Genomic DNA, 230,686 nt, shown 5'->3' with positions numbered 1-230,686 from the left:
GGGCTGGGCGCGATCATCGCGTCCCGGTTGCTGCCGAAGATCTCGGAGCGCTGGGGCAACGCGCGGGTGGCGCTGGCGGCGTTGCCCCTTTCGTTGCTCGGCGGGGTGTTCGTGCTGCTGAGCCCGCATTGGCTGGTGCTCTGCGTGACGGCGACGGCCTGGGGCGTCACGGGGGCCATCGTGGTGATCAACGGGATCACCTACCGGCAGCAGGTGTGCCCGGACGAGTTGCAGTCGCGGGTCAACACGACGGCCCGGATGATCGCGTGGGGCCTCGGCCAGCCCCTCGGCGCGGCCCTCGCCGGTGTCGTGTCGGTCGCCTCCGGCGATCCGCGAGCCGGGCTGGCCGCCGGGCTCGCGGTGTTCCTCGCCGGGGTGGTGTGGGCCTGGGCCTCACCCGTGCTGCGCGGTCAGAAGTACCGCAACCACACGTAGACCCACGCCATCGCGGTGCTCACCAGCGTCACGACGATGCCGTAGCGGGTGAACTGCCAGAACGTGATCTTGTGGCCCGCGCGGGCCGCGATGCCGAGCGCGACGACGTTGGCGCTCGCGGCGACCGCCGTGCCGTTGCCGCCGAAGTCCGCGCCGAGTGCGAACGCCCACCACAGCGCCTGACCCGTGGCGGCGTCGGGGATCCCCGCCACCATGCCCTCGACGACCGGCGCCATCGTTGCGACGTAAGGGATGTTGTCGAAGAACGCGCCGAGCACGCTGGACCCGAACAGCAACGCCGAGGCGGCCGCGAAGTGGTTGTCGCCGAACGCGGAGACCGCCCACGTGCCGATGGTCTCGATGACGCCCGTGTGCACCAGGCCCGCCACCATCACGAACAGGCCCATGAAGAACGTCAGCGTCGGCCACTCGACCTCGGCCAGCACGTCGTTCACGTCGGCGCGCGTCACCAGCAGCATCACGCCCGCGCCGACCAGCGCGACGATCGCCGGGTCGAGGTGCAGCACCGAGTGCAGGCCGAACCCGAGCACCACACCGGTGAACACGATCAGGCACCGCCGCAGCATCGCGGGATCAGTGATCGCGCGCCGTTCCTGCAACGCCATCACCGACTCGACGTGCTCGGCGTTGTACTGGAACGACTTGCGGAACAACACCTTCGTCAGCAGCACGAACACGATGAACACGACCGCGACGATCGGTGCCATGTGCACCAGGAAGTCCATGAACGACAGTCCGGCCCGGCTGCCGATGATGATGTTCGGCGGGTCACCGATCAACGTGGCCGCGCCACCGATGTTGGACGCGAGCACCTCGGCGATCAGGTACGGCTGCGCGGCGATGCGCAGCCGGTTGCACACCACGATCGTCACCGGGGCGACCAGCATGATCGTGGTGACGTTGTCGAGGAACGGCGAGGCGATGGCGGTGATGATCATCAGCATGACCATCAGCCGGTACGGACGTCCTCGTGCGCGTTTGGCCGCCCAGATGGCGAGGTAGTCGAACACGCCGGTCTGCTTGACGATCCCGACGATGATCATCATGCCGAACAGCAGGAAGATGACGTTCCAGTCGATGCCCTCGTGCTCGGAGAAGAACACATCGGAACCCGGGACCAGGCCGAACACGGCCATCAGCCCCGCGGCCACGAGGACGACCAGTACCTTGTTCGCCTTCTCCGTGGCGATGAAGAAGTACGCGACGAGGAAGATCGTCAGGGCGAGTGCGGCGCTCACGGATCTCCCAACCCGATGGGTGTCACCGCCGGCGCGAGTTCAGCACGCCGGCGGTGACGGGGACGATGGTCAGGTGGGGTTTCAGTCCTCGCCGCTGTAGACAGCGAGCGAGGTGATGAGCCGGTCGAGGGTGATCGCGCCGACGAGTGCTCCCGCGTCGTCGACCACGGCCACCAGCGGACTGTGCTGGCGCGCCATCAGGGCCGCGACCTCCAGCAACGTCGCGTTCGCCCGCACGGTCGCGGGTTTGGCGCGTTGGTGCGGTGCCACGTCGCCGACCGTGCGGTCGGAGAGTTCCATCCAGAACAGGTCGGCGCTGCTCTCGTCGACGACCCGGCAGAGCGCCGGATCGTCCTGGTAGGACTGCGGCACCGCGAGCCGCAGCACCTGCGTGCCGGGCAGCACGGTCCACGGCCGCGCGCGGTCGTCCACCACGATCAGTCCCGGCAGCCTGTTGACCGCCATGACCCGCACCGCCTTGGTGATCGGGTCGTCGACCGTCACGGTCGGGACGTTGATGGCGATGTCGCGTGCCTGCATGGCATCAGCCCGTTCGGTGTGTCCGGCGAGTCCCGCTGTGGACATGACGCCTCCCGTCTCCAGCCAGGTCGTGGTGGAAGTCTGTGCGGGACGGCGTGCCGGAACCATCGGGTTCAACACCCATTTCGGATGTTCCGGACATGTAGGAGATCAGCGGCCGTAGCCCAGGCCGATGAGGCCCGCGACGATCAGGCCCGCGCCGACGAGAACCGCCTGAGGTGCGGTGATGCCGGCTATCAGGAGGGCCAGGGCGACGCCGAGGAAGACCCAGGGGAGGGGGCGGCCGCGCTGCGGGGCCGGGGAGGTCGCGCGCTGGGTGGTGAGGCCGGCGGGGCGGTTGGTGCGGGCCGCGGTGCGGCGGACGCGGGCGGGGAGGCCCGTGCGGGCTGCCGCGCGGCGGAGGCGGGCGACGGCGGGGCGGCCCAGGCGGCCCGTGCGGGCAGCGACGCGGCGGGTGGGCGCGGTGGTGAGGGTGGGCGCGGCGGCGAGCTGGGAAGGTGCGGCGACGCGGCGGGTGGGCGCGGTGGTGAGGTGGGAAGGTGCGGTGCCGCGGCGGGTGGACACGGCGGCGGGCTGGGAAGGTGCGGCGACGCTGCGGGTCGGCGCGGCGGCGAGGTGGCGGGAGTGGCGGACTGGGCTGGGGCGGTCGGTGCGGACCACGGCGCCTCCCAACGGCTGTCGCGGACGGGGGACAGTCGGTGTGGTGCTTCGGTTCGGCAGGAGTTCGCCTTCCGGTGGGCGGGATTCCCCGGGGTTCGGGGCTCGTCTCCCACGATCTCCCGCAGGTGAGCCCGCGGGCGATCCGTCCGGTTGCTCAACTTCTGTCCGTCCCGGCGCACCGTGCAGAGCCGATATGGGTGCTGCCACGGATGTACGCGGGCGGGGGTGAGTCGTCAGCCTCGCAGGCGTGCTGGCCAGTGATCACCTCGCGACGGCGCGCGCCTCGGCGCCGGAGCGGACCTATCGCCCGGAACTGCAGGGTCTGCGCGCGGTCGCCGCGTTGCTCGTGGTGGTCTACCACGTGTGGCTGGGCCGGGTCTCCGGTGGCGTGGACGTGTTCTTCCTGATCTCCGGGTTCCTCGTGACGGGGCAGCTCGTGCGGGCGACCGGCCGGGGACGGCTCGACCTGCGGGTCGTGTGGAGCCGGATGGCGAAGCGGCTGCTGCCCGCCGCGTTCGTGGTGCTCGGGGTGACGCTGGCCGTCGCCGCCTGGTGGTTGCCGGAGATCCGGTGGGCGCAGACGGTGCGCGAGATCGTCGCGTCGGCGTTGTTCGTGGAGAACTGGCAGCTGACGATGGACTCCACCGACTACTACGCGCAGAACGCGCAGGCGAGTGTGGTGCAGCACTTCTGGTCGTTGTCGATCCAGGGGCAGTTCTACCTGTTGTGGCCGTTGCTGGTGCTGGTGGTGACCCTGCTCCGGCGGAACCTCACCCGAGTGCTCGGCGCGGTTTTCGTGCTGTCGTTCGGTTTCTCGGTGTGGCTCACCGCGGTGGACCAGCCGCTCGCCTACTTCCACACGGCGACGCGCCTGTGGGAGTTCGCGTTCGGCGGCCTGCTGGCGATCGCGGTGGCGAAGATCGACCTCGCGGGTCCGGTGAGGACGGTGCTCGGGTGGGCCGGGCTGCTCGGGCTCGTGGTGTGCGGGATGGTGCTGGACGTCGGCGCGGGCTTCCCCGGGTTCCTCGCCTTGTGGCCGACGGCCTGTGCCGCCGCGGTGATCACGGCCGGGACGTCGGGCAGCAGGGTCGGCGCGGATCGGCTGCTGGCCAGCGAACCGTTGCGGTACCTGGGAGATCTCAGCTACGCGCTCTACCTGTGGCACTGGCCGGTGCTCATCTGCTGGCTCGTGCTGCGCGGCCGCACCGACGTCGGACCGGCCGGCGGCGTCGCGATCATCGGTGTGTCGCTGCTGCTCGCGGCGGCCACGCACCACCTCGTCGAGGAACCCGTGCGCCGGTCGGGGTGGCGCGCCCGCACGATCACGGCAGCCCTGCTCACCGCTCTGCTCACGGCAGCGCTGGTGATCCAGCCGGCCGGGCCGCGCGAGGTCGCCGCGCAGGTCGCGGCCACCGACTTCGCGGGGCTCGAAGGACAGCACTGCGAGACGCCGCAGCCGGAACTCGACGTCTGCTACGGGCCCGTCGAAGGAACTCCGGCCAAACGGATCGTGCTGGTCGGCGACTCGCACGTCCAGCAGTACCTGGCGGCGTTCACGCCGATCGCCGAGCGCCGGAACTGGCAGCTGATCACCATGCTCAGGTCCGCGTGCCCGTTCTCCACGCGGTCGGAGAAGTACCCGGACGACGAGTCGTGCGTGCGGTTCGGGAACAACGCGGCGGACGAGATCATCGCGCTGCGTCCGGATTTCGTGTTCACGCTGGCGAGCCGTGACGTCCAGGTCGGGCTGACCGAGGTGACGCCTCCCGGGTTCGTCGAACGCTGGCGGCAGCTCGACGCCGAGCAGATCCCGGTGATCGCGGTGCGGGACAACCCGCGCTACGCCTTCTCGGTCCTCGACTGCGTCCAGGTGCACGGCGCCGCCGACCGGTGCGGCGCGCCCAGAGCCGAGTTGCTGGCGCCCACACCGCCTTACGCGTTGCTCGACGTGCCGGGCAACGTCTCGTTCGTGGACTTCAGCGACCAGCTCTGCACCGAACTGCAGTGCCCGCCGGTGATCGGCGACCTGCTGGTCAACTTCGACGACAACCACGTGAGCGCCACGTACATGCGCTCGATGTCGGACGCCGTCGAGGCGGCGCTCGACGCGGTCACCGGAGCGTGATCCGTGAATTTCCCGGTTGTTGTGAAGAGGTCATGAAGATCGCGGACAGGACGATTCGGGCGCCCTAGTTTCGAGGCCCATGTACAGAAAACGAAGCGCGGCACTGTCCGCCGCGCTCCTCGTCTCGCTCACCGCGGCCACGCCCGCGTCGGCTGACGCCGCTGTGCCGCAGGCGGCGGGCACACCCGGCACGGTCACACTGATCACCGGTGACCAGGTCGACGTCACGGGCGACCAGGTCGCGAACGTGCGCATGGCCAAGGGCCGAGAGCAGCTGCGCGCGTGGCGCTACCGGCTGGGCGGTCATGACCACGTCGTGCCGCAGGACGCGGTCGCGGACCTCCAGGCCGGCCGGCTCGACCCGCGGCTGTTCGACGTCACCGGGCTCGTCCAGCAGGGCTACGACGACCGCACCGAACCGACCGTGCCGACGATCGTCACCGGCACCGCCGCCCGTGCGCTGACCACCGCGGCCGTCAACGCCGTCTACGTCCCGAAGGCCGAAGCCGCTCAACGGTGGCGCGATCGCGGTGTCGCTCGTCTCGCCGCACCCGAGAAGATCTGGCTGAACGGCCGGGTGCGCGCGTCGCTCGACGAGAGCGTGAAGCAGATCGGCGCGCCCGCCGCGTGGCAGGCCGGGTTCCGCGGTGACGGCGTGAAGGTCGCCGTGCTCGACTCCGGCTACGACCAGGCACATCCCGACCTGAAGTCCGTTGTGGACGGTTCCGCCGACTTCACCGGCGAGGGTGTGCAGGACACCGACGGCCACGGCACGCATGTCGCCAGCACCATCGCCGGCAGCGGCGCCGCCTCACAGGGCCGTTACCAGGGCGTCGCTCCGGGCGCGAGGTTGTTGGTGGGCAAGGTCCTCGGCCAGTTCGGCGGTCGCGAGGACTGGGTCGTCAACGGTATGAGGTGGGCCGTGGAGCAGGGCGCCGACGTCGTCAACATGAGCCTCGGCGGTGGCATCGGCGACGGCCAGGACCTGATGTCCCAGACGCTGGACGAGCTGTCCGCGTCGAGCGGCACGCTGTTCGTCGTGGCCGCGGGCAACAACGGGGTGCGCGAGTCCGTCGGCTCGCCCGGCGCCGCGGACCGCGCGCTGACCGTGGCGAACGTCGACAAGAGGGACCAGCTCAACGGCACCTCCAGTCAGGGCCCGCGCCGTGGTGACTTCGGCCTGAAGCCGGAGATCGCGGCACCGGGCACGGACATCGTCGCCGCGCGCGCCGCCGGGACGTGGGACGAGTACGCGGTGGGCGCGAGCTACGCGCAGGTCTCCGGCACCTCGATGTCGTCACCGCACGTCGCCGGTGCCGCCGCGATCCTGGCGCAGCAGCACCCGGACTGGACCGGCGACCAGATCAAGAACGCGCTGGTCGGGTCGTCGAAACGGCTGCCGGGCATCTCCACGCTCGCGCAGGGCGCGGGCAGGCTCGACGTCGCCAGGGCCGTAGCGCAGCGGGTGCGGGTCGAAGGCCTGGCCGGGTTCGGTGCGACCTACGGGTCCGCCGAGACCAGGCGGACCCTCAAGTACGTCAACTCCGGCACCACACCGGTCACGTTGGCACTGGAGCTCGACACCAATCACAACGCGCTCTTCACCGTGGCCGAGTCGGTCACCGTCCCCGCGGGCGGGTCGACGACGGTCGAGCTGGTCGCGCGTCCCGGTGACCGGCCGCCGGGCGAGGTCAGCGGAGCGTTCCTCGCGCGGGCCGGTGACGTGGTGCTGACGACGCCGGTGACAGGGCAGTTCAACGCCGAGCGCCGGACGCTGACGGTCAAGGTGCCGACGAGGTCGGGCACGCCGTTCCAGACGCTGGTGATCGTGCAGGACGAGCGCACGGGACAGGGCTACCAGGCGTTCACCGACACGGAGGAGGTGAGCCTCACCGTGCCGCGCGGTCAGTACCGGGTGCTCGGCTACATCGGTGACCTGGTGGGCGGTGACACGATGTTCGTGCAGCGCGCGGACGTCGTGAACGACACGACCGTCGAGGTGGACACGAAGTCGGGCAAGCCCGTCACCGTCGGCGTGGACGACCCCGACGCGCGGGCGCAGCTCGGCGGCGGGTTCGGCCTCGTCTCGGACCCCGACGAGGCGGGACCTATGGAGGCGGCGGCCATCGTGCGCGGCGGCGGCGTGCCGAGGGAAGGCGCCCGGCTCCACAGCGTCGCCGCACCGGCGATGCGCGGCCTGTCGCTCACGAACCTGAGCTACTTCAACCACCCGTGGGCGTTGACGACCGTCGCCGGCACCGGCGGGTTCGAGATCGGCGAGACGTACTTCCCGTGGGCGCGCGACTTCTCCGGCACGTACACGGGCAGGCTGGTGGGGGTCGGCGAGGCGGACAAAGCCTCGATCGACGCGGCCGGTGACGTCTCCGGTGCCATCGCCGTGATCGCGCCGAAGAACTGGGACGACCCGGCGTTCCCACCGGACGGGCAGGTGGCCGCGGGCATCGAACTGCTCGAGGCACGTGGCGCGCTGGCCGTGCTGTCGCACTTCACCTCCACGCGCCCGGACGGTTCCGGCGTGGAACCCGTGCTGCCACTGGGCCTCGTCTTCAACTCGGCCGAGTTGCGCAGGATCCAGGAGCTGATGGCGCAGCGGAGTGTCGAAGCCACGATGTCGGTGCGTCCCAACAGCCCGGTCGCGTACTTCCTCGCGGAGGAGGTCGAGGGCCTGCCCGGCGGGCACGCCTTCCGGTACTCGAAGGCACGCCTCGGCCGGTTCGAACGCAGGCTCGTCGACACGATGCCGGCCGGCACCTACCGGTTCGGCAGCGCTTCGTGGACGCTCGGCGGTATGCGCGCCGGTGCCGACGTGGAGTCGAAATGGCCGCAGCGCCGCACCGACTACGTCAGCCCCGGTGCGGGCGTGACGCTGTTCGACTCGGGATCGTTCCTGGACAACGGGGATCTCGGCTACATCGAGATCACGTCGCCGGAGCCGTTGCGGGCGGGCGAGAAGCGGACGTCGCGGGTGTTCGCGGCGCCGTTCGGGCCGGAGCTCACCACGCAGCCGGTCTCGCGCGACGACGGCAAGCCGATCCCGTGGGCGTACCGCAAGGGCGACCGGATCTCGTTGATGGTGCCCATGTTCGCCGACAGCGACCCCGGCACGATGAGCTCGTACAACCCCTCGAACACCGGCACGACCGTGTTGTCCAAGGACGGCAAGGAGATCGCGCGCGGTGACCGTCCGGCGCTCGGCTCGTACGACGTGCCCGCCGGACCCGGCTGGATGACGCTCACCGCGGAGGCTTCGCGGCCGACGGGCAACATGTCACCCGCGCTGTCACCGAAGGTGCGGTCGGAGTGGAGGTTCCACACGCGGTCCGGCACCGACGAACGGGCGGCGTTGCCGTTGCTCGACATCCGGTACGCGCTGGAACTCGACGACCACAACACCGCGCATGGTCCGGTGCGTGGCACGGTGTCCGTCGCGCACCAGCCCGGCGTCGCTCCGGCCAGGGCGCGGTCGATCGAGGTCGAGGTGTCGTTCGACGACGGCGCTTCGTGGCAGCGGGTCAAGGTCTCCGGCGGCGGCAGGCTGGAGATCCCGGCCGGACCGGCGGGCTTCGCGTCGTTGCGGGCCAAGGCGGTCGACCTGCTGGGCAACTCGGTGACGGAGACGATCACCAAGGCCTACGCGGTCAGGTAGGAACCGGGGTGCCCCGCTCGGGGGCGGGGCACCCCGGATCTGCGAGCTCTAGCTGAGGTGGTGCACCTCCTGCAGGCCGTAGACCGGCGTCGGGAGGCCCTCGAAGCGTGCTTTCAGCTGCAGCGCCAGGAAGAGCGAGTAGTAGCGCGACTGGTGCAGGTTGCCGCCGTGGAACCACAGGCCGGGCTGCTGGGTCGGCTTCCACATGTTGCGCTGCTCGCCCTCCCACGGGCCGGGGTCCTTGGTGGTACCGGAGCCGAGGCCCCAGCACTTGCCGACGCGGTCGGCCATCTCCTGGCCCGCGAGGTCGGCGACCCAGCCGTTCATCGAGCCGTAGCCGGTGGCGTAGACGACGAGGTCCGCCTCCAGTTCGGTGCCGTCGGCGAGCACCACGGCGTTCTTCGTGAGCCGGTCGACCTGGCCGCGGACGAGCTTGATCTTGCCGTCGGCCACGAGTTCCGAGGCGCCCACGTCGATGTAGTAGCCGGAGCCGCGGCGCAGGTACTTGAGGAACAGCCCCGAGTCGTCGTCGCCCCAGTCGAGGTCGAAGCCCGCCTTCTCCAGGCGTGCGTAGAAGTCCGCGTCGCGTTCCTTGATCTGCTGGTACACCGGGATCTGGAACTGCGGCAGGATCCGGTAGGGCAGGGAGGCGAAGATCGTGTCGGCGCGGTCGGTCGTGACGCCGGCGGCCACGGCCCGTTCGGAGTAGAGGTCGCCCAGGGCGATGTCCATCAACGAGTCCGAGCGCACGATGTGCGTCGACGAGCGCTGCACCATCGTGACGTCCGCGCCGTGTTCCCACAGGGCCGCGCAGATGTCGTGAGCGGAGTTGTTCGAGCCGATGACGACGGCCTTGCGCCCGGCGTACTTCTCGGGTCCGGGGTGCTGTGACGAGTGGTGCTGGTCGCCCTCGAAGACGTCCGCGCCGGGGAACGCGGGGATGTTCGCCTTGCCGGACATGCCCGTCGCGAACACGAGTTGCTTGGGGCTCAGCGTGATCTCTTCACCGTCGCGAACGACTCGTACCGTCCACTGCGTACCGTCGTAGGAGGCCTCCTTGACCTCGCTGCGGGTCCAGTACGGCACCTCCATCACGCGGGTGTACATCTCCAGCCAGTCCGCGATCTTGTCCTTGGGCGCGAACACCGGCCAGTTGTCGGGGAACGGGAGGTACGGCAGGTGGTCGTACCAGACGGGGTCGTGCAGGCAGAGGCTCTTGTACCGCTTGCGCCACGAGTCGCCGGCCCGGTCGTTGCGCTCCAGCACCAGCGCGGGCACCCCGAGCTGCCGCAGCCGTGCACCCAGCGCGATGCCGCCCTGCCCGCCGCCGATCACCACGACGTACGGCTGCCGCTCGTACCCGAGTTCGGCCTGCTCGCGCTCGCGTTCCTCGGCCCAGGAGAGGCGGTCCTCGATCACCCCGTGCCGCACGCCCTTGGGCCGCGTGTCCTTCTTGCGCTCCTCGAACCCCTTCAACTCGTAGAGGCTCGTCAGCAACGTCCACGCGCCCTCGTCGTTGAGCCGCAGGTGCCCGCGACACCGCCCGGCCGCCGTCTCGAACTCGAGCCACGCCTCGACGACGCCGTCCGCCTCCGTCGGCGTCTCGGTGGTGCGGAACCGCGCCGGGTCGGTGCCGTCGAGGCACGCGCTGAGGAGGTCCGCGACGCCCTCGCGGCCCTCGACGGTCTTGATGTTCCAGGTGAAGGCGACCAGATCACGCCAGTAGCTGTCGGTCGCGAACAGGCCTGCGGCGGCGTCGACGTCCCTCGCTTTCAGTGCGGCCTCGAACTGTTCGAGCCAGGCATCCACGCGGGCCTGCGCCGTGCGTTCCACGGTCTGCGTCATCGCCGCTCCTCATCGCTCGTCCTGCCCCGATTCACCTCCTCGCCGCGCCTCGGCGAAACCGTTGCACCGGATTGCACGCCTGGGTCATGCTCGACCGGTGAGCGTGCCCAGGGCAGTGCCGCCCGGTCAGCACCTGCCCACGTATGCCCGCGAACTCGTGCGCATGCACGACGCGGTCATCGCGGGCAGTCGCTCCGTCCTGCGCCCGCGAGCCCTGGTGTCCCGCTCCTGGAACCGGGTCCTGGACCTGGGCCTGAGGGCGGACGGCGTCAACACCCGCGACTGGCTCAGCGAAACCGAGATCGCCCGTCGCCAGGAGGAATCGCCTTTGCGCGAGGTCGTCCCAGACCTGCGCTCGGTCGTGGGCGGGCTGGCCGACGCCTCCCAACTCCTGCTGGTCGTCACCGACCACGAGGGCGTCATCCTGTGGCGCTCCGGCACCCCGGCCGTCCGCCGCCGAGCCGACGCACTGGGGTTCTTCGAGGGCGCCGACTGGACCGAGCGCCGGGTCGGCACCAACGCCATCGGGACCGCGCTGGCCGAGGCCGCGCCGGTGGAGTTGCTGGCGGGGGAGCACTTCGAGCAGGGCCAGCACCCCTGGTACTGCACGGCGACCCCGGTCCACGACCCGCGCACCGGAGCGTTGCTCGGGGTGATCGACGTGAGCGGCCCGGCGTTGACCCTGCACCCGGCGATCGGGGCGCTGGTGGAGACCGGGCGCATGCTGGCCGAGTCGCGGCTGTGGCGCTACCACCGGGAACGGCTCGAACGGCTGCGTTCCGCCGTTCTGCTCACCGGGCCTTCGCTGGTCGTCGACGACCACGGCTGGGTGGCCGCGGCGCACGGGGTGGCCGTCGGGGAACGCATCGCGGCTCCGGTGGCGGGGCTTCCCCTCGCGGTGCCCGGCCTCGGAGCCTGCACGCCGGAGCGGCTGGCCGGCGGCTGGGTGATCCGGCCCTGCTCGGCGGACCGGGCCGTTCGCCTCGAACTGGACCTCACGGGCACTCCGCAGGTCCGGCTGGCCGGCGGTGACGCGGAGTGGCGGCGGACGGTGACGCGCCGGCACGCGGAGATCCTGGTGTTGCTGCACCGGGCCGGACGGGTGGGGCTGTCCGCCGAGGCGTTGAGCAACGCGCTGTACGGGGACGCCGAGCACGTCGTCACGGTGCGGGCGGAGGTGTCGCGGTTGCGGCGGCTGCTCGGGGCGTTGGTGCAGACGCGGCCTTACCGATTGTCGAGCGACGTGCGGATGTCGGTCGTCGAGTAGCCGGATCGGGTCGCGGCGCCCCGTGCTCGGTGGACGCCGCGACCCGTGCTCGTGCGGACCTAGGAGTGCGGGCAGGTGTCCCGGTACTCCTCGATCAGCGTGCTGCGTCCCGGCGCCGGGCAGAGGAACTGCTCGTAGCGGGTGTCGTTGTCGATGAAGCGCTTGAGCCACGAGATGCTGTACTTCGCGATCGTCGTGTTGGACGTGTTCGGGGCGAAGTGCGAGGCGTTGTTGAGCTCCAGGTACGCCTTGTCCAAAGTGGACGGCAGGCTGGTGTAGAACGGCTCGGAGTGCGAGGAGACCGGGGCGATGGAGTCGCTCTCGGCGCCGATCACGAGGGTCGGGACGCGGACCGACGACCAGTTCTTCGTGGTGTGCCAGCCGGTCAGCGGGATGGCGGCCTGCAGGGACGGGCGCTGGCTGGCGGCGCGCAGGGTGCCCCCGCCGCCCATCGAGTGGCCCATGACGCCCAGTCGCGAGGTGTCGATGCGGCTGCGGACGCTGCTCTGCTGGGTCAGGTAGTCGAGGGCCGCGAGCAGTTGGGAGGCGCGGCTGTCGGGCTGGTCGTAGATCGTGTTGGTGTCGATGGTGAAGACGACGAAGCCCTGGGACGCGAGGCGCGGGCCCAGCCAGGAGATGCTCGACTGGGTGCCGGTGTAGCCGGGGGAGACGGCGACGGCGCCGAACGTGCCGGACGCGGTGCTGGTCGGGTAGTAGATGGTGCCGCCGCCGAAGCCGGTCACCAGGGACGAGACCGAGGTCTCCGAGACGGCGAACGGGCCTCGGGAGGCCTCGATGCTCGAGTTCGTGGGGGCGGGGCCTCGTTCGTACGGGTTTTCGGCGGCCTGGGCGAACGTGCCGCCGCTCAGGAGTGCCACGGACAGCGCTGCGGGGAGCAGGGTGCGGAGTTGCACGGCGTTGTACACCTCATTCGGCAGGGAACGGGGGAACGGTCTCGACCCTGCAACCCCGGACGAGGGGTGCGCATCGGTGCAACCACCGGTCTCGGTGAACAGCTTCGACCGCAAAACTAACGGTGGTAGGTGAATTTGGCCCTTACCTCTTCCGGTGGAGCCGGTGCCGCCATAAGACTGGGCTGATGCTGCGTGGCCGAGAGCGGCAGCGCGTCGCCGTGGACGCGTTGGTCGACCGTGCGCGCGTTGGGCGTGGCGGGGCGATTGTGCTGCACGGTGAGGCGGGGGCGGGCAAGACCGCGCTGCTCAACGCCGTGAAGGGCACGTACGACGCGTTGCTGTGCGTCGACGTGGCCGAGATCGATGACGAACTCCTCCAGCTGGCCCGGGACGTCGAACGGACGCGGGCGGCGCTCGTCATCGCCGCGGAAGGGTCGCCGCGCGGGTTGCCGGGCATCGCGCTCGACCCGTTGGACGCCGCCACCAGCGTGCGGGTGCTGCACGACCTCGTGCCCGGTCTGCCGGCGACCCTGGCCGCCGACCTGGCGGACCTGGCGTGCGGCAACCCGCTGGCGCTGACCGAGCTGGCCGGCTCGCTCACGTCCGCGCAGCTCGGCGGTATCGCGCCGGCCCCCGAGCGGTTGCCGCAGAGCAGTGAGCTGCGACAGCGCTGGCGAGCCCGGTTCGACGCCCTCTCTCCTGGGGCGCGGCACGTCGTGGCGCTGGCCGCGGTGGACGAGGAGATCGACCCGGAGACCCTCGACCTGGCCGCCGTCGCCGAGGCGGGTCCGTTGTTCGACACGCGCCGGCTGGTGCGGTCGGCGTTGCTGGCCGACGTGCCCAGGGCGCTGCTCCGGCACGCCCACGCGACGCTCGCGGAGACACTCCCGCCCGGTGCGCGCCGCACGTGGCACCAGGCCGTCACCGCGCACGACGAGCAGCTCGCCGACGCGCTCACCGCCCACGCCGAGCACGCACGGCGGTGCGGGGACTTCGCCCGCGCCGCCCGTGACCACGACCGGGCCGCGAGTCTCACGACCGATCCCGAGCACAAGGCGCACAACCTGCTCAAGGCCGCCGCCGACCACTGGGCCCACGGCGCGCCCCACCGGGCCAGGGCGGTGTTGCGCACCGCGACCCGGATGACCCACACGCCCGAACTCCGGGCGCTCATGGACCTCGTCGTCGGCGGCATCGACCTCGGCGAGAGCCTGCCGGACGTCGCGGCGGACCGGCTGATCCGGGCGGCGAGAGGCCTGGCCGGGTCGCGGCGGGCGATGGCCGTCGCGGCGCTCGGGTTCGCGGGCGAGGCGGCGAGCATCGCGGGGGATCTGCGCAGGTACACGGCCGTCGCGGAGTTCGCCCAGCACCTGCGGGAACCCGACGAACCGGCCGTCACCAGGCTCACGCTCGACCACCTCACCGGCATGCTGGCGACGTTCGAGGGCAGGCACGTCGAGGCGTTGCCCGCGCTGCGGACCGTCGTCGACCTCGCCGACCAGGTGCCGGGGCCGCAGGCGCGGATCTGGGCCAGCCAGGCCGCCTACGTGCTCGGTGACGCCACCCGGTCGCACGAGATGGCCACGAGCGCGGTCACGGCGGCGCGGGAGACCGGGTTCACCGCGCTGGTGCCGTGGGCCCTGGTCTACCGGGCGTTGTCGGCGTTGCTGCTGGACCAGCACGCGGCGGCGTTGAACGCGGCGACGGAGGGCGTGCACGCGGCGACGGCGATCGGACAGCACAACGCCGTGGTCGACCACCTCACGATCCTCGCGCTGCTGGCGGCACTGCGCGGCGACGCCGACACCGCGTTGGAGCGCATCGACACCGCGACCGAGCACATCACCCAGCGCGGGCTGATCCGGCCGAGCACGTTCGGCGCGTGGGCGTTCGCGTGCGTCGACCTCGCCCGCGACCGGCCCGCCGACGCGCTGGACCGGTTGCGGCTCAACCCCGGCCACGCGGGCATCAAGGTGATGGCGGCACCCCAGGTGGTCGAGGCCGCGGTCGCGTGCGGCCGGCCGTCCACAGGGGACCGGGCGTTGCAGCCGTACGAGAAGTGGGCCGGTGCCACGGGGAGCACGGCCCGGCTGGCGTTGTCGCACCGCTGCCACGGCCTGCTCGAACCCGGCACCGCCGACGAGCACTTCGAGGAGGCGATCCGGCTGCACCGCGCCAGCGGCACGGCACTGGAACTCGCCAAGACCGAGCTGCTGTACGGGAACAGGCTGCGCCGCGGCCGCAAACCCAAGGCGGCGCGCGAACACCTGCGCGACGCCGTGCGGATCTTCCAGTCCTACCAGGCTGATCACTGGGTCGACCGGGCCCGAGCCGAACTGCGCGCCGCCGGTGACTCCACCGAACCCAAGGACCACCCCGGTCTCACGCCGCAGCAGGCGCAGATCGCCAGGCTGGTCGCGGAGGGCGCGACGAACCGCGAGGTCGCCGCCCGGTTGTTCCTGAGCCACCGCACCGTCGAGCACCACCTGCGCAACATCTTCGCGCGGCTCGGCGTGCGGTCGAGGGTCGAGCTCACCAGGAGACTCGATGATTGATGGAGGTCGTGTGCACGAGCAGTACCGGCACTGGCAGCGGATTCCGACCCGATGGGCGGACAACGACGTCTACGGCCACGTGAACAACGTCGTCCACTACGCGTTCATGGACACGGTGATCAACACGTGGCTGATCGGCGCCGGGCTGGACATCCAGGCGGGGCAGCAGATCGGCCTGTGCGTCGAGTCCCACTGCAACTACCGCGCCTCCGTCTCGTTCCCCGAGGCGATGGACGCCGGGCTGCGCATCGGGCACCTCGGCCGCTCCAGCGTGCGCTACGAGGTCGGGTTCTTCTTCGAGGACAGGGAGGACGTCATCGCGGAGGGCCACTTCGTGCACGTCTTCGTGGACCGCGCGACCCGCAAACCCGTCGAGATCCCGGCGGACCTGCGCACGGCGATGGAAGGGCTGGTGGTCGCGTGAAGACGCGCGGAGCGGTGCTCACAGGGGTCGGCGGGCCGCTGGAGGTCGTGGACCTCGAACTCGACCCGCCCGGCCCCGGCGAACTGCTGGTGCGCGTGCACGCCACCGGACTGTGCCACTCCGACCTGTCCGTGATCGACGGCTCGCGGGTGCGGCCGTTGCCGATGGTGCTCGGGCACGAGGCGGCGGGCGAGGTCGTGGAGGCGGGGCCGAACGCCGAGTTCCAGGCCGGTGACCACGTCGTGCTGTCGTTCGTGCCCGCGTGTGGTGCGTGCCGCCGGTGCGCGTCGGGCCGGCAGGCGTTGTGCGAACCGGGTGCGGTGGCGAACCGCGACGGCACGTTGCTCGGCGGCGCCCGGCGCTGGACCCTGCCGGACGGCACGCGCCCGCACCACCACCTCGGCGTGTCCGGGTTCGCCGAGTACACGGTGATCTCCGACCGTTCCGCCACGCTGGTGCCGAAGGACCTGCCGCTCGACATCGCCGCGCTGTTCGGGTGCGCCGTGCTGACCGGCGCGGGGGCCGCGTTCTACAGCGCGGACGTCAAGCCGGGGGAGAAGGTCGCGGTCTTCGGGCTCGGCGGGGTCGGGCTCGCGGCGGTGCTGGCGGCGGTCACGGCCGGAGCCACCCAGGTCGTCGCGGTGGACGTGGTGGAGAACAAGCGGAAGCTCGCCCTCACGCTCGGGGCCACGCACGAGGCCGCAGGGGGGTCCGACGTGGTCGCCGCCGTCCGGGACCTGACCGGCGGCGGCGCGGACAAGGTCATCGACACCACCGGTGTCGCGGCCGTGCTCGAACAGGCCTACGCCGCCACGGCTGTCGGCGGCACCACGGTCACCGTCGGACTGCCGCACCCGGATCGGACCGTCAGCCTGCCCGCGCTGAACCTGGTCGCCGAGGAACGCACGCTGAAGGGCAGCTACCTCGGCTCGTGCGTGCCGCGCCGGGACGTGCCCAGGTTCGTCGACCTCTACCGCGCCGGACGGCTCCCGGTGGACGGCCTGCTCTCCGGGCGCCTCGGGCTGCACGAGATCAACGACGGGTTCGCCAAGCTGGCCTCCGGAGAGGCCGTCCGGCAGGTCGTGGTGATGTGAGGCCTGCCCGATTCGGCCCACACGGGCACGAATCGGGCAGGACAGTTCCGGTATTAGCTGTTGACCAGCCAGGACTTCGTACGCCACGGTGAGAGCGCTCTCATGTTCGTCGCTGTCCGCAACGGGGCGGGTGGCGATCCCTGCACGGACAAGGAGAAGAGCATGCGCTTCACCATGCCCAGAATCGTGCCCGCGCTGGCACTCGTGCTGGTCGGGACCACCTTCACCACGCCTGCGCAGGCGTCTGAGAAGGAGCTGTCACCCGGTCTGCTCACCGCGATGAGCTCGGCGTTCGGGCTGACCGAGGCCCAGGCGCGGCTGCGTCTGGAGAAGGAACAGCGCGCGTCGCTCATCGCGCCGCGCGCCGAAAGCGAGGCCGGCACCTCCTACGCCGGCAGCTGGTTCGACGAGGCGAAGAACCGCCTGGTCGTGGCCGTGACCGACCAGGCCGCCGCGCGCAAGGTCGAGGCCACCGGCGCCGAGACCGTCGTCGTCAGCCGCTCGTCGGGTTCGATGGTGGCCCAGAAGAACAAGCTGGACGCGATGTCCGCGGCGGGTTCGGTGCCGGCCGCGGTCGCGAGCTGGCAGCCCGACGCCCGCACCGGCACCGTCGTGGTGAACGTCGAGGCGGGCAAGCAGACCGCCGAAGTCGCGTCGTTCCTGGACAAGGCTCGTCAGCTCGGCGCGATCACCGTGAAGACCGACGGCGTGCAGAAGCCGCAGACCTACGCCGCGGGCACGGTCGGCGGCGACCCGTACTACACCGGCAACGTCCGCTGCTCCATCGGTTTCTCGGTGCACGGCGGCTACGTGACGGCGGGGCACTGCGGCGGTGGCGGCGCGGCCGTCTACGGCTGGGACCGTTCGTTCCAGGGCAACTTCGCCGGTTCGTCGTTCCCCGGCAACGACTACGCGTGGGTGCGCATCGGTGGCGGCTGGTGGACCGTGCCGGTCGTGCTCGGCTGGGGCCGGGTGCCGGACGCGCTGGTCCGCGGTTCGTGGGAGGCGCCGGTCGGCACCTCGGTCTGCCGCTCGGGTTCCACGACCCAGTGGCACTGCGGCGTGATCCAGGGCCGCAACGAGACCGTGAACTACGCGCAGGGCGCCGTCTACCAGATGGTCGGCACCTCGGTCTGCGCCCAGGGCGGCGACTCCGGTGGTTCGTTCATCACCGGTGACCAGGCGCAGGGCGTCACGTCCGGCGGTTACGGCAACTGCACCAGCGGCGGTCGCACGTGGTTCCAGCCGATCAACGAGATCCTGAACGTCTACGGGCTGAGGCTGCACACCGCGTAGGCGAGAACTCCCGGCCGGCCACCGCTTCGCGAGGTGGCCGGCCGGTGATCTCTCAGCGTGCGTTGACGTGCAACGCCAGCGCCGTGCCGGCGCCGAGCGTCGTGGTGAACCGCCCGCTGGCGTCGATCGTCACGCGGACGCAGCCGTTCTCCTGGACGTTGCAGTAACTCCCGGCGGGCAGCGCCGTCTGGAACGTGCGCGTCACCGCGAACGTCTCCCGGTTGATCGCCACGAAGCCCTTGTCGCCGCGGCCGAACGCGATCAGGTCGAACCCGTTGTCCTGCCAGTTGTTCACGTCCGTGCCCGCCACGGTGTTGCGGAACCGCACCATGTTCGCGATCTGTGTCCAGGCGTGCTGGCACTTCCAGCCGCTGTAGCAGACGGAGTTCCCGGGCGGACCCGCGTCCTTGTCGGTGAACTCGTAGCCGGAATACACCTGCGGCGCACCGTAGTTCCACGCCAGCATGAACACGTTCGCCAGCGTGTAGGTGGACCCGTCCTTGTACGTCAGCGTGGACCCGTTGCGCTCGGTGTCCCAGTTGTCGACGAACGGCCGGGCCTGGTGGGAAGGCAGGAAGCCCCACGACTGCCCGAACGTCCTGAGATAAGCCAGGTTCTCGTTCTGGAAGATCCGCTTGACGTCGTAGGCGTAGCGGAACTCGTCGACGTCACCGGACCCGGTGTACTCGCCGGGCTGCACGGCCTCGCCCGCGCCGTAGATGACCTCGTGCACCCAGAAGACGCCGGGGTTGCTGAGCTTCCCCTTGATCGCGGCCATGTCGGCGGCCGGGATGTGCTTGGCCGCGTCGATGCGGAACCCGTCCACGCCCATCGCGATCAACCGGTTGAGGTAGGCCGCGATGGTGGTGCGCACGTAGTCGCTGCCGGTGTCCAGATCGGACAGGCTGACCAGCTCGCAGTTCTGGACGTTGTAGCGGTCCTGGTAGTTGCTGATCGGGCTGCGACAGCCGTGGAAGTCCCAGTCGCTGTAGTAACCGGGGTAGTTGTACTTCGAGTAACCCGATCCGCCGGTACCGGTGCCCGAGCCGGCGCTCATGTGGTTGATCACCGCGTCCGCGATGACCTTCACGCCGGCGTTGTGGCAGGTGCTGACCATGGTGCGGAAGGCGTTCTCGTCGCCGAGCCTGCCCGCGATCCGGTAGCTGACCGGCTGGTAGCTGGTCCACCACTGCGGACCCTGGATGTGCTCGGTCGCCGGGGAGACCTCGACGTAGCCGTAGCCCTTGGGGCCCAGGACGTTCGTGCATTCCGTTGCCACGCGGGCGAACGGCCATTGGAACAGGGTGACGGTCACGTCCTTGGCGCCTGGCGGCGCCGCAAGACTTTGCACCGGTGTGGACAGTCCGGCGATCAACAGCACCACGAGAAGGGTGCGCGAAACCGAGGAAACCACGTTGTCTCCTTGTGTGCAGGGGTACACCCGTTCGTAGCATCCGAGGGCACACCTGGCAAAGCGTTGCAAGAACTTTCCGGAGCAATTCGGCCGTCTAGGGGTGGGCCAAAAGGTCGCGGACTTCCTGTGCCTCGCGTTCGGCACGAAGTCGTTCGAGAAGAGACAACGACTTGTGCCATGCACCCTCGGCGTCCGCCCGCCGTCCCACCGCGTTCAGCGCCTTGCCCAGCATGGTGAGAGTCCACGCCTCGCGGTAAGGCTGCTTTAAGTCACGATGTTCGCCGACTGCCACGAGGTACAGGCTGATCGCTTCGTCGTAGTCGCCCTGGAACATCAGATTAGTGGCCATGTTGTTGTGCGTCTGGGCTTTGCCGCGTTGGTCACCGATGTGCTCGCGGACTGTCAGGGCCTTGTCATACCACTCGGACGCGGCCGCGAAGTCCGCTAGTTGGCGCGCTGCGTTGCCGAGGTTGTTAAGCACCTGGCCTTCACCATGGCGGTAACCGATCGCTTGTCTGATGTCGAGCGCTTCGGCGTAGACGACGGAGGCGTCGGCCGGGCGACCTGACTTGCGATAGGCGCTGCCGAGGTCGTTCAACACGCCGGCCAGGGTGTGCCGGTCGCTGACCGCGCGGTGCAGCGGAAGCGATTTCTCGATGTGGGCGATGCCCTCCGGGAACTGTCGCGTACGCACGTAGACGTTGCCCAACTCGGTTTGTGTGCGCGCTTCCCAACTCCGGTCCTGCACGGCTTTCGCCAGTTCGAGAGCTGATTGGCAGATTTCGCGGAGCCGATCAGGAGGCCAGCGGATGTCGAAGTAGGACCACAGGCTTTCGGCCAGGGGGAACAGGACGTCGGCTCGTTGCTGTTCCGCCGCGAGTGCTGCCGTCGCGGTCAGCACGGACCACGTGCGATCGAACCACGCGAAGGCGTCCTCACGGCTTCGGAAAGGCGCCGGTGTGGAGCGGCGCCAGTGTGCGGCGTGGGCCTTGGTCGCGTAGTGAGCCATCATCCGGTTGACCGCGGCTTCGCTCTCGTCATCGGCCTTCGCGTGACAGCTCGCGTAGAGCCGGACCAGGTCGTGGAAGGTGTACCAACCAGGGCTGGCACCCGGCTCGACGAGATGCGCGCGCACGAGTTCCCGGAGCAACTGGCGGACACGCGGCTGCGGCCGATCCGCCAGCGCCGCCGCGCCTTCGACCGGGAACTCGTCGGTGGGGTGCAGCGCGAGCAGGCGGAACAGCCTCGCCTGTTCCGCGTCGAGCGAGCGGTAGGACAGGTCGAACGCGGCGTGCACTCCGCGACTGTCGCCGTCGTCGAGCAAATCGAGGCGGTGCTGGGCGTCGCCGAGTTCCTGCTCCCAGTCGGCTTGCGGGTCGGTCTTGATGAGCGCCCGCATGATCCGCAACGCCAGGGGGAGACGTCCGCACAACGCTGCGAGTCCGGAATCTCCCACCAGTTCGGTGGCCTCGGGCTCGGCGAGCAGGCCCAGGTCGAGGTGGTGGGCTTCGTCCAGTCCGGACAGCGTGTGCCTGCTGGTGATCACCACCGCGTGCCTTGATCCCGGCAGCAACGGCCTGACCTGCGTAGTAGATGCGGTGTTGTCGAGCACGACCAGCATCCGCGGTCGGGAGTGGAGCACGGACCGGTAGAGCACGGCCCGTTGGTCCTCGGTGGGCGGGATCTGGTGGCTGTCCACGCCCAGCGCGCGCAGGAAGCCGTCCAGGGCCTGGGCCGATGAGACGCGGCGGGCTTCGTCGTAGCCCTGGAGGTCGACGAACAGGACGCCGCCGGGGAACTCGCCGTCCTCGACCGCGCGGTGGGCCGCGTGCAGGACCAGTTCGGTCTTGCCGATGCCCGCGAGCCCGGCGACGGAGCTGGACACCACCGCCGGGCCTTCGGCCGACCAGCAGGCTCTCAATGCGGCCAGTTCGGCGTGCCTGCCGCAGAAGACCGTGGTGGCGGGTGGCAGTCCGGACAGCGCGGTCACCGGGACCGGTGTCGGGTGGACGTCGATGCGGCCCACGTGGCCGGCCTGCACGACCTGGCCGTGGACGTCGCCGACCTCGTTGCTCACAAGGCACGGTAACCGCGCTCGTAGCCGCCACGCTGTAGTCCATACGAGGTCAAACAGAGCGGGCGCGGAGGTACGCCCAGCCGACGAGCGCCGCGGCCATGCCGGTGAGGGTCAGGCCGCCGATCGTCACGGCGGTCTCGAACTGCCCGGTCTGCCGCGCGGTCCAGCCCGGCTGCGCGATGCCGCCCGCGAACAGCACCGCCAGCACCGTGCCGCTGACCGCCACGCCGGCGGCCGAGGTCACCTGGGACGCGGTGTCGGCCAGCGCGGCGCCGATCGACGTCCGGTTCTCGGGCAGTCCCTTGAGGACGTTGACGCCCGCGACCGCGCCGACCACGCGGATGCCGATGGCGACCAGCACGAGAGCGAGAGCGACCGGCAGGTAGTTCAGACGGCCGAGCGTCGCGTACACGGCCAGCCCGGCGACGACGGCGAGTGCGCCCAGCCAGACGGCCCGGTCCAGGCCGGCGCGGCGGACGAACCGGTTGACCACCGGGCCCGCCGCGATCAGCACCGCGACCTGCGGCAGCACCCCGGCGGCGGCGAGGGCGGGGGACCAGCCCCAGTCGAGCTGGAGTTGCAGAGTCACCAGGTAGGTGAGGCCGGCGGCGGCGAGGCCGGTCGCGGCCTTGTAGGCGAGGCCGCTCGACACCAGCGGGTGCCCGACGAGCTTCAGGTCGAGCAACGGGTGGTGGAAGGTGCGCTGCCGCACGACGAAGAGCACGGCTGTCAGCACGGTCAGCGCGGCGGCGCCCGAGCCGAGCCAGGGGTGGCCTTCGGCGAAGAAGGTCGGCACGACCAGGGCCAGCACGACGGTCGCCGTGCCGAGCACGCCGCCCAGGTAGTCGGCGGGGTCGCGGTGCAGGTCGTCGTCGGGGGCGATGCCGCGGCCGATGCCGAGGAACGCCAGCGCGGCGATCGGGACGTTGATCAGCAGCAACGCCTGCCAGGGAGCCACGGCGAGCAGGAAACCGCCCAGGGGCGGGCCGATCGCGAGGCCCACCAGGCCCACCGTCGAGATGAGGGTCATCGCGCGGACGCGCAGGTCGTCGGTGCGGAAGAGGCGGAACGCCAGCGCGATCGAACCCGGCGTGGTCATGGCGGCGGCGACGCCCATCACCGAGCGGACGGCGATGAGGCCCGCGGTCGAGGTGACGAACAGGGTGGCGAGGCTCGCGAGGCCCAGCAGGGCGAGGCCCGCGAGCATCACGCGGCGGCGGCCGTAGCGGTCCGCGACGGCGCCGAACACCAGCATCAGGCCGCCGAACACGACGGCGTACGAGTTCGAGACCCACTGCAGGGCGGTGGTGGAGGCGTGCAGGTCGCGGCCGATCGTGGGCAGCGCGACGTTCAGGATCGAGTTGTCGAGCATCTCGAACAGGAAGACGGCGGACAGCCCCGCGAGGGCGATCCACGCCTCTCGCAGCGAGCTCGGTGAACGCAGCCGAGGCTGCACACAGTCGGACACGAACACTGTTCTACTCACGAACACTGTTCGGGTCAACTGGTAGGCTGGGCGGTATGACCAGGAACTCGTCCCGCGAGGAGTGGGCGGACCAGATCGCCGCTCTCGACTCGGCCCCGGCCCGCAAGGAGCCGATCACGGTCGGGCGCATCGTCGGGACCGCGCTCGAGCTGGTGCGGGCCGAGGGGTTCGACGCGCTGACCATGCGCCGCGTCGCCGCCGCGCTCGGCACCGGACCGGCGTCGCTCTACGCCCACGTGCGCAACAAGGCCGACCTCGACGACCTGCTCATCGGCACGCTGAGCCGGAACATCACGCTGCCGGAACCGGATGCGCGGGAGTGGCGCGCGCAGGTCGTCGACGTGTGCGGTCAGCTGCGCGACCAGTTCCTGCGTCATCCGGGCATCGCACGGGCCGCGTTGAACGCGCCGCCCGCCAACCTCGACACGCTCCGGATCACCGAGGGCCTGCTCGCGTTGTTCGTGGCGGGCGGGGTGGCGGTGCGCACGGCGGCGTGGACGATCGACGCGTTGTTGCTGTACGTCAGCGCCTACACGGTCGAGTCGTCACTGCGCGGCTCGGTCGACCGCGACGAGATGCTGGCGCGCCTGGGGATGCTGCCGGTGAACCGGTTCCCTCTGGTGGTGGAGCACGCCTCGGAGCTGAACTCGGGCGAGGGGCACGAGCGGTTCGAGTTCGCGCTGCGGCTGATGCTCGACGGGCTCGGGTAGGGTGCCGATCATGACGAACAGAATCGAGTTCTCCCCCGCCCGGTGAGCGAGACGCGCGAGCGGCTGCTCGCCCTCCTCACCCGGTACGACGGCGATCCGCACCGGCTGCACGACGAGGTCGTCGCCCTCGACCTCGATCTGCGGGACATCGAGACCACCGTTCTCGGTGGCCGGTTCGAGCCCATGACCCCGTTGCTCGGCGCGGCCCGCTGGTTGATCTCCCACGGCGCCGACGACCGCCTCCGCCTCCTCGGCCTCAAGCTGCTGGACGGTGCCGCCGAACCGGCCGACGTCCAGGAGATCACCTCGCTCGCGCGGGTGCCGGCCCTGAGGCGGTTCGCCGTCCAGGTGCTGGTGCGGGTCCCCGGAGCTGAACGGACCGCCGTCCGGCTCGCGGAGGACGCCGGTGAGCGGTACCTGGTGATCCGCCGGTTGATCACGCACACCGATCCGTGGATCGCGGACTGGGTGCGGGCCCACTGCGGCGACGGCAGCGTCGCCCGCCGCGTCGCCGAGGCACACGACCTGCTGGGCCTGCTCGACCAGTTCGACGTGCCGGACCGGTTGTGGGACCAGGCGGGCAGGCTGTTGCACGGCATGTCCCGGGCGCACGGCTATTCGGTGCTGCACGAGTACGCGGACGCGGTGGCGGCCTGCCGGCGCTGGGTCGAACTCGCCCACCTCCGCCCCGCTACCCCCGAACGGCTCGTGGCGTTGATCGCGTTCGCCGACGAGATCGCCACCGGGTACGCGGCACTGGTGCTCGGTGACCAGCGCGTCGACCTGGTGGCGGCCCTGCGGGAGATCGCTTCGGCCTGGATCGAGGAGCTGGGTTCGGTGACCCCCTGGGCGACCCTGCGGGTGGCGGCGCTCGACGTGCCGCCGTCGGGGTTCGCCGTGCGGGTCGTGACGTCGCCGCCGGACCCGGTGAGCGCGGCCGAGGCCAGGGTGGTGATCGACGGCGTGCCGATCGCGGCGCGGGTGTTCGGTTGCTGGAGGGCCGACTCGCCGGAGCAGGTGATCCCGCGGCTGACCGCCACGACCGAGCCGCGGGAGATCGTGCTGGACGAGAACGACGGCGCGGAGCTGCGGGTCACGATCGTGCGTGAAGGCGACGAGGTCGTCTGGCGCGACTGGAAGTGCGTTATCGGCGCCAGGTTGCCGGGCGAGCACCGGTTCGACGCGGCCGCCTACGACCGCGAGGTCGCCCGCGTCGCCCAGGACCACAGCTGGGAGTGGCCCGCCCGGACGGTGGCGCGCCTCGTGACCGAACGGCTGCAAGCCGACCCCTCGATCCTGGGCCGCCGGGGGTTCGGCCGCGGTTCGTGCTGGTCCTCGTGGGACGGCCCGGACCTGGCCGAGCTCGACTTCGCGTACGCGGAGATGTTCACCGAACCCCACTTCCGGTTCCGGATGCGGCTCGACGTGGCGGGCCGCGATCCGGGCGAGGTGGCGGACGAGACGATCGCGGGGCTCGAAATCGCTGTTCAGGTGCTGGCCCTGCGCCTTTGTTTGCAGTTTCGCTCAAGGGACTATCAAGCCTTTCCCAAATGAGATGCGGTGACCGTCGTACGGTCCCTAACCTCGATCCATGAGGCTTGTGCTCTGGATCACACTCGCTGGCGCCTGTGCGCTCAGCGGTGACCACGTGCTCGCGGCCGTCCTGGGTGTGCTCCTGGTCGGCTGCGCGACGGACCGCGTCCGTCCGTAGGAGGCTGCGATAGGGGCGAACCGGCAGTGCAATTGCCGGTTTCGTCCCACGTTCAGCGCTACGACCAGCGAAACGTGCGGGCTAACGTGACGTGATGTGCGGCGAACTGACGGTGAGGTCCGGATTCTCGGGCCGGTAGAGGTGTGCGGGCCGCAGGGGACCGCGGTGCTCACCGGCGCCCGGCAGCGCAGCATCGTCGCGGTGCTCGCGCTGAACGCCGGTAGGCCGGTCGCCGTCAACCGCCTCGTCGACGTGTTGTGGGGAGATGATCCGCCGCGCACGGCCGTGAGGTCGTTGCACAGTCACGTCGCGCGGGTGCGGCAGGCGCTCGCCGACTGCGGGATGCCCGGCGCGCTGATGACCAAGCCGGGCGGGTACCAGCTCGACGCGAACGTGGACGCGGCGGCGTTCGACCGCACCCGCGATCTGAGCCTGTGGCGGGGTGAGCCGCTGGCGGGCACCGAGCTGTTCGGGTGGGGGCGCGCGGAGGTCGACCGGTTGCGGGAGCAGCGGATCGCGGCGCTGGAGACGTTCTGGGCAGAGCGGCTCGACCAGCGCGACGCGATCGAGGAGCTGGAACGGCTGGTGGCCGGTCATCCGACCCGGGAACGGCCGGCCGGGCTGCTGATGCGGGCGTTGCACCACGACGGCAGGCACGCCGACGCGCTGGAGGTGTTCCGGAGACTCAGGCAGCGGCTCGCGGACGAGCTCGGCGCCGATCCCGGGCCGGAGATCAGCGCCCTGCACACCGCGATCCTGCGCCGCGATCCGTTGCTGCACAGCGCGAAGCCCGCCCAGCTGCCCGCGCGCGCCGGGCACTTCACCGGTCGCGCCGCCGAGTTCGCCCAGCTGGAATCCCTGCCGCCGATCGTCGTCGTGTCCGGGGTCGCGGGCGTCGGGAAGACCACCTTCGCGGTCGAGTGGGCGCGGCGGGTCGCCGACCGGTTCCCCGACGGCCAGGTGTTCCTGGACCTGCACCGGCTCACGCCCGCCCAGGCGATGGCGGAGATGCTGCACGGCCTCGGGGTCCCGCCGGACCGGATGCCCGCCGATCCCGCGCCGCTGTACCGGACGTTGTTGCACGGCAAGAGGATCCTGATCCTGCTCGACGACGTCCGCCGCGCGCGGGACGTGCTGCCGCTCGTGCCGGGTGATCAGGGCAACCTGCTGCTGATCACGAGCCGCGACGCGCTGTCGGCGCTGGGCACGCGGCACGCGGTGCACACCGTGAGCCTCGGCCTGCTCAGCGAAGCCGAAGCGCACGACCTGCTGGCCGGAATCCTCGGCCGATCGAGGACTGACGCCGAGGTCGCCGCCACCGCCGACCTCGCCGTCCACTGTGGACGCCTGCCGCTCGCCCTCAGGATCGCCGCGGCACGCCTCGCGATCCGGCCGAGCCGCCGGATCGCCGACCTCGTGCGCGAACTCACCCGCAACGACCCGCTGGACGTCCTGTCGGTCGACGGTGACGACCGCACGGTCCGCGCGGTGTTCGCCAGCGCGCACCGGACGCTGAGCCCGCAGGCCGCGCGGCTCTTCCGGGTGCTCGGCGAGCACCCCGGCGCGAGCTTCCCCGCCGACCTCGCCGACGCGCTCGGGCCGGGCCTGGACGAACTCGTCGCCTCCCACCTCGTCAGTGAGACCGGCACCGGCCGCTACGCGCTGCACGACCTGATCCGCCTGTTCGCCCGGCAGAGCGGCGACCTCGGCGACGGCGCGGAACGGGTGCTCGACCGGTACCTCACCATCGCCCACGCGGCGGGCCAGGTGCTCAACCCGCGCCACGACCTGGTGAGCAGACCAGCCTCCGACGACCTGCCGTTCGGCGACGACCGCGCGGAGGTGCTCGCCTACCTCGACGCCGAACGCGACAACCTGCTGCCCGTCATCCGCCTCGCGGCAGAACACGGCCTGCACCGCGAGACCTGGCAGCTCGCGTACCTGCTGACGAGTTACTTCGAGGCGCGCGGCAACTGGGCGGCCCGCGTCGAGCAGTGCGAGCACGCCGTGGACGCCGCCCGCGCGCTCGGCGACCAGCGCGCCGAGGCGGAAATGCTGCGCGGACAGGGGATCGCGCTGCAGATGACGTCCCGCATCGCCGAAGCCATGATCGTGCAACGGCAGGCGCTCCACCTCGTCCGCGAAGCAGGCGACCTGCGCGGAGAAGCCAGGCTGCACAACAACATCGGCAACGCGCACTCGGAACTCCGCGCGTTCGGCGAGGCCCTGAAGTCCTACCGGGCGGCGATGGACGTGCACGGGGCGGCGGGCGACGACGTCGGCGTGGCGCTGGCCCGGCGCAACCTCGGCTACACCTACGTCCGGATGGGCAGGCCCGACCAGGCGGCGGAACCGTTGTTCAAGGCGCTGGACACGTTCCGCGCCGAGGAGAACCGGCGACTGGAGGCCGCGACGCTGATGACGCTCGGCGACGCCTTCCACCGGCTCGCCGACCACGCCCCGGCACTGCTCTACTTCGGCGACGCCCTGAAGATCAGCCGCGAGATCGCCGACCGCCGTTTCGAGGCGGACGCCCTGACCGGACTCGGCGTGACCCAGTTGGCGCTGGCGGATCCCACTGCGGCGAGGGCCAACCTCACCGCGGCGCTGGAAGTCTGCCGCGACCTCGGCGACGGGCACCGCGAAGCTTCGACGTTGCGCGACCTCGCCGAGGCGGAACTGGCGCTGGGCCAACGGGAAGCGGCCCGCGAGCACCTCGCCGAGGCGCTCCGGGCACGGACCCAGGCCCCGGACGAGTTCGAACAGGCCCTGGTCCACCGCACGTTCGCCGACCTGGAGGGCCGGAACGGGCGGTGGACCGAGGCCGCGCGGCACTGGGCTCAGGCCGTCAGGCTGTTCACCTCTTGCCGGCGATCGTGAAGACGGCGACCCGCTTGCCGATCTGGCCCTGCTTCACCGAGGTGATCTCCAGCGTGAACTTCCTCTCCTGGCCCGTCACCCGGAGCACCTTGTACGGCACGGCGCCCTGGGGTTCGCCCGCCCTGATGGTGACCGTGCCGCGCGGCGCCGCCGAGTAGTCCTCACCCAGCTTCGCCGTGCCGTCGACGAACCGGTAGGCGACCTCGACGTCCTGCTTCGCGGGACCGTTGCGCAGCTTCAACGTCGCCGTGTACGAGTCCGCCGACTCGTGCACCGGTCCGTCGATCGCGTCCACGACGACCGGGCAGTCCGGAGGTTGGCAGTCCGCTGCTCCGTGCGCGGGCACGATCCCGAGCAGAAGCAGCAACAACACCATGATGGTCTTCATTGACAACCCTTTCGGTGGGTCCGTCTCCGAGTAACGGAGACGGACCCACCGGGGTTGATACTCAGTCCTTCTCGTTGACCAGGTACTGGGCGCCGCCGAGGTCCGCGCCCTGGGCGTCGAGCTGGCGCACGTGCAGTTCGGCCGGACCGGCCTCGCGTTCGGTGGCGAACGTCAGCGCGGTCTCGACGCGCTCCTCACCCTTGAGCACGATGCCGTCGAAGCGGGCCTTGGTGTCCGCGAGCTGGAACTGGGTCTCGCCGACCTGCTTCACGCCCACGGCCCGGCCACCGGCGGCCTTCCACCGCGCGGTCAGCTCCTGGCCGAGGTCGAACGTCACCGTGCCCGCGAACGGCCGGGGCGCCTCGATCAGCAACGCCTGCCGGGCGTCGGCGCGTTCCGGGTTGCCGATCGTGTACGGCACCTTGACCGGCTCGAACGGCCGCACCCGCACCGAGTCGACGTTGCGCCACGCGATGTTGTTGTTCCGCTGAGCGTTGAGCTGGGTGTTGGGGCCCTCGGCGAACGTCATCGGGTCGGCGTTCGACACCCACCGGGCCAGCAGGCAGAAGTGCGCGGGGCCGGGGACGTTCGCGCCGTTCCAGGTGATCATCACGGTGGTGCCGGCCACCGGCACGCTCGCCCCGCTGACGCCGATGAAGGTCCAGCCGCCCGGCCACGCCGTGCCGCCGCCCAGGTTGCTGCGGTACAGGTACAGGGCGCCGTCGACGGTGCCGATGCCGCCCGGCTTGCGTCTCAAGTTCACGAAGACGTAGTTGTTGACCCCGACGATCGGGTTCTGGGACACGGCGCACGGCACCGGCGTGTGGCACACCTTGATGTCCGGGCTGTAGTAGATGCTGCCGGTGCTGGGCTCGTTGCCGACGTCGCTCACGTTGTCGCGGACGAAGACGTCGCGCTGGAACGGCGTGGCGCTCACGGCGGGTGCGATGAGCGTCGCGATCGCGAGCAGCCCCGCCAGCACCGTTGCCAGTTTGGCTTTCACCATGTCCTCCTCGGTCGGGTTCCTACGACCGAAGAGGTACCGGCGTGCTGTTGTGGCGAGGTTGTCGTGCTGTTGTCGCTACCCCACGAGGCGGCGGCGCCAGTCGAGCGGCACGGTGATCGTGCGGTTGGGGTCGCGGTCCCACTTCGCGTTCAGACCCACGGCCTGCAGCGCCGCCACGACCTCGTCACCGATGGCCGTCGTCGTCTCGGCCGTGCCGTCGAAACCGCCGTAGAGCAACGTCAGGCCGTTGCCTTCCGCCGCATGTTCGGTGCACTGGTTGTGGAAGTAGACGAACCCCCGCGCGCCCGGTGCGGCCTCGGCACCGATCTCGTCCTGACCGCAGGTGCGGCAGCAGGTGAAGTTCTCGCGGGCGGTGACACCGTTGCCGTCGAGGGCGGCGAACGCGCGGGTGAGGCGTTCGGGGTCGGTCTCGCCCTGCCAGCCCGCCTGCTCCTCGACCCGCTCGACCCACAACCGGTCGGCCAGCGCCCGCGCCTGCTCCGGCGAGACGGGCCTGCGGTCGCCGTCGACCAGGTACTCCTCGGCCAGCTCCGCGAGCTTCACGCGCGAGGTGTAGCCGCCGGCCAGTTCGGCGCGGACGCGGTCCTCCAGCTGCCGGCGTTCCTCGTCGGACACCTCGAGCGGCGGGACCTCGGGAGCGGCGGGCAGGTCGAGCGGCTGCCAGGTGAGAGCGCTGTCCCAGCCGGCGTCCGCGCGGGCCCAGCCTGTGAGCGCGGCGATCACCTGGTCCAGGTCGCGGGTCGCGGTGCTCAGGTGCTGACGGCCGTCGTTGTGCTCGACCGAGTACTCGCCGCCGTTCTCGTGCCAGATCTGGGCGAAGACGTTCGGCCGGTCGGGCACGCGCTGGAGCACCAGGAACCGGTCGCCCTCGCCGCCGACGCGCCTGACCAGGTCAGCGAGGTCCTCCGCGGACGGGCGGACGTACCGCTCCCAGTTCTCGGTCTCCACGACGATCGCAAGCATGCGAAGACTCTAAACAGGCGCCTGCGGGGGCGATGTCCCGGACACGACCTGCCGTCCGACATGTCCTGGATGGACGTTCTAGGCTGTCGCGGTGATCAACGGGTGGCGGCACCCCGCCCGCCTCGTCGTCCTCGCCTTCCTGGCGGCCACCGCGGCCGGAACGGCGCTGCTGATGCTGCCGCTGTCCGCCGAGACCGGCGAGACGACCGGGTTCATGACCGCGCTGTTCACCGCCGTCTCCGGGGTCTCCGGCACCGGCCTCGCGGTGGTCGACACCGGGTCGCACTGGTCGGTGTTCGGCGAGGTCGTGCTGCTGGTGCTGTGGCAGGTCGGCGGCTTCGGCATCATGACGCTCGCGTCGCTGCTGGCGTTGCTGGTCTCGCACCGGCTGGGCCTGCACATGCAACTCACCGCGAAGGCCGAGACCAACACGCTGAACCTCGGGCAGGTCCGCCGGGTCGTCACCGGCGTGGTCCTGATCAGCCTGGTGGTCGAGGCGATCGGCGCGGTGCTGCTCATGCTGCGGTTCTGGCTCGGCTACGGCGAGCCGTTCGGGCAGGCCCTGTACTCGGGCGTGTTCCACTCGATCTCGGCGTTCAACAGCGTCGGTCTCGCGCTCTACCCGGACAGCTTCATGCGGTACGCGACGGACCCGTGGGTGTGCTTCCCGATCATGGCTCTCTCGGTGACCGGCGGCCTCGGGTTCCCGGTGCTGTTCGAGTTCCTGCGGCGGCACCGCAAGCGGTGGTCGCTGCACACCAAGATCACCGTGCCGGTGTACCTGGGGCTGATGGCGTTCGGCACGCTGACCGTGCTCGTCGTCGAGTGGGGGCGCGCCGGCACGCTCGGGCCGTACGGGTTCTGGGACAAGCTGCTGATCGGTCTGTTCCACGGCGTCATGCCGGGGACGGCCGGGTTCAACACCGTCGACGTCGCCCAGTTGCAGCCCGCCACGATGCTCGTCAACGACATCGCGATGTTCATCGGCGGCGGCAGCGCGAGCACCACCGGCGGCATCAAGGTGACGACGTTCGCGCTGCTCGCGTTCGTGCTGCTGGCCGAGGTCCGCGCCGAGCCCACCGTGCACGTCATGGGCCGCCGGATCAGCTCGGAGGTGCAGCGCCAGGCCGTCACGGTCGCGCTGCTCGGCGTCGGCGTGGTGATGGCCGGGACCATGATCATGCTCGCCACCAGCACGTTCAGCCTCGACGACGTGCTGTACGAGACCACGGCGGCGTTCGGCGGCGTCGGCATGTCCGCCGGGATCACCTCCCAGCTGCCCGTGACGGGCCAGCTGGTCATCATCGTGCTGATGTTCATCGGCAGGGTCGGACCGATCACCCTGGTGTCCGCCCTGGCGCTGCGGGAACGTCGCCGGCGCTACGAACTACCCGAGGAGCGACCCATTGTCGGATAAGCAGTCGTCCCGCGTCGTCGTGCTCGGACTGGGCCGCTTCGGCAGCTCGCTCGCGCTCGAACTGGTCGCGCAGGGCGTCGAGGTCATGGCGATCGACTCGGACCCGAAGCTCGTGCAGCGGCACGCCGACGACGTGACGCACGCCGTCGTCGCCGACACCACCGACGCCGAGGTCATGCGCCAGCTCGGCGTGGACGAGTTCCAGCGCGCGGTCGTCGGCATCGGCACCGACCTGGAGGCCAGCATCCTCACCACGGCGGTGCTGGTCGACTTCGAGATCCCCAACATCTGGGCCAAGGCGATCAGCCGCGAACACGGCCGGATCCTGGAACGCATCGGCGCGCACCACGTCGTGCTGCCCGAACACGAGATGGGCGAACGGGTCGCGCACGTCGTCACCGGCAAGATGCTCGACTACATCGAGTTCGAGGACGACTACGCGATGATGAAGGCGCGGCCGCCCCACGAGGCCATCGGCAAGCCGCTCGGGCAGAGCAAGCTGCGCGGGAAGTACGGCGTCACGGTGGTGGGGGTGAAGCGGCCGGGGGAGGGCTTCACCTACGCGACGGCCGACACGGTGGTCGAACGCGGGGACGTGCTGATCGTCGCGGGCAAGGTGACGGACGTGGAACGGCTCGCGGACAGGACGTGACGGGCGCGAACGCGGTGCGGGCGGGCGGGACGTGACCGGCTCGTTCTGGTGGGACCTGCTGATCGGCATCGGCATCGCGCTGCTCGTCACCTGGCTCGTCCTGGTGATCGCGTTGCTCGTCGTCCGGCCGCGCGGCGGGCTGCTGCGCGAGGCGTTGCGGTTGCTGCCCGACGTGCTGCGGCTGGTCCGGAGGCTCGCCGGGGACGGGACGTTGCCGCGCGGGGTGCGCGTCCGGCTCTGGTTGCTGATGGTCTACCTGGCGTTGCCGATCGACCTGATCCCCGACTTCATCCCCGTCCTCGGGTACACCGACGACGCGATCATCGTGACGGCGGTGCTGCGCGGAGTCGTCCGCCGTGCGGGGATCGCGGCGGTCCGGGCGCATTGGCCTGGGACGGACGACGGGTTCGCCGCTGTCGCCCGCCTCGCCGGGTTGCGTCCGGAAGACCCGCCGGAGGGCACCCCCGAGCGCTGACGGCGGAGGGCCCGCGCACGGGCCCCCCAGCGTCACCTGGTCAGGCGGTACTGCCAGCCCAGACCCGAGGTGCTGCAGTCGCTCGTGCGCTGCGACGCCGTGCAGGTCCAGCCGTTCGTGAGCGCCCACGCGGCCATCGCGCCCCAGGCCAGCAGGCCGCCGGTGGCCGCGGTGAGGTCGGTGCCGATGCGCTGCCGGCGGCGGGGGCCGTGGGCAGCAGGGAGGAGGAGTGGCGCGGCACGGGCACGACGGCAGCCTGCGGATCTTGGTGGGGCACCGGTTCCGACCTTCGGTGGAGGCGGCGCGAGATGAGAGCGTTCCCGCCGGCGTGTGCAACCGTGTCACGCGCTCCACCACGCCCCGAGCCCGTTCTGGTGAAGTGTCCAAACGACTCCACCGGAAGCTCACCCGAAACGAGGCGCAATGGACAAGGCATCCGTCGCGCGCTTCCTGCTGCTGGCGCTGCTGTGGGGAAGCAGCTTCACCTTCATCAAGGTGTCCCTGGAAGGTCTGACCCCGGGACAGCTCGTGCTCGGCAGACTCGTCCTCGGCGCGGCGGTCCTGCTCTCGGTGGCGGCGCTGCGTTCCGTCGCGCTGCCGAGGTCGGCACAGGTCTGGGGGCACATCGCCGCGGCCGGGCTGTTCGGCAACGTCGTCCCGTTCCTCCTGCTGTCCTACGGCGAGAAGACCACGGGCGCGGGCATCGCGGGCGTGCTGATCGGCGCGACCCCGCTGCTCACGCTCGGGCTCGCGGCGGCCGCGCTGCCGTCCGAACGGGCGACGCCGCGCAAGGCGGTCGGGCTCGCGCTCGGGTTCGTCGGCGTGGTCCTGCTGATCGGGCCGTGGCACGAGTCGCTCGGCTCGCTCGGCGGCCGGATGGCGTGCTTCGGCGCGGCGGTCAGCTACGCGATCGGGTTCGTGTACGTCCGCAGGTTCCTGTCGCCACTGGGGTTGGCGCCGCTGGCGCTCGCGGCCGCGCAGCTCGTGTCGGCGGCCGTGCTGCAGGCGGTCGTCACGCCGTTCCTCGACTGGCGCACGCCGCACCTCACCTGGCCGGTGACGGCGAGCATCGTGCTGCTCGGGCTGTTCAGCACGGGACTGGCCTACGTCCTGTACTTCCGGCTCATCGGCGACGCCGGCGCCACCACGGCCTCCGCCGTCAACTACGTGGTGCCGGTGTTCGCGGTGCTCGTCAGCGTCGTGTTCCTCGGCGAGCACGTCACCTGGAACCTCGTCGCGGGCGGTCTCGTGGTCCTCGTCGGCGTGGCGTACGCGGAGAACCGGCTCGGGAACGTGCGAGCGCGGAAGACGGGAGCGGTCTGATGAACCCGGCGGCGGCACTGCGGCGGATCCACGCCGACCTCGACATGGTCATGGACCGCGACCCGTCGATCCTCTCCCGCAGCGAGGCGTTGCTGCACCCGACGGTCATCGCGATCTGGGGACACCGCGTGTCGCACCGGTTGCACCTGAAGGGGCACCGGCGGGCGGCGCGGCTGGTCATGGTCCTCGCCCGGTTGCTCACCGGGGGCATCGAGATCCACCCCGGCGCGACGATCGGGCGCGGTTTCTTCATCGACCACGGCGCGGGCGTCGTGATCGGCGAGACCGTCGTCATCGGCGACGACGTGACGATCTTCCACCAGGTCACGCTCGGCGCCGTCGGGTGGTGGCACGACAACCAGCGGCCAGAGGGGTCGCGGCGGCACCCGAAGCTCGGCGACCGGGTGGTGATCGGCGCCAACGCGACGCTGCTCGGCCCGATCACCGTCGGCCACGACTCCGTGGTGGGCGCCCAGGCCCTCGTCATCCGCGACGTCCCCGCCGACTCGCGGGTGCTGGCCCCGTTCTCCGTGCCCGCGCTCAGGTCGACGCGCGGCGTGGTGAAGGCGGCCAGGGTGCGCCACCCCGTCGCCACCAGCCCGAGGCACAAGGGCGCCGTGTTCCCGACCTGGTGACATCCAACCGACCGGAGACCCGTGATGACCCGTCAGCTCACCGGGCGAGGACTCGCCCAGTCGCTCGCCGACCTCGTCGGCGGCACCCCGATCGTGCGGCTCGACCTCGGCGTCACCACGGCGCGGTTGCACGCCAAGCTGGAGATGGCGAACCCCCTGTCGAGCGTGAAGGACCGCGCCGCCCTCTTCATGATCAACGGCGCGGAGGAACGCGGCCAGCTCACCAGGGGATCGGGCACGATCGTCGAGGCCACGTCCGGCAACACCGGCATCTCCCTGGCCGCCATCGCCGCGGCGCGCGGGTACCGGTGCGTGATCGTCCTGCCGGACAGCGCCACCAGCGAACGGATCCAGCTGCTGCGGGCGTTCGGCGCGGAGGTCGTGCTGACCCCGTACCAGGACGGCTACGTGGCGGCGATCGCCAAGGCCGAGGAGATCTCCCGCGAACGGCCGGGCTCGTGGTTCGCCTGCCAGCACGAGAACTCCGACAACGTGGCCGCGCACCACGCCACCACCGGCCCGGAGATCTGGAACGACACCGACGGCGAGATCGACGTCTTCGTCTGCGGCGTCGGCACCGGCGGCACGCTCAGCGGCACCGCGAAGTACCTGAAGGAGCGCAACCCCGCGATCCACGTGGTCGCGGTGGAGCCGGAGGGTTCGCCCGTGCTCAGCCAGGGCTGGGGCGGCCTGCACCGCATCCCGGGCCTCAACGGCGGTTTCGTCGCGCCCACCACCGACGTCGGCCTGATCGACGAAGTGCTCACCGTGTCGAACGAGGACGCCTACGCCACCGCGCGCGAACTGGCCCGCACGGCGGGGTTGCTGGTCGGGGTCTCCTCCGGCGCGGCCGCCCACGCCTCCCGCGTGCTCGCCGGGCGGCCGGAGCACGCCGGCAAGAACCTGGTGACCGTGTTCCCGGACACGGGCGAGCGGTACCTCTCGTGGTTCGACCAGGAGGAGAACGATTCCTGACGGCGTCCCCGACCGGGGCGGGCACACAGGGTGAGCGCGCCCGTTGCCGTCCACTGTGGACAGCAACGGGCGCGCTGTGCCGAAACGAGACGGCGGGCGGCCCGGTCGTGGCAGGCGCCGGCCGATACGTGCATCTGCTCCATAAGGGACACTTAGGGCATGGCGTTGCAGGATCTCGGCGCGGAGGTGCGCCGGTTGCGCGAGACCACGGACCCCGCCGCGATCGGTCTGCCTCCGGGGCGGAGGCGGGCCCGTGGCGTGCGGCGGGAGGAACTCGCCGAGCTGGCCGGGGTGTCGGCGGACTACGTGCGGCGGCTGGAGCAGGGGCGACGGCACCCCTCCGCCGCCGTCGTGAACGCGATCGCCCGCGCGTTGCGCGCGGGGCCGGCCGAGTACGAACGGCTCTGCGCGCTGGCCGGGTACGCCGCGGCGGACGGACGGGTGCCCCGGGAGGCCGGCGCGGCGGCGATGCGGTTGCTCGAACGGTTTTCCGGGACGCCGGTGTTCCTGACGGACCTGGCGTGGAACGTCGTCGCCGTCAACGGTGCCTGGATGGCGCTGGGGGCGGGCGCGTCGAACCGGGTGGCGCGGGACTGGAACATCGCCTGGCGCTCGTTCTCGAAGGGGCACCGCGAGATCAGCCGCGAGGACGACCACGCCGCGGCGTTCCGGGCGGCGCTCACCGCGCGGTTGCACAGCACGGTCCTGCGCTACCCCGGCGACGAGTCGCTGGCCGAGCTCGTCGACGAGCTGCGGACCACGAGCCGTTCGTTCGACGGGCTGTGGCGTGCGCCCGAAGCCGGTGCGGCCTACGACAGCCGCGCCGTCTTCCGGCATCCGGGCGTGGGTGACATAGCGCTCGACGGCACGATGCTCGAGGTGCCCGGCGACCACCTCCAGGCGGTCCTTCTCACGGCCACGCCGGGGTCGGCCGACGAGGGCCGGCTCGGTGAGGTCGTCCGCGCCTCGGCCGGGCCCGCGATCATCAGGGTGGGACAACCTGGCCCAGGCTGACCGGCCCCGCTGAGGTGATCCTGGGGCGGTGTTGATCAACACCTCGCTCCGGGACGCGCGCCTGGTCGGCCGGGACGCCGACGTGGCGGTGCTGGACCGGGTGCTGGCCGGTGCCGCGCGTGTGGCGTACCTGCACGGGCCCGGCGGTATCGGGAAGTCGGCGCTGCTGCGGCACGTCGCGCGGCAGGCGCGGCTGTCCGGGCGCGAAGTGGTCCAGGTGGACGGACGGCTGAACGACGACCGGCGCGGGCTGGAGGAGGCCGCCGCGCTCGCGTGCGTCAAGCCGGACGTGGTGCTCCTGGTCGACGCCGCCGAACGGTGCGGGCAGCTCGAACCGTGGCTGCGCGAGTCGTTCCTGCCCCGGCTCGCGGACGGCGCGGTCGCGGTGCTCGCGAGCCGAGCGGCGCCCGATCCCGAGTGGACGCTCGATCCCGGCTGGGCACCGCTCTTCACCGCGCTGCCGGTGCGTCCGCTCGACGCCGGAGCGTCCGCCTCCCTGCTCGCGGCACGGGGGCTCGCCCCGCACCGGCGGGACGCCGTCCTCGCGTTCGCCGGAGGCAACCCGCTCGTGCTGTCCCTCGCCGCCTCGGCCGCGGGGTGGGAGCCCACCGGCGACGTGCTCACGACCCTGGTCGACCGGCTGGTGGGGGAGGTGCCCGGCGCCGCTCACCGGCGGGCCCTCGACGTCCTCGCCCAGGCCGCCGCCACGCGCGAGTCGTCGCTGCGCGAGGTGTTGGGTGACGACGAGGCGACCACGGTGTTCGCGTGGCTGCGCCGGCAGCCCTTCGTCGAGGCCACCGCGGACGGGCTGGTTCCCCACGACGCCGTGCGGGCCGTCCTCGACGCCGACCTGCGCTGGCGCGACCCCGACCGGCACGCCGGTCTGCGCGTCTCGACGACGACCGCGATCGAGCCCGCTCTCCTGTCGCGCGGAGCTTTCGAGGAAGGCGTGGTCACCGCGCTGCGCACGTGGCGGGCTCCGCGCGAGTTCGCGACCAGCGTCCTGCTCCGATCGCACCTGGTGCCACCGGACTCGGCCGACCCCGTCGCGGACCTGCGCGGTGCCCTCGGAGCGGGCGTCGACGCGTTGCGCGTCGATCCCGTCGGCATCAAGGCGCACGACGCCCTCGTCGCCACCTACATCGCGGCGTCCGGCACCCACCGGGCGACCGCGCGCCGGTTGGGCGTGCCCTACGGCACGTACCGGCGCCATCTCGCCGTGGCCAAGGAGCGGCTGGTCGCCCACCTCCTGGCGCGGTGACGTCAGCTCCTGCGGCGGCGGGGCGCGGCCGAACGCGGTGGGGCCGCCCGCATGTGGTCGCGCACCGGCTCCAGCAGCCCTGCCAGGGCGTGCACGTCCTCGTGGGACAGGGGCTCGAAGAGCAGTCCGCTGACGACCTCGACGTGGCCGGGCAGCACGGCCGCGAGCCGGGTGCGGCCGGCATCGGTGATGGTGACCGTGACGCCGCGCTCGTCGTCGGCGGACGGCGTGCGCTCGACCAGCCCCGCCTTCTCCAGCAGCCCCACCTGGTAGGTCAGGCCGCTGCGGCTGTAGACGACGCCGTCGGCCAGGTCGGTCATCCGGTGGCTGCCGGTCGGCGAGTCGCCGAGCCGCGCCAGCAGCTGGAACTGCACGTAGCTCAGGTCGCCGGCCTCCTTCAGCTGCTGCTCGACCGCGTGCCGCAGCAGGCTGGTGACCTCGACGAGGGAGAAGTAGGCGCCCAGCTGGACGGGGTCGAGCGACGGCGGCGAGTCGGACATGCCCGCAGTCTACTGCTTCGAATTCGAAGGAGCGGGGGACGAGCTGAGCACTGCTGGACACAGTTGGGCACGGCGGGGACGTGGTGCCGGAACAACCGTGCACACCAGGGTTTCCGGACGGGGAGCGGCGCCGCCGCGCCCACCGGCCGGAGGACGACCTTGAGCATTCCCCACCTCGCCCAGCGGGAGGACCAGCAGCGGCTCGAGTGGATCGGCGGGAGCGTGTTCAGCGTCCTGCTCGACGCCGAGGCGACCGGCGGGAAGTTGACGGTCGGTCGCCTCGACGCCGGCCTGGGCGAAGCGCCGCCGTGGCACATGCACAACAACGAGGACGAGGTGTTCCTCCTGCTGGCCGGCTCCGCGCTGGTGTGGGCCGGCGACGAGGAGCACGAACTGCGCGAGGGAGGCATCGTGTTCCTCCCGCGCCGGATCCCGCACAGCTACCGGATCACCTCCGAGCGGGCTGACCTGGTGCTCATCTCCACGCCCGGCGGACTGGAGACGATGTTCCGCCACGCCGGTCGCGACCTGCGCGACCCCCGTCCCGACGGGTTCGAAATCCCGCTGTCGCTGCTCGCCGAAGCCGCCGAGATCTCCGGCAACGTCGTGCTCGGCCCTCCCCGCTGACGTGCCGCACGTCACTTTGCTTCGAATTCGAAGCAGGTCTACCGTCAGTCCCAGATGCTTCAAGTTCGAAGCAAACAGCGAAGGAGAGCGATCATGAAGGCAGTGCGTTTCCACGAGTTCGGCGGCCCCGAGGTCCTGCGGTACGAGGACGTCGAGAGGCCGGTCCCCGCGGCGGGGGAGGTCCTGGTCCGCGTCACGGCCACGACGTTCAACCCGGTCGAGGGCAACATCCGCCTGGGCGTCATGCAGGGACCGATCCCGGTTGACCTGCCGCACACCCCGGGCCTCGACGTCGCCGGCACGGTCGACGCGCTCGGCGAGGGCGTCGAAGGCCTCGCGGCCGGTGACGAGGTGATCGGCTTCCTGCCGATGACCAAGCCCGGCGCCGCGGCCGAGTACGTCCTCGCCCCGGCCGCGGTCCTCACACCGGCTCCCAAGGGCATCCCGCTCGCCGACGCCGCCGCGCTGCCGCTGGTCGGGCTCACCGCCCACCAGGCCCTCTTCGGCCACGGCCGGCTGGAGGCCGGGCACCGCGTGCTGGTCAACGGCGCGGGCGGACCGGTCGGCGGCTACGCCGTCCAGCTGGCCAGACAGGCCGGTGCTCACGTGATCGCGACGGCCAGCCCGCGCAGCGCCGAGGCCGTGCGCACCGCCGGCGCCGACGAGGTCGTCGACCACACCGCGGCCAGCGTGCTCACGGCCGTGACCGAGCAGGTCGACCTCGTGCTCAACCTCGCCCCGGTCGACCCGGGCGTCCTGGCGCAGCTCCCTTCGCTGGTCCGTTCCGGCGGGGCCGTCGTCAACACGACGATCTGGATGCCCGCGCCCACCGACGAGGAACGCGACGTGCGCGGCGTGAACCTCTACGTCCGCAGCGACGCCGAACAGCTGGCGAAGCTCGTGTCCCTCGTCGACTCCGGCGACCTGCGGGTCGACGTCGCGCGGCGCCTGCCGCTCACCGACCTGCCCGAGATCCACGTCCAGGCCGCGTCCGGCGACGTCCGCGGCAAGGTCGTCTTCCTCGTCGCCTGACCGCCCCACCCGAAAAGGAGCACGCCATGTCACTCGGGCTGGACCCCGAGATCGCCACCGCGCTGGCCCCGATGGCCGGCGCGATGGCGGCAGCCACGCCACCGGCCGTCGGCGACGTCCCAGCGCGCAGGGCCCTGTGGGAACCGATCATCGGCGCGGCCGGCGCGGCCCAGCCGATCCCGGCCGACGTGACCACCACCGACCACCACGCCACGGCGGACGACGGCGCCCGGATCACGATGCGCTGGTACGCGAAGGAAGGCGCCACACCCGGCCCGGCCGTGCTGTTCTTCCACGGCGGCGGCTACATCTTCGGCCACATCGACCTGTTCGACGGACCGGTCTCCCGGTACGTGTCCGCGAGCGGGGTGCCGATGCTGTCCGTCGAGTACCGCCGCGCGCCCGAACACCCCTTTCCCACACCGCTGGAAGACGCCTACACGGCACTGCGCTGGCTGCACGACCACGCCGCGGAACTGGGTGTCGACCCCGCCCGCATCGGCGTGATGGGCGACAGCGCCGGTGGCGGGATGGCGGCGGCGCTGGCGATCCTCGCCCGCGACCGCGGCGGCCCGGCCATCGCCCGGCAGGTCCTCGTCATGCCGATGCTCGACGACCGCACCACCGAGGTGGACCCGCACGTCGCGCCCTACGCGTTGTGGTCCTACGACGACAACCTCACCGCGTGGCCCGCGCTGCTCGGCGACGCCGCCGGTGGACCCGACGTTCCCGCGACCGCGGCACCCGCCCGGCTGGACGACGCGACGGGCCTGCCGCCGGCCTACATCGAGGTCGGTCAGCTCGACGTCTTCCGCGACGAGGACCTGGGCTACGCCCTGAAGCTCAGCCGCGCGGGGGTTCCGGTCGAGTTCCACCTGCACCCCGGCGCACCGCACGAGTTCGACTCGATCGCCTTCGAGTCCGACGTGGCGAAGCGCGCCGTCGCCGACCGCGTCCGGGTGCTCAGGTCCATCTGAACAACTGCCCGGAAGTCCTGCCCGCACCCACCCGGGCCAGCCTCACGTTTTCCTGTCGCACGCGGGGACCTCGCGTGCGGTCAGCGCGAACGAAAGCTCCCCGCGTGCGCTCCGGCAACGTGCAGCGTGTTCGTGAAGCGGCGTGCGCACGGACAGGACTTCCGGCCGAGTGATCGGACGCACGGGCGGACGGGGACTAGCCGCGCTCCTGGTTCGCATCCGCGCGTTCCCGCCGGGTCCGCAACGAACCCGGCCGCGCCTTCGCGCTCGGGTCGCGTTTGGTCTTGACGAGACTCGCGACCGTCACGACCGCGAGCACCACGGCGATCACGACGAGGCTCAGCAGCGTCGGGATCTCCGGAACGCTCTTGCTCACGTCCTCGTGCAACCACTGCAGGATCAGCTTCACCCCGATGAACGCGAGGATCAGCGACAGCCCCGCCGACAGGTACACCAGCCGGTCCAGCAGCCCCTGCACGAGGAAGAACAACGCCCGCAACCCCAGCAGCGCGAACGCGTTCACGCAGAACACCACGTACGGCTGCGCGGTGATGCCGAAGACCGCCGGGATGGAGTCGAGCGCGAACAGCAGGTCGATCGTGCCGATCGCCACCAGCACGAGGAACAACGGCGTTCCCACCCGCTTGCCGCCGTCCTGCGTGAACAGCTTGCCGCCCTGGTAGTCCTCGGTGAGCGGGAGGACGCGGCGCGAGGTGCGGACGACGACGTTGTTCTCGATGTCCGGCTCCTCGTCGCGGTGCCGGAAGAGCTGCACCGCCGTGAAGATCAGCAGCAATCCGAAGAGCAGGAACACGAAGGAGAACAGCGAGAGCAGCGTCGCACCGAGCGCGATGAAGATCGCCCGCATGATCAGCGCCAGGACGATCCCGAACGTGAGCACCTTGTGCCGGTGCTCGTCGGGCACCGCGAACGTGGTCATGATGATCACGAACACGAAGAGGTTGTCGACCGAGAGGCTCTTCTCGACCAGGTAGCCCACGAAGTACTCGGTGCCGGGTCCGCTGCCGTGGTGCAGCATGAACCACACGCCGAATCCGAGCGCGATCGCCACGTAGACCACCGACCACACGGCGGCTTCCCCGAGCCCGACGTGGTGGGGCCGTTTCGCCGCGACCACGAGGTCCACGGTCAGCAGCGCGACGACGAAACCGATGGTGAGCGCCCAGGTCAGCAGGCTGATGTCGAGCTCGGTGCTCATGTCACCTCTCGTGGCCGGGGGAAGTCGGGGCGCGGCTTGCTTGTGCCGGGGTGTCGTCGCCGGGGGATACCCAGACGCGGCGATCTCATACCGGCGTGCGGTTCGCCTCGCCCTTGTCGCCGTGCTCGGCCTCGGCCTTCTGCTCCCGGCGCCGGTCGAGCAGCCACATCACCGGTGACGCCGACAGCCCGTGCACCAGGATCGACCCGATCACGACCAGCCCGACGATCCGCCACAACGCGTGCTGCTGCCCGCCGAACTCGCCCTTCTGCAAGGCGTAGGTGATGTAGAACAGCGACCCGATCCCGCGCACGCCGAAGAACGCGATGACGGACCGTTCGCGCGGTCCGGTACGACCCCGCAACTGGCCGATCCACCCGGTCAGCGGCCGCACGACCAGCAGGATCACCGCCGCGATCAGCACCTCGCGCCAGCCCGTGCCCGCGAGCAGCCCGGTCACGGCCGCGCCTCCTAGCAGGAACACGATCAGCACCGTCAGCATCCGCTCGATCTGCTCGACGAACCGGTGCAGCACCTGGTGGTAGCCGTGGTGCCGCTCCGCCGCCCGGATGGCGCAGGCGCACACGAACACCGCGATGAACCCGTACCCCTCGGCGAGTTCGGTGAGGCCGTAGGCGAGGAACGTCGCGGCGATCGCCACGAACCCCTCGGCGTGCTCGGCCAGCCGGAACTTCTCCGACGGCACCGAGAAGAACAGCTTGCCCAGCAACCACCCGGCGGCCCACCCGATCAGCACGGCCGAGGAGATCCGCCACAGCACGTCCACCGCGATCCAGTGCCCGAACCACAGCGACGGCGCCGCACCGGCCAGGCTGATCGCGATGGCCGCGTAGGTGAACGGGAACGCGAGCCCGTCGTTGAGCCCGGCCTCGGAGGTGAGCCCGAACCGCGCCTCGTCCTCGTCCGACTCGGGGTGCTCGGCGGGTTCCGCGACCTGCACCTCGCTCGCCAGCACGGGGTCGGTGGGCGCGAGCGCCGCCGCGAGCAGCACCGAGCCCGCCACCCCCAGCCCGAGCGCACCCCAGCCGAGCAGCCCCACCAGCAGCATGGACAACGGCATCGTGATCGCGAGCAACCGCCAGGTCGTCGCCCAGCCGCGCAGGCTGACCGCGCGGTTGAGCGCGAGCCCCGCGCCCATCAGCGAGACGATCACGCAGATCTCCGCCAGGTGCAGCAGCACGGTGCTGTGCGCGACCGGATCGGGGTCGGGCAACGGTTCCACGACCGCGAACGTCAGCGCGCCCGCCCCGAGGAACACCATCGGCATGGACACCGGGGCCCGGTCGAGCAGGCGCGGCAACAACGCGGCGGCGAGCGTCGCGAGGCCCGCGCCGGTGTAGAGCAGGGGAGCGGGATCCACTGTCCGCCTTTCGTTCTGATCAGACCGTGGTACCCCGCCGGCGACCACCCAAACCGTCTACTGTGGACGCCGGACGGGCGCCTCACGCGGGCAGGCCGCCGACGTTTACGATGTGCGCGCCCGCCGGGGAGCGGGCGAAGCAGAGCGCGTCCGGGTTCAGCAGCGTGCCGGTGACGCATGGCGAGAGGGCAACGCCGTGAGTGCGTCCGGCATGCGGGGCTACGACCTGCGCGCCCTGTTCGGGCAGTCCACCACCGTCTTCGCGGCCTTCACCGGTCCGCCGCACGAGGTCGAGACGGCCAACGAGGCGTTCACCGCGCTGTTCGGCGACGGTGGCTCGCTCACCGATCTGCTCGACGACGTCCACCGCTCCGGCGAGTCCCGCACCGAGCGCGACGTCCGGGTGGTCGTGGGCAGCGGCGAGGACGAGCGCGAGGCGTTCTTCGACCTGACCTGCGAACCCCGCGCCGACCAGGCCGGCGTCCGCGTGATCGGCGTGGAGACCACCCAGGTCAGGAACGCGCAGAACCTCATGGCCGACCACCGCGCGCTGCTGGTGCAGATCGCCCGCCAGGCACCCCTGGCCGACGTGCTGGACGGCATGACCCGCTGCATCGAGGACCTCGCGCCGCGGGAACTGGTCGCCTCGGTCCTGCTCGCCGCCCCGGACGGCACCCTGCGGCACGGCGCCGCGCCCAGCCTCCCGGACTTCTACAACGAGGCGATCGACGGCATCGCCACCGGTGAGGGCATCGGCTCGTGCGGGACGGCGGCCCACCGGCGCGAGCCGGTCATCACCGCGGACATCGCCACCGACCCGCTCTGGAACGACTTCCGCCACCTGGCCGAACGGGCGGACCTGAGAGCCTGCTGGTCCACCCCGATCCTCGCCGGGGACGGCACCCTGCTGGGCACGTTCGCGATGTACCACCGGACCCCGCGCACGCCGAAGGACACGGACCGGGCGCTGATCCGGGTCTTCACCGACACGGCGGCCCTGGCGATCGAACGCCACCACGCCGAGGCGGCGGAACGTGCCGCGAGGATCCGGGAGGCCGCGGTGGCCCAGTCCCGGTCCCCGCACCCGGAGAGCTGTGAGCTGGGCGGAGGGGACGGGTGCCCGGCCCCGGCGGAGATCAAGGTGGCCGACTCCTGGGGTGACGCGGCGTGGGGCTGCGCGGCCCACGTGGAGGAGGCGCTGATCCACGTGCGGTCGGTGTTCATCGCGAGCGAGGAACTCGGCGGCCTGGGCGCCTACCTGGAACGCCGAAATCGCCCGCGGAACGAGGTTTGACACGCCCGAGTTCGGGCTACGGCTATCGTCGAACGCAGTAAGCGACAGTCGTGAGAGGCGCGAACGCCCTTGACCTTTGCCGGTGACCAGGCTCAGCGCCTGGTCGTGGACCTGCACGTCCCGCGTGACGTCGTGCTGACCGGGCTGCGGCACGACCTCGGCGCGCTGTTGGCGGACCTCGGCGAGGACCACCTCTACGACGTGCAGCTCGTCGTCACGGAACTGGTGAGCAACGTCCTCGACCACACGACCGGGAGCGGTCGCCTGCGGGTGTTCCGCACCGGCGAACCGTGTGCCGTCACGGTCGAGGTCGACGACGAGTCGGCGACGCAGCCCGTCTACGGCCAGTCGCGGCTCGGCGAGAACCGGGGCCGCGGCATGGTGATGGTCGAGAGCGCCACCAGCAAGTGGGGCACCAGCCTGCGCCCCGGCGGCGGCAAGACGGTGTTCGCCGTCGTGCCGTGCCCGTGAGCACCCGCTGAGCCGCTGACTACGATCGGGCCCGTGGCTTCCATCACCCGCCGGCCGTCGAAGAAGGCCGAACGCCAGGCCGAGGTCGAGGCCGCCGTGCTGGGGGCGACCGAACGGCTGCTGCGCGACGGCACCGCCTTCACCGAACTCGGCGTGCAGCGCATCGCGGACGCGGCCGGCATCGCGCGGTCCACGTTCTACCTGTACTTCCGCGACAAGACCGACGTCATGCGACGGATCACCGAGAACCTCGGGCGGGCCGCGTTCGAGACGTCGGAGGCCGTCACCGCGGACCTGGAGTCGATCACGCGGGCGCACGTCGAGGTCTTCGCGTTCTACCGCGAGCGCGCACACCTGCTCGCCGCCGTCGTCGAGGTCTCCGGGTACGAACCGGAGATCCGCGAGGTGTGGAACGCGGCCGTGCGGCGGTTCGCCGACAACATGACGCGCATGCTCGAGGAGGAGCAGGAGGCCGGCCGGACGTCCGCCGAACTCGTGCCGCACACGTGCGCCGAGGTCATCGTGTGGGGCGGCATGCGGGTGATCGCCCACCAGGTCGCCACGCACGGCCCCGAGACCGACCTGGCCGTGGCCCGCGAACTCGCGGCCAACCAGTGGTTCGGCGCGTTCCGCCGCCCCTGAGAGTTCACCCTCCGAACCCGCTCGACACCGGTGCGGTGCTCCGTCCGGGTGTAGAGTCGGACAGTGTGTCGGACATGCTGTCCGAAAAACTTGTGAGGAGAGCTCGATGCGGTACCGCACGCTGGGCAGGACCGGACTGTGGGTGTCGGAGGTGTCCTTGGGCGCCATGACGTTCGGTGGTTCCACCGACCACCCGATCTGGGGTGCGGTCGGCGCGCTCGACGTGGCCCGGTCACGCCGGCTCGTCGACGAGGCGCTCGACGCGGGCGTGAACCTGGTCGACACCGCGGACGTCTACGCCGACGGCGAGTCCGAGAGCCAGCTCGGCGAGATCCTCGAGGGCCGCCGCGACCAGGTGCTGATCGCCACCAAGGCGATGGCGCGGTCCGGGCCGGGTCCCAACGACCTCGGCTCGACCCGCGTGCACCTGCTGCGCAGCATCGAGAAGAGCCTGCGGCGGTTGCGCACGGACCACATCGACCTCTTCCAGCTGCACAACACCGACCCGGTGACGCCGCTGGAGGAGACGCTGGCCGCCCTCGACGACGCCGTGCGCCAGGGCAAGGTGCGGCACATCGGCGTCGCGAACTTCCCGGCCTGGCAGATCACGAAGGCCCTCGGCATCTCGGCGCTCAAGCAGCTCAACGGGTTCGTCGCGCTGCAGGCGCACTACTCGTTGCTGGTGCGGGACGTGGAGGCCGAGATCCTGCCGATGGTCGAGAGCGAGAACATCGGCCTGACCGTCTGGGGCCCGCTCGCCGCCGGCTACCTGACGGGCAAGTTCGACGCCGAGGGCAGGACCGGCGACGCCTCCTCGCGCCGGGCGAGGAGCGAGCAGGCGCTGCCACCGATCGACCCGTCCGCGGCCGCGCCGATCGTCCACGTCGTGCGCGAGGTCGCCGAGCGCACCGGCACGAGCATGCCGCAGGTCGCGCTGGCGTGGCTGCTCGCCCGGCCCGCGGTCACCAGCGTCACGATCGGTGCCCGCACGGTGGAGCAGTTGCGGGACAACCTCGCCGCCGTCGAGAACCCGTTGCAGGAGAAGGACCTCGCCGAGCTGGACGCGATCAGCGCTCCGGCGCCGACGTACCCCGGGTGGATCAACGACTACTCGGCGGCCGTGCGCGGCCCGGTCCCGCTGGGCTGACACCGCCTGACGGCGCGGCGTGTCGTCAGGCCCGTGGCCGGACGTTTCGGGCACTGGTCCAACCGGGCGACACGCCCACTACATGTAGGCGCGCGTCTCATGATCGCGCCCATGTATTGTGTCGCGAAGCTGGTTCGGCCGATCATCCAGATCGGTCGTCGCAAGAGGGAACCCGGTGCGATTCCGGGACTGCCCCGCAGCGGTGAACGGGAACGAAAGCCGTCAGGAAGCACTGGACGAGGGTGTCTGGGAAGCGACGGCCGGTAGGCGCTCGGTGATCGATCACCGGGCACGCCCGTGAGTCCGAAGACCTGCCAGCATCCCGCACGCGCCTGCGTGCGGGCGTCCGAGGCCCCGAGGGAGGGCGGGAGGACGTGGCGGTCGCGCGCGCCCGTTCACTCCTCGCTGCCCTCGTGGCCACCGAGCTCGCGAGGAGAGAGCTGTGACGGCGGTCGACACAGTCACCACCACGATGCGCGTCAGAAAACGCAACGGTTCGCTCGAACCGGTCGACTTGAACAAGATCGTTCGCGCGGTCGAGCGTTGCACGGCCGGTCTGCACGACGTCGACCCGTTGCGGGTCGCGACGAAGACGATCAGCGGCCTCTACGACGGGGCGACCACGGAGGAGCTGGACAAGCTCTCCATCCAGACGGCGGCCGCGCTGGTCGCCGAGGAGCCCGAGTACTCCAAGCTCGCCGCGGGCCTGCTGGCCGCGTTCATCGAGAAGGAGGTGCGCCGTCAGGGCGTGCAGTCCTTCAGCCAGGCCATCGCGCTCGGGCGCGCCGAGGGCCTGATCGGCGACGCGACCGCGAAGTTCGTGGCCGCCAACGCCCGCAAGCTCGACGACGCGATCGACCTCGACGGCGACCGGCGGTTCGAGTACTTCGGCCTGCGCACCGTCTACGACCGCTACCTGCTGCGCCACCCGTCCAAGCGGTCGGTGATCGAGCAGCCGCAGTACTGGCTGCTGCGCGTGGCGTGCGGCCTCTCGCACACCGCCGCCGAGGCCATCGACTTCTACCGGCTGATGTCGTCGCTCGCGTACCTGCCGAGCTCGCCGACGCTGTTCAACTCCGGCACCCGGCACACCCAGATGTCCTCGTGCTACCTGCTCGACTCGCCGAAGGACCAGCTGGAGTCGATCTACGAGCGCTACGCCCAGATCGCGCGGCTGTCGAAGTTCGCCGGCGGCATCGGCGTGCAGTGGTCGCGGGTGCGTTCGAGGGGCGCGCTGATCCGCGGCACCAACGGTCACTCCAACGGCATCGTGCCGTGGCTGCGCACCCTCGACGCGTCGGTCTCGGCCGTGAACCAGGGCGGTCGCCGCAAGGGCGCCGCGTGCGTGTACCTGGAGACGTGGCACCCGGACATCGAGGAGTTCCTGGAGCTCCGCGACAACACCGGTGAGGACGCGCGCCGCACGCACAACCTCAACCTGGCCAACTGGATCCCCGACGAGTTCATGCGCCGCGTCGAGGCGGACGCCGACTGGTCGTTGTTCGACCCGGACGAGATGCCGGAGCTCGTCGACCTGTGGGGCGACGAGTTCGACCGCGCCTACCGCGCCGCCGAGGAGGCGGGCCGTGCGGTGCGCACCGTGAAGGCCCGTGACCTCTATGGACGGATGATCCGCACGCTCGCCCAGACCGGCAACGGCTGGATGACGTTCAAGGACACGTCGAACCGCACGTGCAACCAGACCGCCGAGCCCGGCAACGTGGTGCACCTGTCGAACCTGTGCACCGAGATCCTGGAGGTGACGAGCGACGAGGAGACCGCGGTCTGCAACCTCGGCTCGGTCAACCTCGGCGCTCACATCAACGACACTGTGGACGGGGTCGACTGGGAGCGGCTGCGTTCCACCGTCCGCACGGCCGTGGTGTTCCTCGACCGCGTGATCGACATCAACTACTACCCGACCGAGCAGGCGGCGCGGTCCAACCCGCGCTGGCGCCCGGTGGGTCTCGGCGTCATGGGCCTGCAGGACGTGTTCTTCAAGCTGCGGCTGGCCTTCGACTCGCCCGAGGCGCGCGAGCTGTCGACGCGCATCGCCGAGGAGATCTACCTGACGGCGCTGGAGTCGTCGGCGGAGCTGGCCTCGTCGGCGGGGGCACACCCGGCGTTCGCGGAAACCCGCGCCGCCAAGGGAGATCTCCAGCCCGACCTGTGGGGCGTGACGCCCACGCAGACCGAGCGCTGGGCGTCCGTGCGCGAGCGGATCTCCGAGCACGGCCTGCGCAACTCGCTGCTCATCGCCGTGGCGCCGACGGCGACGATCGCCTCCATCGCGGGCTGCTTCGAGTGCATCGAGCCGCAGGTGTCGAACACCTTCAAGCGCGAGACGCTCTCCGGTGAGTTCCTGCAGATCAACTCCTACCTGGTGCGCGAGCTCAAGTCCCGCGGCCTGTGGACGGACGCGATCCGCAACCGCCTCAAGCAGGACGAGGGCTCGGTGCAGGGTCTCGGCGAACTGCCCGCCGAGGTTCGCGAGCTGTTCCGCACCGCCTGGGAACTGCCGCAGAAGGCGTTGATCGAACTCGCCGCCGCGCGCGGCCCGTACATCGACCAGAGCCAGTCGCTGAACCTGTTCGTCGCCTCGCCGACGATCGGCAAGCTCTCCTCGATGTACCTCTACGCCTGGAAGGCCGGGCTGAAGACCACGTACTACCTGCGCTCCCGTCCCGCGACGCGCATCCAGCAGGCGACCGTGACCGTGCCTTCGGTCCCTTCGGAAGAAGCCATCGCCTGTTCCCTCGAAAACCCCGAAACGTGTGAGGCCTGCCAGTGACCGCGCTTTCCAGCACCAGCCGCAAGAACGCCCTGCTCGACCCCGGCATGGACCTCACGCTGCGGCCGATGCGCTACCCGCTGTTCTACGAACGCTTCCGCGACGCCATCAAGAACACCTGGACCGTCGAGGAGGTCGACCTCCACTCGGACCTCGCCGACCTGAACAAGCTGTCGGACGCCGAGCGGCACCTGGTCAACCGGCTGGTGGCGTTCTTCGCGACCGGTGACACCATCGTCGCGAACAACCTCGTGCTCAACCTCTACGAGCACGTCAACGCCCCCGAGGCGCGGTTGTACCTGTCGCGCCAGCTGTTCGAGGAGGCCGTGCACGTCCAGTTCTACCTGACGCTGCTCGACACCTACCTGCCCGACGAGAACGACCGCGCCGACGCGTTCGCCGCCGTCGAGACGATCCCGTCGATCCGCGCCAAGGCCGAGTTCTGCTACAAGTGGATCGACTCGATCTCTTCGCTGACGACGCTGCAGACCCGCGAGGACCGCAGGTCGTTCCTGCTCAACCTGATCTGCTTCGCCGCGTGCATCGAGGGCCTGTTCTTCTACGGCGCCTTCGCCTACGTGTACTTCCTGCGGTCGCGCGGCTTGCTGAACGGGTTGGCGTCCGGCACCAACTGGGTGTTCCGCGACGAGTCGATGCACATGGCGTTCGCGTTCGACGTCGTGGACACCGTGCGCCGCGAGGAGCCCGACCTGTTCGACGAGTCGCTCTACGAGCAGGTGCGCGAGATGCTGCGCGAGGCGGTCGACGCCGAGGTGCAGTTCGCCGACGACCTGCTCGGCGGCGGCGTGGCCGGCATGTCGGTGGCGGACATGCGTTCGTACCTCGAACACGTCGCCGACCGGCGGCTGCAGGTGCTCGGCATCGAGCCGATCTACGGTTCCAAGAACCCGTTCGCGTTCATGGAGCTGCAGGACGTGCAGGAGCTGTCGAACTTCTTCGAGCGCAGGGTGTCCGCCTACCAGGTGGGCGTGACCGGCACGGTGTCGTTCGACGAGGACTTCTAGGGGTTCCCCGGTGCCCCCGGCCCGACGGGGCTGGGGGCACCACCCGTTTTGGGGGTCAGCACGGATTGGACGCGGCCGTCAGCCGGGCGACCATGGGCCTGGAACGGAGGCTTCCATGGCTTTGGCAGACCGTGAACAACGTGAACTCGAAGAGATCGAGCAGCATCTGCACGACGAGGACCCCGAACTCGCGGCCAAGCTGACCAGACCCTCGGTGATCACGCTCCTGTTCGGCGGCGCGCTGCGGGCACTCGGCGTGCTGGCGGCGTTCTTCGGCGGTCTGCTCGTCGTGGTCCTCGGTGTCACCTGGTCTTCGACGCCGGTCGTCGTGGCGGGCGCCCTCGTGTGCCTCGGTGTGTTCCTGAAACTCCTGGTGCAGGCCCGGCAGGGCTAGGACGTCCGCCGGGCAGCGGTCACTTCGGCGTCGCGACGATCAGGTCCGCGATCGACGACGGCGGTGCGGCGACGCCGGGGCCGCCCGCGTCCACCCAGTCCGCCACGCCGTGCAGCGACTCGTCGTCCAGGATCGAACCGACCCACACGGGTTTCGCGCCCGCGGCCCGTGCGGCGGGGCTCGGCTGCACGACGACCACGTTCGACACCTCGCACGCGTCCAGGCAGTCGGCGACCTTGACGGTGGCCAGGCGGGCGCGCAGCAGGTCGAGCTGCCGGTCGTGGTCGACGTCGGGGTGCTTGCGCTCGGTGCCGCAGCAGCAGCCGCGGCACACGGTGATCCGTGCGGTCATGATCTCTGTCTACTCACTCGTGCACGGGATAGGGCGTGAACGTGCTGTGGTTCTCATCGATCGACAGCGTCCGGCCCACCTGGGGGAACGCCCGCTGCGCGCAGCCCACGCGCGGACAGGTCTTGCAGCCGGGGCCGATCGGGACGGCGGCCTCGTGGTCGTCGAGGTCGAGGCCCGCCGAGTAGACGAGCCGGGAGGCGTGGCGCAGTTCGCAGCCCAGGCCCACGGCGTAGGTCTTGCTCGGGGTGCCGTAGCGGTGCGGGCGGCGGGTGACGGTGCGGGCGATCCAGAAGTAGCCGCGGCCGTCGGGCATGACGGCGATCTGACGCAGGACGCGCCCCGGCGCGCTGAAGGCCTCGTAGATGTTCCACAGTGGACATGTGCCGCCGGTGCGGGAGAAGTGGAAACCGGTGGCGGACTGGCGTTTCGACATGTTTCCGGCGCGGTCGATGCGGATCAGCGAGAACGGGACGCCGCGGGCGCGCGGGCGTTGCAGCGTCGAGAGGCGGTGGCAGATGGTCTCGAAGCCCAGGCCGTAGTGGTCGGTGAGGCGTTCGACGTCGTAGCGGAAGCGTTCGGCGGTGGCCAGGAAGTCCTGGTACGGCAGGATGAACGCGGCCGCGAAGTAGTTGGCCAGGCCGATCCTGGTCAGCGTGCGGGACTGCGGGTTGCGGACCTCCGCGGCCAGTGAGGTGAGCAGGTCGCCGTGTTCGGCGTAGGCGAGCTGGACGGCCATCCGGAACGCCTGCTGGCCCGGTCGCAGGCCCGCGGACAGGTGCAGCACCCTGGTGGCCGGGTCGTAGCGGTGGCGTTCGTCCGGCGTGTCCAGGTGGGCGACGCGGATCCCGTGCAGCGCCAGGCGTTCGGTGAGGATCGTGCGCACCTCGCCGCGCTTGAGACGGCACTCCAGCGCGAGGCGTTCGGCGGGTTCGTCGAGGACGCCGATGTAGTTCTGGCGTTCGTAGAAGAAGTCGCGGGCGTCCTCGTGCGGCATCGTGACGGCCTGCGGGGAGTCGCGGTCGCCGGTGAGCAGCGCGAGCTGTTCGGAGGCCTCGCGGTAGCGGCGGTGCAGGGCGATGACGGCCCGTGCGGCGGCGGGGGAGGAGTCCGCGAGCTCGGTCGGGACGGCGACGCCGAGGTCGGAGAAGACCTCGCGGAGTTCGGCGACCAGGCGGGTGACGTCGTCGTGGGCGAAGAAGGTCGCGTCCACGCCGAACGCCTCGGTGATCTTGAGCAGCACCGGCACGGTGAGCGGGCGGGCGTTGTGCAGCAACTGGTTGAGGTAGCTGGGCGAGATCTCCAGCAGCCGGGCGACCTCGATCTGGCTCATCGCGCGGTCGGCGATCAGCTGGCGCAGCCGAGGCCCCGCGAAGGTCTTGTCCACGGCTGCGAACTATAGCGAACGAACGCCTTCGCAACGTTCGCAAAAACCTGGTCACAAGTTGGCAGATCTTGGCTGATTGCGGCTCTCGACCAGCGTTCCAGCGCCGTCCTACCTTCGTTCGCAACGGATCGACGAGCGGTTGGCAAGGAGAAGCGCGATGACCGAGGCGAACGAGCTGGCGCGGCAGTGGTCCACCGACCCGCGGTGGCAGGGCATCGAGCGCAGCTACAGCGCGGAGGACGTGCTGCGGCTGCGCGGCACGGTCGTCGAGGAGCACACGCTCGCCCGGCGCGGCGCCGAGAAGCTCTGGGACCTGATCAACACCGAGGACTACGTGCACGCCCTGGGCGCGCTGACCGGCAACCAGGCCGTGCAGCAGGTCAAGGCGGGTCTCAGGGCGATCTACCTGTCCGGCTGGCAGGTCGCCGCCGACGCGAACCTCTCCGGCCAGACCTACCCCGACCAGTCGCTCTACCCGGCGAACTCGGTGCCGCAGGTCGTGCGCCGGATCAACAACGCCCTGCTGCGCGCCGACCAGATCAGCCACTCCGAGGGCGATCACAGCGTCGACTGGCTCGCCCCGATCGTCGCGGACGCCGAGGCGGGCTTCGGTGGCACGCTCAACGCGTTCGAGCTGATGAAGGGCATGATCGCGGCCGGTGCGGCGGGCGTGCACTGGGAGGACCAGCTCGCGTCCGAGAAGAAGTGCGGCCACCTCGGCGGCAAGGTGCTGATCCCGACCGAGCAGCACGTGCGGACGCTGAACGCCGCCCGCCTGGCCGCCGACATCGCGAACGTGCCGTCCGTGATCGTCGCCCGCACCGACGCCCAGGCCGCCACGCTGATCACCAGCGACGTCGACGAGCGCGACCGGCCGTTCATCACCGGCGAGCGCACGGCGGAGGGCTTCTACCGGGTGCGCAACGGCATCGAGCCGTGCATCACCCGCGGCCTGGCGTACGCGCCGCACGCCGAGCTGCTGTGGATGGAGACCTCGAAGCCGGACCTGGAACTCGCCCGCGAGTTCGCCGAGGCGATCAAGGCCCGGTACCCGGACCAGCTGCTCGCCTACAACTGCTCGCCGTCGTTCAACTGGCGCAAGCACCTCGACGACGCCACGATCGCGAAGTTCCAGCGCGAGCTCGGGCACATGGGCTACAAGTTCCAGTTCATCACGCTCGCCGGTTTCCACGCGCTCAACCACTCGATGTTCACGCTCGCGCAGGGCTACGCCGAGACCGGCATGACCGCGTACGTGGACCTGCAGGAGCGCGAGTTCGCGTCCGAGGTGGACGGCTACACCGCGACCCGGCACCAGCGCGAGGTCGGCACCGGCTACTTCGACCTCGTCAGCACCGCGATCAACCCGGCCAGCGGCACCACGGCGCTGAAGGGCTCGACCGAGGAGGAGCAGTTCTGATGCTGAGCCACCGCATCGAGGTCGTCGGGGCGCACGACCCGGAGATCCTCACCCCCGAGGCGCTGGACCTGATCGCCCGGCTCGACCAGGCGTTCGCGGGCCGCCGCTCCGACCTGCTGGCCGAACGACGCCGGCGCCGGGACGAGCCCGTTGCGCTGGGGTTCCTCGACAGCACCAGGCACATCCGCAACGCGGACTGGACGGTCGCGGGTCACGCGCCCGGCCTCGAGGACCGGCGCGTCGAGATCACCGGTCCGCCCACCCGCAAGATGACCGTGAACGCCCTCAACTCCGGTGCGAAGGTGTGGCTCGCGGACTTCGAGGACGCCACGTCCCCGACGTGGGAGAACGTCGTGGGCGGGCAACGGAACCTGCTCGACGCCGTCACGGGCCGCCTCGACTTCACCGAGAACGGCAAGCGCTACGCCGTCGGCGAGGACCCGGCGACGATCGTGGCCCGCCCGCGCGGCTGGCACCTGGTGGAGAAGCACGTGGTGGCCGACGGCCGTCCGGTCGCCGCGGCCTTCGTGGACTTCGCGTTGTTCGTGGTGCACGCGGGCCGGATCCGCCCGTACCTCTACCTGCCGAAGCTCGAGAACCACCTCGAAGCCCGGCTGTGGAACGACGTCTTCCTGCTGGCGCAGGAGGTCCTGGGCCTGCCGCGCGGCACGATCCGGGCCACCGTGCTGATCGAGACGATCACCGCGGCGTTCGAGATGGACGAGATCCTGTTCGAGCTGCGCGAGCACTGTGCCGGGCTGAACGCGGGCCGCTGGGACTACCTGTTCAGCATCATCAAGACGTTCCGCGACCAGCCGTTCCCGGACCGCGCGCGGCTCACCATGACGGTGCCGTTCCTGCGCGCCTACACCGAACTGCTGGTCCGCACCTGCCACCGGCGGGGCGCGCACGCGATCGGTGGCATGGCCGCGGCGATCCCGACGAAGGACCCGGCCTCGAACGCCGCCGCGGTCGAGAAGGTCAAGCAGGACAAGGAACGCGAGGCCGCCGACGGGTTCGACGGCTCCTGGGTGGCGCACCCGGCGCTGGTGCCGGTGTGCCGCGACGCGTTCGACGAGGTCCTGGGCGGCTGGCCGAACCAGCTGGGCCGGCTGCGCGAGGACGTCGCGGTCACCGCCGCCGAGTTGCTCGACTTCTCCTCGGCCGGTGACGAGGTCACGGAACCGGGGCTGCGCAACAACATCGCGGTGACCGTGCGCTACCTCGACGCGTGGCTGGGCGGTACCGGCGCGGTCGCGCTCTTCGGGTTGATGGAGGACGCCGCCACCGCCGAGATCTCCCGCTGCCAGGTGTGGCAGTGGCTGCGGCAGGGCCTGTTCACCCGCGAACTGGTCGAGAAGATCCTGGACGAGGAGCTGATCGGCCTCACGCACGGGGAGGCCGTGCGCGCGTTGTTCGCCGACGCGGCGCTGGGGGAGGACCTGCCGGCGTTCATCACGCCGCGTGCCTACGCCCAGCACCTGTCGTCGCGTCAGAAGGCTTCCCCGCGGGCCTGAAGCGGCGAGGTCGCGTGGGAAGGGGATGCGGGTGCCGTCGACCGAGAACCCGGTCGGCGGCACCCCGCAGTTGACTCTATTGCTTCAGTGTTGGCTAAAATAAAGCCTCTCGCGCTGGTTGCATGCCGCGGTCACGGGCAAACGCTGAAAAGCCTGCGCGTGCCGGGACCGGTGTAGGCGGCGCGGTCGGAGAACCGGCACCCGAACGTCGGGGAGGCCACGTCCTTCGCCGAGCCGACGGCGTCACCGGCGGGCTTCTCGCCCCGGTCGGTCCACGCCACCAGGTCGTCCCACGCGGTGCCCGCCTCGGCCGGGGAGAACTCGCAGTGGTCGACCGTGCGGATCGCCCGTTGCACCAGCCACCTCGACTGGCCGTTGTGGCTGACGTCGTCGCGGTAGGCCTGTTCCATCGAGAACGGCACGAACAGGTCGCCCAGGCCGTGCAACGAGACCACCGGCACACCCGGCCTGCCGCTGATCTTCGGGATCTCGGTGAGCGAGGGCGAGAGGCGGGAGCGCCAGTCGCGCGGGGCGACGCGCTGGACGGTGCGGTTGAGCTCGGCCGGCTGGTAGCGGGTGAAGAGGTTGGTGGCGAGCCGGGCCGGGTCGAACGCGAGCGGTGCGCTGTCGGCGGGTGGCGTGGCCAGGCCGAACAGGAAGTCCTTCCAGTACGCGAACGCCGGGGTGGCGCCGGGGCGTTGGCCGCCGCTGCGGTCGATCACCGATGCGCGGAACTGAGCGCCCTTCGGCGTCACGGTGTCCGGGCCGCCGGGGACGAGGGTCGTCGTGCCGAGCTTGTCCTGGATGCCGGGCACGATCTTCGTGAGGTAGTCGGCGGGAACCGGGTAGGCGCGGACGTTCGTCAGTGCCTGTGCCGTGAGCTGGTAGTCGAGGAAGAAGTCGAACAGCTCGTGGTCGCCGAGCACACCGCACATGGGCAGCGCGCCGTCGTAGAAGCCGGGGTACTGCTCCAGCGACCTGCCGATGACGTGCCCGCCCATCGACACGCCCGCGATGAGCACCTGCCTGGGCTTGGCGACGAGCTTGCCGAAGTGCTTCGCGAGGTCGTGGGTGGCCTGGACACCGGCACGCACGTCGTAGCCGTTGCCGTAGTAGGAGGACGCGGCCCAGGCGTAACCCTGGCTGAGCATGCGGGTGCGCAGGCCGTACGCCGGTGGGTCGACGGTGAGCACGGTGCCCGTGCCCCGGTAGCCGTGCGCCCACATGGCGAGCTTGCCGTTCCACTTGGCGGGCACCTCGACGGTGTACGCGGAGTGCGCGTGGATGCCCTGGAGCACCCTGGTCGGCTGCCCGTTCACCACCTCGGGCGGAAGAGGCGGGTTGTTGACCGTGTAACCGGGCAACGGCTGGTCACCGGGCACTTCCCGGTCGGCCAGCGCGGGCGGTGCCCCGGCGAAGAGCACCAACCCCAGCAACGACACCACGATGTGTGCACGCATGGGTCCCATTGCACTCCTGCGCACGTGTCGGCTCAACGGCCGAACGGAGCCGATCTTTGGGGTAGCGTGCCGATCACGGCTTCGATCGCGTGGGGGAGCGGCATGACGGACAGCACTGCGGAGACCAGCGGCGTGGACCTGAGCCGGCCGAGCGCGGCCAGGGTGTACGACTACTACCTGGGCGGCGCGCACAACTTCGCCGTGGACCGCGAGATGGCCGAACGGGCCATCGGCCTGTGGCCGGACCTCCCGCAGATCATGCAGGCCAACCGCGCGTTCCTGCGCCGGGCCGTCCGCTTCTGCGTCGACAACGGCATCCGCCAGTTCCTGGACCTCGGCTCGGGCATCCCGACCGTCGGCAACGTGCACGAGGTGGCCCAGGCAGCGGCCCCCGACGCGCGCGTCGTCTACGTGGACAACGACCCGGTGGCCGCCGCGTACAGCGAGAACATCCTGCGCGGCAACGACCTGGCGAGCGTCGTCCAGGCCGACCTCCGCCGCCCCGACGAGGTGCTGGCCAGTCCCGGCGTGCGCGCCCAGCTGAACTTCGACGAGCCCATCGCCGTGATGATGGTCGCCGTCCTGCACTTCGTCCCCGACGAGGACGACCCGGCCGCGATCATCGCGAAGTACCGCGAGGTCATGGCCCCCGGCAGCTACCTGGTCCTGTCGCACGCGAGCCAGGACGGCCAGCCGGGCCAGGCCGACTCGCACCAGGACCTGTACCGCCGCACCGCGACCCCGATGACCATGCGCACCAAGGAACAGGTCACCGCCCTGTTCGACGGCTTCGACATCGTGCCGCCGGGCGTCGTGTACTTCCCGGAGTGGCGCCCGGTCGCTCCCGAGGACGTGGACGACAACCCGGAACGCTTCACGGGCCGCGCCGCGGTGGGCCGCAAGGCTTGAGCACCCCGGGTTCGGTGCTCGTCCTGACGGGTCCGCCGGGCGCGGGCAAGACGTCGGTCGCCGCGCTCCTGGCCCGTGCCGCGGACCGTCCGTCCGTGCACCTGGTGACCGACGAGTTCTACCGCGCGATCCGCACCGGGTTCGTGCTGCCCTTCCTGCCCGAGGCGCAGCGGCAGAACGAGGTCGTGATCGACGTGATCGCGGGCGCGGTCGCCACTTATGCGCGCGGTGGTTACGACGTGGTGGTGGACGGCATCATCGGGCCGTGGTTCCTGGCGCCGTTCCGTTCGCTGGACGTGCCGGTGTCGTACGTCGTGCTGCGGCCTTCGCTGGAGACGACGCTGGCGCGGGGTACTGCTCGGGGGAACGGTGAGTTGACGGACGCTTCGGCGATCACGGGCATGCACGAGGCGTTCGCGGACCTTGGCCCTTTGGAACACCACGTGCTCGACAGCGGCGACCTCTCCACGGCCGAGACCGCCGCGCTCGTCCGGCAGGTGGTCGCGGCGGGCACGCACCGGCTCTGAAGCCGTTCCGCGGACCCGCGGTTTCCTGTTCTGCCAAGCTGGGCCGCATGGGGAACCGGGCGCGCTTCGCCGCGATCACCGCCGTCGTCCTCGCCCTGGTCGCGTGGGGTGCGTGGGTCGGCTGGCGCCGCTACACCCTCGCGTACCTGCCGCCGGACAACGTCATGGGTGGCGTCGGCTACGTCTACGACTCGACGTCCGGGCGGATGCAGCGGATCCTGGCACCGAGCCCGGTCGTGGTCTTCACCTTCCCCGCGCTGATGCTGGTCCTCGCCGCGTTCACGATCTCCGTCGTCCGCGGGCACCTGCGGGACATCAGGATCGGCTGGCGCGCGTTGCGGGACCGGCCGCTGGCGCTGGGACCGGGGACGCTGCTGTTCGCCGTGATGGTGCCGTGCTGCGTGGTGGTGCCGTACTTGATCCACACGGCCGGGACGGACATCTCGTTGTCGCAGTACCTCGAGATCGCGTTCTTCACCGACGTGCCGGTGACGGTGACGATCGGCGGGGCGATGCTGCTGGCCGCGGTGTTCCTGCTGGTGTCGGCGCCGTGGTTGCTCGACCTGATCCCGCGCGTGCTCCGGCTGGTGGTCGTGCAGCGGATGATCCGGTCGGGGAGGGCGGGCGACGCCGGGGTCGTGGCCGAGGTGGCGCGGCTCGAACGCGAGTTCGTCCGCTACCCCTACCGCAGTCAGCTGGCCATGACGGTGCTGGCCAGGGCGCAGCTCGCGAAGCTGGACGAGGGTGAGCCGCTGGACGACGCGATGTTGCGGACGATGGCGTCGTTGCCGGGCATGGAGGAACGTTCGTGGTCCCACGCGCTCTCTCCGTTGCTGGACGACGTCGACGCGCGCTACCAGTTCGCGGACACGTTGATCACCACCTACGCGAGGACCGACTCCGGGGCACACCTCGACGTCGCGATCCGGTTGCTCGAAGGGCTGCACAGGAGGCCGCACTTCACGGTGCGCAAGACGAACCGGGCCAAGATCGCGTTGTCGCTCGCGCACGCCCTGGTGCTGCGGGACACGCCCGAAGACACCGCCCGCGCGCACGAACTCGTCGGCGAGGCCGAGCGCACGACGCCCGACGAGGCACGGCTGATGCGCGCGGTCCTGGTGATGTCGACGGATCTGGACGAGGCGATCACGCTGCTGCGCGGGCTCGGCGAGGCGGAGGACATGAGGCTCGCCGGCGCACTGGTGATGCGCTACGAACGCGATCAGGACGACCCGGCGGACCTGCACGAGGTCGTCGCGCTCACCGGACGCAGGCTCGCCGGGCGGGGTGAGGACCGGTCGGACGTGCTCGACCACCGCCTCACCGCGCTGGGCCACCTCGACGACTTCGAGGCGCCGGAGCTGCTCGACGCGTTCGACCGGGTGGACGCACTGCCGGATCCGCCGTGGCAGCTCGCGCACCTCTCGGCGGCGCTCCAAGGGGTTCGGGCGTTGGAGAGCGGGGACTCCGACGCGGCGCTCGCGCACTTCGAGCAGGTGCTGCGGATCGTCGTCCGAGCCGCGTCGCTCGGGCTGAGCAGGGCGGACCGGCAGGCGGTGCTGAACCAGTCGCGGCTGGCGCCCGCCACCGTCGCGACGCTGGCGTTGGCCGCGGGGCGGGTCGAACGCGCCGTCGAACTGCTGGAGCTCAGCCGGACGGTCATCTGGGCACAGGTGCGGGAACTGCGGACCACGACGGGGGACGAGCGCATCGCCGAGATCAGCGCGGCGTTGCAGCGGCCCGGTTACGACGAGGAGACGGACGACCTGCTCGCCGTGCACCGGCAGGCCGTGACCAGGGCGGAGCTGGCGCGCGAGTGGGACGAGCTGGCGCAGCGGCGGGCGTTCGGGCACGAGATCCGGTTCGCCGACCTGCGCGAGGCGGCGGCGGAGGGGCCGGTCGTGCTGGTCAACGCCAGTGCCGAGCGGTGCGACGCGATCATCGTGCTCGCCGGGGACGCTCCCGTGCACGTGCCGTTGCCGGAGCTGACCGAAGAGGACGCGCGGGCGTGGGCGGAAGGGCTGCTGGACGCCTCGACGCGGCGGATGAACGCCCGGTTCATCGCACCCCGGCTGTGGGACGCCGTGGCCGTGCCCGTGCTGGACGCCGTCGAGCCGCACCTCGGGCAGGACCGGCGGATCTGGTGGTGTCCCACCGGGGCGTTGACGCCGGTGCCGTTGCACGTGGCGGGGCGGGACGGGGACTCCGTGCTGGACCGCGTCGTCTCGTCGTACACGCCGAGCCTGTGGTCGTTGCTGGACGCGCGGCGCGGTCGGAGGCCTGTCGACGAGCCGACGGTGCTGATCGCCTCGGTGCGGGAGACGCCGCCGGGCACGACGTGGGCGCCGTTACCGCACGCCGACGAGGAAGCCGGGCTGGTCGCCGCACGGGTGCCCGGGGCCACTCGCCTCGCCGAGAACGCGGCGACGGTCGCGGCGACCAAGGCCGCGTTGCCCGGCAGCACGTGGGCGCACTTCGCGTGCCACGGCGACATGAACGGTCTGGTGCTGCACGACGGCAGCCTCGGGCTGGACGAGCTCGCCGGGATGGAGACGGGCGCGAACGAGCTGGCGTTCCTGTCCGCGTGCGTCACGGCAGTGCCGGACTCGGCGAACCTCGACGAGGCGTTGCACCCGGCCGCCGCGTTGCACCTGCACGGCTTCTCGCACGTCGTCGGCACGTTGTGGCACATGCGCAGCGAGGACGGTCCGGTCGTCGCCGACGAGTTCTACGCGCACCTGCTCGACGGCCGATCGCCCGCGCTCGCCCTGCACGCGGCGCAGCGCGCGCTGCGATCGCGTGCACCGGACGACCCCGCGCGCTGGGCCCCGTTCGTGCACATCGGACCTTGATACGGTGATCCACCGAGGGGAGTGGGGAGATGCCGTCGTTCTTCCGCCGTGGCAAGGGCAAGCAGGAACCCGAACCGCCGCCGCGCCCGGACGAGGCCGCGCGGGCCGTCGGGTGGTTCTGCGACCGGCTGCCGGCGTTGCGCGCGCGGGCCGACCGGCTCGGCTGGCGGCGTGAGCTGGAGGCGGAGGTCCAGGCGGTCCGCGACGGCCGGCCCGCCCGCGAGGCGATGCGCAACCTGATGCTCGACGACACCGGCGAGGTCCGCGGTGACGGCGCGGCGGGCCTGCAGGCGTTGTGGGACCCGGCGCCGATCGGCCAGCGGTTCACGTGCCCGCGCTTCGCCTGCCCCGACCGGGGACGCGGCCAGGACGCGTCCGAGCCGTGGTGCCACCTCGACGACCGGCCGATGACGCCGTCCACGCACCGGCTGGACTCCTAGATGGACAAACTGCTGTCCGGTCTCGGCACCAAGCTCGCCGAGCGCTGGATCAACCTGCTCGCGTTGCCGGGCGTGCTGTTCACGCTCGTGCTGGCGTTCGCGTGGTGGGTGCACCCGGTGGCCGCGCTGGACGTCACCGCGATCGTCCGCCGCCTCGGCGAGCTCGCGGTGCCCAGGCAGAACGGCCAGCTGGCGCTGTTCGCGGCGGCCGGTGCCGTGGTCGCGGCGGCGTGCGCCGGGCTCGCCGCCGAACTCAGCCGGTTCGTCGCGCGGACGTGGACCGGCAACGGCCGCGTGTCGTCGTGGTTGCTGCGTCCCTTGCTGCGCCGCAGGATCGGCCGCGCCCGGGCCGCCGCGCCCGCCGGCTACGAGGTGCCGGAGAGGTACCTGCCCGCCAGGGCGACCCGCATCGGCGACGCGATCCGCCTGGCCGAGCAGCGGGTCGCCGCGCAGTACGGGGTGGCGTTGGTCCGCGTCTGGCCGCGGCTGTGGCACCTGTCCAGTTCGGACGAACGCGCGATGACCCAGCTGGCGTGGGACCGTTACACGGCAGCGTCTCTGCGGGCCGCGTGGGCCGTCGGCTACCTGCTGGTCGGCATCCTGTGGTGGCCGTCCTTCGTGGTGGCCGTGGTGTTGTACGTCAGCGCGGTGGCGTCGGCTCGGCGTGCGGCGGAGGACCTGCGCACGGCGATCGAGGCGCTGGTGGACGTCAAGCTCGTGGTGCTGGCCGCCGCCATCGGGGTTCCGCTGGCGCACGGCAGGTTCACGGCCAAGGACGGCGCCGCGCTGGAAGCGGTGCTCGACAAGGGCACCTACCTGATGAAGTGATTCTGGGGGAACGAATGTCCGACGTTGCGGCGCATTACGCCGCACTGCTCAACGCCGAGGTCCTGCCTTCGGAAGCGTTCTGCCTCACGGCGGTGCGTGGCGTGACCATCGAGGAAGCGCTCACCCGGTTCGACGCGTCACTGGAGACTCGTCCGGCCACGCTGGCCGAGGCCGGAAAGGCCGCCATGACCGCCTACCCCGACGACCTGCCGGTGATCACCGCCAGTGAGGTCGGCGGCTGGGTGTTCCTGGCCGCCGACAACGGCTGGCACGGCGCGATGCCCGAGGTGCTCACCCGGCTGTCCGCCGGCACGGTCGCGACCACCGCCTACTGGAACGTGAACCTCAACAACACCCTCGCGCTCGCCGAGGACGGACGCCTGAGCGAGATGGACTTCGTGCTGGACGACGAACCACCGGAGGAACTCGCCGGGCACGTCGCGGGACTCGACTTCGAGGGCGACGACCTGTGCGGCTCGGCCCTCGCGTTCGTGGAACGGGTGACCGGCGTCCGGCTCGACGAGGACTGGGCGCGCACGCCGTGGCCGACCGCGGTGATCTCCTCGCCGTTGCGGTTCGAGTCGTCGGGCCCGACGGGCTGGCTCCAGGGCAACGCCCCGGAGCTGCTGGAGGGGTTCGCCGGGGCCGACGAGGAGGTGCTGCGCGAGGTCGCCGCGCTGGCCGCGGACCGGGCGTGCGCCGCGACGGGCGTCGAAGACCGGCAGGCCTCCGTGCACGGAACCCACCTGCAGGCCCTCAACCTGCGCTGGGACCGGTGCGGGCCGGTGCCGTCGGGCGCGGACCCCGCCGCCGAACGCCTGCTCGTGTCCCGCGCCCACGCGCTGGCGGCCGTCCGTGCCTGCGAGCACGGGGACCCGTTCACCGCCGCGGCCCAGGCGCTGATCAACGCCTGCCAGGCCGACCGCGAGCACTGGCCGGAACTGCGCGAGCTGGTGGCGCGGTGAAGCGCGTGCTGGTCCTCGGTCGCGGTGGTGCGGGGAAGTCGACGCTGGCGAGGACGCTCGCCGCCGCGACCGGCCTGCCCGTGGTCGAACTGGACAAGCACTTCTGGGGCCCGAACCTGGAAGCCACCCCGCTGGAGCTGTGGGAGGTCGTCCAGGGCGAACTCGCCGCGGCCGACGAGTGGATCATGGACGGCGACCTCGGCCCGTACGACGCCCTCGCGGTGCGGCTGCGCCGGGCCGACACCGTGCTCCTGCTCGACTACTCGTTCCCGCGCTGTGCCTGGCAGGCGCTGCTGCGGTCCCGGGAGAACCTCGACTTCTGGCGCTGGGTGTGGTCGTGGCGCCGCAAGCACCGTCAACCGCTGCTGGACGCGATCGGGGCTCACGACGTGACGCTGCACGTGTTCCGCGGGCCGAGGCAGACCGCGAGGTTCGTCAGGGAGGCGAGTCCGTCGGTGTCGTGAGCACCCCGGGGGTCGTGGTCTGGGTCGGCCGCACCGGCGCACCGGGTTGCGGCGTCGTCGGCGCACTCGGCAGGAACGCCAACGCCAGCGCGGCGACGGCGGCCGTGGCGATGGCGGTGCCCATCACGGCGGCGGTGCGCCGACGAGACCGCACCGCCCGCCCGCGCCGGATGACGTTCGCGGCGCCGTGGGCGGGCTGCGGCACCGTCTCTCCCCGCAGCTTGGCGAAAGTCGCGCGCAGCGTCTCCTCGTGCTCCATCACACCTCCAGCCGTGCGGGCCCGAACCCCGGGCCCAGCCGCTGCCGCAACGTCCGCAACCCCTTGTTGCTCTGCGACTTCACCGTGCCGGTGGAACAGCCGAGCGCGGCGGCCACGTCGTCCACGCTCAGGTCGTGCCAGTAGCGCAACACCAGCACGGCCCGTTGCCGCGCGGGCATCTTCGCCAGCGCGGACCACACGACCAGCCCGTCCTCCACGTCCGGTGCGGTGAACAGGCTCTCCGGCGGCGCGTCGGTGAGCTTCTCCCGCCGCCACCGCACCTTGCGGCGTTCGGCGAGGAACGTCCGCACCACGATCTGCTGGAGGTAGCCCTCGATGCCGCTGTGGTCGGCGAGCTTCGGCCCCACCAGGTACAGCTTGAGGAACGCCGCCTGCAGCACGTCCTCCGCCTCGTGCCAGTTGCCGCACAACAGGAACGCGGTGAAGCGCATCGACTCCTGGCACCGGTCGTAGAGCCGCGTGAACTCGGCCTCCCAGCCGGGCGTCATCGGGTCTTCATGTCGTCGGTCCTGATCACGGTCGGCCGTTGCTCGGGAGGACGCTCGACGCCGGCGAGGGTCAGCGCGGCGAGGGCGAGGCCTGCGGCGGCCAGCACGAAGACGGTCACCGCGATCACCAGTCCTGTGCGCACTGCCCGAACCCCGAACGTCAGTGGCACCTCAATGGGCGCCTTCACCCCTTTCAATGCGGCTGGGCGGCAACGGGGTTGCCCTGACTTTTCCGCCGGTTGACCGGGCGGTGCCGGATCCAAGACCATGAGAGCGTTCTCACGGATCGTCCGCGACGTCGGGGGTGGTCGGTTTGCTGCACTTCCTGGTGGCCCTGCTGATGGTTCTGGCGCCGGCCGCACCGCCGCCGCCGAGCCAGCCCGCCGCCCCGCCCGGCAGCTCGACCACGCCAGCCTCAGCGGCCCCGCCCTCGGCCCCACCCTCCGCGACCCCTGTGGTCGCCGCGGCCGCGGTGTGCGTCCTGTCCTGCGACACCCTCGACCCCTCCCGGGCCGGGCAGGAGACCTTCCCGGTGCCCGAACGCCTGGTCAACGGCCGCCGCCTCGTCCTGCACGCGTCCGACCCCGACGGCATGGCGTGGGCGAGCATCGACGACGGTGTCACCGGCGACTCGGTCTGGCTCGACCGCTCCTTCGACGGCGGCGCCACCTGGGAAGGCCTCCTCGGCCGGGCGAGCATCCCCGGCACGTGGACCGGCACCAGAACCCTCATGTACAACGTCACCGATCCCGGCCGGCACCGCCGCGGCCTCATCCGCGCCTGTGGCGACGCCGGGGCGGTGACCTGCACCGACTGGATCCACCCGACCGTGTGCGACGTCCTGTGCGACCGCGCCGGCGCAGCACAGGCCGTCAGCCCGGCACAGCCGGTGCCGCCCACCACGTTGTACGGCCGCACGATCCGCCTGCACACCGACGCGAACGGCATGGCGTTCGCGAGCATCGAGGCGGGCGGGCCGGGCGACGAGGTGTGGCTCGACCGCTCCTGGGACGCCGGCGCCACCTGGCCCGGTGGGTCGTCGCTCGGCCGCACCGCGACCCCGGCAGGGGCGACCACCACGCGCACCACGATGTTCGCCACCCGCGACCCGCGCGGCCGCCACTACGGTGGGGCCGTTCGGGCGTGCGGCAGGGAAGCGGCCCATCAGGAAGGCAGCTGCACGGCGTGGGCACGGCCTGTTCCGACGCGTGCGCGCGCGGCGGCGGATGCGCTCGTCGACGACTACGAGCCGTACACGGCGTGGTGGCGGTCGAGCTGGTGGAACTCGGCGACGACGCTCACGGCCGTCATGGACTCCGGGATCCGCGACTACGACTGGCTGATCGCGCGCACGTTCGACGTGAACCGCGTGCCGTTCGCGGCGGGGCAGCGCGGCACGGACCCGATCGAGGGCGACTTCATCAGCCGGTCCATCGACGACAGCGCCTGGTGGGGTCTCGCCTGGGTGGCGGCGTACGACCACACCCAAGACCGGCGTTACTTGACGATGGCCACCACCATCGCGGCGTACGTGCACCAGTACTGGGACACACGCACGTGCGGTGGCGGTGTGTGGTGGGACAGGGAACGCACCTACAAGAACGCCGTCACGAACGGCCAGTACGTCAGGCTGACGGCGTCGATCCACCGCCGCACATCAGGCGACACCGTGTGGCTGCAACGCGCGCGCACGGCCGCCGACTGGTACCTCGCCAGCGGAATGATCAACGCCAGCGGTCTGGTCAACGACGGGATCACGCAGGACTGCCGCAACAACGGCCAGACGGTGTGGACCTACAACCAGGGACTCGGCGTCGGCGGGCTCACCGAGGTCTACCGCGCGACCGGCGACGCGAAGTACCTCACCGCCGCCAGGAGGCTCGCGGACTCCGCGATCACGGGCCTCACCCGCGACGGCGTGCTCACCGAGTCCTGCGACGCCGCCGCGACCTGCGACGACAACCAGAAGCAGTTCAAGGGCATCTTCATGCGCTATCTCAACGACCTCGGCAAGGTGACGAACGCCGAGGCCTACCGGCGGTTCGCGCGTCAGCAGTCCGACGCCGTGTGGGCGGCGGACCGCGACGCGCTGAACCGGATCGGCCAGCGCTGGTCCGGGGGCACCCCGAACCAGCGGGACTGGCGCACTCAGGCGAGCGGGCTCAACGCCGTGCTCACGGGGTGATCCGGTAGGCGTCGATCATGCCGACCGACGTGCTGCGGTTGACGACGCGGATCGTGTGCTGGGCTCTGGTGAGGCCGGACTTCTGCCACACCACCTGTTGCACCTGCCGGGCACCGGACGCCCGCAGGTCCACTGTGGCCTGGAAGGCGTTGTCCAGGTAGACGTCGACCGTGCCCATGTCCCCGTTGCGTTCGGAGATGTACTCGATCGCCGTGCCGGTGAACGTGTACGTGGCCGCGGCGTTGACGGTTGTCGAGTGGTGCGCGTCGTCGTTGTAGTCGCCGTAGCCGCGGTTCGTGGTCAGGTGCCAGTTGGTGTCGTAGCTCCCCTCGGTGTTGTTGACCAGGCCACCGCCGGTGGCGTTGAGCCCGAGCGTGGACGCCGTGCCACTCAACGACTTGGCGCCCTGGTTCCGGCTGCCGGTGAGCCGGGTGGTGGCGTACGAGGTGAGCGGCTTGGCCGTCCGCTCGACGACGTACGTGCCGCCCGTGGCCGTGGCGAACTGGAACTCCGCGGCCGAGGTGGTCAGCAGGACCGCGTTGTCCGACGTGCGCCGGACGCGGACCTGCTGCGTGCCCCACGGGTTCACGACCTGGGCCGTCGCACCCCACTGGCTGCGCAGCCCGACGTACTTGGTCTCGTTGGCCTCGCGTTCGGAGCTGACCAGGAACCCGTTCTTCGCCAGCAGCGTGAACCTGCCGACGAACGACGAACTGGCCGGCGCCGCCGGGAAGACGCGGATCTTGTCGTTGTAGGACTGGAGCAACGCCTCGTTCATGGCAGACAGGTGCACACCGTGGTACTCGAAGACGCCGTTGGTGTTGTTGGTGAACCCGTTGGGGTAGTTCTGGTACTGCTGCAGCATGCGCTTCATGCCGCTGAACGTCTGATCGCCGAGTCCGAGCCGGGCGGCCTGCACGGCGTCGTTCGCCCACACGTTGCCGTACGGGAAAGGCCTGGTGTTCCACGTGTTCAGGGCGGTCTGGTGGTCCGGGAAGCCGATGCCGGTGACGTTGTACGGCCAGATCAGCTCCGCCGCCACGTTCTCGCCGTTGCGGGTCTGCGACAACGGCGGCTGGTGCGCCAGGTACGCACCGTTCTGCTGCGGGTAGGGCACGAGGTTGTTCAGGACCTGCTGCCACTGCGGCCGCAGGTTCGCGTCCACCCCGAGTTGCTGCGACACCTGCAGCGCGATCGGGAACAGGCTCCGCACCGCCGCCAGGTCGGTGATCGCGTTGCGCACGTTCCAATACGTCTCGTGCGCGTGCGAGTTGGCCATGTAGTACTGGCCGTTGCCGTCGACCGACAGCGTGCGCGAGTAGAACTTGGCGACCTCGCGGATGTACGGGTAAGCCACGTTGCGCAGGTAGTCGGTGTCGTTGGTGTAGCGGTACTGCAGGTACATGTTGAACGCGGCCTCGTAGCCGGTCGAGAGCACGTTCTTGGTGAAGTCGCTGTTGACGGTGCCGCGGGCGTTGCCGTCCCAGCCCATCGTCTCGGGCACCCACAACGCGTCCATGCCGTACCGGGTCTGCGTGTAGGCCTTCAAAGCGTTGTAGTTGCGGCTGTAGAGGTTGTTGAAGGTGTTCATCAGGTCGACGTGGTTCGACGCGAGGAACGAGTTGTAGACGTCGCGCTGGTTCCAGTACCAGTACGCGTTGCTCCACTTCGTGCTGTCCCCGGTCGCGCGGAACACGCCGTTGATGAAGTGGAACGGGTAGTTGCCGTATCCGCCCGCCGCGATCAGGTACGTCGACAGGTAGTACACGTTCTCCAGGTAGTCGGCCTCGCCGTTCACGCCGCCGTACTGCACGAACGACTTGTCCCAGAAGCTGTTCCACCAGGCGCGGTAGTTGTTGTACGTCGTGTTGTACCCGGTGGCCTTCACGGCGTTCAGCGCCGTGCGGGCCTGGGTGATCGAGTTGTTGTTCGGTGCGTTCAGCCTCGTGGAGACGGTGAACCACACCGTGTAGCTCGACGACGGCGTGATCGACAACCTGACCCGGCTGTTGTTCACGACCGACGCGGTGTAGCCCGTGCCCTCCACGGTCGCGGCGAGCGTGTAGCCGAAGCGTTGCGCGTCGGTCTGCCCGCGGCTGATCCCGGCACCGGTCGAGTCGGCGTAGCTGCTGACCGTGCGCCAGGTGGTCATGTCCGGCACGTCACCGCTGTTGCCGAGGTTCGCGACGTCCCACAGCGACAGCTCCAGCGTCACGGCGCTGACGCCGCTGCGGCTGTCCTGCACGTGGATGCCCATCACCTCGGAGCCCGGCTGTCCCATGACGGTGACGGTGCGGTCGTTGTCGTACTTCGTGGTCAACGTGCCGTCGTGGAGCGACAGCCGTTGCTGGTAGGTGCTGTGGCCCGCGTCCATCGCCGGGGTGGTGGCGAGGGTGACGACGCCGGCGCCGAACGCCGTCTGCTGCGAGGCGTCCACATTGGACACCTGCATGGTCAGACCGCCGGACTGCCACACCATCGCGCCGGTGCGGCCGTTGCCGACGGTGAGGCCGTGGTCGGGGTTCGAGTTGGGGCGGTTGTAGACGACGTCGTGCTTGGACAGGTAACTGGCGTGATCGACGTCCAGGCGGCCCGCTGAGGAGGAGAACGCGGCGTCGCCCGGAGCGGCAAGGGCGGGGGAGATGGTGAGTGAGGCGCCTACGAGCACGGCGGTGGGCAAGAGACGGAACAACCTCATGTAGCACCTTCCGAAGCAGGAAGAAGGTGAACGGGCCCTCAGTGAACATCCGATGTCTCACGGCCGTCAAGGCGCGAATCATCCAGCTTGTACCGGGATTTTCCGGCACAGGTCCGACGAATGCGCTGGATCGATCACTTGCGGTCGCGTGATCCGACCTGTCACGAGGCCGAGGAGCGCTGCTTTCCGCGGCTCGGGGCGTTCGCCGGCTCGTGCTCGGGGCAGTCCGTGCGCAGGTCCGTCAGCGGCAACGGCATCCGCAGCAGGTGGCACTGGTGCGGGACGTCCGGGTCGTCGTGCTCGTCGCGGCCGAAGAAGCGGCACGTCGTGCACGTCCGGGTCAGGTTGACGACACCGGCGCGCTGGAGGCCCTCGATCGCCCGCAGCAGGGTGTGCAGCGTGGTGGCGCGATCGGCCTCCGGGACGGCCGCGAGCGCGGCCGTCAGCGGATCATCCCAAGAGGACAGTCCGTGCGCCACCTCCTCGCCGGTCGCGGTCAGCGTCAGTGCTCGCCGGCGACCGTCGGTGCCGGGCGAGCGCGTCACGAGTTCCTTGCGCTCCAACGCTGTCACGGCGTCGGACATCGTCGGTGTGGTGACGTCGAACTCGGCGGCGAGCACGGCCACCTCGCGGCGTTCCCGCGGGTGCCGGGCGAGGGCGAGCACCGCCTGCTGCTGCAGCGGCGACAGGCCGTGCTCCCGGGCCGTGCGCTGCGCGAGGGACCGCATGCCGTGCCCGAGTCGTTCGAGCGCGTCGGCCAACCGGCGGTCGAGCCCGGCCGTGCCGTCGGTGTCAGTCATGCGTTCCGCCTCGCCAGTGGGACCTGCCACGGAGATCGTACGTGCCCGCCCGGTCTGAGAGCTGGATCACACGACAAAGTGGATAGGAGTCCTACCTAGTTTGTGGCAGAGTGACGCTCGTCCAAGTCGACGAGCAAGGAGAAGAACCATGTCCCGCATCGAACTCACCGACCCCGACCAGATCACCGACGAGCGCGCCGAGACGCTGGCCGAGATCAAGGGAGCGTTCGGCGTCGTCCCGAACATGTTCAGGGCCGTCGCCCAGTCGCCCGCCGCGCTGCGCAGCATGTGGGCCCAGTTCGGCGCGCTCGGTGGCGGCGTGCTCGGGGCCAAGGCCGGCGAGATGATCGCCGTCGCGGTGGCCGACCGGAACCGTTGCGACTACTGCCTTTCCGCGCACACGATGCTCGGCAGGAAGGCGGGCGCGACCGCGCAGGAGATGGCGGAGGCGCAGAGCGGGAGGTCGGACGACCCGCGCACGGCCGCCGTGCTGACGCTGGCCACGGCCCTGGTCGAGCAGCGCGGCCAGATCTCGGCCGCCGACGTCCAGGCCGCGCGCGACGCCGGGCTGAGCCAGGAGGAGATCGTCGAGACGGTCGCGCACGTCGCGCTGAACGTGTTCACGAACTACATCAACGTGGCCCTCGACGTCCCCGTCGACTTCACCCGCGTCGCGCTCACCCGCTGAGGTACCGGGTCACCATGTCGACGAGTTCGGTCTCGACGGTCTCGACGTCGCGCCTCAGCGCCGCCAGCCGGTGCGTGTTCAGCTCCACCGTGAACACGACGAGGTCGACCGCGGTGTCCAGATCGCGCACGCGGACGTCGGGGTGGCGGGCGAACACCTCCCGCACCTGGGCGACGCGCTGGGCGCCGTGCCGGGTGATCGTGGCGCGCAGGTCGTCGGAGAGCTGACCCTCCTCGATCATGATCCGCAGCAGCCGCGGGTCGTCGCGGTGGTTGTCGATCGCGTCGCGCACCAGGGCCCGCACGACCGACTCCAGGCCGCCCGGCGAGAAGTCGAGGTCGTCGGCCTGCGTCCAGGTGCCCCGGTCGATGTGCCGGATCATCAACTCGGCCAGGATCGCGTCCTTGTTCGGGAAGTACTGGTACAGCGACCCGATCGACACCCGCGCGCGTTCGGCGATGCGGTTCGTGGTGCCGGCGGCGTAGCCGTGCTCGGAGAAAACGTGAGCAGCCGCGGTCAGGATGCGGTCCCTGGTGAGCTCCGCGCGGACCTGGCTGGGCTTGCGACGTGGGCTGACGTCGCGGCTGTTCGTCGGCATGGCCTGCCCTTCGAAAGCGAGTTTCCGGAAGCTGAGCAAAAGCTCATAATAGTGCTATGAGCTGCGAAAACAACGTTCTCACGACGGCTGCCGCAGTGGAGGGTGTGCTCGGGCGCGCGCCGGCGGTGATCATGAAGAAGCAGCTCTCGGCGCTGGACGACGGGTGCCTGCGGGTGCTCGCGGGCAGCCCGGTGGCGGCGTTCGGGTACCTGGGGGCGGACGGCGTGCCGCGGACGACGTTCGTCGGCGGCACGCCGGGGTTCGCTCGGGTGCACTCGCCGACGCGGATCTCGTTCCCGTCGTGCGAGGACGCCGAGGGGCCCGCGTCGCTGGTCTTCCTGCTGCCCGGGGTGGGGGAGGTGCTGCGCGTCAACGGGACCGTGCGGCGCGGCAGGCTCGACGTCGAGCAGGTGTACGTGCACTGCGCGCAGGCCGTGCTGAGGTCGGGGTTGTGGCAACCGCCGTCCGGGCCGCCCGAGGTCGCGCCCGTGGTGGGAGACGGTCCGCTGGCGGGGCCCGGCATCGCGGACTTCCTCGCCGCCTCGCCGTTCCTCGCCCTGTCCACCTGGGACGCGGAGGGAGGCAGCGACACCAGTCCTCGCGGAGACCAGGGGGCGGTCGCGCGCATCGTCGACGACCGCACCCTGCTGATCGCCGACCGCCGCGGCAACAAGCGCGCCGACACGCTGCACAACCTGCTCCAGGACGACCGGATCTCGTTCGCGGCGCTCGTGCCCGGCCGCACCGGGGTGCTGCACGTGCGGGGACGCGCGGTGATCACCGTCGACCCCGCGCTGCTGGCACCCCTGGCGTTGCGGGGGATGCCGCCGCACGCCGCGGTGCGCGTCGCTGTCGAGGCCGCCGAACTCAGCGTGAACGACGCCGTGACGCGGTCCCGGCTGTGGACCGCCGCCACCCCCGAGGGCGTGCCCGACCTGATGGCGCTGGCGAGCCTGCACCTGGCCGCCAACTCGCGCAGTGGACTGCTCGTGGCGCTCGCCGGACTGGTGCCGAAGCGGTTGATGCGGACCGCCATGAACTTCGCCTACCGCTCCGGCCTGCGCAAAGAAGGCTTCGACGTGGCCGGGCCGGCACCCCGCGCGGCCGCGGCGGACCCGTTGCGCGAGGTGCGGGTCGTCGAGGTGCGGGAGGAGACGCCGAGCGCCGTGACCGTGGTGCTGGAGGGCGACCGGCCGTTCGACTTCCGGCCGGGCCAGTTCTTCACGCTCGTCACCGAGATCGACGGCGTGCAGGTGCGCAGGCCGTACTCGGCGTCGTCGGTGCCGGGTTCGGCGACGCTCGAGGTGACGGTCAAGCAGGTCGAAGGAGGCCTGTTCTCCCGGCACGTCCGGACGCTCGCGCCCGGTGACCGGCTGCACGTGCGCGGCCCGTCCGGCGACTTCCACGCCGAACCCGGTCACGAGGTGGCGCTGATCGCCGCCGGCAGCGGTGTTACGCCGATGATGAGCATCATCCGCGCCCTGCTCGCGACGCCCGGCGAGCGGATCTCGTTGCTGTACAGCAGCAGGACCGAGGAAGAGACGATCTTCGCCGCCGACCTCGCCCGCCTCGGCGCCGAACACCCCGGACGGCTCGCGGTCACCCTCGTGCTGACCTCCCGCGACGGACGCCTCGACGCACCCGCCGTCCAGCGGTGGGCGGCGGACGTGGGACCGGGTGCGACGTTCTACCTCTGCGGACCGCAGGCGTTGACGGAGACAGCGCTGAAGGCCCTGGACCTCCCGGACGGGCGCGTGCACGTCGAGAGCTACACCAGTGCCTCGGCGGCGGCGGGATCGGCTGTGCCGCAACGGATGCGTGTCGAATCCGGCGGACAGGCCGTCGGCGAGGCGGTCGTGGAGCCGGGGCAGACGTTGCTCGACGCGGGGCTCGCCGCCGGACTGCCGATGCCGTACTCGTGCACGGTCGGCAGCTGCCACGAGTGCGTCGCGAAGCTCCTGAGCGGCAGGGTGTCGCGGCAGGACGACGGCCAGGTGCTCACCTGCACCAGCGCTCCGCTGACCGACGTGACGCTGGAGCTCTGAAAACCATTCGAAAGAACGATGTCCACTATTTTGTCAAGTATTTCGGAGATGAATTCGGTTAACGGTGGGGCGCGCGCGGGCGAATTAGCGGGAAATGCCCAGAGCGAGGAGCCGGACCATGGCCGAGACGATCACCGACGCGCACGTTTCCGCTGTTCTCCGCGTCTTCGTGCGCGGCTGCGAGCCGATCGTCGAGAAGCTGCGGGAAGGCGACCGGAAGGAGCGCGGGGTGGACTGGTGGATAAACCACGTCGGCCGGTTGACCGCGGCGGTGGCGGCGCTGCCCCGGGTCATGAGCGTGGCCGGCGACAAACTGCCGCTGGCCGACCTGCTCGGCTCGGCGGGACAGGGTCTGCTGCTGTGCGCCATCGCCGCGGAGAACGACGTCGACGACCTGGGGACGAAGGTGCGGCTGCTGGCGTCGGTGCTGTTCGGGCGGGACGTCGACCCGGCCATCGCCGCCGGCGGTGACGCCGGGACGGACGAGCGGACCGCCGGGAGGTGGGCCCTCGTCGAGGAGAACGAGGTGGCGCCCCTGCGGCAGGCGCTCGGCGCGGCGGACGAGAAGGCTGCCGCGGGCCTGGCGCTCGTCGAGCAGGACGAGGAGGTCGCCGCGGTGCCGGCGCCCGTCGACCAGGGCGGCAGGAGCACCGGGCGGTGGGCGCTCCCCGGGAAGGACTGGAAGGCCGTGGCGAAGCGGGCGCTCACCGAGCTGCCGGTCAGCGGCGGCAAGGCCGCGGTCACCGCGCACCTGCTCCGGCAGCAGGGCCACCTCCTCGCCGCCGTCACCGAGGAACTCGGCCATCGTCCGCAGGGTGGCGCGATCCACCAGGCGCTGGGCAGACTCCCCGTCATCGGGGTGCCGGCCGGCTACCTCGGCGAGCGGGCGGCGCTGCGGCAGTGCGCCGACGACGCTGCGCAGTGGCTCGCCACCGCAGGCTGAAACGGGCGCTCCGGTCAAGGGAAAAGATGGCCGATGTGCGCCACCCCGAACGCCTTGTCCACGTCCGGAGCGTCTCATTAGCGTGAGTTCTCGTTAGGCCGAACTTCCTGCCGGCACAAGGGTTGCCGGGGCCCGGAGGACTCAATGACGAGCTCGGCACTGCTCTCGGTTCAGGGACTGGTGAAGCGCTTTCCCGGCGTGCTGGCGTTGCAGGGCGTGGACTTCGACGTGCGGGCCGGTGAGGTGCACTGCCTGCTCGGGCAGAACGGCGCCGGCAAGTCGACGTTGATCAAGGTGCTGTCCGGTGCGCACCGGCCGGACGAGGGCGAGATCCGCTGGCGCGGCGAGGTCGTGTCGTTCGGCAACCCGACGGCCGCGATGCGCAGTGGCGTGGCCGCGATCTACCAGGAGCTCGACCTCGTCGCCGGGCTGTCGGTGGCGGACAACGTGTTCCTGGGGCACGAGCTGTCCACCGCGGGGTTCACGCGGCGGTCGGAGGCACGGCGGCGGACGAGGGAGCTGCTGGTCCGCCTGGGGCACCCGGAGATCTCACCCGACCGCGACGTCGGCCGGTTGTCCGTGGCGCACCAGCAGATCGTCAGCATGGCCAGGGCGCTGTCGCTGGACGGGCAGCTCCTGATCATGGACGAACCGTCGGCCGTGCTCGACCCGGACGAGGTCCGGGTGCTGTTCGGGATCATCAGGGACCTGACGGCGCACGGGGTCGCCGTCGTCTACATCTCGCACCGGCTCGCCGAGATCAGGGAGATCGGCGATCGGGTGACCGTGCTGAAGGACGGGCGCACGGTCGCGACGGGACTGCCCGCGCGCGAGGTGAAGACGTCCGAGCTGATCGGCCTGATGACCGGCCGGGTGCTGGAGAACGTCTACCCGGACCGGACACCCGTCGACCCGGCCGCGCCCGAGGTCCTCTCGGTGCGCGGCCTGGCCGACGGCTCCCGCTTCGAAGGCGTCGACCTCACGGTGCACGCCGGGGAGGTCGTCGGGCTCGCCGGACTCGTCGGCTCCGGGCGTTCGGAGATCCTGGAAACCATCTACGGCGCCAGGAAGTCCGCGGCGGGAACGGTCGCGGTCGACGGCAGGACGCTGCGGCGGGGCAGTGTGGGCGCGGCCGTGCGGGCAGGCATGGGACTGTGCCCCGAGGAGCGCAAGAGCCAGGGCCTGCTGCTGGACCAGGCCGTGTTCCGCAACATCACCGTCTCGTCGATGTCCGCCTTCGCCCGCTTCGGGTTCCTCGACGACAGCGCCGAACGGGCCCGCTCCCGCGAACTGACCGAGGCGCTCGACGTCCGGCCGGCCGGGGTGGACCGCGTGGTGCGCGGGCTCTCCGGCGGCAACCAGCAGAAGGTCGTGCTCGCGCGGTGGCTGCTGCGCGAGTGCCGGGTGCTGCTGCTGGACGAACCCACCCGCGGCGTCGACGTGGGCGCGCGCAGCGAGATCTACGAACTCGTGCGCGACCTCGCGGACCGCGGAGTGGCCGTGGTCGTCGTGTCGAGCGACGTCGAGGAGGTCCTGGGGCTCGCCGACCGGGTCCTGGTGGTGCGCGAGGGCCGGGTGGTGCACGACGGCCCGGCCGACGAGATCGACGAGTCCCGGGTCCTCGACCTGGTCATGGAAGGACACGCCGCATGAGCGAGGACACCGCCGTGCCCGCGCAGAAGAGCCCACCGGTGGCGAAGGAGTCGAGCGTCTCGGCGTTGCTCGGGTCGCCCGCCGGCCGCAACACCGGACTCGTCGTCGCGCTGATCCTGCTGTGCCTCGGCGGGGTGATCACCGCGGGCGACCGGTTCGCCGACGTCGACAACGTGCTCACCATCCTGCGGCTCGCGGCCGTGATCGGTGTCGTGAGCGTCGGCATGACGTTCGTGATCACCGGTGGCGGCATCGACCTGTCGGTCGGCGCGATCGTCGCGTTGTCGTCGGTGTGGGCCACCACCCTTGCGACACAAGGGATCGCGAACGACTCGCACTGGATCGTCATGGTGTTCACCGCGCTGCTGGTGGGCGGAGCGTGCGGACTCGTCAACGGCGCGTTGATCGCGTACGGGCGGGTCGTGGCGTTCATCGCGACCCTGGCGAGCCTCGCCGCCGCACGGGGCCTCGCCGAGATCATCTCCAACCGCAAGACCCAGATCGTGAACGTGCCGGGCTTCGCCGCGTTCTTCGACGCCTCGATCCTCGGCATCCCGGTGCTGGTCGTGATCTTCGCGCTGGTCGCCGTCGGCGGCTGGGTCCTGTTGAACCGCACCACGTTCGGGCGCCGGACGTTCGCCGTCGGCGGCAACCCCGAGGCGGCCCGGCTCGCGGGCATCGACGTCAAGCGGCACACCGTGATGCTCTACACGCTGCTCGGCCTGTGCTGCGGGCTCGCCGCCGTGATGCTGATCGCCCGCACCACCACGGGCAGCTCGACGCACGGCGGCCTGTACGAACTCGACGCCATCGCCGCGGTCGTCATCGGCGGCACGCTGCTCTCCGGCGGGCGCGGCACCATCGCCGGCACCGTCTTCGGCGTCCTGATCTTCACCACGCTGTCCAACGTCTTCACCCTCAACAACCTCTCCATCTCCGCCCAGGCCGTCGCGAAGGGCGCGATCATCGTGGTCGCGGTCCTCCTCCAGCAGCGACTGGCCCGCCGCAGCGGCGCTTGACGCCGCGACACCCGACCGCTGCCACCCGAGGAGACCAGAAACCCATGCAGTTCAAGAGAGTCGCTCTGCTCGCCGCCGCGTCCGCACTGGTACTGGCCGGCTGCACCGGCAACACGCCCGAGAGCCAGGGCGGCAACAACTCCGGCGGCGGCGTCAAGGTCGCCAACGACGAACCCGGCAAGAAGGTCGTCATCGGCTTCTCCGCCCCGGCCGCCGACCACGGCTGGATGGCCGCGATCACCAACGCCGCCAAGGCCGAGGCCGGCAAGTACTCCGACGTGGAGCTGCGCGTCGTCGAAGGCACCAACGACGTCAACCTCCAGATCAGCCAGGTCGAGACGTTCATCAACGACAAGGTCGACGCGATCGTCCTGCTGCCGTTCGACGGCGCCGCGCTCACGCCGGTCGCGTTGAAGGCCATGAAGGCCGGCATCACGGTGATCAACGTCGACCGCGAGTTCGACAGCCCGTTCGCCGCCCGTTCCACGGTGCTGGGCGACAACTACGGCATGGGCGTCTCCGCCGGCACTTACGTCTGCGAGAAGCTCAACGGCAAGACCGACGCCGTGGTCGCGGAGATCGCCGGCATCGACTCGCTGCCGCTCACCCAGGACCGCAGCAAGGGCTTCGCCGACGCGTTGCAGGGCTGCGGGCTCAAGGTCGGCAACCGCGTGGCTGCCGAGTTCACCGTCGAGAGCGGTGAGCGGGCCGCGGCGAACCTGCTGCAGGCCGCCCGCAAGATCGACGCCATCTGGAACCACGACGACGACCAGGGCGTCGGTGTGGCCGCCGCGATCAAGAACTCCGGCCGCAGCGAGTTCTTCATGGTCGGCGGTGCCGGTTCGGCCAACGTGATGCGTGAGATCAAGGCGGACAACGGCCCGCACAAGGCCACCGTCATCTACCCGTCCACCCAGGGCGCCGACGGCATCCGCCTCGCGCGGCTCGCGGTGCAGGGCAAGAGCCTCGGCGACCTGGTCGAGGTGGAGGTCCCGCGCGAGGTGCAGCTCTACGCACCGGTCGTGACGAAGGACAACGTCGACCGCTACCTGCCGACCGCCTTCGAGTCGTAGGCCGGGAAACCGTCTTCGAGTCCCTGGCACCCGCCTTCGACACGGCACGAGGAGAACCGCACGTGACTGAACTTGGCATCGCGATGGTCGGCCACGCCTTCATGGGAGCAGCCCACTCCCAGGCGTGGCGGGTCGCACCGCGTTTCTTCGACCTGCCGCTGCGGCCGGTGATGTCCGTGCTGTGCGGCCGCGACGCCGACCGCACCCGCGCCGCCGCCGACCGCCTGGGCTGGGAGGAGGCGGCGACCGACTGGAAGTCCGTGCTGCAGCGCGACGACGTGCACGTCGTGGACATCTGCACACCGGGCGACACGCACGCGGAGATCGCGATCGCGGCGCTGGAAGCGGGCAAGCACGTGCTGTGCGAGAAGCCGATGGCCAACACCGTCGACGAGGCCGTCGCGATGGCGGAAGCCGCCGCACGGGCCGCCGAACGCGGGGTGCGGGCGATGGTCGGCTTCACCTACCGCCGCACGCCCGCTCTGGCGCTCGCCCGCGACCTCGTCGCGCAGGGCCGGCTGGGCCGCGTCCACCACGTGCGCGCCCAGTACTTGCAGGACTGGATCGTGGACCCGCAGGCGCCGCTGTCCTGGCGGCTCGACAAGGAGAAGGCCGGTTCGGGTGCCCTGGGAGACATCGGTGCGCACATCGTCGACGCCACCCAGTTCATCCTCGGCGACACCATCACCGAGGTGGTCGGCACGCTCGCGACGTTCGTGTCGCAGCGACCGATCGCTTCCTCGCACTCCGGTCTGTCCGGCACCGCCGCGACCGGGCAGACCGGACCCGTCACGGTGGACGACGCCGCGTTGTTCCTGGCGCGGTTCGGCAGCGGAGCACTCGGCTCGTTCGAGGCCACCCGCTTCGCCAACGGTCGCAAGAACGCACTGCGGATCGAGGTCAACGGCGCGGAGGGGAGCCTCGCCTTCGACTTCGAGGACATGAACGTGCTGCAGTTCTTCGACGGCAAGGAGGATCCGGCGGTCGCGGGGTACCGCCGGATCCTCGTGACCGAACCGAGCCACCCCTACGTCGGTGCCTGGTGGCCCGCGGGGCACGGCCTCGGGTACGAGCACGCGTTCACCCACCAGGCCGTCGACTTCGTGCGGGCGGTGGCGGCGGGCACCGACCCGGCGCCGACGTTCGCGGACGGCCTGCGGGTGCAGCGCGTGTTGGCGGCGGTGGAGGCAAGCTCGGAGTCCCGCTCTTGGCAGCAGGTTTAGGAGGAGACCGCAGATGGCGCGTCCGATCACGTTGTTCACCGGCCAGTGGGCCGACCTGCCGTTCGAGGAGGTCTGCCGGCTCGCCTCGGGCTGGGGCTACGACGGGCTGGAGATCGCCTGCTGGGGCGACCACCTCGACCCGTGGCGCGCGGCGCAGGACGACGACTACGTCGCGGACCGGCTCGCGATCCTCGCCAAGCACGACCTGAAGGTGTGGACGATCTCCAACCACCTCACCGGCCAGGCCGTCTGCGACGACCCGATCGACGAGCGGCACCAGGGCATCCTGTCGGCCCGCAACTGGGGTGACGGCGACCCCGAGGGCGTGCGGCAGCGCGCGGCCGAGGAGATGAAGATGACCGCGCGAGCCGCCGCCAAGCTCGGCGTCTCGACGGTCGTCGGGTTCACCGGGTCGTCGATCTGGAAGACCGTGGCGATGTTCCCGCCCGCGCCGCAGTCGATGATCGACGCCGGGTACCAGGACTTCGCCGACCGCTGGAACCCGATCCTCGACGTGTTCGACGAGGTCGGCGTTCGGTTCGCGCACGAGGTCCACCCGTCGGAGATCGCCTACGACTACTGGACGACCGTGCGCGCGTTGGAGGCCATCGGGCACCGGCCCGCGTTCGGGCTGAACTGGGACCCGTCGCACTTCGTGTGGCAGGACCTCGACCCCGTCGGGTTCCTGTGGGACTTCCGCGACCGGATCTACCACGTCGACTGCAAGGACGCCCGCCGTCAGGTCGGCAACGGGCGCAACGGCCGGATGGGCTCGCACCTGGCGTGGGCCGACCCTCGCCGCGGCTGGGACTTCGTCTCGACCGGACGCGGTGACGTGCCGTGGGAGCAGTCGTTCCGGATGCTCAACACCATCGGCTACGACGGTCCGATCAGCGTCGAGTGGGAGGACGCGGGGATGGACCGGCTCATCGGCGCGCCGGAAGCGCTGGAGTTCATCCGCCGCAACGCTTTCGACCCGCCGACCGCCGCGTTCGACGCCGCGTTCAGCTCGGGTGGGTGACACGGCGGCGGGACTGCCCGCCGCACTTTTCGGCCGATGTGACAATTGTTCGATGGAGAGCTCCTTGGGTGTCGAGGCGGGATCGCCGGCCGCAGTGCTGCGCATGCTGATGGACGGCAACCCGCGCACCCGAGCGGAGATCGTGGACGCGACCGGACTCGCCCGGTCGACCGTGCGGGCGAGGCTGGACCTGCTGGTGGCGGCCGGGCTCGTGACCGGCAGCGGGACGGGCGAGTCGACCGGTGGGCGTCCGGCCGGCCGGTTCGGCTTCAACCCGCGCGCCCACCTGGTGCTCGCGGCCGAGGTGGGCGCGACCCACGCGACGGTCGCCGTGTCCGACCTGGCCTGCCGGCTGCTGGCCGTCGCGCAGGTCGACCTCGACGTGGCGGACGGGCCGGGCGTGATCCTGCCGTTGCTGGTGGCGTCCTGGCGAACGCTCCTCGACACGGTGGAGCCGGCGGAGATCGCCGGTGTCGGGATCGGCCTGCCCGGCCCGGTCGAACACTCCACGGGCCGGCCGAACAACCCGCCGATCATGCCCGGCTGGGACGGCTACGACGTGCCCGCGGCGATCGCGGCCGAGTTCGACGTGCCGGTGCTCGTCGACAACGAGGTCAACCTGATGGCGCTGGGCGAGCACACCGCCTCGCACCCGGACGTGGCTCACATGATCGTGGTGAAGGCCGCCACCGGCATCGGCGCCGGGCTGATCAGCAACGGCGTGCTGCACCGCGGCGCCGCCGGTGCCGCGGGCGACCTCGGGCACATCCGCGTGCCGCAGGGGGGCGAGGCGTTGTGCCGGTGCGGGAACACCGGGTGCCTGGAGGCCGTGGCCGCCGGCCCGGCGCTGGCGGTGCGGCTGGGGGAGCTGGGGCACCCGGCGTCGTCCACGGCCGACGTCGTGAACCTCGTGCGCGCCGGCAACCTCGAGGCCGGGCGGGTCGTGCGGCAGGCGGGACGCGACATCGGCGAGGTGCTCGCGGGCTGCGTGAGCATGTTCAACCCGTCGCTGGTGGTGATCGGCGGGCTGCTGGCCGACGCGGGCGAGATGCTGCTGGCGGGCGTGCGCGAGTCGATCTACCGGCGTTCGCTGCCGCTGGCCACCGAGAACCTGCGGATCGTCGCCTCGGGCGCCGGCGTGACCGCGGGTGCGCTGGGCGCGGCGGCGATGGTCGTGCGGCACGTGCTGTCACCGGAGGTCCTGGACGCCCGGCTGGAGTCGGTCGCGGCGAGGGAGGTGCTGGTCTCCCGCTGACTATTGGCTGTTCGCAGCCTGAAGATGGCTTCGATATGGCAACGGTGTCCGGACTTTTGATTGACAGTCGCCAATAGTCCGACATACCGTCGCCGTATGGCTGTGACCCGTGTAACACCGGGGGCCCGCACGGAGCCCACGGTGGCGACCCAGCGCCTGCTGGGGCTCATGCGCACCGGCGCGACCGACCGCGCGATCGCCCGCGAGCTGGACGTCAGCCTGCGGACCCTGAACCGCCGCATCTCGCGCCTGCAGTCGTTGCTGGGAGCGCAGTCCCGCTTCCAGCTCGGCGCACTCGCCGCCGAGCTGGAGTGGCTGTCCGTGCGCGAGACCTAGTGCTCATCGCGCAGCCGCGTCCGCACCATCGTGGGGGACTGCGGCCAGCCGTCCGGCCAGTTCCTCCCACTCCTCCTGCCTGCCGTGCGGCGTGCGGATTGAGGTCCACGCCACGGCCGTTGGCGCGGTAGATGCGGAAGACCTCGTCGCCGTCGCGCAGCAGCAGTGCGTCGCGTTCCGCCTGCCACTGAGTGGCGGACACGACTCGGGGGCGAGTCACGAGAGCCGGTCCTTTCGGCTGCGGCCTTTTGTAGCCTGTTCCCCGCGGGCGTCCGGGGGAACCCGCGGCGGTCGGCGCGCGTCGACACGGTGGGACACAGGGCGCTCGGGAACACGGGGACGATGACGGAAGAGACGTTCGGGCCGTACCGGATCGAGGAGTTGCTCGGTCGCGGCGGGATGGGCGAGGTGCACCGCGCCTACGACACGGCGCACGACAGGTTCGTGGCGCTGAAACGCCTGTCGCCCGGCTACCACGACGACGAGGACTACCGGGCCCGCTTCCGCCGTGAGGCCCAGATCGTCGCCCGCCTGCGCGAGCCGCACGTGATCCCGATCCACGCCTACGGCGAGATCGACGACCGCCTCTACCTGGACATGCGCCTGGTCGAGGGCGCCGACCTGTCGGACCTGATCCGCACCGAACCCCTGGAACCCTCCAGGGCCGTGCGGATCGTCGAGCAGGTGGCGAGCGCCCTCGACGCCGCGCACGCCGACGGCCTGATCCACCGCGACGTGAAGCCGTCGAACATCCTCGTCACGGGCGGCGACTTCGTGTACCTGGTGGACTTCGGCATCGCCCGCAGCGCCTCCCCGGCCGCGACGAGCCTGACGGCTTCCGGCTCCGTCGTGGGCACTTTGGACTACATGGCGCCAGAACGCTTCGAAAGCGGCCCGGTGGACGGCCGCGCCGACGTGTACGCCCTCGCCTGCGTGCTGTTCGCCTGCCTGTCGGGGCGTCGGCCGTTCACGGCCGACGGGACGGCGGCGCAGATCTGGGCACACCTGAACGAGGCGCCACCGAAGGCGTCGCCGCTGAACCCGGCCGTTCCGCCCGCCGTGGACGAGGTCATCGCCAAGGGGATGGCGAAGCGGCCCGCCGACCGGTACGCGACGGCGGGGGAGTTCGCCCGTGCGGTGGCGCTCGCGGTGACGGCACCGGCAACGCCTCCCGGCGGTCAGCCAGGTCTTGGCGCGCCCGCGGCCCGGCGGCCCGGCTTCGCCGCTCCCGGCACTCCGCCTGGTGGTGGCACGCCACCGGGTGGTCTTGCCGCTCCCGGCACGCCGCCCGCTGCACCCGGCACTCCACCGGGTGGTCTTGCCGCTCCCGGCACGCCGCCCGGCGGGCTCGCCGCGCCCGGCGCCCCTCCCGCCGGCCACCCACGCCCCGCCGCCACCCCTCCCGGCGGCCAGGCCATCTCCTCGCCGAACCGTCCGTCGATGGCCAGCCCTTCCGGTGGCGTCCCGCAGCCGATGACACCCCAGGCCACGTCGGGCCCGCACCCCCAGTTCCCCCGTCCCACCACTGCGGCGCCCCAGCAGTGGACGTCGCCCCCGTTCCCGCCCGCCGCCCGGCCCCGCCGTCCCACCGCCAAGCACCTCGCCCTCGCCGGCACGTCCCTGGCCGTCGTGGCGGCGATCGTCGCCACCATCCTGATCGTGTCCAACAAGGACAAGACCCTCGGCACGGGCACGACGACCAGCAGCACGCCGACCAGCACGTCCAGCACCACGACGACGACCACCAAGCTCTCGACCGTCACCACGTCCCGGTCCCCGCAGGACGACGCGCTGCAAGCCGCGCTCCCGGCCGTCTACCGCAGCGCCAACTCCTGCGTGACCGCCACCCCGGACGCCGGAACGGTCGCGGCCACCCGGTGCGCCACCGCGAACGTCACCGCGGACGACCGGTTCCCGCCGCCCACCGAGGCGGAGTTCCGGCTGTTCGCCGACCGCGCCGCCCAGGACGCCTACTTCCTCAACGTCGTCACGAGCCGGGGCATCCCGCGGATGGACGACCGGGGCGGCTGCCGTCCCGACTCCGACCCCATCCACTACGCGCTCTACTACCGCGACACGTCCGGGCCGTTGCCGGGTGAGTTCACGACGTGCTTCCTCAACGACGGCAAGGCCGAGGTGTGGTGGGTCGACAGCAAGACGCTCACCATCGGCACGGTGAAGCGGCCGGGCGACCTGGTGGTGCTCGGCAAGCTCGACCTGTGGTGGAACCAGAACATCCTGTCGAAGTACTAGGTCCGCAGGTCCGCCTCGAGCCACGGCACGATCGCGGACACGAAGCCGTCCGGGCTGGTCATCGGGCGGCCGTTCATCGTGGCGACGAGGTGCCCGATGCCGAACAGCGCGTCCCACATGCGGGCGCGCTCGTACACGGCGGCGGGCACGGCCCGGCGGACGGTGTCCCAGCCGTGCCAGGACATCTGGGCCGCGTCGACGGCGGGGTCGCCGGGCATCGCGAAGTCCCAGTCGAGGACGCCCAGCAGCTTGCCGTCGGATGACCAGTGCACGTTGGAGCCGCTGAGATCGCCGTGCACCAACGCATCCGGAACGGGATCCAGCGCCAGCGCGGCCTCCAGTCGCCGTTCGGACTCGGCGCGCAACCTCGACGGCAACCGGGGCAGGATCGACGTGGTGATGATCTCCGACCACGACGGGCCCTGCGCGCGGTCGTCCAGCACGGCCATGAGCGACGGCGTCAAAGGCACGGACCGCACGGCCTCCAGCACCTCCGCCACCTGCGCCGGATCACCTTCCCCGGCGGGCAGACCGAGACCGTCCACCCAGGACACGGCCACGGCGGCGCGCGCACCGAACGACGTCACGGGCGTCAGCGGTTCGGGGACCTGGAACGGCAGCCCCGCGGCAGCCAACTGCGCCAGCACCTCCATCCGGCGCGGCATCGAGGAGGCGCCCAGCGGTCGCTTGCTCACCCGCACCGCCGCCACGCCCGGGATCAGCAGCACGTCGTGGGTGTTGCCCTCCTCGGCGACGAACGCGTCGTCCAGGCGCACGCCGGGCAGCAGGGCGGCAGCGATGGTCGTCAGGTCCACGAAGGGCAAGCTACCGCCAACGCCACCTGCCCCATGACTTCTGCCATGCCGAGGTCGTGACGCTTGAGCCCCTCACCGCCGGGTCCCGGCGCCGAGCAGGGGACGCATGACGGAGACAGCTGTGCGGGCCGGCGCCGGGGTGGCGGTGGGCCGGGTGTGCGGGCCGTCGAGCTGCTGGCCCAAGAGGTCGTCCGGCTCGAAGCGGAGCGGCGCGACGTCGACCGTGAACTCGAGGTGCTCCAGGCGTTGCGCCGCGGCCTGAGATCAGGGGCGGTGGCCGTCGAGGAACCGGCGGACCACGGCCTCGGGATCGGCGGGCGCCTGCGTGGCGAGCTGGTCGACGCGCCGGGCCAGCGAGCGCATCATCAGCGGCCCGACCAGCGCGAAGAACGTGTGCCGCGGTGGTTCGACGACGAGCGACCCGCGCCGTTGGTGGTGCAAGATCACCTCGTCCACCCGGCGCAGCAGCTTCTCCGGTTCGGTGAGCACCGCGGCGACCTCGGGGCTGAACTTCGCCTCGCGCATCAGGGTGAGCACGACGCCGCTGCGGGCCTCGTAGAGGTGCGCGTAGTAGCGGACGATCGTGAGCAGGTCGGCCGCCACGTCGTCGCCGGGGGCGTCGAGGTCGAGCGCGAAGCCCGCGAAGCTGCTCCGCACCGCCTGCTTGAGCAGGTTCTCCTTCGAGGTGAACCGGCGGAACAGCGTGGCCTCGTTGATCCCGGCGGCCTCGGCGATGGTGCGCGTGGTCGCCCGTTCGTACCCCTGCTCGGCGATCACCTCCAGCACCGCGTCGAAGACCGCCTGGTCGCTCACCCGGCTCGCCACGCACCCTCCAGTTCAATGCAAGTGTGCACTTGCATTGAGGGTGCCCCAGTGGCTACCTTGTTTGCAAGTGACTGCTTGCAAACAGCCTACCGAAGGACGCGGACCATGGCCGACACCAGCTTCCCCACCCGTTCCTCGGCACTCGCGCCGAGCGCAGGAGAGGTCGTGGTCGGCCTGCTCGGCGCCGCGGTGGCCTCGATCGTCGTCAACGCGCTGATCGCCCTGGTCGCCGGCAAGTTCGTGCCCGAGGGCACGGAACGCGTCGGGCTCGCGATCGCCGAGTACGGGCCGGCGACCGTCCTCGGCATCCTGCTCGGCACGCTCGGCTGGTACCTCGTGCGCCGGTTCGCGGGCAACCCGCGCCGGGTGCTGCGGGTGCTGGTGCCGGTCGTGGTCGTGGTCTCGTGGATCCCTGACCTGGGCATCCTCGCGGGCGGTGCCTCCCCGGTGAACTCGCTGGCGCTCATCCTCATGCACGCCGTCGTCGCGGCGGCCACCGTGCCCGTGCTGAACCGCGTGCTGCCGCTCGGTTCCTAGGCGCTGTCCTTGCGAGTCCGCTGGGCGACAGTGGCGGGCGACTCGCTCGCTGGCCCGCGCCTCTCGTCGAACGAACTCACAGGGCAGCGCCTAACCGCGGAACGCGCGTCGCACCGTCTCGGCGAGGGCGGCGCGCCGGCGTTCGTGGTCGGCTCGCGCGTCTTGCGGGGTGGCCGTGTGGAACAGGCTCGCCGGGGACCAGGTGAGCGCGAGCATCGAGACCATCGCGAGAACGTCGGCCGGGTCGAGCGCAGGGTCGACCCGGCCGGCCCGCTGCTCGGCGGCGATCGCCTCGAGCTTCAGTTCGGTCTGCTCGGGCATCGACGTGACGAGCGCGCCCGCCGGGACGCGTTCGAGCCGGGCCCAGGTCGCGAGGCGCACCAGGTCCGGTTGCTCGAGGCAGGAGTCGTAGAGTGCGACCGCGTAGCCCGGCAGGTCGTCCGCGGTGAACGGCACGGCGTTGACCAGCGCGTCGGCGTGCAGCTGGAAGACCGTGTCGAACAGCCGGTCCTTGTCGCCGAAGTAGGCGTAGAGCTGGGCCTTGTTGGCCTTCGCGGTCGCGGAGATCCGGTCGACGCGGGCGCCCGCGATGCCGTAGGCCGCGAACTCCGCTGTCGCCGCGTCCAGCAGTCGTTGCCTGGTGGCTTTCCCATCGTTCACGACCACAGCGTAACCAACTCGTTGGTTTGCGCGAAGCGTGATGTCGTGCTTACCTGAAGGAGTAACTAACTAGTTTGTTTTAGTGGTGGAGGGCATCATGCGAGTCCACGCGCACGCGGCGATGGAAGCAGGCGGCTCCCTGCGGGCGTACGAGTACGACAGCGGACCGCTCGGGGTGAACGAGGTCGACGTGCGGGTCACCCACGTGGGCGTCTGTCACACCGACATCGGCGTGATCGACGACGAGTTCGGGATCTCCAGGTACCCGGTCGTCGCAGGTCACGAGGCTGTAGGCGTGGTCGAGGCCGTCGGTGCGGACGTCGGCCTGCCGATCGGCACGCGGGTGGGCGTCGGCGCGATCGCGGGGTCGTGCTTCCGCTGCGAGTGGTGCCTGCGCGGCGAGACCAACCTCTGTCCCGCCCGGGACGACACGGTCGTGCGCGGCGACCGGGGCGCATTCGCGAGTCACGTGCGCGCGAGCGACTGGCGGCACGTGCATCCGATCCCCGACGCCATCCCGTCGGCCGAGGCGGCGCCGTTGCTGTGCGCGGGCACGACCGTGTTCTCACCGTTGCTGGTCAACGGCGTGCTGCCGGTGCATCGGGTCGCGGTCGTCGGCATCGGCGGGTTGGGGCACCTGGCGATCCAGTTCCTCGCGAAGTGGGGCTGTGAGGTCACGGCCGTCTCCACGAGTGAGTCCAAACGCGACAGTGCGGAAGGCTTCGGCGCCACCGAGTTCATCGCGTCCGGCGAGGAGGGTGCGATGGGCGCAGCCGCCGGCTCGTTCGACTTCGTCCTGTGCACGGCCGGCGCGAACCTGCCGTGGGACGACTACCTCGGTCTGCTCCGCCCCGGGGGCACGCTGTGCCTGGTGGGCGTCCCCGGCCAGGCGATCGCGCTCGGGCCGATGAGCCTGCTGCCGGCGGCCAAGCGCGTGGCCGCCGGCATCGTCGGTTCCGCCGCGCACACCCGGCAGATGCTGGACTTCGCCGCCCGCCACGGCATCCGGCCCGTGGTGGAGACCTACCCCGCCGCGGACTTCGACCAGGCGCTCGGCCGAGTCCGCGAGGGGAAGGCGCGCTACCGCGCCGTCGTCGAGTTCTAGGCGGCGACGTCCACGATCCAGGTCACGCCGAACCGGTCGGTGAGCATGCCGAAGCCCGGCGACCACTGGGCGGGGCCGAACTCCTCGACGATCGTGGCGCCGTCGGTCAGGCCCTTCCAGAGGGCGGCCATCTCTTCGACGTCGTCACCGCGCACGGACAGGAAGAACGGCTCGGTGGTGAGCGTGACGCCGTTCTCGCGGCGGGTCTCGCCCGTGCTGGCCGGGGCGTTCGCGCCGGGCACGTCGTAGGCCATGACGCGGAAGCCGTTGTCCGCGACGACCTGGCCGAACACGACGTTCTGGGCGCCGGGGGCCTCGGCGGGCATGCCGAAGTCGCCGTAGGTGGCGATGGTGGTCTGCCCGCCGAACACCGAGGCGTAGAACTCCAGAGCCTCCCTGGCCTGGCCGCGGAAGTTCAGGTGGGTGACTGCGTTGAGCGGCATGGTGGTCCTTCTTCGAGTGGCGCGTCGCCGGAGGTTTCCGGCGATGAGGACCACGATGTCGTGGGTACAGGACAGAGAACGTCCGCTACTCCTGGCACACTTCGGAACATGCCGACCGCTTCCGCCGCGACCACCTCCGCGCGCCTGCTCGCGTTGCTGTCGATGCTCCAGGCGCGCCGGGATTGGCCTGGAACGGTGCTGGCCGAGCGGCTGGCCGTCAGCGAACGGACCGTGCGGCGCGACGTCGACCGGTTGCGGGAACTCGGGTACGTGGTGCACGCGGTGAAGGGGCCGGACGGCGGGTACCGGCTGGAAGCGGGCACGCAGATGCCGCCGATGCTGTTCGACGAGGAGCAGGCGGTCGCGCTCGCGGTGGCGTTGCGGATCGCGGTGAGCGCGGGCGCGGGGATCGAGGAGGGCGCGGCGCGGGCGCTGGTCACGCTGCGCCAGGTGATGCCGTCGCGGTTGCGGCAACGGGTCGACGCGCTGGAGGTCACGGCGGCCGAGGCCGCGTCCACGGTGGACACCTCGGTGCTGCTCGCGTTGAGTGCGGCGATTCGTGGTCGTGAGGAGGTGAGGTTCGACTACGCCGCGCCTGGCCGTGAGCCGTCATTGCGCCGTGTGCAGCCGCATCATCTCGTTGTCCGCGGCGGACGTTGGTACCTCGTCGGCTGGAGTGACGAACGCTCCGACTGGCGCACCTACCGCGTGGACCGGTTGACGTTGCGCATCCCGAACGGCCCGCGCTTCGCGGTGCGGGAGGTGCCCGGCGGGAGCGTCACCGAGTTCCTGGCCGCCCGGTTCAAGGGGTCGGACACCGGGTGGCCGTGCCACGGCGAGGTGGTGCTCGGGCTGCCGCTGGCCGAGGTCGCGCCGTTCGTGGGGGAGGGGACGGCGACGGAGGCCGGCCCGACGCGGACGCGCCTGACGACCGGCTCGTGGTCGTGGGACGCGCTCGCCGCCGGGCTGGCGCGTTTCGGTGCCGAGATCGAGGTCGTCGGGCCGCCGGAGTTGCGCGACGCGTTCGCCGAGCTGGCCGCACGCGCGGCTCGGGCCGTCAGTGCGTAGGACCGCGGTGCACCGGTGCGTCCTCGCCGAGCGCGATCAGGACCTGGTGCAGCTGGTCCGCGGCTGTCTCGACCAGTGAGTCCTCCACCGCGCCGAGAACCCGGTCGATCACGTCGGTGACGGCGTCGCCTGTCTGCTGTGCGATGGCTTTGCCTTGGGCTGTAAGGCGCACGATGTTGCTGCGCGCGTCTTTGGCGTTCGCCTCGCGCGTGATGTGCCCGTCGGCTTCGAGCCTGCGCAGGATGTTGCTGATGCCGCCGGTGGTGAGCAGCAGTTGTGCCGACAGCTCCTGAGGGCGTGCCTCGCCGCACGCCAACGCCCCCAGCACGTCGAGTTCGCTGCGGGAGAGCCCGTGCTGCTTCAGGACCTCGGCGATGTGCCGTTCCAGCAGCGTTTGCAGCCTCACGGCGTGCTGGGCGAGTGACAGCGAGGACATGACCGTGATAGTACCTTTAGAGATAGCTTTCGTAAAAGGTAAATCTGAGGGAGACGTCATGACCGTGCTGCCAGGCCTGATCGACGCCCACGTGCACACGTCGGGCCGGGCCGATCTGGAGGAACTCGCCCGCTGGGGCGTGACGACGGGGCTCGACATGGGCTCGTGGCCGCGCGAGTTGGTGGACGAGATGCGCGCGCAGAAGGGCGTGGCGAGGATCAGGAGCGCCACGATCCCGGCCGTGGGCAAGGGAGGACATCACGCGCGGATGCCGGGCTTTCCGGCTGAAGGGGTCGTGACCAGCCCGGACGAGGCGAAGCGGTTCGTGGACCGCCGGGTCGCCGACGGCGCCGACTTCCTCAAGATCGTCACTGAAGCCGCGCCGCCGGAGGGCATGGACCAGCCGACCGTTGATGCGCTCGTGCGTGCCGCGCACGACCACGGGTTGCTCGTCGTCGCGCACTCCGTGACGACCGGTGCGTTCCGTGTGGCCGTGGAAGCCGGTGTGGACGTGAGCACGCACGCGCCGTTGGACGCTGTCCTGGACGACGACACCATCGCGGGCATGCGCGAGACCGGCATGGTCTCGGTGCCGACCCTGACGATGATGGAGGGCACCGCGAAGTTGCTGGCGCCACTGGGTTTCCGCTACGAGCACGCCCGCGACACGGTGACCCGGTTCCGCGACGCGGGCGTCGCCGTGCTCGCCGGCACGGACGCGAACTCGGCGCCCGGAGCCCCGTTCGCGCCGAAGCACGGCGAGTCGATGCACCACGAGTTGGAGCTCCTGGTCGCCGCCGGGCTCACCCCGGCCGAGGCGGTGCGCGGCGCGACCGAACTGCCCGCGCGCGTCTTCGGGTTGGCCGTCGACCCGCGGGACCGCCTGGAGGTCGAAGGCGACCCGGCGGTCGACATCACGGCGACCCGGAACATCACCGCCGTGTGGATCGGCGGCGAGCGCGTCCGCTGATCAGGCGGACTCGCTGGTCAGCGAGAGCGTCGGGCGTGCCCGCTGCTCGGCCCCGATCAGCACCGCGCGCACCGGGTCGAGCACCGGCACGGCCTGCGTCCAGCAGCGCAGCAGGTGCCGCCCGAGCCGCACCTCGAGGACGATCGCGGCGGCAGCGGCGTGCAGCAGTTCCTGGGTGCGCCCCGGGTTCGCGCTCAGGTGTTCGCGGCACGCGTCCAGCAGCTCGGCCCAGCTCCGCTCGTGTGCCGGATTCCGTTCGGACAACAGGGAAACCGCGGCGGACGCGGCGTGGAAACCGACCGCGGACGGGCCGGTCGTCAGGCGAGCCGTGTTGTGCACGGCGATGGCCACGGCCGGCATCCGGTCGAGCGGGTCGAGGGCCTTGACCGCTGCCAGCTCCCGCAGCTGGGCTGCGGTGGCCCTGCTTTGCGCGAACGAGTGCAGCCCGGTGTGCCCGCCGCTGATCAGGCCGATGAGGTGGTCGCCGATGCGTTGCGGCGAGGCCGTGTCACCTCCTGCCGCGCGCACCACGGGCGTCGTGAGCTCGTGCAGAGCGGCGCTCCACCGTTCGCTCAGGAGTGAACGCCACCGCAGGACCTCCGGGGCGTCCGCCCGCTCCGGCGCGACGCCGTCGAACCCGTCCGCCGCGAGGGCGATCCACAGCGCGAGCTGGAAGTCGGCGTCGTGGACGAGGCGTTCCGGGTCGTCCACCGCGGTGAGCGGCGGCGCGGGAGCCTCGACCGCCAGCAGCGCGGCGATGACCCCTGCGCTCAGCGGTCCACGAGCAGCGGGCAACAACATCACGGTGCCTCCGGGCGGTGCGATCCACGATCCCGTGATCACTTACCCGCCCGGATCGGCGCCAAACGCTTCGGGGGAACCGGTCTCGGCGATCCCGATCACCGAGACCGGCACCCCGGTCCGCACTACTGCGCGGTCGGGACCGGGTGCCCCTCGGACGCCTGCACGACGACGATGCCCTGACCCGTCAGCGCGAGCTGGTAGGCCTCACCCGAACCGCGGCCGATGACCGCGCCGAGCTTCGCGGTCTTGCGGATCGAGGACTGGAGCGAGGTCGACCACAGCACGGCCGACTGCATGTCGACGAACGTGGGCACGTCGACGTTCAGCACGACCGGCGTGCCGTAGGCCGTGACGGCCAGCGCGCCGGTGCCGGTGAACGTGGTGTTGAACAGGCCGCCGCTGAGCATCGACGCGCCCTCGGTGCGGTTGATGTCCCACGTGAGGGTGCTGTCGAACGCGAGCACGTTCTTGCCGTTGACCGTGACGCTCTCGTTCTCCAGGTAGAGCACGAAGATCTCGTCGGCGTCCTGGGCGAGGAACACGTCGCCGCTGCCCGACACCTTCATCAGCGACATGCCCTCACCGGTGAAGGCCTTCTTGAACAGCTTGCCGAGGCCGCCCGCGCCTTCGTAGGCGAAGTCGACGTCACCCTGGTAGGCGACCATCGATCCCTGCTTGGCGAAGAAGAACCCTCCACTGCCCGTCAGGTCGACCTTGAGCATGCGTTCGTTCTGCAGTTGGAAGCTTCCGGGCTCGACAGGCCGTTCCGCGTGGTTGAACAGTGAGCTGCGCATGCGCAGATCATGCAGGTGATCACCGGCTCGTGCATGCCGTTCGGACGATTCCGCGCGCCATCATCGCGAACACGATGTCGTGCAACGGTTTCTGCGCCTTCCAGTACAGCTGTCCCATCAGGCCGTCGGCGGTAAACGTGACCTTCTGCCGGTAGCGGGTGCGGTCGCCGTGGCGGTCGACGCGCATGTCGAGCACCGTGTGGCCGGGCATCTTCATGTCGGCCTTGAGCACGAGGCGTTGCGCGTCGTCGTCGCGGTGCACGACCGTCCAGAAGTCCACGACGTCGCCCTCGTCGATCTTCGGCGCGCGGCCGCGGTAGAGGCCGATGCCGCCGAAGAGGTGGTCGATCGCGCCGCGGACCGTCCACACGAGAGGGAGGGTGTGCCAGCCGTCGTCGCCGCCCAGTTCGGTGACGGTGCGCCAGACGTCCTGCGGTGACGCCTCGGTGAGCACCGTGCGTTCCTCGGTGAACACCTCGCCGCCGGTCGGCTCCGGTGCTGTCGTGGTCGCGGCGCGGATGGCGTTGTCGATGCTGGTCGGGCCGCCCGGTGGGGCGGGCAGCACGTCGGTGGCGGGTGGGCCGTCCGGGACGAGGTCGAGGTCCAGTGACGCGAACAGCGGCTCGGCGACGTTCGCCGACACCGGGGTGAGCAGCCCGGCGACCTGCGCGGCGAGCTTGTGCGACCACACCGGCGCGGGCAGCGGCACGCGGACCGGCAGTCGCAGCACCCGTGCGCACCTCTGGACGAGCTCCACGTAGCTGAGCCGCTCGGGACCCGGCACGTCGAACACGCCGTCGATCGGGTCCGTGTCGGCGGCGGCGGTCAGGAAGTGCACGACGTCGTCGACCGCGACGGGCCTGCTGGTGTTGTGCATCCACGACGGCACCGGCACCCACGGGCTGAGCCTCGCCGTGGACCGCAGCAGCTCGAAGCTGGCCGAGCCGTCGCCGATGACCATCGACGCCTGCAGCACGAGCGTGGGCACACCGGTGCCGGCCAGCACGTCCCCGACCTCGGCGCGTGAGGCGAGGTGGGGGGACAGGGTCGTTTCCGGCCGAGGCCCGCCGACGTAGACGATCTGCCCGACGCCCGATTCCTCGGCGGCGGAGGCGACCGTGGCGGCGGCCTTGCGGTCGATGCCGGCGAAGTCGTGTCGGTCGAGCGAGTGCACCAGGAAGTACACGACGTCGTTGTCTGCCAATGCTTCTCTGACCGCTCGTGCGTCCGTCGCGTCGCCGACGTGCACCATCACGTTCGTGGGGAACCGCGTCGCCTGAGCGCCGTCACGGACCAGCACGGCCACGCGGTGGCCTCGGGCGACGAGCTCCGGGACCAGGCGCGAACCGAGGTGTCCGGTCGCGCCCAGCACGAGGCACCGCTTCTCGTTGGACTTCACCGGTGCAGCATGCCCGCTTTCGGTCGATCGCAATCGTCCGTTCGCATCACCGGGCGTGTCGCGACCAGGGACTTCTGTCGATCTTCAAAAATTGTCAGACCCCCTCGCTAACGTCTCACCCGTACCGCCGGTGTGGCGGATCGTCCAGCTCGGGGGCAAGGAGAGGAATCGTTGTCAGACTGGGAAAGCGCGAGCACGGCGAGGGTGTTGCCACCCGCCCGCCCGCGCAAGCTCGCCAAGGTGCCGTTCGTGGAGTTGGCGGACGGCCGGCTGCAGGGGGTGGTGTCCAGTGGCTCGGACATCGAGCGGGTCTACGTCTCCTCGATCGCCGCGGGCAGCTACGAGTTCGCCTGCAGCACCAACAACAACCGGCCGTGCGGCGGCGCCCGTGGTTCGTTCTGCAACCACATCCACGCGCTGATCACCGAGTCCGTCCTGCAGTACGGAGTGGACCGGGTGGCGCGCTACCTGCGCGTCGAGGGCACCGACCTGGACGCACCGGCACTGCACTCGCTCATGCTGGCCTCCCGGCCGTCGCAGGCGGACAGTGCCGCCGCAGCCCAGGTCTTCAGCCGCTTCCTGCGCCATCTGGCCTATGTGGAGCTTCCGCCGACGACGTCGCCGTTGCCCGAGCTGCAGTGGTTCCCGCCGACCAGGTCGGTGGTGTGATGCGCCGACGTGCAGACCGATCCCGCCGCCCCGGCGGCGCCCGCTCCCTCCGCACGGTGTACCGGGGCGGTGGCGTGCTGTGCGCCGGCACGGCGTGCCGAGCCGGTGACGCGACGCGTTCCGGCGTGCCGCGCGCCGACGCCCGGCCCGATCCCATCGACACGGCTCCCGAGGTGATGGCGTGATGCGCGCTGACCTGCTCTCCGATCCCCTGGACGGAGTCGGCGAGGCACTGGCCGCCGTGGCCGCCCTCGACCAGGCCCTCACCACGGGCCTCCTGCGCCCCCAACCGGCCCAGGCCGCCGGTCTCGCCGCACTGGCCGACGCCGTCTCCGCGTCTCCGCTGGGGTCCAAAGTGGCCGAAGCGGCCGACAAGGCGGCCGCGGGCGCCGCGGGCGAGGAGCACTTCCTCTTCCTCGCCGCCGCGCGGATCGCGCTGTTCGGCTCCGTCCACGACGCCCTGGTGGCGCGCGTCGACCAGGCCACCGGCCGCACCCGGCAGGAGTGGACCGTCCCGCCCGCGGACCCGGGCCAGGCCGAGAACCTCGTGCTGGCCGCCCGCTCGTGGCTGGCCGACGTCGCCCGCGCCGGCTGGCAGGGCATCGACCACGACCTGGTCTCCGGCGCCGAACCGGTGATCTCCGCCCTCCTGCCGCACCCGCGGCTGCGCCGCCTCGCCGCACTGCTCGACGGGTTCGCCGCCGAACTGGCCGCCTCGTGCCCCGGCTCGGCGCTCGACCGGATCCCGGCTCGCCGCTGGGGCGATCTGTGGTCCCGCGCGCTGCTGCTGACGGTGCCGGGGGCCACGGACGCGCCGACGAGCACGGTGAGCGGCCGGTTGCTGCCGCTCGGCGTCGACCTGCACGAGCACGCCACGGCCGCGCAGGCCCAGGTGCACGCGGTGCTCGAACCGGTGGGCGGCACGCCGTTCCTGGTGCGCGCCAGCGTGTCCGCGCCCAAGCCGGACACCATCATCGGCGCCGGCATCTGGCAGGTCCTGCGCCCGCACATGTCGTTGCTGACGGCCGTCAGCGAGGGCAGGTCGGTCGAGCTGACGGACATGCCGATCACCGCCGAGGGCGACCTGCTGTGGCAGGACGAGCACGCGAGGCTCGGCGAGCCCGCCGACCCGTTCGTCACCGCCCGGGTCGTGCTGCCCACCGCGAGCACGCCGCCGACGGCTCCGCTCGACAGGCACCCGGTGCGCATCGCCGTGCCGGTGTTCCTGGAGGGCTACGCGGCCGAGCAGACCGAGGACGTGCTGACGTTCGCGATCGGCGGCAGCCCGGTGGGCGTGGACACCGACCGCGTGCCGGCCGGGCCGCTCACACCGGAGGCCGTCGCCGGCTCGAACGCCTGCATCGGATTGCTGCGCTGGGACGCGGGCGCGTTCCGGGTGCAGCCGCTCGCCGTGGAGACCACCGCCCGCAAGAAGACGGTGGCACTGCACGCCGGCGCGTGGGCCGGGGGAGCGGTGGACAAGGTCGGCGTGAAGGCCGAGAAGGCCGCCACCGACGCCGCGACCGTGCTGCGCGAACGCGCGGGAAGGTTGCTGCGCAAATGACGGACGCCCAGGAGAACCGCCGCCAGGTCCTGTACTGGCGGCTGCTGTCGAGGCTCTTCGACCACGAGGAGCAGGCGGCGCTGGAGTCGGCGAGCCTCGCCGTGCTGCAGGACATCGGTCTGCCGCCGGCGCTGCTCGACCAGCAGGCCGGTGTCGACTCGATCGTGCAGCGCCACCCGGAACTCGCCGCCGAGTTCGACGGCGTGATGGTCCCGCGGCAGCAGGAAGACCGCGACAAGGCGGCCGAGGTGCGCCGGGCGGCGCTGGTGTCGAAGGTGCTGCTCAACGTCTTCGCCACCGGCTCCGGCACGGTCAGCGCGGGTCAGCTGGCGCGCTGGCAGTCCGACGCGGGCTGGCTGGAGCGGGCGCTCGGCTGCCAGCCGGGTCAGCTGCGCGGCGGCAACGGCACGCAGGCGTCCGGCACCGGCACCGGCGTGGGCTCCGGCACCCCGGACCTGAGCACCCTGATCCCGCAGATCGGTCCCGAACTCGGTGCCCTGGAAGCGGATCTGGTCAAGCGCATGCACCTGCGCGAGGTGCTGGCGGACCCGGCGCTCGCCGCCCAGCTCACGCCGAGCATGTCGCTGATCGAGCAGTTGTTGCGGGACAAGGACAACCTGTCCGGCGTCGCGCTGGCCAACGCCAAGTCGCTGATCCGCAGGTTCGTCGACGAGGTCGCCGAGGTGCTGCGCACCCAGGTGCAGAAGGCGACGGCCGGTGCGCTGGACCGGTCGGTGCCGCCCAAGCGGGTGTTCCGCAACCTCGACCTCGACCGCACGATCTGGAAGAACCTGACCAACTGGAGCCCGGAGGAGGAGCGGCTCTACGTCGACCGCCTCTACTACAAGCACACCGCGCGCAAGACGACGCCGCAGCGGCTGATCGCGGTGGTGGACCAGTCCGGCTCGATGGTCGACTCGATGGTCAACTGCACGATCCTGGCCTCGATCTTCGCCGGGCTGCCCAAGGTCGACGTGCACCTGATCGCGTACGACACCAGGGCGCTGGACCTCACGCCGTGGGTCGCGGACCCGTTCGAGACGCTGCTGCGCACCCAGCTCGGCGGCGGCACGGACGGCACGGTCGCGATGGCGCTCGCCCAGCCGAAGATCGCCGAACCGCGCAACACCGTGGTCGTGTGGATCTCCGACTTCTACGAGTGGCAGTGCGAGCCGCTCTTCGAGTCGATGGCCGCGATCCACCGCTCCGGAGCCAAGTTCATCCCGGTCGGCTCGGTGACCAGCGCCGGCCGAGGCAGCGTGAACCCGTGGTTCCGCGAGCGGTTCAAGGACCTGGGCACCCCGGTGATCTCCGGCCACGTCCGCAAGCTCGTGCACGAGCTGAAGACCTTCCTCACCATCTGACTCTCCCCACCTCCCCGACACCCGCGAAAGGCACCACGAACTCATGTCCGACCTGTTGCGCGCCCCCGCCGAGCTCAAGTACGCCGAGGAACTCGACTGGCTGGAGTCCGTCGACGACAACCCCAAGCCGTTCTCGTGGCGGTTGTCGCCGAAGATGATCCGCCTGTTCGTGCTCGGCGCCGAGCGCTCCGACGGCCTCGACCGCGAGGTCGCGCAGAAGTGGTTCGGCGACCGCAGCATCGTCGAGCGGGCCATCGTCACGCTGGCGTCCGACCGAGGCCTGCTGCTCATCGGCGACCCCGGTACCGGCAAGAGCTGGCTCGCCGAACTGCTCGCCGCCGCGATCTCCCGCAACTCCACCCAGGTGGTGCAGGGCACCGCGGGCACCACCGAGGACCACATCAAGTACTCGTGGAACGTCTCGATGGTGATCGCGAAGGGCCAGTCCCGGCAGTCGATGATCCCGTCGCCGATCATGAACGCGATGGAGTCCGGCACCATCGGCCGCTTCGAGGAGCTCACCCGCTCCACCAGCGACGTGCAGGACGCGCTGATCTCGATCCTGTCCGAGAAGTACATCTCCGTGCCGGAGCTCGACAGCGACAACATCGTGTTCGCGAAGCCGGGCTTCTCGGTCATCGCCACCGCTAACAGCCGCGACCGGGGCGTCAACGACCTGTCGTCGGCGTTGAAGCGGCGCTTCAACTTCGTGCGCATCCCGGTGGTCACGAACAAGAAGAGCGAGGCCGAGATCGTCCGGTTCCGCACCGAGGAACTGCTGCGCCGCCACCAGATCGAGCTCGACGTGCCGCCGACGCTGCTGGACGTGCTGCTGCGCAGCTTCGCCGACCTGCGCGCGGCGTCGGAGTCGGCGGGCAGCGATGACGAGAAGCTTGAGTCCGCGCTCTCCACCGCCGAGCAGATCGGTGTGCTGGAGGACGCCATCCTGCACAGCAACTTCTTCGGCGAACGGCAGCTCACCGCCCGCACGCTCGGCTCGTCGCTGGTGGGGTCGCTCTCGCGGCGTGCTCCGGAGGACCTGGCGATCATGAACAAGTACCTGCACGGCGTCGTCGAGCCGCGGGGCAAGGACGAGGGCGGCGAGTGGCCCGAGTTCCTCGCGGGCGGGCGTGACACGATCGCCACCCTCTCGTGAGCTTCGAGTCGCTGCGCACGCAGCTGCACGAGGCGGCGACGACGTTCGCCGACGGGCCGGGTGCCCTGGAGGGCATCCTGCTCGGCATGGTCGACGACGTCGACCGGGCGGTGCACGAGCCGCTGGAGATCTTCCCGGTCTGCCACCACTCGCCGGCCTCCGCCGTAGCCATGGCCCGGCGCCTGCGGGACAAGCAGCCCAAGGTGATCTACCTGGAGCTGTGCGAGGACATGGCGCCGTTGCTCACCGAGCTGCGCAACTGCCGTCTTCCCGTTGCGGTGCAGGCTTTCTCGAGCGAGATCGAGGGTTTCCCGGCCGAGTGGGCGCCGCTGTCGGTGGTCGCCCCGATCACCGAGGCGTCCGCGGAGTACCAGGCGATCGCGTACGCCCTGGACACGCCGGGCGTCGAGCTGGTGCTGGTCGACCGCTCGACGGACCACGTGTTCCAGTGGCAGACGCCGGAGACGAAGCAGACCGACGGCGAGGAAGCGCTGCACGGGGACGCGGTGGGGGTGGAGATCGGTGACCTGCGCCCACGGTTCGCCGAGCTGGAGGAGCACCTGCTGCACCACGGCAAGGTGCGGCACTGGTCGGAGTGGTGGCACCAGTACGTCGAGCTGCCGCTCGGCGACAGCGACCACGACACCTACCGCCAGGTGATGTTCCTGATCGGCAGCCTGTTCCGCAGGCTCGCCCCCGGCGATCCACGCCGGGTGCGCGTCGACGAGGACCGCGAGCGCTACATGTGGACCCGGATGCGCGAGCACCTGGAGGCCACCGGCACCGACCCGGCCGACTGCCTGTACGTGTGCGGCGCGTTCCACGCGGCCAGCAGGGTCGCCGAGTTCGGCGTGGACGGCACCGGCGGGTTCGTGATCACCCCGCGGACCGCGACCAAGTGGCAGCACGGCCTGATCCCGTCGAGCCACGCGGCGATCGAGGCGCAGTTCGACCTGGCGCCGGGCTCGGTGTCCATCGCGGCCACCGAGTACGCCAAGAACCTGCGCCGCACCAAGGTGAAGCCGTTCCAGCTGGCGGGCCAGGCGGGCGCGAAGAAGCCGTCGAAGCAACCGGCGCTCCCCGCCCCGGTCGCCGAGCTCGAGGCGTCCGACCAGCTCACCGGCTTCCTGCAACGCCCACCGGTCCTCGACCGGCTGGACGAGGCGGAACTGCTCGGCTGGTCGGTGGAGATCGTCAGGGCGGCCCGCCGCAACGGCTACCTGGCCTCCACCGCCGACGCCATCGCGGTGTTCGAGACGTCGATCCTCCTGGCGGGCATGCGGGATCGCGCGCGGCCCACCCCGTACGACTTCCAGGACGCCGCGGTCACGTGCATCGAGAAGGACGTGGTGCCCGGCCGCCGCGACGTCCGCCGCCTGGTCGAGATCATGATGGGCGGCGACCGCATCGGCCAGGTCGGCTACGACGCCCTGCCGCCATTGGCGAGGGACGTGCACGACCGCCTGGCCCCGCTCGACCTCAAGCTCCAGCAACGAGGTGTGCAACGAGCCCTGCTGGACATCGCCGGCAACCCGGAGCTGGAACCCTGCTCGAACCTCCTCTGGATGCTGCGGTACCTGATGCCGCAGGGCGCCGCCCGCCCGATCATGGGCGAGCGCAAGCTCGGCGAACGCCCCATCCAGGAGTCCTGGGACCTGGCGCTCGGCACCCACCAGCGCGCCCTGATCGAGCTGGGCTACGAGGGCGTGAGCGTGGAACAGGTGGTGGAGCAACGCCTCCGCCGCAGCGCGCACGACCCCCAGGCCACCACGGCGAAGGTGCTGGAAGCGGTGGAGGACGCCATCCGCTACCTGCACAGCCCGAGGCTGTCCAACGAACTGGGCACCAGGGCGCTGGAGGTCCTGTCCAGCGAACGCACGGTGGACGGTGCACCCGAGGTCCTGCGCCGCACCCGCCGCCTGCTGGCGTACTACCGCACCAACGAACCCGTGCTGCCGCAGTGGATCGAGTCGTTCGTCCAGACCGGCTACGCCCACTACTGCACCCTGCTCCCCACGGCGTTCACCGACGAGGAGGCGGGCGCCAACCAGGTGGCCGCCATGCTGGGCTTCCTGTTCAGCATGGAATCCCTGGCCCTCTCCCTGGGCTGCGACCGGACCCAGCTGGAACTGGCGGTGGCCCAGTCCCACCCGCAGGAACCGTCCAAAGTGGCCCTGCTCTGGGCAGCGCAGGTCCACCTGGGCAACCTGACCAGGGCCGAACTGCGCGACCGCTGCACCGCCCTGCTGACGAACCCGCTCTCCCTGCCCAGCTATCCGAGGTACCTGAGCGGCTTCGTCCACGCCCTGGACCCGGTGCCGAGCATGGTGGACTTCGTGGTCGAAACGATGTCCAACGCCTTCGCCCACCTCCCGGACCCGCTGCTGCTGCCGTGGCTCCCCACCCTGATCGGCACGCTGCGCAACCACAGCGCACAACACGTCCCACTGCTGATCAAGGAAGCGGGCCGCCTCTTCCCGGCCCGCCTGCCGGCGCTGGACGCGTGGGTCCCGCCGTGGGAGCAGGAACCGCCGGCCATCGCACCCCGCGCCCAGCGCGGCGGCGGCACTGGCGTGGCCCTGCTGTCCGCTCACCCCGCCACCACCGACGCGCTCGCGACCCTGCTGGGCTGCGAGGGTTCCTGGCAGACGGCCCCCTCCGCAGGTGTCGCGCTGCTGGACCGCCACCCGCAGACCGCGGTGGCTCTGGAGGCGCTGCTGACCACTTAGACCAACGGCCGGGTCCGTTCCAGCGTGGGGCGGACCCGGCGTCGCAGCGCGTCGATCGCGCGATGCGGAAGTGTGTGCGCCAGGCAGCGGGCACGAGCAGGGTCGCCACGATCTCCTCGTGTTCGAACGCGGCTCGACAGTCTCCCCTCGGACGCGCTACCAATTGACCTTGAGCGGACTGCGCGGGCGACGACTCCGCGACCTTGCTGGGGGACCTCTTGTCAGAGCTCGACCTGTCCTGGGCGGACGCCGGTCACGGCGATCCCGCGTTCCTCGGTGAGATCTTCTCGCTCGCGTTCGTGCGCGGCGTCGAACCCCTCGACGCGTTGCGCCGCATCGGCGGCCTGGAGGACACCCTGGCGCACCGCACGCCCGCGGAGATCGCGGCGACCCACACGTTCGACGACGGCTACCCCGAGGTCGCCTCGGCGTTCGCGCTGGGCGGGTGGACGGTCCTGGTCCAGCCGACCAGCTACACGCTGGGACACGTGGTGGACGCGCTCTCCCGCAGCACCGAGGCGTTCGCCGTGGTGCGGCACGACTACGCGTCGCCGAGGTTCGACCACGCGATCGACGGCACCGTCACCACCTGCTTCAACCTCAACTACCCCGAGGACCGCGGCGGCTCGGACCCGGACCGGCTGCTCCCGCTGATCCGCGAGGCGGGCTTCGACCCGGACGACGAGGACGACTCCGAGGACGAGGACGACGAGAGCTGGCGGTACCGCTACGAGGGGGCTGTGGCGCGCGGGATGGCGCTGGCCGGTCGGATCGTCGGCGCTCCGCCCACCTTCGAGCAGGTCAGCGCGTCCCTGCCGAGCATGCACGTCGACAGCTGGTTCAGCCGCACCGCGCCGGCGCACGTCGAGGACGCCCCCGCCGAGGCGGCCCGGCTCGTCGCCGAACTGGACGTGGCCGCCACCCCCGGCCTCGCCGTCGCCATGGCCGCCGCGCCCGTGGTCGTCACCCCGGACAGCGACCTGGGCCGGCACGTGCGCGAGTGGTCGGCGCTGGCACGGCGGGCGAGCTGGTCGCTCAACCTCGACCGCGGCCGCATGACCGACGAGCAACGCGCCCGCGGCTACCGCTTCGGCCACCTGACCAGGGCGCTCGCCGCCACGTTCCGCGCCGACCTGGCCTGACCGAGGGAGAACCCCATGCCGGACCTGAAGATCCCCGCCGACGGCCTGAGCCACACCGCCCTCTACACCGCCTGGGTGCGGCACGTCGAGTCCTCCCGGCCGCACCCGCTGTTCACCGACCCGCTGGCCAGCCACCTCGTCGCCGAACTGGAGGGGCACCCGGCGCTCGACGCGTTCATCGCCCAGATGGGTGTCACGTCGAGCGGTTTCCCCTCGTACCACGTGGTGCGCACCCGGTTCTTCGACGACCGGATCACCGACGCGCTGGACAGCGGCGTGCGCCAGGTCGTCACCCTCGCCGCAGGCATCGACGGACGCACGACGCGCCTGCCGTGCCCGCCCGGCACCCGCTGGTTCGAGCTCGACCTGCCGGGCATGACCGAGTTCAAGACCGCCGTGGTCGAGCGCTCCGGCCTGACGCCGGCCTGCGAGCGCATCGGGGTGGCCGCCGACCTCGCCGCGGACTGGACGGAGCCGTTGCGCGCGGCCGGGTTCGACGAGGACCAGCCGACCGCGTGGCTCGTCGAGGGCGTGCTGATGTACCTGACGCCGGCGGAGGGCGACGCGCTGCTGGCCGAGGTGACCGCGCTGTCGGCTCCCGGCGCCCACCTGCTGCTCGAACACCTGCAGGTGTCGATGCTCGACGAGCAGGGCGCCCAGGTGCGCGAGGGGCTCGGCAAGCACGGGGTGGTCTTCACGGCGGCGCGGGACGACATCGGGGACTGGCTCGGCGCCGCCGGATGGGAGGCGAGCGTCTACGAAGGTGTGGATCCCGCGATCGGCCACGGCCGGTCCGTCGCACCGGTGCCCGCGGCGTGGCTCGCCGCTGCGACCAGGGCCGCAGGTCAGTGACGGCGACCGTCAGCGAAGGGTTCCGGACAAGGCCCAGGTCAGGACCCCTTCGCTGAAGGCGCCGGCCGGCGAGTGGTTGGTGCTCACCCTGCTCCGCCGCCACGTCCGGCGATGAGCCGCCGCGAGACCGTGGTGGCGGCGCCGGGTCTCGAAGCTCTCCGGCCCGAGACCGTGGAGGTGGCCGCGGGTCTCGAAGCTCTCCGATTCGAGACAGTGCCGGTGGCCTCGGGTCTCGAGGCTCTCCGAGTCGAGACCGGTACCCGCAGGCGTTGAGGAACGCGACCCTGCCTCCCGTGCAGCGTGTGCGCCTTCCAGCCGGCGGTCTGACTGGGCGGCGGGGGTCTGCGGTGACCTCTTTCGATACATCCGTGTATTCGATACATTCTTGTATCCGCGATCGGAGACGAGAATGACGGGCACGGAGCTCAAGCGGCTGACCAAGCGCAGGGTGGAGACGCGGCGGCGGCTGCACCAGGCGGCGCTGGAGGAGTTCGCCGAGCGCGGGTTCGGCGTCGTGACCGTGGAGCAGGTGTGTGCCGCGGCCGGGTTCACCCGGGGTGCCTTCTACTCCAACTTCGACTCGCTGGACGAGCTGTTCCTCTCGATGTGGGAGGACCGCTCCCGGGCGCTGCTCGCCGACCTGGACGAGGTCCTCGCGGCCGTCGATCCGGGTGAGGTGCGCTCGGTGCGGCAGGTGGTCGAACTCGTGGACCGGGCCGTCGGCCTGGACGACGCCTGGTTCCGGGTGACGGCCGAGTTCTCCGCGCACGCGTTGCGCGATCCGGCGCTGCGACGCGTGATGGCGGCACGCGAGGAAGCCATCGTCGCCATGCTCGCCTCCGTCCTGCAGTCGTTCCTGCATGGCGCGGGCAGGCGGGCCGAGGATCCGAAGGTTCTCGCGCTGGCGCTGGTCGCGGTGCACGACGGGACCTCCCTGCAGTGCCTGACCGAACCGGACGACCCGCGCCCGCGACTGCGGCGGCTCGACCTGTTCGAACGGGTCGTGTTCGCCTACACCGTCGAATCGACAGGAGAATCCGCATGACCGCTCAGCACGACGCGATCGTGGTCGGTGCCGGCCTGGCCGGGCTGGTCGCGACCTACGAGCTGACCAAGGCCGGCAAACGGGTTCTCGTCCTCGACCAGGAGAACCGGAACAACCTGGGCGGACAGGCCTTCTGGTCGCTCGGCGGGCTGTTCTTCGTCGACTCGCCGGAGCAGCGCCGGATGGGGATCAAGGACAGCTACGAGCTCGCGCTGCAGGACTGGCTGGGCAGCGCCGCCTTCGACCGCGAGCGCGAGGACCACTGGCCGCGGCGGTGGGCACGCGCGTACGTCGAGTTCGCCGCGACGAAGAAGCGCCAGTACCTGCACGACCTCGGGCTGCGCGTGGTGCCGATCGTCGGGTGGGCCGAACGCGGTGACGGCAGTGCCGACGGGCACGGCAACTCCGTGCCGCGCTTCCACCTGACCTGGGGAACGGGGCCCGAGGTGGTGCGCGTCTTCGCCGAGCCCGTGCAGGCCGCCGAACGCGCCGGGCTCGTGACGTTCGCGTTCCGGCACCAGGTCGACGAGCTGCTGGTGGAGGACGGCGCGGTCGCCGGCGTCCGGGGCTCGGTGCTGGAACCGTCCGATGCGGAGCGGGGCAGGGCGTCCTCGCGCACGACGATCGGAGACTTCGAGTTCCGGGCGAAGGCGGTCGTCGTCACGACCGGCGGCATCGGCCACAACCACGAGTTGGTCCGCAGGAACTGGCCGGTGGACCGCTTCGGCCCGTGCCCGGAGACGTTGATCGCGGGCGTACCCGCGCACGTGGACGGACGCATGCTGGAGATCGGCGAGAAGGCCGGTGCGAGCCTCGTCAACAGCGACCGCATGTGGCACTACACGGAGGGCGTCCACAACTGGGACCCGATCTGGCCGAACCACGCGATCCGCATCATCCCGGGTCCGTCGTCGATGTGGTTCGACGCGAACGGAAAGCGGCTGCCCGCTCCGAACTTCCCCGGCTTCGACACCAACGGCGCGATGAAGGCGTTGCTCGCCAGCGGGTACGACTACTCGTGGATGGTGCTGACCCAGTCGATCATCGAGAAGGAGTTCGCGCTCTCCGGTTCCGAGCAGAACCCCGACATCACCGGGAAGAGCATCCCGGACGCCCTCAAGAGCCGGCTCGCGAAGGGCGCGCCGGGACCCGTCGAAGCCTTCAAACAGCACGGTTCCGACTTCGTCGTCGCGAACACGCTGCGCGAGCTCGTGGACGGGATGAACAAGATCGCCCGAGGTCCGCAGCTCGACCACGCCGACCTCGAACGGCAGATCCGCGCCCGTGACCTCGGTGTCGCTTCCGGCCACGGCAAGGACCTGCAGGTCATGGCGATCGAACACGCCCGCAGGTATCGCGCGGACCGGCTCTCCCGCGTGGCGAAGCCGCACCGCATCCTCGACCCGGCACACGGCCCGTTGATCGCGGTTCGCCTGAACGTGCTCACGCGCAAGACGCTCGGTGGGCTGGAGACGAACCTCGACTCGCAGGTGATGCGCCCGGACGGCACCGTGCTTCCGGGGCTCTACGCGGCGGGCGAGGTCGCCGGGTTCGGCGGCGGGGGAGTGCACGGCTACAACGCGTTGGAAGGCACGTTCCTCGGGGGCTGCATCTTCTCCGGGCGTGCCGCGGGACTGGCGCTCGCCAGGGAGCTCAGCTGAGCCGGGTCTGATCAGGGTGTCGACTCGCCGGGGGTGGGCAGTTTCCCGGTCGTCGTCAGGCGCTCCGCGATGTCGCGCAGCTTCAGGTTGGTGTGCTGGCTCGTGCGGGTGAGCACGGCGAACGCCTGGTCGGCGCTGAGCCCGTGGCGTTCCATCAGGATGCCCTTCGCCTGCCCGATCATGTCCCGGGTCTGCACGGCCGCGGTGAGCTGCCGGCGTTCCTGGGCGGAGGCGAGCGCGATGGCGGCGTGTCCGGCGAAGAGGCTGCCGACGTGCCGGGACTCGTCGCCGAACGCGTTCGGCTCGAGTGCGTACAGGTTGAGAGCGCCGAGGTCTTCGTTCTGCGCGTACAGCTGGAACGAGAGCATGCTGCCGATGTCGAGTGCCGCGGCCTTCGGGGCGAACGCCGGCCAGCGGTCGTCGGCCGCCACGTCGGGGACGGACACGACCGCCTCCTCGAAGAGGGCGGTCAGGCAGGGGCCCTCGCCGCTCGCGTACTGCGCCCGGTCCACCTCGCAGGGCAGATCGCCGGTCGTGGCAACGGTGTCGATGTGACGCTTGCCGGTCACGGTCATGATCCCGGCGTGCTCGGCCCCGGGGATCGTGCCGACCGCGGCGTGCACGATCGCGTCCATCGTCTCCTGCTCGCTGCGCCGTTGCTGGAGCGCGATGGCGACCTCGGTCAGGTGGGCGGCCAGGTCCTTCTCGATGTCGGCCATGACGCGGGATACCCGGAACGTGGGAGAACAGTCGTCGTGCCGACGCCCCTTGCGGGTAAACCCTCAGCCGGCCGTCCGGCCGCGTTCAGGTCCGCGCAGTGCCAGTTCGACGTCCGGGTACAGGTCCAGCACCTGGTCGAGTCCCGACATCGCGATGGGGCGCAGCACCGCCCGGTGGGCCGACGCGATCCGCAACGGAACCCCGGCCGAGCGGGCGCGGCGTTGCTGCCTCACCAGTTCGTTGAGGCCGGAGGACCCGAAGTACGTGACGCCGGACAGGTCGACGACCACGGGAAACGGCGGTGTCGCGACCGCGATGGCGACCTGGAGTTCGTCGCTCAGCGCGGGCACCGTGTCCTGGTCGATTTCGCCGACAGCGCGCACGACCACCGCAAGAACGTGGACTTCTCGCTGCACGTGCAACGGCTGGCACAAGGTTCTGTTCACAGCGAATGCTCCTCACCCTCGGACATCCGGATGGGTTGAAGGACGCAGCTGCTTCGCTGAACTGCTCACCTCGAACTTTAGCCGTTAGAACGAAAGCCGCAACCTCGTGCTGATCCTCAAGGCTCGCCCAGGACCTCGATGAACCCGTCGGTTCCGTTCACCCTGATCCGTTGGCCGTCCCGGATCGTGCGGGTGGCCTGCTCGACGCCGACCACCGCGGGTAGCCCGTACTCCCTGGCGATGACCGCGCCGTGCGTCATCATCCCGCCGACCTCCGTCACCAGGCCGGCGATCTGCACGAACAACGGCGACCAGCTCGGGTCGGTGTAGGCGGTGACGAGGACGTCGCCGGGTTCGAGGTCGGCGTCCGCGACGTTCAGCACGACCCGCGCCCGGCCTTCGACGACTCCGCCCGAGACGGCCAGGCCCGACAGCGCGCCGGACGGCAGGTCGTCACGCCGGTAGCGGCCGTTGACGGTCTCGCCGTCGGAGGTGAGCACGCGCGGAGGCGTGAGCGATTCGTACGACGCGAAGGCGATCCTGCGATCGCGGACGACCTCGTCGTAGCGGCGGCCGGTCAGTGTCAGGTCGTGGAGTTCCTGCAGTGTGAGGAAGTAGCAGTCCTCTTCGGACTCGAGCAGGCCCGCGGCGGTGAGGCGACCGGCTTCCGCCAGCAACGCCTTCTTGTAGACGAAGTAGCGGCTGATCATCCCGTACTTCGGGTACTCGCGGTAGCCGATGAACGTGCGCACGCGGTCGATCATGCGCTTGGTGTCGGCGGCCTTCTGTTCGCCGTCGGGGAGCAGAAGCAGGCGTTCGAGCACCTCCTGCTCCTTCTGCCACGCCTCCCGCACGCCCTGGTCGAAGCGGCGGGCGGCGGCGCCCTGCGTGAAGTTCCGGACGTTCGTGAGGATCATGGGCAGGAGTGCGGCGGGGCTCTCACCCCACCGCGTCCTGGTGATGTCGATCTCGCCGACGCAGCGCATGCCGTACCGGCCGAGGTAGGAGAGAACGGCGTCGCGCGCCTGGGCACCTCCCGGCAGCCGGGGCAGTTCGTCGAGGAAGTCGTCACCGGCGTGCTGCAGGTACGCGACGACCTCGGGGTGCGGGCGGAGGGCGTCCGCGACGTCGAGCAGCGCGAGCCCCATCTCGGAGGTGACGTTGTGCGGCGCGGACAGCGACAGGGAGTCCGCGGCGTTCTTCTCGCCCAGCCAGTCGAGGAGGTTCTCGTTGAGCCACCAGGTCGCCTGCATGCCGGCCGTGATGACCTGGTTGCCGCGCGGGTCGAAGAGGATCCGGCGGAGCTCCTCGAAGTCCGCCAGGACGAACCCGACCAGGTCGGGCCCTGACCTGTCCCGGATCGCCTGTTCGAGTGCGGCGAGGGACGCCTCGGCGTTGCCGATCAGTTCGGTGACGACGTCCGGATCGGTGTCGATCTCGGCCTGCGCCACACCGGGGAACGACGGTCCCGGTTCCGTGCTCGCCGGGACGAAGCCGGTGCGGCCCAGAACGGTGCGCAGCGCGTCGCCCATCAGCGGGTCCGACCTGTCGGCGACGTCCAGGAACGCCGTGCGGCTCTGCGGCGCGGCGAGGATCCGGGTGACGTCGACGAACAGGCGCCCGGCGGCCACCGCCATCGGCCTGGGTGTCGTCAGCTGCCAGACGGAGAGGCCCAGGGGCTTCATGGCGTCGGTCATCATCTGCTGGTGGCCGACCGAGACGTAGACGTGGTTGTCGCCGTCCGCGGTCTCCGGAACGGGGAAGAGCGTGGTGATCGGCCTGCTCTGGACGATCTGGAACTCACCGCCGGTCAGGCACCACTCGATGTCCTGGGGTCCGCCGAAGTGCTCCTCGATCCTCCGTCCGAGCCGGGTCAGGTGCACGACCTGCGCGTCGGTCAGCGCCGGTAGTCGCCGCCGCGCGGGCTCGACCGCTTCTTCCCGCGTGCCGCCCTCGGGCACGGCGCGCAGGGCCAAGTGCTTGGTGGCGACCGTCTTCTCGATGACCTCGTCGTCGAGAACGCGGTAGACGTCGGCGTTCACCAGGCCCGAGACGAAAGCCTCGCCCAGCCCGAAGACCGCCTCCGCACAGGAGATCCGTCGATTCGACGTCACCGGATCGGCCGTGAAGAGCACCCCGGCCGCGTCGGGGAACGCCATCCGCTGCACGACCACGGCCATCCGCACCCCGCGATGGCCGAATCCGTTGCGCAGCCGGTAGGACACAGCGCGCTCGGTGAACAACGAGGCCCAGCACCTGGTGACGTGCCGCAGCACCTCCGCTGTTCCCACGACGTTCAGGTACGTGTCCTGCTGGCCCGCGAACGAAGCGCCCGGCAGGTCCTCCGCGGTCGCGCTCGACCGGACCGCGCAGGCGGTTCGGTCGCCCAGCAGGACCAGTGCCTCCGCGATGCCGGCCGCGACGTCGGCCGGAACGGTGAGGCGCTCGATCTCCTGCCGCACCTCCGCACTGCGCACGCGAATCCCGGCGAGGTCGTCCGCGGCGAGACCTTCCAGCTCGTCGAGCAGCGTGCCGATCGGCGGCGCTTCCTGCAGAGCCCTGTCGAACGCCTCCGTCGTCACGCAGAAGCCAGGAGGCACCTGGACGTCGCCGAGCCGCGAGAGTTCCGCCAGGTGCGCTCCCTTGCCGCCGCAGAGCGAGATCCGCATGGCGTCGATCTCGCCGAAGCCGAGCACGTAGCCGCTCATCCGGTTCGAATCCCCCAAGTCACCGTCGTGCCCGCAGCCGCGAGTCTTGCGTCAGGCGCCAGATTCTGCGCGACGAACGGGGTCTTGCCGCAAGCCCGGGGGTGCGCTATACGTTGAAGTGGGGAGAGGATCGTTCTCCCCTCACTCTCTTGCCGTCGGCCGAGCGTCTCTGCGAGGTCGTTGAAACCAGCGTTGTCCGGTCCTGGCGCCTTGCGCCGCATCCCCGCGGCTCGCACGACCATTCGCGGCGTGACACCCTCAGGTGGTGAGCGCCGATGAGCAGACCGAGCCCGACCAGACGGAACTGCTCATGGATGATCTTGCGGTCGTGGTGTGGCGAGCCGACGCCCGCACCCGTGAGTTGACCTTCGTTTCCCGTGAGGCCGAACGCCTCCTCGGCCATCCCGTCCGGAGCTGGCTGGACGATCACGCGTTCTGGGCCTCGATCGTGCACCCCGACGACCGTGAGGAAGCCGAGCGGGCGCGGTGGCACTCCGCGGAGGGCGTCGACGACCGCGAACTGACCTATCGCGCGCACACGGCACAGGGCGGGTTCCTGTGGCTGAACGAGAAGATTCGCGTGCTGCGCGACGAAGCCGGTGCGCCGCGGTGGTTGCACGGTGTGCTGATCGACGTGACGAAAGCCCGCGCCGACGCAGACCGGGAACGCTTCCTCAGCGTGCTGGAGCGGGAGTCGCAGGCCCTCGACGACGCCGAGGACCTGATGGCGCTGGCGACCCGGTTGCTCGGTGAGCACCTCGGCGTCGACCGCTGCGCCTACGCGAGGGCCGAGGCGGACGAGAACCACTTCGTCATGAGCGGTGACCACGCCACCGGGCTGCCTCCGCTGCCGGGGCGGTTCGCGATGCGGGAGTTCGGCTCCGGTGCGTTGCGCGCGATGCGGGCGGGGGAACCGTGGGTGGTGGCGGACTGCGCGACCGACCCGCGGCTGGACGAGGACGACCTCGCCGCTTACGCCGTCACCGGCATCCGCGCGGTGATCTGCCTGCCGTTGTTGCGAGGCGGCAGGTTCGTCGCGGCCATGGCGGTGCACCAGGCTCGGCCGCGGACGTGGACCCAGGACGAGGTCGACCTGGTCTCGGTGGTCGTGAACCGGTGCTGGGAGTCGATGCAGCGGGTCCACGCCGACCGCGCCCTGCGCGACAACGAGGAACGCATCCGGCGGCTGGTCGACCGGTCCACCGACTCCATCTGGATGCTCGACCACGACCTGCGGTTCGTGGAGGTGAACCCCGCCGCGTGCGCCGTGCTGGGCTACCGGCGCGCCGAACTGGTCGGCCGGAACGTCCTCGACGTCGTGGTGCCCGACGAAGATCAGCAGCAACTCGCCGACCAGACGACGGTCGTGTGGAACATGCTCTGCGCCGACGGCACCACGGTGGCGTTGGAACTGAGCGTCCAGAGCACCCCGACCGGCCTGCAGGCGATCGGTCGTGACGTCACCGAGCGCCAGCGCGCCGAGGCCCAGCGGGAGCTGTTGCTGCGTCGTGAACACGAGATCGCCGCTGCCCTGCAACGAAGTCTGCTGCCCAGGGACCTGCCCGTGCTGGACCGGCTCGCCACGTCGGCCCGCTACCTGCCTGCCTCGACGCACGCGCAGATCGGTGGCGACTGGTACGAGGTGCTCCCGATCACCGGCACGCTCGTCGGCATGTCGGTCGGTGACGTCGTCGGCAAGGGACCGGCGGCGGCCGCCGTGATGGGACAACTGCGCAGCGCCCTGGCCGGGTACCTGATCGACGGGCACTCACCGGCCGCCGCCCTCGAACGCCTGGACACCTTCGCCTCCAGGGTCAACGGGGCGTCCGGCAGCACCTGTGCGTGCGCCACCTTCGACCTGGCGACGGGCCGGTTGGACTGGGCCAGCGCCGGCCACCCGCCACCGGTCGTCGCCGACCAGCGGGAGGCACGTCTGCTCGAGGGCAGCGCCGGCACCGTGCTCGGCGCACCCGGACGGTCACGGTTCACCGACAACGTCGCCGTGCTCCGGCCGGGCACGTCGATCGTGCTCTACACCGACGGACTCGTCGAGCGGCGCGGCGCGGTGCTCGACGAAGGGCTGGACAGGCTCGTCGAAATCGTGGGCGGCGCTCTTCGAGAAGGGCCGGTGGAGCTGACCGACACGATCATCGGCACGATGCTCGAAGACGGCCAGGACGACGACGTCGCGCTCGTCGTCGCCCGGTTCCTCCCGGCTCCCCTCACCTTCACGACCCCGGCCGAATCGAGCCGGCTCGCGGGCCTGCGCCGTGCGGTGGCGGAGTGGACGTCCGCCGCGGGACTGTCCGAGGACCTCACCTACGACCTGCAGCTCGCGTACGGAGAAGCCGTCGCGAACGCCGTGGACCACGCCTACCCCGACGCGCCGGGCACGTTCGACACGCACCTCGCCCTGACCGGCCAGGCGGTGCGGGTCGCGGTCGCCGACCACGGCACGTGGCGCGCGCAACCGGACGACCCGGGCTATCGGGGGCGCGGCCTCAAGCTGATCGACGCCATCGCCGAGGAGGTCGAGCTCGACAGGGGCGACACGGGCACCACGATCCGGTTCAGCTTCCCGCTCGAGCCCGCCACGGCACCGCGGGCAGTCCGGGCCGCGGAGCGCGCCACCGAGACGTCCGACGAGATCACGGTGACCGAGGAAGACCTCACCGAGGCCAGGGTGCTGCGCCTCGCCGGTGCACTGGACGCGCACACGTCCGTCGTGGCGAGGGACTCCGTGCTGGACCGCGTGTCCGCCGTGGATCCGCGTCCGCTGCACCTCGACCTCACCGGCCTCGGCTATCTCAGCAGCTCGGGCGTCGCACTGCTGCTCGAGGCCGAGGCGTCGGCGCGCAACGCCGGGCGCACGATCAGGGTGATCACCAGGTCCGGCAGCGCACCGGACCGGATCCTCGCGTTGTCCGGGCTCGGGGACGTTCTCGGCGTGCGAAGTCCGCAGGTCTCCTGACGGGGTGTGAGCACGGATACCCGAACCTCACAGGTCTCCGGCACGAATCACGTGGAGGAACGGAGGCCTGCTTGTGAACACCCCACGCCACGACGGCCCGGTGCTGATCACCTCCGCCGCGCCGTCGTACCAGAGCCAGCTCGCCGCGCGCCGCCGCAGGTACGCCATCATGATGAGCCTGCGCATCCCGTGCATCGTGCTCGCCGTGATCTTCGCGAAGGTCTGGTGGCTGGCGCTCGCCCTGATCCTGCTGTCGGTACCGTTGCCGTGGATGGCGGTGCTGATCGCCAACGACCGGCCACCGCGCAAGGCGGAGGACGTCCACCGCCTGCGACCGTCACGCCGCGCGCTCCCTCGGTCCGGCACCGAGAACCCGCGACGGTGACCGTTCGCGCCGACGTTGTCCCGGCGGCTCAGGCGGAAGCCTTGGCGCGCAACGCCTCCACATCCGCGCGGAGGCGGCGCACCTCGGTGAGGATCTCCATCGTCGCGGCCATCTCCTCGCGGTCGTGCTCGGCGTGCTCTTCGCTCATCTGGTTCTGCATCGCGCTCACCGCCACGGCGATGAACAGGTTCAGCACGGTGAACGACGTGACGATCAGGTAGGCGACGAAGAAGATCCAGGCCAGCGGCTTCTCGGCCATCACCTGCCGCGCCACCTCCGACCACGCCTCCCCGGTCATCACCTGGAACAGCGTGAACAACGAGTCGCCGAGGTCGCCGAAGTAGTCGGGTGCCACGCCGCTGAACAACTTCGTCGCGATCACCGCCGACACGTACAGCACCAGTGCGAGCAACGCGGTGATGGAAGCCATACCCGGCAACGCGGTCAGCAGCGCGGACACCACCCGCCGCATGCTGGGCACGACCGACACCAGCCGCAGCACCCGCATGACCCGCAACGCGCGCAACACCGAGAACGCACCGGAAGCCGTGGGCAGCAACGTCACCGCCACCACCGCCGTGTCGAACCAGTTCCACGGGTCCCGGAAGAAGTCCTTGCCGTACGCGCTGAAGCGAAGGCCCAGTTCGACCACGAACACGGCCAGCGCGAGCCGGTCGAGCGCGTGCAGCACGTCCCCGAACGAGGCGAGCAGCGCGGGCGACGTCTCCGCGCCGAGCGTGATGGCGTTGACCAGGATCACCGAGGTGATCACCTTGTTGAACCACGGGGCGTCCACCAGGAGGCGCACCCGCTCACGGGACAGCACAAGATCAATCTAGCGAGCGGTCCCACCGCGACGGCGGTTCGCCCGTTCGGCCGCTGGAGGGCGTGCCGGCCCCCAGCGCCGAAAGACGTGAGGTGCCTGCTTGGTCTGGTCGGGTTCGCGTGGTCCACACGTCCTCGCACTCGCGAAGGACACGCGTCAGCGCGTCACGGGGTGTGCGCGGGTCCAGTCGTCGACGTGGAAGGGTGCCTCGCCGCGCGCGGTCGACGCGTGCGCGAGGGCCCAGCCCGGCACCTCGGCGGGCGTCATGCCGAGACGTGTGCGGTAGTCGGCCACGAACGCTTCCGCGACGGTCTCGGCGGTCAGGGAGGGTTCGTAGTCGGCCAGGCCCGCGATCGAACTCTCGCGCAGCTCGTAGCCGAGCGCCTTCGAGACGTCCGTGATCACCGCGTGCACCTCGTCCGACACGGCCACTTGCACGACGGTGCTGAACAACGAGCCGGTCGACGTGACGCGCTGGGCCGAGCCGACGACCTTCACCTCGCCCGCGACGTTGACGCTGAACTCGCCGGGGCAGTACTCGCCCGGCACCTCGCCCACGCGGGCGTCGATGGGGCCGAGCCCGCGCAGCACCCGGACGTGGGCCTCGGCGTTCGCGGCGAACGTCGATGCGCCCGCGTGGCGGATGTCCGTGGTGCTGTCGAGGTGGTCGATCACGACCGCGCCGCCGTCGTAGGCGACCATGCGGCCGCCGGGGGACCTGACCACCGGCTCGAAGCCCGCCGCGCGGGCGATCGCGGTGGCCTCGGCGATTCCGGGTGAGCGCAGGTCGCGGCCGCTGAACGCGACCGTGCGGCCCGACGGGACGTAGACGTGCACCAGCTGCGACCACGGTGCGTTGGGCGTGCGCAGCAGCAGTGCCGGGATCACCAGTTCGGTGATGGCGTTCCCGGCGCTCCCGGAGGCCAGCAGGTTGTTCACGCCCGTGATTCTCGGGCACGGGCGCTCAGCCCGCGGCGCGGTATGCCTCACCCGCCTGGTTCGGGGTGCCGCCCGCCTTGTAGAGGCCGGTGCCGGGCTTGTTCTCGTCGGGCAGCGCGAACCAGGCGTAACGCTCTACGTAGGGCAGGCCCTCCATCATCGCGCTGGAGTTCTTGGCGAACGCCGCGAGCTGCTCCTGCGTCGGGAACCGCGCCGCACCACCGGAGAAGTCGATGAGCGAGTACTCGGTCAGCCAGATCGGCTTGCCGTACCGCGCGTGCACCGCCGACAGGTAGTTCTTCAGGTGGCCGACGGCGGCGTCGCTGAAGTCCGCGCCGTACCAGTGCACCGCGATGAAGTCGACGCGCAGACCCCGTTGTGCCGCACCGGTCATGAACCGGTCGAGCCAGCCGCCCGCCTTGTCCCCGCTGTGCGCGACGGCGGGGCTGCCGAGCCGCAGACCGGTCGCCTGCAGCTTCGGCCACAGGTCGAGTGCCTGTTCCGGCGTCATGTTCGCCTGGTCGGGGAAGTCGGGCTCGTTGAACCCGAGCAGCACCTTGCCGCTCGCCTTGGCCTTGGCGAGCGTCGCGTCGTCGGTGAACTTGGTGCCCCAGATCATCGGCACGAACTCGACGTTCGGGGGTGTGGCGATGCCGTCGGGGGTGGCGGCCCAGTTGTAGTACCAGCCCGCGCGGACGTCCGTGAGCGCCTTGCCGACGCCGTCGAACTTCCAGGTGCTGACGCCCTTTTTGATCGACTTCGTCACGGGGACCGCGGGCGGTGCGGGCTGCACGGTGGTGGTGGGTGGGGTGGAGGACGGGGCCGAGGACGGCGCGGACGACGACGGGGGGACGGTGGTCGTCGTGGTGGGTGGGGTGCTGGTGGCGACGGGGATGGCGCGGGCGACCGGCTCTTCGCCGGAGGGGATCACGGCCACCGCGACGCCCAGCGCCAGGACGGCGGCCGCTGCGGCGGCGATCGGCTTGACCAGAGCGCCCTTCAGCAGGAGGGAGAACTTGCCTCCCGTGGCGGAGGAGGTGGAGACCGGAGACGCGGCGCCCGCGTGGCTCAGGCCCGTCAAGGTGGAGGGGTCGGCCCCGCCGCCGACGTGGCCCGTACCGCCGAGGGTGGTCGGGTCGGCGGCGTGGCTCACGCCGGTCAGCGTGGTCGGGTCGGCTCCGGCGAACAGCGACGGTTCGAGCGTGAACGGCAGCGGCACCAGCGGCAGCCGCGCCAGCAACCCCTCGACCGACGCGAGGTCGTGCCCGCACCGCCCGCAGCGGACGCACTCCCGGCTGTGCCGCGCGATCCGTTTGCGCCACAACGCGCTCGGCTCGCCGTTCCACTCCGCCACCATGTCGGCGAGGTCGGGGCAACGGGGCGTGCGTTCCAGTGCGCGCACGACGATTCGTGCTGCGTCGAGCTGGGCTTTGACGCGTTGTACGCGCACGGCCGTGTGCTGCGGAGTCAGGTCCAACGCGGTGGCGACCTCGGTGCGGGTCAGCCGTCCGGCCGCCTCCAGCCACCACAAGGACAACAGCTCGCGTTCGTCCTCACTGAGCCACCGGGTCGCGGACACGACCTCGCGACGCTGGCCGGAGAGTTGCAACCGCATGATCGTCAGGTCGACGAAGTCCGCGCCGGGGTCGGCGACGTCGTGGGGGACCTCGCCGGCGATCGGGGCGCGTTGGCGTTCGCGGTGGCGCAGGCGGATCTGGTTCATCGCGATCACGACCAGCCACGAGCGGAAGCCCGCCGGGTCGCGCAACGACGGCAGGCCGTGCACGGCGCGCAGCATGGTCTCCTGGACCACGTCGTCGGTGTCGGCGTGGCCGCCGAGGGCGTGGCCCACGATGTTGTAGACGAGGGGCAGGTACCCGCTCACCAGGTCGTCCAGGGCGCGCTGGTCGCCTTCGCGCGCGGCGATCACCGTCGCCACCGCGGGTTCCTCCGGTGCTGCCATGCCCACCTCACTTGCCGGTCCTCTGGTCCGACCAGGAGATGCACGGGACGTCCGGCGATAACAGAAACTACTTCGGCTTCACCGCGACCAGTCGCTCGACCACGCCGAGCTTGAAGCGGTCCGTCCGTTCCAAGACGAGACCGTGGGCTTCTACCAGCGGCAACGGGCGGCGCAGGAAGTGTTCGCCCGCCATCGGCACGGTGATGCGTTCGAGCAGCCACTGCACGGCGCGGGTGAGGCGGGACGTGCCGGCGACGTGGTCGACCAGGACGAGGCGCCCGCCCGGTCGCAGGACCCGGACCATCTCGGCGAGTGCGGTCTCGTGGTCGGGGATCGCGCACAGGCCGAGGGTGCACACGACCGTGTCGAACGAGCCGTCGGCGAACGGCAGGGCGTGCGCGGTGCCCTGCCGCAACGTCACGGCCCGCCCCAGGCCGGCGGCGCGCGCCCGCGCCAGGCCGAGCATGCCGTCGCTCAGGTCGAGGCCGGTCAGCACGGTGCCGGCGGGGTAGTGCGGCAGGTTGAGGCCGGTGCCGACGGCGACCTCCAGCACCTCGCCGTGCGCCTGCGAGCACGCCCACGCGCGCGAGTCGCCGAAGACCTTGCGGTCCAGGACGCCGATCTCCCGGTCGTAGGTGGCGGACTTGCGGTCCCAGTAGTTCTGCCAGCGCGGCCGGTCCATGCCGTCCAGCGAAGCATCCCGCCTCGACTGGCGCGAGCAACTCCGCTAGATCTGTGTGCCGTGCGCGTCGTAGTGGTCTCCGGAGGCGATCCCGGTCATGTGGTGCCGGCCATCGCGTTGTGCCTGCGGTTCGCCGAAGCCGGCGACACCCCGATCCTGCTCACCGGCGACCGGTGGGTCGGCGCGGCGCGGGCGGAGGGCATCACCGCGTCCACCGTCGCGGGTCTGTCGCTCGCCGACCTCAAGGACGCGCCGGACCTCGGGCTCGCCCTGTGCGACCAGGCCGCGGAGCTGGCCACGGCGCTCGCTCCCCGGTTCGCCGTGCTCGAACCGGACCTGGTGGTGTGCGACGTCCTGGCGCTGGGCGCGAGCATGGCCGCGGAACTCGTCGGGGTGCCGTGGGCGCAGCTCTCGCCCCACCCGCTGTACGAACCGTCGAAGTGGCTGCCGCCGATGGGCAGCGGGCTGGCCGCCGGCACGGGCGTGCGCGGCCGGCTGCGCGACGCGGTGCTGCGCACACTGACGGCCAGGTCGCTGAAGCAGGGCGAACGGCAACGCGCCGTCGTCCGGCGGCGCATCGGTCTCGGCGCCCAGGAGACCGGGCGGATCGCGCGGTTGATCGCCACGCTCCCGGCGCTGGAGGTGCCGCGCCCGGACTGGCCGCGCGACGCGCACGTCGTCGGGCCGCTGCTGTGGGAGGCGAGCCGGGACGTGCTGACGCCACCTCCGGGAGACGCGCCGCTGGTGATGGTGGCGCCGTCGACGGCCTGGACCGGTGCGCGGGGCATGGCCGAGATGGCGCTGGAGGCCTTGGAGGAGCTGCGGGTGCGGGCGGTGATCTCGACGTTCGAGCCGTCGAGCGACCTGCCGGACTGGGCGCGGTCGGGGCCGGGCAAGCAGGACGAACTGCTGCGGCAGTCCGCCGTGCTGGTGTGCGGCGGTGGGCACGGGATGCTGGTCAAGGGGCTGCGGGCGGCGGTGCCGGTGGTGGTCGTGCCCGGCGGCGGTGACCAGTGGGAGATGGCCTGCCGGGTGGACCGGCAGGGGAGCGGGCTGATCGTCCGGCCGTCCACCGTGGACGGGCTGAGGGACGCCGTCGCGCGCGTGCTGGGCGACCCCGCGTTCGCGGCTGCGGCGGCACGGGCGGCCGCGACGGTGACTGATGTTCGTGATCCTGTGGAGGTATGTCGGACTGCGTTGACTCTTGCGCGTTGAGAGCGCTCCCACTTCAATGAGCCCATGCGCGTGTCAATGACGATGCTCGTGGTGGCGGCGTTATCCATTTCGACGGCATGGCCAGCGGTGGGGCATCCAGACCGCGCGGCCGCACCCGACCTGTATCCCCCGGTCGGCGCGGGCACCAGCTTCCTCGACCACTCCGACCTGCTCGGCAACGTTCCCGAACCGGCCTGGTACGAGGCCAACATCCCGTTCGTGGACCTGCCCGATCGCGAAATCCGCGACACCTACTACTACCGCTGGCGCACCTACAAAGAAGCGCTCAAGTACACGGGTCCGAAGGACGGCTGGATCGTCTCCGAGTTCCTCGGCCCGGTCGGCTACTCCGCACCGAACGGCGGCATCGTCGCCGCGGCGGGCCACCACGTCTACGAGGGACGCTGGCTGCGCGACCACCGCTACCTCGACGACTACGTCGACTACTGGCTGCGCGGCGCGGGTTCCGGGCCGAAGCCCGCCACCGACTTCCTGAACGAGAACACCACCGACTGGGCTCACCAGTACTCGTTCTGGGCCGCCGACGCCGTGGCCGCGCGCGCCGCCGTCGACGGCCGGGCGAAGTTCGCCGCGGACCGGCTGCCCGAGCTCACCCGGCAGTGGCAACGCTGGCAGCCGCAGTTCAACGAGGATCTTGGTCTCTACTGGCAGACGCCGGTGTGGGACGCGATGGAGTACACGGTCAGCTCCTACCAGAGCCCCGACCCGTACCACGGCGGCGACGGCTACCGGCCGACCCTCAACGCCTACCAGTACGGCGACGCCAGGGCGATCGCGGAGCTGTTCAGGGCACGCGGGGACACCACGAGCGCGCGCCGGTACGAGCAGGCCGCCGAAGCGCTCAAAGCCAACCAGGAACGCTGGCTCTGGGACGACGCGGGCAAGTTCTACAAGCACGTCATGCGCGACGGCAACCCCGGCCGCACGAAGCTCGCCGACCGCGAGTCGATCGGTTTCGTGCCGTGGTACTTCCACATGCCCCCGGCGGCGAACAGCGCGGCGTGGGCCCAGCTGACCGACCCGCAGGGGTTCGCGGCCCAGTACGGCCCGACGACGGCCGAGCGGCGCAGCCCGTGGTTCATGAAGGACGCGCTCAACGGCTGCTGCCGCTGGAACGGTCCCAGCTGGCCGTACGCGACCAGCCAGACGCTGACCGCGCTGGCGAACCTGCTGATCGACTACCCGAGCCAGCCCTACGTCGACCGCGACGACTTCGTCTCGGTGCTGCGCGGGTACGCGTTGACGCAGCGCAAGAACGGCGAGCCGTACGTGGCGGAGGCGCACCACCCGGACGAGAACCGGTGGATCTACGACGGCAAGGGCCACAGCGAGGACTACAACCACTCGACGTTCAACGACAACGTCCTGTCCGGCCTGCTCGGCATCCGCCCGCAGCTGGGCAACTCGCTGCAGCTCTCGCCGCTGGTCCCGGACTCGTGGAGCCACTTCGCCGTCGAGAACCTGCCGTACCACGGCCGCAACCTGACGGTGTTGTGGGACTCCGACGGCACGCGGTACGGCCAAGGCGCGGGGCTCAGGGTTTGGCTCGACGGCAGGCTCACCCACACCCAGCCGACCCTCGCGACCCTATGGCTCACCGTCCCGGCACGCACCACCCCGGACACCCCGGAGTTGGTCGACGACTTCTCCAACGTCAGCCGCACCGGCTTCCCGACGGCCCGCGCGTCCTACAGCTACAGCGCGGACCCGCCCACCAAGGCGATCGACGGTCAGGACTTCCACCTCGACGTCCCCGGCACGCGCTGGACGTCGTACGGCAGCCCGAACGCCGCCGACTGGCTGGAGGTCGACCTCGGCGCCCCGACGCGGATCTCCGACCTGCGCCTGGTGTTCTACGACGACGGCGGGGGAGTGCGCGTGCCGACGACGTTCGACCTCCAGCACTGGGACGGCTCTGCGTGGCGTGACCTGCCGGGTCAGCGCAGAACGCCGGCTCAACCCGTGGCCCGCCAGGTGAACCGCGTGCTCGTGGAACCGGCGGTCACCACCAGCCGGGTGCGGGTCCTGCCGCGCCGCGCGGACGGGGGAGCCGTCGGGATCACGTCGTTCTCGTCGTGGCGGGCACCGGTCGCGGGCTTGTCCGCGACGGTTCCGGACGATCTCGCGCTCCGTGCCGGTACCGTCGAGACCACGACGACTTTGCAGGCACAGCAACCGTTGCGCGGCGTGCGGGCCACGCTCGCGGTGCCGCCAGGATGGTCCGCGGTCGCTCTCACGCCCGCCACCGCCGCCACGCTCAACCCCGGCCGCGGTCTCGTCACGCGCTGGCGGATCACCGCACCGGCCACGAAACTCGGTGACCGCGCGCCGATCCGGTTGCTGGCCACGGCTTCCGGCAGCACCGGCGCCACCTCGGCGCTGACGTCGGCGCAGGCCGTCTTCGACCCCGCCGACTACGGCACGGTGGTCTGGGACGACACCTACGACACGGACCGGCTCGGTTCGTACCGGGTGGACGGTCCGTTCGGCGAGCCGTCACCGGCGCTGAAGGTCGCGAACGGCGTGCTGACGGCGAGTGCGGGATCCAGGGCGGGAGCGGTGCTGGCCGCACCTGTCGCCGGCAGCGCGAAGGGCACCGCGATCGTGGTGGAACCCGGGGCGTTCGCGGGGTCGGCGCCGGAGGACAGCCTGTTCCTCGGCCAGAGCGCAGGGAACCGCGACTTCGCGCTGGCCTGGTTCAACAACGCGGGCAAGGCGTCCGGTGTCGACGTGACGGTCGGTGGCACGAGGCGTGGTGACGAGGCCACCGGCGGCTGCTGCGCCACGCTGACCTGGGCCGCGGGCGACCAGCTCGCCGTCGTGCTGGAGAACGGTCAGCTCACCAGCTGGCAGCAGCACGCGCACCGGTGGACGTTGCTCAGGTCGGCCCCGATCGGCACGGCGGTCGCCCCGGACGTGGTCGCGGGCTGGGCACCGGCCCTCGGCCTGCGCCTGGACGCGGGCGCGCTCGCGATCGACAGGTTCACCGTCCGCACCAAGGCCTAGCCGCAGACGCGCTCGACCAGGACCCGCCAGCTGGTGATCAGGTTCTCCACCACGGCGTCCAGGTCGGGCGCGTCGTCCTGCGACTGCAGGTACAGCAGGATCGGCCCTTCCAGCGCGGCAACGAGCTGCAACGCGAGCGTGCCGCTCAGCGCGTCGCCGGGGGACGCCTCGGACAGCAGCATCTGCACGTGGAAGAGCGACGGGCTCTCGTTCGCGACCACGGGCTGGCCTGGGTCGAGCGACGCGCGCGCCAGGACCATGTGCCGCGCCAGGAACTCGAGGCGCGCCCGCCCGAACGCGACGAGCCGGTCCGCCGCCGGGGCGCCCGGCCCGAGCGGCGGCGGACCGCTCATCACCTCGCGCTGGAACCGGATCTCCTCCTCGTCCAGCAGTGCGTGGAAGATGCCCGCCCGCGTGCGGAACCGGCGGAACACCGTGCCCTTGCCGAGCCCGGCGCGGTCGGCGAGGCCGTCCATCGTGACCTTGTCGGCGCCGAGTTCGGCGACCATCTCCCGCGCGACCTCGATGAGGTGCGCGCGGTTGCGTGCGGCATCGGCCCGCTCTTCACGGGGTCGTCCCAACGGCAGCGCGACAGGTTCCACGCCCCGCACGCTACCTGTCGATCACCGGTCAGCGCCGGAAGGCGGAGTCGACGAAGCCGCGGATCAGCTTCCACAGCTCCTCCGGGTCGTCCTCGCGCAGCACGTCCGTGCCGTGGAGGCCACCAGCGACGATCTCCAGGTGCTGGCCGAACGCGAGCCGAGAGCACATGTGGCAACCCTGCTCGTGCGACAGCAGGACACCGCGATCGTCGCTGCCGAGCTCCACAGCGGACAGCCGTGCACCGTCCGAAGTGGTCAGTGTGAAGACGCTGGGGTCCAGACCTTCCGGCACGCACACAGTGGAACGAGAACGGTGGAACGTGCGGTCGTGTCCCGCATGCTGCCGACGAGTTCTGAGGAGGTGTCAGCGCCTCAGCAGTGCGTACGCCTGGGTGACCTGCTCGTTGACCAGTCGCAGGTCGGCGGGCCCGTACTGGCGGCTGACCAGGATGAGCTGTTCGTAGGTCCGGATGGCGTTGGTGGCGAGGCGTTCGACGGCCGCGGCCTCGCTCCGGCCGTGGTGGCAGGCGAGCATCCAGGCGAGCTGCGACCGCGCGTTGGCGGCGTTGCCGATCAGCTCCTCGAACTGCCGCACGGACTCGGGGTGCTGCGCGCGGAACCGCTGGACCGTCGTCTCGACCCGCGACGGATCGCCGTGCGTCGGGTCGAGGTCGGTGTAGAGCGCCTCCGCGGTGCGCGCGGCCTCCACGGCCTGGGGCCCGTTGCCGATGTTGTTGTGCAGGGTGGCCGCGTCGTAGTGCAGGCGCGCGATCTGCGGCTGGTGGGCGATCCCGGTGGGGTCCTGGCGCCGCAGTCGTTCGAGCCGGCCGAGGGCCCGCTGGTTCGCCTTGAGCTCCGGGCTCGACCTGGGCTTCCGCGAGGGGCCGGGCACGGGCGTGCGCGGACCGGGCTGCTGCCGCAGGCTGCGGCGCGCGTCGTCGAGCTGGGTGGCGATCCGGTCGACGTCGGCCTGCGTCGTCTCGTCGCCGTGCCGGTGCAGCTGCCCGTACGTGTCGAGGGGAGTGGTGCCGGGTGCCTTGCCCTCGTACTTCGCGAGCAGGCGGGCGAGCCTCGCGGCCGCGTCGGCGGCGTGCCGGATCAGGGTCTCCGGAGCGATCCCGTCCGTGCGCATCTCGCGCAACTGGCGGGCGACCGCGGCGGGGTCACCGGAGGCAGGGTCGAACGCCGCGTACGTCCGCACGGCGCTCTGGGCGGCGGCGACGGCCTCGTCACCACGCCCGAGCGCGTCGAGGACCGTGGCCCGGTTGTACTGGACCCCGGCGAGCTGGAACCGGTGGAACGCCTGGCCGGGCTCGCGTTCGATGAGCTCGCTGATCGTCTTCTCCAGCAGTTCGCTGTGCCGCAGCGCCCCGTGCAGGTCCTGCGCGCGGACCGCCGCCTCGAACCGCTGGTGCTCGACGGTCGCCTTCGCGCGGAGCCTGGTGGCCGTCCGTCCCCCGAACATCCCCATCACTCCACCGTGACAGCCCGGCTGCTGTCTGTCACTACTGTGGTCGTATGACAAGCGCCAGGGGAGTCGCCCTCAGCAACCGGGCCATCGCGGTCATCGGCGTCGGGTTGCTGGCGGTCGGCGCGGTGTTCACCGCGTTGCTGCTGTGGCAGTTCGGCGACGACCGGCCGGTCACCAAGGCCCGCCTGGAGGCCATCAAGGTCGCCGGCACGATCGTCGTGGCGGCAGGCGGTCTGGTGGCCCTGTGGCTCGCCGCCCGCAAGCAGCGCTCGACGGAGCTGGAACTCGGCCGCCAGCTCGCGGCCGACGCGGCCAACCAGCTGGACGCCGCCGAACGCCGCATCACCGAGCTCTACACCAAGGCCGCCGACCAACTCGGCAGCGACAAGGCACCGGTGCGGCTGGCCGGGCTGTACGCGCTGGAACGTGTCGGCATCGGCGCGCCGGACCAGCGGGCGACGATCGTGAACGTCATCTGCGCCTACCTCCGGATGCCACACGCCGCGCCCAACCTCGACGAGCAGAGTCCTGAGGAGTACGAACGCATCAAGCAGGAGGACCAGGTGCGCCTCACCGCGCAGCGCATCCTGAGCCGTCACCTCTCGACGTTGGTGGACGCGAGCGGCACCAGCGAGAACCGCTGGCAGCGCCTGCACATCGACCTGACCAGCGCCAACCTCCAGGACGCCGACTTCGCGCAATGCGACCTGACCGACGCCGACTTCACCAGGGCCGACCTGAGCGGGGCACGGCTCACGTCGGCGACCCTCACGCACGCGAGGTTCACGAGCGCCCTCCTGCGGGGAACGGATCTGCGCAACGCCCAGGCGGTGCGGGCCGACTTCAGCGATGCCCTGCTCTCCGGCGCGGACCTGACCGGTGCGACGACGACGGACGCGATCTTCACCGGCGCGAAGACGGACCGCGTCCGGCGGTAGTCGGCTGCGCTGCCGGACCAGCCCGGCAGCGATCTCCGGTCTCCTGGCGCAAGTGGTGATCGCCGCCGGGCGGGTTGACTGCCGGGTGTGCACACGACGCTGCTGATCGCGGTGACGCCCATGCGTTCCGCATCGGTTCACCTCTCCGGCTGACGGCTTGAATCTTGACATTCAATGTCCAGGTTCCCTACGTTCGCCCTGTCAGTGCCGGGTCGTGACGACCGAGGAGAACCTGGATGTCCAGTATCCTGATTGTATGGGACGGTTTTCGCCGGCGTGTGGAGCGCGGCCAGCGCCGCCAAGGTCCGCGGCGAGCACGGACTGTCCGAAGAGGACCTCCGGATCACGCTGATCAGCGCGGGTGACGACAGGGTGATCAGGCCCCGGCTCTACGAGCCGGTCCGCTTCGAGCCGGCCTCCTGCGTCACCTGCCTGGCGCTCGGCCCGGCCGGCGCGGTCGTGACGTCCGGCTGGGACCGCGAGGTGCACATGACCGAGCACGTCGCCAAGGACCTCAAGCAGACCATCGACCAGCAGCGGACCTACCCACCCGGTAACACCGACGAAGGACCGTCACGTGAAACTCCTGCTCGACCGGATCAGCCTCGCCTTCATCGCGCTCACGTCGGCGTACGTCGGCTTCTTCGCGTACTTCGCGCCGAAGACCTGGTTCGACACGTTCCCCGGCCTGGGCCTGCGCTGGCTGCCGCAACTCGGCCCGTACAACGAGCACTTCGCCAAGGACGTCGGCGCGGCGTACCTCGCGTTCACCGCGCTGAGCCTGATGGCGTTGCTGTACGCCAAGAAGCAGGCGGTGGTGCCACTCGCGGGTGCCCCGCTGCTGGTGTTCAACACGTTGCACTTCGTCTACCACCTGACGATGCTGCACATGTACGAACCGCGCGACCAGGTGCTCAACGTCGTGCTGCTGAGCCTGCTCGTGGTGCTGTCGGTGATCCTGGTGCTCCCGGACCGCACACGCCGCTGACCTTCAGGCCGGCGCGCGGGTCAGGGCGGCGGGCCACCCGCGGCGGGGTCAGGACGGCGAGCCCAGGCTCCTGCCGTACCGCCGAGCCAGCCGGACGATCGCCGTCGAGGCGGGAGCGACCACGACGTCGAGCAGTCGGGTGACCGGGGCCCACGAACCCAGCCGCGCGACCTCCCACCAGCGCGGCACGGCCACGGTCCGGGAGACCCGCGCGGTCAGGCACTTCTTCACCGCACGAGCCACGTTCCCCGGATCGGCCCCTGCGGAGAGACGGTGCGGTGCGACGTGCTCGGCCGCCTGCCGTTGAGCTCCCGCGAGAGCCACTCGGTGCGGATCGGCCCCGGACAGACGACGTGCACCCGCACGCCGCGCGGCACCTCCCTGCGCAACCCGAGCGCCAGCCCCAGCACGCCGGCTTTGGTGGCGGAGTAGAGCGACAGCGGCGGTATCGGGACCCACGCGCTCACCGACGACATCATCACCACGTGCCCGCCTCGGGCGCCGAAAGCGGGCAGGACGAGCCGGGTCAGGTCCGCGACGGCGGTGAAGTTGACGTCCACCAGAGTGCTCACCTGGTCACCGGTGAGGTCGCCGAGCTTGCCGACGCGGCCCTGTCCGGCGTTGTTCACCAGGGCGTCGATCCGGCCGAACCGCTCGGCCACCGCGCGGACGAGCCGTTCCCGATCGGCCGGGACGGTGACGTCGCAGCACATGCCCCAGGCGCGGGGGATCTCGCGCAGCGCGGCGTCCAGGCGTTCCTGGTCACGGCCGCAGATCGCGACGTGCGCACCGTTGCGGGCGAGCAGCCGGGCGGTGGTCCGGCCGATGCCGGCGGTGCCTCCGGTGATCAGAACAACGGTGCCTGCCAGGGATCGCACGGTTCACCTCGCGCTCAGGAGCGTGACGTACAGGGTCAGACCGGGACCGAACGCCATCGCCACCACGGGGTCGCCGGGGCGCAACGGCGTGGTGCGCAGCAGTTCGTCGAGGACCATCAGGACCGTCGCCGAGGAGCAGTTGCCGTTGTGGCGCAGGACGTGCCGCGACGGTGCGAGCGCGTCCGGTGGCAGACCGAGCTCGTGCCCGACGGTGTCGAGGATGCGCGGCCCGCCGGGGTGAACGGCCCAGCCGCGCACGTCGGGGACGGTCAGGCCGTGCTCGGTCAGCAGGCGTTCGACCGCCTGCCGCACGTGCTTGCCCAGCACCTCGGGCACCTGCGGCGACAACGACATCCGGAACCCGTGGTCGGTGACCGTCCACGTCATGTGGTCCGCCGTGGCCGGATCGGTGACCGCGCTGGTGGCGACGACCTCCAGCGCGCCGGGTCCGGGACTGACGACGATCGCCGTGGCCGCGTCCCCGAACAGCGCGTGGGACACGATCTGGCCGACGTCCCTTGTGGACGGCTGGACGTGCAGGGACGTGAGTTCCAGGCACAACATCACCGCGGGACGCCGGTGCGCGTTGACGTAGCCGGCGACGGTGGCCATCGCGGGCAGTGCGGCGTAACAACCCATGTGCCCGACGAGCAGCCGTTGCGCGTCGCCTGCCAGTTCCAGCGAGGCGGCCAGTTGCACGTCGAGTCCCGGCGCGGTGTACCCGGTGCAGGACACGACGGTGAGCTGGCCGACGTCAGCGGCTTCCAGACCGGCCTCGGTCAGGGCGGTGGACACGGCCTCGTGCCCCAACGGCCGCGCGTACGCGTCGTAGAGCCGCATGCGCTCACCGGTCGTGCTCTCCGACAGGTCGAGGTCGAGCGGGCTGATGACGGCGTGCCGTCGTTCGACGCCCGCGGCGGCGAAGATCCGCCCGGCCGCCCGGCTCTCTCCCAGGAGCGTGCGGAAGTGCTGGTCCCACAGCACGTTCTGCTCGATCGGGCGAGGGAGCGCCGTGCTGATCGCGGCGATGTGCGCGGTCACCAGCGGGCCTCGTCCGGGTCGTCGCCCAGCGCGGCGGCACCGAGCCAGTCCGCGCACACGTCCGATGTGGCCGGTTGCAACGCTCCGCACCGCGCGTCCCGGTAGAGCCGCTCCAGCGGATGTCCCCGGCGCGTCGCCGCCGCACCTGCCGCCTCCAGCACCGAGAACGCGACCCCGGCCGCGGTGTCACCGGCGGTCAGCTTGGCCCGCCACACCCACCGGTTCGTCTCCGGGCTGCCGGGATCGTCGGTGACCAGCCTCGCTGCCTTCCTGACGACGAGCTCGGCGGCGGCCACCTGCACGTCGGCGCGGCCGAGGCGGGCGCGGACCATCGGGAGGGTGTGCAGCCCGCGCTCGCGGAGGTGCTCCGCGCCGTGGCGGAGCACGGCCTGGGCGACACCGACGTAGACAGCGGCGTACGACGCGACCAGCCACTGCGGCATCACCTGTGCCAGCAGCAGGGCCGCGCCCTCGATCCCGCCCACCAGGGCGTCCTCACCGACCTCGGTGTCGAGGTGCAGGTCGTGGCTCCCCGTGGCGCGCATGCCGAGCGAGTCCCAGGTCCGCTGGACCTCCACACCGGGACCGGCGGGGACGAGGAAGTAGGAGATCTTCGGTTCCTCGGAGGCGTTGTCCCTGGCCGCCACCAGGTAGGCGTCCGCGTGGCCGGCGCCGGAGACGAACGTCTTCGCGCCGTGGAGGCGGAAGCCGGAGTTCGTCCGTTCGTAGCTCGTGCGCACCTGGGACAGCCGGGATCCGATGCCGCGTTCGCTCATCGCCACGGCGTACAGCGCACCCTCGGCCGCGGCCTTCAGCACGCGGTCGCGGAAGGCGAAGAAGGTCTCCGCGCCGCCGAACTGCCGGACGAGGTCGTCCGGCGTGTGCGCGAAGGCCCCGGTCACCGACGCGTGCATGTTGAAGATCAACGCGGTCGCCCCGGACCCGCTGCCCAGCCGCACCGCGACGTCCGTGTACTCCGCGAAGGAGGCACCTGCTCCGCCGAGGTGCCGCGGGGTCATCAGACCCAGCAACCCGGCCTCGCGCAGGTCGGCGAAGTCGTCCTCGGGGAAGTCACCGGACTCGTCGTACCGCGCCGCCCGGCCCGCCACGCGTTCGGTCAGGGAGTGCAGGTTCAAGGATCATCCCTTCTTGCGGCCGGTGCCCTGGAAGAGGACGGCCGTGGTCGCGGTCGGCACCATGCGGACAGCGGTTCCGCGCCGCACCGACCACGCGAGCAGGCCGGGCAACGACGGGCGGATACCCTGCAATTCCACGTGCACACCGCCGCGAGCACATTCACGGGCCAAGGCCTCGCGATCGACCAGCAACGCGGGATCGTGCACGCCGGGTGGTGCCAGGCCGACGCGTTCGGCGACCGTGATGGCCACGAAGCGGCACAGCGCGGTGTCGGCCAGGGTGTCCAGCACCAGCAGGCCGCCGGGCCTGAGCAGGCGGCAGGCCTCCGCGACCGCACCCGCGAGGTCGTGGACGTGCTCGAGGACCTCGCCCGCGACCACGACGTCCGCGCACCCGTCGGGCAACGGCAGGGCGAGCACGTCGCCGCGGATCGTGCGGACGCCACGCGCTCGTGCCTGGCGCAGAGCGGATTGCGAGGTGTCGACGCCGATGTGGCGGTAACCCCGCACGTGCGGTGCGAGCAGCCCGGCACCGCAGCCGAGGTCGACCAGGACCGCGCCGGGGTGCGGTGCCGGGACGAGCCGGGCGCGTGCCGCCGCCAGCCAGTGCAACATCGCGAACGGTCCGCGTGGCTGCCACCACTGGTCCGCGAGCCGTTCGTACAGCTCGGGATCGTTCGGTTCGAGATCGTCCTGCGGGTGGTCCGCGGGTGGGCAGACTGGAGATCCATGGGTCGCATCGAAGCTCTTGCGCGTGCCTGTCATCCGTTACCCGCTCTCGCCGTCACCGCGGTCGCCACCGCGCTGGCCGTCGCCACCGGCAGATCGGTGGCGGGGCTGGTGGCGGTCGCCGTGGCGGTGCTGGCCGGTCAGCTGTCGGTGGGGTGGCTCAACGACTTCCTCGACGCGGACAGGGACGCGCGTGTCGGCCGCAGGGACAAGCCGGTCGCCTCCGGTGCCGTGTCACGTCCGCTGGTGCTGACGGCCACGATCATCGCCGCGGTGGCAGCGGTTCTGGTGTCGCTGCTGTCCGGTGTGGACGCCACCGTCGTCCACGTCGTGATGCTGTGCTCGGCGTGGGCCTACGACCTCGGCCTGAAAGCCACCGCGTTTTCCGTTGTGCCCTATGCGGTTTCGTTCGGGCTGCTGCCCACGTTCATCACGCTCGGCGGACCGGGCGACCAGTGGGCGCCGGGGTGGCTGATGGTGGCGGCCGCCGTGCTCGGCAGCGCCGCGCACTTCGCCAACGTCATCCCTGACCTCGACGACGACGCGGCCACCGGTGTCCGCGGCCTGCCCCACCGACTCGGCGAGACCGCCAGCGCGGCGGCTGCGGCCGCGCTGGCGGTGATCACCGGACTGGTTCTCGCGTTCGGGCCACCGGGGCCCGTCACGACGGCGGGCCTGATCGCCGTGCCGTTGTCGGTCGTGATCCTCGTGATCGGCAAGACACGCGGCCGCCGTCCCGGATCGCGGGCGAACTTCACCGCGTTGCTCGCGGTCGCGGTCGTCGACGTCGCACTGCTGATCATCGTCGGGGGAGGGGCGCTAGACCCGGCGGCCGCGCGCGTTGGCACCCCGGCCGAGCGCGAACCCCAGTCCCGCCATGCCGACGGCCAGCAACAGGTGCAGCCAGTTGTCGGCCGTGTTGAGCGGAACGAAGTTCGCGGCGCTGTCGTGGTCGATCACCAGGCCGTACAACCACAACAGCAGGTAGACGACGCCTCCGCCGACCAGGTACCGGTACGCGCCGGGGGCCGTGCGGGACATCAGGAATCCGACGACGCCGAACGCCAAGTGCACGATGTTGTGCAGGATCGACACCATGAAGACACCGAGCAACATCGCCTGGGACTCGTGCCCGGCGAACATCAGGGTGTCGTAGTTGGTGGTGAGACCCGGGATGAAGCCGGCGACGCCGACCAGAACGAACACGACGCTGACGGCCAGTGCGGCCTTCTGCACGGGCGTCCGCACGGCGTCTCGGGTTGCTGCCATGACCACTCCAAGGAAGCAGGGACTCGCTTCGGTCGTGCCCGGCTACCCGTGCCATTGGTGAACAAACAGATGCCGGAGCACGATCTCGGTCGGAGTGGTCAGGCCCGCCGCCACCGGTGAGGCCGGCGCCTCCTGCGAGCCTCCGCGGGCGGACGTCGTCACGGATGCGTGTGGTTCAGCACGACTTCCAGTGCTTCCGTCAGCGTGGCGGGTCGTCGCACGAACGACGGCAGGGGCACGCCCTCCCACCCCGGGCCCGCGACCGCGATCACGGTGTGCGTCCGCTCGACGAGGTCGGCCAGCGGGACCTGGAGAGCGAGTTCGCGCCGGTGCGCCCACACCAGTGCGACGGCGGGGTGCAGGCGGAGGACCGCCTCGAACAACGCCTCCGCGGGTACCCGTGCTCCCAAGCTGCGCCAGACGCGTCCCTTCTCGGACAAGGCGGCCCCGAGTGCTTCCAGCGGCAGCCAGTGCTGTTCGTCCGGTGCGCACGCCAGCAGGGCCGCGAGCACTCCGGGGCCTGCCGCGCGCGGTGTCGCGCGCAGGGCGAACAGGACGCTCGCGCTGGCGAGGTGCTCGACCTCCACGCCCCGTCCCGTTTCGGCGACGAGATCGCCCAGTTCCACGAACACCGGGACGAAGACGTTCTCCCACACCGGGATCACGCCGTGGTCGGCGATCAGCTTCTCCGCGAGGTCGGTCATCATGGGCTCGTCGAGGCGCCTGGCCGCGGCCAGGAATCCCCGCCGTGCGGCGAGGGCCTGTTCCGCGCTGATCGAGGTGCGGGAACCGCCGGGACGGGCCACCGGGTCCTGGTGTGCGAGAACGGCGGCGGCCGCCGCGGACACGCCCTGCGCGGTCAGGAGCACCATCTTGCGCAGCACCTCGACGTCCGCGTCCGCGTAACGGCGGTGTCCGCCCTCGGTGCGAGCCGTGGGGCCCAGGCCGTAGCGCTGGTCCCACGTGCGCAGCGTGGTGGGGGCGATGCCGAGCATCTGCGCCACAGCGCGGGGCGTGTACATCAGGACTTGGTCTTGCGTGCGCGCTTCGCGAGGATCGCCCGCAGTTCGCTCTCGCCGAGACCACCCCAGATGCCGAAGGTCTCCTGCACCTCCAGGGCGTGCGACCGGCACTTCTCCATGACGGGACAGCGCTGGCAGATCGCCTTCGCCGCCGCCTCACGTGCTTCCCGTGCCGCACCGCGTTCGTTGGGGGTGTGGAAGAAGGAGGTGCTGTCCATGCCGCGGCACAGCCCGGACAGCTGCCACTCCCACGACTCGGCGACCGGTTGAGGCAGACGGGACAGTTCAGGCATGGCGCACGTCCTCGGGTGAGTCGGCCTCGGTGTTGTTCGCCAATCGTAAAATCGACTCAGAATCGACGCAACTCGGGGGTTGTCGAACCGGCTCTCAGTCCGCGACGCGGCCCAGCACGTGACGCAGTGCCGGTTCCAGCTCCGGGTGGCGGAACGCGTGCCCGGCCTTGACGAGCGCCGCCGGGCGGACCAGTTGGCTCGCCTCCGCCAGTTCCTTCGCGCCCTGCTCGCCCAGGAGCAGCCGCGGCCCGAACGACGGCACGGGCAGCAGGGCGGGACGGCGCAGCACCTCGGCGAGCGTCTTCGCGTAGCCGGCGTTGCGCACGGCTCCGGGTGCGACGGCGTTGACCGGCCCGCTGAGCGAGTCGTCGTACAGCGCCCGGTGGTAGACGTCGACCAGGTCGTCCATGCTGATCCAGGACTGCCACGCCCGCCCGTCGCCGAGCCTGCCGCCCAGGCCCGCCGCGAACAGCGGGTGGAACAGGCGCAGGGTGCCGCCGTCGGGCGACTGGACCAGCCCGGTGCGCACGGTCACGACCCGCGCGCCACCCGACGAGGCGGGATCGGTGGCGGCCTCCCAGTCCGCGACCACGTCGGCCAGGAAACCCTCGCCGCGCCCGCTGTCCTCGGTGAGCTCCTCGTCGCCGCGATCGGCTCCGTAGAACCCGATGGCCGACGCGCTCACGAAGACGGGCACGCCGCAGGAGGCGGCCACGGCGGCGAGCGCACGGGTCGGTCCGATCCTGGAGGAGCGGATCGCACGCCGGTGCGACTCGGTGAACCGGCCGGCGATCGACGCGCCGGCGAGGTGCACCACGGCGTCCACCCCGGCCAGCAGGTCCGGTGCCGGGCGGTCCGGGTCCCAGCGCCGCTGCGAGGGATCGGCGGGGGAGTGCCGCACCAGCCTGACCACCCGGTGGCCGGCGGTGCTCAGGAACGCCCCGAGCGCCCGTCCCACGAACCCGCTGCCGCCGGTGATGGCCACCGTCCGCGGCCGGTCGCCCGCCGCCCGCGCCGCCGCCTGCGCGGCGAGGTCGGCGGCGACCTGGCGGTGCCGGTAGGCGAACATGGACCGCAGCAACGCGCCGGGCACCGGGGTGTCGACCCGGTCGGTCATCCTCGTCCGGTCGCCCTCGGCCTCGAACTCGTGGGAGTGCCGCCACTTCAGCCCCCAGCGCAACGGTGCGGAGTCCAGTTCGTCGACGAACCGGTGCGGCGGCGCGTACCCGGTGTGCCGCGCGCCCCAGCGGAGTCCGAGCGGCAGTCCCAGAACGGCCCGGCCGCCGTCGAGACTGCTCGCTTCCCGGACCACCGAGACGGGTTGCCAGGGAGGCGTGAGGCGGTGGATGGCGCCCGGTCGTGCGTGCCAGGCGAACACCTCGTCCAGCGGCGCGTCGACGACACTGGAGAAGATCAGGGTCATGACCCAACGCTAAGCGCCACCTCCCGCGTTCGCTTGATGGCAGCACGACCGCACGAGCCGGTGCTCAGCCCGACAACCGGCCGTAGAGCGCCGCGAACGGCTCGGCCACGGCGTCGATGTGGAAGTGCTCGCGCACGGTGCGCTGGCCGGCCGCCGCGATCGGCGCCGCGGCGGCACCGAGGTCCACCACGTGGGCCAGGCCCTCCGCGAGGGACCGCGCCGTCGACGTGTCGACCAGGAACCCGTTGCGGCCCTGTGCCACGTAGCACGACATGCCGCCACGCTGCGGGCCGACCGCGAGCAACCCGGCCTCCATGCCTTCGAGCACGGCGATGCCGAACTCCTCCTTGACGCTCGCGCAGGCGTAGACGTGCGGGGCGCCCGACGGCGCGGGACTGGCCGCCAGTTCCTGCTGCAACCGCCGGACGTCGTCGTTGGACCAGGCGGTCAGCACGGCGAGCCGTCCGCGTGCGGCGGGCGCGGACCGGGCCAGCGCGATGACCTCGTCGAGCACCGCCTGCTCGTCCGGCGTCCTGTTCGTCGAGGAACCCCCGATGATCACCAAGGTGGTCCGGTGGTGCAGACCCGCCTCCAGCCACGCCTGCACCAGCAGCGGTTGCTGCTTCATCGGGTGCAGCCGCCCCACGTTCAACAGCACGGGCAGGTTCTCCGCCGCGGCGTCCAGGCGGGGGAGGGCGGCCGGGCTGAACAGTTCCCGCACGAGTGACCGCCGCGCCGGCGCGGGGCCCGGCGCGATGCCCTCCTCCAGCGCGATCAGCGTCTCGGCGGTGAGCTGCGGGAAGTGCGCCAGCACCTCGTCCTGCCTGCCGCCGATCGTGATGACCTGGTCCGCCCGCCGTACGAGGTGGTCGGCGGCGCGGACCCGGTGCAGGTCGAACCACATGGCCGTGAGGTCCTCGGCGTCGTGCGGGTGGCGCTCGGCGAGGTGGCGGTGCGGGTCCGGGGTGACCGTGAACACGAGCTTCGAGCCGAGCAGGCGCGCGGCGTCGGCCACGGCGAGCGATCCGTCGTCGGAGTAGCGGACGTGCACGACGTCCGGCGTCAGCCCGCACCGCGTCAGGAGCTTGGTGAGCCACCAGGTGATGCCCGCCCGGTGCCGTGCCATCTCCGGCTGGGCGAGCGGGACCGGTGAGTCGACCGGCACCTGCACCGTCCAGTGGTCGTGCTCGGGGGCCCTGCTGACGGCCAGGGTGGTCGGCTCGGGCGCGAGGACCACCGTGATCACCCGGCCGATGTCCTGTCGCGCCACCAAGGCGTCGGCCAGCGACGACAGGAACACGGTGAGTCCGCCGCTCGCTCCCTCGCCGGGCCGCGCGGTGCCGCCGATGAGCATCGACTGGGCGACGACGGGTCCCGTCGCGGTCGGTGCCAAGGGGAGTGCGACGTCGTCGTGCAGGAGGTCGAGCATCAGTTTCTCGTAGGGGGAGCCGGGACAGTCGTCCACCGGCTCGCCGAGCGCGTCCAGGTAGCGCCACAGCGGCGGGCCCCCGGCCAGCGCTCGCGCCTCGTCCGCTCGCAGGGGGGTGAGGCGGTGCAGGGTCGCGAGGTCGAGCAGGTCCGCGACCACCCCGGGATCCTTCCCGGACAGCAGGACCCGGCGCAGCTCGGTGGTCGTCGCGTCCGCGCCGTGGTGCCCCACGGTCGCCGGAACCTGTTCGCACGTCGAGGAAAAGGTCGTCGGACGCGGATCTCGCAGGAACGTGCCGACCAGAATCCGAGGGCTCGGCGGTGGCGGTGTGTTCGGGACTCGTCGTGCGCGCAGCTCGCGCTGTACTTCCGGATGTGTCCACACATCCTTCATTCGAACCAGATCGGCGGCTGGATCGAACAATTTTCAGCAACAGCAACGAGGAGGACATCAGTGCCGCGGTTCGTCGTCGTCAGTCCGCCCTTCCACTCCCACGCTCAGCCCATGTCCGTTTTCGCGAGGGCGTTGAGCACCGCGGGAGCACGGGAGGTGACCTTCGCCTGCGGGTCGGAGTTCGCCGACCTCGCGCCGGAACTCCCTTTCACGGCGCTGAAAACCACCAGGGACTCGAACAGCGGCATCGCCGAACGGACCGAGCAGGACGCGCGCTCGGCCCAGCAGCTCACGGACTTCCTGAAGGCGACCGGAGAAGGCGCGGCCGCGACACTGCTCGCGCAGACGCGGCGGCGCAGGGCCGAACCCCTCGCCGCCCCGGTCGCGGTGCTCAGCGACATCGCCGCGGTGCACGAGCAGGTGCGGCCCGACTGGTACGTGGTAGACCAGATCGACTACGCCACAACGCTTGCGCTGCACGCACTCGACCTGCCGTTCGTGTCCTTTGTGACCGGACACCCGACCTACCTGGTCTCCCGGGACGACCAGTTCTTCGGTCTGCCGCAGGCGTGGCCGTCCGCGGTGCGCCCGTCGCAGGCGGAAGAAGCGGTGCTGGCCACGGAAGTGCGCCTGACCGATCTCGCCTTCACGGTGGCGTTCACCCGTTTCCTGCGCGAGTTCGCGCCGACGCGTCCGGTGCCGCGCAGGGCCTTCGCACTCACCTCACCCCATGCCGCCGTCGTGAACTACCCGGACCTGCCCTGGCTGCCGCCGTTGCCGGAACACCAGCGGCAGATCTTCCTCGGCCACTGCACCACCCCCGAGGAGCTGGACGACACCTGGCTCGGCCGCGTGCGCGACCGCCGGGTTCTGCTGGTGGCGCTGGGAACCTTCCTGTCCGCCAGGCACGACGTCCTGCGCAGGGTGGTCGACGGCGCACTGCGGATCCCGGACCTGACGGTGGTGGTCGCCGCGGGCGGCCGCGTCGCCGAACTGGCCGACCTGGCGGAGAACCCGCGGGTGGTCGTGGAACCTGTTGTGCCACAACGCGCTCTGTTGCCGCACGTCGCCGCGATGGTGCACCACGGTGGCAACAACTCGTTCACCGAATGCCTGTCGGCGGGGGTGCCCGCCGTGGTCCTGCCGTTCTCCAGCGATCAGTTCTGCATCGCCCACGACGCGGAACGCGCCGGTGCGGGGGTGTGCCTGGACCCGAACGCCGCGACACCCGAGGACGTGGCGAACGCGCTGAACTCCCTGCTGCGGAACCAGAACCCGTTCGCGGAACTGAGGAGGTCGCTGCGGAGCGCGGGACCGGACCGGGGCGCCGCGCGTCTGCTCGACGTGCTCGGCCGGGTCTGAGACGCGACGCGGCGGCGTTCACCGGGACAGCGCTGTGGACCAGGTGCACCTCGGCCTCCTCCCGTCGTCAGTCCATGGTCGCCCGGCACAACGGGGCGTGCATGATGAGTCGGCCTCCCGCCGGAGGTCTTCTGCTCACCACGCCGCGGAGCCGGCGAAGGACGTGGGTGCGGGCCGGTAACCGAGGTGCGTGCGGGCGGCGGTGATGTCCAGGGTGCGTTCGAACGCCAGGTGGCTGATGGCGTACCTGGTCAGACGGGGAGGCTCGGCGCGGCCCGCCAGCCGCCACACGGGCTCGGCCACCGCCGCCAGGGACCGGGCGAGCCGCAGGGGCAGGTGGCGGATCCGGACGTCCAGACCCCGTTCCCGCATCAGGTCCCGCAGCGCGCTTTCCAGCACGACCGGCGAGGAGTCCGCCACGTTGTAGACGCCGGGCGGGCCGGTGCAGGCCAGCAGAGCGGCCTGGGCGAGGTTGTCGATCGACGTGAGCGACTGCAGCGCCTGCCCGTCGCCCACGAGGAACAAGGTCCGGCCCCGGATCGCGCTCAGGACCCTGGGGAGCAGGGTCGGGTCGCCCGGGCCGTAAACGGCGTGGGGGCGGAGGACGACACCGTCCGGACGCGTCAGCACCACCCCTTCCGCCTCGGCCTTCGTCGCACCGTAAGCGGTGAGGTAGCGACTCACCGGGGCAGCGGACTCGGACGCCGAGACGGTCGGCCTGAACGGGTCGTAGACGCTCGCCGACGACATGTGCACGAACCGGGCGCCGGGGAAGGTCTCCAGGACGTTGCGCGTACCGGCGACGTTCACCCGCCGGATCCGCGCACCGGAACCCCAGTCGGTCACGGCTGCGGCGCAGTGCACCACGGCGTCGACGACCGGCGGGTCGTCCAAGGGGCCCGCCGTGATGTCCCACGACCGTGACCCGTAGGCGTGCACCTGCCAACCGCGTGCCTCGGCGGCACGGCACACCGCCCCGCCCACGAAACCGGTCGCCCCCGTCACGGCCAGCCGCATCAGCGAGCCAGCCCCGCGCGGAGAGCGGAGCGGTCGATCTTCCTGGTGCGGCCCGACAGCGGCAGCTCCGGCAGGACCACGACCTCGTCGGGCACCGCGTAGACGTCGATGAGGTCCGGCAGCGCGGCTCGGACCCGCGCGGCCAGGTCGGGGCCGGCGTCGGCGGCGGGCACGAGCACCAGCACGATCCGCTCGTCGCCGATCTCGTCCGGTACGCCGACCAGGACGGCCGCCGCGACTCCCGGCAGGCGGCTGATGGCCGGTTCGTACAGGCCGGGGTACACGTTGGTCCCCCCGCGCAGGATCATGTCCTTCTTCCGGCCGGTGAGCACGACCAGGTCTCCGTCCAGCCGAGCCAGGTCGCCGGTGGCGTGCTCGGTCATCGGTGGCGATCCCAGGTAGCCGCGGCACATGTTGGGTCCGGACACCATCAGCTCCCCGTCCTCGGCGACGCGTGCCCGCACGCCGGGCAGCGGCCGGCCGAGGAGGTCGCCGTCGTGCGCGAGCTTCTCCTCGGCGGTCGCGATCGCCACCGGGAGGATCTCGGTCATGCCGTACACGGCGAGCAGTTCGACCCCCGGCAGCGCGGCCCGGGCACGGCGCAGCAGCGGCGGCAGGACCGGTGCGGAACCCAGCAGCACCTGGCGCAGCGACCGCGGCAGCGCGACCCCGCTGTCGAGGATCGCGGCCAGGTCCGAGGGCACCAGGAAGGTGTGGGTCGCACCCTCCAGGCCGGCTGCCAGCGCGGCGGGCTCGGCGGCGGGCGCGAACCCGTAGGGCGGCATGGACCAGTGCGCGCCCGCGATGAGCGCGGGCAGCCCCAGCATCATCTGGTCGGTGTGCACCCGGGAGTCCTCGTCCAGCTCGCACCGCGTCGCCAGCACGGTGAGCGCGGCCGCGAGCGAACCCCTGGTGTGCACGACGGCTTTCGGCTCGGCCGTGGTGCCCGAGGTGAACACGACCACGGCGTCCTGGTCCGGTGCGGGGTCGGGCAGCGGCGCGGCGGCGACCGGTTTCGCGAGCGTCCGGGTGGACACCGAGCGCAGCGGCACACCGGGCAGCCAGGGCCCGGATCTGACGTACCGCACCGGCAGGGCGGTGTAGTCCGGCAGCAGCACGCCCCTGCGACGGGCCAGGGCGCGCACCGGGCCGGGTGCGCTCGCCGCGTACAGCAGGGACTCGGCCGCCACCCACGCCGGTCCCGCCAGTTCGGTGCGCCTCGTGAAGAGCTCCTGCCCGCCGCCGGGGTCGACGAACACCACCGTGCCACCGGCCGCGACGGTGCCGAGGGCCAGGACGATCGCGTCGGGCCCCGGCCGCACCGAGAACAGCATCCGGCTGCCAGGCGTGAAACCCCTGGAACGCAACCGGTGCGCCGTGCTGAGCACGCGGTCGGCCAGCTCGGCGTAGGTCGTCGTCCTTCCCCGTCCGTCGGTCAGCGCGGGGCGCCGACTGTGGCGCCCGGCCGCGTTCAACACCCCGATCAGCAGGTCGTCAGCCACGGCGCACCACCAGTCTCGAGTAACAGGGGATCAGCACCCGCCGCGCGGCGCTCCGGTCCACGACGGACAGGGGTGCCGCGTCGAGCACGGCGCCGAGCACCGCGCGGATCTCCGCCTGGGCCAGCGGCATGCCCAGGCAGAAGTGCGGTCCCGCGCCGAACCACAGTTGCCTGATCTGCGGCGGGTGCGCACGTTCTGGATCGAAGGACCCGAGGGCGTTGGCCGCCGAGATCGTCGCGATCACGACCCGGTCACCGGCCCGCACCCGCACCCCGCCGATCCGGGAGTCCGCGGCGACGCTGCGCAGCATCACCGGCGAGGGCACGGTCACCCGCAGCGCCTCGGCGATCGCGTCGTCGACCCGGCTCCTGTCCGCGGCCAGCCGGTCGAGCCAGCCGAAGTCGTGCAGCAACGCCACCAGGCGCGGGATGTACGACACCAACGTCTCGGTCCCCGTGAGCACGAACGCCGCCACCGCGCCGAGCGCCTCCTCCTCGGTCAGGCCGAGCTGCCGCATCCGGCCCGGCACGGTCGCCGGGTCGCCGTCGGCCCACGCCCGCGCGGCAGGCCTGGTGAGCACGCCCAGCGACTGCCGGCACCGCAGCACCTGCGCGGGTGTCAGCGACCGGCGGCCCAGCCGGATCGCCGACGTGATCGCGGTTCCCGCGACGTGCGCCGCCACCGCCTCGGACGCGTTCAGCCCGACCAGTTCGCAGATCACCGCACCGACCAGCCGCCGCACGACGGCCACCAGGTCGACCGGACGGCCGGCTCGCAGATCGTTCCGCAACTCCTGCACGGGTGCGTCGAGGACCGCCCCGCACAGGTCGGCCACGCTGCGCGGGGTGAACAGCCCGGACAGCTTGCGCCGGAGTTCGCCGTGCGCCGCGCCTTCCATGTTCAGCAACACGGTCGGTCCCACGACGGGCGTCCACAGGTCCGCCGGCGAGCCGGGGCCGGTCTTGGTGAAGTGCGCCGGGTCGTTGAGCACTTCCTTCGCGAGCGCGGCGTCGCTGACCACGACCCCCACCCGCGGCACCCGGACCACCGGCGCGATGCGGCCGACGGCACGGACCAAGGGATAGGCGGCCGGGTGCGCGGCCAGCTGGAGCCTCGACTCCCAGTTCATCGGATGTCCACGACGTCCGGCCGGTAGCGGTGGTCGGCGTACCAGGCGAGCGTCCTGCGCAACCCCCAAGCCTGCGCCCGCCGCGACGAGCCGTGGACGACCACGTCCCGCCGCCGCCCGTACGCCGTGGTGTGCAGGCGGACGGCGTTGACGAGGGCGCGGTCCTCGTGCAGGTCCTCGATCTTCGACCGCGGGAACCCGCCGGCGAGCACGTACAACTCGGCCGTGATCGCCATGTTGCAGCCGGGCGTCATCACGTACGGCCCCAGGTAGCGGGGATCCCGGTTGCCGGAGCGCACCTTGCCGAACGCCGACGCGACCTCGACGGCGGCGACGAGCACCCACCGCGTGACCGCCCTCACCCCTTCGTCCGTGCGGGGCAGGAGCTGTCCCGACACCAGCCGGAGTCCGCTGCCGAACGCGGCCTTGACCCGCGCCGTCCAGTCCGGTGCCGGCAGGCAGTCGGCGTCCGTGCGGGCCAGCCACCGCGCCCCCTGTGCGATGGCGTGGCGCATCCCGGTGTCCGCCGCCGCGCCGGTGCCCTTCTGCGGCTCGTGCACGACCTCCAGCCGCAGTTCTGGGTTCTCGTCGTGAAAACGCCGCACCAGGTCCACTGTGGAATCGGTCGAGCCGTTGTCCACCACGACCAGTCTGAAGTCCAGGTCCTCCTGCGCCGCAAGGGCTCTCAGCGTCGCGACGATGGAGCGTTCCTCGTTGTAGGCCGGCACGACCACCCACAGGCTCACAGCCGCACCACCACGATCCCGAGGCTCACGCCACCGGCCAGGCCCACCAGCGCGACGAGGTCGCCGGGACCGCACCGGCCCATGCGCTGCGCGGTGACCAGCTGCAGGGGCAGGCTCGCGGACGCCACGTTGCCGTGCTCGGCCAGCGTCACCACCAGCTTGTCGCGCGGCACGCCCGCCCGGTCGGCGAAGATGTCCAGGTAGGGCAACGACACCTGGTGCACGCACGCCACCGCGAAGTCGTCCCACGTCAGGTCGAGCCCGCGCAGGGTGTCGTCGAGGACGTCGCGGCCCAGGTGCAGGAACGCGTCCTTGAGCCGCGGGCCGTCCATGTCGAAGTAGGTGAACTCCGGATCCCGCGGATGCCGGGATCCACCGGCGGGGAGGGTGCCGACGTCCCACCACGTCGAATCCGCGGTGAACGCACTGCCCAGCACACCGGCGTCACCGGCGGTGAGCAGCACGGCCGCCCCCGCGTCCGACAGCGTGTAGCCGGGGAAGGCGCGCCGGAACTGGGCCGCGTCCGCCACGTTCCAGCGCACGGCCCGCGACGGTGACTCGCCGCTCGCGATCAGCACGGTGCGGTAACGCCCCGTCGAGATCAGGGCGTCCGCGACCTCGATCGCGTTGAGCACGCTGTTGCACGCGTTCTTGACGTCCATCACGGGACAGCGCAGCTCGAGCTTCGCCGCCACGATGTGCGCCGTCGCCGGCTCCACCATGTCCTGGCTGGCGGAGGCGAACAGGAGCAGGTCGACGTCCGCCGGCTCGGTCCCGGTGTCCGCCAGCAGCTTGCGCGCAGCCGCCACCGCCAGGTCGGACGCCTGCTCGTCATCGCGCATCACGTGCCGTGACCTGATACCGGTCAACCGGCCGATGAGCCCGGGCGGCGGCGTGAACGGCCCCAAACGTCGTTCCACCTCTTGCGTGCTCAGCCGCTCCTCGGGCAGATGCACGGCTGCGCCGGCCAAACGTGTACCCACTCCCGCACCTCCTGCGTGCACGCTATATGCGCCGGCCCGGCGGGACGTCGGTAGATCTACTCGGATGATCGGCGATCGACCCGGCGGACGCCCGCGTTGACGCACTCACGATTGCGGTGCGGTTACGTCGGGTATGTACGATTCCGTGACCGACCTGACCCTTGCCTCCGGTGACCTCCTCGTCGAGGGGTACACAGCCGACTTCTCCGACGCGGACCAGCCGATCCTGTTGGACGCCAACGGTTCCCCGGTGAACACCTGGCGGGAGAACTACCCCTACTCCGAACGGATGCCCCGGCCGGACTACGACCGCCTCAAGCGGTTGCTGCAGATCGAGCTGCTCAAGCTTCAGTACTGGGTGGCCGACACCGGGCAGCGGCTCGTGATCCTCTTCGAGGGGCGCGACGCCGCCGGCAAGGGCGGCACCATCAAGCGGTTCACCGAACACCTCGATCCGCGGGGCGCGCGGACCGTCGCCCTCGGCAAGCCGAGCGAGCGGGAACGTGGCGAGTGGTACTTCCAGCGCTACGTCCGCGAGCTGCCGACGGCGGGGGAGATCGTGCTGTTCGACCGTTCCTGGTACAACCGCGCCGGCGTCGAGCACGTCATGGGCTACTGCACGGACGAGGAGTACGAGCGGTTCATGCGGCAGGCGCCGCTGTTCGAGCAGATGCTCGTCGAGGACGGGATCATGCTGGTGAAGCTGTGGTTCTCGGTGTCCCGCAACGAACAGCGGACCAGGTTCGTCATCCGCCAGATCGACCCGGTGCGGCAGTGGAAGCTCAGCCCCAACGACATCAAGTCGCTCGACCGCTGGGACGACTACACGGAGTCCAAAGTGGCCATGTTACGTGCCACCGACACCCGGATCGCGCCGTGGACGGTCGTCAAGAGCAACGACAAGAAGCGGGCGCGCATCGAGGCGATGCGCAGCGTTCTCGCCCGCTTCGACTACGCCGACAAGGACGCCGAGGTGGTCGGGACGCCGGACGTGCTCGTGGTCGGCGCCGCCGACACGCTCCTGGAGGAGGGGGAGGACGCCACCAGCCTGAGCCCCACGCCGATCGCGCCCACCCCGGAACCGGGACCGGGCCTGCACCCGTGACGGCTCGTCCCCGACTCGTTCGGTCTGCGCACCTCGGGCGGGGGCTAGCGACGGCGGCGGCGGCGGCGGACACGTGCGGCTGCGCCTCCGGCGGCGATCGCGGACACGCCACCGCAGACCCAGGCGGTGCTGGGCGCGTGGGTCGCCAGCACCACCAAGCCCGCCGCCACGACGACGGCCACCAGCACGGCTCCGCCCAGCACCCAGCGCAGCAGCGCCACGGCGTTGCGGGTGCGCGCGTCGTCGGCGACCACGTAGCCGATCAGGCCGTGCGGTGAGGTGTTCCGGGACGTCGTCATCAGCTGATCTCCACGACGTAGTACTCCCACGCCCGATCCGGTTCCAGCAGTTCGCGCCACGACACGACGTCGGGCCTGCGGCGCAGCAGTGCGCGGCGTTCTCGTTCGGTCATGCCACCCCACACACCGAAGCCGATGCGGTTGTCCAGCGCCTCGACCAGGCAGTCCGTCCGCACCGGACACGTCAGGCACAGCAGCTTCGCCTTGCGTTGTTCCGCGCCGCGGGCGTGCAGGTGATCCGCTGACTCGTCGCGGCAGGCGGCCTGCAGACGCCAGTCACCGCCCGGCGTGTCCACCGGACCGAAGGCCGACGGCTGGGTCGCTTCCCGCAGGACACCGTCTTCGAGCCGCGCACGCGCTGCGGCCAGGTCGTAGTCGGCGTACCGCGCGTCCAGGTCGGCCGCGACACGTCGGGTCATGTCGTCGAAGCTCATCGCACCCCACCCTCTTCGAACCGTCGGCGAGCGTCGGAGAGGTGTGAACGCACCGTCGACGCGTCGATCTCCAGGTATCGCCCGATCTCCGCCGCGTCCTGGTCGAGCAGGACGAACAGCGCCAGGCATTCGGCCTGCCTCGGCGGCAGGCAGGCGAGCAACCTTTCGAGGTCCAGCCGGGTCTCCAACCCGGCCACCTCGTCCGGCGCGTGCCCCTCGTCGACGAGAACCGCGGCGTGCTCGCGGCGTCGGCCCTGACGCCGCCAGAAGTCGACGAGGGCGTCCCGCAGGATCTTGAACGCGAACGCCTCTGGCGACTCGGCGCGCCGTAACGCCTCCCGGCGCCGGTACAGCGCCATGAAGGTGTCGCTGGCGATGTCCTCGGCGTCGTGGGGCGGGACGCCACGCAGCTCCAGGTACTTCAGGAACTTCACCCGGTGCCGGTCGTGGAACAGCACGAAGTCGCCGTCCAGCACGCCGGGGGCGAGACACTCCCGAACGTCCCAGGGGCACGCGCACATCGTGCGCGGGCACGTGCTCGCACTGGTCACAACCACCTCGCTCGACCCGGTCCACCTTGACACCAGGTATGCCGTACGGGACCGGCCGAACGTCCAGCCACTGCCCGTGTGTCACCCGATTGGATGAACTACGGGCCGAGTAACGCAGTGCCTTGAACGCAGCCTCGGGTGCCTGCACCGGCGCTGTCTTGCAGCGGTCGGCCATCGTCGGCCTGTCCTGGCCTGCCGTCACCCGCTAACGAACGCGACGCACAGAGCGAATGTCCACCAGGACGGCCGAGTCGCGCCGCCGGTGAACCGAGAGGCGTCGCCCCGTGCCAGAGCCGTCCTGGGAGAAAGCGGAACAGGCCGACAAGCCGGCAGCCCGCGTCGCCCTCGGACCTGACGTGGAGTTCGTGCTCTTCGGCCCGTCTTTGGACAACATCGTCGGCGAGGCCGAGCGCTCGCCGACGTTGGCGGTGAAGGGGTGCGAGCAGGTCGACTCGTACCCACCGCCGACGCGGTGCTGCTGTACCACTACGAGTTCCTGCCCGACGACGCCCTGGGCGACCTCGTCCTTTTGCTGGGGCAGTTTCGCGCTCACCCGACCGACGCGGTCGCCATGCTGCGCCCGTTCGACGACAGCATCGCGGCCGTGGTCGCCGCGCTGGAGAACACCGAGCCCCGCGATGCGAGCCGTCGACCACGTCGGCGACCGGAACAGGTTCCCGGCGGGGACATGAACACGTGGAGGTGTCATGGTCAGATGGCAGTACGCACACCTGGTCCAGTTGCGTGAGTGGCGCCTGGTCTACGAAGCACCTGCCGATCCTGCTCAGTGGCAGCACACGGGTACCCGCGAGGAGAAGGCAGAAGTTGCTCTCGGCACCGACGCGTGCCAGGGCACCAACCGCGTCGGTCGTGACGTCCGCGGCGATACCGCGACCGTCACGACCGAGCTCCACGAACTTTGCTGCCCGTCCTGCCAGGCCGATCCGAGCAACCGCAAAGCTCTGCCACCGACGCCGCGGACTTCCGGCTTCGGCCTGCTGGGTCGGTCGGCCCCAGTCCCTCCGGAGCTGCCTCCTCCGGTCCAACACCTCTTCCGGCCGGCGCGGCCTGATCCGACCGCCATGGCCGAGTACACGCTCCAGTACGCCGAGTACGAGCGCAGCCGGCAGCGGTTCGAGCGCGCCGAGCAGCGCAGCCAGAGATCCTCAGCCGACTGGGAAGAGGCCCGCGCACACGAACGTTGCTGCTCGTGGGCGCCGACGGACACCAAGCGGAAACGTGTGGTCGCCGTCCGTCGCGAAACCTTCCAGGACATGTCGTCCATGATGTGGACCGTCACGACGTCGCTTACCGGACCCGACGGCACGAAGACCGAACTGCAGCCCGTACTCACCCAACCACCAGCGGACAACGAACAGAACAGGGTCGCGTTGGGCGACCGGTTCGTGCCGGCCAAGGGCCTGACCGTCGCCGATCTGGCCACCGAGATCGTTCACCGCGAGCTGAACGTACTGGGCGACGATGGCTGGGAACTGTTCGACCAGCAGGTGCGCAACGGCATCTTCGGCCCGGAGGCGGGCGCTGCGGATAGCAGCGACTGGATCCAGCGCACGTTCTGGCTGCGCAGACAGATCTGAGGAGGACACCGTGCACGACTACTTCCACGGCGGCCAGTCGCTGCCACTCGGGGCGTCCGAGATGATCGACGCCTGGAGCGGCATTCCGCTCGGCCAGGTCCAGGACTACGCCGGTCCCTTCCAGGTTCTGGACGGCATGGCACACAGGATGGACCCGGCGTTCAACCCGATGATGCGCGACATGGACCGGCGTCTGCGGGAGGGGGCGGTCCACGTGTACGAGCCCGTTCAGTCCACGGGAACCCTCACCTACCACCACGCCCGTCTCCTCTTGCTCCTGAGTTGACGACGAAGGCGTTCCTGGCAGATGTTCGGCGGGCGCGAACTCGCCGGTGAACAGCCAGCCGCGAGGTGAAGGCTTGGCCATGTCGGCGTGGATGGCGATGCGGCCGCGTTCGAGATCGGTTCGGGCGTAGCAGGGAAGCTGCCTGTCGCGACCGAGACGCGCAACTTCTTCTCGGCCGCGGTGGTGAAGAGGACCGGGTTGTCGGGTGGCCCGCGAACCGCAGTGCAATCCCGCGAACCGCAGTGCAATCCCGCGAACCGCAGTGCAATCCCGCGAACCGCAGTGCAATCCCGCGAACCGCAGTGCAACGGGGGGCAACCCGGCTTCTCGGACTGCTGGTTGACCGACGTGGAGTCGTTGGTCGCCGCGCCAATCCCGGATCTCGTTCACTTGCGAACATCGAGATCTGCCACGTGCACAGGCAGCCTCGGCCACGGCGATGATCTGCTTGTGCGCCAATGTTTTCCGACGCCGAAGCTGCTCTCATCGTCGAAGTGTCAGCGTGGAAACCCCGCAGGGCGCACTACCCCGCGAGTGACGTCAGCGCGGGCTCGGGCGTCCAGGCCGCCAGCCGCTGGCTCAGGACGCGGTACACGTCCGGGGCGAGGCCCATGCCGATGTGCGTGCTGTGCACCTCGACGCAGTCGGCGGAGGGGTCCTGGCTCAGCCGCCACGGCACGACCTCGTCGGTCCGCGAGAACATCGACACGGCCGGCACTTCGGCGGGCAGCGGGGTGGCCAGGGCGCGGACGCTGTCGTCGTGGCAGACGCCGTTGAAGCACTCCTGGTCCATCAGGCCGGGGACGCCCACGGCCGCCAGCCTGGCGAGGGTGCGCGCGGCCAACATGACGTGAGGGTTCGCGGCCAGCGGGTCGACGACGGGGCTGCCCAGCATGACCAGTCCGCGCACGAGGTCGGGCCGGCGCACGGCGGCGAGCCGGGCGAGACCGCCGCCGCGGCTGTGTCCGACGAGGACGACGGGTCCGCCGGTGGCGGTCGCGTGCTCCTCGAGCCGCCTCTCGATCCGGTCGACCAGTGCGGTGGTGCAACCGAGGTTGAAGCCGATGCGGGCGCCCGCGGGACGGTAGCCGCGGTGGCTCAGCCAGGTGCTGACGAAGCTCAGCGACACGTCGGCGGCGCCGAAGCCGGGAACGAGCAGCACGCCGAGTCCGGCGCCCTCGTCCGGATCCGCCTCACGCCACACGGGGTCGGCGATCAGCTGACAGCCCAGCATCGCCGTCACCGCGTGCTCACGGGCGACGGAACGCAACGATCGCAATGCATTCATCGGCGTTCTCCTCCGCCTTGTCGGTAGCGTCAGAATTGCCGCGGGCGAGCTGCGCAAACGCGACCGACGTGACGTTTCCCGGACGAAGACGCGGTGTAGGGGTTTCGTCCGGCGGCGCGGGGGTAGGGACACGCATGGCCAAAACTCGCTGTCACGCCGAGCGCGCCGAAGTGACGTTGCGCGCGAAGACGATGCTCCTGGAGTTCACGGGCGAGTGCGACGGCGACGCGCTCACCGCGATCCGGTTGGTCGCCGAACTGCCGGACGCGGGTGGACCCGAGGACGGCGGCACCATCGTGCTGGAGCAGGACGGCGCCACCGTGACCCAGCCGGACGGCGAGGTGCGGCTCACCGCGCGCGAGCCGATCCGGTGGGCCGCCGGCCCGGTGGACGCGGACTTCGCGTTGCCGGAGAGTCCGGAGGCCACGGTGCTCACCGTGCGCGGGCTGGTCGTGCGGACGGAACCCGCGCGCGACTGAGGCGACGACCCGCTGGTTCTCGGCTCGGGAACTTGCCACTGGGCCGGCGCCGGACCCTCATCGGCTGTGTCCGCGCCGCCGGCTCCGGCGGAGGACGTGCAGGCAGGCGCCCACCATCAGGGCCAGCACCCCGGTGAAGACGAAGAGGAAGGTCGCGGTGAGCGCGCCGAGCACCACGCACACCGCGCCCACGGCACAGATCGTGAACCGCGCCCACCGCTGCTTCGTCTGTCGGGGTGCGGCGCCGTGTGCGCTCAGCGCTGCGGCCAGTTCCGGGTCGTCGGTGGTGAGCCAGCGTTCGATCCGCCGGAGTTCCCTGAGTTCGCGTGCGGCGTCCACGGCTCAGTGCTTCGTGTCGCGGTCGGTCGGTGCGAGCACCTTGTCGGTGGTCTTGTCGATACCGGCGGGCCCGGGCCTGGTGACGGACACGTGGGACTCGGCGCGCATCCGCTCGACCATGTGGGGGTAGTGCAGCTCGAAGGCGGGGCGTTCGGAGCGGATCTTCGGCAGCTCGTGGAAGTTGTGCCGTGGCGGTGGCGAGGTGGTGGCCCACTCCAGCGAGTTGCCGAACCCCCAGGGGTCGTCGGCGCGCGCGGGTTCGCCGTACCGGTAGCTGCGCGCGATGTTGTAGAGGAACGGCAGCACGGACGCGCCCAGTACAAAGGACCCGATGGTGGAGAAGGTGTTGAGGAAGGTGAAGTCGTCGCTGGGGAGGTAGTCGGCGTAGCGGCGGGGCATGCCCTGGTTGCCGAGCCAGTGGTGGACCAGGAAGGTGCCGTGGAAGCCGAGGAACGTGCTCCAGAAGTGCAGTTTGCCGAGCGGTTCGCTCATCATCCGGCCGGTCATCTTCGGGAACCAGAAGTAGATGCCGGCGTAGGTGGCGAACACGATGGTGCCGAACAGCACGTAGTGGAAGTGGGCCACGACGAAGTAGGTGTCGTGGACGTGGAAGTCGATGGGGGGCGAGGCGAGCAGGATGCCGGACAGGCCACCGAACAGGAACGTGACGATGAACCCGAGGCTGAACAGCATCGGGGTCTCGAACGTCAGCTGCCCCTTCCACATCGTGCCGATCCAGTTGAAGAACTTGATGCCGGTGGGCACGGCGATGATGAACGTGGTGAGAGAGAAGAACAACAGCAGCACCGCGCCGGTCGCGAACATGTGGTGCGCCCACACCACGACGGAGTACAGCGCGATCGCGATCGTGGCGTAGACGAGGCCCTTGTAGCCGAACAACGGTTTGCGGCTGAACACGGGGAAGATCTCGGACACGATGCCGAAGAACGGCAACGCGACGATGTAGACCTCCGGGTGGCCGAAGAACCAGAACAGGTGCTGCCACAGGATCACCCCGCCGTTGGCCGGGTCGAAGACGTGCGCGCCGAAGTGGCGGTCGGCGAGCAGCCCGAACAAGGCGGCGGTGAGGATCGGGAACGCCAGCAGCACCAGGATCGAGGTCACCAGGATGTTCCAGGTGAAGATCGGCATCCGGAACGCGGTCATGCCCGGTGCGCGCAGGCAGACGATCGTCGTGATCATGTTGACCGCGCCCAGGATGGTGCCCAGACCACCGACGATCAGCCCGGAGATCCACAGGTCACCACCGATGCCGGGGGAGTGCGTGGCGCTCGACAACGGCGTGTAGGCGGTCCACCCGAAGTCCGCCGCTCCGGCCGGGGTCAGGAACGAGCTCACCACGATCAGGCCGCCGAACAGGAACAGCCAGTAGGAGAAGGCGTTCAGCCGCGGGAACGCGACGTCGGGCGACCCGATCTGCAGCGGGACGACGAAGTTGGCGAACCCGAAGACGATCGGCGTCGCGTAGAGCAGCAGCATCACCGTGCCGTGCATGGTGAACAGCTGGTTGTACTGCTCGTTCGACAGGAACTGCAGTCCGGGGCGCGCGAGTTCGCCGCGCATCAGCAGCGCCATCACGCCACCGATCATGAAGAACCCGAACGACGTGGCCATGTACATGATGCCGATCGTCTTGTGATCGGTCGTCTGGAACAGGTTCAGCAACGCGGATCCCTTGGCGCGCCGGGTGGCCGCGACCGGTGTCGGTGCCGGCTTCAACGTGGTCATGGTCCCCCTCCGAGGCACGCACGGCGGGCTTCGCCGTGCCGCCGGACTACCCGTCGAAACCGGTGTGACACCTGCCGGGAACCGTCCGCACGGACGAACTCGCGCGGTCACCGGCTGTTCCGCTGCGGGTGGACCGACCGCTGTTTGCGGTCGTGTCCGAGGGGAAGTCAGGCAGATGGACCAGGACCTGCCCCTCGCCGACGAACTCGCGGCCGTGTCGGTGCGGATGTCGGGTCTGCTGCTGTCCCGGGAGACGGTCCGCACGGCGTTGAGCCTGGTGACGGCACTGGCAGGGGAAGCGGTACCCGGCGCCGAGGGGGCAGGGGTGACGTTGCTCGACGAGGACGGCCGCAGGGCCACCGCGGCGGCGACCGATCCGCTCGTGCAGGAACTGGACGCGCTCCAGTACGAGCTGAGGGAGGGCCCCTGCCTGAGCGCGTGGGAACAGCGCCGGGTGTTCCGCGTCGACGACTTCGCCGGAGAACCGCGCTGGCGGCGCTGGGCCGGTGCGGCCCTGGCATCGGGGATGCGGGCGGCCTTGAGCGCGCCGCTGGTGGCCGGGGGCGGCGCACTCGGTGCGATCAAGGTGTACGGCCGCGAGCCCTTCACGTTCGGGGAACGCGACGAGTACCTGCTCACTATGTTCGCCGCACAGGCGGCGATCCTGCTCGCCAACGTCCGCTCGTTCGAGAACGCGCGGAAGCTCAGCGACGCGCTCGTCGAGCAGATGCGCGGCCGGGACGTGATCAGCATGGCGAAGGGAATCCTCATGGCGCGTGAGCACCTCGACGAAACGACCGCGTTCGCGCTGCTGGCGCGCGAGTCGCAGGACGGGAACAAGAGGCTGCGCGACCTGGCCACCGCGCTGGTGCGGTCCACCGCTCGGCGGGATCGCTGACCACGATGTCCTCGGACCAGGAGCCGGCGCGGCAGGACGAGCAGCTCCGCGCGTTCTCACTCGCCTTCGCTCGCGCCGAGCTGACGGTGCAGGAGCTGTGGGCCCGGTACTTCGCCCTCGGCGGGGACCACGACCAGCTCGACGTCGAGGCCTACCTGCAGGGGCTGATGCCACTGCCGCCGGCGCAGCGCGATGTGCTGGCGCACGCGGTCAACGAGCGGCTCGACGAGCTCACCTGGCCGCATCGCGTTCCGTACACGGCCCGGCCGTCCACGAGCACTCCGCGCTCGGGCACCCTGGCGGCACTGGTGAAGCTGCTCGACGGCATGCACCAGGCGCCGCCGGAACGACTGCCGCTCGTCGCCGCGCGTGCGGGCCGTGCGCTGGGCCTGGAGATCAGCGTCTACCTCGTCGACTACGAGCAGCGGGCGCTGCACCTGGTGGGTGAGCGGCAGGAACCGGGCCTCACGTCGTTCGGGGTGGACTCCACGTTGCCGGGCAGGGCGTTCCGGACGATCGAGGTGGTGCCCTCCAGCAGTGGCGGACGGCCTCGGTTGTGGGTGCCGCTGCTCGACGGTGTGGAGCGGCTCGGCGTGCTCGGGGTGAGCCTGCCCGAGGGAACGGACCCGCTCGACGCCGGCCTGCACGAGCGGTGCCGATGGTTGTCGGCGCTCATCGGCCACCTCGTCACGATCAGCACCCACTACGGCGACGGGCTGGACGTCCTGCGGCTACAACGACCGAGGAGCCCCGCCGCCGACCTGATCCGGCAGTTGCTGCCCCCGCTCACCGCCGCCACGGACTGCTTCGCCGTCGCCGGTGTCCTGGAGCCCTGCTACGAGGTCGGCGGTGACGCCTTCGACTACTCGTTGTCGGAGACGACCGCGACGCTGTCGATCTTCGACGCCGTCGGGCACACGATGCGCAGCGGGTTCGTGGCCGCCGCCGCGCTGGCCGCCTGCCGCAGCACCCGTCGCGCGGGGCACGGCCTGTACGAACAGGCCAGGGCCATGGACGAGACCATCGCGGGCCAGTTCCCGCACGGCGCGTTCGCCACCGGCGTCCTGGCCGAACTGGATCTGCACAGCGGCCGCCTGCGCTACGTCAACGCCGGGCACCCGCCGCCGCTGCTGATGCGTTCGGGCAAGGTCGTCAAACAACTGGGCGGCGGTCGCAGGCTTCCCTTCGGCTTGGGCACCGGCGAACTCGTCGTCGCGGAGGAGACGCTGGAGCCCGACGACTGGCTCTTCCTGCACACCGACGGCGTCACCGAGGCGCGTGATGCCGACGGGGAGTTCTTCGGTGAGGCGCGGCTGACGGACTTCCTGCACCGGGAGGCCGCCGCCGCGCACCCACCGCCGGAGACCACCCGGCGGTTGGTCAAAGCCGTGCTGGCACACCAGAACGACGTTCTGCAGGACGACGCGACGGTGCTGCTGGCGCGGTGGATCAAACGCGGCGAGCTGCTGGCGTGAGCCGGCCGATGTCGCCGTGGTCCCGCGCGGCGTGCACCTTCGCGGAACGGCCGGTCAGTCGTTCTGCTGCTCCATCACCAGGATCGCGCCGCCGGGCTCGCCGCCGTTGCCCCGCAACGAACTGCACACCACGCGGATGACGACCTCGCGCCCGCGCCGGTTCACCGCCGCCAGCTTGACCTCGTCGATGAACGCGGGGTCGGTCAGCGCCGACCGCACGATCGGCCGGAGGTCGGCCACGGGCAGGCCGATGTCGAGGTTGAGCAGGTGCTCGCCCTCGGCCTCGTCGCGGCGCACGCCCCACAGCTCCTCGGCACCGCGGTTCCAGGCGAGCACGCGCATCTCCAGGTCGAGCACGACGACGCCGGCGCGCAGCGAGGTGAGGATGGACTCGAGGAACTCGTTGACCTGGTCGAGTTCGGAGCTGCGTTCGCGCAGGGTGTCGTTGATGGTCTGGAGCTCGTCGTTGGTCGACTGCAGCTCCTCGTTCATGGTCTCCAGTTCCTCGTTGGTGGACTGGAGCTCCTCGTTCGTCGTCTCCAGCTCCTCCACGGTGGACTGGAGCTCCTCGTTGGTGGTCTCCAGTTCCTCGTTGGTGGACTGGAGTTCTTCGTAGGCGGACTCGAGTTGGCGGTTCGCGAACTCCAGGTCCTCCAGGAGCCTGCGGGCGGCCGTCACGTCGTGGAAGACGACGGAGACGCCCAGGACGGTGTTGTCGGTGCCGATCAGGGGGTTGACGTGGATCTCGAACCACAGCGACTCACCGGGAGACCGCAGCCACTCGACGTCCTTGATGCGCAGCGACTTGCGCTCCAGCCGGGCCTGCTCGACGTACCCGCGCAGCTCGACCGGGCGGTAGGAGAGGTCGAGGTCGCGCAGCGGCCTGCCGGTGTCCTTGGGCGTGAGCCCGAACGTGGTCTGCGCCTGCTGGTTCGCGAGCGCCACCACGTCGTCCTCGGTCACGACCACCTGCGCGACCGGACTCGCGGAGAACGCGTGCTCGCGAAGCTCGTCGATGCCGGCGACGTCCACCCTGCGATCGTGCACCATCTGGTAGGAGACGAAGCTGCTCGGGTTGCCCGGTCCGTTGGGCGCCTTGCGGAAGATGCGCCGCTTGAGGTCGATGGGGTCGAAGATGCGGCTGTGGCTCAGCAGCATCTCGGCCTTGCCCAGGAACAGCACGCCCTTCGGTGCCAGCGCGAAGTGGAACCGGCCGAGGATCTTGGCCTGGGTCTCCTGGTTGAAGTACATCAACGTGTTGCGGCACACCAGGAGGTCTATCCGTGAGATCGGCGCGTCCTGCACGAGGTCGTTGCGGCCGAAGATGATCGAGCGGCGCAGGTCCTTGCGGAAGCTGTAGCGCCCGTTCTGGTGCTCGAAGTACTCGGCGGTGAGCTCGCTGGGCACCGCCTGCAGGTCGCGGTCGGTGTAGCTCGCGAGCCGGGCCTGGGTCAGGGCCTCGTCGTCGACGTCGGTGGCGTAGATCTTCACCTGCTGCCGGAACCGGTCGGTGCCGAGCGCCTCGGCGAGCGCGATCGCGAGGCTGTAGGCCTCCTCGCCGGAGGCGCAGCCGGCGCTCCACACCCGGATCGGGGTGTCCGGTCCGCGTTCGGCGAGCAGTGTCGGGATGACGTCCTCGCGCAGGTACGTCCACGCTTCAGGATCGCGGAAGAAGCCCGTCACGTTGATCAGGATCGTGTTGAACAACGCGCTGAACTCGTCGGCGTTGACCTGCAACTGGTCGATGTAGTCGGCGTAGGACTCGATGCCGACCTGGCTCATCCGGTGTCGCACCCGCCGTTGCAGGCTCGTGCGCTTGTAACCGGTGAAGTCGAAGCCGCGTGACTCCTTGAGGTAGAGGAGCACTTCCTCGAAGTCCTGGTCGGGTGCCGGGTGCCGGTCGTTCACGGGCGAAAACCTACCGCTTCGGCCGGAGGCCCAGCACGGCCCACACGATCTTGCCCCCGTCCGGGGACGGCGTGGTGCCCCAGGCGACGCACAGCCTGTCGACCAGTTCCAGCCCGCGGTGGCCGGGCACCCCGGATTGCGAGGCGGTCAGCACCGCGGGAGCGGGATCGCCGTCGTGGACGGCGAGGGACAGGCCGCTGGGCCGGAGTTCGATGCGCAGGACGGGCTCCGACCCGGCGTGCCGGACCGCGTTCTCGACGAGTTCGCTGACCACGACCAGGGCGTCGTCCACCAGAGCGGGCAGCTGCCATTCCGCACAGGCCTGGCGCACCTCCTCCCGTGCCAGCAGGGCGGCCACCAACGACTTCGGCAGGCTCAGCCGCCGGTAGCGGCGGAGCGGGGGTTCCGCGGCGCGGTCGAGCGCGGAGCCGAGATCGGTCGTGGTGAGGACGTGGCGGGACACTCCGGAACGCTTGAGGTCGTGCCGGTGCAGTTCGGTCTCGGCGGCGAGCACCACCGGGATGCCGGGCCACTGGGAGATCCTCATCCAGACCGTGGTGAAGACGGACAGCATCGCCCGGCTGGGTGCCGTGAAGCCGGGGCCGAGTCGGACCACCAGCGCGGCCGGTGCCCCCACCGCGAGTTTGAGCAGGTCGTCGCGCAGGCGGGGGTAGGACGCCAGGTCCAGCGTGCCCTCGGGGGTCGCCACGGCCACGCCGTCGAGGTCGGTCGTCTCGACTCTGACACCGGTCATGCGTCGGTCTCTTCCCGTAGCGGCCCGAGCAGGTGTTTGCGCAGCACGGTAGCGGCCGCCAGCGCTTCCGCCTCCTGGTTGTCGTACCGCGCGGCGACGAGATCACGGCCCGACTGCCGCGAGTGCGACGCCATCCGCCGGGCGAGTGCGGTTTTCTCCTCCAGCGTGCGCAACGCCATCCACAACGCGCGCTCCAGCCCGCCGTCGTAGGCGTCGAGCAGTGCTTCCGGTGTCCAGCCGTGGCCGACGAGACACCGGTACTGGCCACCCTGGGCCGGAAGCTCGACGAGCGAGCCCGAGCAGTCGGGACAGGTGAACGTCGTCGTCCTGCCGTGCCGGGGGATCTCGCCGAAGTCCGGTCCCGCGTCGTCACTCGCCACCCCGACCTCCAGTCGCAGGACCCCCGCGACCGGAGCCTCCTCGACGTCCACGTCCTCGCCGAGACACCGGGCGACCACCGCGCCGAGCTCGGCGGCCGGGGCGACGTGGTCGACGGCGACGTGCCGCAACACGCTCTCCGGCATCCCCGAGTAGAACGCCTCCTCGGGCGACTGCACCAGTGCCAGGCCGCCCCTGTTCTTGATCGCGGCCATCCCGGCGGTGCCGTCGTCGAGGGTCCCGGAGAGCACCACCCCGATCACAGCGGGCCCCGCGACCAGCGCGGCCGAGCGGAACAACACGTTGACCGCGGGCCGGTGCCCGTTCTCCGTGGGGCCCTTGGACAACCGCAGCACGCCGTCCTGGACCACGGTGTGGTGGTTGGGCGGGGCCACGTGGATCCGGCCCCGTCGCAGGGGCATGCCGTCGTGCACCGCGGTGACGGGCAGGGCGCCCCACCGCGCCAGGATCGCGGGCAGCGCCGACGGGCCTCCCGCGGGGATGTGCAGCACGACCACCACGGCGGCGGGCAGGTCGGCGGGGAGGGCGGAGACGAACGTCTGCAGCGCCTCCACCCCACCGGCGGAGGCACCGACGACCACCAGCTGCCTGTGCACCGCGGCTCCTCACTCGTGTGGTTCCAGGCCGGGTACCCCTGGGCCCGGCGGTCACACGCCGAGATCACGTGGCGGGCCGTTCGGCGGCGGCGGTGCGGACTCGGCGCAGTGCCAGCTGGGCCTCGACGCGGGCGAGGAGTTCCTTCGCCGCGAACGGTTTGACCAGGTAGTCGTGAGCGCCGCCGGCGAGGCCCCGCACCGTCTGCGGTCTCGTGCCGAGCGCGGTCAGCAGGATGATCGGGGTGCCGCGCAGCGCGGGATCGGCGCGCACGTGCTCGATGAGCCGCACCCCGTCCAGGTGGGGCAGCACGACATCGCTGATGATGAGGTCGACCCGGTGGTGGTCCAGCCGGTCCAGCGCCTCCTCGCCGGTGCTCGCGGTGTGCACGTCGTAGCTGTCCTGCAACAGGTGTCGCAGGTAGTTGCGCATGTCGGCGTTGTCGTCGACGACGAGCACCCCGGCTCGTGGTCCGGGTCGCGGGGCGTGATCGTCCACAAGGTACGAATCGCTCGCGAGCCAGGACTCTGCCTCCTCGGCGAACGCCTGCCGCGCGCGTGCCGACGTGTCGGCCTGGACGCGGGCGGGACGGTCGTGTTCGTGCCGGGCCCGGACGAACGGCACCCACACGGTGAACGTGCTGCCGGTGCCGGGAACGCTGCGCACCCGCACGCTGCCGTGGTGCCAGGACACGAGCTGGCGGACCAGCGCCAGACCGATGCCCGATCCCTCCCTGCTGCGCGCCCGCGCGCCTTCGATCCGGTGGAAGCGGGTGAACAGGTGGGGGATCTCGGCGGCGTCGATGCCCGTTCCGGTGTCGGTCACGGCGAGCTCGACGTGGCCTCGCTGCGCGCGCAGCGCGACGGTGATCGACCCGGTGAACGTGTGCTTGAGCGCGTTGGAGAGCAGGTTGAGCACGACGGTCTGCCACATGCCGGGGTCCAGCCGCACCTGCCTGCCGAGCGGTGGACAGTCGGTCACGAGCCGCAGTCCCGCCCGTTCGACCGCGGGGCGGAACACCTCCGCGAGCTCCTCGGTCAGCGCGGCCAGGTCGTCGACGTCCTCGAACGACGGAGTTCCGCGGCCCTCCTCGAGTTCGGCGAAGGCGAGCAGCGTGTTGACCAGCCGCAGCAGGCGCAGCGCGTTGCGGTGGGCGATGCGCGCGGTGTCGAGGTGCTCGGGAGGCAGGGCGGTGAGCTGTTCCTCCAGCGGCAGCAGCAACAACGTCAGCGGCGTGCGGAACTCGTGGCTGATGTTGGCGAAGAACGTGGTCTTGGCCCGGTTGAGCTCGCCGAGGGCGGTCACCTGCCGTTGCTGCTCGCGATGGGTCCGCGCCGCGGCCAGGGTGGCCGCCACCCGTTCGGTGACGAGGTCGAAGAACCGGTGGTAGCCCTCGTCGAGCGGGGCGTGGGAGTTGACGCCGAGGACGAGCAGGGCGGCGGGCACGCCGTCGCGCACCGGGCCGACGGGCAGGACGACCGCCGTGTGCGGGGGTTCCGCCCAGGTACCGGACACGAGGTCGGGGAACCGGGTGTCCAGGTCCTCCACGACCTGGGGTGCCGCCTCGCGCAGGCACGCGTGCAGCGGCCAGACCGACGGCCGGCCGGGGGTGACGAGGGGGTCGAGCGCGGGGCTGTCGGCGGCCAGACCGGTGGAGGCGGCCAGGTGTGCCCGCGCGCCACGTCCCTCGACCAGGTAGACGAGGGCGAACGGGACGTCCTGCGAGTTGGCTGTCAGCGCGCGCATCAGCCACTCGCAGACCTCCTGGTCGGACGTGGTGTCGTTCGCCTGGCGCGCGGTGGCGGCGAGGCGGTGCAGCGTGGCCAGGCGCCGGGCGTCGCGGACCTGGTCCGTCGTCTCGACCAGGGTGGCGAGCACCCCGGCGACCTCGCCCTCGTGGCGGACCGGGCTGTAGGCGACGGTCGCGAACACCTCCTCCAGGTGCCCGGACCGGTTCACCACGAAGGGCTGGTCGACCAGGCGCACGGCCGTCCCGGTGTCGAGGACCTGGCGCAGCACCGGGCCGAACGTCGCCTCGGCGTCGGGCCACACCCGGTACACCGACCGTCCCAGCGCCTCGGGGTGGCGTTCGCGGATGATGTCGCTGTAGGCGTCGTTGTACAGCTGCAGCAGGTCCGGTCCCCACATCAGGTCCATCGGCACCGGGCTGGCCAGCACCACCGCCAGGGTCTCGCGCAGTGCCGCAGGCCACCGCTCGACCGGACCGAGCGAGGTGGCGCCCCAGTCGAGGGTGCTCATCAGCCGGCCGACCCGGCCTCCCGCGGCGAACATCGCCTCGCTCGCCCGCACGCCGGGGGTGGGCACCGGGCGACCGCACCCGACCACCCGGTCCAGCAGGTCGGGCAGTTCTCCCAACGGCAGCACCAGGTCCGCCGCGCCCGCGGTGATGACGGCCGAGGGCATGCCGAACGCGGTCGCGGTGTGTTCGTCCTGCACGATCACCGTGCCACCGGCCTGCCGCACCGCCACGGCGCCGGCGGTGCCGTCGCTGCCCAGCCCGGTCAGCACCAGCGCGAGCACCTGCGGGCCCAGGGAGGTCGCGGCGGCGCAGAAGAGGTCGTCGACCTGGCCCAGCGATGACCTGCCCGGTTTGGGCTGCACGGTGAGCGTGCCGTCGGGTTCCAGGCGCACCAGCGTCCGTCCCGGACACAGGTACACGTGGCCGGGCGCGGTGACCTGGCCGTCCTCGGCCCACAGGACCGGGTGCCGCGACACCCGGTTCAGGATCGTGGGGAGGTGGCTCACCCCGGGACCGAGGTGCTGGGCGACCACGATCGGGGCGGGCAGGTCGGTGTGCAGGCCGCCGAGCAGCACCTGCAGCGCCTCGGCGCCGCCGAGCGAGGCGCCGATCAGCACCGCCTGGTAGCGCGCGGCGTCGGGGTTCACGGGGTCGAGTGTTTCAGGCGGGGAGGCCACGGGCACCTCAACGGGATCGGGAAGCCGGACGCGTCCACGGCAACCGCAGCAGCGGGAAGAGGACAGATGAAGATCGCGATGGTGTCGACGCGTGAACTGCCCGCCTGGGAACACGAGCACGTAGCGGGCCTGTCAGCTGCTTTGACAGCGTTGCGGCACGACGTCACCGTGCACGTCCTGGACGCGACTGACGCCGAGAGCGGAACGGAGTCCCCGGCCCTCGGCGAATTCGTCGAGTCGTTGCGGGAGGAGTGGTCGTGGGCGCAGCCGGACGTCGTCCACGCGCACTCCTGGAGGGCAGGGCTGGCGTCGGTGCTCGCGGCGCAACGACTGGCGCTCCCGGTCGTGCAGACGTTCCACGGCGTGAGTCCGGACTCCGGCCAGGCGACCGTGGAGCGCCTGATCGGCAAGGAGGCGGCGCTCGTCGTGGCGAGCTGCGAGCAGGAGCTCCTCGACCTCGCCGCGGCCGGCATACCGCGACCGCGGATCGTCGTCGCTCCGCGCGGTGTCGACACCGGCGTCTTCCGGCCCGACGGCGAGATCACCCCCGGGACCCTCGCCCACCGCGTCGTCGCGATCGCGGATCCGCCGCCGCACCGGGGTGTCGCCGATCTGGTCGCCGCACTGCCGTTGCTGGAGGACGTGGAGCTGGTGGTCGCGGACGTGCCGGACCCGCGTGCGGCGAACGAGCTGAAGGCGTGGGCACGCAGGTTCGGCGTGCACAACCGCACTCGGGTGCTCCGCCCGGACGCCGGGCGGCACCTGCCTGCGTTGCTGCGTTCCGCCGACGTGGCGGCCTTCGCGCCCCGGCAGACGTGGTGGGACGACGCGCCGTTGAAGGCCATGGCGTGCGGCGCGCCGGTGGTGGCGACCGAGGTCGGTGGTCTCTCCGATGCCGTGGTCGACGGGGTGACCGGCGTGCTCGTCGCGTCGGACGACCTGAAACAACTGGTCAAGACGCTCCGGAAGGTGTTGAAGGACGAGGTGTTCCTGGAGTCCTGCGCGATCGCCGCCGTGGACCGGATCGCGGCCCGGCACTCCTGGGGTGTCGTCGGCAGGTGCTTCGAGCGCCTCTACTCGGGTCTGGCGCAACGCCCGGCCGACGCTTCGGCGGGCTGAGGAAGAGCCGATGGCCGACAACGACGACGACGGCAGCGGGCGGGCCGGTGCGGCGGACGCGGTGCGCCGGGTGTTCGACCTCATGCCGCTCATGGTGATCGCCTTCTCCGGACCCGAGCACAGGATCGTCGCGGCCACCGGTGCCTACCGCGCGTGGACCGGGCGCGCGGAGCTCGTGGGGATGACGCTGCGGGAGGCGTTCGCCGAGGGCGAAGGCCAGCAGACGTGGGAGATCGCCGACCGGGTGTACGCGACCGGCGAGGCGGAGTCGCTGCGCGACTTCCGGACCCAGTTCGACCGGCCGGACCTGGGGGAGCGCCGCGAGTGCTACATCGACTGGAACCTGACCCCGACCCGGGACGCCGACGGCCGGGTCGACGGGTTCATCGCCGACGCCGTGGACGTCACCGGCCGGGTGCTCGAACGCCGCGGTGACCGGCGGCGCGCAGCCGGCGCCGAACGCCGGTACACCGAGGCTCGCGACGGGATCGACGCGCTGCAACGGGAGTTGTTGCCGTCGACCGTGCCGCTGCTGCCCGGCGTGCAGGTCGCCGCGAGCTACCTGCCGGCGGTGGTGGACACCGCCGCGGGCGGTGACTGGTTCGACGCCGTGGTGCTGCCGAACGGCAGGCTGGGCCTCGTGGTGGGGGACGTGGTGGGACACGGCGTGGCCGCGTCGGCGACGGTGGGGCAACTCGGTGTCGTGCTCACGGAACGACTCGGCGCCACCGGCGACCTGCGGGCGGCTCTGCGCTCCGCCGACGCCGTGGCGCGCAGGATTCCCGCCGCCCGTGCCGCCACGGTGTGCGTCGCCGTGCTCGATCCCGCGACCGGGGTCGTCGAGTACGCGGCCGCCGGTCACCCGCCGCCCCTGGTCGTCCCCGCGACCGGCGAAGCGCGGTTCCTCGGCACCACCGGGGACCGGCCGCTCGGCGTCGGTGCCGGGTTCCCCGAACCGGTGGTGGTGAAGGAAGAACTGGCTGAGGGTGATCTGTTCCTGCTCTACACCGACGGTGTCCTGGAACGTCCGGGGAGGACACCCGCGGAGAGCACGGTCGAACTCGCGCGGGTCGCGTCCGCCGCGGCCGGCGACCGGGCGTTCCGCGGCCGGCAGGAGCTCGCGGTCGACCGGGTGTGCGACCAGAGCGTCGAACTGCTGACCAGGGTGACCGGACACCAGGACGACATCACCCTGCTCGCCGCCCAGCTCGTGCCGCAGCCGGCCGAGTTCGACCGGAGCTTCCGCGCCGAGGCGGCGTCCGTGCCGCTGGTGCGCGAGGAGTTCGAGGACTGGCTGACCGGGCTCCACCTGGGCGCCGAGGACGTCGACGCGTTGCGGCACGGCGTCGTCGAGCTCGCCACCAACGCGGTCGAGCACGCGTATCCAGACTCGCGGCCGGGGAACGAGTTCACCGTCCGCGGCCGGGTCACCGGTCGCGGCCACGTCCAGGTGGAGGTGGCCGACCAGGGGCGGTGGCTCGCACCGAACCCGGCCGCGGACCGCGGTCTCGGGTTGCAGATCACCGCGCAGATGGTCGACGAGTTCCACGTCGAGCACGACGCCGGTGGGACGAAGTCCGTGGTGCGCCATCGGATGCGCAGGCCCGCCCACCTGCTGACCGCCCAGGACGTGCACTTCGGCTTCTCCGAGCGCGGCTTGGCGCCCGAGCAGCCCCTGGTGGTCGAGGACCGGCAGGACTGCTCCGGCCCGTGCATCGGCGTCACCGGCCCCGTGGACGCGTCGACGGCGGGCCAGTTCGAGCGGGCCGTGCACAACGCGGGTTTCACCGGCACGCGTTCGCTCACGGTCGACCTGAGCGGTGTCACGCTGCTGGCCAGCGCCGGGGTGTCGGTCCTGCACCGCCTGAGCGGCAGGCACCACGACAACGGCACGGAGCTCCACCTCTTCGCACCGGTCGCGTCCCCGGCGGACGTGGTGATGACGCTCGTCGGTCTCGACCACCACACCGTGCGACCGGGTGGAGGATGACGAAGAACGCGCCCGAAACCTGCGACCCGGCCAGGTCGCGGGTCCCGAGGTGCGGGTGCGCGGTGCCCCCGGTACCCGAGCTCGCTGCTCGACTCGGGGAACCGCCGCGACGATCGAAACCGCGCGTGCCGCTGTGCACCCGGCACCGCACTGATCAGCCGGGCAGCGCGTGCCTCTCCTCGACCGGCGCGAAGAGGTCGCCGAGTTCCGAGACCCGTGCCACGACGTCGTCCGCGACGAACGTCAGCTGCTCCGGTCCGCGGCAGCCGCGCACCTCGTCCCAGGTGACCGGCGTGGCCACGGTCGGCTCGTCACGTCCCCGGAGCGAGTAGGGCGAGATGGTCGTCTTCGCGGGGTTGTTCTGGCTCCAGTCGATGAACACCCTGCCGTCGCGGCGTGCCTTCGCCATGGTGGCGGTCACCAGTTCGGGAGTCTCCCGCTCGAAGGCCGTCGCGACGGCCTTCGCGTAGGCGGCGGGACCGTTCGCCGGTGCCGGCTCGATGCCGGCGTAGACCTGCAGGCCCTTCGACCCCGACGTGGTGGCGACGGGCACCAGCCCGTCGCCGACGAGCACCTCGTGCAGACGTTCGGCCACTCGGCAGCAGTCGACGACCGTGGTGCCGGGCCCGGGGTCGAGGTCGAAGACGAGCCGGTCCGGCGCACCCCTGGTCCCGTCCCGGACGGTCCATTGAGGAACGTGGAGTTCGAGCGCGGCGAGGTTGGCGGCCCAGACCAGCGCGGCGAGCTCCTCCAGCAACGGGTAGCGGACGACCTCGTCCACGTCGGCTGCTCGCCGGGAACCACCGCCGCGCAGCGGCACGGTCGGCAGCCAGCCGGGCGCGCTCGCGTCGGTGTTCTTCTGGAAGAACCTCTGCCCGTGAACCCCGTTGGGGAACCGGACGAAGGTGACCGGCCTGTCGTGCAGGTGCGGGAGCAGCACGGGGGCGATCCGGCTGTAGTAGGCGATGACCTCGCTCTTGGCGGTGCCGTCGGGGTACAGCGTCTTGTCCAGGTTGGACAGCGTGAGGGTCCGGCCGCCCGCGTTGACCGTGACCCGGCTGGTGACCGCGGCCGGTGCGGGGCTCGGCCGGCCGGGCTGTGGCGCGGTGACCTCGTCCGGGCTGCGGTCGGCGCGCAGTCCGCGCCAGGCGGTGTGCCGCAGCCGGCCCTCGTCGCCGCGGGTGAACTGCCGGAAGCGCACCTCCCCGACGAGCACGGGCTCGACCCAGCGGGCTCGGGTGACGTCTTCGCGTGGCGGAGTGGAGGCGAAGGGGTGGCGGGGTCGTTCCAGTGGTTGGAGCCGGTCGCGCAACTGGTCGCGGTCCTGGCGGGTGAAGCCCGTGCCGACGTCCCCGAGGTAGACGAGATCTCCGGTGTCCGGGTCGTGAGCGCCGAGGAGCAGGCCCCCGACGGTGCCGGTGAAGCCGCTCTGACCGGGGCGCCAGCCGCAGACGACGACCTCGCGGGTCTGCACGAGCGGGTGCTTGCACCAGAAGTCGGGGCGCTTGCCGGGGAGGTAGGGGGAATCGAGGCGTTTGGCGACCAGCCCTTCGTGGCCCTCGGCGGCGACCCGGTCGAGCAGCCGCTGCGGGCTCAACCGTTCGGCGGCGAGCTCGTCCGCGCCGAAGGACGGCACCACGGCGATGTGGAAGGGATCGGGCATCGGCAGGTCGGCGAGTTGCCGCCGGCGTTGCTCGTAGGGCTGGTCGAGGAGGAGCCGCTGGTCGAACTGCAGGAGGTCGAACGCCAGGAAGCGCACCGGCACGTCCTCGAACGGTTCGTCGCGACCCGCCGTGCGGTGCTTCTGGAACCGGCCCCGCCGTTGCTGCAGCAGACCGAACTCGATCTGACCGGCGTCGTTGTAGACCACGACCTCACCGTCGAGCACCACGTCGTGGCCGCGCAGCGCCGCCGTGAGCACGCCGGTCAGCTCGGCGAACTCGTCGGTGAGGTCGAGACCGTTGCGGCTGGTCAGCACGGTCGTGCCGGTGGCGCCGACGCGCAGCGCGACGCGGTAGCCGTCGAGCTTGTACTCGTACGCCCACTGCGGGCCTTCGCGCAGGCGACCGCCGTCGGGCCTGGCGAGCATCGGGTCGATCCAGTCGGGCACGGAGCCGGGTGCGGTGGGCACGGCGACCTCCGTTCCCCGGTGTGTTGCCTCGTCACCAGGAATCCGAAGGTAACCCGAACGGCCTAGTCGTGCGCGCCGGAACAGCTCACTCGCACAGCCGGTCGTCGAACGACCTGGGAAGCCTCTCCTCCGCGGGCGGCGTTCAGGGTTGCGTTCCGGTCCGGGTGAGGTTCCACGGTCCACGGGGGAGCTGGGCGGGCAGCGGTCGGCCGCGGTCGGCTCGCAGGATCGTGTACAGCGAGCGGATCTCGGCAAGGCGTTGCGCCGCCGTCACCGCCGGTCCCGCCGGGGTCCAGGGGGAGCGTGCCCGGCCGAGGATGAGCTCGGCGAAGCTGTGGGCGATGCCCGCGTGCCCGTGCGTGCCGGGGTGGACGCGGTCGATGGACCACATCCGTGGCGCGTGGGTGCGTTCGTCGTGCCACAGGTCGTGCATGATCGCGTCGTGCTCGGCCGCGATCGTGCGCACGTGGTCGTTGACGAGCTCGAACCGCGAGCGCGTCGCCTGGTGCAGGCGTGCGGGTCCCGGCCAGCGGCGGGTGATGTCCGGCAGGGTCGCCATGACCACCCGTGCGCCGGTGTCGCACAGGGCCGCCACCGTCCGCCGCAGCACGCGGCCCACCGCGGCGCCGTCGAACCCGTGCCGGTCGAACGCGTCGTTGGCGCCGACCATGACGCTCGCCAGGTCCGGCTTGAGCCGCAGCGCCTGCTGCAGCTGGTGCTCCAGGACGTGCTGGGCGTGCCACCCCCGCACGGCGAGGTTGTCGTAGCGCAGTTCGGGCCACGCGTGGTCGAGCTCGCCGGCCAGGACGTCGGCCCAGCCCCGCAGCGTGCCGTCGAGCCGCGGGTCACCGACCCCTTCGGTGAGGCTGTCGCCGAGCGCCACGAACCGCCGCACCGGCTGAGTACCGTAAACCATACTCAGCACCGTAACGGAACCTTCCGGCACACCGCACGACAGCGGCTCTCGCGGACGCCAGGGGATCGACGATGTGACACAGTGCGCCCATGCAGCCCCGCGTGCCCGAACCGACCGAGGCCGCGGATCCGGCGTGGAACCGCGAAGCGTGGCTCCTGGAACCGGACTCCGTGCAACGAGCGCTCGACGTGCTCGCGCCGCGCAGCGCCGGACAGGTCGTGCGGGAGGCGTTCTACGGCACCCGGCGCTTCGACGACTTCCGCCGCCACACGGGCCTGACCCCCGGCGTGCTGTCCGCCCGCCTGCGCGACCTGACCGACCAGGGAATCCTGACCAAGGTCGCCTACCACGACAGCGGATCACGCCGCCGCCACGAGTACCGCCTCACCGACAAGGGGCGGGACCTGGCCGCCGCGATCATCAGCCTGCTGAACTGGGCCGACCGCTGGCTCCCCAGCCCCGGCGGGCCGACCGTCGTGCTCGCCCACCGCGGGTGCGGCGCGTCGATCCGAACCGAGCTCCGCTGCGCGGACGGCCACCCCGTGGACAGCCTCGGCGACGTCCAGGCCGCCCCGGGGCCCGGCGCGCGGGAAGCAGCAGATCCCGCGGGGGGAACTCGAGATCGATGAACCCCGACCGGGGCCGAATCTGTACTTGCAGAGCTCACCCTGCGAGCAGGGCGGCGGCCACGGCGCGGCCGGAGAGCCAGGCGGTCTGCACGCGCGGGCGTCCGAACGCGTCTCCGCACAGCCACACCTGGCCGTCCCTCGCGTACGGGGCCTCGGACGTCTTCTCGGGCTGGGCGTAGGTCCACCGGTGCGTCTCGACCTGCGGTGAGGCGGTGATGCCGAGCAGTTCTCCCACGGCCGCGGCGAGGACCGGACCGGCCTCGGCGGGCGCGTCGAGGTGTTCGGCGGCCAGTTCAGCGGTGGAGTGGGCGACGAGGACCGGTGCGGCGTCGCCGCGGCGATCACCGTCGTCGCACACGGTGGCCAGCACCGGGTGGTCGTTGACGAACGCGCCGTGCAGCCGGGCCCAGGTGCGTTCCGGGTAGGTGAGGACCGCGGCGATCACCGGCCGCCAAGTCTGCGAGGCCGCGGCGGAGGCGATCGCCGGCGGCGGGGACAGCCTCAGGGCCTGGGGCCCGGGCACGGCGAGCACCACCGCGTCCGCGCCCTGCACCACGGAGTCGACGGAGTCGACCGGGGTGGAGAGGCGGACGTCGAGTCCGTCGGCGAGATCGGTGGCGAGGCTGCGCAGACCGCCGGGCGCGGCCCAGCGCACGGGACCGCGCGAGTCGGTTCCCCCGGGGTAGACCCGCAGGGTGTCGGTCCAGGGACGGGCGAGGCCACGTGCCTGCCAGGACTCGGTCTGCGCGACGAAACCGGGTTCGTCGGCGACCAGGTAGGCGGCACCGATGTCCGCGTAGCGGCCGTTGACGCGCCGGCTGGCCAGCCGCCCGCCCACGACACGGCCGCGGTCGAGAACGCGTACCCGTGCTCCACCGTCCGCCAGCGCCCGCGCGCACGAGAGACCCGCTATGCCTGCCCCGACCACGACGATGTCCACGAAAGACAGATTAAGTGCCACGCGGTGGGACCACCGGACCGCGCAACCGGTGGTTTGGGCGCACCCGCGGCGGCAACACCTCAGCCATGTCGATCGCGGAATCCTTCGAACGTGTCCAGCGCGCCTATGCGGACGGTGAACGCCGTCCGCTGCTCGGGTATCTGGCATCGCTGTGCTCGTACGGTGTTCTCGTGGGTGCCGCCACCGCTGTCGGCCGGCGGCGGGGAGCCCGGCTGCCGCAGCGGTTCTCGGCCGGCGACACCGTCCTGCTCGCGCTGGCCACCCACAAGGCGAGCCGGCTGGTCACCAAGTCCTCGATCACGAGCGTGCTGCGCGCCCCGTTCACCCGCTACGAGGCGCCCGCCGGTGAGGCCGAGGTGAACGAGACCGTGCGCGGGCACGGCGTGCGCCACGCCGTGGGTGAACTCGTGACCTGTCCGTTCTGCTCGGGTGTCTGGATGGCGGGCGCGTTCACCGCGGGCCTGGTGCTCGCGCCGAAGGCCACCCGCCTGGTCCTGACCGCCCTGTCCGCGGTCGCCGCCTCGGACTGGCTGCACCTCGGCTACGACGCCGCGAAGAGGTGATCACGAGGCGGCCCGCGCCAGGATCCTGCTCGGCGAGATGGTCAGATCCTGTTGTGGCACCGGGTGGGCGGAGTGGGCGAGGCGAGTGCCCAGCTCGGAGAGCAACGCGACGGTGAACGTCACGGGGCCGGGAACCGGCACATCGCTCGCCGGCTCAGCCGATGCCGTGCTGCTGCAACCACAGCTCCAGCACGCCGAGGTGCCACAGCTCGTTCCCGCCCGCCTTGGTCTCGCGCCCGTTGGGATCGGCCAGCAGGGCGTCCACGTGGTCGCGGCGCAGCACTCCGCGCCGCCGCGCGGTGGGTGAGCTCATGGTCGCGCGCAGCAGGTCCAGCACCTCGCCGTCGAGCCGGGTGAGGGCGGGCACGGGGAAGTAGCCCTTCTTCCGGTCGACCACCTCGAGCGGCAGCAGGTCGCGGCCGATGTCCTTGAGCAGGCCCTTGCCGTTCTGGTCCGACTTGAGCTCCGGCGGGCACGCGGCCACCAGTTCCACGAGGTCCTGGTCGAGGAACGGCACGCGCGCCTCGACACCCCAGGCCATCGCCATGTTGTCGACCCGCTTGACCGGGTCGTCGGGCATCAGCAGGTGGGTGTCGGTGCGCAGGACGGCGTCGAGCGCCGTGTCGGCCCCGGGGTCCGCGAGGTGGCGCGCGGCCAGTTCGCCGCTGACGTCGCGCCGCGCGAGCCAGTGCGGTTCCAGGACCTGCGCCAGCTCGTCGTGGTCGAGGTCGTGGAAGGCGTCGCGGAGCACCTCCGCCGCGTCCCGCCGCGCCGCGCCCGCCGCCGGCTGGTGATAGCGGTAGCCGGCGAACACCTCGTCGGCGCCCTGACCGCACTGCACGACCTTGACGTGCTTCGACACCTCCCGGCACACGAGGTGGAAGGCGGTGACGTCGTGGCTGCCCATCGGCTCGCTCATCGACCCCACGGCGTCCTCGACGGCGGAGGCGATCTCCTCGTCACCGATGCGGATCTGGTGGTGGTCGGTGCCGAACTTCTGCGCGATCGCGTCGGAGTAGACGAACTCGTCGCCCTCCACGTCGCCGCGGCTCGTGAACCCGATGCTGAAGGTGCTCGGCTTCTGGTCCTCCTCGGCGAGCAGCGCGACCAGCAGGCTGGAGTCGAGGCCGCCGGACAGCAGCACGCCGACCTCCACGTCGGACACGGTGCGGCGGCGCACCGCGGTCTGCAGCGCCGCCCGCACCGCCTGCCGCCAGTCCTGCTCGGTCCAGTCCGCGTGCTCGGGACGCCGCGTGTACGACGGCTGCCAGTAGACGTGGTCGCGGGGCGCCCGGCCCGGTTCGAACACGCGGATCGTGGCGGGAGGCACTTTGCGCACTCCGCGCAGCACGGTGCGCGGTGCGGGAACGATCGAGTGCCAGGTCAGGTAGTGGTGCAGGCCGGCCGGGTCGAGCTCGGTGTCCACGCCTCCACCCGCCAGCAGCGCGGGCAGGGTGGAGGCGAACCGCGTCCGCCCGCGCACCTGCGCGACGTAGAGGGGCTTGATGCCGAGCCGGTCGCGGACCAGGAGCACGCGGTCGCGACGCCGGTCGACCAGGGCGATGGCGAACATGCCCACGAGGTGGTCGACGAACCGCTCGCCCCAGTGGTCGTAGGCCTTGAGCACCACCTCGGTGTCGCTCGTGGACCGGAACCGGTAGCGGCCCGACAACTCCTCGCGCAGCTGCTCGTAGTTGTAGATGCACCCGTTGAACGCCACGGCGAGCCCGAGCTCGTCGTCGACCATGGGCTGCGCGCCGGCGTCGGACAGGTCGATGATCGACAGTCTGCGGTGCCCGAGCGCCACCCGGCCCTCCGACCAGTGGCCCGCTCCGTCCGGGCCGCGCGACCACATCGTTCGCGTCATGCGCTCCACCGCGCCGAGGTCCGGTCGGCCTGCCCGGTCGTCGACGATCTCACCGGCGATTCCGCACATGGCTTCTCCTCGGGGTTCGAGCCTCACAGGTGCTGTGCGAGTACCCCGAACGCAGATGACCATGTTCGACCTGTGAGCAAGCGCACGGCCGGTTCGTCCGGCGGCGGGTTGACGCGGGTGGGCCGGTGGGTCGGCAATGGACCCATGGAACTCCTGGCCGCGGACCTCGACCAGGCGACCATCCCGGTGCTCGCGCACCGGATGGCGGTCGGCGATCTGACCTCCGCCGAGCTGACCGCCGCCTACCTGCGCCGCATCGCCGAGGTGGACCCGCTGCTGCGTGCCGTGCTCGCGGTCGACCCGTCCGCGCTGGAGCAGGCGGGGGAGAGCGACCGCAGACGGGCACGAGGTGGGTCGCGCGGGCAGCTGGACGGCATTCCGTTGCTGATCAAGGACAACATCGAGACGCGCGGGCTCGCGACCACCGCCGGGTCGCGGGCGCTGCGCGTGCCGCCCGGCGCCGACGCCGAGGTCGTGACGCGGCTCCGCGAGGCGGGCGCGGTCGTGCTGGGCAAGACGAACATGACGGAATGGGGCAACTTCCGGTCACCCCGGGCCACGTCCGGCTGGTCGGCGGTGGGTGGGCAGACCGCCAACCCGCACGTGCTGGACCGCACCCCCTGCGGTTCGTCGTCGGGTTCGGCCGTCGCGGTGGCGGCGTCGCTGGCGCAGGTCGCGGTCGGGACCGAGACCAACGGCTCGATCGTGTCCCCGGCGGGCCACGCCGGCGTCGTGGGGTTCAAGCCGACGCCGGGCCGGGTAGCGACCGGCGGCATCGTGCCGATCACCACCCGCAGGGACGCCGCCGGACCGGTCGCGCGGCACGTCGTGGACGCCGCGATCCTGATGGCGGCCATGGAGGGGGTGGAGCGGACGTTCACGCCGGGAACGCTGCGGGGTGCGAGGGTCGGTGTGTGGCGCAGGACCGGGTTCGACGCCGAGGTCGACCGGGTGATGGCGTCGACGGTGGCACTCCTGCGCGACCGCGGTGCCACCACCGTCGACGTCGAACCGGCGTACCAGGACCAGGTCCAGGCCGCCGACCGGCAGGCCATGGTCGCCGAGTTCCGCCACGACCTGGAGCGGTACCTGCGCACCAGGACCGGTGCGCCGCACACGATCCGCGAGCTGATCGAGTTCAACGAGGACGACCCGGTCGAGCTGAGCCGGTTCGGCCAGGAACTGTTCCACGAGGCCGAGGAGGCCCGCTCGCTCACCGATCCCGGTTACCGCCGCCAGCGGCACACCGCGGACGAACTCGCCCGCCGCTGCCTCGACGAGCTGTTCACCGCCCACCGCCTGGACGTGGTCGTCGCGCCCACGAACGGTCCCGCGTGGCTCGCCCGCGGCGCCGATCCGGCCGGCCCGCGGACGGCCCTGCCCGCGGCGGTCGCGGGCCACCCGAACGTCACCGTCCCGGCGGGGTTCGCCGGTCCGTTGCCGATCGGGGTGTCCTTCGTCGGCGGACGCGGCGCGGACGAGGCGGTGCTGGGGTTCGCGGCGGCGTTCGAGGACGCGTCACGAGTGCGCCGGGCACCCGCCTACCTGCCGACGACGCCCTGATCCCACGCAGCCGGATGCCGGGGGCGTCCTGGTCCCGCGTCACCGCGGCCCGGCGCCGCAGGGTCGGCGGCGGAGGTGAGCGGTCGCCGGATCAGACGGGTTCGTCAGGGGTCCGGGCCGTGCCGGCGATCGAACCGCCCGGCTCGTCCGCGAGCTGCCCGCGACCGGACGCCTCCGACAGGACCTCCTCGTCCTCTTCCGTGGGAGCGACGATCCTGTCGGGTTGTTCCTCGGCGAGCCGGTCGTCCAACGGACGGGGGTGTGCTTGTTCGTACGGGGTCATGCCGTACTTGTCGACACCGCTCCACCGCTCGGGCGGGTCCATGCCCGCTTCGAGCGGGTCGAGGCGGAGCCGGTCCTCGTCGAGGTCCTCGGCGCTGTTGAGGGCGGCGGGATCGGTCTCGACCGCATCGGGCGAGCCGGTGTCCTGCGGTGGGGCGTAGGAACCCAGGTCGTCGTCCGGAGTCATGTCGTGTGTCGCCATGGTGGGCGTGTACCCGGCGATCGTCGTGCCAATCGACGGTTCAGACCACCGACTTCACGCTGCCGCCGTCGACTCGGATCGTCGCGCCGCTGACGTAGTCCGCGTATGGGCTGACCAGGTACGCCACCGCGCCGGCGATCTCCTCCGGGCGGCCGAACCGGTTGACGTCGTTGGGCACCAGGTCGTGCACGGCGTTGCGTTCGACCTCCTCCCACGACTCGCCCCAGCCGTTCAGCGGGGCCTGGGTGGTCAGCCAGTCGCGGACCGACGGAACCAGGATCGCGCCGGGGGAGACCACGTTCGAGGTGACGCCGCTGCCCTTCAGCTCGCGGGCCAGCGAGACCGCGAGGTTGTGCCTGGCGGCCAGGGTCGCGCTGTAGTGGGGCTGGACCGCGATCGGCTGCGAGCCGAGGCCACCACCGATCTGGACCACCCTGCCCCAGCCGCGGGCCCGCATGCCGGGGACGAGCCGTTGGACCATCCGCACCGCGGAGATCACGTTGGCCTCGTAGATGTCGCGCCACTGGCCGGGCGTCGAGGTGCTCCAGTCCTCGTGCGCGTAGCCGCCGGCGTTGTTCACCAGCACGTCGACCTCGCCTGCGGCAGCGGCGACCGCGTCCGCTCCCGCGTCGGTGGAGAGGTCGCCGATCGCGACCGCGACGGCGCCGATGTCCGCTGCGACGGCTTTGGCGCGGGCCTCGTCGCGACCGTGCACGACGACGTTCGCGCCTTCCGCCGCGAGCAGTCGCGCGATCTCCTCGCCCAGTCCCGAGCTCGAGCCCGTGACCAGTGCTGTCTTGCCTTCGAGGTGCAGTTCCACGACGTTCTCCTATGTATACGGTTGTAGACTTACCGTACGTCTACACTCGTATACATGGCAACCGCACGTCGGCGGGACGCGGCCGCGACCCGAGCGGCGATCCTCCAGGCCGGCATCGACGCGTTCACCCGGCACGGTTTCGACGGGATCGGGGTGCGGGAGATCGCGCAGGCGGCCGGGGTGTCCGCGATGCTCGTGAACCGCTACTTCGGGAACAAGGAAGGGCTGTTCGCGGAGGTCGTCGAGGTGTCGATGACCGACCGCACGGTGCTCACCGGCGACCCGGCGACGCTGGCGCGGGACATCGCCGCGGCGCTCGTCCGGCGCACCGCACCGGATGCCGACGACCTGTCGCCGTTCCTGCTGATGCTGCGGTCGGCGTCGAACCAGCGGGCCGCCGAGATCCTGCGCGCGGGCATCGAGAAGCACGTCGAGGCGCACGTGTACGACGTGGCGCCGCAGACCCGGGGCACCGGCCGGGCCGCGCTGGTGTTGTCGGTGATCGCCGGTTTCTGGTTGCAGCGCAAGGTGATCGGCAGCACGGCCCTCGAGGCGGCCGACGAGGAAGAGCTGGCCGGTACCCTGCGACGGCTCTTCGAGGTGCTGCTGCCCTGACGCGTGGCCCCTCGGTCCCCGATCGGCGTCGCACGACTCGGGGATTCGTCGTGCGTGTTGTCTTGCGAGCAATTGTGAAGAAGTAAGTGACTCTCGGGTAACGGGCAGTTCCCCGTCGGCTGTGCGCTAAACATACATTCTTTTGATGTCCATTCGCCGGTGATCAAATGCTCCTTTCGGCGGTGTGTGGTGCAGGGGTCGATCGACACTGTTATGTTGGCGGCGGCGGTGCTGGATAGCGCGCCGCCGTCGTTTTGTGTCTGCACTTCGCCCATCGGCAAAGGAGAGAGTTGTGGCTGACGACGCCTATCAAGTGCTGGTCAACGACGAGGAGCAGCGTTCGCTGTGGCCTCCGGGCAAAGAGGTTCCCGCCGGGTGGCGCAGCGAGGGCAAGGAGGGGACGCGGCAGGAGTGCATGGACTACGTCGACTCCGTGTGGACCGACATGCGGCCCCGTAGCCTGCGGGAACAGATGTCGGCGGACGTCACCGGCTGATCTCGTGGTGTGGGGTGACCTGGCGGGGCGGGCTCCCGCGGGGCTGGTCAAACATGGCGATCGGGTGAATGACGGTGTTTCGTGGTGACCTTTCGCAGTAATCATCGATCGCCGATGTGTTTTTCATTGACCAAATTCTGGGACTGCGTAACTCGGGGCTGACACGGTCGTTGGACGACTGTATGGATGGTGGTTGACGACGAACTCCGGGAAACATTCTTGCTCGTGCGGAATGTGGCCGTGGAGTGAGCGGAAGTGTGCGCCGGGGTTATCGGCGGCTGAATGTGTCGCCGCATCCTGTGGTGCAGGTCGCGGTGATCGACCGGAACAACTGGACGTTCGGTGGAGAGGAAATGGTGAAGCACTTACGCGAGGTGCTGGAACGATCGGCACTCGACAACCACGTGCCCGGCGCGCAGCTCGTCCTCTGGCGGGACGGCGAGGTCCGGGAGTTCGAGTTCGGTGAGGAACGGCACGGCTCCGGGCGTGCCGTCGGACGTGACAGCAAGGTGCCCATCGGGTCCATCACCAAGACGTTCACCGCGACGCTGCTGATGGTGCTGGTGTCCGACGGCGACGTCGACCTGGACGAGCCGGTGGTGCAGTACCTGCCCGAACTGCGGCAGGCGCTCGGGGGCAACGCCGACGTGCTCACCGCCCGCCACCTGCTCAGCCACACCGGTGGCCTGCCCTCGGAGGTCGTCGCCCCGCCGGACGGACGGGTGGCGCTGGCGGCCTCCGTGCAGGACGTCGTGCAACCACCGGGCGCCGGTTTCTCCTACTCCAACACCGGATACGCCCTGATCGGCCGTCTGATCGAGGTGGCGACAGGCATGACGTGGGCGGAAGCGGTCCGCACGATCCTGCTCAAACCGCTCGGCATCGACCTCGGGTTCCTCGCGGAGCAGGGGAGTGCCGCCACCGCCAGCGGTCACACCGTCAACCACGCGCTGCGCCTCGTGCGCCCGGTCGAGCAGGAACTCGCCCCGGTCGAGGCACCCGCCGGCGGGCTCGCCGCCAGTGCCGCCGACCTCGTCGAGCTCGCGAAGATGCACCTCGACCCCCGCCACGGCGGCATCGATCCCGGTCTGGTCACCCCCGAACACCTCGCGGAGATGTGCCGGCCGGTGCCGGGTGCGGAGCCGTTCGGGCTCGCCGACGGCTGGGGTCTCGGCCTCGCCCTCTTCCGCGGTCACGGCACGGGCTGGCTCGGGCACGACGGCACTGCCGACGGCACCTCCTGCCACCTGCGCCTGAACCCCGGGACCGGCACGGTCGTGGCCCTGACGGCCAACTCGTCCACCGGCGCGGCCCTGTGGCGCGACCTGCTGCCGGAACTGCGCGCGGTGGGCATCGACCTCACCGAGGACGAGGCGACGATCGACGCCGAGCCGAGCGCGTCCATCCCGCGCGAGTGCACCGGCACGTACGTCAACGGCGACACGGCGTTCTCCGTCGTGGTCGAAGGCGACGAGCTGCACCTGGTCGTCGACGACGAACCGGCCGCGCGGCTCGCGGTCCACGACGGGTTCGTCTTCTCCGTGACGGACCTGGCCAACGGCGCCGCCGGTCGTCCCGGCCGCTTCCTGCGCGACCCCCGCAGCGGCCGGATCGACCGGATCCAGATCGGCGGCAGGGTCGCCGGCCGGCGCCACCGCGAACGCGACGTGGCCTGACGCCGCGGTTCCGCACCCCCTCCCACTTCCCCTGTACCCGTGGCGCTGGAACGCGCCCAAAAAGAGGTTGGACGGCGATGACGCTCCACGACACAGTGCCCGCCACCACACCGGCCGGTGGTCCTCTCCGGGCCGCACAGCGGGACACCGTCGTCGGCCTGTTCGCCGAGCAGGTCCGGCGCACCCCCGGCGCGGTGGCGGTGCTCACCGACGACGGCGAGCTCACCTACGCGGAACTGGACGCGCGCTCGGACCGGCTCGCGGGATCCCTGCTGCGCCTGGGGGTCCGGCCCGAACAGCCGGTCGGCGTGCTCGTGGAGCGGTCTGCCGGGCTCGTGGCCGGTGTGCTCGCCGTGCTCAAGGCCGGTGGCGCGTACGTGCCGCTCGACGCGCGTGCGCCCGACGAGCGGATGGTGACCGTGCTGGCCGAGGCCGGTGTGTCGGTGCTGCTGACCGACGAGACCTGGAAGGGCGTCGCGGAACGGGTCCACGGCGGCCCCGTGCTCCTGGTGGACGACGAAGGTGACCCTGCACCCGAAGCGTTGGTGCGGCCGGAGAACCTGGCGTACGTCGTGTTCACCTCCGGGTCCACGGGCGTGCCGAAGGGTGTGGCGGCACGCCACCGCGACGTGGTGGACCTGGTGCGCGACAAGAGGTTCGGTGGTGGGGCGCACGACCGCGTGCTCGTCCACTCGCCGATGGCGTTCGACGCGTCGACCTACGAGCTGTGGGTGCCGCTGCTGAGCGGAGGCACCGCCGTGATCGCTCCTCCCGGTGACGTGGACGGTCCGGTGCTGCGGAAGGCGATCACCGAGCACGGCGTCACCGGGCTCTTCGTCACCTCCGGCCTGTTCCGCGTGCTGGCGCAGGACGACCCGGGTTGCCTGGCGGGCGTGCGCGAGGTGTGGACCGGTGGTGACGTCGTGCCCGCCGCGGCGGTGCGGCGGGTGCTGGGGGCGTGCCCCGGAACGACGGTCATCGACGTGTACGGCCCCACGGAGACCACCACGTTCGCCAGCTGCCACCCCCTGCCGGACCTGGACGCGGTGCCGGACGTCCTGCCCATCGGCACGGCGTTGGACGGCATGCGCCTGCACGTGCTGGACGAGGACCTGAACGTCGTCCTCGACGGGGAGACCGGCGAGCTGTTCATCGCGGGCGACGGTCTGGCGCGCGGGTACCTCCGCCGTCCCGGCCTGACCGCGGACCGCTTCCTGGCCGACCCGTTCGGCGCGCCCGGCGACCGCATGTACCGCACCGGTGACCTGGTCCGGTGGACGCCCGAGGGCACCGTCGACTTCGTCGGCCGCGCCGACGACCAGGTCAAGATCCGCGGCTTCCGCGTGGAGACGGCGGAGGTCGAGGCGGTGCTGGCGAAGCACGCTGATGTCGTGCAGGCCGCGGTCCAGGCGCAGGTGGACCACAACGGGGTCAAGCGCCTGGTCGCGTACGTGGTGTCCACGACCGCACCCTCCGACGACGAACTGCGCGCGGCACTCCTGCGCTCGCTGCCCGACTACATGGTGCCGTCGGCGTTCGTGGCGCTGGACGGCCTTCCGCTCAACGCCAACGGAAAGGTCGACCGCAAGGCGCTGCCCGCACCGGACTGGGGCCTCGACCGGCAGGCCGAGCACGTCGCGCCGCGCACCCCCGCCGAACGGGCCGTCGCACGGGCGTGGGCCGAGGTGCTCGCCCTCGACCCCGGTCGGGTCGGCGCGCACGACGACTTCCTGTCCCTGGGCGGCGACTCGATCCAGGCGCTGCGCGTCGTGTCACGCCTGCGCACCGCCCTGGACGTGCCGCTGTCCACCGGCGACCTGATGGCCGCAAGGACCGTGGCCGGCCTCGCCGACCTGCTCGCGGACCGCCTGCCCATCACGGCTGACGACCGCATCACCCCCTTGCCCGCCGACGAGGTCCTGCCGCTCTCCCCGGCGCAACGGCGGCTGTGGTTGCAGCACGAGCTCGATCCCACCGCCACCGACTACAACACCGGCGTCGCCCTGCGGCTGCGCGGCCCGCTCGACCTGGACGCCCTTCGGTCGGCGATCGACGGACTGATCGCCCGGCACGAGACCATGCGCACCACCTTCGCCGAAGTGGACGGCCAGGGCGTGCAGGTCGTCACCCAGGCCACCGTGCCGTTGCGCGTGGAGGACCTTTCCGCTGCCGCCGAACAGGAAGACGCGCTCGACCGGTTGTGCGCGGAAGAGCTGACCACGCCGTTCGACCTCGGCACCGGGCCACTGGTCCGCGTCGTGCTGGCCAGGCTCGCCGACGACGACCACGTGCTGCTGCTCGACCAGCACCACGTCGTCACCGACGGCTGGTCGGTCCGGATCCAGGTCGACGACCTGCTGGAGCTCTACCGGGCCGCCGTGCGAAGAACCACCGCCGACCTCGAGCCGCTTCCCGTGCGCTACGGCGACTTCGCGGCCTGGCAGCACCGCCGCCTCGACGATCCCGCCGTGACGGCGGAGCTGGACCACTGGCGGCACGTCCTCGCCGGCCTCGACCCCCTCGACCTGCCCACCGACCGGCCCCGCCCCGCGCAGCGCACCACCAACGGCGCCGTGCACCGCGAAACCCTGCCGGACCCGCTGGTGCGGCACCTGACCGAGGTCGGCAGGAACGCCGGCACGACCCTGTTCACCTCGCTGGCGGCCGCCGTGCAGCTGCTGCTGGCCCGCTACACCGGCCGGCGTGACGTGGCGGTGGGAACGGCGTCCGCCGGACGCGGCCGGCCGGAGCTGGACGACCTCGTCGGGTTCTTCGTCAACACCCTCGTGCTGCGGTCCACAGTGGACCCGGACGTGCCGTTCGAGCGGTTCCTGGCCGACGTCCGGGACACCGTGCTCGACGCCTTCGCCCACGACGAGGTCCCGTTCGACCGGCTCGTCGACGAACTGCGCCCGGACCGCGACCCGAGCCGCACGCCGTTCGTGCAGGCGCTCGTCGTGCTGCAACAGGAGATGGTGCGCCCCAGGACCATCGACGCGCTGGACGTCACCGAACACCCCCTGCCCCGGCCGCGGGCGCGGTTCGAGCTGCTGGTGGAGTTCTGGCCGCGCGACGGCGGGCTCGACCTGTCCATCGAGTACAACACCGACCTCTGGGACGCCGCCACGATCCAGCGGATGGCCGGTCACCTCAGGGTTCTGCTGGGGGCCATCGCTCCCGGCGTCAGGCTGGGCGAGCTGCCGCTGCTCGAACCGCGGGAACGCCACCAGGTGCTGGAAGCGTTCAACGACACCGAACGGCACGACCCGCCGGCCACGATCACCGAGCTGTTCGCCGACCAGGTCCGCCGCGCCCCGCACGCCGAAGCCGTGGTCGCCGACGGGACGTCGCTGACCTACGCCGAGCTGGACGCGCGGGCCAACCGCCTCGCGCACCACCTGCTGCGGCACGGCCTGCGCGCCGAGGAACCGGTGGCGGTGCTGGTGGGCCGCTCAGTCGACCTCGTGGTCGCCGAGCTCGCCGTGGTCAAGGCGGGTGGCGCCTACGTCCCGCTTGACACCAGGGCACCCGCCGAGCGGCTGGCCGTCCTGCTGGCGGGCACCGGGGCCGCTGTCGTGCTCACCGACGAGATGTGGTTAGCGGCCGCGCGGGAGGTGCACGACGGTCACGTGGTCGTGCTGGGCACCGAGGAGGGGGAGTCCTCCGCACCGGACGTCGTGGTGCACCCGGACCAGCTGGCGTACGTCATGCACACCTCGGGGTCCACCGGCGTGCCGAAGGGCGTCGCCGTGCGGCACCGGGACGTGACGGACCTGGCACGCGACCGGAGGTTCCGGGGCGGCGCGCACGATCGGGTCCTGCTGCACTCCGCACCCGCGTTCGACGCCACCACCTACGAGGTGTGGGTGCCGTTGCTCAGCGGTGGCACCGTCGTGGTCGCCCCGGCGGGCGACCTGGACGCCGACCGGCTCCGCGACCTCGTCACCGGGCACGGCCTCACCGCGCTGTGGCTGACCGCCGGCCTGTTCCGGGTGATCGCGCAGGACGAGCCGGAGTGCCTGACCGGCCTGCGCGAGGTGTGGACCGGCGGCGACGTCGTGCCCGCACCGGCCGTCCGGCGGGTGCTGCGCGCGTGCCCCGGCATCGCCGTGGTCGACGGCTACGGCCCCACCGAGACCACCACCTTCGCCACCTCGCACCGCATGACCGGCGCCGTCGAGGACGTGGTGCCCATCGGCCGCCCGCTGGACGGGATGCGCCTGCGCGTGCTGGACGGCTCCCTGGAGCCCACGCCGATCGGTGTGCCGGGCGAGCTGTTCCTCGCCGGTTCGGGCCTGGCGCGCGGCTACGCCGGTCGGCCGGGCCTCACCGCGTCGCGGTTCGTCGCCGACCCGTTCGGGGCGCCGGGGGAGCGGATGTACCGCACCGGTGATCTGGTGCGGTGGCGCGTCGACGGCACGGTGGAGTTCGTCGGCCGCACCGACGACCAGGTCAAGATCCGCGGGTTCCGCGTCGAACCGGGCGAGGTCGACACCGCCCTGGCCGCGCACCCCGCCGTCGCCCAGTCGGTCACGGTCGTGCGCACCGACGACACCGGCCGCAAGCGCCTGGTCGCCTACCTGACCGCGGCCGGCACCGCGCCCGACGTGGCGTCGCTGCGGGAGTTCCTCGGCCGCACGCTGCCGGACTACCTCGTGCCGTCCGCGTTCGTCGTCGTGGAAGCCTTGCCGCTCAACGCGAGCGGCAAGGTCGACCGGCGCGCCCTGCCCGCCCCGGTGTGGGCCGCCACCACCGCGCACGTCGCGCCCGCCGCCGGACCGGAGGCCGTGCTGGCCGGGATCTGGGCGGAGCTGCTCGGCGTCGACCGCGTGGGCGCCACCGACAACTTCTTCGAGCTGGGCGGCGACTCCATCCTCAGCATCCAGGTGGTGTCCCGTGCCCGGCAGGCCGGTCTCGCGCTCAGCCCCGGAGAGGTGTTCCGGCACCCCACCGTGGCGGCGCTCGCCGCGGTGACGGCCGTCGCCGGACCCGCCGAGGCCGACCAGGACCGGGTGGTGGGCGACGTACCGCTCACGCCCGTGCAGCGCTGGTTGTTCGCCACGAACCCCGACCACAGCGAGCACTTCAACCAGACGCTGACGGTGGAACTGGCGTCCGATGTGGACGTCGACGCCCTGCGCGCGGCGCTGGCCGCGCTGGTGGAGCACCACGACGCGTTGCGGATGCGGTTCGAGCGCACGGGATCCGGCTGGCGGCAGCACAACGCCCCGGCCGAGCAGGCCGAGCTGCTCACCACGAGCCCCTGCGCGGGATTCGACCTCGCGACCGGCCCGTTGCTGCACGCCGAACTGCAGAACTCCTTGCTGCGCCTGACGATTCACCACCTCGTCGTGGACGGTGTGTCGTGGCGCGTCCTGCTGGAGGACCTCGTCACCGCCTACGACCTGGCCGCGCGCGGCGAGCCCGTCCGGCTCGCCGCCAAGACCACGTCGTTCCGGGACTGGTCGCACCGGCTCGCCCGGCTCGTCGCCGACGGCGGGTTCGACGACGAACGCGACCACTGGGCCGCCACCTCGGCAGTGGACCCGGACCTGCCCGTCGACCACGACGGCCCCGGCACCGGCGTGTCCACCCGCTCCGTCTCGGTCCGGCTCGACCGCGAGACCACCAGGGCGTTGCTGCAGGACGTGCCCGGTGCGTACCGCACGCAGGTCAACGACGTGCTGCTGAGCGCGCTCGGCCGGGTGCTGGCCGACTGGACCGGTCGCACGCGGGTGCTCGTGGACCTGGAGGGCCACGGCCGCGAGGAACTGTTCAACGGCGTCGACCTCTCCCGCACGGTCGGCTGGTTCACCTCGATCTTCCCGGTCGCGCTGGACGTGCCGGGCGGTGACTGGGGCCAGGTCCTCAAATCGGTCAAGGAACAGCTCCGCGCCGTGCCGCGCAAGGGGATCGGCCACGGGCTGCTGCACGAGCCCGGGACCCGTGGGCCGCAGATCAGCTTCAACCACCTCGGCCGCCTCGACTGGTCCGCGGTGGAGGGCGGCGTGCTGCGCGCCGTGCGCGGCAGCCTGGAGCTCGACACCGCACCGGACGCCCCGCGCCCGCACCTGCTCGACGTCGTCGGCGCGGTCGAGCACGGCTGCCTCGACCTCACCTGGTACTTCAGCGACCGGGTGCACGACCGCAAGACCGTGCTGCGCCTGGCCGAGGCGATGGCCGGGGCGTTGCGGGAGGTCGTGGCCCACTGCGCCCGGCCCGGTTCCGGTGGACGCACGCCGTCGGACTTCCCGTTGGCACGTCTGGACCAGGCCGCGGTGGACCGGCTCGCCGGGGACGGCCGGGACGTCGAGGACGTCTACCCGCTGACGCCGATGCAGGCGGGCATGGTCTTCCACGGCCTGGTCGACGGCACGACCTCCGGCGCGTACTTCAACCAGGTCCGCTTCCGCCTCTCCGGCGTGACCGACCCGCAGGCGCTGGGCGAGGCCTGGCAACGGGTCGTGGACCGCAACGCCGTGCTGCGCAGCGAGGTCGTGTGGGAGGGGCTCGCGGAACCACTGCAGCTCGTGCGTCCCGACGTCACCCTGCCGATCACCCACCTGGACTGGACCGGCCTCGACGAGGACGAGCGGCTGCGAGCGCTCCTGGACAGCGACCGCGCGGCCGGGATGGACCTCACCACCGCGCCGCTGATGCGCGTGGCGATCGCCCGGCTGGCGCAGGACGAGGTGCTGGTGCTGTGGACGTTCCACCACGTCCTGCTCGACGGGTGGAGCGCCGCCCGGCTGTTCACCGAGGTCTGCGAGCACCACGCCGCCATCACGCGCGGCACCTCCGGGCCCGCCGCGGCGCGGCCGCCGTTCCGCGAGTACCTGCACTGGCTCGACCGGCAGGACGGCGGCGAGGCCGAACGGTACTGGCGGCAGGTGCTCGACGGCTTCGACGAGACCACCCCGCTGCCGTTCGACCGCAGCCCGGTCGACGCGCACCGGGCGCAGTCCGGGGGCACGGTCCGCTTCGAGCTGAGCGCCGCGAGCACCGAACGGCTGCGCGACGTGGCCCAGCGCGGCGGACTGACCGTCAGCACCGTCGTGCAGGGCGCGTGGGCGGTGCTGCTGGCTCGCTACGCCGGCACGTCCGACGTCGTGTTCGGCACCACCGTGTCCGGCCGCCCGGCCGATCTGCCCGGCGTCGAGTCGACCGTCGGCATGTTCATCAACACCGTGCCCACCAGGGTCGCCGTCGACCGCGAACGGGACCAGCTGTCGTGGCTGCGGGAGCTGCAGGCCGACCAGGCGGAGGCGCGGCGGTTCGAGCACGTGCCCCTGGCACGGCTGCGCGGGTGGAGCGCGCTGCCCGGCGGCGCGAACCTCTTCGACAGCATCGTGGTCTTCGAGAACTACCCGTTCGACGAGGACGCCATGACCGCGCACGGCCTGCGGCTGCACGACGTCCACGCGCACGAGCCCACCAACTACGCGCTCACGGTCGTGGTGTCGCCCGGACCGCGGCTCGTGGTCGAGCTCGACCACGACCCGGAGCTGTTCGACGAGGCCACGGTGCGGCGGCTCGGCCGGCACCTGCGGATGCTGCTCGACGACGTGCTGGCGGACCCGGCGCGGCCGGTGCGGGAACTGCGGTTGCTCGACGACGCCGAACGCGAGCAGGTGCTGGTGGAGTGGAACCCCGCCGGCCGGGACTTCCCGGTCGGCACCCTGCCGGAGTTGTTCGCCGAGCAGGCCGCGCGCACCCCGGACGCCGTCGCGGTCACGTGCGAGGGCGAGCACCTCACCTACGCCGAACTGGACACCCGCGCCAACCGGCTGGCTCACCTGCTGGTCGGACGAGGTGCGGAGCCGGAGGAGTACGTCGCGCTGCGGCTGCCCCGGTCCATCGACCTGGTCGTGGCGGTGCTCGGCGTGCTCAAGTCCGGCGCGGCCTACCTGCCGATCGACCCGTCGTACCCGGAGGACCGGATCGCGGGCATGGTCGAGGACACCCGCCCGGTGGTGGTGCTGACCGAGCTGCCGGACCTCTCCGGACTGCCGCCGACGGCACCGGAAGTGCCGCTACGGCCGGAAAACCCCGCGTACGTCATCTACACCTCCGGCTCCACCGGCAAGCCCAAGGGCGTCGTCGTGCCGCACGCGAACGTGGCCCGGCTGTTCTCGGCGACCGACGCCTGGTTCGGGTTCGGTGCCGACGACGTGTGGACCCTGTTCCACAGCTATGCCTTCGACTTCTCCGTCTGGGAGCTGTGGGGTCCGCTGCTGCACGGCGGCCGGCTCGTCGTCGTGCCGCACGAGGTGTCGCGCTCGCCGCGCGAGTTCGCCGGGCTGCTGGCGCGGGAACGGGTCACGGTGCTCAACCAGACGCCGTCGGCGTTCTACCAGCTGATCGCCGAACGGCCGCGCGACCTCTGCCTGCGGTACGTGATCTTCGGCGGCGAGGCGCTGGACGTCCGCAAACTGTCCTCGTGGGACGGTCCGGGCGAGCTGATCAACATGTACGGCATCACCGAGACCACCGTGCACGTGACGTGGACGCCCGCCGACGGCACCGTCGGCGAACCCATCCCGGACCTGCGCGTGTACGTGCTCGACGAGGACCTGCGGCCGGTGCCGCCCGGCGTCGTCGGCGAGATGCACGTCGCGGGCGCCGGACTGGCCCGCGGCTACCTGAACCGGCCCGGCCTGACCGCGTCCCGGTTCGTCGCCGACCCGTTCGGCGAACCCGGAGCGCGCATGTACCGCACGGGCGACCTGGCGCGGTGGAAGGACGGCCGGCTCGACTACCTCGGCCGCGCCGACCACCAGGTCAAGATCCGCGGCTTCCGGATCGAGCTCGGTGAGATCGAGGCCGCGCTCGAAGCGCACCACGACGTGACCGCCGCCGTGGCCGATGTCCGCGACCACGCCGGGCGCAAGGTCCTCGTCGGCTACGTCGTCGGTGGTGAGGGCGCCGACCTGCGCGCGTTCCTGGCGCGGACGCTGCCCGGCCACATGGTCCCCGCGACGGTCGTGCACCTCGACCGGCTTCCGTTGACGGGCAACGGGAAGCTCGACCGCAAGGCGCTGCCGGCACCGGAGTGGGAGACGACCGGCGCCCGGCACGTCGAGCCGCGCACGGAGACCGAGCGCGTGCTCGCGGACATCTGGGCGCAGGTGCTGGGACTCGACCGGGTCGGCGTCGAGGACGACTTCTTCCAGCTGGGCGGTGACTCGATCATCAGCATCCAGGTCGTGTCGCGGGCGCGGCAGGCCGGGTACGGGCTGGCGCCGCGCGACCTGTTCAACCATCCGACGGTGGCCGCGCTCGCGGCGGCCGTGCCCGCTGCCGAGACCGCGGCCGGTGTGCCGCAGGGTCCGGTGGTCGGCGAGGTCCCGCTGACCCCGATCCAGCGCTGGTTCCTCGACACCGAACCGCCGCACCCCGAGCACTTCGACCAGTTCGTCGAGGTCGAGTTCGCCGACGAGGTCGACCCGGTGGCGTTGCGCAAGGCGTTGGCGGGGCTGATGGAGCACCACGACGCACTGCGGATGCGGTTCGAACGCAGCGGCTCCGGCTGGCGGCAGTACAACCCGCCGGTGGAGCCCGTCGACGTCCTGTCCGAAGTGGACAGCGGATTCGCCCTGGGGCGCGGGCCGCTGCTGCGCGCGAGGCTCACGTCCCGCACGCTCCAGCTCACCGTGCACCACCTGGTCGTCGACGGTGTGTCGTGGCGGGTGCTGCTGGAGGACCTGGAGACGGCCTACCTGCAAGCCCTGCGCGGCGAGGAAGTGGTCCTCGCGGCCAAGACCACGTCGTTCCGCGAGTGGGCGCACCGGCTCGCCGAGCACACCGCCGGCGGAGGGTTCGACGACGAGGCGGACCACTGGGCGGGCGTGACCGGCGACCCCGTGGAGGGCACCGGCACGACCGGTTCCGTGCGCGGGGTCACGGTGGAGCTGGACGCCGACCTGACCAGGGCGCTGTTGCAGGACGTGCCCGCCGTGTACCGCACGCAGGTCAACGACGTGCTGCTGAGCGCGTTGGGACGGGTGCTCGCCGGGTGGACGGGACGCGACCGGGTGCTGGTCGACCTGGAGGGCCACGGCCGCGACGGCGACTTCCTCGACGGTGTCGACCTGTCCCGCACGGTCGGCTGGTTCACCTCGGTGTTCCCGGTGGCGCTCGACGTGCCGGCGGGGGACTGGGGCGCGGTGCTGAAGGCGACCAAGGAACGGCTGCGCGCGGTACCCAGGCGCGGTATCGGTCACGGCGCACGGTACGGCGGTGTGCAGCCCGCGGTCGCGTTCAACTACCTCGGGCAGTTCGACGGCGCGGCGGGCGGCAAGGCGTTCCGCACGATCGGCGGGCTGAGCGCCGACGCCTCGCCCGACACGCCCCGGCACCACCTGCTCGACGTCGTCGGTGCCGTGCAGGACCGGCGGCTCCAGCTCACCTGGTACTACAGCGACGAGGTGCACGACGAGTCGGCCGTGCGGGCCCTGGCCGAGGCGATGACGGTGGCGTTGCGGGAGATCGTGACGCACTGCGCCGAACCGGGTGCGGGAGGACGAACACCGTCGGACTTCCCGTTGGCGGGACTCGACCAGGCCGCCGTGGACCGGATCGTCGGCGACGGCCGGGACGTCGAGGACGTCTACCCGCTGACGCCGATGCAGGCCGGAATGGTCTTCCACAGCCTGTCGCACGGCCACGAAGGCCTGTACACCGAACGGATCTCGTTCGTCCTCGACGGCGTCACGGACGTCGACGCGCTGGCACGCGCGTGGCGCGAAGTGGTGGCGCGGACGCCGATCCTGCGCAGCCGCGTCGTGTGGGAGGGCGTCGACCGGCCGGTGCAGGTGGTGTGCCGCGAGGTCGAGCTGCCGGAGGACGGAGAGCTCGACCTCGGCACCGCGCCGTTGCTGCGGCTGGCGTTGGCGCGCGAGTCGGACACGGCCGTGCGGGTCCGGTGGACGTTCCACCACGTGCTGCTCGACGGGTGGAGCACGTTCCAGGTGCTCCACGACGTGATCACGTGTTACGCGGCCTTCACCGCCGGGTGCGAGCCCGAGCTCCCGTCCCGCCGCCCGTTCGGCGACTACCTGCGCTGGCTGTCCACCCAGGACCCGGCAGAGGCGGAAGCCCACTGGCGGCAGGCTCTGCGCGGGTTCGACGCCCCCACGCCGCTGCCGCTCGACCGGCCGGCCGAACCCGGTCACGCCACGCGCTCGGCGGCGTGGACCACGATGACGCTGCCCGGTGACGCGCTGCGGGAGTTCGCCCAGCGCACCGGCGTGACGCTCAACGCCGTGGTGCAGGGCGCGTGGGCGTTGCTGCTCTCGCGCTACAGCGGGCAGGACGACGTCTGCTTCGGTTCCACCGTGTCCGGCCGCCCGGTCGACCTGGCCGGCGCGGACGCCATCACCGGCATGTTCATCAACACCCTGCCCGTGCGGACGGAGGTCGCGCAGGACGAGCCGGTCGCGGTGTGGCTGCGGCGGCTGCAGGCGGACCAGGCCGAGGCCCGGCGGTTCGAGCACGTGGCGCTCGCGGACCTGCAGGCGTGGAGCGGCACGGAGTTGTTCACCAGCATCGTGGTGTTCGAGAACTACCCGGTCGACGAGGCCGCGTCCCACGGGGTCACCGTGCGGGACCTGGACGCCGTGGAGACGACCAACTACCCGCTGAGCCTGGGCGTCCGTCCCGGCCGGGAGCTGGAGTTCCGCCTCAGCTACGACCCGGCCCTGTTCGACGCCACCACGGTCGAGCGCATCGGCGGCCACCTCGCCGCCGCGGTGCTCGGCCTGGCTACGGACGCCGGCCGGCCGGTGGGCGAGGTCGACGTCCTCGGCGAGGCCGAACGGCGGCTCGTCCTCCCGCAACGGGCGGAGATCGGAATTGCGGAGGCGACCGTCGCCGAGGTGTTCGCCGCCCAGGCGGACCGGACCCCCGACGCGGTGGCCGTGGTCGCGGGCGGCACGTCGCTCACCTACGCCGAACTGGACGCCCGCGCGAACCGGCTGGCACACCGGCTGATCTCGCTCGGCGTGCGGCCGGAAGAACGCGTCGGGGTGCTGCTGCGCCGCTCGGCCGACGTGGTGGTCTCGGTGCTCGCCGTGCTCAAGGCGGGCGGCGCGTACCTGCCGCTGGACAGCAGGGCGCCGGAGGAACGCCGACGCCTGGTGCTGGAGCAGGCCGGGAGCCGGGTGCTGATCACCGACTCCGATGTCCCGTTCGACGGCCACGTCCTGGTCCCGGACGGCGGGTCGGCGGACCGGCCAGTGGTGGCCGCGCACCCGGACGGTCTCGCCTACGTGGAGTTCACCTCGGGCTCCACCGGCACGCCGAAGGGCGTCGCGGTGCGGCACCGGGACGTGGTGGCGCTGGCGCTCGACTCCCGGTTCGACGGCCCGGCGCACCGGACCGTGCTGGTGCACTCGCCGCTGGCGTTCGACGCCTCCACCTACGAGCTGTGGGTGCCGCTGCTGCGGGGCGGCCGGGTGGTCGTCGCACCGCCGGAGGACCTCGACGCGGCCTCGTTGCGCGAGCTGATCACCACGCACGGCGTGACGGCGCTCTGGCTCACCGCGGGCCTGTTCCGCGTGCTGGCACAGGACTCGCCGGATTGCCTGGCGGGCGTGCGCGAGGTGTGGACCGGTGGCGACGTCGTGCCCGCCGCCGCGGTCCGCCAGGTGATGGCGGCCTGCCCCGGCCTGGTGGTGGTCGACGGGTACGGGCCGACCGAGACCACGACGTTCGCCACCTCGTACCGGATGACCGGCCAGGTACCCGACACCGTGCCCATCGGGTCCGCGCTCGACGGCATGGCCACGTACGTGCTGGACGACCGGCTGCGCCCGGTGCCGATCGGCGTGCCCGGCGAGCTGTACCTGGCGGGCGCCGGCCTGGCCCGCGGGTACCTCGACCGGCCCGGCCTCACCGCCTCCCGGTTCGTCGCCTGCCCGTTCGGCACACCGGGGGAGCGGATGTACCGCACCGGCGACGTCGTGCGGTGGCTGCCCACCGGCGAGCTGGAGTTCGCCGGCCGCGCCGACGACCAGGTGAAGCTGCGCGGGTTCCGCATCGAGCTCGGCGAGGTCGAAGCGGTGCTGGGACGGCACCCCGGCGTGGGCGGGCTGGTCGTGGTGGTCCGCGAGGACCCGCACGGCGGCAAGCGGCTCGTCGCCTACCTGGTGCCGGCCGACCCCGCCCGGGCACCGGAACCGGCGGAGCTGGCGGCGTTCGCGGGACGGACCCTGCCCGACTACATGGTGCCCGCGGCGTTCGTCCTGCTCGACGCGCTTCCGCTGAGCGCCAACGGGAAGGTCGACCGGGCCGCGTTGCCCGAGCCGTCCGCCACCGCGCCCGCCACGCCGTACGTCGCACCGACGACCGACACCGAGGAGGTCGTGGCCGGGATCTGGGCCGAGGTGCTGGGCGTGGACCGGGTCGGCGTCGAGGACGACTTCCTCGCACTCGGCGGCGACTCCATGCGCAGCCTGCTCGTGACGTCCCGCTGCCGCGCGGCGTTCGACGTGCCGCTGACCCCGCACGACGTCCTCACCGCCCGCACGGTCACCGGCCTCGCGGGACTGGTCGAGGAGAAGATCCTGCTCGAGCTCGAACGACTCGCCCTCGAAGACGGCGCCACCCAGGACCTGTGAGGAGACACCACACCATGTCGTCGTCGATCGAGGACCGCATCGCCGCGCTGCCCCCGCACCTGCGCGAGCAGATGCGCCGCCGCCTCTCCGGCCGCTCGCAGCAGGCCGACGCCATCAGACCGGCCGACCGCACCCGGCCGCTGCCCCTGTCGTTCCCGCAGCAGCGCCTGTGGTTCCTCGACGGCTTTCAGCCCGGGGGCTCCGGCTACAACAGCGCGCTGGCGCTGCGGCTCACGGGAAACCTGGACGTGGCTGCGTTGGGCGCGGCCCTGACCGGGCTGGTGGCGCGGCACGAGTCGCTGCGCACGACGCTCGACGAGGTGGACGGGGTGGGCGTGCAGGTCGTGCACCCGCCGTTCGACCTCGCCCTGCCGGTGGCCGACGCGACCGGCGACGTGGACGAGCTGCTGGTCGAGGAGTACTCCCGCCCGTTCGACCTGCGCCACGGCCCGCTGGTGCGGGCGCTGCTGGTGCGGCGGGCGCCGGACGAGCACGTGCTGCTGGTGACGGCGCACCACGTCGTCACCGACGGCTGGTCGATGGGCGTGCTGACCGAGGAACTGGGGGAGCTCTACGGTGGCGAGGCCACACTCCCCGCGTTGCCGCTGCAGTACGCCGACTTCGCCGCCTGGCAACGGGAACGGCTGTCCGGCGACGCGTTGCGCGGCCAGGTCGAGCACTGGACGCGCCGGCTGAGCGGTACCACCCCGCTGGAGCTGCCCACCGACCGGCCGCGTCCGCCGGTGCGCACCACGAACGGCGCGACGCACGCGTTCACCGTTGCGGCCTCGACGACTTCGGCGTTGCGCGCGCTCGCCCACGACCGCGGCACGATCCTGTTCTCCGTGCTCATGGCCGGATGTCAGGCGTTGCTCGCCCGCTACGCCGGTCAGGACGACGTGGCCGTGGGCACCGTGACCACCGGCCGCAACCACCCAGGACTGGAACGGCTGGTCGGGTTCTTCGTCAACACCGTCGTGCTCAGGTCCACTGTGGACGGCCGAGCGTCGTTCGCGGAGTTCCTGGACCAGGTCAAGGAGAACGTCAAGGACGCGTACGCCCACGACGAGGTTCCTCTGGAACACGTGGTCGACGCCCTGCGCACGGACCGCGACGTCAGCCGCAACCCGTTGTTCGACGTGATGGTGCTGCTGCAGAACGCCGACCGCACCCCGCCGCGGCTGCCGGGGCTGGCGGTCGAGCAGGTCGGGCTGTCCCGGCGTGCCGCCATCTTCGACCTCACCATCGAGTTCCAGGAGCGGGACGGCCTGCTGGACGGGGTGGTGGAGTACAACACCGACCTGTTCGACGCGGCCACGGTCGAGCGCTTCGCCGGCCACCTCGTGCGGCTGCTCGACGGCGTGGCGGGCGATCCGCACCGGCCGTTGGACGAGCTGCCGTGGTTGTCGGAGGCCGAGCGCGAGCAGGTCCTCGCCGACTGGAACGACGCCCACCGCGCACCGGTCGAGGCCACGATCCCCGGCCTGTTCGCCGAACAGGTGCGCCGGACGCCTTCCGCGCCCGCCGTGATCTCCGAGGACGGCGTGCTGACCTACGCCGAGCTGGACGCGCGGGCCAACGGGCTCGCCCACCGGTTGATCGACCTCGGGGTGCGGCCGGAGGACCCGGTGGGGCTGCTCGTGGAGCGCTCCGCCGACCTGGTCGTCGCCGAGCTGGCGATCGTGAAGGCCGGTGCGGCGTACGTTCCGCTCGACGGTCGGGCACCGGCGGAGCGGATCCAGCGGGTCGTCACCGACTCCGGGATCACGGTCGTGCTCACCGATGCGCGCAACCAGGACGTGGCCACCGCCGTCCACACGGTGCTGATCGACGGCGTCACCGCGGCCGGCCCCGCGGTCGTCGTGCACCCGGACCAGCTCGCCTACGTCATGCACACCTCGGGGTCCACTGGCACGCCCAAGGGGGTGGCCGTGCGGCACCGCGACGTCGTGGCGCTGGCGCTGGACTCCCGCTTCGACGGCGGAGCCCACGACCGCGTGCTGCTGCACTCGCCGTCCGCGTTCGACGCCTCCACCTACGAGCTGTGGGTGCCGTTGTTGCGCGGTGGTCAGGTCGTGGTGGCGCGGCCGGGGGACGTGGACGCGGAGGCGATCAGGGACGCGACCGGTCGCGGTGTGACCGCGATCTGGCTGACCGCCGGGTTGTTCCGGCTCGTCGCGCAGGAGGCACCGGAGGCGTTCGCCGGGCTGCGGGAGGTGTGGACCGGCGGTGACGTGGTGCCCGCCGAGGCCGTGCGCCGGGTGCTCGGAGCGTGTCCTGGTCTGACGGTGGTCGACGGCTACGGTCCGACCGAGACGACGACGTTCGCCACGTCGTTCCCGATGACGGGCAGCGTTCCCGACCTCATCCCGATCGGACGGCCGTTGGACGGCATGGCCGTCTACGTGCTCGACGAAGGGCTGCACCCGGTTCCTGTCGGTGTGCCGGGCGAGTTGTTCCTGGCGGGTGCCGGGGTGGCCCGCGGCTATCTCGGGCAGCCGGGACTGACCGCCGAACGGTTCCTGCCGGACCCGTTCGGCCCGCCCGGCTCCCGCATGTACCGCACCGGCGACATCGGCCGCTGGCGCGCGCACGGCGTGGTGGAGTTCGCCGGCCGCACCGACGACCAGGTCAAGATCCGCGGCTTCCGCGTCGAGACCGGCGAGATCGACGCCCTGCTCGTGCGCCACCCCGGCGTCGCTCAGTCGATCACCGTCGCCCGCACCGACGACGGCCGCAAACAGCTGGTCGCCTACCTCGTGGCGGACAACACCCCGACAAACGCCGAGCTGCGCGCGTGGCTCACCCGTGAGCTGCCCGACTACATGGTGCCGTCGGCGTTCGTGGAGCTGGACGCGCTTCCGTTGAGCGGCAACGGGAAGGTCGACCGCCGCGCCCTGCCCGCACCCGAGGCGCGCCCGGACCGTTACGTCGAACCCACCACTGCGGCCGAACAGGAGCTGGCGCGCGTCTGGGCCGAGGTGCTGCGCGTCGACCGCGTGGGCGTCGAGGACAACTTCTTCGAGCTGGGCGGAGACTCCATCCTCAGCATCCAGCTGGTCTCGCGGGCCCGCCGGGCCGGGCTGCGGTTGTCGTCCAAGGACGTCTTCCTGCACCCCACCGTCGCCGAGCTGGCCACCGTCGCGACCGCCGTGGCCGACCAGAAGGCGGACGCGCCCGTGGCGGGTCCGGCACCGCTGACGCCGATCCAGGAGTGGTTCTTCGAGACCGCGCCCGCGCACCCGCACCACTTCACCATGTCCACGCACGTGGAACTTGCGTCCGATGTGGACGAACGGGCGCTGGCCGTCGCCGTGGACGCCGTCGTGGCGCACCACGACGCGTTGCGCACCCGCTTCCACCGCGACGGCGACCGCTGGGTCCAGGACGTCGCCCCCACTCCGCCGACCGGTGTGCTCCAGGTGCTGTCCGACCTGGACGACGCAGCCGCCCTGGCCGCGCAGTCGAGCCTCGACCTCACCGAAGGCCCGCTGCTGCGCGCCCTGCTGTTCCTCGGTGACGGCCGAGCCCGGCTCTTCCTGACCGTGCACCACCTCGTCGTGGACGGCGTGTCCTGGCGCATCCTGCTCGACGACCTCGACACCGCCTACCACCAGGCGCTCCGCGGCGAACCGGTGGCGCTCGAACCGGTGCCCACCGCGTTCGCCACGTGGGCCCGTCGCCTGACCGAGCGGGTGCACGCCGGTGAGCTGGACGCCGATCTCGACCACTGGACGGGTTTCGCCGCGTCGGCCCCCGCCGAGATCCCGGTGGACCACGACGGTGACCCGGCTGAGGACGTCCGGTCGGTCAGCGTGCGCCTCAGCGCCGCCGACACCGCCGCGCTGCTGCACCAGGTGCCGGGCGTCTACCGCACGCAGGTCAACGACGTGCTCCTCAGTGCCCTCGGCCGCGCGCTGGCCGGCTGGACCGGGCACGACCGCGTGCTGATCGGGTTGGAGGGCCACGGGCGCGAGGACGTGCCCGACGACCTCGACCTCTCCCGCACGGTCGGCTGGTTCACCAGCCAGTTCCCGCTCGCGCTGCACGTGCCCGACGGTGACTGGGGCGGCGTGCTGAAGTCGGTCAAGGAACAGGTGCGCGCGCTGCCACGCCGTGGTCAGAGTTACGCGGCACTGCGCTACCTCGCAGCGGCGTTGCGCGACGACCCGCACCCGTTGATCAGCTTCAACTACCACGGTCAGTGGGACGTCGCGGCCACCGAAGGACTGGTCCGAGCCCGCTGCGCCCCGCTCGGCCGGGACAGCGCTCCTGGCAACGCCCGCGCGTATCTGATCGACGTCGTAGGACTGGTCGAGAACGGCCGACTCGAGCTCACCTGGCTGTATTCGGCGCGCGTGCACGACGAGTCCACGGTGCGGGCCGTGGCCGACGCGATGATGCGCGGGCTGGCGGAGATCGTGGCGCACTGCGCCGAGCCGGGTGCCGGTGGCCGCACGCCGTCGGACTTCCCGTTGGCGCACCTCGACCAGGCGGCGGTCGACCGGCTGGTAGGGACCGGCACCGAGGTCGAGGACGTCTACCCGCTGACCCCGCTGCAGGAGGGGATGCTCTTCCACGGCCTGGCAGACCCGTCGTCGACGGCCTACTTCGACCAGGTGCGCCTGCGGCTGACCGGTGTCGACGACGAACAGGCCCTCGCCACCGCCTGGCAGCGGGTCGTCGACCGCACGCCGGTGCTGCGCGGCGCGTTGGTCTGGGAAGGCGTCGAACGGCCCGTGCAGGTCATCCGCTCCCACGTCGACCTGCCCACCACGCACCACGACCGGCACGCGATGTCCAAAGAGGACGGTGAGCTGGTGGTGCGGGAACTCGACCTGCGCCGGGCGCCGCTGATGCGGATCGACCTGGCCCGGCTGTCCGACGACGAGGTGCTGCTCGTCTGGACGTTCCACCACGTGCTGCTGGACGGGTGGAGCCTCGCCCAGGTGTTCGCCGAGGTGTGCGAGCAGTACCGGGCGATCACCGCCGGTGCCGCGCCGGAGGTCGTGTCGCGCCGGCCGTTCCGCGACTACCTGCGCTGGCTGGCCGCGCAGGACCGGTCCGACGCCGAACGGCACTGGCGCGCAGTGCTGGCGGGTTTCTCCGCACCCACCGCGCTGCCCTACGACCGTTCGCCCGCGCGTGACCACGCCACGGAGTCCTCCACGGCGCTGCCGGTGGTGCTCACCGCCGAGCAGACCGACCGGGTGCGCCGCACCGCCCGCCGCCACGGCCTCACCGTCAACACCGTCGTGCAGGGTGCGTGGGCGTTGTTGTTGTCGCGCTACAGCGGTGAGTCCGACGTCGTGTTCGGCACGACGGTGTCCGGACGGCCCGGTGAACTGCCGGGCGTGGAGCAGATGATCGGCCTGTTCATCAACACCGTGCCGGCGCGGGTGTCCGTGCGCGCCGATGTCGACGTCGCGACCTGGCTGCGCGAGGTGCAGGCGGCGCAGACGGAGTCGCGGCGGTTCGACTTCGTGTCGCTGGCCGACCTGCGGTCGTGGAGTGATGTCCCGGCGGGGTCGTCGTTGTTCGACAGCGCGGTGGTGTTCGAGAACTACCCGCTCAACGACGTCGCCGAGGTCGGCGGCATCCAGGCCGTCGAGGTGCGGGCCCGCGACACGACGACGTTCGCGCTCACCCTCAGCGCCGTCCTCGACGAGCGGCTCCGGCTCGACCTGGCCTACGACCCGCACCTGTTCGACGCCGACACCGCCCACCGCCTCGCCGACCGCCTGCTGCTGCTCGTCGACGCCATCGCCGCCGACTCCGCACGACCGGTGTCGGACCTGCCGTTGATGACCGAGGACGAACGGCACCGGGTCCTCGTGGAGTGGAACGACACGGCGGTCGAGGTGCCGGAGAAATCGGTCGTCGAGGTGTTCGAGAGCCGGGTGCGGGCCACCCCGGACGCCACCGCGCTGGTCGTGGGAGACCGGTCGCTGTCGTTCGCGGAGTTGAACGCGTGGGCGAACCGGGTGGCGCGTGCGTTCGTGGCCGCTGGTGTGGGGCCAGAGCGTGTGGTGGCGTTGTCGTTGCCGCGCTCGGTGGAGTTCGTGGTGGCGTTGCTGGCGATCTGGAAGGCCGGCGGTGTGTACCTGCCGGTCGATCCCACGTTGCCGGCCGACCGCGTCGAGTTCCTGCTGCGCGACGCCGACCCGGTGCTGGTGGTGCGTGACGCGCTGCCCGAGGCCGGCGATTCCTCCGACCTGGAGCCGGTGGCTCCGGAGCACACGGCGTACGTGATCTACACGTCCGGCTCGACCGGGCGGCCCAAGGGAGTGGTGGTCGAGCACCGCAGCCTGGTGAACCTGCTGGTGGCCCACCGCGAAGGGTTCGCCCGGGGCCACCGGTTGCGGGTGGCGTTGTCGGCGGTGTTCTCGTTCGACACGTCACTGGAGGGCGTTGTGCTGATGGCTGACGGCCACGAGTTGCACGTGCTGGACGAGGATGTGCGGCTCGACCCGTCCGCGCTCGTCCGGTACGTGCGCGACCAGCGGATCGACTTCCTGGACCTGACGCCGTCCTACGCCCGGCAGCTGCTGGAGGCCGGTCTGCTCGACGGTGAGCACCGGCCGAAGGTGCTGATGCTGGGCGGCGAAGCGATCGGTGACGACCTGTGGCGACGGCTGGCGGACGTGCCCAGCACCGCGAGCTACAACTTCTACGGCCCGACCGAGTCCACTGTGGACGCCCTGTCCGGCCGGATCGCCGGCACCGGACGGCCGGTCGTCGGACGTCCGCTGCCCAACACACGGGCCTACGTGCTGGACGAGGACCTCTCTCCGGTTCCCGTTGGCGTGCCGGGAGAACTGCACCTGGCGGGCGTCCAGCTCGCCCGCGGCTACCTCGGCCGTCCCGGGCTGACCGCGGACCGGTTCCTCGCGGACCCGTTCGGCGAACCCGGTGAACGCATGTACCGCACCGGTGACCGCGTGCGGTGGCTGGCCGACGGCACCCTGGACTACCTGGGCCGCACCGACGACCAGGTGAAGATCCGCGGGTTCCGGATCGAGCCCGGCGAGGTCGAGGCCGTGCTGACCCGGCACCCCGACGTCCGCGAGGCGGTCGTCATCGCCCGCCAGGACGACGGACACCAGAGGCTCGTCGCCTACGTGACCGGCACGGCGGCGGGCCTGCGCACGTGGCTGGCCGACCGCCTGCCCGACTACCTGGTGCCGTCGGCGTTCGTCGAGCTGGACGCCATCCCGTTGAACGCCAACGGCAAGGTCGACCGGCGCGCCCTGCCCGCGCCCGACTTCGCCGAGGCCCGCACCGAGCACGTCGCACCCCGCACGGACACCGAACGCGAGGTGGCGGCCATCTGGTCCGAGGTGCTGGGCGTGCCCGGCATCGGCGTGCGCGACGACTTCTTCGCGCTCGGTGGTGACTCGATCCTCAGCATCCGGGTGATCTCCCGGCTGCGGGCCGCCTTCGACGTGGAGATGTCGCCGCGGGCGTTGTTCCGCCACCCGACCGTCGCCGGGATCGCCGCGCTGGTCGCGGAGTCGGCGCAGGTCCGGCTGACCGAGATCCCCGTGGTGCCGCGCGACGGCGGGCTGCCGATGTCGTTCGCGCAGCAGCGGTTGTGGTTCCTCGACGAGTTCGACCCCGGCGGCTTCGAGTACCTGACGCCGTCGATCCTGCGGCTGCGCGGGCCCCTCGACGTCGATGCCCTGAACGCGGCGCTGACCGCGTTGGTCGCCCGGCACGAGTCGCTGCGCACCACGTTCGAGACCGTCGACGGGCGGGGTGTGCAGGTCGTGCACCCGCCCCAGCCCGTCGAGGTGCCGGTGGTGGACGTGACCGAGGAGGAACTGGCGGACGTCCTGACCCGCGAGACCACCACGCCGTTCGACCTGCGGCGCGGGCCGCTGGTGCGGGTGCTGCTGGCGCGGCTGGGCGCGGACGACCACGTGCTGTCCCTGGTGCTGCACCACATCATCACCGACGGCTGGTCCAACGGCGTGCTGCTCGGCGAGCTGGGTGCGTGCTACGAGGCGGCCGGCACGGACGCGCGGCTGCCCGACCTGCCGGTGCAGTACGCCGATTTCGCGGTGTGGCAACGGAACTCGTCGACCGAGGAGGCGTTGCGGGAGCACCTGGCGCACTGGCGGCGTGTGCTCGACGGCGTGCGGCCGCTGGAGCTGCCGACCGACCGGCCCCGGCAGGCGATCCGCGGCAAGCAGGGCGCTCTCGTGCACTTCCAGGTGCCCGCCGAGGTCACCGAACGCCTGAAGACGGTGGCGCGCAAGCACGACGGCACGCTGTTCATGGCGCTCGTCGCCGCCTGCCAGGCGGTGTTCGCCCGGTGGTCGGGGCAGCGGGACGTGGCCGTCGGCACGGTCGTCTCCGGCCGCGACCGCACCGAGCTGGAGGGCCTGGTCGGGTTCTTCGTCAACACGCTGGTGCTGCGCTCCGACGTCGACCCGCGCGAGGGCTTCGGGCACCTGCTCGGCCAGGTGCGGGAGACGGTGCTGGACGCCTTCGCGCACCAGGACGTGCCGTTCGAACGGGTCGTGGACGAGGTCGACCCGGTGCGCGACCCCAGCCGCACGCCGTTGTTCCAGGCGATGGTCGTGCTGCAGAACACCGGCGGCGGCGAACCGCGCCTGCCCGGCCTGCGGGTCGAGGAACTGCCGCCGCCGTCGGTCGCGGCCGGTTTCGACGTGTCGTTGCAGTTCCAGGAGGTCGACGGCCGGCTGGAGGCCGTGCTGACCTACGACACGGCGCTGTTCGACGCCACCACGGCCGAACGGCTGGTGGCCCACGTCGGCGTGCTGCTCGACGGCGCCACCGCCGCGCCCGATCTCGCGGTGGCCGACCTGCCGTTGCTCACCGACGACGAGCTCGTGACCGTGCTGGAGAGGTGGAACGACACCGGCAGCGCCGGACCGGTGCCCGCCTACCACGAGGTGTTCCAGGACCGCGTGGCCCGCACGCCCGACGCCACGGCCCTGGTCGACGGCACCCGGTCGTGGACCTTCGCCGAGGTCAACGCCGACGCCAACCGGCTCGCCCACCACCTGATCGCGGCGGGAGCGGGGCCGGAGTCCGTGGTGGCGCTGGCGTTGCCCCGGTCGGCCGAGCTGGTGGTCGCGATCCTGGCCGTGCTCAAGGCCGGTGGCGCGTACCTGCCCATCGATCCGGCGCACCCGGCGGAGCGCATCGCGTTCCTGCTCGACGACGCCCGGCCGGCGCTCGTGGTGGCGGCGAAGGACATCGGCGTGCCGCACGTGCGGGTTGACGACCCCGCCGTGGCCGCCCGGCCCGCGACCGATCCGGCCGACGACGACCGCACGGCACCGCTGCGTCCGGAGCACGCCGCGTACGTCATCCACACCTCCGGCTCCACCGGCCGTCCCAAGGGCGTCGTGGTCGAGCACCGCAACCTCGCCGCGCTCGTCGCCGACCACCACGCCCGCCTGCTGCCGCGGGACGGCACCGTCCTGCGCGGCATCGCCACCGCCGCCCACACCTTCGACGCCTCCTGGGAGGGCCTGCTCCTGCTGGCCGCGGGCCACGAGCTGCACCTGCTCGACGACGACGTCCGGCTGGACCCGCGGGCCGTGGTCGAGCACATCGCCCTGCACGGCATCGACTTCCTCAGCTGCACACCGTCCTACCTGCAGCAGCTCCTGCCGGAAGGGATCCTCGAACGGCCGCTGCTGCTCGCGCTGGGCGGCGAGGCCGTCAGCGAACCGTTGTGGCGTGCCCTCAAGGACGCCGAGCACGTCACCGCCATGAACCTCTACGGCCCCACCGAATGCACCGTCGACTCGGTGTGGACCGAGATCACCGGCCGGGACCGGCCGGTGATCGGCACACCGGGGCAGGGCCTGCGCGCCTACGTCCTCGACGACGGCCTGCGGCCCCAGCCGGTCGGCGTGCCGGGCGAGCTGCACCTGGCCGGTGACCAGGTGACCCGCGGCTACCTGCACCGGCCGGGCCTGACCGCGGACCGGTTCGTCGCCGACCCGTTCGGGCCGCCCGGCAGCCGGATGTACCGCACCGGCGACCTGGCCCGCTGGAGCGCCGACGGCGTGCTGGAGTACCGGGGCCGCACGGACGACCAGGTCAAGATCCGCGGCTACCGCGTCGAACCCGGCGAGGTCGAGACCGCGCTGGCCGGCCTGCCCGGCGTGGCGGAGGCCGTGGTCGTGGCGCAGGAGGTCGAACCGGGCCTGCACCGCCTCGTCGGCTACGTCGTGGGAACGGCCGACGCGGACTTCCTGCGGGCGCAGCTGAAGCTCCGGCTGCCGGACCACCTCGTGCCGTCGTTGTTCGTGCTGCTCGGCGAGCTGCCCAGGACCGACAGCGGCAAGATCGACCGCCGCGCCCTGCCTGCCCCGGACGCCACGGGCTCGCAGGACCACGTGGCACCGCGCACCACCGTGGAACGGGAGCTGGCGCGGGTCTGGGCCGAGGCGCTGCGCGTGGACCGCGTCGGCGTGCACGACAACTTCTTCGGCCTCGGCGGCGACTCGATCCTGAGCATCCAGGTCGTGTCGAAGGCCCGCCAGGCCGGCCTGGAACTGGCCACCAGGGACCTGTTCACCCACCAGACCATCGCCGAGCTGGCCACCGTCGTCCGCAAGGACCAACCGGTCGCCGCGCTGCCGGAGATCGCCGGGCCGGCGCCGCTCACGCCGATCCAGCGCTGGTACCTCGACTCCAACGCCGACGACCCGCACCACTTCACCATGCCGGTGCACCTGGAACTGACCGACGACGTCGACCTGGACGCGTTGGCACGAGCGTTGAACGCGGTCGTGGCGCACCACGAGGGCCTGCGCACCCGCTTCACCCGCCTCGACGGCGAGTGGGTCCAGGAGGCGGTGGACGCCGTGGTCGAGCTCGAACACGTGTCCACAATGGAGGAAGAGGCGCTCGGTGCGGCTGGCGTGGACATCACCCGTGGGCCGGTCATGCGCGCGTTGTTGTTCTCCGGCAAGCGGTTGAGCCTTGTCGTGCACCACCTCGTCGTGGACGGCGTGTCGTGGCGCATCCTGCTCGGTGACCTGGAGACCGCGTACCGCCAGGCCGTGACGGGCGAACGGATCACGCTCGACCCCGTCGGCACGCGGTTCACCCAGTGGGCGCACCGGCTGGCCGAGCACGTGCGGTCGGGCGCGTTCGACGCCGAACTGCCGCACTGGACCGCCGCGCTCTCCGTGCCGGGCGACGTGCCGCTGGACCGCGACGGCCCCAACACCGCCGGTTCCACGCGCGTGGTCTCGGTGCGGCTGGACCGGGAGCACACCGACGCCCTGCTGCACCGCGTGCCGGACGTCTACCGCACACAGATCAACGACGTGCTGCTCAGCGCGCTCGGCCGGGCGCTGTCGGCGTGGACCGGACGGGACCGCGTCGCCGTGACGATGGAGGGCCACGGCCGTGAGGACGTCCTCGGCGGCGTCGACCTCTCACGGACGGTCGGCTGGTTCACCACGCAGTACCCGGTCGCGCTCACCGTGCCCGCCGGCGACTGGGGCGCGGTGCTCAAGTCGGTGAAGGAACAGCTGCGGGCCGTGCCCGGCCGCGGGTTCGGGTTCGAGGCGCTGCGCCAGCTCCGCGCGAACGCCCTGGCCGGATCGGCGTTGCCGCCGGTCAGCTTCAACTACCACGGCCGGTTCGACGTGGCGGAGGCCGAGGAGGGCCTCGTCCGCGGCCGTCTGGACGGGGGAGCCGGCACCGCCGGCGACAGCACGCGGCCGTTCCAGCTCGACGTCGTCGGTGGCGTGGAGGACGGCGAGCTGGTGCTGTCCTGGTTCTACTCCGAGCACCTGCACGACGAGTCGACCGTGCGGACCGTGGCCGAGGCCGTGGTGCGCGGGCTGGCGGAGGTCGTGGCGCACTGCGCCGAGCCGGGTGCCGGTGGCCGCACGCCGTCGGACTTCCCGTTGGCACGCCTCGACCAGGCGGCGGTCGACCGGCTGGCCGGGACCGGTGCCGAGATCGAGGACGTCTACCCGCTGACCCCGCTCCAGACCGGGATGTTGTTCCACACGTTGGTGGACGACACCTCGACCGCCTACTCGAACCGGTTCCGGCTGCGGCTGTCCGGGGTGTCCGACCCGGACGCGCTGGCCGAGGCCTTGCGCCGGGTCGTGGACCGCACACCGGTGCTGCGCGGCGGCGTGGTGTGGGAGGGCGTCGAGGCGCCGGTGCAGGTCGTGCACCACCGCGTCGACGTGCCGATCACCGTGCACGACTGGCGCGGCCTGGCGGACGAGCCCGCGGTGGGCGGTGAGGAGCTCGACCTCACCACGCCACCGTTGCTGCGCCTGGCGATCGCGCGGCTCACCGACGACGAGGTGGCGTTGTTCTGGACCGCCCACCACGTGCTGCTGGACGGGTGGAGCTTCGCGCAGGTGCTGGCCGAGGTGTGCGAGCAGTACACCGCCCTCGTCCGCGGCGTCGAGCCGGAACTCCCGGCGCGGAGGCCGTTCCGCGACTACCTGCGGTGGCTGGCCGGTCAGGACACTTCGGCCGCCGAACGGCACTGGCGGCAGGTCCTCTCCGGGGTCGAGGCACCGACCCCGCTGCCGTGGGACCGCCCGCCGGTCCAGGCGCACCGGGCGGAGTCCAGCGCGTCCGTCCACGTCGAACTGGACGCTGACCGCTCGGCCGCGCTGGACCGGGTGGCCCGTGCCGCCGGTCTGACCGCGAACACCGTCGTGCAGGGTGCGTGGGCGTTGTTGTTGTCGCGCTACAGCGGTGAGTCCGACGTCGTGTTCGGCACGACGGTGTCCGGTCGCCCAGCTGAACTTCCGGGCATCGGGTCGATGGTCGGCATGTTCATCAACACCGTTCCCACGCGCGTGCAGGTCGACCTGGACGCCCTCGTGCTGCCGTGGCTGCGGGACGTGCAGGCGGCGCAGACGGAGTCGCGGAGGTTCGACTTCGTGTCGCTGGCCGACCTGCGGTCGTGGAGCGACGTGCCGGCGGGGTCGTCGTTGTTCGACAGCGCCGTGGTGTTCGAGAACTACCCGGTGGACGAGCTGCTCGACGACGAGCAGGGCGTGCGGGTGCTGGAGGTCGAAGGCGCCGACACCACCAGCTTCCCGCTGGCCCTCAGCGCGAACTCCGGCGACCGGTTGCGGCTGGAGCTGGACCACGACCCGAGGCTGTTCGACGCAGGCACGGTCGAGCGCCTCGCCACGCATCTCGCCGTGCTGCTGGAGGGCATCGCGACCGACCCGCACCGCGCGCTCGGCGAGTTGCCGTTGATGACGGACGACGAACGCCGTCAGGTGCTCGTGGACTGGAACGCCACCTCCGGCGAGGTCGTCGCGCAGTCGGTCGTGGAGGTCTTCGAGGACCAGGTGAACGCCACCCCGGACGCGGTCGCGTTGGTGGTGGGGGACCGGTCGTTGTCGTTCGCGGAGTTGAACGCGTGGGCGAACCGGGTGGCTCGGGTCTTCGTCGCTTCTGGTGTGGGGCCGGAGTGTGTGGTGGCGTTGTCGTTGCCGCGGTCGGTGGAGTTCGTGGTGGCGTTGCTGGCGATCTGGAAGGCCGACGGTGTGTACCTGCCGGTCGACCCGTCGCTGCCGGCCGACCGCGTCGAGTTCCTGCTGTGGGACGCCGGCCCGGTGCTGGTGGTGCGCGGATCGTTGCCGGACGCCGACGACCAGGACGCCTCGAACCTGGCTCCGGTACGCGGCGACCACGCCGCCTACGTCATCTACACCTCGGGCTCGTCCGGGCGCCCCAAGGGAGTGGTGGTCGAGCACGGCAGCCTGGTGAACCTGCTGGTGAACCACCGCGAGGACTTCGCGGCCGGTCACCGGCTGCGGGTGGCGTTGTCGGCGGTGTTCTCGTTCGACACGTCCCTCGAAGGCGTCGTGCTGATGGCCGACGGCCACGAGCTGCACGTGCTGGACGAGGACGTGCGACTCGACCCGCCCGCGCTCGTCCGGTACGTGCGCGACCAGCGGATCGACTTCCTGGACCTGACGCCTTCGTACGCCCGGCAGCTGCTGGAGGCCGGCCTGCTCGACGGCGAGCGCCGGCCGAAGGTGCTGATGCTGGGCGGCGAAGCGATCGGCGACGACCTGTGGCGACGGCTGGCGGACGTGCCCAGCACCGCGAGCTACAACTTCTACGGCCCGACCGAGTCCACTGTGGACGCACTGTCCTGCCGGGTGACCGCCGATGCGCCCATCTCCGTCGGGCGGCCGTTGCTGAACGTGCGCGCCCACGTGCTGGACGACCGGCTGCGGCCGGTTCCCGTCGGCGTGCCGGGGGAGCTGTTCCTGAGCGGTGCCCAGCTCGCCCGTGGCTACCTCGGCCGTCCCGGGCTGACCGCGGACCGGTTCCTCGCGGACCCGTTCGGCGGGCCGGGCGAACGGATGTACCGCACCGGTGACCGCGTGCGGTGGCTGGCCGACGGCACCCTGGACTACCTGGGCCGCACCGACGACCAGGTGAAGATCCGCGGCCACCGGGTCGAACCCGGTGAGGTCGAGGCGGTGCTGACCCAGCACCCCGAGGTGCGTGAGGCCGTCGTGGTCGCCCGTGAGGTCGACGGGCACCAGCGGCTCGTCGCCTACGTGTCGGGTGCCGCGACGGACCTGCGGACGTGGCTGAGCGAGCGGCTGCCCGACTACCTGGTGCCGTCGGCGTTCGTCGAGCTGGACGCCATCCCGTTGAACGCCAACGGCAAGGTGGACCGGCGCGCGCTGCCCGCACCGGACCTGCGCGCGGCCGCCTCGGCGTACCGCGCCCCGCGCACCCCGGCCGAGGACCGGGTGTGCCGCATCTGGGCCGACGTGCTGGGCGTGCCGCGGGTCGGCCTCGACGACAACTTCTTCGAACTGGGCGGCGACTCCATCCTCAGCATCCGGGTCGTGTCCCGGCTGCGCGCCGAACTGGACGCGCCCGTGTCGCCGCGCGTGCTCTTCACCTCGCCCACGGTCGCCCGGCTGGTCGCCGAGATCGGGACGGGGGCGGCCGAGGACGTCATCCCCGGGGTGTCGCGCGACGGCGCGCTGCCGTTGTCGTTCGCGCAGCAACGGCTGTGGTTCCTCGACCAGTTCGAGCCCGAGAGCACCGACTACCTCTCGCCGTCGCTCCTGCGGCTTCGCGGTCACCTCGACGTCGAGGCGCTGACGAGAGCGCTGACGGCGTTGATAGCGCGGCACGAGTCGTTGCGCACCACCTTCGAGGGCGTGGACGGCCACGGCGTGCAGGTCGTGCACCCGCCCCGGCCCGTCGAGGTCGCGCTGCTGGAAGTGTCCGGCGAGGACGGGCTCGCCGAGGTGCTGGAACGGGAGAGCACCCGGCCGTTCGACCTCGCCAGGGGCCCGCTGCTGCGGCCGGTGCTGGTGCGAGTGGCCGAGGACGATCACGTGCTCCTCCTGCTGGCGCACCACATCGTGACCGACGGCTGGTCCAACGGCGTGCTGACCGCCGAGCTGAACGTGCTCTACCGCGGGGGCGTCCTGCCCGAGCTGCCGATCCAGTACGCGGACTACGCGGCCTGGCAACGGGAACGGCTCGCCGGCTCGCTGGCCGACGAGCAGCTCTCGTTCTGGCGGGACCGGCTCGCCGGCGTCACTCCGCTGGAACTGCCCACCGACCGGCCCCGGCCCGCCGTCCGCACCAACCGCGGGGCGGTGCACCTGTTCACCCTGCCGGTGGACGTCGCCGACGCGCTGAAGGCCCTGGCGCGGCAGCAGGACGGCACCCTGTTCATGGCGCTGGTCGCCGCGTGCCAGGTGCTGTTCGCCCGCTGGTCGCGGCAGGACGACGTCGCGGTGGGCACCGTGACCTCCGGCCGCGACCGGGCCGAACTGGAGAACCTGGTCGGGTTCTTCGTCAACACAGTGGTCCTGAGGTCCACTGTGGATGGAGCAGTGACGTTCCGCGAGTTCCTCGGTCGGGTCCGGAGTGGTGTGCTGGACGCGTTCGCCCACCAGGACGTGCCGTTCGAGCGCGTGGTGGACGAGCTGAGGCCGGACCGCGACACCAGCCGCACGCCGCTGTTCCAGGCGATGGTGATCCTGCAGAACACCCCCGAGGCCGCACCGGAGCTGCCCGGTCTGCAGGTCGAGGACCTGCCGTTGCCCAAGGTAGCGGCCAACTTCGACCTCACGTGGGAGTTCCAGGAGGACGACGACGCCCTGCACGCGGCGGTCAACTACAACACCGACCTGTTCGACGCCGCGACCGTCGAGCGGATGGCCGGGCACCTCCGGGTGCTGCTGACGGCCGCTGCCGCCGACCCCGACCGGCCGCTGGCCGACCTGCCGTTGATGGACGAGGACGAGCAACGGACCGTGCTGCACGCGTGGAACGACACGGCCCACGCCGTGCCCGACGCCACCATCACGGACCTGGTCGAGGCGCAGGTGCGACGGACCCCGGAGGCCATCGCGGTGGCGGACGGCGGCGAGACGTGGACGTACGCCGAGCTCAACACCCGTGCCAACCGCCTGGCGCACCGGCTGATCGCGCAGGGCGCCGGCCCCGGCCGGTACGTCGCGATCTCGCTGCCGCGGTCCGCCGACCTGCTCGTGGCCGTCCTGGCGGTGCTCAAGTCCGGTGCCGCGTACGTGCCGATCGAGCCGGACACGCCAGCCGACCGGGTCGCGTTCGTGCTCGAGGACGCCAAGCCGGTCCTGGTGCTCGGCAACCGGGACTTCCTGCTCGAGGCCGGCCGGGACGACGATCCGATCCGGTCATCGTCCACTCGCGACGCGGCGTACGTGATCTACACGTCCGGCTCGACCGGGCGGCCCAAGGGCGTCGTCGTCGAGCACCGCTCGGTGGTCGACTACCTGGCGTGGGCGGCCGAGGTCTACGGCGGTCTGCGCGGGGCGGCGGTGCTGCACTCGCCGGTGTCGTTCGACCTCACCGTCACGACGCTGTTCGGCCCGCTGCTCGTCGGCGGCCGCATCGTGGTGAGCGACCTGGACGAGGACGCGGCGCCGGTGGAGCAGGCGGCGTTCCTCAAGGCCACGCCCAGCCACCTGGCGCTGCTCGGGGCCGTGCCGGCGGAGCTGTCGCCGACCGGTGACCTCGTCGTCGGCGGCGAGCAGCTGCTGGGTGCGGTGGTGGACGAGTGGCGGCGCGCGCACCCGACGGCCGTCGTGATCAACGAGTACGGCCCCACCGAGGCGACCGTCGGCTGCATGGAACACCGCGTCGAACCCGGCGCACCGCTCGATCCCGGACCGGTGCCGATCGGTCACGCGGCCTGGAACACCCGGCTCTACGTGGTCGACGACCAGCTGCGGCCGGTACCGCTCGGCGTGCCCGGTGAGCTGTGCATCGCGGGCGACGGCCTCGCGCGGGGCTACCTGAACCGGGCCGGCCTCACCGCTGCCGCGTTCGTGGCGTGCCCGTTCGGGGCGCCGGGGGAGCGGATGTACCGCTCCGGCGACCTGGTCCGCCGGCGGGCGGACGGCGTGGCCGAGTACCTCGGTCGCATCGACGACCAGGTCAAGATCCGCGGCCACCGCGTCGAACCGGGCGAGGTCGAGTCCGCGCTGCTGCGGCACCGCGGGGTGGCCGAGGCCGCCGTGGTGGCCGCCGACACCGGTCAGGGCCACGCCCGCCTGGTCGCGTACGTCGTCGGTGAGGCGGGCACCGCCCAACTGCGCGCGTTCCTCACGGACCGCCTGCCCGCCTACATGGTGCCGTCCGCGTTCGTCGCGGTGCCCGTCCTGCCGGTGACGCCGAACGGCAAGCTCGACCGGGCGGCATTGCCCGTTCCGGAACCGCTCGCCGACGAGGGCGAGCACGTGCCACCGCGCACGCCCGTGGAGACCACGCTCGCCCAGGTGTGGGCGGACGTGCTGGGCGCGGACCGGGTCGGGCTGCGGGACAACTTCTTCGACCTGGGCGGCGACTCCATCCTGGTCATCCAGGTGGTGTCCAGGGCGCGCAGGGCCGGGCTCGCCCTGACCACGAAGTCCCTGTTCCGCAACCAGACCATCGAGGCGCTGGCGCCGTTCGTCACCGAGGTCGAGACCGCACCCGTGAACACCGCCGAGGTCGTCGGCGACGTCCCGCTCACCCCGATCCAGCGCTGGTTCTTCGAGACGCGCGAGGCCACGCACCACTTCGCGCAGTCCATGCTGCTGGAGCTGACCGCGGACCTCGACGAGACCGCGCTGGAGAACGGGTTGGCAGCACTGGTGGCGCACCACGACGCGCTGCGGATGCGGTTCGAGCACACCGGCGGCGAGTGGCGGCAGCACAACGCCCCGGTCCAGCCGGGCAGGGTGCTGGAACGGTACGACCTCAGCGCCATCGGTGAGCCGGAACGCCAGGCGCACATGGTGAAGATCGCCGACGAGGCGCATGCCGGCTTCGACCTCGCCGCGGGTCCGCTGTACCGGTTCGTGCTGTTCCACGGCGACGAAATGGCCGCCCCACAACTGTTCCTGACCGTGCACCACCTCGTCGTGGACGGCGTGTCCTGGCGGATCCTGCTCGACGACCTCGACACGGCCTACCGGCAGGCTGTCTGCGGCGAGGAGGTCGACCTGGGCGCCAAGTCGACGTCGTTCCGCGAGTGGGCGGAGGGGCTGACCCGGCACGTCGCCGGGGGAGCGCTGGACCACGAGGCAGACCACTGGGCCTCAGCGCTCGACGCGGCCCCGCTGCCCGTCGACCACGAGGAACCGACGCCGGGCACCCCTGCGGCCGAGGTGCACGTGGTGCTCGACGCCCAGGACACCGACGCGTTGCTGCACGACGCCCCCACGGCGTACCGCACCAGGATCAACGACGTGCTGCTGGCCGCGCTGGCGTCCGCCCTGTCCCGGTTCACCGGGCAACGGACGGTCTCGCTGGACATGGAAGGCCACGGCCGGGAGGACGTCATTGGCGCGGACCTGTCCCGCACGGTCGGCTGGTTCACCACGCTCTACCCGGTCAGCCTGACACTGCCCGACGACGGCGCGTCGTGGCGCGACCTCGTCAAGGCGGTGCGCCGGCAGCTGCGCACGGTGCCGGGCAACGGGTTCGGCTTCGCGGCGCTGAAGCACCTGGGCACGCCGGACGTGCGGGAACGCCTTTCCGGACAGGGGCCGCAGGTGGTGTTCAACTACCTCGGCCAGTCCGGCAGCACCGCCGAGGAGACCCCGGGAGGGCTGTACCGGACCGTGCTCGACCCCATCGGCCAGGACGGCGACCCGACCGACCGCGGACCGCACCTGCTGGAGGTGGTCGGCGGCGTGGCGGCCGGAGAGCTCCGCTTCACCTGGCACTACCAGCCGGACCGGCACGACGAGGCCACGGTGCGGCGGGTCGCGCAGGACTTCCTCGACGCCCTGCGCGGTGTCGCCGCGGACTGCCGGAGCGGCCGATGACCACCACGGCGTTGTCGCGCAACAGGAACTACCGCCTGCTGTGGGCGGGACAGGCCCTGTCCGAGGCGGGGGCGAGCGCGTCGGTCATCGCCCTGCCCCTGCTGGTGCTCCTGCTCACCGACTCGGCGGCGGCGTCCGGTGTGGTGCTGAGCGTCTCCGCCGCCGCGCAGCTGGTCGTCGGTCTGCCGGCCGGTGCGCTCGTCGACCGCTGGAACCGCCGGACGGTGATGCTGGTCTGCGAAGCCGTGCAAGCCCTGGCCGTGGCACTCCTGGTCGTCGGCCTGTGGTGGCAGGCCGTCGGCGTCGAGCACGTGGTGGTGGTCGTCATCGTGCTCGGCGTGTGCCGGGCGCTGGCCGAACCGGCGGAGGAGGCGCTGCTGCCCGCCATCGTGCCGGAACCACAGCTCTCCGACGCGGTCGCGATGAACGCCGCGCGCGGCTACCTCGGCCAGCTCTCCGGCACCGCCCTCGGCGGCCTGCTGTTCGGCCTGTCCCGGTTGCTGCCGTTCCTCGTGGAGGCGGTGACGCACGTGGTGACGTTCCTGGCGCTGCTCTTCCTCCGCGTCCCACCGCGCAAGCGGGAACCGGCGCCGCTCAGCCGGTTCCACCGCGAGGTCGGCGAGGGCCTGCGCTGGGTGTGGACCCAGCCGGTGGTGCGGGTGGTCGCGTTCTGCGCGGTGGGCCTCAACCTGTTCTTCCAGGCGTTCTACCTGCTGATGATCGCCATCGCCCACCGGCAGGGCGTGCCCGCGGGCCAGATCGGGATCATGGGCGCGATGCTCGGCGCCGGCGGCGTCCTCGGCGCACTGGTGGCGCCGCGACTGCACCGCGCCCTGCGACCACACCGGTCGATCGTGGGCGTCTTCTGGGCCATCACCGCGCTCATCCCCGTGGCGTTGTTCATCGAGCCGGGCATCCCGACCGGCGTGGTGTTCGCGGCCGCCGCGTTCCTGGCCCCCACCGCCAACACCACGATCACCACCTACCAGCTGCTGCTCACACCGGACGAGCTGCGCGGCAGGCTGAGCAGCGTGATGGGCGTGGCGCTGGGCATCGCCTCGATCGCGGGCCCCGCGCTCGGCGGTCTGCTGGTGGACCTGCTCCCACCGGCGCAGGCCATCCTCACCTGCGCCGCCGGCGCCGGACTGCTCACCGTCTACGCCACCGCGAACCCCACCCTGCGCAGGTTCTCGCGCGAAAGCGGTGCGCGGGTCGAGGCGTCTGCCGAATGACGCCGGCGCCGGGGTGATGTCGCCCGGTTCGCCTGCCGGCCCTTTCGACGCGCACGTCCGGCAGGGTGGAGCGCCTGGACGAGTCGAGCGGCGCCCGGCCAGTCGGTCCGCAGCACCAGTTGCGCGCGGACGCTGCGTGCGTGTGCGGCGAACTGGAGCAGGCAGTTGCGGTCGATGAAGGTCAGCCCCGCCGCGTCGATGACCAGTTCGCCGTTCTCCGGCTGGGGATCGGCGCGGTCCAGGGCCTGGACGAACGCGTCCTTCCGGCTCCTGCCCTGTTCTGCGCCCAGAGCCGCGGCACAGCCCGGTTCGTCCGTCGCGTGCAGGCGGAAACCGGCGCCGTGCACGTTCGTGTTCGGGTCCATGCACGCGATCTCGTCGATCGCCGCCGCGGGAAGCGGTTCCTGACCGGTTTCCCCGAGCGGCCGGGTGCCACCGCGAGGGGAGAGAGCGGTGACACCCAGGTGCTTCGGCGAGGGTCAGCGGTGGGTGTTGACGGTCTGCTGGATCCAGCCGGTGTAGGCGGTGGCGTTGGTGTACAGGCCCGGGCCGTTCGCGCAGGGCACGTCCTCGTCGCCGGGGCCGGAGGTGACGCCGATCAGTTCCCACCGCCCCCACTTCCCGCGTTGCAGCTGGGGGCCGCCGGAGTCGCCGGAACACGCCATGGCGCCGGCCTTCGGGCTCACCGTGCAAAGGCGGGTCCGGTTCGCGAAGCCGGGCGCGCACTCGGACTCGGCGCCGCGCCGGGTGTCGAGCTGCTGCAGCCGTTCGGCGAACTCCCACTCCTGCGGGCCGGACCCCTCGACCGTGGTGCCGAATCCCAGCAGCCGGGTCGGGGTGCCGGGAGCGCCGGCGCGGGCGGCGATGCGGATCGGCTGCTGCGTGACCGGGCGGTCGAGGCGCACCAGGGCGATGTCGTCGCGGTTGGGTTGCGTGCCCGGCGGCACTTCGTAGCCGGGGTGGCGGACGACGAGGTCGATGGACCGCACGGTGCCGCCGGCACTGCGGTGGTCGCTGCCGATGCGCACGGTCCCGTCCAGCACCGCCCCTCCCTCGCCCTGGCCGACGCAGTGCGCCGCCGTCAGCACCCACCGCGGGTGGACCAGCGACGCCCCGCAGACACCCTTGGCGTTGCCCGCGCTCGGCACGGTCAACGGGATCGAGCTCATGAACTGGTAGCGCTCGGTGGAGTCCTCGCCGTTGATGATGGCTCCGGCGGTACCGGCCGTCGCCGTGACGGCGAACGCCCCCGCCAGCAGCACACCGGCCACCCGGACCACGTCGCGGCGCACGGACTTCAGTCTCGACATGTTCTTCCTTCACAACGGGAACAACGAGCGAGACCAATCCTTTCCGTTCACTGTGGACGGAACCATCCGGTCACCCCGCCCGTCGGCGTCGAGGCTCCTCGACCATCGGAGGTGGAGCCTGCACCACCAGGGGGCGGCGGCTCTGCCCGGTTCGAGTGGGCGTTCGTGGTTCGCCGGCAGGTGAGGGGGTAGTCGTCACGGAACCGGACCCATCCCGAGGAGGGCTGACGTGACCAAGACGACCATGCCGATGCTGGAGAGCCACCCCGCGGAGATCAACCTCGACCGGGGCAGCCTGGCGGCGGCGATCGACGCGCTGATCGCGTGCGCCGAGGCGTGCACCGCGTGCGCCGACGCCTGCCTGGGCGAGAGTTCGGTGGCGGAACTGACGAAGTGCATCCGCACCGACCTGGACTGCGCGGACATCTGCGGTGCCACCGCACGGGTGCTGTCCCGCCTCACCGGCTACGACGCCAACGTCAGCCGGGCGTTGCTGGAGGCGTGCGCGGTGGCGTGCAAGGCCTGCGGCGACGAGTGCGAAGGCCACGCGACGATGCACGAGCACTGCCGCATCTGCGCCGAAGCCTGCCGGGCGTGCGAAACCGCCTGCCGCGACCTGCTCGCCACCATCGGCTGACCGGGGGTGACCGTGCAGAACGCTCTGGGACAGCGCACCTGGGTGATCGCGGAGGGACACATCCCCGGCGGTGGCCACGGCGACAGCCCGGCCCTGCGGAGCCACGAGACCGCGTGCATCCTCAACACCTCCGACACGGACGCGCACGTGGAGATCACCGTCTACTTCACCGACAGGGAACCGGTGGGGCCGTACCGCCTGACGGTGCCCGCGCGCCGCACGCGGCACCAGCGGTTCAACGACCTCAGCGACCCGGAGCCGGTCCCGCGGGACACCGACTTCGCCACCGTGCTGCACAGCGACGTCCCGGTCGTCGTGCAGCACAGCCGTCTCGACTCCCGCCAGGCTGAACTGGCGTTGCTGTCGACGATGGCCTGGCCGGCGACCTAGGCCCTACTCGTCGGTCCCGGTGGACCGGCTACCCGAGCGCTTTTACCCGCACCGCGGCGATCGCGGGCTCGCGCTCGGCCGGCGTCGCCGGTGGCCGGGTGATGGGGTGCGACCTGCCGACGAACGCCCCGGGGGCGAAGACCACGGAGTCCGCGCCCCAGTTCGCCGGTCGGTGCGGAGCGAGAAGGCTTGGCGGGCAAGCGCTCCGGCTCGCTGACGGCGACGCCTGTCGCGCGCCTTCTCCGACCGCCGGACCCCGAAACGCGTGCGGCCGGCAAGCCTCCACGAAGGACAGGACGCGAGTCACGCGGCGGCGCGGTCGTCCACCGCACGCCGACGCAGTCCGGGACGGGTGAGCGCTTCCGGTGCGGGGGCGACGTCGACCGCGCCCAGGTCGGTGCCGGGCGGTACGACCTCGTCGATGCGGTTCAGGACCTCGTCGCTGAGCGTGGTGCCGGCGCCGGCGAGCAGGTCGTCGAGGTGGGCGGCGGTGCGTGGTCCGATGATCGCCGAGGTGACGCCGGGGTGGCTCACCACGAACGCGAGCGCGAGGTGGGTCAGCGACAGGCCGGCCTCCTCGGCGATCGGCAGGAGTCGCTCGACCGCGGCGTGTTTGCGTTCGTCGGTCATGTGCCGGGGCAGCCAGTGCAGGCTGCCGGCCGAGATCGGTTCACCGCCGGGCCGGAAGCGGCCGGTGAGCAGGCCGGCGGCCAGCGGGCTCCAGGTCAGCACGCCCAGCCCGTACTGCTCGCAGGTGGGCAGCACGTCGCGTTCGACACCGCGGTTGAGGATCGAGTAGTGCGGTTGCTCGGTCCGGAACCGCGCCAGCCCACGACGTTCCGCCAACCACTGCGACTCGACGACCTGGGCGGCGGACAGGCCCGAGGTGCCGATCGCCCGCACCTTGCCGGACCGCAGCAGGTCGGTCAGGGCGGACAGGGTCTCCTCCGCATCGGTGCGGTGGTCGGCGTGGTGGACCTGGTAGAGGTCGAGGTGGTCGACGCCGAGGCGGCGCAGGGAGTCCTCGACGGCGGTCGTGATCCACCGGCGGGAGTTGCCCTGCCGGTTGGGGTCGGTTCCCATGGGGCCGTTGAACTTCGTGGCCAGGACCACGTCGTCGCGGCGGCCGCGCAACGCCTTGCCGACGATCCGTTCGGTCTCGCCGTCACCGCCGTAGACGTCGGCGGTGTCGACGAAGTTGATGCCCGCGTCGAGTGCCCGGTGGATGATCCGGACGCAGTCGTCGGTGTCGGGGTTGCCGTAGGGGCCGAACTTCATGGTGCCCAGGCAGAACGGGCTGACCTGGATGCCGGTGCGGCCCAGGGTGCGCATGCGCACGGGAAAGCCTTTCGTCAGAAGGGATCGGTCAGGCGGCGAGGTCGAGGGTCCAGGTGACCCCGAACCGGTCCTGGAGCATCCCGTACAGCGGCGCCCACCCTGCCGGGCCGAGCTCGGCCAGGATCGTGGCGCCCTCGGACAGGCCCTTCCAGTAGCCGGTGAGCTCCTCGGTGTCGGTGCCGCGCACCGAGACGAAGAACGGCCGATCGCCCGCGTCGTAGGTCTGGTTCTCGCGCACGTCGTACGCCATGACGTGGAACCCCGCCTCGGTGCGGACCTCGCCCCACGAGACGCGGTCGGCGTCAGCCGGGTGCTCCACGTCCTGGGCCTGGGCGTAGGTGAACGCGACCACCTGCCCGCCGAAGACGGACCGGTAGAACTCCAGCGCCTCCCGCGCGTTGTCCCGGAAGTTCAGGTGGACGGTGGTCTCGATGCTCATGACGATCCCCTTCGGCTTGTTCGGACACCAGACTCGCACCAGTAGGTGACAGGGAACGTCCGCTTCTCCGAAGGGTTGCCGATCAGGCCTCCCCGGTCGCCGCGATGAGCCGGGCGAGTTCGGCGGGCTTGGTGTGCATGGGCCAGTGGCCGGATTCGATGTCGGCGAAGTCGAGGCGCTCGGCCCTGGCCAGTTCCGGCACGTCGCCCGCGTCGATCCACTCCTTCGCCTGGGCGGGGGTGAACTCGGGACAGACGACCACGACCGGCACTGTGAAACGCCGCTCGTCGGTCAGCCGCACGACGCCCGTGGCCACCTCGGCGGGGACGGGGATCGCGGCGGCGGCGAACGCGTTCCTGGCCTCGTCGTCGAGGTCGGCGGAGTCCGGCCCCTCGAACGGCGCCCAGCCGGGGAAGGGCATGACGTCGCCGTCCAGGTCGAAGAAGTCGGCGTAGGAACTCCCGTCGGCCGCGGGGAAGCCGCCGACGAGGACGACCGCGGAGACCTTCGCGGGCCGCGCGTCCGCGGCCATCCAGGCGAGGCTGCAGGCGGCCGAGTGCCCGACCACCACGGCCTTGCCGGGCACGGCGTCCACGGCCTCGAGCACGGTCGCCACCTGGTCGTCGAGAGTGGCGGACGCGGCTCCGTCGCCCTGGCCGGGCAGCGTCAGCGGCACGGGGCGGTGACCGAGCGACCGGAGTGCGGACGCGACGTCGTCCCAGGCGGATCCGTCGAGCCACAGGCCGGCGATGAGCACGATGTCCATGAACTGTTCTCCCTGTTCGCGCGGCCGGGTGGCCGCGGTGCACCGCCACGCTAGAGGCAATTCCGGACGATCGGCTTCCGGTATGCCGGCCGATCTCCTAGCCTGCCGTGGTGCCGAGCGACATCAGCCCCACCGCCAGAGCACTGCGCACCCTGGAGATCCTCCGGACGCACCCCGGCACGACGGCCGACCAGCTCGCCGGGCGTCTGGGCGTCACGGAACGAGCCGCCCGCCGCTACGTCGGGATCCTGCGCGAGGCGGGCATCCGGGTGGAGTCGAGCCGGGGCCCCTACGGCGGGTACCGGCTGCACCGCGGAACCCGGCTGCCGCCCGTCGTGTTCACCCAGGCCGAAGCACTGGGACTGGTCATGGCCGTGCTCGACGGCCAGCCGTCCGCCACCGAGGCCGGCCACCCGGTCGGTGCGGCGCTGGGCAAGGTGATCGAGGCGTTGCCGGAGGACGTCGGCAGGCAGGCGGCCGTGCTGCGCGAGCACGCGAAAGCCGCCCCTGACCGCAACTCGGCCGGCCCGGAACCCGCGATCACCAGCGCCCTGGTGACCGCCGTGGCGACCAGGCACCGGGTGCGGATCGCGTACCGCGGCGAGGCCGGCAACACCTGGAAGTCCGAAGTGGACCCGTGGGCGGTCGTGGTCCGGCACGGCCGCTGGTACCTCTTGTGCCACTGCCACAGGGCGGACGCGATCCGCACGTATCGGGTCGACCGGGTCCGCGCGGTCAGTCAGACCGCGCACGCGTTCGCACCACCGGAGGACCTCGACCCGGTGGCGATGCTGGAGGAGAAGCTCGGCACCGGCTGGAAGTTCCCCACCCACGTCGTCTTCGACGCCCCGCCGGCCGAGGTGGCACCCTGGATCCCGGCACCGATGGGACGGCTGCACCCGTCGGCGGACGGGTGCGTGCTCCTCGGCAGCACCAGCAATCCGGCGATGTACGCGCAGGAATGGCTGGCGGCCGTGCCCTTCGACTTCCGGGTCGAGGGCGGGGCCGAGCTGCGCGCCGCGGTCGCGGCGGTGGCGGCGCGCTTCGCGGCGGCTCTGGTGCGTTAGCCGGACGTCTTGGCTCGCGAGCGCTGTGCGCGCGGATGCTCCTTCACGGACACAACCTGGGCGAGCAGGGCGATCGCGGCCTGGTCGTCCGAGCCCGGTGGTGTCGTGACGACCGTGAGCGTCTGGTCGGGCGCCTGCGGGATGCGCAGCGTCTGCTGGTTCACCACGAGAGGTCCCGCGACGGGGTGGTGCATCCGGTGGGTGGTGCTGTCGCAGGGCCGCACGTGGTGGTTCGCCCACATCCTCGCGAACTCGGGGCTCCTGGTCGCCAGCTCGCCGACGAGCGCGCTCAGCTCCTGGTCGTCCGGGTACTTCCCGGCGACGGCGCGGAGGTTGCTGACGACCGCGTGGGCCTTGACCGTCCAGTTCGGGTAGAGCTCGCGCGTGTGGGCGTCGAGGAAGACCAGCCTGGTCATGTTGGGGCGGTCGGCGGGACGACCGGGGCTCAGTGGGTCGAGGTGCCCGGCGAACAGGGCGTGGCCCAGCGCGTTCCACGCCAGCACGTCGCCACGCCTGCCCAGCAGGATGGCGGGCACGTGCTCGAACGTGCCGATGAGTTCGGCGGTGTCGGGGGAGACGCGCTCGACCGGCTGCTTCGGTGCCGCGGTGCGCTTGCGCGGTCGGGCCAGTTCCCACAGGTGCGCGTGTTCGCCGGCGTCGAGCTGGAGGGCGCGGGCGAGGGCGTCCACGACCTCCTGGGACGCGTGCAGCGCCTGGCCCTGCTCGAGCCGGACGTAGTAAGAGGCGCTGACGCCCGCGAGGCTCGCGACCTCCTCCCGCCGCAGGCCGGGCACCCGGCGCCGTTCACCGTAGGTCGCCAGGCCGACCTGCTCGGGCCGCAGTCGCGCCCGGCACGCCTGGAGGTACTCGGCGAGCTGTCCCTGTGCGCTCATGGATCCCAGTATGTGTGAAACGCGAGCGGCGAGCCTTACAACGCCAGTGGTAGGCAACGCCCGGTCTGGTTCGGTGTGCCGCCGCCGGGCGAAGGTCGTTGCATGACAACGACCTTCGAGGACAGGCCGGTGATGGAGCTCGACCCGGCGCCGTTCGGCTTCCGGCGCAGCACCTGGGTTCCCGTGCCACCCGCACGCCTCTACGAGATCGTCAGCGACGTCTCCCGGATCGGCCTCTGGAGTCCGACCGCGTCCGAGGTCTCCTACGACGACGGCGCCGGACCGCGACCCGGTGCGTGGTTCAGCGGCCACAACAAGCGCGGTGAGCGCGCGTGGGTCAGCCGGTCCCAGGTGCTCACCGCACGTCCCGGCGCCGAGTTCGCGTTCGTCGTGGGCGGGCTGGACGAGGGCATCGTGCGCTGGCGCTGGACCTTCCACGCGGACGGTGCCGGATCGGTCGTGACCCAGGAGTGGCAGCTGTTGCGCATGGACCCGCTGCTCGGGGCCACTCACGGCGAAGTGGTGGGACTTCGCGACGAGATGGTCGCGAGCGTGGAGACCACGCTCATCGCCCTGGCGAAGTGGCTGCACAGCTCGAACAACGGTCAGTGAGGGCGGCGATGGACACGATCGAACTGGGTAGCGTCTCCGTGACCCGGGTGTGGGAGTACTACGGCTCGGTGGAGATGACGCCCGCGGAGTTCTTCCCCGGCACCTCGCCGCACGTGTGGAAGTCCGAGGAACGGTGGCTGGCTCCCGAATTCCACGACCCCGCCACCGACGCCGTGCACTCCGCGATCCAGACCTGGTTGCTGCGCAGCGAGGGCAGGACCATCCTCGTCGACACCGGCGTGGGCAACCACAAGGAGCGCCCCTACGCCCCGGTGTGGGGTCACCTCGACACGGACTTCCTCGGCAACCTCGCCCGCGCGGGTGTCCGCCCGGAAGACGTGGACGTCGTCATCAACACGCACCTGCACATCGACCACGTCGGCTGGAACACCCGCCTGCAGGACCGCACCTGGGTCCCGACGTTCCCCAACGCCACCTACCTGATGCCGAAGGACGACTTCGACTTCTGGAACCCCGCCGGCAACAACCCGACGGTGCTCGGCCGCGGCAACCAGAACGTCTTCGAAGACAGCGTCGCCCCCGTTCACCGGGCTGGTCTCGCCCTGCTGTGGGAGCACGGCCACCAGATCGACGCCAACCTGCGTCTCGAACCGGCTCCCGGCCACACGCCGGGATCGAGTGTCCTGACCCTCGCGTCCGGCACCGACCGTGCCGTGTTCGCGGGGGACCTGCTGCACAGCCCGGTCCAAGTGCTCGAACCGGACACCAACAGCTGCTTCTGCGAGGACCCCGCCGCCGCCCGCGCCACCCGCCGCAGGATCCTCGGCGAGGCCGCGGACACCAGGACCCTCGTGTTCCCGGCGCACTTCCCCGGCGGAGGTGCCGTGGAGGTCGGTCACGACGCGGGCGGGTTCGTCATCGAGGAGTGGGCCCCTTTCGCGGGACACGGGAAGAGGTGAGCCGAGTGGAGGTCGACACCGAACAGGGGACCGTGCTGGGCCTGCGCCGGAACGGGGTCAGCACCTTCCGCGACATCCCTTACGCGGCAGCGCCCGTCGGTCCCGCCCGGTTCGAGGCGCCCGCGGAGCACGCGTCGTGGCGGGGCGTGCGCGACGCCACCGGCTTCGGTCCCACCGCACCACAGGCGCCACGGGTGCTGGGCACCATGGACCTGCGCGCCTACTTCGGCGACGGGTGGCACCGCGGCGAGGACTACCTCACCGTCAACATCTGGACGCCCGACCCCCACGCCGATGCCTTGCCCGTCATGGTGTTCGTGCACGGCGGTGGCTTCGTCGCGGGCTCCGGCCGCACCGAGTTGTACGACGGGTCGGCGTTCGCCCGTGACGGCGTCGTCTTCGTCACGGTGAACTACCGCCTCGGCATCCCGGGATTCCTCGACGTGCCCGGAGCGCCGGCCAACCGCGGCCTGCTGGACGTCGTCGCGGCACTGCGCTGGGTGCGGGCGAACATCGCCCGTTTCGGCGGCGACCCGGACGACGTCACGGTGTTCGGCCAGTCCGCCGGGGCGACGATCGTCGGCGGGATCCTCGCCACGCCCGAAGCCGAGGGCCTCTTCCGGCGCGCGGGTGTCCAAAGTGGAAACGGCCTGGGCGCCTTCTCCACCGAACAGGCGTCCCGCGTCACCCGAGCCGCGGCCCAGGTCCTCGGCATCGAGCCGACGGCCCGCGCGTTCTCGGAGATCCCCGATGACCGCCTCGTCGAGACGGCGTCCCAGCTCGCCGGGATCGACCTGCGCACCGCCACCCGCACGGACCCCCTGATGGGGCTCAGCCCCTTCAGCCTGGTTCTCGACGTGCAACCCGCGGACTCCGCCGTGGCCGCCGTGGACCTGCTCATCGGCACGAACGCCGAAGAGGGCAACCTGTACCTGGTCCCGGTCGGCAGGTACGCCGGCTCGACCGGCGCGGACGTCGACGACGTGGCCGCCAGGGCACATCCCGACCCGGCACGGCTGGTGCGGACCTACCGCGAGCAGCGGCCGGCGGCCGGCGACCCGGAAATCCGTGCGGCCATCCTGGGCGACGCCCTGTTCGGCGCGGGAACCCAGGCGCTCCTCGAGGCCCGAACCAGGCACTCGGGCGCGGCCACCTTCGTCTACGAGTTCGCCTGGCGTTCGCCTGCGTTGGACGGTGAACTGGGAGCCACGCACACCGTCGAACTCCCGTTCGTCTTCGGGCGGACGGCCCTTCCCGCACTGCGCGGTCCGAACAGGATGCTCGGTGAGGGCGAGCCTCCCGCGTCCCTGGCAGCGCTGGTCCACGACAGCTGGGTCCGATTCGCCCGCGAGGGAGATCCGGGCTGGCCGGCCCGGACGGCCGAGCGCCGCACCACCATGCGGTTCGACCTGGAGAGCGGGCCGGTCGACGACCTCCGCGTGGCCGAACACGAGGTGTGGCGCCGGAGAACCCCGAGGCGGTAGTGCAGCCGGGTGGCCCTCCATCCGCAGGGCCACCCGGAAGCACTTCGCGTGACCCCCGGCCTACTCGGTGAACATCGTGTAGGAGCGCATCTGATCGAAGCGCTGCGCGGCCAGGTCTTCGGCGCGGAGCAGGAAGCACCCGTAGTAGACCTCGCTCTGCGTGGGGAACTGGGCGAGCGGCAGCCATTGCCGGACCAGCTGGTGCTCCTCCTCGTGCTGCAGGCGAAGCCGCTCCTCGATCGGCAGGTCCGCACCGCGGCTCCGGACGCTGTCGTAGGACATCTGCGTGTGCGGGTCGTCCGAAGTGCCGGCGTTGCGGCAGTACCCGCCGATCTGCAGCGTGCTGCGGTAGCGGTCGTCCTTCTCCGGCCAGAGCTCGCCGACGACCTCGCACAGCCGGTCGATGTCGATTTCTGTGCTGAAGAAGGCAGGGGCGGCCGTCGCTATCGCGGGCGCTCTCATCGGTATCGGTTCCACCGCGCTGGCCGATGCCCCTGAGCTGGACATCACGGACCAGGTCGGTGTCGCGGACCTGAACGACTCCGAGGTCGCCAGCGATCTGAACGCCTGCTTCGTCGACGTGAACGTCATCGCGGTGCCGGTCCTGTCGGACAACGACAGCGGCCTCTGCGCCAACCCCGACGACAAGTGATGTGAAGGGGAGTGGAGCCGACGAGGTCGGCTCCACTCCTCCCTTCACCGCGCGTGCAGAACAAGACGACCGGTTCGTGAGGAGAATCGTCATGCTGAAGAAGACTTTGACCGCGGCCGCCGTCGGCGCGGGTTTCCTGATGATGGGCACCCCCGCGCTCGCGACGCAGGGCGACGCGATGGACGACATGATGGACCTCGCGTCGAACTACGAGCACAACCACCAGGTCGGCCTGGTGAACATGGAGAACTCCGAGCTCCTGAGCGACATCAACGTCTGCCACGTGGACGTGAACGTCATCGCGGTGCCGCTCTTCTCCAACAACGACGGCGGGCCGTGCGTCAACCCCGACATCGAGGCCGACGCGGACCGCTGACCCGCGGCACACCACGCGAGACCCGCTGACGCACCGGCTCCCACCGGTTGATCACTTCGGGGGCCGGTGCGCCGGGGTCCGCGGCGCGTGGTGACCGGCTGGACGTGCTGGCTCTCCCGGGTCGTCGGGAATCTGAAGCGATGACGGTCCGGGAGAGCGTCCGGCCGCCGAGCAACACCGTGAAGCGCCCGGCTGGGCTTGGCCGGGCGCTTCACGGCGTTCCGGGCCCCCTCGGCCAGGAGCGCCGGTTGTCGCCCGATCAGCTGACAGGCGTCGGAAGAGTTTCTTCCCGTTCGACGCGGTTACTCCAAACGGCGCAGTCAGGGTGTCCCGCTGGGAGGGGAGGACTTCTGCACGAGGACACCAGCGCGGCGGCACGCGGCGAGGCCCGCGGACCGGACGCCACCGTGCTCCGGGCCGTGGAAGAACCCGCGCGGCCGCACCGGAAGACGCCTCGCATGAAGGGAAGACCATGCGCAAGAACGTCAAAACAGGACTCCTGGCCGTGCTGGCGGCCGGAGGTCTGGTCCTGGCCGGCGGTCCGTCGGCCGGCGCCGCCACCGGTGCGTTCCACCCGGTCGGCACCGGCGGTGTGGAACACCTGCTCTCGGCCGAGTGGCTGGAACATCTCACTGCCGCGTCCGCCGCGGCCGGGCACGGCGCACCCTCCGGGCACGGCGGCAACGCCGTCAGCGCCAACACCGCGACCTCCGGAAACACCGGTCACACCGGCGATTCCGGCGACACCGGGGACAACGACGCCCACGTCATGTGCGTCCACGCCACGTGCACCACCGGCACCGGATCCGGTCACTCCGGTACCACGTCCACGGGTGACTCGGGTGACGCGACCAACCACAGCACCACCCACGGCGGTGACTCCGGCAACGGCGGCAGCGGCGGAAACGCCGACGCCACCGCGGAAAGCTCTGTCGAGTCCGAAGTGGATGGTGAGGACGCGGCCAGTGCCGCCGAGACCGCGGCGACCGCCACGGCCGGGCACGGCGCAGCCGCGGGCAACGGCGGCAACGCCGCCAGCACGAACACCGCCACTTCCGGAAACACCGGCCACTCAGGTGACTCCGGCGACACCGGGGACAACGACGCCTGGGTGATGTGCGTGCACGCCACGTGCACCACCGGCACCGGATCCGGTCATTCCGGTACCACGTCCACGGGTGACTCGGGTGACGCGACCAATCTCAGCACCACCCACGGCGGTGACTCCGGCAACGGCGGCAGCGGCGGAAACGCCGATGCCACAGCGGAAAGCTCCGCGGAGGTCGAGTCGGACGACAGCGTTCACAGCGACAGCGACAGCGACAGCGACAGCGGCACGACGGCGACGGCCACGGCCGGAAACGGCGCGCCCTCCGCACAGGGCGGCCACGCCGTCAGCTACAACACCGCGGTGTCCGGGAACACCGGCGGTTCCGGTGACTCCGGCGACACCGGCGACAACGACGCCTGGGTGATGTGCGTCTACTCCACCTGCCTGACCGGCACCGGCTCCGGTCACTCGGGCACCACGTCGACGGGAACCTCCGGCGACGCGGCCAACCACAGCGTCACGACCGGCGGTGACACCGGAGACGGTGGCGCCGGCGGTGATGCCGCCGCAGAGGCCGCCTCGGAGGCGTCGACCGAGGTGGAGGACGAGTGACCGACTGATCTGACGGGGAACGGACGGGATCGGCTCTGCGATCCCGCCGGTTCTGCTGAGCGGATCAGCAGCCGCACCCGTCAAGGCTGGTGTCGGGCGACCGCCGTCGCCGATCGTTGGCGGCTCGGCCTGGTCGGGCGACCGCCGTCGCCGATCATCGGCAGCTCGGCCTGATCGACCACAGCCCACTCGCGCAGCGGGTCATGTCGTTCGCCTGCCTGTCGGCCCGGCGCCCGTGCCCACCGACTCGCAGGTGCCGATTTCCACGGCGGTGGCGCCCGGCATCCCCTGACCGGCTGCCGTCACCCGGCCGCCCGGCTGGAGGACCCAGCCGGTCCACGGGTGCCGCCGAGCGGTGGTGGGGCCGAGGATCGAGACGCCGGTCCGCGGCGGCGCTTCCGCCTGCCCGGATCGCGCTTCGCGTTCACCACCGGACAAGACGGAGTTGTTTCCCGTGCGCACCCCGATCGATCGCACGACCTTGCGAACCCTGCTGGGGTACGCCAGACCGCAGCGGCGCACCATCCTCTGTGGAGGGTTGCTCGTCCTGCTGAGCGGTCTCGCCGCCGCCGCGCTGCCGTTGGCGGCCAAGGAACTGGTGGACCGCCTGGGGGCGGGTGGCGGGATCACCGGCCTGCTGGTGTTGCTGGTCTGCCTCGCGCTGACCGGTGCCGTGATCGCGATGGCCGGCAACTACCTGCTCGAGCGCGCCGCCGAGTCGGTCGTGCTGGGCGCCAGGAAACGGCTGGCCGGTCGCCTGCTCTCGTTGCGGGTGCCGGAGTTCCAGCGGGCCGAGCCGGGCGATCTGCTGTCCCGGTTCACCGGTGACACGACTTTGCTGCGCGAGGTGTGCACGCACGCTCTCGTCGGCCTGGTCACCGGCTCGGCGACGACGGCGGTCATGGTCGTGATGATGGGCGCGATGGACCTCGTCCTGCTGGGCATCACCCTGGCCGTGCTCGCGGTCGTGGCGCTGCTGGCACTCGCGGGCATGCCGATGATCGAGAAGGCCTCCCACGCCGCTCAGAGCGCGGTCGGTGAGACCGGTGCACGGCTGGAACGGGTGCTCGGCGCGTTCCGCACCGTCAAGGCCGCCGGCGCCGAGACCAGGGAACTCGCCGCCATCGAACGCGGAACCGAGGACGCCTGGCGTGCCGGTGTCCGTTCCGCGCGCTGGGAGGCGTTGGTGCACGGCTTCAACGGTCTCGCGGTGCAGGCGTCGTTCCTGGCCGTGCTCGGCGTCGGCGGCGCGCGCGTCGCGACCGGGGCGATCCCGCTGTCCACCCTGGTGGCGTTCCTGTTGTTCCTGTTCTTCCTGGAGGAACCGATCGGGCAGGTCCTGCACGCCGGCAGCAAGCTGCAGGTCGGGTTCGCCGCGGTGCGCAGGCTCGGCGAGGTCGAGCGGATGCGGACCGAACCCACCGGCACCGGCACGTCCGTCGGTGTCAGGCCCGCCGGGCAGGGTTCCGCACACCTCAGCCTCTCCGGCGTGCGCTTCCGGTACGGCCCCGACCTGCCGGAGGTCCTGCGCGGCGTGAGCGTCGACGTCCCCGCGTCGGGCATGACGGCCTTCGTCGGTCCGTCCGGCGCGGGCAAGTCCACCCTGTTCGCACTGCTCGAGCGGTTCTACGAACCGGACTCGGGGCACATCCGCCTGGACGGCCGCGATCTGGCGGACTGGGACCTGGCGGAGCTGCGCGCCGGCATCGGGTACGTCGAGCAGGACGCGCCACTGCTGTCCGGTTCGTTGCGCGAGAACCTCGTCTACGGCCGGCCGGACGCGACGGACGAGGAGGTCCGCGACGTCGTGGCGCAGACGAGGCTGGACTCGCTGGTCGACCGGTTGCCCGCGGGGCTGGACACGCCGGTCGGGCACCGCGGCACCTTCCTGTCCGGCGGTGAGCGGCAACGGGTCGCGCTCGCCCGCGCGTTGATCAGCAGGCCGCGGGTGCTGCTGCTCGACGAGATCACCTCGCAGCTGGACGCCCTGAACGAGACGGCGATCAGGGACGTGGTCACCATCGCGGCGAAGACGATGACGGTGCTGGTGGTGGCGCACCGGCTGTCGACGGTGACGCGGGCGGACCGGATCGTGGTGCTCGACAACGGCACCGTGCGGGCCAGCGGCACGCATGACGAACTCGTCGTGAGCGACCCCTTGTACGCCGAGTTCGCCACGACCCAGTTGCTCACCGGCGAACACGGCGGATGAGCACGAGGCCCTGCGGACCGGTGGTCCGCAGGGCCTCTTCCGGAGAAACTCAGCGGTGTGCCGCGAGCGGCAGGCTGAGGCGCAGCTGGAAGCCGCCGTCGGCCGTCTGTCCGGTGTGGAGCTTCCCGTCCAGCAGCGCCGCGCGCTCGTGCAGTCCGACCAGCCCGTGCCGGGCGCTGGGGAGGGCGAGGTGCGGCCGGGTCGGCCGGGTGTTGGTGACGGTCACGGTGAGGTCGGTGTCGTCGTGGCTGATCTCCACGGTGGCGCTCGCACCGGGAGCGTGTTTGCGCACGTTGGTCAGCGCTTCCTGGATGGTGCGGTAGATCGCGCGCTGCACGGGTGGTTCGAGGCCGTCCGGTGCGGCGCCGACCAGGCGGGCGTCGATCGCGCTGTTGCCGATGAGGCGTTCGAGGTCGGTGAGCGTGGGCTGCGGCGTGAGTTCGGTGACCGGGGTGCCGGAGGCGCGCAAGAGGTTCACCATGTGCCGCAGTTCGTCGAGCGTGGTCACCGACAGCTGCCGCACGTTCGCGGCGGCCAGCCTGGCGTCGGGGTCCGCGGTGCTGACCTGGAGCGCTGCCGCCTGCACCGCGATCAGGCTCACCTGGTGGGAGACGACGTCGTGCATCTCGCGGGCGAGCTGGTTGCGTTCCTTGGCGAGGATCGCCTCGGCGTCGAGCCGGCGTTCGTGCTCCCGCGCCTCCCTCACCTCCTCCAACCGCAGCGCCAGCTCACGCCGCGAGCGCAGGAACTGGCCCAGCAGGATCGGGGCGAGCGCGGTCATCGTGAAGTAGATGACACCGAGCAGCGTGTAGGAGTCCCAGATGGACGGAGCGAAGTCCGTGGTCGGGAAGATGAAGCCGACCGCGGCCAGCAGGCCGCACCCGGCGAGGACCCACCAGTCGCGGTAGCGGCTGGACACCACGTAGAGACCGATGATCGCCGGGACGATCGCACCGGGGTACAGCACCGCGGGCAACGTCGCCAGGAACGCCGGCAGCGGCAGGCGTTCGAGCAGCAGCAGGGCGAGCACCGCGACCGCGATCGGGACGAGGCCGTACGGATCGTCCTCGCTGATCATCGTCAGCACTCCCTCGGCCACCGCGAGCACGAGCACCGCGACGCGGACCAGCAGGCGGGAGTTCACCGCGGCTCCTCGGTCGCGTCGAGCAGCCCCGCGCGCTGCGCCACGAGGGCGGCCTGCACCCTGCTGCCCACGCGCAGTTTGGTGAGGATGGCGCTGACGTGGTCTTTCACCGTGCCCACGCTGATGTGGACCTGCGCGCCGATCTCGGTGTTGGACAGCCCCTCGGCGATCAGCACGAGCACCGCGCGTTCGCGTTCGCTGAGCAGACCGACCTGCTCGGACGCCTTCGAGCCCGCACCGGAGCCGAGGTAGCCGTCGACGACCGTGCGGGTCACCTTGGGGGAGAGCACGACGCCGCCGTGCGCGAGGGTGCGGACCATCTGCGCGAGTTGCTCGGGACCGGTGTCCTTGAGCACGAACCCGGCGGCACCCGTCCGCAGTGCCGTCGCGATGTACTCGTCCGAGTCGAACGTCGTCAGCATCGCCACCACCGGCGGCGGCGTGAGGCCCCGCAGCTGACGCAGGATCGTGAGCCCGTCCACGTCGGGCATGCGGATGTCGAGCAGCACGACGTCGGGCTTGAGCAGGCTGATCTCCCGCACCGCCTGCGCCCCGGTCGCGGTGGCGACCACCTCGATGTCCCCGGCCGCCTGCAGGATGAGGCGGAACCCCGTCCGCACCAGCTCCTCGTCGTCCACGACGACCACCCGGATCATGCGTTTCTCCTTTGTGGATCTGCAGGCCTGCAGTCTCCCCAGTGCCGGTGCCGGCCCGCCATCCGGGAGCTGGCAGGTGCGCCCAGCCGGTCGGCTGGTCCGGGCCCGCCGACCGGCGGGGCGTGCCTGGGACCCGAGCACCGGGCGACGAGCGTGCTGCCGGACGTCAGCACGCTCGTCGCCCGGTGCAACCGTGGCTGAGCGCTGTACCACCGCACTGCTCCGCCCGGTGGGGCGGCCAGTTCTCAGCGGACGTGCTTGGCCGGCTTGGTGGCGAGGTTGAGCAGGTACTCCAGTGGTCCCCTGGTGAAGAAGCGGGACCAGATGAAGGCGAACGCCATGGCACCGAGGATGAACATGAGCACCGGCGTCCAGGACGTCTGGGACTCGGACCCGGCGGTCACACCCGTCAAGCCGCTCCCGGAGCCTCCGCCGCTTCCGGACATCTGGGACGACAGCAGGAAGTGGCCGACGTAGGCCGTCAGGGACATGGTGCCCACGGCGATGATCGGCGCGGCCAGGCGCCGCAGCAGCGGCAGGCGGTCGATCGCCGTCATCGCGAGCACGACGACGGTGATCGCGACCCCGATGCAGCCGATGACGTCGAACGGCATTCCGCTGTGCGGCCCCGAGGTCAGCAACGACCAGACCGATCCCGTGGTGCCGGGCGGCATCGCGTCACCGGCGGTGCCGAGGTCTCCCAGGGCGCCGAGGTCCTTCGGACCCTTGCCCGCGACCGAGCCGCCGGGGCTCGCGGCTTCCCGGACGCCGTCGACCAGCCGGGCCAGCAGCCAGGAGGTGCCGTAGGCGAACAGGGCGAGAGCGGGACCGAACACGGCCAGCCGCTTCCGCACGTCGCCGGAGGACACGTCCAGCCGGCCCAGCGCCATGCCGGCGATGATGAACGCCATCCAGGGAATCGCGGGGTAGAAGCCGGTGAGCAGGAGGTCCAGCAGCCCCGCGCCGCCGAGCTGGGCGAGCGGGTCGTAGGCCTTCAGGGCAGCCCTGACCGGGTCGGTGATCAGCGACCTGAGGCCGAAGGCCAGCAGCGGACCGGCGACGGCGACCCCGGCCGCGACGAGCGCGAGCGTCCTGGCGCCCAGCCGCAGCAGCGGCATGGCCAGCAGGAAGAAGAGCCCGTAGGAGGCGAGGATCACCACGTCCCCGTAGAACGCGATCATCACGGTGCCCAGGACGAGCAGGATCAGGGCGCGGATCGCGATCCGCGCCTTCGCCTGCCGTCCGGCCACACCGGTCTTCGGCTCGAGGCGGCCGGCGATCAGCATCAGCGAGAACCCGGCGAGCGTGGCGAACAGGGCCGACGAACGCCCTTCCGTCAGGTGCCGCACCCACGCCCCGACACCGCTCGCCTCGGTCGCGGAAGGACCGAGGTGCACGACGTACATGCCGAACACGGCCAGCGCGCGGGCCAGGTCCACCCCGACCAGGCGTCCCGTCGACGACGCGGGCTCGGCCGGCGTCCGGGACCGCGGAGGCGATGTCTCCGGCGCAGCCGAGGTGTCCTGCGGTGGTGGCATCTGTGTCATACGGCCAATCTGGCCGTGCGGAGGGTGACGAATCCATCCGTCAGGTCGGGGTGATCACCCCGCCACCCGGCCGGACCCTCCCGGTCGGCCGGCTCCGTCCAGGGGGCGGCCGATCACCCTGGCGGTGAGGCGGAAACCCCGTCGTGGGACGACACGGGGGCAGGTGGGCGAGGTTCCCGCCTCGGCGATCGGGCCGGGCGTCCGTTCCGCCGCCAGTCCTCAGTGGACATCCACGTCGTGGGTGGAAGTCCACTGAGGACTGGCGAAGGGTGCTGGACAGGCGTCTGCGGGGGAGTGACGCCTGGCCAGCGGGTCTCGTGCCGAGCTCGGTCATCCCTCGTCGTCGCTGAAGAACTCCTCGGCCATGCTGCTGATCGCCATACCACCGAGCACGCCACCCGCACCTGCGGCGAGCATGCCGCCCATGCCCGCCCCACGCCGCTGACCGTGCTGGTCGTGGTCGTCACGGTCGTAACCGCGGCCGCCGTACCCCGGCTGACCGCCATACCCTGGCTGACCGCCGTACCCGGGGTGACCGCCGAAGCTCGCCTGCCCGCTGAACGCGGGGTTGTGACCGGCCTGCCCGCCGAACGCCGGGTTGCGGGCGGCTCCGCCGAACGCGGGGTTCGCCCGACCACGCTCGGCGAGCTGCGTGAGCCAGCCGCTGATCGCCGCGGCCCAGTCGGTGACCTGCGCCTCCTGGTGCGAGAGCCGGAGGTGGCCGGACGTGTCGCCACCCGACGAGAACCCGCCACGGCGCCGGTCGGCCTCCAGGACCACGTGCAGCTCGTTCGCGGTGGCCACGAAGGTCAGCTCGACCTGGTTCACCCGGCCCGCGTACTGGGCGGGCGGGAAGAACTCGAGCTCCTGGTAGAAGCCGAGTTCGTGCGGGACGCCGGGCAGGCGCCCGGTCTCGACGCCGGCACCGCGGAAGGAGAAGCCGAGCTGCCCGAACGCGTCCAGCACCTTGTTCTGCGAGGGCAGTGGACCGACCAGGACCGGGTCGAGATCGCCCTTGTCGGGTGCGCCCGAGACGACCAGTTCGGTGCGCACACCCACGCTCAGCCCCGGCAGGGCGGCGCCGCCGACCGCGGTGATCGGCGTCTCCCAGGGCACCGGCAGCTCGAACGGGATCGAGACCAGCTGACCGGCGGGCACCCGCAGACCCTGCTGCGCCACCATCCGGGAGAACTCCGCGACGTCGTCCTGCCCGTCACCGCCGCCGAAGCCGCCGCGCTCCACGCGGGTGACCAGAGACAGCACGACCTGGCCCACCTCGGCGTCCGAGCTGCCGCCCTGGATGCGGACCTGTCCGGTGAGGGGCTGGCCGGGCACGGCGTGCGGCGAGTCCAGCACGGTGTCGACGGACGGGCCTCCGATGCCGAAGGCGTTCAGCATTCGACTGAACATGACGAGTCTCCTCTTTGGACGGATGAGGTCAGTTCTGGTGCGACGTCGTCCAGGCGTTGG

General features: G+C 71.4%; 183 protein-coding genes, 1 pseudogene and 1 riboswitch (1 of these 185 cut by a window edge). Of the genes and pseudogenes, 100 read left to right on the top strand and 84 right to left on the bottom strand.

Going from position 1 to position 230,686, the window contains the following annotated elements; all coding sequences use genetic code 11:
* A protein-coding gene (locus QSK25_RS20890; protein WP_285640471.1) for an MFS transporter crosses the window boundary here: on the top strand, positions 1-435 show its 3' end. 783 nt of this gene lie to the left of the window's left edge; only the last 435 of its 1,218 coding nucleotides appear in the window; its start codon lies off the left edge, out of view; its stop codon occupies positions 433-435.
* Here QSK25_RS20890 and QSK25_RS20885 read toward each other — a convergent pair.
* The 3 genes from QSK25_RS20885 to QSK25_RS20875 form a co-directional block, all read right to left on the bottom strand.
* A complete protein-coding gene (locus QSK25_RS20885; RefSeq protein WP_285640469.1) occupies positions 411-1,694 on the bottom strand; it encodes an ArsB/NhaD family transporter in 1,284 nt (427 codons plus the stop codon). The genes QSK25_RS20890 and QSK25_RS20885 overlap by 25 nt on opposite strands.
* A gap of 81 nt (positions 1,695-1,775) precedes the next feature.
* Positions 1,776-2,279, bottom strand: coding sequence for a CBS domain-containing protein (locus tag QSK25_RS20880; RefSeq protein WP_285640468.1), 504 nt, complete (start codon positions 2,277-2,279; stop codon positions 1,776-1,778).
* Positions 2,280-2,384: 105 nt separating this feature from the next.
* Positions 2,385-2,894 (bottom strand): ribosomal eL19 family protein, encoded by a 510-nt coding sequence (locus tag QSK25_RS20875; protein ID WP_285640467.1) that lies wholly within the window; start codon positions 2,892-2,894, stop codon positions 2,385-2,387.
* A gap of 247 nt (positions 2,895-3,141) precedes the next feature.
* On the opposite strand from QSK25_RS20875, the gene QSK25_RS20870 reads away from it, so the two are divergent.
* Together QSK25_RS20870 and QSK25_RS20865 are read left to right on the top strand one after the other, a co-directional pair.
* Positions 3,142-5,019, top strand: coding sequence for an acyltransferase family protein (locus QSK25_RS20870; RefSeq protein ID WP_285640466.1), 1,878 nt, complete (start codon positions 3,142-3,144; stop codon positions 5,017-5,019).
* 79 nt (positions 5,020-5,098) lie between these two features.
* On the top strand, positions 5,099-8,686 hold the full coding sequence (locus tag QSK25_RS20865) for a S8 family peptidase (RefSeq protein ID WP_285640464.1): 3,588 nt from the start codon (positions 5,099-5,101) through the stop codon (positions 8,684-8,686).
* Positions 8,687-8,734: 48 nt separating this feature from the next.
* Here the strand turns inward: QSK25_RS20865 and QSK25_RS20860 are convergent, their stop codons facing one another.
* Positions 8,735-10,531: an NAD(P)/FAD-dependent oxidoreductase gene (locus QSK25_RS20860; RefSeq protein ID WP_285640462.1), complete on the bottom strand. Its 1,797-nt coding sequence runs from the start codon at positions 10,529-10,531 to the stop codon at positions 8,735-8,737.
* Between the two features lie 97 nt (positions 10,532-10,628).
* Between QSK25_RS20860 and QSK25_RS20855 the strand changes: the two genes are divergently transcribed.
* Entirely contained in the window at positions 10,629-11,798 is a 1,170-nt protein-coding gene (locus QSK25_RS20855; protein WP_285640460.1) for a helix-turn-helix domain-containing protein, read from the top strand.
* Between the two features lie 59 nt (positions 11,799-11,857).
* On the opposite strand, the gene bdeA is transcribed toward QSK25_RS20855, so the two are convergent.
* Positions 11,858-12,697, bottom strand: a complete 840-nt coding sequence (gene bdeA, locus QSK25_RS20850) for a bis(hydroxyethyl) terephthalate hydrolase (protein WP_285640745.1) — start codon at positions 12,695-12,697, stop codon at positions 11,858-11,860.
* Positions 12,698-12,897: 200 nt separating this feature from the next.
* On the opposite strand from bdeA, the gene QSK25_RS20845 reads away from it, so the two are divergent.
* The 4 genes from QSK25_RS20845 to QSK25_RS20830 all read left to right on the top strand — a co-directional run bounded on the left by QSK25_RS20845 (position 12,898) and on the right by QSK25_RS20830 (position 18,081).
* Positions 12,898-15,267 carry a helix-turn-helix transcriptional regulator gene (locus tag QSK25_RS20845; protein ID WP_285640458.1) on the top strand — a complete coding sequence of 790 codons (2,370 nt, stop codon included), beginning with the start codon at positions 12,898-12,900 and terminating at the stop codon, positions 15,265-15,267.
* Positions 15,260-15,691, top strand: coding sequence for an acyl-CoA thioesterase (locus QSK25_RS20840; RefSeq protein ID WP_285640456.1), 432 nt, complete (start codon positions 15,260-15,262; stop codon positions 15,689-15,691). The genes QSK25_RS20845 and QSK25_RS20840 overlap by 8 nt, the downstream gene beginning before the upstream one ends.
* Positions 15,688-16,785: a zinc-binding dehydrogenase gene (locus tag QSK25_RS20835; RefSeq protein WP_285640454.1), complete on the top strand. Its 1,098-nt coding sequence runs from the start codon at positions 15,688-15,690 to the stop codon at positions 16,783-16,785. The genes QSK25_RS20840 and QSK25_RS20835 overlap by 4 nt, the downstream gene beginning before the upstream one ends.
* Before the next feature lie 174 nt (positions 16,786-16,959).
* Positions 16,960-18,081, top strand: coding sequence for a S1 family peptidase (locus QSK25_RS20830; protein ID WP_502881881.1), 1,122 nt, complete (start codon positions 16,960-16,962; stop codon positions 18,079-18,081).
* A gap of 52 nt (positions 18,082-18,133) precedes the next feature.
* On the opposite strand, the gene QSK25_RS20825 is transcribed toward QSK25_RS20830, so the two are convergent.
* The 3 genes from QSK25_RS20825 to QSK25_RS20815 all read right to left on the bottom strand — a co-directional run bounded on the left by QSK25_RS20825 (position 18,134) and on the right by QSK25_RS20815 (position 23,040).
* Positions 18,134-19,495: an alpha-amylase gene (locus QSK25_RS20825; RefSeq protein ID WP_285640450.1), complete on the bottom strand. Its 1,362-nt coding sequence runs from the start codon at positions 19,493-19,495 to the stop codon at positions 18,134-18,136.
* A gap of 94 nt (positions 19,496-19,589) precedes the next feature.
* On the bottom strand, positions 19,590-21,572 hold the full coding sequence (locus QSK25_RS20820) for an ATP-binding protein (RefSeq protein ID WP_285640448.1): 1,983 nt from the start codon (positions 21,570-21,572) through the stop codon (positions 19,590-19,592).
* 49 nt (positions 21,573-21,621) lie between these two features.
* A complete protein-coding gene (locus QSK25_RS20815; protein WP_285640447.1) occupies positions 21,622-23,040 on the bottom strand; it encodes an MFS transporter in 1,419 nt (472 codons plus the stop codon).
* A gap of 53 nt (positions 23,041-23,093) precedes the next feature.
* Between QSK25_RS20815 and QSK25_RS20810 the strand changes: the two genes are divergently transcribed.
* The 3 genes from QSK25_RS20810 to QSK25_RS20800 all read left to right on the top strand — a co-directional run bounded on the left by QSK25_RS20810 (position 23,094) and on the right by QSK25_RS20800 (position 28,359).
* On the top strand, positions 23,094-23,768 hold the full coding sequence (locus QSK25_RS20810) for a TetR/AcrR family transcriptional regulator (protein ID WP_285640446.1): 675 nt from the start codon (positions 23,094-23,096) through the stop codon (positions 23,766-23,768).
* Between the two features lie 42 nt (positions 23,769-23,810).
* Positions 23,811-25,322, top strand: coding sequence for a hypothetical protein (locus tag QSK25_RS20805; RefSeq protein WP_285640445.1), 1,512 nt, complete (start codon positions 23,811-23,813; stop codon positions 25,320-25,322).
* A gap of 253 nt (positions 25,323-25,575) precedes the next feature.
* Positions 25,576-28,359, top strand: a complete 2,784-nt coding sequence (locus QSK25_RS20800) for an AfsR/SARP family transcriptional regulator (RefSeq protein WP_285640444.1) — start codon at positions 25,576-25,578, stop codon at positions 28,357-28,359.
* On the opposite strand, the gene QSK25_RS20795 is transcribed toward QSK25_RS20800, so the two are convergent.
* The 3 genes from QSK25_RS20795 to QSK25_RS20785 form a co-directional block, all read right to left on the bottom strand.
* On the bottom strand, positions 28,337-28,747 hold the full coding sequence (locus QSK25_RS20795) for a Calx-beta domain-containing protein (RefSeq protein ID WP_285640443.1): 411 nt from the start codon (positions 28,745-28,747) through the stop codon (positions 28,337-28,339). The two genes, QSK25_RS20800 and QSK25_RS20795, sit on opposite strands and share 23 nt — an antisense overlap.
* 61 nt (positions 28,748-28,808) lie before the next feature.
* Positions 28,809-29,750, bottom strand: coding sequence for a hypothetical protein (locus QSK25_RS20790; protein WP_285640442.1), 942 nt, complete (start codon positions 29,748-29,750; stop codon positions 28,809-28,811).
* Between the two features lie 78 nt (positions 29,751-29,828).
* Positions 29,829-30,737, bottom strand: coding sequence for a DUF6891 domain-containing protein (locus QSK25_RS20785; protein ID WP_285640441.1), 909 nt, complete (start codon positions 30,735-30,737; stop codon positions 29,829-29,831).
* Between the two features lie 91 nt (positions 30,738-30,828).
* On the opposite strand from QSK25_RS20785, the gene QSK25_RS20780 reads away from it, so the two are divergent.
* The 8 genes from QSK25_RS20780 (at position 30,829) to QSK25_RS20745 (ending at position 38,489) form a co-directional block, all read left to right on the top strand.
* The gene (locus tag QSK25_RS20780) at positions 30,829-32,154 is read left to right on the top strand and encodes a TrkH family potassium uptake protein (protein WP_285640440.1); all 1,326 of its coding nucleotides are present in this window, start codon (positions 30,829-30,831) and stop codon (positions 32,152-32,154) included.
* The gene (locus tag QSK25_RS20775; RefSeq protein ID WP_285640438.1) at positions 32,144-32,806 is read left to right on the top strand and encodes a potassium channel family protein; all 663 of its coding nucleotides are present in this window, start codon (positions 32,144-32,146) and stop codon (positions 32,804-32,806) included. Before QSK25_RS20780 ends, QSK25_RS20775 begins: the two co-directional genes overlap by 11 nt.
* A 31-nt stretch (positions 32,807-32,837) precedes the next feature.
* A complete protein-coding gene (locus tag QSK25_RS20770) occupies positions 32,838-33,281 on the top strand; it encodes a YkvA family protein (RefSeq protein ID WP_285640437.1) in 444 nt (147 codons plus the stop codon).
* A gap of 423 nt (positions 33,282-33,704) precedes the next feature.
* Complete coding sequence (locus QSK25_RS20765; RefSeq protein ID WP_285640436.1) at positions 33,705-34,604, top strand: DMT family transporter; 900 nt, start codon at positions 33,705-33,707, stop codon at positions 34,602-34,604.
* Positions 34,604-35,239, top strand: a complete 636-nt coding sequence (epsC, locus tag QSK25_RS20760) for a serine O-acetyltransferase EpsC (RefSeq protein ID WP_285640435.1) — start codon at positions 34,604-34,606, stop codon at positions 35,237-35,239. Before QSK25_RS20765 ends, epsC begins: the two co-directional genes overlap by 1 nt.
* A gap of 24 nt (positions 35,240-35,263) precedes the next feature.
* Entirely contained in the window at positions 35,264-36,214 is a 951-nt protein-coding gene (gene cysK, locus QSK25_RS20755; protein ID WP_285640434.1) for a cysteine synthase A, read from the top strand.
* Positions 36,215-36,373: 159 nt separating this feature from the next.
* Entirely contained in the window at positions 36,374-37,228 is an 855-nt protein-coding gene (locus QSK25_RS20750) for a helix-turn-helix domain-containing protein (protein ID WP_285640433.1), read from the top strand.
* A 28-nt stretch (positions 37,229-37,256) separates the two neighbouring features.
* Complete coding sequence (locus QSK25_RS20745; RefSeq protein ID WP_285640432.1) at positions 37,257-38,489, top strand: ATP-binding protein; 1,233 nt, start codon at positions 37,257-37,259, stop codon at positions 38,487-38,489.
* Between the two features lie 2 nt (positions 38,490-38,491).
* Here the strand turns inward: QSK25_RS20745 and QSK25_RS20740 are convergent, their stop codons facing one another.
* The gene (locus tag QSK25_RS20740) at positions 38,492-38,989 is read right to left on the bottom strand and encodes a MarR family winged helix-turn-helix transcriptional regulator (protein WP_285640431.1); all 498 of its coding nucleotides are present in this window, start codon (positions 38,987-38,989) and stop codon (positions 38,492-38,494) included.
* 159 nt (positions 38,990-39,148) lie between these two features.
* Here QSK25_RS20740 and QSK25_RS20735 point away from each other — a divergent pair, with 159 nt between their 5' ends.
* From QSK25_RS20735 to QSK25_RS20725, 3 genes are all read left to right on the top strand, one after another.
* Positions 39,149-39,616, top strand: a complete 468-nt coding sequence (locus tag QSK25_RS20735) for a cupin domain-containing protein (protein ID WP_285640430.1) — start codon at positions 39,149-39,151, stop codon at positions 39,614-39,616.
* Between the two features lie 93 nt (positions 39,617-39,709).
* Positions 39,710-40,648 carry an NADP-dependent oxidoreductase gene (locus QSK25_RS20730; protein ID WP_285640428.1) on the top strand — a complete coding sequence of 313 codons (939 nt, stop codon included), beginning with the start codon at positions 39,710-39,712 and terminating at the stop codon, positions 40,646-40,648.
* Between the two features lie 26 nt (positions 40,649-40,674).
* Positions 40,675-41,625, top strand: coding sequence for an alpha/beta hydrolase (locus QSK25_RS20725; RefSeq protein WP_285640426.1), 951 nt, complete (start codon positions 40,675-40,677; stop codon positions 41,623-41,625).
* Positions 41,626-41,821: 196 nt separating this feature from the next.
* Here the strand turns inward: QSK25_RS20725 and QSK25_RS20720 are convergent, their stop codons facing one another.
* Both QSK25_RS20720 and QSK25_RS20715 read right to left on the bottom strand, forming a co-directional pair.
* Positions 41,822-42,844, bottom strand: a complete 1,023-nt coding sequence (locus tag QSK25_RS20720) for a TerC/Alx family metal homeostasis membrane protein (RefSeq protein ID WP_285640425.1) — start codon at positions 42,842-42,844, stop codon at positions 41,822-41,824.
* Positions 42,845-42,929: 85 nt separating this feature from the next.
* Positions 42,930-44,225, bottom strand: coding sequence for a cation:proton antiporter (locus QSK25_RS20715; protein ID WP_285640423.1), 1,296 nt, complete (start codon positions 44,223-44,225; stop codon positions 42,930-42,932).
* Positions 44,226-44,421: 196 nt separating this feature from the next.
* Between QSK25_RS20715 and QSK25_RS20710 the strand changes: the two genes are divergently transcribed.
* The 7 genes from QSK25_RS20710 to QSK25_RS20680 all read left to right on the top strand — a co-directional run bounded on the left by QSK25_RS20710 (position 44,422) and on the right by QSK25_RS20680 (position 51,989).
* Positions 44,422-45,519 (top strand): GAF domain-containing protein, encoded by a 1,098-nt coding sequence (locus QSK25_RS20710; RefSeq protein WP_285640422.1) that lies wholly within the window; start codon positions 44,422-44,424, stop codon positions 45,517-45,519.
* A 69-nt stretch (positions 45,520-45,588) separates the two neighbouring features.
* On the top strand, positions 45,589-45,990 hold the full coding sequence (locus tag QSK25_RS20705; protein ID WP_285640421.1) for an ATP-binding protein: 402 nt from the start codon (positions 45,589-45,591) through the stop codon (positions 45,988-45,990).
* 33 nt (positions 45,991-46,023) lie between these two features.
* Positions 46,024-46,632 carry a TetR/AcrR family transcriptional regulator gene (locus QSK25_RS20700; protein WP_285640420.1) on the top strand — a complete coding sequence of 203 codons (609 nt, stop codon included), beginning with the start codon at positions 46,024-46,026 and terminating at the stop codon, positions 46,630-46,632.
* A gap of 106 nt (positions 46,633-46,738) precedes the next feature.
* A complete protein-coding gene (locus QSK25_RS20695; RefSeq protein ID WP_285640418.1) occupies positions 46,739-47,779 on the top strand; it encodes an aldo/keto reductase in 1,041 nt (346 codons plus the stop codon).
* A gap of 113 nt (positions 47,780-47,892) precedes the next feature.
* Positions 47,893-48,112: riboswitch (cobalamin riboswitch) on the top strand.
* Between the two features lie 109 nt (positions 48,113-48,221).
* Positions 48,222-50,570, top strand: a complete 2,349-nt coding sequence (locus QSK25_RS20690) for a ribonucleoside-diphosphate reductase subunit alpha (RefSeq protein ID WP_285640417.1) — start codon at positions 48,222-48,224, stop codon at positions 50,568-50,570.
* A complete protein-coding gene (locus QSK25_RS20685; protein ID WP_285640416.1) occupies positions 50,567-51,595 on the top strand; it encodes a ribonucleotide-diphosphate reductase subunit beta in 1,029 nt (342 codons plus the stop codon). The genes QSK25_RS20690 and QSK25_RS20685 overlap by 4 nt, the downstream gene beginning before the upstream one ends.
* 115 nt (positions 51,596-51,710) lie before the next feature.
* A complete protein-coding gene (locus tag QSK25_RS20680) occupies positions 51,711-51,989 on the top strand; it encodes a DUF3040 domain-containing protein (RefSeq protein WP_285640415.1) in 279 nt (92 codons plus the stop codon).
* Between the two features lie 19 nt (positions 51,990-52,008).
* Here the strand turns inward: QSK25_RS20680 and QSK25_RS20675 are convergent, their stop codons facing one another.
* Both QSK25_RS20675 and QSK25_RS20670 read right to left on the bottom strand, forming a co-directional pair.
* Positions 52,009-52,341, bottom strand: coding sequence for a hypothetical protein (locus tag QSK25_RS20675; RefSeq protein WP_285640413.1), 333 nt, complete (start codon positions 52,339-52,341; stop codon positions 52,009-52,011).
* A gap of 13 nt (positions 52,342-52,354) precedes the next feature.
* Complete coding sequence (locus tag QSK25_RS20670; protein ID WP_285640412.1) at positions 52,355-53,725, bottom strand: short-chain fatty acyl-CoA regulator family protein; 1,371 nt, start codon at positions 53,723-53,725, stop codon at positions 52,355-52,357.
* Between the two features lie 157 nt (positions 53,726-53,882).
* On the opposite strand from QSK25_RS20670, the gene aceA reads away from it, so the two are divergent.
* Both aceA and aceB read left to right on the top strand, forming a co-directional pair.
* Entirely contained in the window at positions 53,883-55,145 is a 1,263-nt protein-coding gene (gene aceA, locus QSK25_RS20665; protein ID WP_285640410.1) for an isocitrate lyase, read from the top strand.
* Positions 55,145-56,662, top strand: a complete 1,518-nt coding sequence (gene aceB / locus QSK25_RS20660) for a malate synthase A (protein ID WP_285640409.1) — start codon at positions 55,145-55,147, stop codon at positions 56,660-56,662. The genes aceA and aceB overlap by 1 nt, the downstream gene beginning before the upstream one ends.
* 131 nt (positions 56,663-56,793) lie before the next feature.
* On the opposite strand, the gene QSK25_RS20655 is transcribed toward aceB, so the two are convergent.
* Positions 56,794-58,122 carry a hypothetical protein gene (locus tag QSK25_RS20655; protein ID WP_285640407.1) on the bottom strand — a complete coding sequence of 443 codons (1,329 nt, stop codon included), beginning with the start codon at positions 58,120-58,122 and terminating at the stop codon, positions 56,794-56,796.
* Positions 58,123-58,224: 102 nt separating this feature from the next.
* On the opposite strand from QSK25_RS20655, the gene QSK25_RS20650 reads away from it, so the two are divergent.
* From QSK25_RS20650 to QSK25_RS20620, 7 genes are read left to right on the top strand one after another with little or no spacing between them, the layout of a single operon-like run.
* On the top strand, positions 58,225-59,031 hold the full coding sequence (locus QSK25_RS20650; RefSeq protein ID WP_285640405.1) for an SAM-dependent methyltransferase: 807 nt from the start codon (positions 58,225-58,227) through the stop codon (positions 59,029-59,031).
* A complete protein-coding gene (locus QSK25_RS20645) occupies positions 59,028-59,558 on the top strand; it encodes an AAA family ATPase (RefSeq protein ID WP_285640404.1) in 531 nt (176 codons plus the stop codon). The genes QSK25_RS20650 and QSK25_RS20645 overlap by 4 nt, the downstream gene beginning before the upstream one ends.
* A 47-nt stretch (positions 59,559-59,605) precedes the next feature.
* Positions 59,606-62,410 carry a CHAT domain-containing protein gene (locus QSK25_RS20640; protein ID WP_285640401.1) on the top strand — a complete coding sequence of 935 codons (2,805 nt, stop codon included), beginning with the start codon at positions 59,606-59,608 and terminating at the stop codon, positions 62,408-62,410.
* 29 nt (positions 62,411-62,439) lie between these two features.
* A complete protein-coding gene (locus tag QSK25_RS20635) occupies positions 62,440-62,850 on the top strand; it encodes a hypothetical protein (protein ID WP_285640400.1) in 411 nt (136 codons plus the stop codon).
* Entirely contained in the window at positions 62,851-63,678 is an 828-nt protein-coding gene (locus QSK25_RS20630; protein ID WP_285640399.1) for a hypothetical protein, read from the top strand.
* A gap of 14 nt (positions 63,679-63,692) precedes the next feature.
* A complete protein-coding gene (locus QSK25_RS20625; protein WP_285640398.1) occupies positions 63,693-64,643 on the top strand; it encodes a DUF6461 domain-containing protein in 951 nt (316 codons plus the stop codon).
* Complete coding sequence (locus QSK25_RS20620; RefSeq protein ID WP_285640397.1) at positions 64,640-65,107, top strand: P-loop NTPase family protein; 468 nt, start codon at positions 64,640-64,642, stop codon at positions 65,105-65,107. Before QSK25_RS20625 ends, QSK25_RS20620 begins: the two co-directional genes overlap by 4 nt.
* On the opposite strand, the gene QSK25_RS20615 is transcribed toward QSK25_RS20620, so the two are convergent.
* The 3 genes from QSK25_RS20615 to QSK25_RS20605 are packed head-to-tail and all read right to left on the bottom strand — an operon-like array spanning position 65,079 to position 66,018.
* Positions 65,079-65,366 (bottom strand): hypothetical protein, encoded by a 288-nt coding sequence (locus tag QSK25_RS20615; protein ID WP_285640396.1) that lies wholly within the window; start codon positions 65,364-65,366, stop codon positions 65,079-65,081. The genes QSK25_RS20620 and QSK25_RS20615 overlap by 29 nt on opposite strands.
* Positions 65,366-65,875, bottom strand: a complete 510-nt coding sequence (locus tag QSK25_RS20610; protein WP_285640395.1) for an RNA polymerase sigma factor — start codon at positions 65,873-65,875, stop codon at positions 65,366-65,368. Before QSK25_RS20610 ends, QSK25_RS20615 begins: the two co-directional genes overlap by 1 nt.
* Entirely contained in the window at positions 65,872-66,018 is a 147-nt protein-coding gene (locus QSK25_RS20605) for a hypothetical protein (protein ID WP_285640394.1), read from the bottom strand. Before QSK25_RS20605 ends, QSK25_RS20610 begins: the two co-directional genes overlap by 4 nt.
* A gap of 170 nt (positions 66,019-66,188) precedes the next feature.
* Here QSK25_RS20605 and QSK25_RS20600 point away from each other — a divergent pair, with 170 nt between their 5' ends.
* Positions 66,189-68,060 carry a glycoside hydrolase family 76 protein gene (locus tag QSK25_RS20600; RefSeq protein ID WP_285640392.1) on the top strand — a complete coding sequence of 624 codons (1,872 nt, stop codon included), beginning with the start codon at positions 66,189-66,191 and terminating at the stop codon, positions 68,058-68,060.
* On the opposite strand, the gene QSK25_RS20595 is transcribed toward QSK25_RS20600, so the two are convergent.
* Both QSK25_RS20595 and QSK25_RS20590 read right to left on the bottom strand, forming a co-directional pair.
* Complete coding sequence (locus QSK25_RS20595; RefSeq protein ID WP_285640391.1) at positions 68,050-70,758, bottom strand: glycosyl hydrolase family 95 catalytic domain-containing protein; 2,709 nt, start codon at positions 70,756-70,758, stop codon at positions 68,050-68,052. The genes QSK25_RS20600 and QSK25_RS20595 overlap by 11 nt on opposite strands.
* 161 nt (positions 70,759-70,919) lie before the next feature.
* Positions 70,920-71,558 (bottom strand): MarR family winged helix-turn-helix transcriptional regulator, encoded by a 639-nt coding sequence (locus QSK25_RS20590; RefSeq protein ID WP_285640390.1) that lies wholly within the window; start codon positions 71,556-71,558, stop codon positions 70,920-70,922.
* Positions 71,559-71,706: 148 nt separating this feature from the next.
* Here QSK25_RS20590 and QSK25_RS20585 point away from each other — a divergent pair, with 148 nt between their 5' ends.
* Complete coding sequence (locus QSK25_RS20585) at positions 71,707-72,246, top strand: carboxymuconolactone decarboxylase family protein (protein ID WP_285640388.1); 540 nt, start codon at positions 71,707-71,709, stop codon at positions 72,244-72,246.
* Here QSK25_RS20585 and QSK25_RS20580 read toward each other — a convergent pair.
* Positions 72,236-72,844, bottom strand: a complete 609-nt coding sequence (locus QSK25_RS20580; RefSeq protein WP_285640387.1) for a TetR/AcrR family transcriptional regulator — start codon at positions 72,842-72,844, stop codon at positions 72,236-72,238. The two genes, QSK25_RS20585 and QSK25_RS20580, sit on opposite strands and share 11 nt — an antisense overlap.
* A gap of 56 nt (positions 72,845-72,900) precedes the next feature.
* On the opposite strand from QSK25_RS20580, the gene QSK25_RS20575 reads away from it, so the two are divergent.
* The 10 genes from QSK25_RS20575 (at position 72,901) to QSK25_RS20530 (ending at position 85,665) form a co-directional block, all read left to right on the top strand.
* Entirely contained in the window at positions 72,901-74,889 is a 1,989-nt protein-coding gene (locus QSK25_RS20575; protein WP_285640386.1) for an FAD-binding oxidoreductase, read from the top strand.
* 118 nt (positions 74,890-75,007) lie between these two features.
* Positions 75,008-75,832: a hypothetical protein gene (locus tag QSK25_RS20570; RefSeq protein WP_285640385.1), complete on the top strand. Its 825-nt coding sequence runs from the start codon at positions 75,008-75,010 to the stop codon at positions 75,830-75,832.
* A gap of 144 nt (positions 75,833-75,976) precedes the next feature.
* Entirely contained in the window at positions 75,977-77,485 is a 1,509-nt protein-coding gene (locus tag QSK25_RS20565) for a sugar ABC transporter ATP-binding protein (protein ID WP_285640384.1), read from the top strand.
* Positions 77,482-78,504 (top strand): ABC transporter permease, encoded by a 1,023-nt coding sequence (locus QSK25_RS20560; protein ID WP_285640383.1) that lies wholly within the window; start codon positions 77,482-77,484, stop codon positions 78,502-78,504. Before QSK25_RS20565 ends, QSK25_RS20560 begins: the two co-directional genes overlap by 4 nt.
* A 44-nt stretch (positions 78,505-78,548) precedes the next feature.
* Positions 78,549-79,577 (top strand): substrate-binding domain-containing protein, encoded by a 1,029-nt coding sequence (locus QSK25_RS20555; RefSeq protein WP_285640382.1) that lies wholly within the window; start codon positions 78,549-78,551, stop codon positions 79,575-79,577.
* An 83-nt stretch (positions 79,578-79,660) separates the two neighbouring features.
* The gene (locus QSK25_RS20550) at positions 79,661-80,800 is read left to right on the top strand and encodes a Gfo/Idh/MocA family protein (RefSeq protein WP_285640743.1); all 1,140 of its coding nucleotides are present in this window, start codon (positions 79,661-79,663) and stop codon (positions 80,798-80,800) included.
* A gap of 13 nt (positions 80,801-80,813) precedes the next feature.
* On the top strand, positions 80,814-81,821 hold the full coding sequence (locus tag QSK25_RS20545) for a sugar phosphate isomerase/epimerase family protein (RefSeq protein WP_285640381.1): 1,008 nt from the start codon (positions 80,814-80,816) through the stop codon (positions 81,819-81,821).
* A gap of 52 nt (positions 81,822-81,873) precedes the next feature.
* Positions 81,874-83,076 carry an ROK family transcriptional regulator gene (locus QSK25_RS20540; RefSeq protein WP_285640380.1) on the top strand — a complete coding sequence of 401 codons (1,203 nt, stop codon included), beginning with the start codon at positions 81,874-81,876 and terminating at the stop codon, positions 83,074-83,076.
* A 141-nt stretch (positions 83,077-83,217) separates the two neighbouring features.
* A complete protein-coding gene (locus QSK25_RS20535) occupies positions 83,218-83,412 on the top strand; it encodes a helix-turn-helix domain-containing protein (protein ID WP_285640378.1) in 195 nt (64 codons plus the stop codon).
* Between the two features lie 342 nt (positions 83,413-83,754).
* Entirely contained in the window at positions 83,755-85,665 is a 1,911-nt protein-coding gene (locus QSK25_RS20530; RefSeq protein ID WP_285640376.1) for a serine/threonine-protein kinase, read from the top strand.
* Here the strand turns inward: QSK25_RS20530 and QSK25_RS20525 are convergent.
* Together QSK25_RS20525 and QSK25_RS20520 are read right to left on the bottom strand one after the other, a co-directional pair.
* A complete protein-coding gene (locus tag QSK25_RS20525; protein ID WP_285640375.1) occupies positions 85,662-86,480 on the bottom strand; it encodes an aminoglycoside phosphotransferase family protein in 819 nt (272 codons plus the stop codon). The two genes, QSK25_RS20530 and QSK25_RS20525, sit on opposite strands and share 4 nt — an antisense overlap.
* A gap of 264 nt (positions 86,481-86,744) precedes the next feature.
* The gene (locus tag QSK25_RS20520; protein WP_285640374.1) at positions 86,745-87,305 is read right to left on the bottom strand and encodes a TetR/AcrR family transcriptional regulator; all 561 of its coding nucleotides are present in this window, start codon (positions 87,303-87,305) and stop codon (positions 86,745-86,747) included.
* 105 nt (positions 87,306-87,410) lie between these two features.
* Between QSK25_RS20520 and QSK25_RS20515 the strand changes: the two genes are divergently transcribed.
* Positions 87,411-87,842 carry a DUF6069 family protein gene (locus tag QSK25_RS20515; RefSeq protein ID WP_285640372.1) on the top strand — a complete coding sequence of 144 codons (432 nt, stop codon included), beginning with the start codon at positions 87,411-87,413 and terminating at the stop codon, positions 87,840-87,842.
* Between the two features lie 90 nt (positions 87,843-87,932).
* On the opposite strand, the gene QSK25_RS20510 is transcribed toward QSK25_RS20515, so the two are convergent.
* A complete protein-coding gene (locus QSK25_RS20510; RefSeq protein WP_285640369.1) occupies positions 87,933-88,502 on the bottom strand; it encodes a TetR/AcrR family transcriptional regulator in 570 nt (189 codons plus the stop codon).
* A gap of 97 nt (positions 88,503-88,599) precedes the next feature.
* Between QSK25_RS20510 and QSK25_RS20505 the strand changes: the two genes are divergently transcribed.
* The gene (locus tag QSK25_RS20505; protein ID WP_285640367.1) at positions 88,600-89,607 is read left to right on the top strand and encodes an NAD(P)-dependent alcohol dehydrogenase; all 1,008 of its coding nucleotides are present in this window, start codon (positions 88,600-88,602) and stop codon (positions 89,605-89,607) included.
* On the opposite strand, the gene QSK25_RS20500 is transcribed toward QSK25_RS20505, so the two are convergent.
* Entirely contained in the window at positions 89,604-90,050 is a 447-nt protein-coding gene (locus QSK25_RS20500) for a VOC family protein (RefSeq protein ID WP_285640365.1), read from the bottom strand. The genes QSK25_RS20505 and QSK25_RS20500 overlap by 4 nt on opposite strands.
* Before the next feature lie 108 nt (positions 90,051-90,158).
* On the opposite strand from QSK25_RS20500, the gene QSK25_RS20495 reads away from it, so the two are divergent.
* Positions 90,159-91,118 (top strand): helix-turn-helix transcriptional regulator, encoded by a 960-nt coding sequence (locus tag QSK25_RS20495; protein WP_285640361.1) that lies wholly within the window; start codon positions 90,159-90,161, stop codon positions 91,116-91,118.
* Here QSK25_RS20495 and QSK25_RS20490 read toward each other — a convergent pair.
* Positions 91,108-91,554 carry a MarR family winged helix-turn-helix transcriptional regulator gene (locus tag QSK25_RS20490; RefSeq protein ID WP_285640359.1) on the bottom strand — a complete coding sequence of 149 codons (447 nt, stop codon included), beginning with the start codon at positions 91,552-91,554 and terminating at the stop codon, positions 91,108-91,110. The two genes, QSK25_RS20495 and QSK25_RS20490, sit on opposite strands and share 11 nt — an antisense overlap.
* 58 nt (positions 91,555-91,612) lie before the next feature.
* On the opposite strand from QSK25_RS20490, the gene QSK25_RS20485 reads away from it, so the two are divergent.
* Positions 91,613-92,524, top strand: a complete 912-nt coding sequence (locus tag QSK25_RS20485; protein ID WP_285640358.1) for an amidohydrolase family protein — start codon at positions 91,613-91,615, stop codon at positions 92,522-92,524.
* Here QSK25_RS20485 and QSK25_RS20480 read toward each other — a convergent pair whose 3' ends face one another.
* The 3 genes from QSK25_RS20480 to QSK25_RS20470 form a co-directional block, all read right to left on the bottom strand.
* Positions 92,525-93,328 carry a hypothetical protein gene (locus tag QSK25_RS20480; RefSeq protein ID WP_285640356.1) on the bottom strand — a complete coding sequence of 268 codons (804 nt, stop codon included), beginning with the start codon at positions 93,326-93,328 and terminating at the stop codon, positions 92,525-92,527.
* Positions 93,329-93,450: 122 nt separating this feature from the next.
* Complete coding sequence (locus QSK25_RS20475; protein WP_285640354.1) at positions 93,451-94,122, bottom strand: AIM24 family protein; 672 nt, start codon at positions 94,120-94,122, stop codon at positions 93,451-93,453.
* Between the two features lie 19 nt (positions 94,123-94,141).
* Positions 94,142-95,521, bottom strand: coding sequence for a DUF2867 domain-containing protein (locus QSK25_RS20470; protein ID WP_285640352.1), 1,380 nt, complete (start codon positions 95,519-95,521; stop codon positions 94,142-94,144).
* A 171-nt stretch (positions 95,522-95,692) separates the two neighbouring features.
* On the opposite strand from QSK25_RS20470, the gene QSK25_RS20465 reads away from it, so the two are divergent.
* The 10 genes from QSK25_RS20465 to QSK25_RS20420 all read left to right on the top strand — a co-directional run bounded on the left by QSK25_RS20465 (position 95,693) and on the right by QSK25_RS20420 (position 107,703).
* A complete protein-coding gene (locus QSK25_RS20465) occupies positions 95,693-96,190 on the top strand; it encodes a hypothetical protein (RefSeq protein WP_285640351.1) in 498 nt (165 codons plus the stop codon).
* Positions 96,190-96,375 (top strand): hypothetical protein, encoded by a 186-nt coding sequence (locus QSK25_RS20460; protein ID WP_285640350.1) that lies wholly within the window; start codon positions 96,190-96,192, stop codon positions 96,373-96,375. The genes QSK25_RS20465 and QSK25_RS20460 overlap by 1 nt, the downstream gene beginning before the upstream one ends.
* Positions 96,375-97,754, top strand: a complete 1,380-nt coding sequence (locus QSK25_RS20455) for a hypothetical protein (RefSeq protein ID WP_285640742.1) — start codon at positions 96,375-96,377, stop codon at positions 97,752-97,754. The genes QSK25_RS20460 and QSK25_RS20455 overlap by 1 nt, the downstream gene beginning before the upstream one ends.
* Positions 97,751-99,118, top strand: coding sequence for a VWA domain-containing protein (locus tag QSK25_RS20450; RefSeq protein WP_285640349.1), 1,368 nt, complete (start codon positions 97,751-97,753; stop codon positions 99,116-99,118). The genes QSK25_RS20455 and QSK25_RS20450 overlap by 4 nt, the downstream gene beginning before the upstream one ends.
* 43 nt (positions 99,119-99,161) lie before the next feature.
* Positions 99,162-100,274: an ATP-binding protein gene (locus tag QSK25_RS20445; protein ID WP_285640348.1), complete on the top strand. Its 1,113-nt coding sequence runs from the start codon at positions 99,162-99,164 to the stop codon at positions 100,272-100,274.
* Entirely contained in the window at positions 100,271-103,003 is a 2,733-nt protein-coding gene (locus QSK25_RS20440; RefSeq protein WP_285640346.1) for a DUF5682 family protein, read from the top strand. The genes QSK25_RS20445 and QSK25_RS20440 overlap by 4 nt, the downstream gene beginning before the upstream one ends.
* Positions 103,004-103,221: 218 nt before the next feature.
* On the top strand, positions 103,222-104,145 hold the full coding sequence (locus QSK25_RS20435; RefSeq protein WP_285640344.1) for a DUF6461 domain-containing protein: 924 nt from the start codon (positions 103,222-103,224) through the stop codon (positions 104,143-104,145).
* Positions 104,146-104,160: 15 nt separating this feature from the next.
* Positions 104,161-104,997, top strand: a complete 837-nt coding sequence (locus QSK25_RS20430) for an SAM-dependent methyltransferase (RefSeq protein WP_285640342.1) — start codon at positions 104,161-104,163, stop codon at positions 104,995-104,997.
* Positions 104,998-105,406: 409 nt separating this feature from the next.
* The gene (locus tag QSK25_RS20425; RefSeq protein ID WP_285640339.1) at positions 105,407-106,042 is read left to right on the top strand and encodes a TetR/AcrR family transcriptional regulator; all 636 of its coding nucleotides are present in this window, start codon (positions 105,407-105,409) and stop codon (positions 106,040-106,042) included.
* Positions 106,039-107,703 (top strand): FAD-binding dehydrogenase, encoded by a 1,665-nt coding sequence (locus tag QSK25_RS20420; protein ID WP_285640338.1) that lies wholly within the window; start codon positions 106,039-106,041, stop codon positions 107,701-107,703. The genes QSK25_RS20425 and QSK25_RS20420 overlap by 4 nt, the downstream gene beginning before the upstream one ends.
* A gap of 11 nt (positions 107,704-107,714) precedes the next feature.
* Here the strand turns inward: QSK25_RS20420 and QSK25_RS20415 are convergent, their stop codons facing one another.
* From QSK25_RS20415 to rph, 3 genes are all read right to left on the bottom strand, one after another.
* On the bottom strand, positions 107,715-108,422 hold the full coding sequence (locus QSK25_RS20415; protein ID WP_285640337.1) for a GAF and ANTAR domain-containing protein: 708 nt from the start codon (positions 108,420-108,422) through the stop codon (positions 107,715-107,717).
* A 63-nt stretch (positions 108,423-108,485) separates the two neighbouring features.
* The gene (locus tag QSK25_RS20410; protein WP_285640335.1) at positions 108,486-108,869 is read right to left on the bottom strand and encodes an STAS domain-containing protein; all 384 of its coding nucleotides are present in this window, start codon (positions 108,867-108,869) and stop codon (positions 108,486-108,488) included.
* Positions 108,870-108,985: 116 nt separating this feature from the next.
* The gene (rph, locus tag QSK25_RS20405) at positions 108,986-111,577 is read right to left on the bottom strand and encodes a rifamycin-inactivating phosphotransferase (RefSeq protein WP_285640333.1); all 2,592 of its coding nucleotides are present in this window, start codon (positions 111,575-111,577) and stop codon (positions 108,986-108,988) included.
* Between the two features lie 265 nt (positions 111,578-111,842).
* Between rph and QSK25_RS20400 the strand changes: the two genes are divergently transcribed.
* Both QSK25_RS20400 and QSK25_RS20395 read left to right on the top strand, forming a co-directional pair.
* The gene (locus tag QSK25_RS20400) at positions 111,843-114,548 is read left to right on the top strand and encodes a SpoIIE family protein phosphatase (RefSeq protein WP_285640331.1); all 2,706 of its coding nucleotides are present in this window, start codon (positions 111,843-111,845) and stop codon (positions 114,546-114,548) included.
* A gap of 73 nt (positions 114,549-114,621) precedes the next feature.
* Complete coding sequence (locus QSK25_RS20395; RefSeq protein ID WP_285640330.1) at positions 114,622-114,933, top strand: DUF3099 domain-containing protein; 312 nt, start codon at positions 114,622-114,624, stop codon at positions 114,931-114,933.
* Between the two features lie 28 nt (positions 114,934-114,961).
* On the opposite strand, the gene QSK25_RS20390 is transcribed toward QSK25_RS20395, so the two are convergent.
* The 4 genes from QSK25_RS20390 to QSK25_RS20375 form a co-directional block, all read right to left on the bottom strand.
* The gene (locus QSK25_RS20390) at positions 114,962-115,759 is read right to left on the bottom strand and encodes an ion transporter (protein WP_285640329.1); all 798 of its coding nucleotides are present in this window, start codon (positions 115,757-115,759) and stop codon (positions 114,962-114,964) included.
* Positions 115,760-115,915: 156 nt separating this feature from the next.
* The gene (locus QSK25_RS20385; RefSeq protein WP_285640328.1) at positions 115,916-116,698 is read right to left on the bottom strand and encodes a lipoyl protein ligase domain-containing protein; all 783 of its coding nucleotides are present in this window, start codon (positions 116,696-116,698) and stop codon (positions 115,916-115,918) included.
* A gap of 25 nt (positions 116,699-116,723) precedes the next feature.
* On the bottom strand, positions 116,724-118,661 hold the full coding sequence (locus tag QSK25_RS20380; RefSeq protein WP_285640327.1) for a sigma-70 family RNA polymerase sigma factor: 1,938 nt from the start codon (positions 118,659-118,661) through the stop codon (positions 116,724-116,726).
* 67 nt (positions 118,662-118,728) lie between these two features.
* Positions 118,729-119,343, bottom strand: a complete 615-nt coding sequence (locus QSK25_RS20375) for a class I SAM-dependent methyltransferase (RefSeq protein ID WP_285640326.1) — start codon at positions 119,341-119,343, stop codon at positions 118,729-118,731.
* A 60-nt stretch (positions 119,344-119,403) separates the two neighbouring features.
* Here QSK25_RS20375 and QSK25_RS20370 point away from each other — a divergent pair, with 60 nt between their 5' ends.
* Together QSK25_RS20370 and QSK25_RS20365 are read left to right on the top strand one after the other, a co-directional pair.
* Positions 119,404-120,558 carry a glycosyltransferase gene (locus QSK25_RS20370; protein ID WP_285640325.1) on the top strand — a complete coding sequence of 385 codons (1,155 nt, stop codon included), beginning with the start codon at positions 119,404-119,406 and terminating at the stop codon, positions 120,556-120,558.
* Between the two features lie 24 nt (positions 120,559-120,582).
* Complete coding sequence (locus QSK25_RS20365; protein ID WP_285640324.1) at positions 120,583-123,585, top strand: MGH1-like glycoside hydrolase domain-containing protein; 3,003 nt, start codon at positions 120,583-120,585, stop codon at positions 123,583-123,585.
* Here QSK25_RS20365 and QSK25_RS20360 read toward each other — a convergent pair.
* The 3 genes from QSK25_RS20360 to QSK25_RS20350 form a co-directional block, all read right to left on the bottom strand.
* Positions 123,582-124,187: a TetR/AcrR family transcriptional regulator gene (locus QSK25_RS20360; protein WP_285640323.1), complete on the bottom strand. Its 606-nt coding sequence runs from the start codon at positions 124,185-124,187 to the stop codon at positions 123,582-123,584. The two genes, QSK25_RS20365 and QSK25_RS20360, sit on opposite strands and share 4 nt — an antisense overlap.
* A 28-nt stretch (positions 124,188-124,215) precedes the next feature.
* Positions 124,216-124,479 carry a hypothetical protein gene (locus QSK25_RS20355; protein WP_285640322.1) on the bottom strand — a complete coding sequence of 88 codons (264 nt, stop codon included), beginning with the start codon at positions 124,477-124,479 and terminating at the stop codon, positions 124,216-124,218.
* A 72-nt stretch (positions 124,480-124,551) separates the two neighbouring features.
* On the bottom strand, positions 124,552-125,658 hold the full coding sequence (locus QSK25_RS20350) for a hypothetical protein (protein ID WP_285640321.1): 1,107 nt from the start codon (positions 125,656-125,658) through the stop codon (positions 124,552-124,554).
* Between the two features lie 47 nt (positions 125,659-125,705).
* Between QSK25_RS20350 and QSK25_RS20345 the strand changes: the two genes are divergently transcribed.
* Together QSK25_RS20345 and QSK25_RS20340 are read left to right on the top strand one after the other, a co-directional pair.
* Positions 125,706-126,596 carry a pentapeptide repeat-containing protein gene (locus QSK25_RS20345; protein WP_285640319.1) on the top strand — a complete coding sequence of 297 codons (891 nt, stop codon included), beginning with the start codon at positions 125,706-125,708 and terminating at the stop codon, positions 126,594-126,596.
* 577 nt (positions 126,597-127,173) lie between these two features.
* Positions 127,174-127,584, top strand: a complete 411-nt coding sequence (locus tag QSK25_RS20340) for a hypothetical protein (RefSeq protein ID WP_285640317.1) — start codon at positions 127,174-127,176, stop codon at positions 127,582-127,584.
* Between the two features lie 48 nt (positions 127,585-127,632).
* Here QSK25_RS20340 and QSK25_RS20335 read toward each other — a convergent pair whose 3' ends face one another.
* The 5 genes from QSK25_RS20335 to QSK25_RS20315 are packed head-to-tail and all read right to left on the bottom strand — an operon-like array spanning position 127,633 to position 131,404.
* Positions 127,633-127,815, bottom strand: coding sequence for a hypothetical protein (locus QSK25_RS20335; RefSeq protein WP_285640315.1), 183 nt, complete (start codon positions 127,813-127,815; stop codon positions 127,633-127,635).
* The gene (locus QSK25_RS20330; protein WP_285640313.1) at positions 127,812-128,462 is read right to left on the bottom strand and encodes an SDR family oxidoreductase; all 651 of its coding nucleotides are present in this window, start codon (positions 128,460-128,462) and stop codon (positions 127,812-127,814) included. The genes QSK25_RS20335 and QSK25_RS20330 overlap by 4 nt, the downstream gene beginning before the upstream one ends.
* A 3-nt stretch (positions 128,463-128,465) precedes the next feature.
* The gene (locus tag QSK25_RS20325) at positions 128,466-129,503 is read right to left on the bottom strand and encodes a type III polyketide synthase (RefSeq protein ID WP_285640311.1); all 1,038 of its coding nucleotides are present in this window, start codon (positions 129,501-129,503) and stop codon (positions 128,466-128,468) included.
* Positions 129,500-130,639 carry an acyl-CoA dehydrogenase family protein gene (locus QSK25_RS20320; RefSeq protein ID WP_285640310.1) on the bottom strand — a complete coding sequence of 380 codons (1,140 nt, stop codon included), beginning with the start codon at positions 130,637-130,639 and terminating at the stop codon, positions 129,500-129,502. Before QSK25_RS20320 ends, QSK25_RS20325 begins: the two co-directional genes overlap by 4 nt.
* Before the next feature lie 3 nt (positions 130,640-130,642).
* A complete protein-coding gene (locus tag QSK25_RS20315; RefSeq protein WP_285640309.1) occupies positions 130,643-131,404 on the bottom strand; it encodes a class I SAM-dependent methyltransferase in 762 nt (253 codons plus the stop codon).
* Between QSK25_RS20315 and QSK25_RS20310 the strand changes: the two are divergent.
* Positions 131,369-132,112, top strand: a pseudogene (locus QSK25_RS20310) (UbiA family prenyltransferase); the annotation flags it as partial. The gene QSK25_RS20315 and the pseudogene QSK25_RS20310 sit on opposite strands and share 36 nt — an antisense overlap.
* Positions 132,113-132,187: 75 nt before the next feature.
* Here the strand turns inward: QSK25_RS20310 and QSK25_RS20305 are convergent.
* The 5 genes from QSK25_RS20305 to QSK25_RS20285 form a co-directional block, all read right to left on the bottom strand.
* Positions 132,188-132,637: a DUF4383 domain-containing protein gene (locus QSK25_RS20305; protein ID WP_285640741.1), complete on the bottom strand. Its 450-nt coding sequence runs from the start codon at positions 132,635-132,637 to the stop codon at positions 132,188-132,190.
* A 158-nt stretch (positions 132,638-132,795) separates the two neighbouring features.
* Positions 132,796-133,659: a MerR family transcriptional regulator gene (locus QSK25_RS20300; protein WP_285640308.1), complete on the bottom strand. Its 864-nt coding sequence runs from the start codon at positions 133,657-133,659 to the stop codon at positions 132,796-132,798.
* The gene (locus tag QSK25_RS20295; protein WP_285640307.1) at positions 133,659-133,952 is read right to left on the bottom strand and encodes a WhiB family transcriptional regulator; all 294 of its coding nucleotides are present in this window, start codon (positions 133,950-133,952) and stop codon (positions 133,659-133,661) included. Before QSK25_RS20295 ends, QSK25_RS20300 begins: the two co-directional genes overlap by 1 nt.
* 94 nt (positions 133,953-134,046) lie before the next feature.
* A complete protein-coding gene (locus QSK25_RS20290; RefSeq protein WP_285640306.1) occupies positions 134,047-135,375 on the bottom strand; it encodes a TIGR01777 family oxidoreductase in 1,329 nt (442 codons plus the stop codon).
* Positions 135,376-135,439: 64 nt separating this feature from the next.
* Complete coding sequence (locus QSK25_RS20285; RefSeq protein ID WP_285640305.1) at positions 135,440-137,035, bottom strand: glycosyltransferase family 4 protein; 1,596 nt, start codon at positions 137,033-137,035, stop codon at positions 135,440-135,442.
* Between the two features lie 273 nt (positions 137,036-137,308).
* Here QSK25_RS20285 and QSK25_RS20280 point away from each other — a divergent pair, with 273 nt between their 5' ends.
* A complete protein-coding gene (locus QSK25_RS20280) occupies positions 137,309-138,559 on the top strand; it encodes a nucleotide disphospho-sugar-binding domain-containing protein (protein WP_352236130.1) in 1,251 nt (416 codons plus the stop codon).
* Positions 138,560-138,694: 135 nt separating this feature from the next.
* Here the strand turns inward: QSK25_RS20280 and QSK25_RS20275 are convergent, their stop codons facing one another.
* From QSK25_RS20275 to QSK25_RS20255, 5 genes are read right to left on the bottom strand one after another with little or no spacing between them, the layout of a single operon-like run.
* A complete protein-coding gene (locus QSK25_RS20275) occupies positions 138,695-139,576 on the bottom strand; it encodes an NAD-dependent epimerase/dehydratase family protein (RefSeq protein ID WP_285640303.1) in 882 nt (293 codons plus the stop codon).
* Positions 139,576-141,078 carry a class I adenylate-forming enzyme family protein gene (locus QSK25_RS20270; RefSeq protein WP_285640302.1) on the bottom strand — a complete coding sequence of 501 codons (1,503 nt, stop codon included), beginning with the start codon at positions 141,076-141,078 and terminating at the stop codon, positions 139,576-139,578. Before QSK25_RS20270 ends, QSK25_RS20275 begins: the two co-directional genes overlap by 1 nt.
* A complete protein-coding gene (locus QSK25_RS20265) occupies positions 141,071-142,207 on the bottom strand; it encodes a cytochrome P450 (protein WP_285640301.1) in 1,137 nt (378 codons plus the stop codon). Before QSK25_RS20265 ends, QSK25_RS20270 begins: the two co-directional genes overlap by 8 nt.
* Positions 142,204-142,953 (bottom strand): glycosyltransferase family 2 protein, encoded by a 750-nt coding sequence (locus tag QSK25_RS20260; protein ID WP_285640299.1) that lies wholly within the window; start codon positions 142,951-142,953, stop codon positions 142,204-142,206. Before QSK25_RS20260 ends, QSK25_RS20265 begins: the two co-directional genes overlap by 4 nt.
* On the bottom strand, positions 142,950-143,936 hold the full coding sequence (locus QSK25_RS20255) for a 3-oxoacyl-ACP synthase III family protein (RefSeq protein ID WP_285640297.1): 987 nt from the start codon (positions 143,934-143,936) through the stop codon (positions 142,950-142,952). Before QSK25_RS20255 ends, QSK25_RS20260 begins: the two co-directional genes overlap by 4 nt.
* A gap of 145 nt (positions 143,937-144,081) precedes the next feature.
* On the opposite strand from QSK25_RS20255, the gene ppk2 reads away from it, so the two are divergent.
* Positions 144,082-145,041, top strand: coding sequence for a polyphosphate kinase 2 (ppk2, locus tag QSK25_RS20250; RefSeq protein ID WP_285640295.1), 960 nt, complete (start codon positions 144,082-144,084; stop codon positions 145,039-145,041).
* 44 nt (positions 145,042-145,085) lie between these two features.
* Here ppk2 and QSK25_RS20245 read toward each other — a convergent pair whose 3' ends face one another.
* From QSK25_RS20245 to QSK25_RS20235, 3 genes are all read right to left on the bottom strand, one after another.
* A complete protein-coding gene (locus tag QSK25_RS20245; protein ID WP_285640294.1) occupies positions 145,086-145,340 on the bottom strand; it encodes a hypothetical protein in 255 nt (84 codons plus the stop codon).
* Entirely contained in the window at positions 145,340-145,636 is a 297-nt protein-coding gene (locus tag QSK25_RS20240; protein WP_285640740.1) for a WhiB family transcriptional regulator, read from the bottom strand. Before QSK25_RS20240 ends, QSK25_RS20245 begins: the two co-directional genes overlap by 1 nt.
* Before the next feature lie 134 nt (positions 145,637-145,770).
* The gene (locus QSK25_RS20235) at positions 145,771-146,325 is read right to left on the bottom strand and encodes an RNA polymerase sigma factor (RefSeq protein ID WP_285640293.1); all 555 of its coding nucleotides are present in this window, start codon (positions 146,323-146,325) and stop codon (positions 145,771-145,773) included.
* Between the two features lie 436 nt (positions 146,326-146,761).
* Here QSK25_RS20235 and QSK25_RS20230 point away from each other — a divergent pair, with 436 nt between their 5' ends.
* Genes QSK25_RS20230 through QSK25_RS20220 form a run of 3 tightly spaced genes read left to right on the top strand, consistent with a single transcriptional unit; the run spans position 146,762 to position 148,209 of the window.
* Positions 146,762-147,073 (top strand): hypothetical protein, encoded by a 312-nt coding sequence (locus QSK25_RS20230; protein ID WP_285640292.1) that lies wholly within the window; start codon positions 146,762-146,764, stop codon positions 147,071-147,073.
* Positions 147,033-147,923, top strand: a complete 891-nt coding sequence (locus QSK25_RS20225; protein WP_285640291.1) for a hypothetical protein — start codon at positions 147,033-147,035, stop codon at positions 147,921-147,923. Before QSK25_RS20230 ends, QSK25_RS20225 begins: the two co-directional genes overlap by 41 nt.
* Positions 147,924-147,933: 10 nt before the next feature.
* On the top strand, positions 147,934-148,209 hold the full coding sequence (locus tag QSK25_RS20220; RefSeq protein WP_285640290.1) for a hypothetical protein: 276 nt from the start codon (positions 147,934-147,936) through the stop codon (positions 148,207-148,209).
* Between the two features lie 523 nt (positions 148,210-148,732).
* Here the strand turns inward: QSK25_RS20220 and QSK25_RS20215 are convergent.
* On the bottom strand, positions 148,733-149,497 hold the full coding sequence (locus tag QSK25_RS20215; protein ID WP_285640289.1) for an esterase/lipase family protein: 765 nt from the start codon (positions 149,495-149,497) through the stop codon (positions 148,733-148,735).
* Positions 149,498-149,631: 134 nt separating this feature from the next.
* On the opposite strand from QSK25_RS20215, the gene QSK25_RS20210 reads away from it, so the two are divergent.
* Positions 149,632-149,976 carry a hypothetical protein gene (locus QSK25_RS20210; RefSeq protein ID WP_285640288.1) on the top strand — a complete coding sequence of 115 codons (345 nt, stop codon included), beginning with the start codon at positions 149,632-149,634 and terminating at the stop codon, positions 149,974-149,976.
* A gap of 57 nt (positions 149,977-150,033) precedes the next feature.
* Here QSK25_RS20210 and QSK25_RS20205 read toward each other — a convergent pair whose 3' ends face one another.
* Both QSK25_RS20205 and ctaD read right to left on the bottom strand, forming a co-directional pair.
* Positions 150,034-150,315: a DUF3040 domain-containing protein gene (locus QSK25_RS20205; protein ID WP_285640287.1), complete on the bottom strand. Its 282-nt coding sequence runs from the start codon at positions 150,313-150,315 to the stop codon at positions 150,034-150,036.
* 3 nt (positions 150,316-150,318) lie between these two features.
* Positions 150,319-152,064 carry an aa3-type cytochrome oxidase subunit I gene (gene ctaD, locus QSK25_RS20200; RefSeq protein ID WP_285640286.1) on the bottom strand — a complete coding sequence of 582 codons (1,746 nt, stop codon included), beginning with the start codon at positions 152,062-152,064 and terminating at the stop codon, positions 150,319-150,321.
* A gap of 175 nt (positions 152,065-152,239) precedes the next feature.
* Between ctaD and QSK25_RS20195 the strand changes: the two genes are divergently transcribed.
* Positions 152,240-152,962: a GAF and ANTAR domain-containing protein gene (locus QSK25_RS20195; protein ID WP_285640284.1), complete on the top strand. Its 723-nt coding sequence runs from the start codon at positions 152,240-152,242 to the stop codon at positions 152,960-152,962.
* A gap of 5 nt (positions 152,963-152,967) precedes the next feature.
* Positions 152,968-154,437 carry a PP2C family protein-serine/threonine phosphatase gene (locus QSK25_RS20190; RefSeq protein ID WP_285640282.1) on the top strand — a complete coding sequence of 490 codons (1,470 nt, stop codon included), beginning with the start codon at positions 152,968-152,970 and terminating at the stop codon, positions 154,435-154,437.
* Between the two features lie 54 nt (positions 154,438-154,491).
* On the opposite strand, the gene QSK25_RS20185 is transcribed toward QSK25_RS20190, so the two are convergent.
* The 4 genes from QSK25_RS20185 to QSK25_RS20170 form a co-directional block, all read right to left on the bottom strand.
* Positions 154,492-156,345, bottom strand: coding sequence for a CheR family methyltransferase (locus QSK25_RS20185; protein WP_285640280.1), 1,854 nt, complete (start codon positions 156,343-156,345; stop codon positions 154,492-154,494).
* A 10-nt stretch (positions 156,346-156,355) separates the two neighbouring features.
* Positions 156,356-157,099 carry an ATP-binding protein gene (locus QSK25_RS20180; RefSeq protein WP_285640277.1) on the bottom strand — a complete coding sequence of 248 codons (744 nt, stop codon included), beginning with the start codon at positions 157,097-157,099 and terminating at the stop codon, positions 156,356-156,358.
* A complete protein-coding gene (locus QSK25_RS20175; protein WP_285640273.1) occupies positions 157,096-158,094 on the bottom strand; it encodes a chemotaxis protein CheB in 999 nt (332 codons plus the stop codon). Before QSK25_RS20175 ends, QSK25_RS20180 begins: the two co-directional genes overlap by 4 nt.
* 64 nt (positions 158,095-158,158) lie before the next feature.
* The gene (locus tag QSK25_RS20170) at positions 158,159-160,999 is read right to left on the bottom strand and encodes a chemotaxis protein CheB (protein ID WP_285640272.1); all 2,841 of its coding nucleotides are present in this window, start codon (positions 160,997-160,999) and stop codon (positions 158,159-158,161) included.
* 96 nt (positions 161,000-161,095) lie between these two features.
* Here QSK25_RS20170 and QSK25_RS20165 point away from each other — a divergent pair, with 96 nt between their 5' ends.
* Positions 161,096-162,148, top strand: a complete 1,053-nt coding sequence (locus QSK25_RS20165; RefSeq protein ID WP_285640271.1) for a glycosyltransferase — start codon at positions 161,096-161,098, stop codon at positions 162,146-162,148.
* Between the two features lie 10 nt (positions 162,149-162,158).
* Positions 162,159-164,138, top strand: coding sequence for a SpoIIE family protein phosphatase (locus tag QSK25_RS20160; protein WP_285640269.1), 1,980 nt, complete (start codon positions 162,159-162,161; stop codon positions 164,136-164,138).
* A gap of 154 nt (positions 164,139-164,292) precedes the next feature.
* On the opposite strand, the gene ligD is transcribed toward QSK25_RS20160, so the two are convergent.
* Both ligD and QSK25_RS20150 read right to left on the bottom strand, forming a co-directional pair.
* Positions 164,293-166,227 carry a DNA ligase D gene (ligD, locus tag QSK25_RS20155; protein WP_285640737.1) on the bottom strand — a complete coding sequence of 645 codons (1,935 nt, stop codon included), beginning with the start codon at positions 166,225-166,227 and terminating at the stop codon, positions 164,293-164,295.
* A 184-nt stretch (positions 166,228-166,411) separates the two neighbouring features.
* Positions 166,412-167,185 (bottom strand): SGNH/GDSL hydrolase family protein, encoded by a 774-nt coding sequence (locus tag QSK25_RS20150; protein WP_285640268.1) that lies wholly within the window; start codon positions 167,183-167,185, stop codon positions 166,412-166,414.
* Between the two features lie 89 nt (positions 167,186-167,274).
* Between QSK25_RS20150 and QSK25_RS20145 the strand changes: the two genes are divergently transcribed.
* Complete coding sequence (locus tag QSK25_RS20145; protein WP_285640267.1) at positions 167,275-167,814, top strand: winged helix-turn-helix transcriptional regulator; 540 nt, start codon at positions 167,275-167,277, stop codon at positions 167,812-167,814.
* Between the two features lie 34 nt (positions 167,815-167,848).
* On the opposite strand, the gene QSK25_RS20140 is transcribed toward QSK25_RS20145, so the two are convergent.
* Positions 167,849-168,754: an NAD(P)/FAD-dependent oxidoreductase gene (locus tag QSK25_RS20140; RefSeq protein ID WP_285640266.1), complete on the bottom strand. Its 906-nt coding sequence runs from the start codon at positions 168,752-168,754 to the stop codon at positions 167,849-167,851.
* Positions 168,755-168,840: 86 nt separating this feature from the next.
* On the opposite strand from QSK25_RS20140, the gene QSK25_RS20135 reads away from it, so the two are divergent.
* On the top strand, positions 168,841-169,338 hold the full coding sequence (locus QSK25_RS20135; protein ID WP_285640264.1) for a DUF1360 domain-containing protein: 498 nt from the start codon (positions 168,841-168,843) through the stop codon (positions 169,336-169,338).
* Here the strand turns inward: QSK25_RS20135 and QSK25_RS20130 are convergent, their stop codons facing one another.
* Both QSK25_RS20130 and QSK25_RS20125 read right to left on the bottom strand, forming a co-directional pair.
* Positions 169,339-169,461: a hypothetical protein gene (locus QSK25_RS20130; RefSeq protein WP_285640263.1), complete on the bottom strand. Its 123-nt coding sequence runs from the start codon at positions 169,459-169,461 to the stop codon at positions 169,339-169,341. It lies immediately after the preceding gene.
* A gap of 31 nt (positions 169,462-169,492) precedes the next feature.
* Entirely contained in the window at positions 169,493-171,274 is a 1,782-nt protein-coding gene (locus QSK25_RS20125) for an N-acetylglutaminylglutamine amidotransferase (RefSeq protein WP_285640262.1), read from the bottom strand.
* Between the two features lie 72 nt (positions 171,275-171,346).
* Here QSK25_RS20125 and QSK25_RS20120 point away from each other — a divergent pair, with 72 nt between their 5' ends.
* Complete coding sequence (locus QSK25_RS20120) at positions 171,347-172,837, top strand: amidase family protein (RefSeq protein WP_285640261.1); 1,491 nt, start codon at positions 171,347-171,349, stop codon at positions 172,835-172,837.
* Positions 172,838-172,928: 91 nt separating this feature from the next.
* Here the strand turns inward: QSK25_RS20120 and QSK25_RS20115 are convergent, their stop codons facing one another.
* Positions 172,929-173,321 (bottom strand): hypothetical protein, encoded by a 393-nt coding sequence (locus QSK25_RS20115; protein ID WP_502881875.1) that lies wholly within the window; start codon positions 173,319-173,321, stop codon positions 172,929-172,931.
* Between the two features lie 40 nt (positions 173,322-173,361).
* On the bottom strand, positions 173,362-174,141 hold the full coding sequence (locus QSK25_RS20110) for an SDR family NAD(P)-dependent oxidoreductase (RefSeq protein WP_285640259.1): 780 nt from the start codon (positions 174,139-174,141) through the stop codon (positions 173,362-173,364).
* Between the two features lie 54 nt (positions 174,142-174,195).
* On the opposite strand from QSK25_RS20110, the gene QSK25_RS20105 reads away from it, so the two are divergent.
* From QSK25_RS20105 to QSK25_RS20080, 6 genes are all read left to right on the top strand, one after another.
* Entirely contained in the window at positions 174,196-174,756 is a 561-nt protein-coding gene (locus QSK25_RS20105; RefSeq protein WP_285640258.1) for a TetR/AcrR family transcriptional regulator, read from the top strand.
* A gap of 292 nt (positions 174,757-175,048) precedes the next feature.
* On the top strand, positions 175,049-175,252 hold the full coding sequence (locus tag QSK25_RS20100; protein WP_285640257.1) for an MbtH family protein: 204 nt from the start codon (positions 175,049-175,051) through the stop codon (positions 175,250-175,252).
* 353 nt (positions 175,253-175,605) lie between these two features.
* Positions 175,606-176,928, top strand: coding sequence for a serine hydrolase domain-containing protein (locus QSK25_RS20095; RefSeq protein ID WP_285640255.1), 1,323 nt, complete (start codon positions 175,606-175,608; stop codon positions 176,926-176,928).
* A gap of 77 nt (positions 176,929-177,005) precedes the next feature.
* Positions 177,006-190,547 carry a non-ribosomal peptide synthetase gene (locus QSK25_RS20090; protein ID WP_285640253.1) on the top strand — a complete coding sequence of 4,514 codons (13,542 nt, stop codon included), beginning with the start codon at positions 177,006-177,008 and terminating at the stop codon, positions 190,545-190,547.
* A 14-nt stretch (positions 190,548-190,561) separates the two neighbouring features.
* Positions 190,562-209,878, top strand: a complete 19,317-nt coding sequence (locus QSK25_RS20085) for a non-ribosomal peptide synthase/polyketide synthase (protein ID WP_285640250.1) — start codon at positions 190,562-190,564, stop codon at positions 209,876-209,878.
* Entirely contained in the window at positions 209,875-211,110 is a 1,236-nt protein-coding gene (locus tag QSK25_RS20080; RefSeq protein WP_285640248.1) for an MFS transporter, read from the top strand. The genes QSK25_RS20085 and QSK25_RS20080 overlap by 4 nt, the downstream gene beginning before the upstream one ends.
* Here the strand turns inward: QSK25_RS20080 and QSK25_RS20075 are convergent.
* On the bottom strand, positions 211,035-211,475 hold the full coding sequence (locus QSK25_RS20075; RefSeq protein WP_285640246.1) for a hypothetical protein: 441 nt from the start codon (positions 211,473-211,475) through the stop codon (positions 211,035-211,037). The two genes, QSK25_RS20080 and QSK25_RS20075, sit on opposite strands and share 76 nt — an antisense overlap.
* Positions 211,476-211,589: 114 nt before the next feature.
* Complete coding sequence (locus QSK25_RS20070; protein ID WP_285640244.1) at positions 211,590-212,420, bottom strand: S1 family peptidase; 831 nt, start codon at positions 212,418-212,420, stop codon at positions 211,590-211,592.
* A gap of 229 nt (positions 212,421-212,649) precedes the next feature.
* On the opposite strand from QSK25_RS20070, the gene QSK25_RS20065 reads away from it, so the two are divergent.
* Positions 212,650-213,057 carry a four-helix bundle copper-binding protein gene (locus QSK25_RS20065; RefSeq protein ID WP_352236122.1) on the top strand — a complete coding sequence of 136 codons (408 nt, stop codon included), beginning with the start codon at positions 212,650-212,652 and terminating at the stop codon, positions 213,055-213,057.
* A 6-nt stretch (positions 213,058-213,063) separates the two neighbouring features.
* Positions 213,064-213,447: a sensory rhodopsin transducer gene (locus tag QSK25_RS20060; RefSeq protein ID WP_285640243.1), complete on the top strand. Its 384-nt coding sequence runs from the start codon at positions 213,064-213,066 to the stop codon at positions 213,445-213,447.
* Between the two features lie 303 nt (positions 213,448-213,750).
* On the opposite strand, the gene QSK25_RS20055 is transcribed toward QSK25_RS20060, so the two are convergent.
* The 3 genes from QSK25_RS20055 to QSK25_RS20045 form a co-directional block, all read right to left on the bottom strand.
* Positions 213,751-214,785 carry an aldo/keto reductase gene (locus QSK25_RS20055; RefSeq protein ID WP_285640241.1) on the bottom strand — a complete coding sequence of 345 codons (1,035 nt, stop codon included), beginning with the start codon at positions 214,783-214,785 and terminating at the stop codon, positions 213,751-213,753.
* Between the two features lie 28 nt (positions 214,786-214,813).
* Positions 214,814-215,224 (bottom strand): VOC family protein, encoded by a 411-nt coding sequence (locus QSK25_RS20050; protein ID WP_285640238.1) that lies wholly within the window; start codon positions 215,222-215,224, stop codon positions 214,814-214,816.
* 82 nt (positions 215,225-215,306) lie between these two features.
* A complete protein-coding gene (locus QSK25_RS20045; RefSeq protein WP_285640236.1) occupies positions 215,307-215,990 on the bottom strand; it encodes an alpha/beta fold hydrolase in 684 nt (227 codons plus the stop codon).
* Positions 215,991-216,100: 110 nt separating this feature from the next.
* Between QSK25_RS20045 and QSK25_RS20040 the strand changes: the two genes are divergently transcribed.
* Complete coding sequence (locus tag QSK25_RS20040) at positions 216,101-217,057, top strand: helix-turn-helix transcriptional regulator (RefSeq protein WP_285640231.1); 957 nt, start codon at positions 216,101-216,103, stop codon at positions 217,055-217,057.
* On the opposite strand, the gene QSK25_RS20035 is transcribed toward QSK25_RS20040, so the two are convergent.
* Positions 217,054-217,950, bottom strand: a complete 897-nt coding sequence (locus QSK25_RS20035; RefSeq protein WP_285640230.1) for a helix-turn-helix transcriptional regulator — start codon at positions 217,948-217,950, stop codon at positions 217,054-217,056. The genes QSK25_RS20040 and QSK25_RS20035 overlap by 4 nt on opposite strands.
* A gap of 102 nt (positions 217,951-218,052) precedes the next feature.
* Between QSK25_RS20035 and QSK25_RS20030 the strand changes: the two genes are divergently transcribed.
* The 3 genes from QSK25_RS20030 to QSK25_RS20020 are packed head-to-tail and all read left to right on the top strand — an operon-like array spanning position 218,053 to position 220,966.
* Positions 218,053-218,562: an SRPBCC family protein gene (locus QSK25_RS20030; RefSeq protein ID WP_285640229.1), complete on the top strand. Its 510-nt coding sequence runs from the start codon at positions 218,053-218,055 to the stop codon at positions 218,560-218,562.
* Between the two features lie 8 nt (positions 218,563-218,570).
* Positions 218,571-219,482 carry an MBL fold metallo-hydrolase gene (locus tag QSK25_RS20025; RefSeq protein ID WP_285640227.1) on the top strand — a complete coding sequence of 304 codons (912 nt, stop codon included), beginning with the start codon at positions 218,571-218,573 and terminating at the stop codon, positions 219,480-219,482.
* Between the two features lie 5 nt (positions 219,483-219,487).
* On the top strand, positions 219,488-220,966 hold the full coding sequence (locus QSK25_RS20020) for a carboxylesterase/lipase family protein (protein ID WP_285640225.1): 1,479 nt from the start codon (positions 219,488-219,490) through the stop codon (positions 220,964-220,966).
* Between the two features lie 60 nt (positions 220,967-221,026).
* Here QSK25_RS20020 and QSK25_RS20015 read toward each other — a convergent pair whose 3' ends face one another.
* Positions 221,027-221,428, bottom strand: coding sequence for a hypothetical protein (locus tag QSK25_RS20015; protein ID WP_285640224.1), 402 nt, complete (start codon positions 221,426-221,428; stop codon positions 221,027-221,029).
* Here QSK25_RS20015 and QSK25_RS20010 point away from each other — a divergent pair.
* The 4 genes from QSK25_RS20010 (at position 221,382) to QSK25_RS19995 (ending at position 225,869) form a co-directional block, all read left to right on the top strand.
* Positions 221,382-221,618 carry a hypothetical protein gene (locus tag QSK25_RS20010; RefSeq protein WP_285640222.1) on the top strand — a complete coding sequence of 79 codons (237 nt, stop codon included), beginning with the start codon at positions 221,382-221,384 and terminating at the stop codon, positions 221,616-221,618. The genes QSK25_RS20015 and QSK25_RS20010 overlap by 47 nt on opposite strands.
* A 91-nt stretch (positions 221,619-221,709) precedes the next feature.
* Positions 221,710-221,994 (top strand): hypothetical protein, encoded by a 285-nt coding sequence (locus tag QSK25_RS20005; RefSeq protein ID WP_285640221.1) that lies wholly within the window; start codon positions 221,710-221,712, stop codon positions 221,992-221,994.
* 472 nt (positions 221,995-222,466) lie between these two features.
* A complete protein-coding gene (locus QSK25_RS20000) occupies positions 222,467-223,657 on the top strand; it encodes a hypothetical protein (protein ID WP_285640220.1) in 1,191 nt (396 codons plus the stop codon).
* Between the two features lie 454 nt (positions 223,658-224,111).
* On the top strand, positions 224,112-225,869 hold the full coding sequence (locus QSK25_RS19995) for an ABC transporter ATP-binding protein (RefSeq protein WP_285640219.1): 1,758 nt from the start codon (positions 224,112-224,114) through the stop codon (positions 225,867-225,869).
* A 49-nt stretch (positions 225,870-225,918) separates the two neighbouring features.
* On the opposite strand, the gene QSK25_RS19990 is transcribed toward QSK25_RS19995, so the two are convergent.
* From QSK25_RS19990 to QSK25_RS19975, 4 genes are all read right to left on the bottom strand, one after another.
* Complete coding sequence (locus QSK25_RS19990; protein ID WP_285640217.1) at positions 225,919-227,013, bottom strand: sensor histidine kinase; 1,095 nt, start codon at positions 227,011-227,013, stop codon at positions 225,919-225,921.
* Positions 227,010-227,669: a response regulator gene (locus QSK25_RS19985; protein ID WP_285640215.1), complete on the bottom strand. Its 660-nt coding sequence runs from the start codon at positions 227,667-227,669 to the stop codon at positions 227,010-227,012. Before QSK25_RS19985 ends, QSK25_RS19990 begins: the two co-directional genes overlap by 4 nt.
* A gap of 245 nt (positions 227,670-227,914) precedes the next feature.
* Positions 227,915-229,216, bottom strand: a complete 1,302-nt coding sequence (locus QSK25_RS19980) for a DUF418 domain-containing protein (protein WP_285640214.1) — start codon at positions 229,214-229,216, stop codon at positions 227,915-227,917.
* Between the two features lie 330 nt (positions 229,217-229,546).
* Positions 229,547-230,626: a sporulation protein gene (locus QSK25_RS19975; protein ID WP_285640213.1), complete on the bottom strand. Its 1,080-nt coding sequence runs from the start codon at positions 230,624-230,626 to the stop codon at positions 229,547-229,549.
* Between the last annotated feature and the right edge of the window lie 60 nt (positions 230,627-230,686).

Origin of the sequence: Lentzea sp. NBRC 102530 (assembly GCF_030269365.1) — a bacterium.
In the GTDB taxonomy this organism is placed as follows: Bacteria; Actinomycetota; Actinomycetes; order Mycobacteriales; family Pseudonocardiaceae; genus Lentzea.
Note: the sequence above shows the minus strand (reverse complement) of the source record. Positions and strands in the feature narration are given on the sequence as shown.

Coding starts and splice junctions, on each gene's coding strand:
- QSK25_RS20425 (WP_285640339.1), top strand. CDS start 105,407: ATGACGGGCACGGAGCTCAAGCGGCTGACCAAGCGCAGGGTGGAGACG.
- QSK25_RS20785 (WP_285640441.1), bottom strand. CDS start 30,737: ATGCTTGCGATCGTCGTGGAGACCGAGAACTGGGAGCGGTACGTCCGC.
- QSK25_RS20640 (WP_285640401.1), top strand. CDS start 59,606: ATGGGGAACCGGGCGCGCTTCGCCGCGATCACCGCCGTCGTCCTCGCC.
- QSK25_RS20315 (WP_285640309.1), bottom strand. CDS start 131,404: ATGACAGGCACGCGCAAGAGCTTCGATGCGACCCATGGATCTCCAGTC.
- QSK25_RS20725 (WP_285640426.1), top strand. CDS start 40,675: ATGTCACTCGGGCTGGACCCCGAGATCGCCACCGCGCTGGCCCCGATG.
- QSK25_RS19980 (WP_285640214.1), bottom strand. CDS start 229,216: ATGACACAGATGCCACCACCGCAGGACACCTCGGCTGCGCCGGAGACA.
- QSK25_RS20125 (WP_285640262.1), bottom strand. CDS start 171,274: ATGTGCGGAATCGCCGGTGAGATCGTCGACGACCGGGCAGGCCGACCG.
- QSK25_RS20680 (WP_285640415.1), top strand. CDS start 51,711: ATGGCTTTGGCAGACCGTGAACAACGTGAACTCGAAGAGATCGAGCAG.
- QSK25_RS20610 (WP_285640395.1), bottom strand. CDS start 65,875: ATGACGCCCGGCTGGGAGGCCGAGTTCACGCGGCTCTACGACCGGTGC.
- QSK25_RS20500 (WP_285640365.1), bottom strand. CDS start 90,050: ATGCCGCTCAACGCAGTCACCCACCTGAACTTCCGCGGCCAGGCCAGG.
- QSK25_RS20545 (WP_285640381.1), top strand. CDS start 80,814: ATGGCGCGTCCGATCACGTTGTTCACCGGCCAGTGGGCCGACCTGCCG.
- QSK25_RS20595 (WP_285640391.1), bottom strand. CDS start 70,758: ATGAGGTTGTTCCGTCTCTTGCCCACCGCCGTGCTCGTAGGCGCCTCA.
- QSK25_RS20845 (WP_285640458.1), top strand. CDS start 12,898: ATGCTGCGTGGCCGAGAGCGGCAGCGCGTCGCCGTGGACGCGTTGGTC.
- QSK25_RS20030 (WP_285640229.1), top strand. CDS start 218,053: ATGACAACGACCTTCGAGGACAGGCCGGTGATGGAGCTCGACCCGGCG.
- QSK25_RS20810 (WP_285640446.1), top strand. CDS start 23,094: ATGACCAGGAACTCGTCCCGCGAGGAGTGGGCGGACCAGATCGCCGCT.
- QSK25_RS20025 (WP_285640227.1), top strand. CDS start 218,571: ATGGACACGATCGAACTGGGTAGCGTCTCCGTGACCCGGGTGTGGGAG.
- QSK25_RS20880 (WP_285640468.1), bottom strand. CDS start 2,279: ATGTCCACAGCGGGACTCGCCGGACACACCGAACGGGCTGATGCCATG.
- aceA (WP_285640410.1), top strand. CDS start 53,883: ATGACCGAGGCGAACGAGCTGGCGCGGCAGTGGTCCACCGACCCGCGG.
- rph (WP_285640333.1), bottom strand. CDS start 111,577: ATGAGCGGCTACGTGCTCGGCTTCGGCGAGATCGACGCCATGCGGATC.
- ctaD (WP_285640286.1), bottom strand. CDS start 152,064: ATGACCACGTTGAAGCCGGCACCGACACCGGTCGCGGCCACCCGGCGC.
- QSK25_RS20275 (WP_285640303.1), bottom strand. CDS start 139,576: ATGCGGCTGGCCGTGACGGGGGCGACCGGTTTCGTGGGCGGGGCGGTG.
- QSK25_RS20080 (WP_285640248.1), top strand. CDS start 209,875: ATGACCACCACGGCGTTGTCGCGCAACAGGAACTACCGCCTGCTGTGG.
- QSK25_RS20150 (WP_285640268.1), bottom strand. CDS start 167,185: ATGGTTTACGGTACTCAGCCGGTGCGGCGGTTCGTGGCGCTCGGCGAC.
- QSK25_RS20720 (WP_285640425.1), bottom strand. CDS start 42,844: ATGAGCACCGAGCTCGACATCAGCCTGCTGACCTGGGCGCTCACCATC.
- QSK25_RS20455 (WP_285640742.1), top strand. CDS start 96,375: ATGCGCGCTGACCTGCTCTCCGATCCCCTGGACGGAGTCGGCGAGGCA.
- QSK25_RS20195 (WP_285640284.1), top strand. CDS start 152,240: ATGGACCAGGACCTGCCCCTCGCCGACGAACTCGCGGCCGTGTCGGTG.
- QSK25_RS20420 (WP_285640338.1), top strand. CDS start 106,039: ATGACCGCTCAGCACGACGCGATCGTGGTCGGTGCCGGCCTGGCCGGG.
- QSK25_RS20750 (WP_285640433.1), top strand. CDS start 36,374: ATGGCGTTGCAGGATCTCGGCGCGGAGGTGCGCCGGTTGCGCGAGACC.
- QSK25_RS20225 (WP_285640291.1), top strand. CDS start 147,033: ATGGTCAGATGGCAGTACGCACACCTGGTCCAGTTGCGTGAGTGGCGC.
- QSK25_RS20095 (WP_285640255.1), top strand. CDS start 175,606: ATGGTGAAGCACTTACGCGAGGTGCTGGAACGATCGGCACTCGACAAC.
- QSK25_RS20445 (WP_285640348.1), top strand. CDS start 99,162: ATGTCCGACCTGTTGCGCGCCCCCGCCGAGCTCAAGTACGCCGAGGAA.
- QSK25_RS20615 (WP_285640396.1), bottom strand. CDS start 65,366: ATGGAGCACGAGGAGACGCTGCGCGCGACTTTCGCCAAGCTGCGGGGA.
- QSK25_RS20105 (WP_285640258.1), top strand. CDS start 174,196: ATGGCAACCGCACGTCGGCGGGACGCGGCCGCGACCCGAGCGGCGATC.
- QSK25_RS20280 (WP_352236130.1), top strand. CDS start 137,309: ATGTCCGTTTTCGCGAGGGCGTTGAGCACCGCGGGAGCACGGGAGGTG.
- QSK25_RS20045 (WP_285640236.1), bottom strand. CDS start 215,990: ATGGACATCGTGCTCATCGCCGGCCTGTGGCTCGACGGATCCGCCTGG.
- QSK25_RS20245 (WP_285640294.1), bottom strand. CDS start 145,340: ATGACGACGTCCCGGAACACCTCACCGCACGGCCTGATCGGCTACGTG.
- cysK (WP_285640434.1), top strand. CDS start 35,264: ATGACCCGTCAGCTCACCGGGCGAGGACTCGCCCAGTCGCTCGCCGAC.
- aceB (WP_285640409.1), top strand. CDS start 55,145: ATGCTGAGCCACCGCATCGAGGTCGTCGGGGCGCACGACCCGGAGATC.
- QSK25_RS20415 (WP_285640337.1), bottom strand. CDS start 108,422: ATGGCCGACATCGAGAAGGACCTGGCCGCCCACCTGACCGAGGTCGCC.
- QSK25_RS20795 (WP_285640443.1), bottom strand. CDS start 28,747: ATGAAGACCATCATGGTGTTGTTGCTGCTTCTGCTCGGGATCGTGCCC.
- QSK25_RS20655 (WP_285640407.1), bottom strand. CDS start 58,122: ATGCGTGCACACATCGTGGTGTCGTTGCTGGGGTTGGTGCTCTTCGCC.
- QSK25_RS20050 (WP_285640238.1), bottom strand. CDS start 215,224: ATGAGCATCGAGACCACCGTCCACCTGAACTTCCGGGACAACGCGCGG.
- QSK25_RS20375 (WP_285640326.1), bottom strand. CDS start 119,343: ATGGACCGGCCGCGCTGGCAGAACTACTGGGACCGCAAGTCCGCCACC.
- QSK25_RS20555 (WP_285640382.1), top strand. CDS start 78,549: ATGCAGTTCAAGAGAGTCGCTCTGCTCGCCGCCGCGTCCGCACTGGTA.
- QSK25_RS20075 (WP_285640246.1), bottom strand. CDS start 211,475: ATGGACCCGAACACGAACGTGCACGGCGCCGGTTTCCGCCTGCACGCG.
- QSK25_RS20765 (WP_285640436.1), top strand. CDS start 33,705: ATGGACAAGGCATCCGTCGCGCGCTTCCTGCTGCTGGCGCTGCTGTGG.
- QSK25_RS20135 (WP_285640264.1), top strand. CDS start 168,841: ATGTCGATCGCGGAATCCTTCGAACGTGTCCAGCGCGCCTATGCGGAC.
- QSK25_RS20575 (WP_285640386.1), top strand. CDS start 72,901: ATGAGCTGCGAAAACAACGTTCTCACGACGGCTGCCGCAGTGGAGGGT.
- QSK25_RS19975 (WP_285640213.1), bottom strand. CDS start 230,626: ATGTTCAGTCGAATGCTGAACGCCTTCGGCATCGGAGGCCCGTCCGTC.
- QSK25_RS20570 (WP_285640385.1), top strand. CDS start 75,008: ATGGCCGAGACGATCACCGACGCGCACGTTTCCGCTGTTCTCCGCGTC.
- QSK25_RS20450 (WP_285640349.1), top strand. CDS start 97,751: ATGACGGACGCCCAGGAGAACCGCCGCCAGGTCCTGTACTGGCGGCTG.
- QSK25_RS20540 (WP_285640380.1), top strand. CDS start 81,874: ATGGAGAGCTCCTTGGGTGTCGAGGCGGGATCGCCGGCCGCAGTGCTG.
- QSK25_RS20295 (WP_285640307.1), bottom strand. CDS start 133,952: ATGCCTGAACTGTCCCGTCTGCCTCAACCGGTCGCCGAGTCGTGGGAG.
- QSK25_RS20165 (WP_285640271.1), top strand. CDS start 161,096: ATGAAGATCGCGATGGTGTCGACGCGTGAACTGCCCGCCTGGGAACAC.
- QSK25_RS20530 (WP_285640376.1), top strand. CDS start 83,755: ATGACGGAAGAGACGTTCGGGCCGTACCGGATCGAGGAGTTGCTCGGT.
- QSK25_RS20625 (WP_285640398.1), top strand. CDS start 63,693: ATGTCCGACGTTGCGGCGCATTACGCCGCACTGCTCAACGCCGAGGTC.
- QSK25_RS20180 (WP_285640277.1), bottom strand. CDS start 157,099: ATGACCGGTGTCAGAGTCGAGACGACCGACCTCGACGGCGTGGCCGTG.
- QSK25_RS20485 (WP_285640358.1), top strand. CDS start 91,613: ATGACCGTGCTGCCAGGCCTGATCGACGCCCACGTGCACACGTCGGGC.
- QSK25_RS20580 (WP_285640387.1), bottom strand. CDS start 72,844: ATGCCGACGAACAGCCGCGACGTCAGCCCACGTCGCAAGCCCAGCCAG.
- QSK25_RS20265 (WP_285640301.1), bottom strand. CDS start 142,207: ATGAACTGGGAGTCGAGGCTCCAGCTGGCCGCGCACCCGGCCGCCTAT.
- QSK25_RS20015 (WP_285640224.1), bottom strand. CDS start 221,428: ATGAGAGCGCCCGCGATAGCGACGGCCGCCCCTGCCTTCTTCAGCACA.
- QSK25_RS20210 (WP_285640288.1), top strand. CDS start 149,632: ATGGCCAAAACTCGCTGTCACGCCGAGCGCGCCGAAGTGACGTTGCGC.
- QSK25_RS19985 (WP_285640215.1), bottom strand. CDS start 227,669: ATGATCCGGGTGGTCGTCGTGGACGACGAGGAGCTGGTGCGGACGGGG.
- QSK25_RS20430 (WP_285640342.1), top strand. CDS start 104,161: ATGCCGGACCTGAAGATCCCCGCCGACGGCCTGAGCCACACCGCCCTC.
- QSK25_RS20675 (WP_285640413.1), bottom strand. CDS start 52,341: ATGACCGCACGGATCACCGTGTGCCGCGGCTGCTGCTGCGGCACCGAG.
- QSK25_RS20215 (WP_285640289.1), bottom strand. CDS start 149,497: ATGAATGCATTGCGATCGTTGCGTTCCGTCGCCCGTGAGCACGCGGTG.
- QSK25_RS20565 (WP_285640384.1), top strand. CDS start 75,977: ATGACGAGCTCGGCACTGCTCTCGGTTCAGGGACTGGTGAAGCGCTTT.
- ligD (WP_285640737.1), bottom strand. CDS start 166,227: ATGCTCGCCAGGCCCGACGGCGGTCGCCTGCGCGAAGGCCCGCAGTGG.
- QSK25_RS20650 (WP_285640405.1), top strand. CDS start 58,225: ATGACGGACAGCACTGCGGAGACCAGCGGCGTGGACCTGAGCCGGCCG.
- QSK25_RS20085 (WP_285640250.1), top strand. CDS start 190,562: ATGTCGTCGTCGATCGAGGACCGCATCGCCGCGCTGCCCCCGCACCTG.
- QSK25_RS20290 (WP_285640306.1), bottom strand. CDS start 135,375: ATGACCCTGATCTTCTCCAGTGTCGTCGACGCGCCGCTGGACGAGGTG.
- QSK25_RS20490 (WP_285640359.1), bottom strand. CDS start 91,554: ATGTCCTCGCTGTCACTCGCCCAGCACGCCGTGAGGCTGCAAACGCTG.
- epsC (WP_285640435.1), top strand. CDS start 34,604: ATGAACCCGGCGGCGGCACTGCGGCGGATCCACGCCGACCTCGACATG.
- QSK25_RS20830 (WP_502881881.1), top strand. CDS start 16,960: ATGCCCAGAATCGTGCCCGCGCTGGCACTCGTGCTGGTCGGGACCACC.
- QSK25_RS20115 (WP_502881875.1), bottom strand. CDS start 173,321: ATGGCGACACACGACATGACTCCGGACGACGACCTGGGTTCCTACGCC.
- QSK25_RS20160 (WP_285640269.1), top strand. CDS start 162,159: ATGGCCGACAACGACGACGACGGCAGCGGGCGGGCCGGTGCGGCGGAC.
- QSK25_RS20550 (WP_285640743.1), top strand. CDS start 79,661: ATGGTCGGCCACGCCTTCATGGGAGCAGCCCACTCCCAGGCGTGGCGG.
- QSK25_RS20590 (WP_285640390.1), bottom strand. CDS start 71,558: ATGACTGACACCGACGGCACGGCCGGGCTCGACCGCCGGTTGGCCGAC.
- QSK25_RS20145 (WP_285640267.1), top strand. CDS start 167,275: ATGCAGCCCCGCGTGCCCGAACCGACCGAGGCCGCGGATCCGGCGTGG.
- QSK25_RS20350 (WP_285640321.1), bottom strand. CDS start 125,658: ATGGGGATGTTCGGGGGACGGACGGCCACCAGGCTCCGCGCGAAGGCG.
- QSK25_RS20515 (WP_285640372.1), top strand. CDS start 87,411: ATGGCCGACACCAGCTTCCCCACCCGTTCCTCGGCACTCGCGCCGAGC.
- QSK25_RS20070 (WP_285640244.1), bottom strand. CDS start 212,420: ATGTCGAGACTGAAGTCCGTGCGCCGCGACGTGGTCCGGGTGGCCGGT.
- QSK25_RS20305 (WP_285640741.1), bottom strand. CDS start 132,637: ATGGCAGCAACCCGAGACGCCGTGCGGACGCCCGTGCAGAAGGCCGCA.
- QSK25_RS20505 (WP_285640367.1), top strand. CDS start 88,600: ATGCGAGTCCACGCGCACGCGGCGATGGAAGCAGGCGGCTCCCTGCGG.
- QSK25_RS20860 (WP_285640462.1), bottom strand. CDS start 10,531: ATGACGCAGACCGTGGAACGCACGGCGCAGGCCCGCGTGGATGCCTGG.
- QSK25_RS20695 (WP_285640418.1), top strand. CDS start 46,739: ATGCGGTACCGCACGCTGGGCAGGACCGGACTGTGGGTGTCGGAGGTG.
- QSK25_RS20740 (WP_285640431.1), bottom strand. CDS start 38,989: ATGTCCGACTCGCCGCCGTCGCTCGACCCCGTCCAGCTGGGCGCCTAC.
- QSK25_RS20300 (WP_285640308.1), bottom strand. CDS start 133,659: ATGTACACGCCCCGCGCTGTGGCGCAGATGCTCGGCATCGCCCCCACC.
- QSK25_RS20460 (WP_285640350.1), top strand. CDS start 96,190: ATGCGCCGACGTGCAGACCGATCCCGCCGCCCCGGCGGCGCCCGCTCC.
- QSK25_RS20000 (WP_285640220.1), top strand. CDS start 222,467: ATGCGCAAGAACGTCAAAACAGGACTCCTGGCCGTGCTGGCGGCCGGA.
- QSK25_RS20630 (WP_285640399.1), top strand. CDS start 62,851: ATGGACAAACTGCTGTCCGGTCTCGGCACCAAGCTCGCCGAGCGCTGG.
- QSK25_RS20585 (WP_285640388.1), top strand. CDS start 71,707: ATGTCCCGCATCGAACTCACCGACCCCGACCAGATCACCGACGAGCGC.
- QSK25_RS20635 (WP_285640400.1), top strand. CDS start 62,440: ATGCCGTCGTTCTTCCGCCGTGGCAAGGGCAAGCAGGAACCCGAACCG.
- QSK25_RS20865 (WP_285640464.1), top strand. CDS start 5,099: ATGTACAGAAAACGAAGCGCGGCACTGTCCGCCGCGCTCCTCGTCTCG.
- QSK25_RS20035 (WP_285640230.1), bottom strand. CDS start 217,950: ATGAGCGCACAGGGACAGCTCGCCGAGTACCTCCAGGCGTGCCGGGCG.
- QSK25_RS20190 (WP_285640282.1), top strand. CDS start 152,968: ATGTCCTCGGACCAGGAGCCGGCGCGGCAGGACGAGCAGCTCCGCGCG.
- QSK25_RS20495 (WP_285640361.1), top strand. CDS start 90,159: ATGCCGACCGCTTCCGCCGCGACCACCTCCGCGCGCCTGCTCGCGTTG.
- QSK25_RS20345 (WP_285640319.1), top strand. CDS start 125,706: ATGACAAGCGCCAGGGGAGTCGCCCTCAGCAACCGGGCCATCGCGGTC.
- QSK25_RS20005 (WP_285640221.1), top strand. CDS start 221,710: ATGCTGAAGAAGACTTTGACCGCGGCCGCCGTCGGCGCGGGTTTCCTG.
- QSK25_RS20730 (WP_285640428.1), top strand. CDS start 39,710: ATGAAGGCAGTGCGTTTCCACGAGTTCGGCGGCCCCGAGGTCCTGCGG.
- QSK25_RS20365 (WP_285640324.1), top strand. CDS start 120,583: ATGCGCGTGTCAATGACGATGCTCGTGGTGGCGGCGTTATCCATTTCG.
- QSK25_RS20090 (WP_285640253.1), top strand. CDS start 177,006: ATGACGCTCCACGACACAGTGCCCGCCACCACACCGGCCGGTGGTCCT.
- QSK25_RS20560 (WP_285640383.1), top strand. CDS start 77,482: ATGAGCGAGGACACCGCCGTGCCCGCGCAGAAGAGCCCACCGGTGGCG.
- QSK25_RS20380 (WP_285640327.1), bottom strand. CDS start 118,661: ATGGCAGCACCGGAGGAACCCGCGGTGGCGACGGTGATCGCCGCGCGC.
- QSK25_RS20475 (WP_285640354.1), bottom strand. CDS start 94,122: ATGCGCAGCTCACTGTTCAACCACGCGGAACGGCCTGTCGAGCCCGGA.
- QSK25_RS20840 (WP_285640456.1), top strand. CDS start 15,260: ATGATTGATGGAGGTCGTGTGCACGAGCAGTACCGGCACTGGCAGCGG.